Origin of the sequence: Flavobacterium praedii (genome assembly GCF_026810365.1) — a bacterium.
In the GTDB taxonomy this organism is placed as follows: Bacteria; Bacteroidota; Bacteroidia; order Flavobacteriales; family Flavobacteriaceae; genus Flavobacterium; species Flavobacterium praedii.
In genome coordinates, this window is the sequence record NZ_CP113948.1 from 3,685,172 (window position 1) to 3,915,857 (window position 230,686).

At 33.8% G+C, this 230,686-nt stretch carries 178 protein-coding genes, 3 tRNA genes, 3 rRNA genes, 1 pseudogene and 2 riboswitches (2 of these 187 cut by a window edge); of the genes and pseudogenes, 120 read left to right on the forward strand and 65 right to left on the reverse strand.

The features are described from left to right. Positions 1 to 616 carry the beginning of a hydroxymethylglutaryl-CoA reductase, degradative gene (locus OYT91_RS15605; RefSeq protein WP_281238692.1) on the reverse strand. It extends 707 nt beyond the left edge of the window, so the window shows 616 of its 1,323 coding nt (coding positions 1–616); it begins with the start codon at positions 614 to 616; its stop codon lies beyond the left edge, outside the window. A gap of 415 nt (positions 617 to 1,031) precedes the next feature. On the opposite strand from OYT91_RS15605, the gene OYT91_RS15610 reads away from it, so the two are divergent. From OYT91_RS15610 to OYT91_RS15625, 4 genes are all read left to right on the forward strand, one after another. Continuing rightward, a complete protein-coding gene (locus OYT91_RS15610) occupies positions 1,032 to 3,203 on the forward strand; it encodes a S9 family peptidase (RefSeq protein ID WP_281238693.1) in 2,172 nt (723 codons plus the stop codon). 37 nt (positions 3,204 to 3,240) lie between these two features. Then, positions 3,241 to 4,932, forward strand: coding sequence for a peptide MFS transporter (locus tag OYT91_RS15615; protein ID WP_269223980.1), 1,692 nt, complete (start codon positions 3,241 to 3,243; stop codon positions 4,930 to 4,932). Positions 4,933 to 5,021: 89 nt separating this feature from the next. Continuing rightward, positions 5,022 to 6,533, forward strand: a complete 1,512-nt coding sequence (locus OYT91_RS15620; RefSeq protein ID WP_269223979.1) for a peptide MFS transporter — start codon at positions 5,022 to 5,024, stop codon at positions 6,531 to 6,533. A gap of 123 nt (positions 6,534 to 6,656) precedes the next feature. After that, positions 6,657 to 7,163, forward strand: a complete 507-nt coding sequence (locus tag OYT91_RS15625) for a thioredoxin family protein (RefSeq protein WP_281238694.1) — start codon at positions 6,657 to 6,659, stop codon at positions 7,161 to 7,163. A gap of 10 nt (positions 7,164 to 7,173) precedes the next feature. On the opposite strand, the gene OYT91_RS15630 is transcribed toward OYT91_RS15625, so the two are convergent. From OYT91_RS15630 to surE, 4 genes are all read right to left on the reverse strand, one after another. Next, positions 7,174 to 9,210, reverse strand: a complete 2,037-nt coding sequence (locus tag OYT91_RS15630) for a ComEC/Rec2 family competence protein (protein ID WP_269223978.1) — start codon at positions 9,208 to 9,210, stop codon at positions 7,174 to 7,176. Positions 9,211 to 9,417: 207 nt separating this feature from the next. Further along, on the reverse strand, positions 9,418 to 10,530 hold the full coding sequence (lpxB, locus tag OYT91_RS15635) for a lipid-A-disaccharide synthase (RefSeq protein WP_281238695.1): 1,113 nt from the start codon (positions 10,528 to 10,530) through the stop codon (positions 9,418 to 9,420). A gap of 109 nt (positions 10,531 to 10,639) precedes the next feature. Further along, complete coding sequence (locus OYT91_RS15640) at positions 10,640 to 10,912, reverse strand: hypothetical protein (RefSeq protein ID WP_269223977.1); 273 nt, start codon at positions 10,910 to 10,912, stop codon at positions 10,640 to 10,642. Positions 10,913 to 10,990: 78 nt separating this feature from the next. Next, positions 10,991 to 11,794 carry a 5'/3'-nucleotidase SurE gene (gene surE / locus OYT91_RS15645; RefSeq protein ID WP_269223976.1) on the reverse strand — a complete coding sequence of 268 codons (804 nt, stop codon included), beginning with the start codon at positions 11,792 to 11,794 and terminating at the stop codon, positions 10,991 to 10,993. Between the two features lie 213 nt (positions 11,795 to 12,007). On the opposite strand from surE, the gene OYT91_RS15650 reads away from it, so the two are divergent. The 3 genes from OYT91_RS15650 to OYT91_RS15660 all read left to right on the forward strand — a co-directional run bounded on the left by OYT91_RS15650 (position 12,008) and on the right by OYT91_RS15660 (position 17,536). Continuing rightward, positions 12,008 to 14,182, forward strand: coding sequence for a carboxy terminal-processing peptidase (locus tag OYT91_RS15650; RefSeq protein WP_281238696.1), 2,175 nt, complete (start codon positions 12,008 to 12,010; stop codon positions 14,180 to 14,182). Positions 14,183 to 14,480: 298 nt separating this feature from the next. Next, positions 14,481 to 16,658, forward strand: a complete 2,178-nt coding sequence (locus OYT91_RS15655) for a carboxy terminal-processing peptidase (RefSeq protein WP_432419429.1) — start codon at positions 14,481 to 14,483, stop codon at positions 16,656 to 16,658. A gap of 263 nt (positions 16,659 to 16,921) precedes the next feature. Then, complete coding sequence (locus OYT91_RS15660) at positions 16,922 to 17,536, forward strand: deoxynucleoside kinase (protein WP_281238698.1); 615 nt, start codon at positions 16,922 to 16,924, stop codon at positions 17,534 to 17,536. Positions 17,537 to 17,621: 85 nt separating this feature from the next. On the opposite strand, the gene OYT91_RS15665 is transcribed toward OYT91_RS15660, so the two are convergent. From OYT91_RS15665 to OYT91_RS15695, 7 genes are all read right to left on the reverse strand, one after another. Next, a complete protein-coding gene (locus OYT91_RS15665) occupies positions 17,622 to 20,204 on the reverse strand; it encodes a sodium-translocating pyrophosphatase (protein WP_281238699.1) in 2,583 nt (860 codons plus the stop codon). A gap of 115 nt (positions 20,205 to 20,319) precedes the next feature. Next, on the reverse strand, positions 20,320 to 20,850 hold the full coding sequence (locus OYT91_RS15670) for an inorganic diphosphatase (RefSeq protein WP_269223975.1): 531 nt from the start codon (positions 20,848 to 20,850) through the stop codon (positions 20,320 to 20,322). A gap of 256 nt (positions 20,851 to 21,106) precedes the next feature. Beyond that, positions 21,107 to 21,709 (reverse strand): DNA-3-methyladenine glycosylase family protein, encoded by a 603-nt coding sequence (locus OYT91_RS15675; RefSeq protein WP_281238700.1) that lies wholly within the window; start codon positions 21,707 to 21,709, stop codon positions 21,107 to 21,109. 56 nt (positions 21,710 to 21,765) lie between these two features. After that, entirely contained in the window at positions 21,766 to 22,080 is a 315-nt protein-coding gene (locus OYT91_RS15680) for a type II toxin-antitoxin system RelE/ParE family toxin (protein ID WP_269223973.1), read from the reverse strand. Then, positions 22,062 to 22,304 carry a hypothetical protein gene (locus tag OYT91_RS15685; protein WP_281238701.1) on the reverse strand — a complete coding sequence of 81 codons (243 nt, stop codon included), beginning with the start codon at positions 22,302 to 22,304 and terminating at the stop codon, positions 22,062 to 22,064. The genes OYT91_RS15680 and OYT91_RS15685 overlap by 19 nt, the downstream gene beginning before the upstream one ends. 320 nt (positions 22,305 to 22,624) lie before the next feature. Next, the gene (locus tag OYT91_RS15690) at positions 22,625 to 25,126 is read right to left on the reverse strand and encodes a DUF5686 and carboxypeptidase-like regulatory domain-containing protein (RefSeq protein ID WP_281238702.1); all 2,502 of its coding nucleotides are present in this window, start codon (positions 25,124 to 25,126) and stop codon (positions 22,625 to 22,627) included. Positions 25,127 to 25,256: 130 nt separating this feature from the next. Then, positions 25,257 to 26,237 carry a pyruvate dehydrogenase complex E1 component subunit beta gene (locus OYT91_RS15695; RefSeq protein WP_269223970.1) on the reverse strand — a complete coding sequence of 327 codons (981 nt, stop codon included), beginning with the start codon at positions 26,235 to 26,237 and terminating at the stop codon, positions 25,257 to 25,259. A 444-nt stretch (positions 26,238 to 26,681) separates the two neighbouring features. Between OYT91_RS15695 and OYT91_RS15700 the strand changes: the two genes are divergently transcribed. The 4 genes from OYT91_RS15700 to OYT91_RS15715 all read left to right on the forward strand — a co-directional run bounded on the left by OYT91_RS15700 (position 26,682) and on the right by OYT91_RS15715 (position 30,202). Continuing rightward, positions 26,682 to 27,428 (forward strand): electron transfer flavoprotein subunit beta/FixA family protein, encoded by a 747-nt coding sequence (locus OYT91_RS15700; RefSeq protein ID WP_269223969.1) that lies wholly within the window; start codon positions 26,682 to 26,684, stop codon positions 27,426 to 27,428. Positions 27,429 to 27,503: 75 nt separating this feature from the next. After that, positions 27,504 to 28,472 (forward strand): electron transfer flavoprotein subunit alpha/FixB family protein, encoded by a 969-nt coding sequence (locus tag OYT91_RS15705; protein ID WP_281238703.1) that lies wholly within the window; start codon positions 27,504 to 27,506, stop codon positions 28,470 to 28,472. 161 nt (positions 28,473 to 28,633) lie between these two features. Beyond that, entirely contained in the window at positions 28,634 to 29,257 is a 624-nt protein-coding gene (locus tag OYT91_RS15710) for a bifunctional nuclease family protein (protein ID WP_281238704.1), read from the forward strand. A gap of 93 nt (positions 29,258 to 29,350) precedes the next feature. Continuing rightward, positions 29,351 to 30,202, forward strand: a complete 852-nt coding sequence (locus tag OYT91_RS15715; RefSeq protein WP_281238705.1) for a thymidylate synthase — start codon at positions 29,351 to 29,353, stop codon at positions 30,200 to 30,202. An 85-nt stretch (positions 30,203 to 30,287) separates the two neighbouring features. Here OYT91_RS15715 and OYT91_RS15720 read toward each other — a convergent pair whose 3' ends face one another. The 5 genes from OYT91_RS15720 to OYT91_RS15740 form a co-directional block, all read right to left on the reverse strand. After that, positions 30,288 to 31,217, reverse strand: coding sequence for a carbohydrate kinase family protein (locus tag OYT91_RS15720; RefSeq protein WP_281238706.1), 930 nt, complete (start codon positions 31,215 to 31,217; stop codon positions 30,288 to 30,290). 1 nt (position 31,218) lies between these two features. Further along, positions 31,219 to 32,394, reverse strand: coding sequence for a glucosidase family protein (locus tag OYT91_RS15725; protein ID WP_281238707.1), 1,176 nt, complete (start codon positions 32,392 to 32,394; stop codon positions 31,219 to 31,221). A gap of 4 nt (positions 32,395 to 32,398) precedes the next feature. Beyond that, on the reverse strand, positions 32,399 to 33,775 hold the full coding sequence (locus tag OYT91_RS15730; protein WP_281238708.1) for an MFS transporter: 1,377 nt from the start codon (positions 33,773 to 33,775) through the stop codon (positions 32,399 to 32,401). 3 nt (positions 33,776 to 33,778) lie between these two features. Further along, positions 33,779 to 34,138 (reverse strand): glutaredoxin family protein, encoded by a 360-nt coding sequence (locus OYT91_RS15735; RefSeq protein WP_281238709.1) that lies wholly within the window; start codon positions 34,136 to 34,138, stop codon positions 33,779 to 33,781. A gap of 112 nt (positions 34,139 to 34,250) precedes the next feature. Next, positions 34,251 to 36,878: a TonB-dependent receptor domain-containing protein gene (locus tag OYT91_RS15740; protein WP_281238710.1), complete on the reverse strand. Its 2,628-nt coding sequence runs from the start codon at positions 36,876 to 36,878 to the stop codon at positions 34,251 to 34,253. A 157-nt stretch (positions 36,879 to 37,035) separates the two neighbouring features. Here OYT91_RS15740 and OYT91_RS15745 point away from each other — a divergent pair, with 157 nt between their 5' ends. After that, positions 37,036 to 38,064 (forward strand): LacI family DNA-binding transcriptional regulator, encoded by a 1,029-nt coding sequence (locus tag OYT91_RS15745; RefSeq protein ID WP_281238711.1) that lies wholly within the window; start codon positions 37,036 to 37,038, stop codon positions 38,062 to 38,064. Between the two features lie 41 nt (positions 38,065 to 38,105). Here the strand turns inward: OYT91_RS15745 and OYT91_RS15750 are convergent, their stop codons facing one another. After that, a complete protein-coding gene (locus OYT91_RS15750; RefSeq protein ID WP_269223960.1) occupies positions 38,106 to 38,402 on the reverse strand; it encodes an isoamylase early set domain-containing protein in 297 nt (98 codons plus the stop codon). 232 nt (positions 38,403 to 38,634) lie between these two features. On the opposite strand from OYT91_RS15750, the gene OYT91_RS15755 reads away from it, so the two are divergent. The 4 genes from OYT91_RS15755 to porT all read left to right on the forward strand — a co-directional run bounded on the left by OYT91_RS15755 (position 38,635) and on the right by porT (position 41,662). Further along, positions 38,635 to 38,967 carry a 2TM domain-containing protein gene (locus tag OYT91_RS15755; RefSeq protein ID WP_269223959.1) on the forward strand — a complete coding sequence of 111 codons (333 nt, stop codon included), beginning with the start codon at positions 38,635 to 38,637 and terminating at the stop codon, positions 38,965 to 38,967. 10 nt (positions 38,968 to 38,977) lie between these two features. Then, complete coding sequence (locus tag OYT91_RS15760; RefSeq protein WP_281238712.1) at positions 38,978 to 39,460, forward strand: dihydrofolate reductase; 483 nt, start codon at positions 38,978 to 38,980, stop codon at positions 39,458 to 39,460. Between the two features lie 715 nt (positions 39,461 to 40,175). Next, positions 40,176 to 40,907: a bifunctional demethylmenaquinone methyltransferase/2-methoxy-6-polyprenyl-1,4-benzoquinol methylase UbiE gene (gene ubiE, locus OYT91_RS15765; RefSeq protein WP_281238713.1), complete on the forward strand. Its 732-nt coding sequence runs from the start codon at positions 40,176 to 40,178 to the stop codon at positions 40,905 to 40,907. A gap of 23 nt (positions 40,908 to 40,930) precedes the next feature. Next, complete coding sequence (gene porT, locus OYT91_RS15770) at positions 40,931 to 41,662, forward strand: type IX secretion/gliding motility protein PorT/SprT (protein WP_281238714.1); 732 nt, start codon at positions 40,931 to 40,933, stop codon at positions 41,660 to 41,662. 11 nt (positions 41,663 to 41,673) lie between these two features. Here the strand turns inward: porT and OYT91_RS15775 are convergent, their stop codons facing one another. After that, a complete protein-coding gene (locus tag OYT91_RS15775) occupies positions 41,674 to 42,408 on the reverse strand; it encodes a TrmH family RNA methyltransferase (RefSeq protein WP_281238715.1) in 735 nt (244 codons plus the stop codon). A gap of 44 nt (positions 42,409 to 42,452) precedes the next feature. On the opposite strand from OYT91_RS15775, the gene tamL reads away from it, so the two are divergent. The 3 genes from tamL to accD all read left to right on the forward strand — a co-directional run bounded on the left by tamL (position 42,453) and on the right by accD (position 47,189). Further along, on the forward strand, positions 42,453 to 45,080 hold the full coding sequence (gene tamL / locus OYT91_RS15780; RefSeq protein ID WP_349293172.1) for a translocation and assembly module lipoprotein TamL: 2,628 nt from the start codon (positions 42,453 to 42,455) through the stop codon (positions 45,078 to 45,080). A gap of 74 nt (positions 45,081 to 45,154) precedes the next feature. After that, positions 45,155 to 46,222 carry a class II fructose-bisphosphate aldolase gene (gene fbaA / locus OYT91_RS15785; protein ID WP_269223956.1) on the forward strand — a complete coding sequence of 356 codons (1,068 nt, stop codon included), beginning with the start codon at positions 45,155 to 45,157 and terminating at the stop codon, positions 46,220 to 46,222. A gap of 112 nt (positions 46,223 to 46,334) precedes the next feature. After that, positions 46,335 to 47,189 carry an acetyl-CoA carboxylase, carboxyltransferase subunit beta gene (gene accD, locus OYT91_RS15790; protein WP_269223955.1) on the forward strand — a complete coding sequence of 285 codons (855 nt, stop codon included), beginning with the start codon at positions 46,335 to 46,337 and terminating at the stop codon, positions 47,187 to 47,189. A gap of 278 nt (positions 47,190 to 47,467) precedes the next feature. Here the strand turns inward: accD and OYT91_RS15795 are convergent, their stop codons facing one another. Both OYT91_RS15795 and OYT91_RS15800 read right to left on the reverse strand, forming a co-directional pair. Further along, positions 47,468 to 48,352: a cupin-like domain-containing protein gene (locus OYT91_RS15795; protein ID WP_281238716.1), complete on the reverse strand. Its 885-nt coding sequence runs from the start codon at positions 48,350 to 48,352 to the stop codon at positions 47,468 to 47,470. 94 nt (positions 48,353 to 48,446) lie between these two features. Continuing rightward, the gene (locus tag OYT91_RS15800) at positions 48,447 to 49,697 is read right to left on the reverse strand and encodes an ABC transporter permease (protein ID WP_281238717.1); all 1,251 of its coding nucleotides are present in this window, start codon (positions 49,695 to 49,697) and stop codon (positions 48,447 to 48,449) included. Between the two features lie 245 nt (positions 49,698 to 49,942). On the opposite strand from OYT91_RS15800, the gene purH reads away from it, so the two are divergent. The 6 genes from purH (at position 49,943) to rodA (ending at position 57,163) form a co-directional block, all read left to right on the forward strand. Continuing rightward, the gene (purH, locus tag OYT91_RS15805; protein WP_281238718.1) at positions 49,943 to 51,469 is read left to right on the forward strand and encodes a bifunctional phosphoribosylaminoimidazolecarboxamide formyltransferase/IMP cyclohydrolase; all 1,527 of its coding nucleotides are present in this window, start codon (positions 49,943 to 49,945) and stop codon (positions 51,467 to 51,469) included. A gap of 54 nt (positions 51,470 to 51,523) precedes the next feature. Further along, positions 51,524 to 52,552, forward strand: a complete 1,029-nt coding sequence (locus OYT91_RS15810) for a rod shape-determining protein (protein WP_100433056.1) — start codon at positions 51,524 to 51,526, stop codon at positions 52,550 to 52,552. A 94-nt stretch (positions 52,553 to 52,646) separates the two neighbouring features. Then, the gene (gene mreC / locus OYT91_RS15815) at positions 52,647 to 53,471 is read left to right on the forward strand and encodes a rod shape-determining protein MreC (RefSeq protein WP_281238719.1); all 825 of its coding nucleotides are present in this window, start codon (positions 52,647 to 52,649) and stop codon (positions 53,469 to 53,471) included. After that, the gene (locus tag OYT91_RS15820) at positions 53,464 to 53,970 is read left to right on the forward strand and encodes a rod shape-determining protein MreD (RefSeq protein ID WP_281238720.1); all 507 of its coding nucleotides are present in this window, start codon (positions 53,464 to 53,466) and stop codon (positions 53,968 to 53,970) included. The genes mreC and OYT91_RS15820 overlap by 8 nt, the downstream gene beginning before the upstream one ends. Further along, complete coding sequence (gene mrdA, locus OYT91_RS15825) at positions 53,967 to 55,913, forward strand: penicillin-binding protein 2 (protein ID WP_281238721.1); 1,947 nt, start codon at positions 53,967 to 53,969, stop codon at positions 55,911 to 55,913. Before OYT91_RS15820 ends, mrdA begins: the two co-directional genes overlap by 4 nt. A gap of 14 nt (positions 55,914 to 55,927) precedes the next feature. Next, positions 55,928 to 57,163, forward strand: coding sequence for a rod shape-determining protein RodA (gene rodA, locus OYT91_RS15830; RefSeq protein ID WP_269223950.1), 1,236 nt, complete (start codon positions 55,928 to 55,930; stop codon positions 57,161 to 57,163). A 173-nt stretch (positions 57,164 to 57,336) separates the two neighbouring features. Here the strand turns inward: rodA and OYT91_RS15835 are convergent, their stop codons facing one another. Next, entirely contained in the window at positions 57,337 to 57,795 is a 459-nt protein-coding gene (locus OYT91_RS15835; RefSeq protein ID WP_281238722.1) for a DUF2541 family protein, read from the reverse strand. 226 nt (positions 57,796 to 58,021) lie between these two features. Here OYT91_RS15835 and OYT91_RS15840 point away from each other — a divergent pair, with 226 nt between their 5' ends. Then, entirely contained in the window at positions 58,022 to 58,282 is a 261-nt protein-coding gene (locus OYT91_RS15840) for a DUF1573 domain-containing protein (RefSeq protein ID WP_281240392.1), read from the forward strand. 64 nt (positions 58,283 to 58,346) lie between these two features. On the opposite strand, the gene metK is transcribed toward OYT91_RS15840, so the two are convergent. Continuing rightward, a complete protein-coding gene (gene metK, locus OYT91_RS15845) occupies positions 58,347 to 59,597 on the reverse strand; it encodes a methionine adenosyltransferase (RefSeq protein WP_269223948.1) in 1,251 nt (416 codons plus the stop codon). 1,188 nt (positions 59,598 to 60,785) lie between these two features. Here metK and OYT91_RS15850 point away from each other — a divergent pair. The 22 genes from OYT91_RS15850 (at position 60,786) to metF (ending at position 84,498) form a co-directional block, all read left to right on the forward strand. Beyond that, on the forward strand, positions 60,786 to 62,072 hold the full coding sequence (locus OYT91_RS15850; protein WP_281238723.1) for an O-acetylhomoserine aminocarboxypropyltransferase/cysteine synthase family protein: 1,287 nt from the start codon (positions 60,786 to 60,788) through the stop codon (positions 62,070 to 62,072). A 120-nt stretch (positions 62,073 to 62,192) separates the two neighbouring features. After that, positions 62,193 to 62,402, forward strand: coding sequence for a hypothetical protein (locus tag OYT91_RS15855; RefSeq protein ID WP_281238724.1), 210 nt, complete (start codon positions 62,193 to 62,195; stop codon positions 62,400 to 62,402). A gap of 257 nt (positions 62,403 to 62,659) precedes the next feature. Continuing rightward, a riboswitch (SAM riboswitch) is annotated at positions 62,660 to 62,767 on the forward strand. Between the two features lie 77 nt (positions 62,768 to 62,844). Then, positions 62,845 to 63,810, forward strand: coding sequence for an alpha/beta fold hydrolase (locus OYT91_RS15860; RefSeq protein ID WP_349293174.1), 966 nt, complete (start codon positions 62,845 to 62,847; stop codon positions 63,808 to 63,810). Between the two features lie 225 nt (positions 63,811 to 64,035). Then, a complete protein-coding gene (gene thrA / locus OYT91_RS15865; protein WP_281238725.1) occupies positions 64,036 to 66,450 on the forward strand; it encodes a bifunctional aspartate kinase/homoserine dehydrogenase I in 2,415 nt (804 codons plus the stop codon). Positions 66,451 to 66,569: 119 nt separating this feature from the next. After that, positions 66,570 to 66,812, forward strand: coding sequence for a putative signal transducing protein (locus OYT91_RS15870; RefSeq protein ID WP_281238726.1), 243 nt, complete (start codon positions 66,570 to 66,572; stop codon positions 66,810 to 66,812). A gap of 36 nt (positions 66,813 to 66,848) precedes the next feature. Beyond that, complete coding sequence (locus tag OYT91_RS15875) at positions 66,849 to 67,283, forward strand: OsmC family protein (RefSeq protein ID WP_264566519.1); 435 nt, start codon at positions 66,849 to 66,851, stop codon at positions 67,281 to 67,283. A 127-nt stretch (positions 67,284 to 67,410) separates the two neighbouring features. After that, positions 67,411 to 68,583, forward strand: a complete 1,173-nt coding sequence (locus OYT91_RS15880; protein WP_281238727.1) for a trans-sulfuration enzyme family protein — start codon at positions 67,411 to 67,413, stop codon at positions 68,581 to 68,583. 113 nt (positions 68,584 to 68,696) lie between these two features. Continuing rightward, positions 68,697 to 69,200: an RDD family protein gene (locus tag OYT91_RS15885; RefSeq protein WP_281238728.1), complete on the forward strand. Its 504-nt coding sequence runs from the start codon at positions 68,697 to 68,699 to the stop codon at positions 69,198 to 69,200. 494 nt (positions 69,201 to 69,694) lie between these two features. Beyond that, positions 69,695 to 70,105 carry an RrF2 family transcriptional regulator gene (locus OYT91_RS15890; RefSeq protein ID WP_111411123.1) on the forward strand — a complete coding sequence of 137 codons (411 nt, stop codon included), beginning with the start codon at positions 69,695 to 69,697 and terminating at the stop codon, positions 70,103 to 70,105. Positions 70,106 to 70,216: 111 nt separating this feature from the next. Beyond that, positions 70,217 to 70,969 (forward strand): phosphoadenylyl-sulfate reductase, encoded by a 753-nt coding sequence (locus tag OYT91_RS15895; RefSeq protein WP_281238729.1) that lies wholly within the window; start codon positions 70,217 to 70,219, stop codon positions 70,967 to 70,969. A 43-nt stretch (positions 70,970 to 71,012) separates the two neighbouring features. Then, positions 71,013 to 71,912 (forward strand): sulfate adenylyltransferase subunit CysD, encoded by a 900-nt coding sequence (gene cysD, locus OYT91_RS15900; RefSeq protein ID WP_281238730.1) that lies wholly within the window; start codon positions 71,013 to 71,015, stop codon positions 71,910 to 71,912. 92 nt (positions 71,913 to 72,004) lie between these two features. After that, on the forward strand, positions 72,005 to 73,249 hold the full coding sequence (locus tag OYT91_RS15905) for a sulfate adenylyltransferase subunit CysN (RefSeq protein WP_281238731.1): 1,245 nt from the start codon (positions 72,005 to 72,007) through the stop codon (positions 73,247 to 73,249). Positions 73,250 to 73,338: 89 nt separating this feature from the next. Beyond that, positions 73,339 to 75,429 (forward strand): ferredoxin-like domain-containing protein, encoded by a 2,091-nt coding sequence (locus tag OYT91_RS15910; protein ID WP_281238732.1) that lies wholly within the window; start codon positions 73,339 to 73,341, stop codon positions 75,427 to 75,429. A gap of 9 nt (positions 75,430 to 75,438) precedes the next feature. Next, a complete protein-coding gene (gene cobA / locus OYT91_RS15915; protein WP_281238733.1) occupies positions 75,439 to 76,260 on the forward strand; it encodes a uroporphyrinogen-III C-methyltransferase in 822 nt (273 codons plus the stop codon). Then, positions 76,260 to 76,838 (forward strand): precorrin-2 dehydrogenase/sirohydrochlorin ferrochelatase family protein, encoded by a 579-nt coding sequence (locus tag OYT91_RS15920; protein ID WP_264566529.1) that lies wholly within the window; start codon positions 76,260 to 76,262, stop codon positions 76,836 to 76,838. The genes cobA and OYT91_RS15920 overlap by 1 nt, the downstream gene beginning before the upstream one ends. A gap of 105 nt (positions 76,839 to 76,943) precedes the next feature. Next, positions 76,944 to 77,996: an NAD(P)/FAD-dependent oxidoreductase gene (locus OYT91_RS15925; protein ID WP_281238734.1), complete on the forward strand. Its 1,053-nt coding sequence runs from the start codon at positions 76,944 to 76,946 to the stop codon at positions 77,994 to 77,996. A gap of 107 nt (positions 77,997 to 78,103) precedes the next feature. After that, entirely contained in the window at positions 78,104 to 78,328 is a 225-nt protein-coding gene (locus OYT91_RS15930) for a hypothetical protein (RefSeq protein WP_281238735.1), read from the forward strand. After that, the gene (locus tag OYT91_RS15935; RefSeq protein WP_281238736.1) at positions 78,319 to 78,612 is read left to right on the forward strand and encodes a type II toxin-antitoxin system RelE/ParE family toxin; all 294 of its coding nucleotides are present in this window, start codon (positions 78,319 to 78,321) and stop codon (positions 78,610 to 78,612) included. Before OYT91_RS15930 ends, OYT91_RS15935 begins: the two co-directional genes overlap by 10 nt. Before the next feature lie 68 nt (positions 78,613 to 78,680). Continuing rightward, positions 78,681 to 78,788, forward strand: a riboswitch (SAM riboswitch). 224 nt (positions 78,789 to 79,012) lie between these two features. Then, positions 79,013 to 80,062, forward strand: a complete 1,050-nt coding sequence (locus tag OYT91_RS15940) for a homocysteine S-methyltransferase family protein (RefSeq protein WP_281238737.1) — start codon at positions 79,013 to 79,015, stop codon at positions 80,060 to 80,062. A 114-nt stretch (positions 80,063 to 80,176) separates the two neighbouring features. Next, positions 80,177 to 80,458, forward strand: coding sequence for a hypothetical protein (locus tag OYT91_RS15945; protein WP_269223931.1), 282 nt, complete (start codon positions 80,177 to 80,179; stop codon positions 80,456 to 80,458). Between the two features lie 301 nt (positions 80,459 to 80,759). Beyond that, positions 80,760 to 83,441: a methionine synthase gene (gene metH / locus OYT91_RS15950; protein ID WP_281238738.1), complete on the forward strand. Its 2,682-nt coding sequence runs from the start codon at positions 80,760 to 80,762 to the stop codon at positions 83,439 to 83,441. A gap of 100 nt (positions 83,442 to 83,541) precedes the next feature. Continuing rightward, positions 83,542 to 84,498, forward strand: coding sequence for a methylenetetrahydrofolate reductase [NAD(P)H] (gene metF, locus OYT91_RS15955; RefSeq protein ID WP_281238739.1), 957 nt, complete (start codon positions 83,542 to 83,544; stop codon positions 84,496 to 84,498). Positions 84,499 to 84,614: 116 nt separating this feature from the next. Here the strand turns inward: metF and gldA are convergent, their stop codons facing one another. Further along, positions 84,615 to 85,511 carry a gliding motility-associated ABC transporter ATP-binding subunit GldA gene (gldA, locus tag OYT91_RS15960; RefSeq protein ID WP_281238740.1) on the reverse strand — a complete coding sequence of 299 codons (897 nt, stop codon included), beginning with the start codon at positions 85,509 to 85,511 and terminating at the stop codon, positions 84,615 to 84,617. Positions 85,512 to 85,677: 166 nt separating this feature from the next. Between gldA and OYT91_RS15965 the strand changes: the two genes are divergently transcribed. From OYT91_RS15965 to kynU, 12 genes are all read left to right on the forward strand, one after another. After that, positions 85,678 to 86,922, forward strand: coding sequence for a dicarboxylate/amino acid:cation symporter (locus OYT91_RS15965; protein ID WP_281240393.1), 1,245 nt, complete (start codon positions 85,678 to 85,680; stop codon positions 86,920 to 86,922). 562 nt (positions 86,923 to 87,484) lie between these two features. Then, entirely contained in the window at positions 87,485 to 88,312 is an 828-nt protein-coding gene (locus OYT91_RS15970; protein WP_269223927.1) for a prephenate dehydratase, read from the forward strand. Positions 88,313 to 88,443: 131 nt separating this feature from the next. Beyond that, a complete protein-coding gene (locus tag OYT91_RS15975; protein ID WP_281240394.1) occupies positions 88,444 to 89,586 on the forward strand; it encodes a pyridoxal phosphate-dependent aminotransferase in 1,143 nt (380 codons plus the stop codon). A gap of 134 nt (positions 89,587 to 89,720) precedes the next feature. Further along, on the forward strand, positions 89,721 to 90,578 hold the full coding sequence (locus OYT91_RS15980) for a prephenate dehydrogenase (protein WP_281238741.1): 858 nt from the start codon (positions 89,721 to 89,723) through the stop codon (positions 90,576 to 90,578). A gap of 135 nt (positions 90,579 to 90,713) precedes the next feature. Beyond that, positions 90,714 to 91,796: a bifunctional 3-deoxy-7-phosphoheptulonate synthase/chorismate mutase type II gene (locus OYT91_RS15985; RefSeq protein WP_269223925.1), complete on the forward strand. Its 1,083-nt coding sequence runs from the start codon at positions 90,714 to 90,716 to the stop codon at positions 91,794 to 91,796. A gap of 116 nt (positions 91,797 to 91,912) precedes the next feature. Beyond that, positions 91,913 to 93,568: a hypothetical protein gene (locus OYT91_RS15990; RefSeq protein WP_281238742.1), complete on the forward strand. Its 1,656-nt coding sequence runs from the start codon at positions 91,913 to 91,915 to the stop codon at positions 93,566 to 93,568. Positions 93,569 to 93,734: 166 nt separating this feature from the next. Continuing rightward, entirely contained in the window at positions 93,735 to 94,712 is a 978-nt protein-coding gene (gene rsgA, locus OYT91_RS15995; RefSeq protein WP_269223922.1) for a ribosome small subunit-dependent GTPase A, read from the forward strand. A 133-nt stretch (positions 94,713 to 94,845) separates the two neighbouring features. Beyond that, the gene (gene dtd / locus OYT91_RS16000) at positions 94,846 to 95,298 is read left to right on the forward strand and encodes a D-aminoacyl-tRNA deacylase (RefSeq protein ID WP_281238743.1); all 453 of its coding nucleotides are present in this window, start codon (positions 94,846 to 94,848) and stop codon (positions 95,296 to 95,298) included. Between the two features lie 43 nt (positions 95,299 to 95,341). Continuing rightward, positions 95,342 to 95,668: a nucleotide pyrophosphohydrolase gene (locus tag OYT91_RS16005; RefSeq protein ID WP_007811153.1), complete on the forward strand. Its 327-nt coding sequence runs from the start codon at positions 95,342 to 95,344 to the stop codon at positions 95,666 to 95,668. 80 nt (positions 95,669 to 95,748) lie between these two features. Then, on the forward strand, positions 95,749 to 96,984 hold the full coding sequence (gene aroA / locus OYT91_RS16010) for a 3-phosphoshikimate 1-carboxyvinyltransferase (RefSeq protein WP_281238744.1): 1,236 nt from the start codon (positions 95,749 to 95,751) through the stop codon (positions 96,982 to 96,984). Positions 96,985 to 97,158: 174 nt separating this feature from the next. Then, entirely contained in the window at positions 97,159 to 98,208 is a 1,050-nt protein-coding gene (gene queA / locus OYT91_RS16015; RefSeq protein WP_281238745.1) for a tRNA preQ1(34) S-adenosylmethionine ribosyltransferase-isomerase QueA, read from the forward strand. Between the two features lie 434 nt (positions 98,209 to 98,642). Continuing rightward, positions 98,643 to 99,920, forward strand: a complete 1,278-nt coding sequence (gene kynU / locus OYT91_RS16020) for a kynureninase (RefSeq protein WP_281238746.1) — start codon at positions 98,643 to 98,645, stop codon at positions 99,918 to 99,920. A 228-nt stretch (positions 99,921 to 100,148) separates the two neighbouring features. On the opposite strand, the gene OYT91_RS16025 is transcribed toward kynU, so the two are convergent. Continuing rightward, a complete protein-coding gene (locus tag OYT91_RS16025) occupies positions 100,149 to 100,796 on the reverse strand; it encodes a flavin reductase family protein (RefSeq protein WP_281238747.1) in 648 nt (215 codons plus the stop codon). A 272-nt stretch (positions 100,797 to 101,068) separates the two neighbouring features. On the opposite strand from OYT91_RS16025, the gene OYT91_RS16030 reads away from it, so the two are divergent. Continuing rightward, positions 101,069 to 103,459, forward strand: a complete 2,391-nt coding sequence (locus OYT91_RS16030; protein WP_281238748.1) for a penicillin acylase family protein — start codon at positions 101,069 to 101,071, stop codon at positions 103,457 to 103,459. A gap of 1 nt (position 103,460) precedes the next feature. Here OYT91_RS16030 and OYT91_RS16035 read toward each other — a convergent pair whose 3' ends face one another. Together OYT91_RS16035 and OYT91_RS16040 are read right to left on the reverse strand one after the other, a co-directional pair. After that, positions 103,461 to 103,907, reverse strand: coding sequence for a YybH family protein (locus OYT91_RS16035; RefSeq protein WP_281238749.1), 447 nt, complete (start codon positions 103,905 to 103,907; stop codon positions 103,461 to 103,463). Further along, entirely contained in the window at positions 103,907 to 105,415 is a 1,509-nt protein-coding gene (locus tag OYT91_RS16040) for a helicase HerA-like domain-containing protein (RefSeq protein WP_281238750.1), read from the reverse strand. The genes OYT91_RS16035 and OYT91_RS16040 overlap by 1 nt, the downstream gene beginning before the upstream one ends. A gap of 364 nt (positions 105,416 to 105,779) precedes the next feature. Between OYT91_RS16040 and OYT91_RS16045 the strand changes: the two genes are divergently transcribed. The 8 genes from OYT91_RS16045 (at position 105,780) to OYT91_RS16080 (ending at position 112,958) form a co-directional block, all read left to right on the forward strand. Further along, positions 105,780 to 106,604, forward strand: coding sequence for a MotA/TolQ/ExbB proton channel family protein (locus tag OYT91_RS16045; protein WP_269223916.1), 825 nt, complete (start codon positions 105,780 to 105,782; stop codon positions 106,602 to 106,604). A gap of 42 nt (positions 106,605 to 106,646) precedes the next feature. Next, positions 106,647 to 107,270, forward strand: a complete 624-nt coding sequence (locus OYT91_RS16050) for an ExbD/TolR family protein (RefSeq protein WP_281238751.1) — start codon at positions 106,647 to 106,649, stop codon at positions 107,268 to 107,270. 19 nt (positions 107,271 to 107,289) lie between these two features. Continuing rightward, positions 107,290 to 107,862: an ExbD/TolR family protein gene (locus tag OYT91_RS16055; RefSeq protein WP_269223914.1), complete on the forward strand. Its 573-nt coding sequence runs from the start codon at positions 107,290 to 107,292 to the stop codon at positions 107,860 to 107,862. A 34-nt stretch (positions 107,863 to 107,896) separates the two neighbouring features. Next, positions 107,897 to 108,694 carry an energy transducer TonB gene (locus tag OYT91_RS16060; protein ID WP_269223913.1) on the forward strand — a complete coding sequence of 266 codons (798 nt, stop codon included), beginning with the start codon at positions 107,897 to 107,899 and terminating at the stop codon, positions 108,692 to 108,694. Between the two features lie 232 nt (positions 108,695 to 108,926). Beyond that, a complete protein-coding gene (locus tag OYT91_RS16065; RefSeq protein ID WP_281238752.1) occupies positions 108,927 to 109,841 on the forward strand; it encodes a PstS family phosphate ABC transporter substrate-binding protein in 915 nt (304 codons plus the stop codon). Positions 109,842 to 109,869: 28 nt separating this feature from the next. After that, positions 109,870 to 111,543 carry a tetratricopeptide repeat protein gene (locus OYT91_RS16070; RefSeq protein ID WP_281238753.1) on the forward strand — a complete coding sequence of 558 codons (1,674 nt, stop codon included), beginning with the start codon at positions 109,870 to 109,872 and terminating at the stop codon, positions 111,541 to 111,543. A gap of 107 nt (positions 111,544 to 111,650) precedes the next feature. Continuing rightward, complete coding sequence (locus OYT91_RS16075; RefSeq protein WP_281238754.1) at positions 111,651 to 112,283, forward strand: 7-carboxy-7-deazaguanine synthase QueE; 633 nt, start codon at positions 111,651 to 111,653, stop codon at positions 112,281 to 112,283. A 276-nt stretch (positions 112,284 to 112,559) separates the two neighbouring features. Further along, positions 112,560 to 112,958 (forward strand): energy transducer TonB, encoded by a 399-nt coding sequence (locus OYT91_RS16080; protein ID WP_269223911.1) that lies wholly within the window; start codon positions 112,560 to 112,562, stop codon positions 112,956 to 112,958. 168 nt (positions 112,959 to 113,126) lie between these two features. Here OYT91_RS16080 and OYT91_RS16085 read toward each other — a convergent pair whose 3' ends face one another. Further along, entirely contained in the window at positions 113,127 to 113,831 is a 705-nt protein-coding gene (locus OYT91_RS16085; protein WP_269223910.1) for a class I SAM-dependent methyltransferase, read from the reverse strand. Positions 113,832 to 113,905: 74 nt separating this feature from the next. Here OYT91_RS16085 and OYT91_RS16090 point away from each other — a divergent pair, with 74 nt between their 5' ends. The 8 genes from OYT91_RS16090 to OYT91_RS16125 all read left to right on the forward strand — a co-directional run bounded on the left by OYT91_RS16090 (position 113,906) and on the right by OYT91_RS16125 (position 124,170). Next, positions 113,906 to 114,400: a YkgJ family cysteine cluster protein gene (locus tag OYT91_RS16090; RefSeq protein WP_269224552.1), complete on the forward strand. Its 495-nt coding sequence runs from the start codon at positions 113,906 to 113,908 to the stop codon at positions 114,398 to 114,400. A 105-nt stretch (positions 114,401 to 114,505) separates the two neighbouring features. After that, complete coding sequence (locus OYT91_RS16095) at positions 114,506 to 115,741, forward strand: ABC transporter permease (RefSeq protein WP_281238755.1); 1,236 nt, start codon at positions 114,506 to 114,508, stop codon at positions 115,739 to 115,741. 2,027 nt (positions 115,742 to 117,768) lie between these two features. After that, positions 117,769 to 119,282, forward strand: a 16S ribosomal RNA gene (locus OYT91_RS16100). Positions 119,283 to 119,485: 203 nt separating this feature from the next. After that, positions 119,486 to 119,559: transfer RNA gene (locus OYT91_RS16105), tRNA-Ile, on the forward strand. 139 nt (positions 119,560 to 119,698) lie between these two features. Further along, positions 119,699 to 119,772, forward strand: a tRNA-Ala gene (locus OYT91_RS16110). A 187-nt stretch (positions 119,773 to 119,959) separates the two neighbouring features. Further along, positions 119,960 to 122,847: ribosomal RNA gene (locus tag OYT91_RS16115) — 23S ribosomal RNA — on the forward strand. Between the two features lie 148 nt (positions 122,848 to 122,995). Next, a 5S ribosomal RNA gene (rrf, locus tag OYT91_RS16120) occupies positions 122,996 to 123,105 on the forward strand. Together the 16S, 23S and 5S rRNA genes with 2 tRNA genes alongside form the textbook arrangement of a ribosomal RNA operon. 660 nt (positions 123,106 to 123,765) lie before the next feature. Continuing rightward, positions 123,766 to 124,170 carry a T9SS type A sorting domain-containing protein gene (locus tag OYT91_RS16125; RefSeq protein WP_281238756.1) on the forward strand — a complete coding sequence of 135 codons (405 nt, stop codon included), beginning with the start codon at positions 123,766 to 123,768 and terminating at the stop codon, positions 124,168 to 124,170. Between the two features lie 485 nt (positions 124,171 to 124,655). On the opposite strand, the gene OYT91_RS16130 is transcribed toward OYT91_RS16125, so the two are convergent. From OYT91_RS16130 to porU, 5 genes are all read right to left on the reverse strand, one after another. Next, a complete protein-coding gene (locus tag OYT91_RS16130) occupies positions 124,656 to 126,281 on the reverse strand; it encodes a dihydrolipoamide acetyltransferase family protein (protein WP_281238757.1) in 1,626 nt (541 codons plus the stop codon). A 7-nt stretch (positions 126,282 to 126,288) separates the two neighbouring features. Next, positions 126,289 to 127,287, reverse strand: a complete 999-nt coding sequence (gene pdhA / locus OYT91_RS16135) for a pyruvate dehydrogenase (acetyl-transferring) E1 component subunit alpha (protein WP_269223906.1) — start codon at positions 127,285 to 127,287, stop codon at positions 126,289 to 126,291. 162 nt (positions 127,288 to 127,449) lie between these two features. Beyond that, on the reverse strand, positions 127,450 to 127,932 hold the full coding sequence (gene cdd / locus OYT91_RS16140) for a cytidine deaminase (RefSeq protein WP_269223905.1): 483 nt from the start codon (positions 127,930 to 127,932) through the stop codon (positions 127,450 to 127,452). A 247-nt stretch (positions 127,933 to 128,179) separates the two neighbouring features. After that, positions 128,180 to 129,301: a type IX secretion system outer membrane channel protein PorV gene (porV, locus tag OYT91_RS16145; RefSeq protein WP_281238758.1), complete on the reverse strand. Its 1,122-nt coding sequence runs from the start codon at positions 129,299 to 129,301 to the stop codon at positions 128,180 to 128,182. Between the two features lie 40 nt (positions 129,302 to 129,341). Next, entirely contained in the window at positions 129,342 to 133,169 is a 3,828-nt protein-coding gene (gene porU / locus OYT91_RS16150) for a type IX secretion system sortase PorU (protein WP_281238759.1), read from the reverse strand. A 216-nt stretch (positions 133,170 to 133,385) separates the two neighbouring features. On the opposite strand from porU, the gene gldJ reads away from it, so the two are divergent. After that, positions 133,386 to 135,086, forward strand: coding sequence for a gliding motility lipoprotein GldJ (gene gldJ / locus OYT91_RS16155; RefSeq protein ID WP_281238760.1), 1,701 nt, complete (start codon positions 133,386 to 133,388; stop codon positions 135,084 to 135,086). A gap of 64 nt (positions 135,087 to 135,150) precedes the next feature. Beyond that, positions 135,151 to 136,437, forward strand: a complete 1,287-nt coding sequence (locus OYT91_RS16160) for a UDP-N-acetylmuramoyl-tripeptide--D-alanyl-D-alanine ligase (protein WP_281238761.1) — start codon at positions 135,151 to 135,153, stop codon at positions 136,435 to 136,437. Between the two features lie 46 nt (positions 136,438 to 136,483). Here the strand turns inward: OYT91_RS16160 and OYT91_RS16165 are convergent, their stop codons facing one another. Next, entirely contained in the window at positions 136,484 to 139,357 is a 2,874-nt protein-coding gene (locus tag OYT91_RS16165; protein ID WP_281238762.1) for a triple tyrosine motif-containing protein, read from the reverse strand. 356 nt (positions 139,358 to 139,713) lie between these two features. Between OYT91_RS16165 and OYT91_RS16170 the strand changes: the two genes are divergently transcribed. From OYT91_RS16170 to OYT91_RS16195, 6 genes are all read left to right on the forward strand, one after another. Then, the gene (locus OYT91_RS16170) at positions 139,714 to 142,800 is read left to right on the forward strand and encodes a SusC/RagA family TonB-linked outer membrane protein (RefSeq protein WP_281238763.1); all 3,087 of its coding nucleotides are present in this window, start codon (positions 139,714 to 139,716) and stop codon (positions 142,798 to 142,800) included. A 30-nt stretch (positions 142,801 to 142,830) separates the two neighbouring features. Beyond that, positions 142,831 to 144,399, forward strand: coding sequence for a RagB/SusD family nutrient uptake outer membrane protein (locus tag OYT91_RS16175; RefSeq protein WP_269223901.1), 1,569 nt, complete (start codon positions 142,831 to 142,833; stop codon positions 144,397 to 144,399). Between the two features lie 589 nt (positions 144,400 to 144,988). Then, positions 144,989 to 145,831 carry an endonuclease/exonuclease/phosphatase family protein gene (locus OYT91_RS16180; RefSeq protein ID WP_269223900.1) on the forward strand — a complete coding sequence of 281 codons (843 nt, stop codon included), beginning with the start codon at positions 144,989 to 144,991 and terminating at the stop codon, positions 145,829 to 145,831. 135 nt (positions 145,832 to 145,966) lie between these two features. After that, entirely contained in the window at positions 145,967 to 147,424 is a 1,458-nt protein-coding gene (locus OYT91_RS16185; protein ID WP_269223899.1) for a glycoside hydrolase family 30 protein, read from the forward strand. Between the two features lie 520 nt (positions 147,425 to 147,944). Then, a complete protein-coding gene (locus tag OYT91_RS16190) occupies positions 147,945 to 150,164 on the forward strand; it encodes a glycoside hydrolase family 3 N-terminal domain-containing protein (RefSeq protein WP_281238764.1) in 2,220 nt (739 codons plus the stop codon). Between the two features lie 95 nt (positions 150,165 to 150,259). Then, positions 150,260 to 152,419: a beta-glucosidase gene (locus tag OYT91_RS16195; protein ID WP_281238765.1), complete on the forward strand. Its 2,160-nt coding sequence runs from the start codon at positions 150,260 to 150,262 to the stop codon at positions 152,417 to 152,419. 51 nt (positions 152,420 to 152,470) lie between these two features. Here OYT91_RS16195 and OYT91_RS16200 read toward each other — a convergent pair. Next, positions 152,471 to 152,548, reverse strand: a tRNA-Val gene (locus OYT91_RS16200). Positions 152,549 to 152,870: 322 nt separating this feature from the next. Next, on the reverse strand, positions 152,871 to 154,121 hold the full coding sequence (locus tag OYT91_RS16205; RefSeq protein ID WP_281238766.1) for a glycosyltransferase: 1,251 nt from the start codon (positions 154,119 to 154,121) through the stop codon (positions 152,871 to 152,873). A gap of 114 nt (positions 154,122 to 154,235) precedes the next feature. On the opposite strand from OYT91_RS16205, the gene OYT91_RS16210 reads away from it, so the two are divergent. From OYT91_RS16210 to OYT91_RS16230, 5 genes are all read left to right on the forward strand, one after another. Beyond that, entirely contained in the window at positions 154,236 to 154,817 is a 582-nt protein-coding gene (locus OYT91_RS16210; protein WP_269223887.1) for a MiaE family protein, read from the forward strand. A gap of 214 nt (positions 154,818 to 155,031) precedes the next feature. Beyond that, positions 155,032 to 157,785: an AsmA family protein gene (locus OYT91_RS16215; protein WP_281238767.1), complete on the forward strand. Its 2,754-nt coding sequence runs from the start codon at positions 155,032 to 155,034 to the stop codon at positions 157,783 to 157,785. A gap of 420 nt (positions 157,786 to 158,205) precedes the next feature. Then, positions 158,206 to 159,000 (forward strand): MlaE family ABC transporter permease, encoded by a 795-nt coding sequence (locus tag OYT91_RS16220; protein ID WP_269223885.1) that lies wholly within the window; start codon positions 158,206 to 158,208, stop codon positions 158,998 to 159,000. Positions 159,001 to 159,002: 2 nt separating this feature from the next. Beyond that, positions 159,003 to 159,779, forward strand: coding sequence for an ABC transporter ATP-binding protein (locus OYT91_RS16225; RefSeq protein WP_281238768.1), 777 nt, complete (start codon positions 159,003 to 159,005; stop codon positions 159,777 to 159,779). Between the two features lie 3 nt (positions 159,780 to 159,782). Then, the gene (locus OYT91_RS16230; protein WP_281238769.1) at positions 159,783 to 160,760 is read left to right on the forward strand and encodes an MlaD family protein; all 978 of its coding nucleotides are present in this window, start codon (positions 159,783 to 159,785) and stop codon (positions 160,758 to 160,760) included. 37 nt (positions 160,761 to 160,797) lie between these two features. On the opposite strand, the gene OYT91_RS16235 is transcribed toward OYT91_RS16230, so the two are convergent. After that, positions 160,798 to 162,033, reverse strand: coding sequence for a bifunctional folylpolyglutamate synthase/dihydrofolate synthase (locus tag OYT91_RS16235; RefSeq protein WP_281238770.1), 1,236 nt, complete (start codon positions 162,031 to 162,033; stop codon positions 160,798 to 160,800). Between the two features lie 312 nt (positions 162,034 to 162,345). Here OYT91_RS16235 and OYT91_RS16240 point away from each other — a divergent pair, with 312 nt between their 5' ends. The 3 genes from OYT91_RS16240 (at position 162,346) to OYT91_RS16250 (ending at position 165,147) form a co-directional block, all read left to right on the forward strand. Next, positions 162,346 to 163,041, forward strand: coding sequence for a MotA/TolQ/ExbB proton channel family protein (locus OYT91_RS16240; RefSeq protein WP_269223881.1), 696 nt, complete (start codon positions 162,346 to 162,348; stop codon positions 163,039 to 163,041). A 3-nt stretch (positions 163,042 to 163,044) separates the two neighbouring features. Continuing rightward, complete coding sequence (locus OYT91_RS16245) at positions 163,045 to 163,440, forward strand: ExbD/TolR family protein (RefSeq protein WP_281238771.1); 396 nt, start codon at positions 163,045 to 163,047, stop codon at positions 163,438 to 163,440. Between the two features lie 549 nt (positions 163,441 to 163,989). Further along, positions 163,990 to 165,147, forward strand: a complete 1,158-nt coding sequence (locus OYT91_RS16250; protein ID WP_281238772.1) for a Gfo/Idh/MocA family protein — start codon at positions 163,990 to 163,992, stop codon at positions 165,145 to 165,147. Between the two features lie 152 nt (positions 165,148 to 165,299). Here the strand turns inward: OYT91_RS16250 and OYT91_RS16255 are convergent, their stop codons facing one another. The 5 genes from OYT91_RS16255 to OYT91_RS16275 form a co-directional block, all read right to left on the reverse strand. Further along, positions 165,300 to 166,208, reverse strand: a complete 909-nt coding sequence (locus tag OYT91_RS16255; protein WP_281238773.1) for an energy transducer TonB — start codon at positions 166,206 to 166,208, stop codon at positions 165,300 to 165,302. Positions 166,209 to 166,377: 169 nt separating this feature from the next. Beyond that, the gene (locus tag OYT91_RS16260; RefSeq protein ID WP_281238774.1) at positions 166,378 to 167,604 is read right to left on the reverse strand and encodes a Glu/Leu/Phe/Val dehydrogenase dimerization domain-containing protein; all 1,227 of its coding nucleotides are present in this window, start codon (positions 167,602 to 167,604) and stop codon (positions 166,378 to 166,380) included. Between the two features lie 168 nt (positions 167,605 to 167,772). Further along, entirely contained in the window at positions 167,773 to 168,354 is a 582-nt protein-coding gene (locus tag OYT91_RS16265) for a chalcone isomerase family protein (RefSeq protein ID WP_269223877.1), read from the reverse strand. Between the two features lie 170 nt (positions 168,355 to 168,524). Next, positions 168,525 to 169,100, reverse strand: a complete 576-nt coding sequence (locus OYT91_RS16270) for a chalcone isomerase family protein (RefSeq protein WP_269223876.1) — start codon at positions 169,098 to 169,100, stop codon at positions 168,525 to 168,527. A gap of 244 nt (positions 169,101 to 169,344) precedes the next feature. Next, the gene (locus OYT91_RS16275) at positions 169,345 to 170,415 is read right to left on the reverse strand and encodes an anhydro-N-acetylmuramic acid kinase (RefSeq protein ID WP_281238775.1); all 1,071 of its coding nucleotides are present in this window, start codon (positions 170,413 to 170,415) and stop codon (positions 169,345 to 169,347) included. A gap of 96 nt (positions 170,416 to 170,511) precedes the next feature. On the opposite strand from OYT91_RS16275, the gene OYT91_RS16280 reads away from it, so the two are divergent. The 6 genes from OYT91_RS16280 to OYT91_RS16305 all read left to right on the forward strand — a co-directional run bounded on the left by OYT91_RS16280 (position 170,512) and on the right by OYT91_RS16305 (position 175,168). Further along, positions 170,512 to 171,651, forward strand: a complete 1,140-nt coding sequence (locus OYT91_RS16280; RefSeq protein WP_281238776.1) for an acyl-CoA dehydrogenase family protein — start codon at positions 170,512 to 170,514, stop codon at positions 171,649 to 171,651. Positions 171,652 to 171,769: 118 nt separating this feature from the next. Then, a complete protein-coding gene (locus OYT91_RS16285) occupies positions 171,770 to 172,447 on the forward strand; it encodes a Crp/Fnr family transcriptional regulator (RefSeq protein ID WP_281238777.1) in 678 nt (225 codons plus the stop codon). Positions 172,448 to 172,602: 155 nt separating this feature from the next. After that, the gene (locus OYT91_RS16290; protein WP_281238778.1) at positions 172,603 to 173,139 is read left to right on the forward strand and encodes a carboxymuconolactone decarboxylase family protein; all 537 of its coding nucleotides are present in this window, start codon (positions 172,603 to 172,605) and stop codon (positions 173,137 to 173,139) included. Positions 173,140 to 173,215: 76 nt separating this feature from the next. Further along, a complete protein-coding gene (locus OYT91_RS16295) occupies positions 173,216 to 173,629 on the forward strand; it encodes a nuclear transport factor 2 family protein (RefSeq protein ID WP_281238779.1) in 414 nt (137 codons plus the stop codon). Positions 173,630 to 173,635: 6 nt separating this feature from the next. Beyond that, positions 173,636 to 174,265: a pyridoxamine 5'-phosphate oxidase family protein gene (locus tag OYT91_RS16300; protein WP_281238780.1), complete on the forward strand. Its 630-nt coding sequence runs from the start codon at positions 173,636 to 173,638 to the stop codon at positions 174,263 to 174,265. 21 nt (positions 174,266 to 174,286) lie between these two features. Continuing rightward, positions 174,287 to 175,168, forward strand: coding sequence for a helix-turn-helix domain-containing protein (locus OYT91_RS16305; protein ID WP_281238781.1), 882 nt, complete (start codon positions 174,287 to 174,289; stop codon positions 175,166 to 175,168). Between the two features lie 104 nt (positions 175,169 to 175,272). Here OYT91_RS16305 and OYT91_RS16310 read toward each other — a convergent pair whose 3' ends face one another. Further along, a complete protein-coding gene (locus tag OYT91_RS16310; protein ID WP_281238782.1) occupies positions 175,273 to 175,851 on the reverse strand; it encodes a GNAT family N-acetyltransferase in 579 nt (192 codons plus the stop codon). A gap of 241 nt (positions 175,852 to 176,092) precedes the next feature. Here OYT91_RS16310 and OYT91_RS16315 point away from each other — a divergent pair, with 241 nt between their 5' ends. The 4 genes from OYT91_RS16315 to OYT91_RS16330 all read left to right on the forward strand — a co-directional run bounded on the left by OYT91_RS16315 (position 176,093) and on the right by OYT91_RS16330 (position 179,899). Further along, positions 176,093 to 176,770 carry an SDR family NAD(P)-dependent oxidoreductase gene (locus OYT91_RS16315; protein WP_281238783.1) on the forward strand — a complete coding sequence of 226 codons (678 nt, stop codon included), beginning with the start codon at positions 176,093 to 176,095 and terminating at the stop codon, positions 176,768 to 176,770. A gap of 76 nt (positions 176,771 to 176,846) precedes the next feature. Beyond that, positions 176,847 to 178,100, forward strand: coding sequence for a hypothetical protein (locus tag OYT91_RS16320; protein ID WP_281238784.1), 1,254 nt, complete (start codon positions 176,847 to 176,849; stop codon positions 178,098 to 178,100). Between the two features lie 91 nt (positions 178,101 to 178,191). Then, the gene (locus OYT91_RS16325; RefSeq protein ID WP_269223858.1) at positions 178,192 to 178,791 is read left to right on the forward strand and encodes a SprT-like domain-containing protein; all 600 of its coding nucleotides are present in this window, start codon (positions 178,192 to 178,194) and stop codon (positions 178,789 to 178,791) included. 49 nt (positions 178,792 to 178,840) lie between these two features. Then, positions 178,841 to 179,899, forward strand: a complete 1,059-nt coding sequence (locus tag OYT91_RS16330; protein WP_281238785.1) for a mannose-1-phosphate guanylyltransferase — start codon at positions 178,841 to 178,843, stop codon at positions 179,897 to 179,899. 73 nt (positions 179,900 to 179,972) lie between these two features. Here OYT91_RS16330 and OYT91_RS16335 read toward each other — a convergent pair whose 3' ends face one another. From OYT91_RS16335 to gcvP, 6 genes are all read right to left on the reverse strand, one after another. Next, positions 179,973 to 180,734 carry an ABC transporter ATP-binding protein gene (locus OYT91_RS16335; protein ID WP_281238786.1) on the reverse strand — a complete coding sequence of 254 codons (762 nt, stop codon included), beginning with the start codon at positions 180,732 to 180,734 and terminating at the stop codon, positions 179,973 to 179,975. After that, positions 180,731 to 181,480 carry an MlaE family ABC transporter permease gene (locus OYT91_RS16340; protein WP_269223856.1) on the reverse strand — a complete coding sequence of 250 codons (750 nt, stop codon included), beginning with the start codon at positions 181,478 to 181,480 and terminating at the stop codon, positions 180,731 to 180,733. Before OYT91_RS16340 ends, OYT91_RS16335 begins: the two co-directional genes overlap by 4 nt. Before the next feature lie 114 nt (positions 181,481 to 181,594). Next, positions 181,595 to 182,443: a glycosyltransferase family 2 protein gene (locus OYT91_RS16345; protein ID WP_281238787.1), complete on the reverse strand. Its 849-nt coding sequence runs from the start codon at positions 182,441 to 182,443 to the stop codon at positions 181,595 to 181,597. A 48-nt stretch (positions 182,444 to 182,491) separates the two neighbouring features. Then, positions 182,492 to 183,016 carry a class I SAM-dependent methyltransferase gene (locus tag OYT91_RS16350; RefSeq protein WP_281238788.1) on the reverse strand — a complete coding sequence of 175 codons (525 nt, stop codon included), beginning with the start codon at positions 183,014 to 183,016 and terminating at the stop codon, positions 182,492 to 182,494. Between the two features lie 333 nt (positions 183,017 to 183,349). Next, the gene (locus OYT91_RS16355) at positions 183,350 to 184,408 is read right to left on the reverse strand and encodes a 3-oxoacyl-ACP synthase III family protein (RefSeq protein ID WP_281238789.1); all 1,059 of its coding nucleotides are present in this window, start codon (positions 184,406 to 184,408) and stop codon (positions 183,350 to 183,352) included. A gap of 564 nt (positions 184,409 to 184,972) precedes the next feature. Next, complete coding sequence (gene gcvP, locus OYT91_RS16360; RefSeq protein WP_281238790.1) at positions 184,973 to 187,822, reverse strand: aminomethyl-transferring glycine dehydrogenase; 2,850 nt, start codon at positions 187,820 to 187,822, stop codon at positions 184,973 to 184,975. A 322-nt stretch (positions 187,823 to 188,144) separates the two neighbouring features. Between gcvP and OYT91_RS16365 the strand changes: the two genes are divergently transcribed. The 3 genes from OYT91_RS16365 to OYT91_RS16375 all read left to right on the forward strand — a co-directional run bounded on the left by OYT91_RS16365 (position 188,145) and on the right by OYT91_RS16375 (position 189,705). After that, positions 188,145 to 188,957 (forward strand): UbiA prenyltransferase family protein, encoded by an 813-nt coding sequence (locus OYT91_RS16365; protein WP_281238791.1) that lies wholly within the window; start codon positions 188,145 to 188,147, stop codon positions 188,955 to 188,957. Positions 188,958 to 189,108: 151 nt separating this feature from the next. Continuing rightward, positions 189,109 to 189,351 (forward strand): type II toxin-antitoxin system HicA family toxin, encoded by a 243-nt coding sequence (locus OYT91_RS16370; protein ID WP_281238792.1) that lies wholly within the window; start codon positions 189,109 to 189,111, stop codon positions 189,349 to 189,351. Between the two features lie 3 nt (positions 189,352 to 189,354). Continuing rightward, positions 189,355 to 189,705, forward strand: coding sequence for a type II toxin-antitoxin system HicB family antitoxin (locus OYT91_RS16375; protein ID WP_281238793.1), 351 nt, complete (start codon positions 189,355 to 189,357; stop codon positions 189,703 to 189,705). A gap of 52 nt (positions 189,706 to 189,757) precedes the next feature. Here the strand turns inward: OYT91_RS16375 and OYT91_RS16380 are convergent, their stop codons facing one another. The 4 genes from OYT91_RS16380 to OYT91_RS16395 form a co-directional block, all read right to left on the reverse strand. Continuing rightward, complete coding sequence (locus OYT91_RS16380) at positions 189,758 to 191,785, reverse strand: M3 family metallopeptidase (protein ID WP_281238794.1); 2,028 nt, start codon at positions 191,783 to 191,785, stop codon at positions 189,758 to 189,760. 281 nt (positions 191,786 to 192,066) lie between these two features. Further along, a complete protein-coding gene (gene purE / locus OYT91_RS16385; protein WP_269224549.1) occupies positions 192,067 to 192,552 on the reverse strand; it encodes a 5-(carboxyamino)imidazole ribonucleotide mutase in 486 nt (161 codons plus the stop codon). 80 nt (positions 192,553 to 192,632) lie between these two features. Further along, the gene (locus OYT91_RS16390) at positions 192,633 to 193,808 is read right to left on the reverse strand and encodes a 5-(carboxyamino)imidazole ribonucleotide synthase (protein ID WP_281238795.1); all 1,176 of its coding nucleotides are present in this window, start codon (positions 193,806 to 193,808) and stop codon (positions 192,633 to 192,635) included. Positions 193,809 to 193,890: 82 nt separating this feature from the next. Beyond that, positions 193,891 to 194,436 (reverse strand): HEAT-like fold family protein, encoded by a 546-nt coding sequence (locus OYT91_RS16395; protein ID WP_281238796.1) that lies wholly within the window; start codon positions 194,434 to 194,436, stop codon positions 193,891 to 193,893. A gap of 91 nt (positions 194,437 to 194,527) precedes the next feature. Here OYT91_RS16395 and hpt point away from each other — a divergent pair, with 91 nt between their 5' ends. From hpt to OYT91_RS16420, 5 genes are all read left to right on the forward strand, one after another. Next, positions 194,528 to 195,058: a hypoxanthine phosphoribosyltransferase gene (gene hpt, locus OYT91_RS16400; protein ID WP_269223849.1), complete on the forward strand. Its 531-nt coding sequence runs from the start codon at positions 194,528 to 194,530 to the stop codon at positions 195,056 to 195,058. Positions 195,059 to 195,087: 29 nt separating this feature from the next. After that, the gene (locus OYT91_RS16405; RefSeq protein ID WP_281238797.1) at positions 195,088 to 195,660 is read left to right on the forward strand and encodes an adenylate kinase; all 573 of its coding nucleotides are present in this window, start codon (positions 195,088 to 195,090) and stop codon (positions 195,658 to 195,660) included. Between the two features lie 108 nt (positions 195,661 to 195,768). Continuing rightward, positions 195,769 to 197,043, forward strand: a complete 1,275-nt coding sequence (locus OYT91_RS16410; RefSeq protein ID WP_281238798.1) for a hemolysin family protein — start codon at positions 195,769 to 195,771, stop codon at positions 197,041 to 197,043. A gap of 88 nt (positions 197,044 to 197,131) precedes the next feature. Beyond that, positions 197,132 to 198,133, forward strand: a complete 1,002-nt coding sequence (gene obgE, locus OYT91_RS16415; protein ID WP_281238799.1) for a GTPase ObgE — start codon at positions 197,132 to 197,134, stop codon at positions 198,131 to 198,133. 250 nt (positions 198,134 to 198,383) lie between these two features. Beyond that, on the forward strand, positions 198,384 to 200,528 hold the full coding sequence (locus OYT91_RS16420) for a S46 family peptidase (RefSeq protein WP_281238800.1): 2,145 nt from the start codon (positions 198,384 to 198,386) through the stop codon (positions 200,526 to 200,528). A gap of 153 nt (positions 200,529 to 200,681) precedes the next feature. Here the strand turns inward: OYT91_RS16420 and OYT91_RS16425 are convergent, their stop codons facing one another. The 4 genes from OYT91_RS16425 to OYT91_RS16440 form a co-directional block, all read right to left on the reverse strand. After that, a complete protein-coding gene (locus tag OYT91_RS16425) occupies positions 200,682 to 201,566 on the reverse strand; it encodes an IS982 family transposase (protein WP_432419415.1) in 885 nt (294 codons plus the stop codon). Between the two features lie 163 nt (positions 201,567 to 201,729). Next, a complete protein-coding gene (locus OYT91_RS16430; protein WP_281238801.1) occupies positions 201,730 to 202,719 on the reverse strand; it encodes a glycosyltransferase family protein in 990 nt (329 codons plus the stop codon). An 18-nt stretch (positions 202,720 to 202,737) separates the two neighbouring features. Beyond that, entirely contained in the window at positions 202,738 to 203,553 is an 816-nt protein-coding gene (locus OYT91_RS16435) for a UDP-2,3-diacylglucosamine diphosphatase (protein ID WP_281238802.1), read from the reverse strand. 130 nt (positions 203,554 to 203,683) lie between these two features. After that, positions 203,684 to 210,190 (reverse strand): alpha-2-macroglobulin family protein, encoded by a 6,507-nt coding sequence (locus OYT91_RS16440; protein WP_281238803.1) that lies wholly within the window; start codon positions 210,188 to 210,190, stop codon positions 203,684 to 203,686. Between the two features lie 196 nt (positions 210,191 to 210,386). Here OYT91_RS16440 and OYT91_RS16445 point away from each other — a divergent pair, with 196 nt between their 5' ends. The 7 genes from OYT91_RS16445 (at position 210,387) to OYT91_RS16475 (ending at position 215,931) form a co-directional block, all read left to right on the forward strand. Further along, entirely contained in the window at positions 210,387 to 211,082 is a 696-nt protein-coding gene (locus OYT91_RS16445; protein ID WP_281238804.1) for a tetratricopeptide repeat protein, read from the forward strand. 82 nt (positions 211,083 to 211,164) lie between these two features. Beyond that, positions 211,165 to 212,577 (forward strand): UDP-N-acetylmuramate--L-alanine ligase, encoded by a 1,413-nt coding sequence (locus tag OYT91_RS16450; RefSeq protein ID WP_281238805.1) that lies wholly within the window; start codon positions 211,165 to 211,167, stop codon positions 212,575 to 212,577. A 205-nt stretch (positions 212,578 to 212,782) separates the two neighbouring features. Further along, the gene (gene radC / locus OYT91_RS16455; RefSeq protein ID WP_281238806.1) at positions 212,783 to 213,475 is read left to right on the forward strand and encodes a RadC family protein; all 693 of its coding nucleotides are present in this window, start codon (positions 212,783 to 212,785) and stop codon (positions 213,473 to 213,475) included. Between the two features lie 54 nt (positions 213,476 to 213,529). Then, positions 213,530 to 214,033 carry an Xre family toxin-antitoxin system antitoxin gene (locus OYT91_RS16460; protein WP_269223840.1) on the forward strand — a complete coding sequence of 168 codons (504 nt, stop codon included), beginning with the start codon at positions 213,530 to 213,532 and terminating at the stop codon, positions 214,031 to 214,033. Continuing rightward, complete coding sequence (locus OYT91_RS16465) at positions 214,033 to 214,491, forward strand: RES family NAD+ phosphorylase (protein WP_281238807.1); 459 nt, start codon at positions 214,033 to 214,035, stop codon at positions 214,489 to 214,491. The genes OYT91_RS16460 and OYT91_RS16465 overlap by 1 nt, the downstream gene beginning before the upstream one ends. 9 nt (positions 214,492 to 214,500) lie before the next feature. Further along, positions 214,501 to 215,190: a YjjG family noncanonical pyrimidine nucleotidase gene (locus OYT91_RS16470; RefSeq protein WP_281238808.1), complete on the forward strand. Its 690-nt coding sequence runs from the start codon at positions 214,501 to 214,503 to the stop codon at positions 215,188 to 215,190. A 3-nt stretch (positions 215,191 to 215,193) separates the two neighbouring features. Next, a complete protein-coding gene (locus tag OYT91_RS16475) occupies positions 215,194 to 215,931 on the forward strand; it encodes a hypothetical protein (RefSeq protein ID WP_281238809.1) in 738 nt (245 codons plus the stop codon). 34 nt (positions 215,932 to 215,965) lie between these two features. Here OYT91_RS16475 and OYT91_RS16480 read toward each other — a convergent pair whose 3' ends face one another. Next, positions 215,966 to 217,243, reverse strand: coding sequence for a replication-associated recombination protein A (locus OYT91_RS16480; RefSeq protein ID WP_281238810.1), 1,278 nt, complete (start codon positions 217,241 to 217,243; stop codon positions 215,966 to 215,968). 294 nt (positions 217,244 to 217,537) lie between these two features. Between OYT91_RS16480 and OYT91_RS16485 the strand changes: the two genes are divergently transcribed. Then, a complete protein-coding gene (locus OYT91_RS16485; protein WP_281238811.1) occupies positions 217,538 to 218,335 on the forward strand; it encodes a rhomboid family intramembrane serine protease in 798 nt (265 codons plus the stop codon). 31 nt (positions 218,336 to 218,366) lie between these two features. On the opposite strand, the gene rlmB is transcribed toward OYT91_RS16485, so the two are convergent. From rlmB to OYT91_RS16500, 3 genes are all read right to left on the reverse strand, one after another. After that, on the reverse strand, positions 218,367 to 219,101 hold the full coding sequence (gene rlmB / locus OYT91_RS16490) for a 23S rRNA (guanosine(2251)-2'-O)-methyltransferase RlmB (RefSeq protein ID WP_269223836.1): 735 nt from the start codon (positions 219,099 to 219,101) through the stop codon (positions 218,367 to 218,369). A gap of 80 nt (positions 219,102 to 219,181) precedes the next feature. Next, positions 219,182 to 220,663, reverse strand: a complete 1,482-nt coding sequence (locus OYT91_RS16495) for a SusD/RagB family nutrient-binding outer membrane lipoprotein (protein ID WP_281238812.1) — start codon at positions 220,661 to 220,663, stop codon at positions 219,182 to 219,184. A 10-nt stretch (positions 220,664 to 220,673) separates the two neighbouring features. After that, on the reverse strand, positions 220,674 to 223,904 hold the full coding sequence (locus OYT91_RS16500; RefSeq protein WP_281238813.1) for a SusC/RagA family TonB-linked outer membrane protein: 3,231 nt from the start codon (positions 223,902 to 223,904) through the stop codon (positions 220,674 to 220,676). Between the two features lie 255 nt (positions 223,905 to 224,159). On the opposite strand from OYT91_RS16500, the pseudogene OYT91_RS17790 reads away from it, so the two are divergent. Beyond that, positions 224,160 to 224,962: pseudogene (locus OYT91_RS17790) on the forward strand (transposase). A gap of 228 nt (positions 224,963 to 225,190) precedes the next feature. Here OYT91_RS17790 and OYT91_RS16510 read toward each other — a convergent pair. The 4 genes in view from OYT91_RS16510 to OYT91_RS16525 are tightly spaced (at most 16 nt apart) and all read right to left on the reverse strand, a layout consistent with a single transcriptional unit that may run on beyond the window. Beyond that, positions 225,191 to 225,682, reverse strand: coding sequence for a lipid-binding protein (locus OYT91_RS16510; RefSeq protein ID WP_281238815.1), 492 nt, complete (start codon positions 225,680 to 225,682; stop codon positions 225,191 to 225,193). Between the two features lie 16 nt (positions 225,683 to 225,698). Beyond that, positions 225,699 to 226,328, reverse strand: coding sequence for a DUF5011 domain-containing protein (locus OYT91_RS16515; RefSeq protein ID WP_269223832.1), 630 nt, complete (start codon positions 226,326 to 226,328; stop codon positions 225,699 to 225,701). 11 nt (positions 226,329 to 226,339) lie between these two features. After that, positions 226,340 to 227,770, reverse strand: coding sequence for a SusD/RagB family nutrient-binding outer membrane lipoprotein (locus OYT91_RS16520; protein WP_281238816.1), 1,431 nt, complete (start codon positions 227,768 to 227,770; stop codon positions 226,340 to 226,342). Between the two features lie 11 nt (positions 227,771 to 227,781). Further along, positions 227,782 to 230,686 carry the 3' portion of a SusC/RagA family TonB-linked outer membrane protein gene (locus OYT91_RS16525; RefSeq protein WP_281238817.1) on the reverse strand. It continues 308 nt past the right edge of the window, so 2,905 of the gene's 3,213 nt are visible here — the last part of the coding sequence; its start codon lies off the right edge, out of view — the gene reads right to left on this strand; its stop codon occupies positions 227,782 to 227,784.

Here is a 230,686-nt window from a genome sequence, read left to right on the forward strand (position 1 = left end):
CTTCTTCTTTTAATGTTTTGGCAAATTGCTCCAAGCAAGAATTAATAAAGTTTGCACCCATGCTATCTTTAGTTTCAAAAGTAGCATGCAGTTGGAAGTAATTTGGAATTAAATTGGTTTTGTCTTTTAGTACAATGTCTAAAATTCCGCCACCTCTTTTCTGCATATTTTTAGTTATATTTTCTGTGGCTTCAAAAAATTTCTGTTTGAATTGAATGAAGAACAATTCCAATTTGGACTTGTCTCCTTGATAAATAAAATGCACTTGACCAATTTTCTCTGTATTTAAAACGGTTGTTTTGAAGCCGCCTCGAGTGGACCAAAATTTTGCTGCTTTTGAAGCTGCAGCCACTACCGAACTTTCTTCAATGGCCATTGGAATCGTACTGTATTTTCCATTAATTAGAAAATTTGGCGCAACACCTAAGGGGATGTAAAAATTTGAAATTGTGTTTTCGATGAATTCGTCATGTAGTTTTTGAATTTTTTCATCTAAATTCCAATAATTTTTTAGCAATGCTATAGCCTCACTTGGAGTTGAAAAATAGTTTTTGGCAATCCAGTTTATTTTTTCTTCTTTGGATAATTTTGAAAACCCAGCAATTGCGTCTATCATATAATAATTGTTATAACTTTAATGAAACAAAGATAAGCATTCCTTGGTATTGCTTTTTTAATACAATTGGATTTTTAAAGTTGTATTTTTTTAGATTTTTGTATTTAAATAAAGATATTTAATTTCTAGTCACACAAATTAATTTCTATAATGATATACTAAAAATAGCTTATTTTGTACGAAGTATGTGTGTAGTATATTCAAAAGATGATAAACTTTCATTTAGAATGTTAAAAATATTTAATTATAACATTTAACAGTGCAAAAGTGTATTATTTCTAAAAATTTCACTAAAATTGTGACTTTTATAACTTAATCTATATTGTGAATTGTATATGTCTTTAAATTTATTCTTAGAACAAGTTTAAAATATGTGATTTACTTATTCCTAAAGGAAAATAAACATTATCTCTATATGAATTCGAATACGATTACTGCGTTACTTCTTTTTTTATGTTTTACTGTTTTTGGTCAACAAAAAGTTACTGTTGAAGAGATATTTACGGGTTCTTTTCGCTCCAAAGGAATGGACGAACTTCAATCGATGAAAAATACAAATCAATACACTGTGTTGAATTTTGATAGATCGTCAAAGAGTATGCAAATAGACCTATATGATTTTGCTACGCTCAAAAAGGTGTCGAACCTAATCGATACAAAAGGATATAAAGAACTAGCAGATGGAATAGACAGTTATACTTTTGATGCTTCTGAAAAAAAGATTTTAATTGCTTCTAATTCAAAACAAATTTTTCGTCATTCTTTTACAGCAGATTATTTTTTATATGATATTGCTACCAAAAAATTAGTAAAGTTGTTTGATTTTCAGGTGCAAGAACCTACTTTTTCTCCTGATGGTGCAAAAATTGCTTATGCCAAAGAAAATAATTTATATGTTTATGATTTGGCTTCAAAAAAATCAACTTCAATTACTGCTGATGGAAAAAAGAATGCAATCATTAATGGTATCACGGATTGGGTTTATGAAGAAGAATATGCTTTTGTAAGAGCTTTTGATTGGAGTAAAGACAGCCAAAAATTAGCCTATATTCGTTTTGATGAAAGTGAAGTGCCTGAATTTTCCATGTCGGTTTTTCAAAAAAGTTTATACCCAACGATTGAAACTTTTAAATATCCAAAAGCAGGAGAAAAAAATTCTTTAGTTTCATTGCATATATACGATGTTGCAAAAAGCACTACTAAAAAAGTTGACCTGAATAACTATACTGATTTTTATATTGCAAGGTTAAAATGGACAAATGAGTCTAATGTTTTGTCCGTTCAAGTTTTGAACCGCCACCAAGATAATTTGGATCTCTTATTTGTTGATGGTACAACCGCTACAAAAAAAGTAGTTATGAATGAAAAAGACAAAGCATACATTGATGTTACAGATAATTTAACATTTTTAGAAGACAATAGCTTTATCTGGACCAGCGAAAAAGATGGATTTAATCATATTTATGTATATGATAAAACTGGAAAACTTAAAAATCAAGTAACAAAAGGAAACTGGGAGGTGACTTCATACTATGGTTTCGACGAAAAAACAAAAACGGTTTTTTACCAATCTACAGAAAATGGTTCTATCAACAGAGATGTATATAAAATAGGATTAAACGGGAAAAACAAAGTGCGTTTGTCTAAAAATATCGGTGGAAATTCAGCAACTTTTAGTCCTAATTTTCAATATTACATTAATACATTTTCTAGCGCTTCCCAACCAACAATTTATACTTTAAATGACTCAAAGGCAGGTAAAGAAATCCAAGTTATCGAAAATAATCAGGATCTGATTGCAAAATTGAAAGGATATAATTTGCCATCTAAAGAGTTTTTTGTTTTAAAAACTGAAAAAGGGAATGAGCTTAATGCTTGGATCATGAAGCCAAAAGATTTTGATGCTTCAAAGAAATATCCTGTATTTATGTTTCAGTATTCAGGGCCAGGTTCACAACAAGTGGTTAATCAATGGGGTAGTTCAAATGAGTATTGGTTCATGATGTTGGCACAGCAGGGGTACATTGTTGCTTGTGTTGACGGTCGTGGAACTGGTTTTAAAGGAGCAGATTTCAAGAAAGTAACCCAAAAAGAATTAGGAAAGTACGAAGTCGAAGACCAAATTGATGCTGCAAAAGTAATCGGTAATTATCCTTATGTTGATAAATCAAGAATTGGTATTTTTGGTTGGTCTTATGGAGGTTTTATGGCATCCAACTGTATTTTTCAAGGAGCTGACGTATTTAAAATGGCAATTGCTGTTGCACCTGTTACCAACTGGCGTTTTTATGATAGTATTTATACGGAACGATACATGCAAACTCCACAAGAGAATGCAAGTGGATATGATATGAATTCACCAATAAACCATGTTGATAAATTAAAAGGAAAGTTCTTATTGATACACGGATCTGCTGACGATAATGTACACGTTCAAAATTCAATGCAAATGATGGAAGCGTTGATTCAAGCCAATAAACAATTTGATTCTCAGATATATCCAGATAAAAATCATGGTATATATGGTGGAAAAACAAGGATTCAATTGTATAATAAAATGACTAATTTTATTAAAGAGAATTTATAATTCAACTCAAATACCAAATCAAAACCAAAACAAAAAAATGACAGAAACTCAATCGAAAACAGCACATCCAAAAGGACTTTGGGTATTATTTGGAACCGAAATGTGGGAACGGTTCAACTTTTATGGAATGCGAACTTTATTGGTTCTTTTTCTTGTAAATTCCTTAATGATGAAAGAAGAGGATGCTTCTTTGATTTATGGAGGTTTTCTGGGACTTTGCTATTTGACACCAATGTTGGGTGGATTTATTTCAGATCGTTTTTTCGGAAATAGAAATTGTATTATGCTTGGTGGTTTGATGATGGCTGTTGGGCAATTATTATTGTTTGCAAGTGCCAGTGTTTTTGGTGAAAATTTAGGTTTAGCAACCACTATAATGTATTCTGGATTAGGAATAATTATTTTTGGTAACGGTTTTTTTAAACCAAACATTTCAAGTATGGTGGGGAGTTTGTATCCAAAACAAGAAAAAAGCAAATTGGATACTGCTTTTACTATTTTCTATATGGGAATCAACTTAGGAGCATTTTTGGGTCAATTTATTTGTCCATTAGTAGGAGATGTGAAAAGTTCAGGAGGTATTAGAGACATTCATGCTTTCAAATGGGGATTCCTTGCGGCAGCAATTGCAATGCTTATCGGAACATTAGTGTTTTATTTCTTAAAAAATAAATATGTAGTTACTCCCGAAGGAAAACCATTAGGAGGATTGCCGTCTAAAAATGAATCTTCAGATTATGAAGAAGGTGAGGCCCAGAATGCAGTATTTACACCAACGGCTTTAATTTTATCAGTTGTTGCTTTTATTGGTATGTTTTTATTATTTCATTTTTCAGTAGATGGAACTAATGTTGTAAAAACTATTATTTATCCAATTATATATGCAAGTGGTATTACACTAGCAGGTTTAATTCTTTCAGATAGTTCTTTGACAAAAGTTGAGCGAGATCGAATTATAGTAATATATATTATTTCATTCTTTATCATTTTCTTCTGGGCAGCTTTTGAACAAGCTGGTTCATCCTTGACATTTATTGCAGATAATCAAACGGATAGAAACTTTTTTGGATGGGCAATGCCCGCTTCAATGGTGCAAATTTTCAACGGATTATTCGTTGTTGCTTTAGCGGTTCCATTCAGTATGTTGTGGGATAAATTGAGAGCAAATGACAAAGAACCTATTTCTCCTGTAAAATTAGCTTTGGGATTATTATTGATTGCAGTAAGTTTCTATATGATTGCTACTCAAGTAAAAGATTTAGGAACTTCCGGATTATTAGCCATTAAATGGTTAATTCTTTTGTATTTATTGAATACTTGTGCGGAGTTGTGCTTGTCTCCAATTGGTTTATCTTTAGTTGGGAAATTATCTCCAAAACGTTTTTCATCATTATTGTATGGGGTGTTTTTCTTGTCGAATGCCTCTGGATATGCATTGGCAGGAACTTTAGGTTCAATATTACCAGCTACAGGTGATAAATTTAATAAAGCAAAGGAATTAGGAATCGATTTGCAAGCAGTATTAGATAAAAAAGTAACACTTACTCCAGAACAAGTCCAGTTATTAGATACAAATCAAATTATGAATCATAATCCAATTTTTGCTGGTTTTGAAATTCATAACTTATTTGAATTTTTTATGGTATTTGTAATCTTAACAGGTATTGCTGCATTGATTTTATTTGCCTTGACACCATTTTTGAAAAAAATGATGCACGGTGTTCGATAATTTCTTAAAATAAAATATTAAAAAAAACATCATCTATTTGATTCAATCAAGAAGATGATGTTTTTTATTTATCTACTAAAAAAATTAGAATGGAACAAAATTTAAGTTTAGAACAAATTCAAAATTTCAAAGGAAAGTATCCAAAACAATTGTGGTATTTGTTTTTTAGTGAAATGTGGGAGCGTTTTTGTTTTTACGGAATGCGGGGGATGTTGGTGGTGTTTATGGTTGGTCAATTGGGCATGAACGATAGAGTTGCCAATTTACAATATGGCGCAACTCAAGCTTGGGTATATGCTTTTACTTTTATCGGTGGTTTGTTTGCCGATAAAATTCTGGGTTTGCGAAAATCACTTTTTTGGGGTGGTATTTTAATGATTATTGGAAGCGTAATTCTTTCTATTGATCCCAAAAATTATTTTTTCATAGGTATTGGATTTACTATTGTTGGTACTGGTTTTTTTAAGCCTAATATTTCTTCTATGGTTGGTCAATTGTACAAAGAAGGAGACCCTAGAAGAGATGCTGGATTTTCATTCTTTTATATGGGTGTGAATCTGGGCGCTTTAATTGGTGGCTATATTTGTATCGCTGTTGCCGAAGGTTCTATGTGGCAATCAATAGTTCCAGAACATCTTCGTTGGAATGTTGGTTTTGGATTTGCTGCAATTGTAATGATTATTAGTCTTTTGACATTTACACAAACACAAAAATCACTAGGCACAATTGGACTATCTCCTTTGGCAGATGTTGAAACTTCGAAAAGAAAACGTTTTGAAATTATAACTTATCTAGGTTCATTATTGATCATTCCTGTAATTATTATCATGGTTGCCAATACTGTTTACACCGATTATTTTATGATGTTTATTGGGCCAGCGTCTATTTTGTATTTGCTATATGAAATGAAAAATTTCTCAGCTGCCGAAAATAAAAAATTATTTGCCGCCTTGATTTTTATAATATTCTCTATTTTCTTTTGGGCATTTTTCGAACAAAGTGGCGGTTCTTTAAGTCTTTTTGCAGTAAATAATTTAAACAACACAATCCTTGGAGTGCCATTGAGTCCAAATGGAGTAAATAATTCAGCCAATTCTTTCTTTGTCATAGGATTTGCGGCTTTGGTTGGACTAGTATGGTTATGGATGGCTAAGAGAAAAATTGAACCCAATACCGTTATTAAATTCGGATTAGCCTTTTTATTTCTAGCGGGTGGTTTTTGGATATTTTATTATACTAAATTCTTTGCTGGAGCTGATGGAAGAACTTCCTTGGGGTTGTTTACTTTTGGGTGGTTTATTATCACTTTTGGAGAACTTTGTTTATCGCCAATTGGGATGTCTGCCATGACAAAACTTTCGCCTCTGAAAACTCAAGCTGTAATCATGGGAATGTGGTTTCTGGCAAGTGCTTATGGACAGTATTTTGCAGGATTGCTTGGAGCGAATATTGCCGAGGCATCAGAGCATGCTACTAATCTTGAAAAATTAAATGTATATGCAGACGGATACAAACAATTGGGTATTTATGCATTGATAGCAGGAGTAGTTTTGATAGTAATTTCCCCATTGGTAAAAAAATTAATGCAAGAAGTAAAGTAGCCGACAATTTTTGGTATTATTTTTGTTTAGTTTTGTAAATGAAAAAGGCAGATAAGTTTTTGAAATATATGATTTATTTATTTTGCCTATTTTGATCTCGTTAAATAATCAATAAAATAACAAATGAAAAAAATATTTTTAATAACATTATTCTTTTTTGGTTTAAGTGTAACACAAGCTCAGGAATTAAAATGGTACACAGATGTGAAAGAAGCTATCCAAGTTTCGGGTAAAGAAAAAAAACCATTAATGCTATTTTTTACGGGTAGTGATTGGTGTGGTTGGTGTATTCGATTGCAAAACGAAGTGCTCAAAACACCCGAGTTTAGCAAATGGGCTAAAGAAAGTGTTATTCTGGTAGAATTAGATTATCCTAGAAGAACGACTCAAACGGATGAGATTAAGAAGCAAAATGGCGAGCTGCAACAAGCCTTTGGGATACAAGGATTTCCAACAGTTTATTTTGCAAATGCCACTGTTAAGGATGGAAAAGTTAATTTTGAAGGTTTAGGGAGTACTGGTTATGTGGCTGGAGGCCCTACTGCTTGGTTGGCTGTAGCAGATCCTTTTGTAAAAAAACCTGTTTTGAGTTCGCAACCTACAAAAGCTAAAAAATCTAAAAAAGCATAAAAGAATACGATTAATTAATTTTATAGAATCCCTTTTCACTTGTAGCGTGAAAAGGGATTTTTTGTTGGGAACAACTCGTTTTCCATATTCTTTGAATTGATTTGTAATTCGATGCATCTGTCACGACTATTTTGGGTTTAATAATACGCAACATTCGTTCAAAATTAATTTTTGGAGATTGTGTTACGATTAAAATATCGGGATGAACAGAGGTTGGATACGCCTTCGAACTGTCTATCAAAAGTATTTTGTTTTCTTTATAATAAAAAAGATTTTTCAACTTGTTTTTATGAAGTAATGAACTGAAATTGCCTGTCAGATAGGATGATAAAAGGGTGTTTTTTTTAATATTGCTCAAAATACTGTCATTTGCATATAGTACTACTTTATCCCCGTTTCGTTCCAAGAGTTGAGTGTTTTTGGAGGTATTTAAAACTATGAACTCAGTTTGATTTTGAACCTCCCACTTTGTCTTTAGTGCTGAAAGTTGTAGCATAATAACAGCCATTAGTACCCAAATCAGATTTTTAAAACGTTTTTGTTCGAATGCGATGCTAATTGTAATAATTGCTAAATAACTGCTGATTAAAAAATAAGTGTTTAATGGAATGTCTTTTATAATGAATTGTTCCAATGAAGCAATGGAACCAATAATTTTGTCGAGATAAAGAATACTTATTTCTAAAGCTTTTGCTGGGTAAAAAGGAACCCAATTGAATGCCGCTAGTAACATAACTAAAACCCCCAGACTCATAATGAAACCCAGTAGTGGAATAACAATTATATTGGTAACAAAGAATAATCCAGGAAATTGATGAAAGTAAAATATGCTGAGGGGTAAAGTGCCAATTTGTGCCGCAAATGAAACGGTTAGAATGTCCCAAAAGTAGTTTGTTATTATGTTTTTTGGTTTCCAAAGATTGGACAATAAAGGCTTTAGCCAAACAATAAAAAACAATGCTACATAACTTAATTGAAAACCAACGTCGAATAAAAAAGAGGGCTGAAATAATAAAATGAGCAAAATGGAAACGAGTAATGTATGATAAATATTTACACTTCTTCTCAAATAATGTCCTATTGCAACAAACGAAAACATGGTTACAGATCGGATTACCGAAGGTGCAAGTCCTGCCAAAATTCCGAAAAGAGATAAAACCAGAAGTGTTATTATTAATTTTAAGAAAGCTCCCTTTTTGGTATTTGGAAAAGGTTTTAGTAATAAGGAAAGGAACAGTACTATAAAACCAATGTGTAATCCCGAAACGGATAAAATATGTACGGCTCCAGCATACTGATAATCTTTATTAATTTGTGGGTCAATGTCTTGTTGCTGTCCCAAAATGAGTGCTATTGCAACATTTAGTTCTTTATTACTGAAATTATTTTTTTCTAATTTTTGAATAATTTGTGTTCTTAGTAGTGCAGTATAATACCAAATGTCTTTGACTATTTCTGGATTGAGTTGTATTTCATTTGGTTCAGCATAGAGTTGTGCATAAATTTGTTTGTTTTCGAGGTATTTCTGGTAATCGAATTGGTTGGGGTTTTTCTGTGGAGTGTTTTTATATAAAGAAGTCTTGATTTTTAATTGATTTCCAATTAAGAAAGAATGTTTTAGGCTGTCTTTGCTGATATTTATTATAATTCGGCCCGAAAATTTTTCTTGATCAATAGAATTCAATAAAGCAATGTAGCGCACATTTGAATTTGAACTTTTTATTTTTTCTCTTAATGTGAGTGTGAAGGTGTGTGTGTTTTCGAAACAGTTTTTGTAATGCGTGTAATTGTTTTTTTGGAGGGATTCAGTGTGGAAAGTTTGTGTTGTGACTCCGATGGAAAAGGCTAGGAGGTACGTTGCTAGTCCAAAAAGTAATTCGAGTTTTGTATTTGTTTGGAATGAAAAATAAGTTCCGATAAAACCCAGAGCATTTATAGAAAGAAAAACAAACACAATTGGAAGACTAGGTTTTAGAAAATAGGCAAGCAATATTCCTGCGATAAAGGCTAACGTAATTCTTGCTAATGGGAATTGTAGTACTTTCATAAAACCAAAGTACAATTTTTTTGTAAGAAATAAGTTGTTTTGTAAAGAAAATAAAGTTGAATTGTTCCGGCGTTATTGCGTGAAGGATGGAAGCTAGCTACCGAAGTAGCGCGGACAGCCTGACAGCATAAAGGAAAGGGGCCGATTGAGCGGTTGCTAAGTTGGCCCCTTTGTTTTATGGTGGCACGCCCAAAGGCTGTTTTAAAACTATTTTAAATTTGCAACAATCAATTGGGCTGTTTTTTTGCTGGCTCCGGTTCCGCCAAGTTTTTCTTCCAGTAAATCATAGTTTTTTAGCAATATTTTGCGGTAATTGGGCTCTAGGATTTTGGTTAATTCTTCTCGGATACGCTTGGTCGAGCAATCGTCTTGAATTAATTCGGTTACGATTTCTTTGTCCATGATTAGGTTGACTAGCGAGATGTATTTTAGAGTGATGATGCGTTTGGCGATTTGGTAGGAAGCCCAACTGCCTTTGTAGCAAACTACTTCGGGGACTTTGAAAAGTGCGGTTTCGAGTGTGGCCGTGCCAGAGGTTACCAATGCGGCTGTGGAATTTCGCAATAAAGCATAGGTTTTATTCGATATAAATTTTATGTTTTCGCCAGAAATGAATTGTTGGTAAAAGGAATGCTCCTGACTTGGTGCTCCAGCAATTACAAATTGAAATTCGGGAAAATCTTTGACCACGCTGAGCATTATAGATAACATTTTGCTAATTTCTTGTTTGCGACTTCCAGGTAATATTGCAATAATTGGCTTTTCAGACAAATGATTTTCGGCTCTAAAAGTTTGGGCATCAATACCCGATTGATTGTGAATGGCATCAATCAGTGGGTGCCCAACAAATTCAACTGGAAATTGATGTTTGACTTCGTAAAACTCTTTTTCAAAAGGTAAAATCACGTACATTTTGTCAATATCATGCTTGATAGCCGTTATTCTATTTTCTTTCCAAGCCCAAATTTGAGGAGAAATATAGTAGTGATTTTTATACCCAATTTGTTTGGCCCATTTGGCTATTCGCATATTAAAACCGGGATAATCGATATAAATGATAACATCTGGATTGAATTGAGTGATGTCTTTTTTGCAAATTTTGATATTGTTTAAAATGGTTTTTAGGTTAAAAAGTACTTCCACAAATCCCATAAAAGCCAATTCGCGATAGTGTTTTACAAGAGTTCCACCTACATTTTGCATTAAATCGCCACCCCAAAAACGGATGTCTGCCTCTGAATCTTCTTCGTAAAGAGCTTTCATTAAATTGGATCCGTGCAAATCTCCCGAAGCTTCTCCTGCAATAATATAGTATTTCATTTTTGTGATTTTTTGGATGAACAAAGATAATATTTAGATAATAAGAAACGAAGAGTCTAAGTTGCTAAGATTAATATGAGTATTTAAAAAAAACTTAGATTCTTAGCTATTATAGAAACAAAGTAATTATGGTGAGCATGATAACTGCCAAAACGACGCCTCTTGCCATAAGTTCTTTATTCATTTTGAGTAAAATACCAAAAGCTATTAAATCAAGAATTGAACCTAGTGTAACTATTTTGCCCAGATTTCCTTGGCTTTTTATAGATTGAATACCGACAATGAAATCAGAATGAACAACAAAAGTGATGTATAAAAACATTCCTAAAATGGAAGCTAAAAATCCGATTATAAATCCGATCAGTAAGTCTATTTTATTCATATGAAAAGCTGCTTTAGTAGGTTATGATATCGGTATTTTTATTTATTGCAAAACTGGCCGATATTGTTTTATTGGGTGTTAGTTGTGTTTTGGGATTGTGTCGATTTCATTCCACTCTCTTTTGGTTAAATTTTGTATGGCATGGTGCGCTGTTAAGTCAAATTGTACAGGGACTAGGGAAATGTATCCATTTTGCAAAGCCCATTCATCAGTATCCTCGCCTTTATCTTGGTTGACAAATTCACCGGTCAGCCAATAATAATCTTTGCCTTGAGGTGTTTTTCGTTTGTCAAATTTTTCCATCCAAAGTGCATTCGCTTGACGGCAAATTTTAATTCCTTTGATTTCTTTTTCTTGTAATTTTGGAAAATTAACGTTCAAGATTACACCTTCTGGAAGTTTGTTTTTTAAAACTTCGAGCGTAATTGTTTTTATATAGGACTTAATCGGTTCAAAATTGGCATTCCAATCATAATCCAATAAAGAGAAACCAATAGCTTGAATTCCTTCTATTCCAGCTTCAACAGCAGCACTCATAGTTCCGGAATAGATTACATTTATTGACGAATTAGAACCATGGTTGATTCCTGAAACGCATAAGTCAGGTTTTCTTTTCAAAATTTCATTTACTGCAATTTTAACACTGTCCACAGGAGTACCTGAGCAGCTGTATTCTAAAATAGCATCGCCATCTTTTGAAATTTTATTTAGATGTAAAGTGTCGTTTATGGTAATGGCATGTCCCATAGCGCTTTGCGGTTTGTCTGGAGCAACAACAACTACTTCCCCAATTGTAGCCATAACTTCAATAAGGGCTCTTATTCCAGGTGCCGAAACCCCATCATCATTTGTAATTAGTATTAAAGGCCTTTCATTTTTCATTATAGTGCTGTTAAAAAAACTTAATTGTTGATAAAATTTGACTTCAAAGACAAATGTACTAACACAAAATCTTATATTGCATTCAAATAAAATATTTTTTCAGCATAGTTTTTTCTAAGGTTGAAATTTCTGTTTTATATCTTTAACAAAAAATTATGTAGCATACAAAAGGGCTAGCATGATTTTTGGTGTAACTTAGTTTAAAAAAAATTGATGAATTCGATTATTAGCTTTATGAAAAAAAATTATAAAATACTCATAGCTGTGGTATGCCTTTCGGTTACCCTATTTGCGTTTAATATTAATTCAAAAAAAGCAGTAGATCCAGAAAGAGATAAATTACTTTTAGAGCTGTTAACTTTTGTCATAGAGAAAGGGCACTATAATCCTGCTGTTATTGATGATGCCTTTTCGAAAGGAGTTTACAAAGATTATATTGCTGCCTTAGATCCTTCTAAACGCTTTTTTTTGCAATCCGATATTAATGAATTTTCCAAATTTGAATTGGAATTAGACGATCAATTGATGAATAAAGATTTAACCTTTTTTAATCTTACCTATGATCGCTTAATGCTACGTATGGAAGAGAGTAAAAAAGTGTTCAAAGATATCTTAGGAAAACCTTTTGATTATAATATTGATGAGGATTTTAATGTAGATTATGATAAAGCACCCTATTCTAAAAACAATGCGGAATTAAAAGAAAAATGGAGAAAACAGATTAAATTATCTACTCTTTCGTCTTTCACAGACAAGAAAAAAATGGAAGAGGATAAGCATTTAAAAGATCCTAAATATGTAATGAAAACAGATATAGAACTTGATATTGAAACAAGAGAAAGTTCTTTGAATTCATTAAACGAATCTTTTGGATTTATGAGTGAACTAAAAAGAGACGACTGGTTCACCCTATATATTAACTCCATAATGTCTCGTTTTGACCCGCATACAACATATTTTGCTCCTGAAGAAAAAGAAAGATTTGATGTAAGTATGAGCGGAAAACTGGAAGGAATTGGTGCTCGTTTGCAAAAGAAAAATGATTACACAGAAATTTCAGAACTTATTTCTGGCGGGCCTGCTTGGAGAGGTAAGCAATTAGAAGCGGGAGATTTGGTAATGAAAGTGGCTCAAGGAAATGGTGTTCCAGTGGATGTAATTGGAATGCGATTAGATGATGTAGTTAAAAAAATTAAAGGCCCAAAAGGTTCCGAAGTTCGCCTTACAGTAAAAAAAGTTGATGGAACAATCCAAGTGATTTCGATAATAAGAGATGTTGTTGAAATTGAAGAAACGTATGCAAAATCAAGTATTGTTGAAAAAAACGGAATGAAATATGGTGTTATTTATTTGCCAAAGTTTTATATCGATTTTGAAAACAAAGACGGTAGAGATGCTGGTAAAGATATCGCTCTAGAAGTGGAACGATTGAAAAAAGCCAATGTTAATGGTATTGTATTAGATGTACGTGATGATGGTGGAGGATCTTTATCAACTGTTGTTGATATTGCAGGTTTGTTTATTGAGCAAGGACCAATTGTTCAAATAAAATCAGCTGGGAAGAAAAAAGAAATTTTATACGATACCGATAAAAAACTAGAGTGGGATGGGCCTTTGGTAATTATGGTAAACGAATTTTCTGCATCGGCTTCTGAAATATTGGCAGCAGCTATTCAGGATTATAAACGAGGAATCATTATTGGAAGCAAACAAACCTATGGAAAAGGAACAGTACAAAATGTAATTGATTTGAATCAATTCGTGCGTAACAGTTCAGTGGGGGATCTAGGTGCATTGAAAACGACCACTCAAAAATTCTACAGGATAAATGGTGGCTCAACTCAATTGGAAGGCGTAAGCAGTGATGTAGTTATGCCGGATCGTTATGCTTATTTGAAAATGGGCGAGCGCGATGAAGAAAATGCAATGCCGTGGGATAAAATTGATCCAGCACCTTATGCGGTTTGGAATAATACATCAAAATTTGAGCAAGCGATTGTCAATAGTAAAAAACGAATCGAAAATAATGTTCAATTTAAATTGATTGAAGAAAATGCCAAATGGATTGATACCAGAAGTAATGAAAATAATTATAGCTTAAATATTGATAAATTTAAAGTGGCTCAAAATTTAATTGAAGAGTCTGCCAAAAAATTTAAACCAATTGTTGATTATAAAAATAATTTAAAATTTACTTCTTTACCATATGAGTTAGATGCCATGGCCAAAGATCCTGTGCTTAAAGAGAAAAGAGATATTTGGCATGAAAGTTTGGCAAAAGATATTTATGTAGAAGAAGCTTTGAATGTATTGGATGATTTGCAAATAAAATCAATTGTTAAATCCAATATTCCAAACGACAAAAAAGGAAAGTTAGTAAAATCATAGAGTTTTCGATTTTTTCAAATAATAAAAAAACGCTTCAATCTTTTTTGAAGCGTTTTTTTATTTGATAATAGGAATAAATTGTTAAATAGTAGCATAAAAGGTCTTTTTGAACGATTGATTTTCTCAGTTGAAAAACTAATTTCTATCTTTAACTAAATATTATGTAGTTGTTTAGTTGTTACTTTAGATTTTAATGTAATTTAGAATATTCTTTTAGTTTTAAATTAGGAGCTTTGCAAAAACAGCTTATATTCATTAATAAAATAAATGCATTCTTTCCTTCTAAACAGCATAAAGGATTAGCAAAATCTTTCTACATATGAAAAATACCTATAAATCACTCATAGCAGTAGTACTTCTTTCGGTTACTTTGTTTTCTTTTTCAGTTATTTCAAAAAAAGCATCAGATCCAGATAGAGATAAGTTACTATTAGAATTGTTGACGTTTGTAATAGAGAAAGGGCATTATAATCCAGCAACCATAGATGATAATTTTTCAAAAGGAGTTTATAAGGATTATATAGCTGCCTTGGATCCTTCTAAACGATTTTTCTTGCAGTCGGATATCAATGAGTTTTCAAAATACGAATTGGAATTAGATGATCAATTAACGAATAAAGATTTAACATTCTTTAATCTTACTTACGATCGTTTAATGCTTCGTATGGAAGAAGGGAATAAAATATTCAAAGAGGTGTTAATTCAACCTTTCGATTATAAAATAGAAGAAGATTTTAGTGTAGATTATGACAAAGTTCCGTTTGCTAAAAATGCTGTAGAATTGAAAGAAAGATGGAGAAAACAAATAAAGTTATCTACTCTTTCCTCTTTTACAGATAAGCAAAAATTAGAAGAAGATAAAAAAATAAAAGATCCAGCTTATGTGGTGAAATCAAATGCTGATCTCGAAATTGACACTAGAAATAATACCTTAAAATCATTAAACGATTCTTTTGGATTTATGTATGATTTAAAAAGAGATGACTGGTTTACATTATATATAAATGCGATTATGTCTCAGTTTGATCCACATACAACTTACTTTGCTCCCGAAGAAAAAGAGCGTTTTGATACCAGTATCAGTGGTAAATTTGAAGGGATTGGCGCTCAATTGCAAAAGAAAAATGATTATATTGAAATTTCTGAACTTATTTCTGGTGGGCCAGCTTGGAGAGGAAAACAACTCGAAAAAGGGGATTTAATTATGAAAGTAGCACAATCAAATGAAGTTGCTATTGATATAGTTGGTATGCGTTTGTCTGAGGTTATAAAAAAAATAAAAGGACCAAAAGGTACAGAGGTTCGTCTTACCGTAAAAAAAGCCGATGGTACATTGCAAATTATTCCTATTATTAGAGATATTGTAGAGATTGAAGAAACATATGTAAAATCAAGTGTTGTTGAAAAAAATGGTTTTAAATATGGTGTGATTTATTTGCCGAAATTTTATATTGATTTTGAAAATAAAGATGGAAAAGGAAGAGATGCCGCAAAAGATATTGCACTTGAGGTTGATAGACTGAAAAAAGAAGGAATAAATGGAATTGTTCTGGATGTGCGTGATGATGGTGGTGGTTCTTTGTCTGCGGTTGTTGATATTGCGGGTTTATTTATCAATGAAGGGCCAATTGTTCAAGTTAGATCTGCTGGAAAAAAAGAAATCCTTTATGATACGGATAAGAAAATAGAATGGGATGGGCCGTTGGTAATTATGGTTAATGAATTTTCTGCATCAGCATCTGAGATATTAGCTGCAGCTATTCAGGATTATAAAAGAGGCATCATAGTTGGCAGTAAACAAACGTATGGAAAAGGAACAGTACAAAGAGTAATTGACCTGAATCAATACGTAAGAAATACTAATTATGGTGATTTTGGAGCATTGAAAACTACGATACAAAAATTTTATAGAATAAATGGAGGCTCTACTCAATTGGAAGGAGTAAGCAGCGACGTTGTTATGCCTGATCGCTATGCCTATTTAAAAATGGGAGAACGTGATGAAGCACATGCATTGCCTTGGGATAAAATCGATCCAGCGCCCTATACGATTTGGAGTCATACTTCAAAATTTGATCAAGCAATAATTAACAGTAAAAAAAGAATTGAAGAGAATGTTCAATTTAAATTGATTGAAGAGAATGCCAAATGGATTGACAACAGAAGTAATGAAAATACGTATAGCTTGAATTTAAACAAATTTAAAGTAGCTCAAAGTCAAATTGAAGAGACAGCTAAAAAGTTTAAACCAATTGTTGATTATAAGAATAATTTAAAATTCACTTCATTGCCATACGAATTAGAAGGCATGAACAATGATCCAGTTCTAAAAGAGAAGAGAGAAAGATGGCATGAAAATTTATCAAAAGATATTTATGTTGAAGAAGCTTTGAATGTATTGGATGATTTACAACCCAAATCTATTGTAAAAACTAATATTCCATTTGATAAAAAAGGTAAATTAGTTAAATCGTAGCGTTTTCTGATTTAAAATAAATAATAAGTGACTGTTTTGAATCTTGAGGGACCCAAAAGCTACGGGAATTTACGGACTATTATTTGAGTAAGGTTTTTTTTGTGAAAAAAAATACAGTTCCAAGGAATAAATTGAATTTGTTTGCGTTTGTTAAATGGAGATGAATATTTTGAAAAATCGTCTTTGAAAAGCTATCGCTAAGACTAAATTTTATCTATTTTTACAACCTCAAATAATTTACAACCTCAAATCATAACAGCATAATGCACATAGCTATAGCAGGTAACATAGGCTCAGGAAAAACAACATTAACCCGTTTGCTAGCTAAACATTTTAAATGGGAACCACATTTTGAAGAAGTTGTAGACAATCCTTATCTTGATGATTTTTACCATCAAATGGAGCGTTGGTCTTTTAATCTACAAATTTATTTCTTGAATAGTCGTTTTCGTCAAATCATGCAAATTCGCGAAAGCGGAAAAAAAATTATTCAAGATAGAACCATTTACGAAGATGCTCATATTTTTGCGCCCAATCTTTATGCTATGGGATTGATGACACATCGTGATTTTGAAAATTATTCCTCTCTTTTTGAATTGATGGAATCTCTAGTCAAAGCACCCGATTTGTTAATCTATTTAAGAAGTTCTATCCCTAATTTAGTAGGGCAAATTCATAAGCGTGGTCGTGAATATGAAAATACAATTTCGATTGACTATTTAAGTCGTCTTAACGAACGTTATGAGGCTTGGGTACATACCTATAATAAAGGCAAAATTATGATAATTGATGTTGATCACATTAATTTTGTAGATAATCCTGAAGACTTAGGAAATATCATCAATCGAATTGATGCCGAGTTGAATGGGTTGTTTTAGTTTTTAAAATCCTTTTGTTAAGTACTAAATAAAAGAAAAGCCTCGAATTTATTTCGAGGCTTTTCCTATTTAATAAGTGTGATTCTTATTTCAAAGCGTCAATTTGTGCTTGAACTTCAGCATCTGTTCCTTGAAATTGCTTTACTACAACAGTTCCATTTACAGTTGTTGTAACGGTAGCACTCACTTTACCATTTAGATTTGTTTTTTCAATTTTAACTTCGTTTGTCATAGACATTGGCTTTTTGGCACAACATGCTTTTCCTTTTGGTTCAACAAATTTTCCGTCTTTATCATAATGAGACAAACACATTTCTTTTTGCTCAGGAGAACATTTTAGGCTGTCGCACATTTTGGCGCATTCTTCTTTGGTCATTTTGGCACATTTGCTCATGTCGCATTTACCCATCATCATATCGCCTTCTCCCATCGTGCATTTTTTCATTCTGATTTCTTTCATGGTACAAGTGCCTTTTCCTTCAATAGTGCTACTTCCGCTTCCTAAAATCGGAGCCATTACCAAACCAATCAAACAAGTTAATTTAATTAAGATGTTCATTGATGGTCCAGAAGTATCTTTGAAAGGGTCACCAACAGTATCACCTGTAACCGCTGCTTTGTGGGCATCCGATCCTTTGTACGTCATTTCTCCATTGATCATAACACCAGCTTCAAATGATTTTTTAGCATTATCCCAAGCACCACCAGCATTGTTTTGAAAAACTGCCCAAAGTACTCCAGAAACAGTAACTCCAGCCATATAACCACCCAACATTTCGGCAATTAATTGATTGTTGCTTCCGTATACTAATTTTCCTAAAAGAACAATAGCAATTGGAAAACCAATCGTTAAAACTCCAGGCAACATCATTTCGCGTAAAGCGGCTTTAGTCGAAATATCAACACATTTTGCATATTCAGGTTTTCCAGTTCCTTCCATAATTCCTGGAATTTCTTTGAACTGGCGACGTACTTCGTACACCATATCCATAGCTGCTTTACCAACCGAATTCATCGCTAAAGCGGAGAAAACAACAGGTATCATTCCACCAACGAATAACATTGCCAATACCGGTGCTTTAAAAATATTAATACCATCAATTCCTGTAAAAGTTACATAGGCAGCAAATAAAGCCAAAGAGGTTAAAGCTGCCGAAGCAATCGCAAAACCTTTTCCAGTTGCAGCAGTAGTATTTCCTACTGAATCCAAAATGTCGGTTCTGGTACGTACTTCTTTTGGTAATTCACTCATTTCAGCAATTCCACCTGCATTGTCAGATATCGGTCCAAATGCATCAATAGCCAATTGCATTGCTGTAGTGGCCATCATTGCAGATGCTGCCAAAGCTACACCGTAAAATCCTGCCAAAGCATAAGAAGACCAAATTGCAGCCGCAAACAATAATACGGTTGGGAAAGTAGAAATCATTCCAGTTGCCAAACCTGCGATAACGTTGGTTCCTGCACCTGTACTCGATTTTTGAACAATTGCCATTACAGGTTTTGTACCTAATCCAGTGTAATATTCAGTTACCGATGAAATGGCACCACCTACAACTAATCCGATAAGTGTAGCATAAAAAACACGCATTGAAGAAATATCCATAGATCCTTCTCCAAAGAATGTCATACTCATTGTTTCTGGAAGCATATATTGCACTAAAAAGTAACATGAAATAGCGGTTAAAACAATAGAAACCCAGTTTCCAATATTCAAAGCCTTTTGTACTTGAGCTTCTTTAGCATTTTCATCTGTAATTTTAACCAACATTGTTCCAATTATAGAAAACAAAATTCCAAAACCAGCTATTGCCATTGGTAATAAAATTGGTCCTATTCCGCCAAAAGCATCCTGAATGTTACCACCCATATCTTTTATCACATAATTTCCAAGAACCATAGCTGCTAAAACGGTTGCTACATATGATCCAAATAAATCGGCTCCCATTCCAGCAACGTCTCCTACATTGTCTCCAACGTTATCAGCAATTGTTGCAGGATTTCTAGGATCGTCTTCTGGAATACCAGCTTCTACTTTCCCTACTAAATCAGCACCTACATCGGCAGCTTTGGTATAAATTCCTCCGCCCACACGAGCAAAAAGAGCAATTGATTCAGCTCCAAGAGAGAAACCGGCTAAAGTTTCTAAAACAACGGTCATATCTTCTGTAGAAGTCCATTGCCCTTTCATAAATATTTGAAAGAAAACAATAAAAAAACCGGTTAACCCTAAAACAGCTAAACCGGCTACGCCTAATCCCATTACAGTTCCACCACCAAAAGAAACTTTCAAGGCTTGTGGTAAACTTGTACGAGCCGCTTGTGTAGTTCTAACATTGGTTTTTGTTGCGATTTTCATTCCCATATTTCCTGCCAAAGCAGAGAAAAAGGCACCAAACACAAATGCTACTACTATTAAAATATTGGTTTTAACTCCAGGAATAAAAGTGATACCGGCTAAAACAATACTTGCGATTAATACAAAGACGGCTAATAATCGGTATTCTGCCTTTAAGAAAGCCAAAGCTCCTTCATATATATAATCTGATATCTCTTTCATTTTGCCATCCCCAGGATCTTGTTTTAATACCCAAGATCTTTTGATAGCCATAAAAATAAGTCCTATTATTGCCATAAAAATTGGCACATAAATCATAATTGAATTCATAAATATTCTTTTTGGTTTGTTAATTTTAAAAAATTGTAATCGATAGCAATTTAAACAAAAAAAAGCAACACTCATTGAAGAGTATTGCTTTTTTTATAAAAATATAGGGTAAAAATTATTTAATACTAAATAATCCTTCTGGTTTATTTTCTATTTGCTCAAAACGTTCTGTACATTCTTTAATAATAGCGTATGCTTCATTTACATCTCCCCAACCTTCAACATCTACTACTTTGTTTTCTAAATCTTTATATACTTGAAAGAAGTGTTCGATTTCTTTTAACAAGTGTGGGTTGATATCTGATAAGTTTTCTAATGAATTCCAAATCGGGTCTGAAACGGGTACACAGATTACTTTTTCGTCTGGTCCTTTGTCGTCTGCCATATGGAAAACGCCAATTGGTTTTACTTCCATTACACAACCAGGGAAAGTTGGCTCATTTACCAAAACCAAAACGTCTAATGGATCACCATCCAAAGCTAAAGTTTCTGGAATGAAACCATAATCTGCTGGATACATCATAGAAGAGAATAACATTCTATCAAAACGCATTCTTTTTATGGCAAAATCGTATTCGTATTTATTTCTACTTCCTCTTGGTATTTCGATTAATACATCAAAAGTTTTTAATTTGTCTGCAGTCATTTTCGTTTTATCTTTTCTTGTTTTATTAACGAGTGCAAAAGTAATCAAAGAATACTTTTTTACAATAAAAAAAGACAATTTAATCCAGTGATAAGGGATTCGTTCGCTGTATTTAGCTTTGATTTCCACTTTACGACACAATTGCACTCAAAATAATTGAAAAACAATCTATCAAAAAAGTCTTTTTGTAAAGAGTTTGGGTTTTAAAATCTGTAGTTGCAAAACCATAATCCGCTATGGTCTAATTGTTACTTTCTTAATATACTATTGTTCTTTTTCTTTTTTTAAGGTAGTAATGCCAAAGCAAAAAAGTGGCGTAAGAGCGATAAGGACTCCATTGGTCCGTAAGAACTTCCATTTCTTTTTTGTCATGAATATCAAGCAACTCTTTTATTGTGTTTACAACCGCAATATCACCTAATGGAATTAAATCGGGTTCTTGCAGGCAAAACATTAAATAAATATCGATAGTCCAATTGCCAATTCCTTTTATTTTTATAAGCTCTTCACGAACTTGTTGAGCCGATTTTTGATGCAAACTATCCAAGTCAATCTCTTTATTCAATAGGGCTGTTGCCAATGCTTTTATGTAAGTTATTTTTTGTCGGCTTACGCCAAAGGCTCTGTATTCTTCGTCTGAAACTAGAATTAAAATCTCGGGTTCTAAACTCGGATATTGAGCCTTTATTTTCAAAAAAGTAGCTTTTGCGGAATCTATAGAAACTTGTTGTTCCAAAATCAACAGCACCAAAGTCTCGAATCCTTGTGGTCTTTTTGGGATTGTTGGTAATCCGTAAGTGTCAATAATCTGTTTGAAAATAGGATCTTTTTGAAATAAATGGTCTATTGCTTGTTGCATGGTTTATATTCGGAACTTGTAATGTTTGAAAAATACATTTCAATAAGGATAAAAATCTATTCATTAAGAGATAGTAAGATTTTAAGTATTTCGGGATCTTGTCTATTGTCCCAAAAAGTAACCACATCTATCGACAAATCAAAAACTCTGTAAAACAGACTGTAGTCACCCATGATATAAACTCGAACGTCTATAATATCTGTTGGTTTTCCTAAATAAGGGAATTTCGTTAGTTGCTTTGTCGCCTGTTGGGTTTGTTTCAATAATTTTTTAGAAAACACATTGGACTGATTTCTTTCGAACCAATATAAGAGTATATTTTTCCTTTGCAGATATGCGATTCTAGACCAAATTATTTTCCGTTGAGCCATTCCAAATCTAATCTGTCTATTTCTTCTTGGGTAAAATAATTTCCATTATCTATATCTTTAATCCCTTGGAGAATGGCTTGTTTTTGTGAATCATTTGTAGTGTATTGGATTTCCGGCAAATTTAATGAATTTAATACATCATCAAGGGCGACAAGCATTCTTTCATTATCAATGGATTGAATTCTTTCAATTATTTTTCTTTTATGAGTGTCGATAGAAATCATAACATGCTGGTTTTAAATTCAAATTTACATTATTTTTTCAAATAGGTCATTCATTTTTATGGTTTTCTAAATCACTTCTAAAACTTAAGATATAACTTAGATGCACAAGTCTAAACTTCATACCAAAAAGAAAAGCAATATTAAAATGGAAGTGTCTATAAAATTTGCAATGATCCATTTGCCTTTAATTTAAAAATATTTTATAAAGACAAATTTTATGAAAATCCCGAATGCCCTAGCCCAGATAGAAGGGAAAATCCTTTTTTTAGGCTATTTTTCTTAGCCTAAAAAAAGATTGGAATGATAGCTGGATAAAGCTCCTAAAAATAGAATCCAAAAGATCCTTTTACAGTAAATTTATTGGTATTTGGCGTGTCGAGATAGCTTCCTCTCCAAGAAAAATCCAAACGGAATACCTTGAAGATGTTTCCAATTCCGGCGTTGTATTCCCAATAGACATTTTCTGGAGCTACATATTCGAGACCTGAAGCATTGATGGCTCTATTGGCATCTGAAACGGTTCCATAAGCGGCTTTTACACCGACAAATTCTCTCCAATTGAGTTTTCTAAGAAATGGAACCCTGGCAAACAGCCTTCCGTTGAAATCATGATTCCATTGAAATGTAGCATATTGATCGGTAACAAATTCGTAATAATTTAGATTACTAAAAGCGTTCTCTATGGTGAAAAAAGTTTGATTACCTGGAACGACACTCATTAATCCTAAAGGAACTGTTCCAAAAGTTTTACCCAGTTCCAAAATCAAATTAGTACGGCCTAACGGACCAATAATTATAGGTTGTTTGTAATAGAGTTCGAGTTTTTTGTAATTGAAATCACTGTTGATAATTCCTTTATATCCTTGACTATAATTGACAAAAAGGGTAGTGTAGGGGCTGTTAGCAATGCTTCTTTCTACGCCGTAAGCTATGGTTCTTCTGTTTGGTGTATACTCGGCTTGTATATTAAATTCAGATTGAGTGGTGTTGCTTTTTACAACTCCTGCTGGATTTGCCACAGTTGGTAAAGTGGTATAATAATCCAAACTGAAAACAGCTGAGGCCGATTCTAGTGTTTTATAACTTACCCCAGTTTGTAATGTTAGGTTTTTTAGGGGTTCTATCGCAACAGAGGCATTCGTCAAGCCTAAATTTGTCAATTTACCATTGGACCCTGTCGTAAAAAAGGACGAAGAGCCATAGCTTCTTGCTAAAATATCATTGGTTGTGGTTAAGCTAGCACCCAATTGTTCGACATCGCGTCTGTTTCCTCCAGAAATAATGATTCTGTTTTTTTTGTCAATCATCCATTTTCCTGCAAAACCGTATTTAAACTTTTGGTCTTTGAATCCATAAGCAGTAAACGCTTGAACACGCCACGTATCATTTGGGCCAAAATAAGTACGACCTCCTAATTGTGTTCTAAATCCCTCGACTTCATTGTAGCCAAACGTGGAGAAAATAGGTCCAATATCTAAGAAATCATAATTGATGTATCCACTCGCTAATATTTGAACTAAGTTGGTAATTCGTTTGAAGGCTTTTACATTTTGTAAAGTATCGAGCATTTTATAGACTCCTTGTTCGTCTTTACTTAATTTTTCGAATCGATTTTCTTCCCAATACTCATCACTTTTTTTATAGACTTCGTTATCTACAAAATTGACTTCTTCTTTGTAGAAATTAGCAGGTTTCTCGATATTGAATTTGTGATTTTGATAATAAGTGGTTCGCTTTCCGTAAACTCCTTTTGATTTTTCTTTTTTATTTACCGCAAAATCAGACATCAAATAATCTTTGGTCAACAGAAAGATAGAATCGTTTAATACATCAAATTCTTGTTCTACGTAAATGTCTTTTACCCAGTTGATATTGGCACTTTTGGTAACGGCCATATTGATTTTTTTGATAGCAAATGTGGTGTCATTTACCCAAAAATCCCCTTTGAAAGTAAGTTCGTTTTTTCGTCTAGGATAAAAAACAATATTAAAACACCATTTTTTGTCTATGAAAGCACTGTCCTTTAAAACATAATTATAGACATCAATTCCCGTTTTAGATAGTGGACTTGTAAAGCTTTTGTCAAATAATGCGATGTAATTATTGTAGATATTATAATCAGAATATAAATCTTTTATGAAAGACAATATTTGTTGATTTCCATCAAATCCAGACGTTTTATTGGCTTTTGTTATCTCTTTTATTTTCGGTATTTTATTGTCACCATACACGTCAACCAATGCTTCATTTACAAATATGGGCAAATACGTTTTTCCGGTAATTTTAGAAGTGTCAACATGATCAAAAATGAATTCCATGCCTTTGAAAATTTTTTGTTTTCTATAGGCACTGTCAATAGAATTAATGTCAAATTCTACTTTTTCATATTTTTCCATTTGGTATTGAGCAAATTGATATAGACCATTTTTGCGCTTTTTCTCCCAAATTTTTCTCAGAATATCGAGAGCGGGATTATTCTTCTTAGAAGTTTTGCCCGTAAAAATAACGACTTCTTTTAGACTCTCTTGTTCATTAAGTTCAATTGTAAAATTATAATTAACCGATTTGGTAAGCGTTATTTCTTTTTCGGAAAAGCCTACCGAGCTTATAATTAACGTTTTGTAAGTATTTGGAGATTCCATATAAAAACGTCCATCTTCATTAGTCACGGTACCAATACTAGTGTTTTTAAACACAACATTGGCAAATGGAACAGGTTGTTTGGATTTGTCAACAACAATCCCGCTCACTTTTGTTTGTGCAATAAGTGAAGATGTAGTTGATACCAAAAATAAAACGAGAACCTTCAGTAGATTTTTCATAATGATCAAAAAAAAACTTCATCAAATTTAAATGTCTGATGAAGTTTCGAGTTTTATTTTTTTAGCTATTTAAATTTTTTAATTAAAGGGTTTAATCTAAAAGTTTAATAAATCTAAGCAGTCTAAAAATCTATTTTTTATACAATACTTTTTTCACTGCTTTCACAACATCGGCAGCATTCGGCAGCCATTCTTTTAATAATACTGGAGAATATGGTGCTGGAGTATCGGCTGTTGTAATACGTTGGATTGGTGCGTCTAAAAAGTCAAAAGCTTGCTCTTGAACCAAATAAGCAATCTCCGAAGATACACTTGCAAATGGCCAAGCTTCTTCAAGAATAACCAATCGGTTTGTTTTTCTAACAGACGTTAAAATCGCTTCGTTGTCCATTGGGCGAACCGTTCTTAAGTCAATAATCTCACAAGAGATACCTTCTTTAGCCAATTCATCTGCTGCGATGTACGCCTCTTTGATGATTTTACCAAAAGAAACAATAGTTACATCCGTCCCTTCACGTTTGATATCAGCTACACCAAGAGGAATTGTATATTCTCCATCTGGAACTTCGCCTTTGTCACCATACATTTGTTCTGATTCCATGAAAATAACAGGGTCATTATCGCGAATTGCCGATTTTAATAAACCTTTGGCATCATAAACATTGGATGGAACCACTACTTTAAGTCCAGGAGTGTTGGCAAACCAGTTCTCGATTGCTTGTGAGTGTGTTGCTCCCAATTGTCCAGCAGAAGCCGTAGGACCACGAAAAACGATAGGCACATTAAACTGTCCACCAGTCATTTGACGCATTTTGGCAGCGTTATTTATAATTTGATCAATTCCAACCAAACAAAAGTTGAAAGTCATATACTCAACAATCGGACGACAACCATTCATTGCCGATCCTACAGCAATTCCAGTAAAACCAAGCTCAGCAATTGGCGTGTCAATCACTCTTTTCTCACCAAATTCAGCAAGCATTCCTTTTGATGCTTTGTAAGCTCCGTTGTATTCAGCAACCTCTTCACCCATTAAGTATATGGACTCATCGCGACGCATTTCTTCACTCATCGCTTCGCAAATGGCCTCTCTAAATTGTATCGTTCTCATATTATATAGTCTGTGTGTAATTTTAGAAACGCAAAATTAATTATTTTAAATTACTTAAATGCATAAAACACTTTAAAATAACAAGCTTTTATGCTATTGTGTTTTTTGTAGCTGTTTCCGGCTATTCGCTATATCTTCTTGAGGCCTCTTTTAAAAAAAACGAGACCTCAAGAAGGATGCCGCTTCTATCCGGGCTAGGGCTGCAGTTGTATGTAGCTGTTTTTGGTTTCATAACGCAATGTAAATCAAGTCTAAAAAAAGATTTATTCTATTAGTATCACAAAAGTTATTGAGTTATTTATAATAATTTGCAATAAAATCTTTCTTGATGCTATGCTGGCTTCGAAATCGTAATAGTTGTAAAAAATATTATGCATGCATAATAAATAATTCAATTTATTATTTTAAATTTGTCCAAGAAAAAAAGAATTTAAATATATAATTATGAAAATATTAGTTTGCATCAGCCACGTTCCTGATACTACTTCAAAAATCAATTTCACTAACGGAGATGCTGAATTTGATACCAATGGGGTTCAATATGTTATTAATCCAAATGATGAATTTGGTCTAACTCGTGCGATTTGGTTTCAAGAGCAACAAGGAGCTACAGTAACTGTGGTAAATGTTGGTGGGCCGGATACCGAATCTACTTTAAGAAAAGCATTGGCGATAGGAGCCAATGAAGCCATTCGTATTAATGCCAATCCAACGGATGGTTTTTTTGTGGCTAAACAATTGGCTGAAGTAATCAAAAATGGTGGTTATGATATTGTAATTGCAGGTAAAGAATCATTGGATTACAACGGAGGAATGGTTCCTGGTATGATTGCAGGGATTTTAGGATACAACTTTTTAAACTCTTGTACAGGAATCACTGTAGAAGGAACAAATGTTACAGCCGTCCGTGAAATAGATGGTGGAAAAGAAACAGTAAGTTCTTCATTACCTATTATTATTGGGGGTCAAAAAGGAATTGTTGAGGAAAAAGATTTGCGTATTCCAAATATGAGAGGAATTATGACAGCCAGAACAAAAGTATTAACAATCCTTGAGCCTGTAGATGCTGCTATAAATACTAAAGCCGTAAAATTTGAAAAACCAGCTCCAAAATCAGCAGTAAAATTAATTTCAGCTGATAATTTGGATGAATTAATTAATTTATTGCACAACGAAGCGAAGGTAATCTAGTAATCAGTTTTCAGTCCGAGTTTTCAGTTGCCAAACTTTAAACTTTAAACCTTAAACTTTTAAACAAAAAAAAATATGTCAATATTAATATATGCAGAATCTGCAGAAGGAAAATTTAAAAAAGTAGCATTAGAACTTGCTTCTTATGCAAAAAAAGTAGCTGAATCATTAGGAACAACTGTTACAGCCGTTACGGTAAATGCTGGAGATGTTTCTGAATTGTCAAAATACGGGGTTGATAAAGTTTTAAAAGTAAACAATGATAAATTAGCAGGTTTTACCGCCAAAGCTTATGCTGATGTTATTAAGCAAGCAGCTCAAAAAGAAGAGGCTAAAGTAGTTTTACTTTCATCAACAACAGATAGTATTTACTTAGCTTCATTAGTAGCGGTGGCGTTAGAGGCTGGTTACGCATCAAATGTGGTTGGCTTGCCGGTAAGCACTTCCCCGTTTCAAGTTAAAAGAACGGCTTTTTCAAACAAAGCTTTCAATATAACAGAGATCAATACCGATGTAAAAGTATTGGCACTAGCCAAAAACTCTTATGGGATTTTCGAAAATACATCCTCATTAACAACAGAAGATTTTAATCCAACTATCGGAGATGCTGATTTTGGAGTTAAAGTGGTGTCTGTCGAAAAAGTTTCTGGAAAAGTCTCTATTGCAGATGCTGATATTGTAGTTTCTGCAGGGCGTGGCCTTAAAGGTCCAGAAAACTGGGGAATGATTGAAGAATTAGCATCTGTTCTTGGAGCCGCAACTGCTTGTTCTAAGCCAGTCTCTGATTTAGGTTGGAGAACTCATGGAGAACATGTTGGTCAAACAGGAAAACCAGTTGCTACTAATTTATATATTGCTGTTGGTATTTCTGGAGCAATTCAACACATTGCTGGGATCAACTCTTCAAAAGTAAAAGTGGTAATCAATAGTGATCCGGAAGCTCCTTTCTTTAAAGTAGCCGATTATGGAGTTGTTGGTGATGCTTTTGAAATAGTGCCTCAATTGATTCAAAAGTTCAAAGCTTTTAAAGAGCAACAATCTTAGGATTTAATTTCTCTCACAATAAGCTGCCTAAAAAACAAGATAATCGTATCTTTGCTTTAGGTAGCTTTTTTGTTCCATAAATTTTGATTAAAATTGCACTTTATTTAAAACAGAGAAAAAGACACAATTAATAAAGTACTCGTACTTTCCATAATACAAACATGAGCTTAGTTAAATTATCTATAAAAGGAATTTCATACAGTCAAACTCAAAATGGCGCCTATGCGTTGATATTAAATGAGGTTGATGGGGAAAGAAAATTGCCTATTGTTATTGGCGCATTTGAAGCCCAGTCTATTGCAATTGCTTTGGAAAAAGAAATTAAACCGCCTCGTCCTTTGACTCATGATTTATTTAAAAACTTTGCCGAAAGATTTGATATAGTCGTAAAACAAGTCATTATACACAAGTTAGTCGATGGCGTTTTTTATTCTAGTATTATTTGCGAAAGGGATAAAATTGAAGAAATAATTGATGCCAGAACTTCGGATGCTATTGCATTGGCAATTCGTTTTAATGCTCCAATTTTTACCTATAAAAATATATTGGACAAAGCAGGTATTTATTTAAAAGCCAATCCGCTTGAAACGGATTCCTTGAATGAATTAGACGAGATTTTGTCTAATCCAGAAACATTTGGCAGTACCGAAAGTAATGAATCTGGAAATACATATTCCAATCATAGTTTGCATGAATTAAATGAATTATTAGAGCAAGCTGTAGAGCAGGAAGATTACGAAAAAGCGGCAAAGATCCGTGATGAAATTTCAAAAAGAGAAGCGTAATTTTGATTTGTTTAATCGGTGATTTGTTTAATCGTTTGTCGTTTAATACAAATTGATGAATAAACGATTCAATATTTTAACGAATAAACACAAATGAAACAATACCTAGACTTAGTACAACATGTTATGTCCAACGGTTGTCAAAAAGGAGACCGAACAGGAACTGGAACAAAAAGTGTATTTGGATATCAAATGCGATTTGATTTGAGTGAAGGTTTTCCAATGGTTACAACAAAAAAATTACATCTTAAATCTATTATATATGAGTTGTTATGGTTCTTAAAGGGCGATACGAATATAAAATATCTTCAAGATAATGGTGTAAAAATATGGGATGCATGGGCAGATAGTAATGGTGATTTAGGACCTGTTTATGGACATCAATGGCGCAATTGGAATAGTGAGGAAATAGATCAAATTAGCGAACTTATTACCGAGTTAAAATCAAATCCAAACAGTCGAAGAATGCTTGTTTCGGCTTGGAATCCATCTGTATTACCAGATACTACCAAAACATTTGAAGAAAATGTAGCCAATACTAAAGCAGCTTTGCCTCCATGTCATGCTTTTTTTCAATTTTATGTTGCAGCACCTGATGAAACTAAAGGAGAAACTAAAGGAAAATTATCCTGCCAATTGTACCAACGAAGTGCGGATATTTTTTTAGGAGTTCCTTTTAATATTGCTTCTTATGCATTGTTAACCATGATGATAGCGCAAGTTTGTGATCTAGATGTTGGTGAATTTATTCATACTTTTGGTGATGCACACATTTACAATAATCATTTTGAACAACTCGAATTGCAACTTTCTCGCGAGCCAAAACCATTACCCAAAATGATTTTAAATCCTAACATAAAAAACATATTCGATTTTGATTTCGATGATTTTACCTTAGAAGGGTATGAACCACATGCGCTTATAAAAGGCAATGTGGCTGTTTAAATCTCGAATAATTTCAAAAGTTTGTTAATAGATTAATTTCTTTTGCAATTAAAATAGAATAAGTCCGCCATTAAGCGGACTTATTCTATTTTAATTCTTCTTTAAAATTGATATCATTTGGCAACTGCCCGATGTTCTGCAACTTTATACTGGCTAGTTTTTGTGCAATAGTAATTGTCTCTTCAAAATTTTTATGCAATAATTGTGCATATAAAAATCCCGTCCAAAAAGCATCTCCTGCACCCGTTGTATCTTTTATCTCTGGAATAACCATCGCTTTTTGACAGAACACTCCAAAAGTATTGTCTGAAAGTACAACACCATCTTTTCCTTTTGTTAAACAAATGGTAGAAGCACCTAATGCATGGAAATATTCAAAAATATACTCTTCTGTTTTTTCCTCGGCAAAAAGCCTGAAACAATCATCCAAACTTAATTTTACTAGGGGATCTGTAGACAAGTATTCTTTTAGAACAAACTTGGCTTCCTCTCGGTCTGGCCAAATTCTTTCTGAAAAATTGACATCAATACTGGTTTGCAAACCTAACGATTTTGCTTTTTTGGCACTTTCTAAAATAGTAGTACGAGCTGGATTTTTGCTTAAAGCAAAACAAGTGGTATGAAATATCTTTGCGCTTTCTAAAATTTCATCCTGAATTTGAAACTTTTCGATCTGACAATCGGCTTCTCTATAAGGAATAAAATCAGGTGTGCCAGTAGATTTTGATACAAAAATAATTGAAGTCGGCTCTGTTTCCGATATTCTGACTTGAGAAGTAATTACGTTGTTCGCTTTTAATTTTCGAATAATATATTCTCCCAAACCATCTTGCCCACAAGTAGCTACCAAAATGGATTTCAATCCTAATCTCGCTGCATTTACTGCTACATTTGTAGGCGAACCACCCAAAAAACGATGGTAATCTTTTGTCTTGTTTATCGAAGTATTTACTTCATGCCCTATAAAGTCAATGAGTACTTCGCCAACACTTATAATATCTATGGTCTTTTTCATTCTAAACGAAAAATTTAAAATTTGTATTAATACTTTGGTGTAAGATAATTGTAGCGGCTCCACTCCATGCGCAAAACGGAACACCATTTGGTAGTTTCGTTTCACTATTGAAGTTTTCATAAAAGCTATAATCATCAATTGCATTGGCTATATTTATGGCATTTAATAGCGTTAAGGCTTCCTTCTTTTTATCTTTCGAAAGTAATGCCAAGCCAAAGAATCCATTCACCATAGGCCAACTGCCCCCGTTATGAAACTCATTTGGATAATTCCTAAATTCATATTTACAATTATTTTTCAGCAAGTTCCAATCTAAATCATGTTCTTCAATTGGAGGCCAAAAAGCAGGTATTAATTGTAAAGGCCTTTCACTTGAAAGTTTTAAGGCGTGTTTTAGAATACTTTCTTGAAAATTTTGATCACCAATATTCAAATACAAAGCAAGGGAATTGGCAAAAGCATCAAATTGTTTTTTATAACCAGCAGGAGAAAAGGAACAAGGCATAAATTCTTGAATATTAGCTTCGTCATATGCTCTTTCATGGTATTTCTCTCCAACTGATTTTGGAGTGAAATTAATTTCAATTTGCTCTTTTATTTTTTCAATTTTAGAAGCAATCAAACTGTCTTTTGCAAAATAGTTATAACTTTTAAGTGCCCAAATACGGAGTAATTGATCGTATAAAACATAACCATCTGTTATGTATTCGTCTGCCCAATTTCCTGAAAGCGGCACATACAATAAATGTTTATTATTAAATTCCCATGCCTCAAGTAGGTATAAACATTTTTGGATGCTGACTTGGTATTTTTTAACAAAAGCATCGTCTTTTTTATAAAAAGCAAATTGACAAATTCCGATGATAAACCAAGTTACGGCATCAACTCTACCAGCTAATCCGCCATAACTAACTTCTATTTTGTCTCCTTTTGTCATTACATTTGAAGGAACAGTTCCGTTATGATGTTGATTATTACCTAATGTTTCCAATGTCTTTTGAAATGTTGCAATCAAATCATCGTCTCCCGAAGCCAAAGCTGCTAATCCGCAAATCACGCCATCACGAGCCCAAACCCTTTTGTAATTGGAGATGTTTTGGGCGCTCGCCAAAAAACCATTGGATGAAGATACTTTTCTAAGTAAATCAATTGCTTTTAAATAATGTAAATCATTCATTATGCTATACTTTATTTTGATGTTTTACTTTAATGAACAGCGTTAATAAGGCACCAATGATTAAGAATAATCCCGCTAAACGGATAACATTGATTGGATTTTTGCCTAATAAATCATATACAAAAAACTGCATAGTGACTATTTGTAGTGCCATTGGAATCACAATAAACATATTAAAAATTCCCATATATACGCCTCGTTTTTCTTTGGGAATTGAACCTGCCAATAATTGATATGGCATAGACATCATTGAAGCCCATGAAATTCCCAAACCAAATGAATATAAATAAATGGTACTAATTTGTATTGATGTTCCAAATGGGTTATAAATATGAAAAAGCACATCTGTATTATTTAAATATGGAATAGCGAGCAATCCCAAACCTCCCAATGTTAAGGCTATAAAATGCACTCCTTTTGCTCCAATTTTATACGCTAACGGCACTAAGGCAAATGCGACCATAAAACAAATAATATTATAAGTTCCATTTAAATTTCCAGTCAAAAGCTGTGCTTTAGAAAACCCATCGGAAGTTGAGTCTGATGTATGAAAAATAGAAATGGATAATGTAGAAGTGATGTATTCCCAATAGCAAAACATAGCATACCAAGTAAAAAACATCATGGGTATAAGTTGACGCATTGTTTGGGGCATTGTTTTGAAAGCTTTTGTTATATCATTGAAGGTTCTAAATACAACATTCCCTTTTTCCTTTTCCCTTTTCATCACTTCTAATTCTTGTTCTGTTGGAGGGTATTCTTTGGTGGTCAAAACAGAAATTAAAACGGATCCTATAGCAGCAACTGCTCCTATAAAAAAAGCCCAATAGGTATAAACGGGGATTCCGTTACTCATTTTGTCAGTAAAGGCAAACAAGCCTAAAGCAACTAAAATGGCAGGAGTGAAATTGGCCAATGTAATTCCTAAACCCGTAAAAAAACTTTGCATTAAAAAACCCAAGGAATGTTGTTCACTCACTAATTTGTCTGCAACAAAAGCACGATAAGGTTCCATGGCAATATTATTAGAAGCATCAAGAATCCAAAGTAAACTTGCAGCCATCCACAAAGAAGAAGAGAAGGGCATGGCTATCAAAGCGATACTAGAAATCACAGCTCCAATTAGAAAAAAAGGTTTTCTGCGTCCAAATTTTGGAGACCATGTTCCATCGCTTATTGCTCCAATAATAGGTTGAATAATTAATCCTGTTATTGGGCCAGCAAGCCATAACATTGGTAAACTTGCTTCGTCAGCACCCAAGTATTTATAAATGGCGCTCATATTACTTTGTTGTAATCCGAAACTAAATTGAATTCCAAAAAATCCAAAATTCATGTGCCATATTTGCCAAAAATTAAGTTTAGGTCTTTTGAAAGTCATAACTTATTGTATTAGTTTTTTTAGAAAATCATCAAAGTTGATGTTGTTTGAAAAAATTTCACCGTATTTATCAATAACTGGAATGCCAAGATTATTTGTACTGATATTTGCCCTTTTTAATTTAGTAAGCATTTCATTAAGAGCTTGTTTGTCGGTATCGATGTCACAAAAAATAAAATCAATATTTTTTTCGATTAAAATATTTTTTGCACTTATGCAGTAATGACAATCTGGACTGCCGTAAATTATAATAACTTTTTTTTGTTTTTCGACAATTTTTTCAGGTTTTGAAACAACTTGTGCATTCAAATTATATTGAAAAAGAGCGATAAAAAATAAAATCAAATACGAGATTTTTTTCATTTTATAAAATTTAAAATTTTTTGTTAGTACTCATTTTTTAGAAACAATTCCCATGCTTTAGAGGCACAGGAATTGTTAACTAACTAATTAACTAAACCAAATAATATTTATATTAAAATCTATAAGACAAAGCCACTGAAGTAGACCTTCCAGGCATTGGTCTTGCTCTTACGTAATTAACTGTATTTTCCGTAATAGCCCCTTCTTCAGTTTCTGTAATTGCTAAGGTGTCAAATAAGTTGTTTACGGAGAAATTTGCTGACAATCCCTTTGTAATTCCAATTTCTACAAATGCATTTGCAATTACAAAACCATTCATTATTAGTTCATTAGAATCTTGTGTATACGCTTTGGTTTGGCCAATAAAACTCAATCCAATCGTGTTTTTATCGCCTAAAAAGCTATAAGTTGGCATTAAATTATACATCAATTTTGGTTGTCTTCTTGGTTCATTTCCATTGTTATTACCAGATGTAATTTCAGCTTTAGTATACGTTAAAGCTCCTCGCAAATTAAAATTATCGCTCACATTATAAGAGGATTCTAATTCTAAACCATACGATTTATAATTGTTTTTTATGATACTATTTGAAGTGGCTTCATAACCGCCTTGCTCGTCAGTTTTAGAATGGAAAGCAGTTGCATAAACATACCCTTTAGTAAATTTTTGTTTATACCCTAATTCGGCTTGTGTCAAAAAGTCTAATGAATTTATTTTATTGCCATCTGTGTAATCCAATCCAGAGAATAAAATACGATCTGCTTTTGCAGAAGCACCTTTACTATATCTAGCAAAAAGAGATTGTTTTTCGGTTAGTAAAAAATTGGCTCCAATAGTATAAGAAACATAATCATAGTCATAATGAACAGCAGTTTCATTTGCAGTGTTTATAGCCGAAACACTTGTTTCGGGAACAGAAATGGAACCGTCATTATTGATGTCAAAAATGGTCTGTGCACTACCGGCAAAAGATCCAGAAACCTTTCCTAAGTCATAACGTAACCCACCTTCGAACGAAAGTTTGTCAGTAGCATCAATAGTTACATTTACATAAGGAGCAGAAACGTTGTATTGTGTGTCATAATTTCTGGTGCAACAATTACCCCAAGTAGGAACACCGTAAGCATACAGACCGTTTTCGGACAATAAATTACCAGTGGCATTTGTTACATTTATTAAACGTGGATTATTATCCGACACTTCCTGTAAATAAGAATTCCACAACCAAGACATAGAAATATTTTGTATCGATTTGAAGAAACCAGCAGTGATTCCCACTTTGTCAAATTTTTTCGTTATTTTTAAATCATTCATGAAGTTACTTAAATCATTTAATTTTGTGTCAAACATGTGTATTCTGGCCACTAATCCATTTGGATTGTCAAACGGAGTTCCGCTGTTTGCATAGGTTAGACTTGAACCTACTCCAAACGAATTGGCTATTGTAGAGGATGAACCAACTTCTGCAGGGAATGGAGAAATAAACCCGCCACTATTTGCAGAATAACGAATATTATCATCTAATTTCCAACCTTGTTCTAGATTAAAAGAAGCATTAGCTCCGATTGATTTCGATACAGGGTTCATTCCATCTGCAACATTTCCTCGTCTTAATTCTCCATCAGGGCCAAGTCCCACATTATGAGTCAAATATATAGATTGTAAAGCTCCTGTTGTAGCATCAAAACCATTTACATTTCCCCAATTTGGGTTAGAATTTGTTCCTGTAACTTGTACTGGCATAGGCATATAGGCAACCGCTTTATCGTTTAAAAATTTGGCATAAACAGTTATTTTTCCGTTTTCAAATTCTTTTGTGATATTAAATTTTACTTGGCCTCCATTATTTGATGTAAAACCTGTTTTTCTGACTCCTTCGCCTGCTCTATAAAAACCACCTACATGAAAATATAAGCCATCCCCAATTTTTGCTCCATAATCTAAATCCGTTCTAAAATTATCGTAATCTAAACCAAAACTTGTTCTAACCGTACCTCCTTCGGTTTGCCCAGTTTTACTGATAAAATTTATGATTCCACCAGGAGAATTGGAAGATAAGGTTGAAGCTGATCCACCTCGAATGGCTTCGATTCTGGCAACATTTCCGTCAAATCTTGTAAAAATGTCTGCTGTCGCAAAAGAGATATCGCCAAATAAAAGAACCGGAAGCCCATCTTCTTGAATTTGTAAATATTTTGATCCACCAGACGAAATTGGCACCCCACGTACTGAAATGTTTGAGTTTCCTTCTCCTCCAGATGATTCAGAACGAATTCCTGGGATTGATCTAAAAATTTCTGCAGTTGATCTTGGAGCCGATTGTTCAATTTGTTTTGTATTAAGTGATGTAATTGAAAGGCTGGATTTTATTTTAGTTTTTTGACCAACAACCCCTGTAACAATTATGTCATTTAATAGATTTGCATCTGGTGTTAATGAAATGTTTTGAATTGTATTTCCGTTTATGTTAACAGATGTTTGAGTTGTTTTATATCCTATGTAGGATGCAATTATAACTATATTTTCATTTTGAAGATTAGAAAATTCGTAACTTCCCTCATCATTGGTTGAAGTTCCCTTTGCTGTATTTTGAATGGTAATATTTGCTCCTGAAATTGGTTTGCCATTCGCATCAGAAACAACCCCTGTAAGAGTTGAATTTTGGGAAAAAGACAAGTTAAATAACAATAGTGCAAAAACCAATTGTCCCCTTTTTAATAAATAAATGATTTTTTTCATGGTTTAAAATTGTATGATTAATAAATTTAACGTTAATTTATTGTAAATGTACTTTTATCATGACTTTACAATACAACAATTTTATCGCAAACGTTTGCGAAAGTTACGCAAACGTTTGCGATTTGAGATTGAGAAAAATAATTCTAATATTTGCTAAATGAAAGAGACGACTCTAAAAGAAATTGCTGAAACATTAGGTATATCAATTACTACTGTTTCAAAAGCGTTAAAAAGCAAGCCAGATGTTAGTGAAAAAACCATAAAAAAAGTTCTTGCCTTAGCTGAAGAACTCAATTACATACCCAATAGTTTTGCGGTAAATCTTCGAACCAAGGAGTCAAAAACCATAGGATTAATTATTCCCGAAGTAGTTCATCATTTTTTTTCCAATGTTATTAACGGTATTATAGCCGAAGCTGAGAAAAATGGATATTTAGTTATTATACTTCAATCGAATGAGTCTTTAGAATTAGAAAAAAAACAGGTGGCGCTCTTACTAAACAAAAGAGTTGACGGGATTATAATGTCTCTTTCCAATGAGTCAAACAATGATTCTCACATCAAGGAAATACTTAGAAAAGAAATACCTTTTGTTCAGTTTGATAAAATTTCAAAATTAATTCCGAGTTCGAAGGTTATTATAAATGATCAGAAAGCGGCTATGGAAGCAGTTCAACACTTGATTGATAAAGGGTGCAAAAAAATAGCACATATTCGAGGACCAGAAAATCCTCAAAATGCTATTGATCGTTTTTTGGGTTATAAAAAAGCTTTAGAAAAAAACAACATTCCGTATGATTCAAAATTGGTCTATACTTGTCAAAATGTTACTTTTAAAGAAGGAGTTGATTTTGCCAAACAAATTCTCGAGGAACATACTGATGTAGATGGAATTTTTGCAATCACAGATTTGGTTGCAGTTGGTGTTTTGGCATATTTTAATGAAAAAAGAGTTCAGGTTCCCAATCAAATAGCCGTAATTGGTTTTAGCAATTGGTTTATGGCGCAAGTAATAACCCCCAAATTGAGTACAGTTGAACAACCTAGTTACGAAATGGGAGTTGCTGCCTTTACCTTATTACTCGAAGAAATGATTTCTAACAAAGATGGAGTTTCATTTTTACCGAGAACGATCGAGTTAGAAACAAGTGTTATCGAAAGAGACTCAAGTATGAAAAATAAATAATCACTTTTTCGGTTAGTATATAAAAAAAAAGTGTTTTGGGATTAAACCACCAAAACACTGTTTTCTGCACCTGCAAAATCATTCCATTTGAAAGAATCAGCTTCGGGCTCGTTTACAAACGCTCCATCAACTACATACTTAAATTCATAAGAAGCATCTTTATCCAACTCGAAAGTTGCTTTAAAAGTACCATTTTTTAATTTGCTTAAAGCTCCTTCTTCAATACTCCAGTTATTAAAATCTCCAATAACCGATGCTTGATTTGCCGTTTTTGCCTCTACACTAAATGTAACTTTACAAACGGGCTTGGTTTTTATAAATTGTTTTTTGATTGACATAACTATTTCATTTTTAAAGTTATATCAAAGTAAATAAAAATATTCGAAGTTTTTTTAAACAAGTGAATTTTTAGTGTAAATGCAAAAAGCAATCCCTTTTTTTAATTATAAAATGAAATGAAACCTTCTAAATTTTGAATATTTATTTAGAAAACGTTTTCTTAATAAATATTCAATAATCACAATAGTGTCATTAAAAAAATAATTTTATCTTTATAAGCAAAAATTAACCATGGAAAAAGAGTTACACGAGCAATATGAATATGCAAGAAACCGATTAAAACAAAAGAAAAGGCTGTATTATCATTTTGTTTTATTTACTTTGACAAGTTTATTTCTATTTACTGCAAATCGTTTTTTTGACATTGGTATTGATTCAAATTGGTGTATTTGGATAATTACTTTGTGGTTGTTTCTTTTTGTGTTGCATTTTATAAAAGTTTTTATCACAGATCGTTTTATGAATAAATATTGGGAGAGAGATCAGATAGATCGACTTGTTGCACTACAGCAAAAAAAGATAGCGCAATTGCAATCGAAAATTGAAGAGACTAATACTAAATAAATTCTGGAATATGATTATTATGATTGCTGCAGTAGCAGAAAACAATGCACTTGGAAAAAATAATGAGTTAGTTTGGCACCTTCCAAATGATTTTAAAAGATTTAAAGCCTTAACAACGGGACATCATATTATTATGGGAAGAAAAACATTTGAAAGTTTTCCTAAACCACTTCCTAATCGCACGCATATTGTAATAACTCGTCAAAAAGACTATAGCCCAGAGGGATGTATAGTAGTTGATAGTATTGAAAAAGCATTAGCTATTTGTCCAGAAAATGAAAATTCATTTATTATTGGTGGAGGTGAGATTTATACTTTAGGAATTTCCTTTGCGGATCAACTTGAGATCACGAAAGTGCATCATACTTTTGAAGCAGATGCTTTTTTTCCTAAGATCAATACTCTAGAATGGAAGGAAATTAAATCAGCGTTTAATCCAATAGATGATAAACATAAATTTGAATTTACATATCAGACATTCGTGAGGATTTAAATCACTTATTTTTTGTGTTTACATTTGAAAATTTATAAACAAAAACATCCCTTCTAGAAGGGATGTTTTTGTTAAAACGATTAGAGGAATGACCTATTCTTGTACTAAAATTTGATAACATAATATACAAATCACAAATATCAAAACTACTCCAGAAAAGAAGACAATCGTATTTGATAATTTTTGAGAGTACAACTCAAAAAAGCCTTTAGTACCAAATACCACAAAGGTACTAAAGGCAAAGAAAATTAAAATTTCCAAAAACAAATTTAATCCTAAGAACGTATTTTGCGCTTTAAACAGGATACTACCATTTACAATAGTACCTTCAAAAAAAAATACAAGAACAAACGAGATAAATAGCGCAAAAAATATCCATTTGATTTGGGTCATTACTTCCCTACTAATCATTCATAAAATATCTAAATTTTAAAGTACAAACATCAGTATTAAAATCAGTACTCACAATACCCACTTTTGGTGATATTTCATTTTTTTTTCATTTTATATAAAATCAATATTTTCCAGTAAACACAAGGGCTTGAGCTAGATGATGCCGCTTTTTTATAAATTTTAGATTTTTTGACTTAGCTAAAAACAAATAAATCACCTCTTATATTGATAAATTTTGCGTTTTATCTAAAATTAATTTATCAATTTAAAAAACACATTTATTCTTCCTTAAGATTATGTTATATTTGTACAAATTATAAAAATGCCAAAGCAAATCACACCTTATAAAAATTCGACACTTACTAAAAAAGAGCAAGTAGCAACAATGTTTGACAATATATCCGGAAATTATGACAATCTAAACCGTGTTATATCATTTGGAATAGATGTTAAATGGAGAAAAAAAGTGTTACAATTGGTTGCGCAAAATAATCCAAAAACTATTCTTGATATTGCTACAGGGACTGGAGACCTTGCAATTTTGATGACAAAAACCAAAGCTGAAAAAATAATTGGTTTAGATATTTCTGCAGGAATGCTTGAAATTGGAGTAAAAAAAATTGCAGATAAAAATCTATCCAATAAAATTGAAATGGTTTTGGGTGATTCTGAAAGTATGCCTTTCGAAGATAATTTTTTTGATGCTATAACAGTCGCTTTTGGGGTTCGAAATTTTGAGCATTTAGAAACAGGCCTATTAGAAATCTTAAGAGTTTTAAAACCTGGTGGAATTTTTGTTATCCTAGAAACATCTGTTCCAGACAAAACGCCCTATAAGCAAGGATATAATTTTTACAGTAAAAATATTTTACCGATTATTGGAAAATTGTTTTCAAAAGATGATGTTGCTTATGGTTATTTGTCAGAATCAGCAGCTTCTTTTCCATATGGAGAAGCATTAAACAATATTTTGAGAAAAACTGGGTTTATTGATGTAGTAGCTTTGCCTCAAACTTTTGGAGTGGCCACAATTTACACTGCCTCTAAAAAATAATACCGAAAACCTTCAGCGTAGATATGAAAAAATTAATTGTCCTATTTCTATTAAGCATCGTCATAAAAGGAAGTGCACAAAACTCGGACGGAATTTTCAGTAAGAATCCAATTATAAACCTAGAAAATTACCAAATGAAAAGAGTCTATTTTGGTTTTTTTTTAGGATTTAACTCGTATGATTTTAAAATAGATTATAAAGTAATGGAAACCGATCCAAGGTATTCATCTGATATACAAACGGACAAATCGGGAGGTTTCAATGTAGGACTGGTAACCAATTTAAGATTGCACGAATATATAGACTTGCGTTTTGAACCCGGTCTTTACGTTGCTTTTAGAACGTTGCATTACCCACCTAGTATTGGCTTTAATAATTCAAGTGACGCAATTAGAGAAATAAATAGTACTTATATTAATTTTCCGTTATTATTGAAGTTTTCCGCTCTTCGTACTGGAAATGTTCGTCCTTATTTATTAGGAGGTGTGTCAGCTAATTTAAATTTATCAAGTAATGCCAAATCGTTGGATGACAATCTTGAAGAACGTTTTAGAGTAAAATCTTGGACCACCAACTATGAAGTGGGTTTTGGAATTGATATTTTTTCAGAGTATTTTATATTTTCTCCTTCTATTAGAGGGCAATTTGGAATTTCGGATGAATTAATCAGAGATAAAGATCCTAATAGTCCTTGGACAGGAAATATTGATGCTATGAAATCTAGAGGGATATTAATAAATTTTACATTTCATTAGAAAGATATTTTTTATTTTAAATTTTGCCGTCTAAATTCACTTAAGATTATCGAAGTTGCGGTAGCTACGTTTAAACTTTCGGTCATTTGAATGTCTCCAAATCGCGGGATAGTAATTTTATTAGTTGTTAATTTTTCTATAATTTCAGAAATTCCATTCGCTTCATTTCCCATGACAATAATGCCTTCTTGAGGCAGCTCAGTTTTGTATATATTTTTTCCTTCCATAAAAGTTCCAAATATAGGTAAAGTTGACTTTGATAAAAATGCTTCTAAATCAACATAATTAACTTTTACTCTTGCAATTGATCCCATTGTAGCCTGAACCACTTTTTGATTATAAATATCTACAGTTTCTTTAGAACAAATGATTTGTTGTATGCCAAACCAGTCACACAATCTCAATATGGTTCCCAAATTCCCAGGATCTCTTATGTCATCAAGAGCTAAAATTAGCCCAGATTCATCAATTTTACTTTCTAAAGGAATTTTGAATACTGCCAAACAGGTATTAGGTGTAGATAAAGCACTGATTTTATGTAACTCATTTTCTGAAATAAAGCTTCTTTTGTGGGAAGGTATTTCATTGAAATCTTCTTTAGTAGTATAAAGATGTTCTAATTCAAAATTTGATTTAACTAATTCTTGAATTACTTTTATACCCTCAGCAAAAAACAAATGATTAATAAAACGATGTTTTTTTTGTTGTAAACTGGATATAAGCTTTATTTGGTTTTTACTAAGCATAAAAAAAATGTACTTTTGAATTAATTATTCTATAACACTTCCAGATGGATCACTATTTTTCTTTTTTTCAATTAAATAATGGTATTGCGGAACAATTTATGCAATCTAGTATTTATAATAAGAAAAAGAATTGTGCAAAAATAGCGGTATTTATTCTAATTACTATTTTTTTCTATGGTTGTAATTCAGAAAAGAGAGTGCCTGCTAGAAAACAGCTTCTTATAAAGAATGAAATTTTTGAGAATGGGAAGTTACTAAAGGATCAAACTTTATATGATCAATTGTATCAACAACCCAACAGTAAAGTACCTTTACTAAATTATAGATTGTTTTTGAATATTTATAATTTGGCCAATCCAAACCCTGATTCAACATTTAATTTAAAATATTATAATAATAAAAAGAAATATGATAGGGAAGTAAAATGGCTCTCAGCAAAGCAAATTGAAGGACTGCGCAAGTCGTTTTGGTATCTTGGAATACATAATTTTTTGAAAGAAACAGGTGAGGCGCCTGTTATTCTAGATACACTTAAATCAAAGAAATCATTAACAAGACTTAAAAGCTACTATTTTAATAATGGTTATTTTAATGTTGATGCAAATTATAAATTTGATTCTTTGGCTCCAAAGAGGGCACAATTAAAATATTATTTGACAACAGGTAATCCTTATTTTATCGATTCGTTGCGAACGTCCATTCAAACTCCTGTGTTAGATTCTCTTTATAAAACAACGAAATCATTGATAATCCCTGGAAAGCAATATAAAACTGAAGATTTTGAGAATGAAAAAAACAGAATTACCACTTTGTATAGAAATAATGGAGCCTATCGATTTCAGTCCAATTATATAAATTTTGACATTGACACTATTAACAAAAAGGATAAAGCTACTGTAATTTTAAATGTAGGAAATTATTCGTATCAGGAAAATGATTCTACAAAGACAGAACCTTTTAAAATTTACAAAATAAGTGATATTGAGATTTATACCGATTATAAATCGGAGAACCATAATTCGCCTATAAAAGACAGTGTGACTTTCAATAATATTCATTTATATGCTTATGAAAAAATTAAATACACACCTCATGCTATAACTGATGCAGTGTTCCTTTCCAAAGGAGGTGTTTTTAACGATGCAAGAACAGTTTTGACAACAAGATATTTGAATAATTTAAAAATATTTAATTATCCAACCATTCAATACGAAGTGGATAAAAAAGACACATTAGCGCAGTCTTTGATCGCTAAAATATATTTAACTCCACGAAAAAAATATAGTTTTGGTTTTGCTTTCGATCTAACCCATTCCAATATAGAAGATTTTGGTATTACAGGTAGTGTTACCGAGACGGTTAGAAATATTTTTAATGGAGCCGAAACTTTAGAAGTCTCAGCCAGAGGAAATATTGGTGCTTCCAAAGATATTGCTAATTCAAACAATAGTTTTTTTAATGTATCAGAATATGGAGTAGATGCAAAACTAAATTTTCCAAGAATTTTATTTCCGATAAAAACAGAAGGGCTAATACCCAAGAGCATGATACCATCAACGGTATTTAGTCTAGGTTTATCTAAACAGACCAATATTGGTTTAGATAAGGAGAATTTCACAGGTTCGTTTTCGTATAATTGGACACCTAAAAAAAACACAACCTCTCGATTTGATCTTTTCAACTTTCAGTTTGTTCGGAATTTGAATCCTGAAAATTATTTTAATGTATATGGAAGTTCATATGATGCATTAAATCGCATAGCTCAAACTTATAATACAAATCCAGACTATACTAGTGATAATAATTTGATAATCGAAAGTGGTACAACTGGTTTCACAAATGATGTTTTAACTTTAAAAACCAGCCTATTGCCAAATGATGCTGAATATCAAAATGTTCTTAATGTTGAGCAACAAAGAATAAGACTTACGGATAACGATTTTATTTTTGCCACAAATTTTAATTTTACTAAAACGACTAAAAAAGATTTGCAGGACAATTCGTTTTATACTTTTAGAACTAAAATAGAATCAGCAGGTACCATTTTATCTTTAATTTCAAAAGTAGGAAATTTACCAAAAAATATAAATAATAATTATGAGATTTTTAATTTGGAATATTCCGAATATATAAAAACAGAATTTGATTTTATAAAACACTGGAATGTAAATAAAGCAAATGTTTTTGCTATTCGAACCTTTTTTGGCATAGCCATACCCTATGGGAACTCAAATACAGTTCCTTTTTCAAAAAGTTATTATGCAGGGGGGGCTAATGATAATCGTGCCTGGCAGCCTTATAATTTGGGACCTGGAAGCAGTTCATTTTCTAATGATTTTAATGAAGCAAATATGAAAATTGCAATTAGTGGAGAATACCGTTTTTTAATTGCTGGAAAATGGAATGGAGCTCTTTTTGCAGATGCTGGAAATATTTGGAATGTATTAGACGCTGTTGTTTATGATCCGGCTCGTTTTGACGGATTGAAAGACTTAAAAGAAATGGCTTTAGGTACCGGATTTGGTATACGATATGATTTAGGTTTTTTTGCAGTTCGACTTGACATGGGGTTCAAAACATACAATCCAGCCTTGGAAAAAAGGGAAAGATGGTTTACTCAATATAATTTTGGAAATTCTGTTTTTAATTTTGGTATCAATTACCCTTTCTAAGTGCTAATTAATTCTTATTTTTGCAAATTATAATCTGAAAAATTAATAAAAAACAATTTAAAAAAAAAATTACAATGGCACACAATATTAAACCCGGAGTAGCTACAGGAGATCAAGTACAAGAAATTTTTAATTATGCAAAAGAAAAAGGTTTTGCACTTCCTGCTGTAAATGTTATTGGATCAGACACTATCAATGGAGTTCTAGAAACTGCTGCAAAATTAAACGCACCAGTTATCATACAATTTTCAAATGGTGGAGCTCAATTTAATGCAGGAAAAGGACTTTCAAATGCTGGAGAAAAAGCTGCTATCGCTGGTGGTATTGCTGGAGCAAAACATATTCATACATTAGCTGAAGCTTATGGAGCTACAGTTATTTTGCACACTGACCACTGTGCTAAAAAATTATTACCATGGATTGATGGTTTATTAGATGCTTCTGAAGTTCATTTTGCAGCTACAGGAAAACCATTATTCTCTTCACATATGATCGATTTATCTGAAGAACCGATTGAAGAAAACATAGAAATATGTAAAGGTTATTTAGAAAGAATGAGCAAAATGGGTATGACACTAGAAATCGAACTTGGAATCACTGGTGGTGAAGAAGATGGTGTTGATAACTCTGATGTAGACAGTTCTAAATTATACACGCAACCTTCTGAAGTTTCATATGCTTATGAAGAATTATCAAAAGTAAGTCCAAAGTTTACAATTGCAGCTTCTTTTGGAAATGTTCACGGTGTTTACAAACCAGGAAACGTAAAATTAACTCCAAAAATCTTAAAAAACTCTCAAGATTATGTTCAAGATAAATTCAAAACTGGACCAAATCCTGTAGATTTTGTTTTCCATGGTGGATCAGGTTCTACTTTAGAGGAAATTAGAGAAGGAATTAGCTATGGTGTTGTAAAAATGAACATTGATACTGATTTGCAGTTTGCATTTACTGAAGGAATTCGTGATTTTATGGTAAATAACATAGAGTACCTTAAAACTCAAATTGGAAATCCAGAAGGATCAGATGCTCCAAACAAAAAATATTACGATCCAAGAAAATGGTTGCGTGAAGGTGAAATGACTTTCAATGCAAGACTTGAGCAAGCATTTGCTGACTTAAACAATGTGAATACACTATAAAAAGTGTTCAGTTTTTAGTTTTTTAGTGTTCAGTTCTCAAAACTGATAATTGAGCACTAAAGCTAATTACTAACACTGAATACTTGATTACTGAACACTGAACACTATATAAATGGCTTGGTTTAAACGACAAGAAAAAGGAATTACTACGGCAACCGAAGACAAAATGGATATTCCAAAAGGACTTTGGTACAAATCACCTACAGGTAAAATTATTGATGCTGATGAATTAGCGCGTAATCTATTTGTAAGTCCCGAAGATGGTTTCCATGTTAGAATTGGAAGTGCTGCCTATTTTGATATTTTATTCGACAATAATGTGTTTGTTGAATTGGATAAAAACATGACTTCAAAGGATCCTTTGCATTTTGTTGATACAAAGAAATATGCAGACCGCTTGAAGGAAGTGATGGATAAAACGCAACTCAAGGATGCTGTTAGAACTGCTGTTGGGAAATCTAAAGGAAGAGAATTGGTGATTTGCTGTATGGATTTTGCCTTTATTGGAGGTTCAATGGGAGCAGTTGTGGGTGAAAAAATCGCTAGAGGAATTGATCATGCCATCAAAAACAGGCTGCCTTTTGTAATGATATCAAAATCGGGAGGTGCTAGAATGATGGAAGCGGCTTATTCTTTGATGCAATTAGCAAAGACTTCAGTAAAGTTGGCGCAATTAGCAGAAGCTAAATTGCCATATATTTCTCTTTGTACTGACCCAACAACTGGTGGAACAACAGCTTCTTATGCTATGTTAGGAGATATCAATATCTCTGAGCCTGGAGCCTTAATTGGATTTGCTGGTCCACGTGTGGTAAGGGATACTACGGGTAAAGATCTACCTGAAGGCTTTCAAACAGCTGAGTTTCTCCTCGAACATGGTTTCTTGGACTTTATTACGCCTAGAAAAGAATTGAAAGATAAGATTAACTTATATATCGATTTGATTCAAAATAATGATATTAGATAAATTAAAAATCCCGAGCAATCGGGATTTTTTTTGATTTGACTTTTCTTTAAATAACAATTTTTTAATATGGATTGTAAATTGGACTACATTATTAAATTTGATCTTTAAGAAATGAAAGTGCACTAACAATTTTAAATGTAGAAATTAAATAAAGTAAAAACCATATTAAATAATAATCAAGGAACTAATTATTTCGTGTTTTGGTTTATAATAATGGAATAATTATTTTAGTATGAATAAGAATTAAGGAGTAGTAGGTTTTAATGCAGTGTCTAGGATTAATTTTTTGGCCTGCCATTTTTTAACTCTTTTTCGGCTATTTTGAATGCCAGTTTCTCGCGCCATTTAGCATAACGTTCTTTAAAAACCACCTTTATCGCACTATCCACTGCGCCATGCATAAATAAACTCCAGATACTGGCTATTTTTCGAGTTATTGATCGATCCCAGGCACGAAGTGTCAATGAAAAGGAGCCATCAATATAGCGCATCCAATGCCACATTCCAGTTGGCATAAACAAGGTGTCGCCATGCTCTAAGAAAACTTCATATCCTTCAACTCCTTTTAGTGCAGGGAATTTTTCGAAATCCGGATTAGAAACATTGTAATCCTCTAAAGCGTAAGTGGTATTTGGAATGCAATAAAGTCTTTTTTTCCATTTATAGTCAAACAAAATAATGTGTTTCCGACCCCCAAAATGGGTATGAAAAAGATGAGGTAAATCGATGTCATAGTGCAAAAAAGTGATAGCGCTGGAACCTCCAAAAAACATTGCGGGCATACTTTCAATAAAGCCACCCATTAAATCTTTGGGGATTTTTATATCATTAATTAAGTCAGGTCTTTGTTTAAATAGGTTTAGGAAAAAAATACGCAACTCAGAAGGTTCTCTTTTTATTAAATCCAAGTATTTTCCAAATTTCATACTGGTTATAGAAGCATTTATTATTTTGGTTGGATCTGCTTTGGAATTATCGACCAGTTTTACATCAATATCTCCGGCAATTTGTTTAAAATAATCGGTTGTCCATTTTTCACGGGCTGGCCAATCTTTAGTTAGCCCTTTTATAATTAAAGGCTTTCTTTTATCTAAATAGTTTTTTTTAAAATCTTCTCTACTAATAGACTCGATAGTGTCAACAGGTTTTAGAATAAAGCTCATTTATTTATTTATTAAATTAAATGTAATGCCTTATCAAAAGTACCTAATTATTTCTTGTCTTCAAAATATAGAATAAAATAGCAAAAAAGAACTATTACATCCCCGTTCTAATGGCTTCTACAGGATCAAGTTTGGAGGCTGCAATAGCTGGAAGAATTCCTGAAATAAGTCCAATTATAGCGGCTAAGCCAGTTCCCAAAAGAATATTTCCAAGACCCAAAACAAATTCAAAATCTAATGCTTTGGTCAAGATCAATGCAATTATCCAAACCATAAACAAACCAATAATTCCTCCAAGTACGGATAGAATTATGGCTTCAAATAAAAACTGAAATAATATAAAACGATTTTTGGCGCCCAATGATTTTTGGATACCTATAAGATTGGTGCGTTCTTTTACGGACACAAACATGATATTGGCAATTCCAAAACCTCCAACTAGTAATGAAAAACCAGAGATAATCCAGCCTACTACATTCATTTGACCAATAATACCATCAATAAGATCAAGAAACCCAGCAAAAACATTGATGAAGAAATTGTCGATTTCTCCTGCTTTTAATCCTCTAAAATTTCTTAGCTTTTGGGATATTTCACTTTTATATTCCTCCATATCAACGCCTTTTTCGGGTTTGAATATGATTACATTCGTTAAATTTGGATTATTATCCCCATATAATCTACGAATAAAATTAACGGGTATAAAAGCAGAAGAATCGTCACTTTCGCCAAATATGCTTGATCCTTGCTTCTTTAAGATACCAATAACGGTAAATCTTTGGCCATACAATCGGACATTTTTGCCAATGGGTTCCAGGTCTCCAAAGAGGTTTTTTGCAATATCATCACCAAGCACAATAACGGATGCTCCAGAATTCGCTTCGGACTCATTATAAAATCTGCCCTTTTCAAATTCTAGTCCTTGAATGTCTATAAATTCGTGGGAAACAGGTACAATATTTACATCACTCACCGTATTAGCTTCAAATTTTATAGCTTCTCTTCTGGTGAATATTTGATAGCCTAATTGTTCGGTATGCGTCATAGCTCCTTTCAAATAAATATATTCCGAATATTTTACGTTGGGAAACTGCTCTCTTTTCCATTGTGGAATTTCTGAAGGGCCAAATGAAAATTTTAATAAATAAATAGTGTTTTTATCTAAACTGCTAAGATCCTTTGAAATTTTTCTATCCAAAGAATCAACTGCCGCAAGTACTGCTATTATAGAGAATATACCAATAGTTACTCCCAGTAAAGAAAGCAATGTTCTTAATTTGTTACTTCTCAGTGCATTCATGGCAAAGCCGAAACTCTCTTTTAATAATCGTAGGTAAACTAGCATATTTTTAAATTTGTGTTACTGTAAAACATTAACTTTTATTTCTTCCAAAAAGTATTTAAAATTTGGTTGTCAGGAACTGCTTTTTGTCATTATAATTTGGATGAAATTTCAACACGGCGGTTTCTAAAAGCTAAAATTAATACATTTAACAATAGGTGTGATATTTTAAGAGATTGTTACATTATTTTTATTGAATTATATTCTCAAAAAAAACTATTTTTGCACTTTATAATCATAACTACTCGATGAACACAACAAAAACAATCCAATCCGCATTAATTTCGGTTTTTTCAAAAGAAGGCCTTGAACCAATTGTAAGAGAATTGCATAAACAAAATGTGGTTTTTTATTCTACAGGAGGTACTGAGGAATTTATTAAAAATTTAGGAATTCCTGTTATCCCAGTTGAAGATGTTACTTCATATCCGTCAATTTTGGGAGGGCGTGTGAAAACGTTACATCCAAAGGTTTTTGGAGGGATCTTGAATCGTCAAGATAATGAAAGTGATGTGCAACAAATGCAAGAATATAATATTCCGCAACTTGATTTGGTAATTGTTGATCTATATCCATTTGAAAAAACAGTTGCTTCTGGTGCAAGTGAAGTTGATATTATCGAAAAAATTGATATTGGTGGTATTTCATTGATTCGCGCTGCCGCAAAAAACTTTAAAGACACTGTAATTGTTTCTTCTATGGATCAATACGGTTTATTTTTGGATATGATTACATCTCAAAATGGAGCTACAACATTGGCAGATAGAAAATTATTGGCGACCAAAGCTTTTCATGTTTCTTCTCATTACGATGGTGCTATTTTTAATTATTTCAATACGGATGAAACTATTTATAAAGCCAGTATCGAAAATGGACAAGTATTGCGATATGGAGAAAATCCGCATCAAAAAGGATTTTTCTTTGGAGATTTTGATTCCATGTTTACAAAAGTTCACGGTAAAGAACTATCTTATAATAATTTATTAGACGTAGATGCTGCAGTTAATTTAATAAATGAATTTAAAACAGACGGTCCAACTTTTGCAATTTTAAAACATAATAATGCTTGTGGATTGGCAACAAGAAGTACTATTTGTGAAGCTTATAATGTAGCTTTGGCTTGTGATCCTACTTCTGCATTTGGAGGAGTATTGATAGCAAACACTACAATTGATGTAGCAACAGCTAATGAAATCAACAAATTATTTTGTGAAGTAGTAATCGCTCCGTCTTATGATGCAGAAGCAATTGCCATTTTACAGGAAAAGAAAAACAGAATTATTTTAATCCAAAATGAAGTAGAGTTGCCTCAAAAACAGGTTAGAACATGTTTGAACGGACTATTGATTCAAGAAAGAAATAACATCACGGATACTAAAGGGGACTTAAAAACCGTTACGGTAAAAGCGCCTACGGAGCAAGAAATTGAAGATTTAATTTTTGCTTCTAAAGTATGTAAAAATACTAAATCGAATACTATTGTATTTGCTAAAAACGGCACGTTAATTTCTTCAGGAACAGGACAAACTTCAAGAGTAGATGCATTATTGCAAGCTATCGAAAAAGCTAAAGTTTTTGGATTCAGCTTAGAAGGAGCTTCTATGGCAAGCGACGCTTTTTTTCCATTTCCAGATTGTGTTGAAATTGCAAAGAAAGCAGGAATAACGGCAGTGATTCAGCCAGGAGGATCAATAAAAGACGAATTGAGCATTAATTATTGCAATGAAAATAATCTTGCGATGGTATTTACAGGAACACGTCATTTTAAACATTAATTTGTTTAACTTTGTGCGTAAATTATTTATAACTTTTTAACCCTTAAAAAGCATATGGGATTTTTTGATTTCATGACCGAGGATATTGCGATAGACCTTGGTACAGCAAACACTTTAATCATACACAATGACAAAGTCGTAATTGACAGTCCGTCTATAGTTGCACGTGATCGAATATCAGGCAAAATTATTGCAGTTGGTAAGGAAGCCAATATGATGCAAGGGAAGACGCATGAAAACATTAAAACAATTAGACCCTTGAAAGATGGTGTAATTGCTGATTTTGATGCATCAGAAAAAATGATCAGTATGTTCATTAAAAGCATACCTGCATTGAAAAAAAGAATGTTCACTCCAGCATTGAGAATGGTGGTTTGTATTCCTTCCGGAATTACTGAAGTGGAGATGAGAGCAGTAAAAGAGTCTTGCGAAAGAGTAAATGGTAAGGAAGTTTATTTGATACATGAGCCTATGGCAGCAGCAATTGGTATCGGAATCGATATTATGCAACCAAAAGGGAATATGATTGTTGATATAGGTGGTGGAACTACTGAAATAGCAGTAATTGCATTAGGTGGAATAGTTTGTGACAAATCAGTTAAAATTGCTGGTGACGTTTTTACAAATGATATTGTTTACTATATGCGTACACAACACAACTTATTTGTTGGGGAAAGTACAGCAGAGAAAATAAAAATTCAAATTGGTGCTGCTATCGAAGATTTGGAGACTCCTCCAGAAGACATGTCGGTTCAAGGACGTGATTTATTGACAGGAAAACCAAAACAGGTTGAAGTGTCGTATAGAGAAATTGCAAAAGCTTTGGACAAATCTATTCAACGAATAGAAGATGCTGTAATGGAAACATTATCACAAACTCCTCCAGAATTAGCAGCCGATATCTATAATACCGGAATTTATCTTGCTGGTGGTGGATCTATGTTAAGAGGACTTGATAAAAGAATTTCTCAAAAAACAGACTTACCCGTTTACATTGCAGAAGATCCATTAAGAGCCGTTGTAAGAGGGACAGGTATGGCGCTAAAAAATATTACAAAGTTTAAAAACATTCTTATAAAATAATAAAAAAAGCTTAAGCCAAATCCCAATTTAATACTATAAAATTTGGGGTTTGGATTTTTTTAAATTTCATTTTTTAAATTTTTAATTTTATACAATGCAGCAAATATTTTCATTTATTATAAAAAACAGTAATAGAATACTGTTTTTGCTGCTTTTGGGTATTTCGTTGGCCCTTACGATTCAATCCCATTCCTTTCATAGGAGTAAAGTAATTAGTTCTGCTAACTTCTTAAGTGGTGGTGTCTATGAAAGAATTAATTCCATGGAAGAATATCTTCACTTAAAGGAGCAAAATGATCAGTTGGCACTAGAAAATGCTAACTTGAAAAGTTTATTGTTTAAGACTCGCGATTCAGCAGAAATTCCAAATTTAGATAGTTTAAAAGGGGTAAAACCTGAAGATATTGTAGTTTGTAAAGTTATTCATAACTCTTATAATGTATATGAGAATTTTTTAACATTGAATGCAGGTTCTAAGTCAGGAATTACGCCTGATATGGGAGTAATTAATAGTTTGGGTATAGTTGGTATTACAGATAATGTATCTGCCAATTATTCGACAGTTATTAGTATTTTGAATGTCAAATCTCAAATAAATGCTAAGATTAAAAATTCGGATCATTTTGGGTCTTTAAATTGGAATGGTAAAAGTACTGGTTTTGTACAGTTAATAGATGTTCCTAGGTTAGCCACTGTAAAAAAAGGGGATACCATTGTAACAGGAGGTCAATCAGTAATATTTCCTGAAAATATTGGTATCGGTACAATTGATAAATTGGAAATTGATGATAAAACCCATTATTACACTATAACAGTTAAATTATTTAATGATATGACTAATTTGGGTCATGTATATGTTATAAAATCGGGGAATAGTGAAGAAATTAGAAATTTAGAAAAACAAGATAAAAATGAATAACACATTGTTAGTTAATATTTTTCGTTTTGTGTTTTTATTAGCCTTACAAATTCTTGTTTTTAATAATATGAATTTTGGTGGTTATGTAAGTGCATTTCCTTACATTCTTTTTATTATTCTTTATCCAGTAAATGGAAACAAATCAAATCTATTGTTAGCCAGTTTTTTTCTTGGTATTATTATGGATTTATTTTGTAATTCTGGAGGTGTACATGCAGCAGCTTGTGTACTATTAGCTTACTTAAGACCTAATTTTTTTAAATTTTCTTTTGGATTGAGTTATGAATATCAAACCGTAAAATTGAATGATGTATTGACACCTGAACGTTTTACATTTATTTTATTGTCGGTACTAACTCATAATTTTACCTTATTGATTTTAGAATCTTTTCAGTTCACTTTCTTTTTAGATGTTTTGCTGAGAACTGTTTTAAGTACACTATTTACTATTTTAACTTGTATAATTGTAATATACCTCATAAAGCCAAATAAACGATGAGAAAAGTTTTGTTGCCAGCTTTGATAATAATTGGTGCTTCTTTGTTAATCATTCGTGTTTTTTACTTGCAAATTATTGATGATTCTTTTAAGTTAAAATCAGAGAATAACGCTATAAAAATCAAATATGATTATCCTGAGCGTGGCTATATCTATGATAGAAATGGTGTTTTGTTAGTTGCTAATCAACCTTCATACGATATCATGGTTATTCCTAGAGAACTTGATAAAACGGACACACTTGAGTTTTGTAAATTATTAAATATAACTAAGGAGGATTTTATAAAAAAAATCGAGAAAGCAAAAGTTTATAGTCCAAGGCTACCTTCCGTATTCTTATCTCAATTAAATAAAAATGAATTTGCTGCTTTTCAAGAAAAAATTCGAAAATTTGATGGGTTCTATTTTCAAAAAAGAGCTTTGCGTGATTATGAAGTAAATTTTGGAGCGAATATATTTGGATTTATTACTCAAGTCAATGAGAAACAAATTGAAAAAAATCATTATTACAAAAGTGGTGATTTAATTGGAAAACAAGGAGTTGAACAAAGCTATGAAGAGATTCTTAGGGGAGTAAAAGGGGTAAAGTATTTTCAAAAAGATAAATTTAATCGGGAAATTGGATCTTACAAAGATGGAAAATACGATACCATTGCAAAACAAGGAGAAGATGTCAATTTAACCATTGATGCAGTAATTCAAAAGTATGGAGAGGAGTTAATGGTAAATAAAAGAGGTGGAATTGTGGCTATTGAACCTAAGACAGGCGAAATTTTAGCACTAGTAACCGCTCCTTCTTATGACCCAGGAATTTTAGTAGGTCGTCAAAAATCAAAAAATTACACTAAATTATATTACGATTCTATTGCTAAACCTCTTTACGATAGGGGGTTACTAGCTGAATATCCTCCAGGATCACCTTTCAAAATCATGACAGGGTTGGTTGGATTACAGGAAGAAGTGATTAATGAAGAAACCACTTTTGTTTGTAATCATGGATTCTCTTATGCAAGAGGACGATTTCAAGGATGTCACTGTGGAATTTTTGGACCTAGAAGTTTAAATGTAGGAATTTATAAATCGTGTAATGCCTATTTCTCTAATGTATATCTAAAAACTATTGCCAAATATAAAAAACCTGCTTATGCCGTAGATGTATGGAGTAATCATGTAAAAAGTTTTGGATTAGGTCAATTTATGGGCTATGATTTGCCTATTGGGAAAAAAGGGAATATACCAAGTTCTAAAACGTACAAAAGAATATATCCTAATGGAGGTTGGAGAGGAACTACCATCATATCGAATGCAATTGGTCAAGGAGAAGTATTAATGACTCCTATACAATTGGCAAATATGATGTCTGCAGTTGCTAATGAAGGATATTATTATACGCCTCATATTATTAAAAAGATAAAAGGAGAAAAAATTGACACTAAGTTTACGACAAAACACGTAACTACAATTGATAGGAAATATTTCCCTCCTATGATTCAAGGTTTATTTGATGTATATAATCACGGTACCGCTTATGCCTTAAAAGTTGAAGGAATCGATATTTGTGGTAAAACAGGAACGGCAGAAAATTTTGCAAAAATAGATGGAGTAAGAACCAAAATGCAAGATCACTCTATTTTTGTTGCTTTTGCGCCAAAAGACAATCCCAAAATTGCCATTGCTGTATTGGTTGAAAATGGTGGCTATGGAGCTACTATTGCCGGCCCAATTGCTAGTTTGATGATTGAAAAATATTTAAAAAAGAAAATTTCTAGAACCGATTTAGAGACTAGAGTTTTAAATATAAGTTTGCAAAGTCGTTATGCTAAATTAGGTGGCCTATCAGAAGAAGTAAAAAAAGAATTAAGAATTAAAGACTCTATCTTACAAAGTAAAGCTAAAATAAAAGCAAATACGCTTAAAATAGATACCACTAAAATAAAAAAATAATATATTCATATCAAATGAAAAATCAAAGTTTATCAAGCAATATTGATTGGATATGTATCATTATCTATATCTTACTAGTGTTTTTAGGGTGGTTAAATATCTATTCTTCTTCATTGTCTTCCACTGAAGGGACCTATGAAAAACAAGCAATATTCATTGTTTTATCTATTCCTTTGATTTTTATTTTATTATATATTGACGGTAAATTTTATGAAAAATACGCAAGTATAATTTTTGTTATCTCTTTGATATCATTAGCGGGTTTGTTTGTTTTTGGTAAAACAATTGCGGGTCAACGTTGCTGGTATGGAATAGGAGGTTTTACTTTGCAGCCTTCTGAATTTGCAAAAGCAGCAACGGCACTAGCATTGGCTAAATATTTGAGTGATACACAAATTAACTTAAAAGATTTAAATAGACAAATTCAAGCTTTAGCAATAGTTTTTTTACCAGTTTTACTAATCTTGCCGCAACCAGATCCTGGAAGCGCATTAATATATAGTATTTTTATTATAGTATTGTATAGAGAAGGTTTACCGTCTTGGTACGTTTGGACAGGTTTTGTTACCATATTACTTTTTATGTTAACGTTGGTTTTGGAGCCACAATATGTTATTTTAATATCTTTATTAATAATTGTTTTAATACATTTTAAATCAAGATTAGCAGATAGGAATATTGTCTTAAGCGGTATACTTTTTGTTATAATATCTAGTTTTGTATTATCAGTAAACTATGTTTTTACAAATGTTTTTAAGCAACACCATAGAGATCGTTTTAATATTTTATTAGGGAAACAAGTCGATATGAAAGGGATTGGGTATAATACTAATCAATCTGAAATTGCTATTGGTTCAGGAGGTTGGTTCGGGAAAGGATTCCTTGAAGGTACTCAAACTAAAGGAGGATTCGTTCCAGAGCAGCATACGGATTATATTTTTACAACCGTTGGTGAAGAGTGGGGTTTTGTTGGCTCTTTAGTGGTAATTGGGTTATTTACTGGTTTATTCCTCCGTATAATTTATCTTGCCGAAAGACAAAAAACAAAATTCAGTAGAGTATATGGCTACTGTGTCGCAGGAATATTATTTACTCATTTTTTTGTAAATATTGCCATGGTAGTTGGAATTTTTCCAACCATAGGAGTGCCTTTGCCTTTCTTTTCTTATGGCGGATCTGGATTATGGGGATTTACAATTTTATTATTCATTTTTATAAAAATGGATGCCAATAAAGTAAATGAATGGTAGTGCTATTTCGTAAATTAATTGTAAAAAAAAACTCCTTTCAACAAGAAAGCCAATTCAATTTTGAATTGGCTTTCTTGTTTGAGTAAAATTTAAATTAGGAATCCAATAGATAGATATATACTTTATTATTAATCTATTATTTGGATGTGCATATGTACTTTTTATAAGTTGTTTTAATTTCTTTTTGCCCAAACTTCAACTTCTGCTCTACTACCCAATAAATTTTTACTTTTGTATAAAAAGCGTATTTTATCAATTCTTCTTTTGTTGCCTATTAAATTGATTATTCTAGTTTCCTCACCAGGACCAATAAATTTTCTTAATACTACTTCTTGTGATTGCCCATTATCATAATATATAGTCATTTTGTTGATTGTAACAGGATTGTTTATAACCCTTATTTTTATAGCAGAATAGGTGGATCTACTTGAAGGTCTAAATTCATCTACTTCAGTTATTTTTTGTACTGTTTTAGTGCCTATTTTTTCCCATCCACCAATGGATGATCCCCATTTTTTATCTTCTTTATCCCAATTTTTTCTGTCATTGCGTTTGTTGCTTTGAGCAGTAATGTGATTCGAAAACAATGTTAATGATAGTGTAAATATTAGTATTCTTAAAAAGTATTTCATAGTATATTTTTTTGATTAATTATCATGTATGATGTTTGAACTATAGTGATTTAATTTTTATTTAAAAATACTTAAATTTTAATATAAATAAAAAATATTGGTATTTTTTATTTTTTAACATTTTACAAAACATTGCGGGTAATCATTTTTAATTTTTCTTTAAAGATTTACATTTAAAATGCCAAAAGAAAATTGAGAATAAGATAGTTGATTTTGGTGTTGCAATATTGGGAGAAACTATAAAAAAAAGGTTTATGCAATAGAAAATATTTCGGACAAACATTTTGTAATATCAGAATTACAGAGTGATAAAGATGTCTTTTTTGAAGGTACTATTTTGGATAAATCAAATTTTCCGGGACAGAAAAAATCAATTTATGTTCAGTTTATTCCTGAATCCAAAGGAATGATTTCGAGACAAATCGAAGTCGTTAGTAATTCTACTTCTGGGATTATTAAACTGGAATTAAAAGGAAGGATTAAGTAATAAAGCAAAAACCGTCTCGTAACAAAACAAGACGGATTTTATATTTAAATAATTTTAGATTTTTTTACAATCCAAAAGCTGTTTTCACTTGATCAACGAAATCTAATTTTTCCCAAGTAAACAAATCAACAGTAACTGTTTTTGTCAATCCACCAGGAGCAGAGAACGTTTTGGTTACGGTTTCTGGAGTACGTCCCATGTGGCCGTAAGCAGCAGTTTCGCTATAGATTGGGTTTCTTAATTTCAAACGTTGTTCGATGAAGTAAGGACGCATATCAAAAATAGCTTCTACTTTTTTGGCAATTTCACCATTAGTCAAATTTACTTTTGAAGTTCCGTAAGTATCAATAAAAATTCCCATTGGTTTTGCAACACCAATTGCATAAGAAACCTGTACCAAAATCTCATCAGCAACACCAGCTGCAACAAGGTTTTTGGCGATGTGACGTGTAGCATAAGCCGCACTTCTGTCTACTTTACTTGGATCTTTTCCAGAGAAAGCACCACCACCGTGAGCTCCTTTTCCACCATAAGTGTCTACAATAATTTTTCTTCCTGTTAATCCTGTATCTCCGTGAGGTCCTCCAATTACGAATTTCCCAGTTGGATTAATATGGTATTGAATTTTATCATTGAATAAATGTGCGTGAGCAGGATTTTTTGCAATGATTCGTGGAATTAATATGTCTATGATGTCTTTTTTGATTTTAGCAAGCATAGTCGCTTCTTCATCAAAATCATCATGTTGTGTAGAAATTACGATAGCATCAATACGTGTTGGTTTGTTGTCATCGCTGTATTCTAATGTAACTTGAGATTTTGCATCAGGACGTAAATAAGTGATTTCATTATTTTCACGTCTTAAAATGGCTAATTCTTGCAATAATTTATGAGATAAATCAAGTGCCAAAGGCATGTAATTTTCAGTTTCATTTGTTGCGTAACCAAACATCATTCCTTGGTCACCTGCTCCTTGCTCTTCTTTGCTAGCTCTGTCAACTCCTTGATTAATATCGGCAGATTGTTCGTGAATGGCCGAAAGAATACCGCAAGAATTGGCTTCAAACATGTATTCACTTTTTGTATAACCAATTTTGCGAATTACATCACGTGCAATTTGTTGTACATCCAAGTAGGTATTCGACTTAACTTCACCTGCCAAAATTACTTGACCAGTTGTAACTAATGTTTCACAAGCTACTTTTGAGTCAGCATCAAATGCCAAAAAGTTATCAATTAATGCATCCGAAATTTGATCTGCAACTTTGTCTGGGTGTCCCTCACTTACAGATTCTGACGTAAATAAATAAGCCATAATAATTATAAATTTTAAAAATTAAACGAGGAAAAAATAATTGCTAGAAAGGCTAAAGGAGAGTTTCTGCTTTAGCATTTTTTATACTGAAAATTTTTCAGCATCCATAATGAATTCCTTTCATTATGAAGAGGTTGCAATCAGTTCAAATTTTTCCTCTTGTATTCGGGTGCAAATGTATGAAACCATTTTGAATTGCAAATTATTCTTTTGTTTTTTTTAATTAATTAAGAGGAATTTAACAAACTATACTAATTCTATAGAATTTAACAAAATAAAATGATTTTTGTTTGGCGGTTTAAAAAATAGTTCGCATTTTTGACCCTTTGAATAGGATCAATCATAAACAATATGAATTTAATAATTTGCAATATTTGTTGTATGAGGTGTGTTGTGGAAGGCTTCCGCAGAGGTTAGTATTCTATGTTATGTTATTCTTTCTTTTTTTTCAAATCCATTACTCATCATTGCAGTTGGATTAGTAGCTTTGGTTGGAATACTATTTTATCAAACAATTCATTCAAAATACGAAGAATTTTTGTTTTTGAATTAATTTTAAGTTTCAAAAAAAATAAAATGAGAAATTTTTGTTAAAATAATGTAGGAATATTTTAAAATTTGAAACTTAAATTTAAGTAACATCCTTGTGTTTAGGTAGTTGTAATTTTAATAATTTGTTTAGAAAACATTAAAATTACGTTTAGTATTAGGATTATTGAAAAAAAGTTCAGATATTTGTCAAACAGATTTAAAAAAAGAAAAAATGAAGTTTAAAGTATGCAATATGTCTAAAAAAGCCATTCAGGATGAATCCTGTGGGGAGTGTGTATAGCTACAATTTAAATACAAAAAATATATAGCAAAAACCTCCCACTTAAAAGGGAGGTTTTTTTTTACTCTTTTTTTTAAAATAAATAACAATTAAGAATACAATATGAAGCAAAATTACTCAAACATTCAGGTTGCCATTTGCAAATCGAAGTCGATGATGTGTGTCAATGCCATGATGTGTGTTTGTGTCTGCTGATTCCAAAAGTATAAGTTTATCAAATAACTTAAAACCCTTTTGGATACGTATCTAAAAGGGTTTTTTGTTTTTCTGCCTTCAAAGGCTAAGAAAACCAGAAATTAAAAAAAAATATAAAAGCGAATATGCTTTGTTTAAATATAAATTAAAAATAAAAAATTATGAGTTCAAATAAATTCGCAACTAATGCATTGCACGCAGGACATGACGTTACAAAACACGCAGGTACACGCGCAGTGCCTATTTATCAAACGACTTCTTATGTTTTCAATAATTCGGAGCATGCAGCCAATTTATTTGGCCTTGCAGAAGCTGGATTTATATATACTCGATTAAATAATCCTACGAACGATATTCTAGAGCAACGTTTAGCAGCTTTGGAAGGTGGAATTGGAGCAGTAGTCACCGCATCCGGAACTGCGGCTATTGCAACTACATTGTTGGTTTTGTTAAAAACAGGAGATCATATAGTGGCTTCCAATAGTTTGTATGGAGGAACCTATAATTTATTGAGTGCGACTTTACCAAGATTGGGAATCACAACCACATTTGTTGATCCGTCCGATCCATCAAATTTTACCAAAGCAGCAAAAGAAAATACCAGAATATTTTTTGCAGAAAGTTTAGGGAATCCAAAATTAGACGTTCTTGATCTTAAAGCCATTTCGGCGGAAGCCAAAGCGTTCAAAGTTCCGTTTATTGTAGATAACACAGTTCCGTCACCTTATTTGTTGAACCCAATTGAACATGGAGCTAATATTGTAATTCACTCCCTGACCAAATACATTTCAGGAAACGGAACCTCACTTGGAGGAGTTGTTATTGATGCAGGAACATTTGATTGGAGTAGTGGTAAGTTTCCTGAGTTTACAGAGCCTTCAGCTGGATATCATGGATTAGTATATCATGAAGCACTTGGAAACGCTGCCTTTATTGCCAAAGTGAGAATCGAAGGATTGCGGGATTATGGAGCTGCATTGAGTCCGTTTAATGCTTTTCAGATTATACAGGGATTGGAAACCTTGCCTGTTCGAGTCCAGAAACACAGTGAAAACGGATTGGCATTGGCACAGTGGTTAGAAAAACAGGAGGCAGTGTCTTGGGTTAATTATCCGGGTTTAAAGTCGAGTAAGTATTATGATTTGGCACAGCAGTATTTGCCAAAAGGACAAAACGGATTGTTGACATTTGGTTTAAAAGGTGGTTTTGAAGCGGCCAAGAAGGTGGCTGATGAAACGAAGTTATTTTCGCTTTTAGCCAACATTGGAGACACCAAATCTTTGATTATCCATCCGGCCAGTACAACGCATCAGCAATTGTCAGATGAAGAGCAGGTCGCCACGGGAGTAACCAAAGATTTGATTCGACTATCAGTAGGACTAGAAGACATCGAAGATTTAAAAGCCGATTTATCAGCCGTTTTTGCCGAATTAACAGTAAAAGTATAATTGCACAATTGATTTTTTAGAAAACGAAACTCATTGTGCTATAAAAAAAGAAAGAGAATGTTGCAAAACATTTGAACTACAAGCCATAAAAAAGAAACATTAATTACAAAATAAAATATCATGAAAACTATAACATATATCACAAGCAAAGTTGAGTTACTAAAAAAAGCAATTTTAAAAGCAATAAAAGTAGAACCTATTAATCCGATGAAAGAGTTGGATCACACCAGGTTTCATGTTGATGAGAATTTCGATTTGAAAGCAAAAAAAGGAAAAAGCACCTTATTGTTTCATATGTATTCTAAAGAAAATGAAACTCTTTTTATTTAGAATACAAATGCAACAGGAAATGTGTAGGTGAAAATTATTTGCCACGAATTGCATGGTTAAGAAAATACGAATTTTTCTTTTGGATAAGATAGACTCGTACTATTTTTCTTTGTCAGTTCGCTGAAGCTCGAGTGTACAATTCGTGGCAATTTATTAATTAATTAACAACAATTGTTTCAAAGATGAATTGAATAATAATTTGGTTGTTTCATAAAATTGTAGTTAATTTGCACCTTTAAGTTCAGAAACGTATTGAAATGTTATAAAGAAAGGCAGAGGGATTAGACCCGATGAAGCCTTAGCAACCCTTCGATTTATCGAAGAAGGTGCTGCATTCTACCACGCCAAACGTGGAAAGATAACACAAGAATTTATCTAGTTTTTTCTAGCTTTCTTCATAATATTTCCAGGTACAAATCAAAAAATCAAAATAGATTTGAAATTGGAAAATAAACCAACCACAATTACCATACAAGATTTTACTACCGAAAGGGGTGCTTTTTATGCTGCCATTAATTTGAGTTATCAGCTTTTTGGCCCTGCATTACATACAGCGCCTATTGTTTTGGTCAATCATGCATTAACCGGGAATTCACAAGTGGTGGGTTTGAAAGGATGGTGGAATGTACTTATTGGCGATAAGAGAACGATAGATACCAATAAATATACTATACTAGCTTTTAATGTTCCAGGTAATGGTTTTGACGATACTGTAATCGAAAACTATTTGGATTTTACAGCCAGAGACGTAGCCAAACTTTTTATAGAAGGACTAAAAATACTTCAAATTAAGCAATTATTCGCCATTATCGGTGGTTCTGTAGGTGGCGGAATTGCTTGGGAAATTGCTGGATTGTCACCACAAATCACAAAACATTTAATTCCGATTGCAACCGACTGGAAATCGACTGATTGGTTGATCGCGAATTGTTTTTTGCAAGAACAAATTTTGAATAATTCGGCTAAGCCAATTGAAGACGCTCGGATACACGCCATGTTGTGTTATAGAACGCCTGAATCTTTCAAGGCAAAATTTGATAGAACCACCAATGAAGAATTGGCTGTTTTTAATATCGAAAGCTGGCTGAATCATCACGGAGAAAAATTACAAAAAAGGTTTCAGCTTTCAGCGTATAAATTGATGAATCAGCTGTTGAAAACGATAGACATTTCAAGAAATAGAGAGTCTTTTATTTCGGTAGCCTCACAAATTGAAGCGGATATTCATATTATTGGAATCAATTCAGATTTGTTTTTTACGGTAAATGAGAATAAAGAGACTTACGAAACATTGAGAAAACACAAAACCAATGTAACGTTTCAAGAGATAGATTCCATTCACGGGCACGATGCTTTCTTGATAGAATACAAACAACTGGACAATTTGCTTAAAGGAGTTTTTCTTTAGGAGAAATAAAGTTGTGGTGCACCGCTCGCGTGAGGGATAGAAGCTAGCTACCAAAGTAGCGCGTATAGCCCGACAGCATTAGGGAAAGGAGCCGAATGAGCACATAGAAAATTAGGCTCCTTTTCCTGATGGTGGCACGCCCAACAGAAGATAATGAAATAGAAATAAGGTTTATTACTGATAAAAAATGGTCGAACGAGAGTACCGACTTTAAAAAATAAGATAATGAAGATATTAAAATTTGGAGGAAAGTCTTTGTCGAATGGAGACGGAATCAATAAGGTAGTGGCAATTATTGCCGGAAAAGTAAATAATGGTGAGCAGATTGCTGTGGTGGTTTCGGCACGTGGAAACGCAACGGATGAACTGGAAGATATATTGGCCTTGGCTTCTAAAAACGGGGATTACAAACCGCTTTTTGAGGATTTTAAAAGCTACCAACAAGACGTTTATGAGGATGTAGATTTGTCTGAAGAGTTTAATAAACTGGAAAAACTTTTTGAAGGGGTTAGTCTGATTGGGGATTATAGTGTGAAAATTAAGGACGAAGTACTTTCGAAAGGAGAGTTGATTTCGGCTAAATTACTGACGGCTATTTTAATCAAAAATGGTGTAAACGCGCACTTTGCCGACACAAGAGAATTGATAAAAACAGACTCGAATTATGGCGATGCGCAACCCGTGGAGCAATTGTCTAAGAAAAATGTGGTTGCTTACTTTAAAGAGCATAACGGAACTACGGTAAATGTGGTGACTGGTTTTATTGGTTCCAACAGTAAAAATGAAGCGACAACATTGGGAAGAAACGGTAGTAATTATACCGCTTCTTTGCTGGCGAATTACCTTGATGCAACGGAACTTCAAAATTACACGCATGTTGACGGAATTTATACAGCCAATCCTGATTTGGTTTTGGATGCCAAAAAAATAGACCATTTGTCATTTAACGAAGCGAATGAGTTGGCCAATTTTGGAGCAACGATTTTACATGCAAAAACTATTATTCCTTTGTTGGAAAAAAATATTCCGCTTCGTATTTTGAATACATTCAATCACGAAAATCAAGGAACATTAATTACTTCCAGAGCAGATAAAGAAGGAATTAAAACACTTTCGGTTCTGGAAAATGTTGCTTTAGTAAATTTGGAAGGTCGAGGATTGCTAGGAAAAACGGGAGTTGACGCTCGTATCTTTAAAGTAATGGGAGACAACGAAATCAGCGTTAGTATTATCTCGCAAGGTTCATCTGAAAGAGGAATTGGCCTTGTGGTTGATGCAGACAAAGCGACTCGTGCGATGATTGAATTGGAGAAAGAATTTGAAAATGATTTTTACTCAAAAGACGTTAACAAAATTACGGTTACCGATAATGTTTCGGTGATTTCGATCATCGGGCAGGATTTGAGTACATTTCATAAACCGTATACGGCTTTAATCAAGAACAAAATTGTTCCGATCCTTTTCAACAACACGGTTACGGGTAAAAACGTGAGTTTGGTGGTGAAAAAATCGGAGTTGAATAAGGCTTTGAATGTGATTCACGGAGAGATTTTTGGAGTTTCGAAGAAAATCAATATTGCAATTTTTGGTCACGGATTGGTAGGAGGAACGTTGATAAACCAAATTTTAGAATCGGCTGGTGCGATCGAAAAACGCAAAGGAATCAAACTGAATGTTTTTGCAATTGCCAATTCCAAAAGTGTGCTTTTGAATAAAAATGGGGTTTCGCCAAATTGGAGAAATGAAATTCAAACCAACGGAACTTCGTATACGATTGATGATGTTATTGCTTTTGCAACTGAGCATCACTTAGAGAATTTGATTGCGATTGACAATTCGGCATCTACTGCTTTCGTTGAAAATTACATCAAATTGGCCGAAAATAGTTTCGACTTAATTTCGTCTAATAAAGTAGCGAATACGTTGAGTTACGCTTTTTACAAACAATTGCGTCAAGTATTGGAACACAATCAAAAAACCTATCTTTATGAAACCAATGTTGGTGCTGGTTTGCCATTGATTGATACGATAAAATTATTGCACCTTTCGGGTGAAAATATTACCAAAATCAAAGGTGTATTCTCTGGAACATTGAGTTATTTGTTCAACAATTTCTCTGCGAAAGATGCTCCGTTTAGTGAAATATTAAAAGAGGCCATTGATAACGGTTACACAGAACCGGATCCAAGAGAAGACCTTTGCGGAAACGATGTAGGTAGAAAATTATTAATCTTGGCGAGAGAATTGGATTTACAAAATGAGTTTGAAGAGATTAATATTCAGAACTTAATTCCGGAGCATTTGCGTGAAGGTGATGTTTCTGATTTCTTGAATAAATTGACCGAGTTTGATCCTATTTATGCTAAAATCAAAGCAGATCAAGAACCGAATCGCGTGTTGCGATACATTGGAGAATTATCGGGTGATTTGCAAAACGACAAAGGGAATCTAGAAGTGAAGCTGGTTTCGGTGCCAAAAGACACTGCTTTGGGTGGATTGAAAGGTTCGGATTCTTTCTTCGAAATTTACACCGAATCTTATGGAGATCGACCAATCGTTATTCAAGGTGCAGGAGCTGGATCGGCAGTAACGGCGAGAGGCGTTTTTGGAGATATTTTGAGATTATCGGATAAAGGGTAGCCCCCTACCCCCCGAATGGGAATAAAAAAGATTGCAGATTTTAGAGTTTGATTTAAGAATAAAAATAATCGTTGAAACTGAGTTAGAAAATCGCATTATTAGCATTTAAAAAAATAGTTATGGTAGAAGTTTTTCGTGGGTCGTATTTTGAGGCAATGAATGTTAGAAATTTATTAGAAGGAAACGAAATTTCAGTTTTTACCCAAAATGAATATATGTCCAATATTGAGCCTTGGGTTGTTGCTTCGGGAGGCTTAGATCCTGTTAAGCTTCAAGTTGATGAGCTGGATTTTGATGCATCAAAAATAATAATTGATGATTATTTAAATGGTAATAATAATTTAGAAACTGGAGATCAATAAAAAAATCCGCATCATCAGCATTTAAAAAAGAGAACAATGAAAATAACACTTAACAGAGTAAACGACAACTTCCATTTCGAAATGAAAAACGAACGTGGAATGGTTGTAAATGTAGACAGTCGTCCGGAATTTGGAGGAAATGATATGGGACCAAGCCCAATGGAATTAGTATTAATGGGCGTTGCAGGTTGTAGCGGAATTGATATGATTTCAATCCTAAAAAAACAGCGTCAGGAAATCACTTCTTTCAAGGCTGAGGTTGAAGGTGAACGCGTACAAGTAGGAGAAGCAAAACCTTTCAAAGATATTCACGTTGTGTTTTATTTGGAAGGACCAATAAATGGAGAAAAAGCGTTGAAAGCAGCACAACTTTCTTTTGAGAAATACTGCTCAGTTTCCAAAACATTGGAACCAACAGCAACAATACATTATAAAGTAGTTTTGAACGGAGAAGAATTAGCGAAAATCTAAATACAACAATTATATATATTCAACTTTAAAGAGATTCTTGTACAAACAACAAGAAAAAGAAACTTTGCGAATCTCTGTGTTTGCTTTGTGAATCTTTGCGAAATAACTCTTTTGAAAAATAATAACAATGAACGAACAAGAATTTGGTTTTGAAACCCAAGCCATACGTACCCAATTAGAAAGAACGCAATTTCAGGAACACTCAGTGCCTTTATACCTAACCTCTAGTTTTGTATTTGAAGACGCCGAAGATATGCGCGCTTCTTTTGCTGAGGAGAAAGATCGAAATATTTATAGCCGATACAGCAACCCCAATACCAACGAATTTATAGAGAAAATTTGCAAAATGGAAGGTGCTGAGTCGGGATTCGCCTTTGCTTCGGGAATGGCAGCCGTTTATTCAACTTTGGCGGCTTTGTTGAACTCAGGAGACCATATTGTTTCGGCAAGTAGTGTTTTTGGAGCTACACATTCGCTGTTTGTCAATTATTTTCCAAAGTGGGGAATTGAAACTTCGTATTTTGATATCGATAAGCCTGAAACCATCGAAAATTTTATAAAACCAAACACAAAGATTCTTTTTGCAGAATCTCCAACCAATCCAGCGGTAGATATTATCGATTTGGAACTGTTGGGAGCTATTGCCAAAAAGCACAATTTGATTTTGATAATTGACAATTGTTTTGCTACACCTTATTTACAGCAACCGATCAAATGGGGGGCGCATTTGGTTGTACATTCGGCAACAAAATTAATAGATGGTCAAGGTAGAGTTTTGGGCGGAATAACAGTTGGAGATGCCGAATTGATTCAAAAAATCTATTTGTTTTCTCGACTTACAGGTCCTTCTTTATCCCCATTTAATGCTTGGGTATTATCAAAAAGCTTAGAAACTTTGGCGATTCGTTTAGATAGACATTGTGAAAATGCCTTGAAAGTGGCAACATTTCTAGAAAGTCATCCTCAGGTGAATAAAGTGAAATATCCTTTCTTGAAATCGCATCCGCAATATGAAATTGCCAAAAAGCAAATGAAATTAGGAGGCAATATTGTTGCTTTTGAAATCAAAGGCGGACTTGAAGCGGGAAGAGCTTTTTTGGATAAAATTAAATTGTGCTCCTTGTCACCAAATTTAGGAGACACAAGAACAATCGTTACACATCCAGCCTCTACAACGCACAGTAAATTAACCGTTGAAGAACGTTTGGCCGTGAGTATTACTGATGGTTTGGTACGGGTTTCCGTAGGATTAGAAACCGTAGACGATGTTATTGCCGATTTAGATCAAGCTTTGGCATAAGAAAAATAATTTTATTGTTAAATATATTTTATGGACAATAACTTTTCTTACGATTAAAAGTTTACTTTTGAAATAAGTAAGAATGTTTAATTAAAAATTAATAATCATAAAATATGCATAACAATACCTATTATCTTGATGATAAATTAATTGTATCTAGCGGCAAACGTTTTTTAAATTATATAATAGATATAATTTTTTATGTAATTATAATCTTTTTAATTTCGTTCGTAGTTGCAATAATAGCGGCCCTATTAGGTCTAACAGATTTGCTCTATTGGATGGAAAATATGTCAGATATGCAATCGAATTTAATTGCAATTGTAGTGATGTTTACATATTACATCATTACCGAAGGAATTTTTGGCAGATCACTTGCAAAATTTATAACAGGGACGATAGTAGTAGATGAATATGGAGAAAAGCCTTCATTTAGTGATATTCTCAAAAGAACATTTTGCCGTTTGATTCCTTTTGATGCTTTTTCGTATTTGGGTAATTCAGGAAGAGGCTGGCACGATTCAATTTCGGATACGTATGTTGTAGACAAAAAAGAATTAGAAAATAGTTTAAAGATGTTTTACGAATTGGATCAAATTGGTGAGCAATCAGAGTAATAGTAAGTTCTTTAAATTATAAAATAACAAAACCCACTTCTCAAAAAGTGGGTTTTTTGCTTCTAAAGAAGATGTTGTTATAAAAATGAATTCCATTAATTAAGGAGCAGAAACATTTAGCATTTTTAGCAACATTGGTCCCGCTATCCGTTGCAATCTTTTTATTTTTAAAGAAAAAATAAAAAGGATTTTCACTACTATCGGGGCTCAAGGGAGAAATTTTGCTTTTTTGTTATCATCCAAAAAAGAAAAAACAGTGCTATTTGAACTGCCTTTTAATGTAAAAGCGTTTTTGATTTGGTAAAAATGTAAATTCGGTCTTTTGGCATACTTAGACTTTAGGAAACCAAGATTATTCATTTTATAGGATTTGCGAAAAAAACAGCTTGAGTTTTTAAAATAGTTTGATGTAATTGGTAGACAAAAGAATAAAGTTTGTAGTTTCGTAAACATAATGCGACATGATTTAATTCGTAAAATCAAAAATCTTTTAAATGCTTTCAAAAAAAACAAAATACGGAATAAAAGCACTTACTTTTTTGGCGCGCCAAAAGGATAATACGCCTGTTCAAATTGCCGAAATTGCTAAAAACGAACATATTTCGATTAAATTTTTGGAAAGTATTTTGTTATTGCTCAGAAACTCTGGTTTTCTGGGTGCCAAAAAAGGAAAAGGCGGTGGTTACTACTTGATAAAAGACCCAAAAGACATCAGTATGGCCAAAGTATATCGCATTCTCGAAGGCCCAATTGCATTGCTTCCGTGTGCAAGTCACAATTTTTATGAAAAATGTGATGATTGTGATGACGAAACTACTTGTGCCGCACGACGCTTAATGACTCAGGTTAGGGATAATACCCTTAAGGTTCTTGAGAGTAACTCTTTGGCTGACATCGCTTTTTAAACCATAAATTTTATTTAAAAAATTTTTGAATTTAAAAAAAAATGTTACTTTTGCAAAGTAATCTAGTAAGCCGATAGGGTAATGGATTTAAAATTAAAAGCGAACAGATAAATGAGCACAGCAATAGCAAATACTTTATTAGAAAAAACTGCAGGATTTTCCATTGAGGAAACCTTGGCTTTTTTGGCTAATGAATACAAAGGAAAAGCGGTTTTTTCGACTTCATTTGGTCAGGAGGATCAGGTTATAACTGCATTAATTGCTAAAAATGAGTTGCCAATCAATATATTCACATTAGATACGGGCAGATTATTCCAAGAAACCTATGATGTTTTTCACAGAACAATAAAGAAATACAAAGTAGCCATTCAAACTTATTTTCCTGAAGCCAGCGATCTAGAAAATTTGCTGAATAAAAAAGGGCCAAACAGCTTTTACGAATCGGTGGAGAACAGAAAAGAATGTTGTTTTATTCGAAAAGTAGCGCCGTTGACCAAAGCGTTGAAAGGAAATGAAATTTGGATTACTGGTTTGCGTGCCGAGCAATCGGAAAATAGAAACGATTTGGCGGCCTTTGAATACGATGCTCATTTTAATATTATAAAGTTCAACCCATTGTTGAAATGGAGTTTAGAAGACGTTCAAAAATACATTGATGAAAATAATGTACCACAAAATGCTTTGCACAAAAAAGGTTTTGTAAGTATAGGTTGCGCGCCATGTACGAGAGCCATTGCCGAAGGAGAAGATATTAGAGCAGGTAGATGGTCGTGGGAATCCAGTCATAAAGAATGCGGATTGCACAGCCCCCTAGCCCCCGAAGGGGGAAACAATAATGAGATAAATAAAATTATTAACAAATAAATACCCCAATAGTTCTCCCTTCGGGGGTTAGGGGGCTGATATTATGAGTGCACTTTTAAAAACAAATGCTTTAGAAAGCGAAGCAATTTACATATTCAGAGAAGTAATTTCTCAATTTGACAAACCCGTTTTGCTTTTCTCAGGCGGTAAAGATTCTATTACTTTAGTGCGTTTGGCACAAAAAGCATTTTTCCCTGCTAAAATTCCTTTTCCATTGTTACACGTGGATACGGGACACAATTTTCCGGAGACTATTGAATTTAGAGACCGATTGGTAGCCGAGTTGGGATTGGAACTAATCGTTCGTAATGTACAGGATGCTATTGATGAAGGGAAAGTGGTTGAAGAATCTGGTAAATATTCCAGCCGAAACAGTTTGCAGACGACTACACTATTGGATGCTATCGAAGAATTCAAATTTGACGCTTGTATTGGTGGAGCGCGACGTGATGAGGAAAAAGCAAGAGCCAAAGAACGTATTTTTTCGGTTCGTGATGATTTTGGTCAATGGGATGAAAAAAACCAACGCCCTGAATTGTTTGATTTATTGAATGGAAAAATTGAAAATGGTCAAAACGTTCGTGTTTTTCCAATTTCAAACTGGACTGAATTAGATGTTTGGAGTTATATCGAACAAGAGCAAATCGAAATTCCATCGATTTACTTTTCACACAAACGTAAAGTTTTTTTGAGAGACGGTTTAATTTGGTCACACTCTCCTTTTGTGTACCAAGAAGAAGACGAACAAATCGAAGAACGAATTGTTCGCTTCAGAACCGTTGGCGATATGAGTTGTACTGCCGCAGTTGAGTCGTATGCAGCAACCATTCAAGAAGTGGTTGGAGAGATTCGTACTTCTACTATTTCTGAAAGAGGAGCCAGAATCGATGACAAACGTTCTGAAGCTGCTATGGAAAAAAGAAAACAACAAGGTTACTTTTAGAATAGCAATTGAAAGATTTAAGGATTTAAAAATTAAAAGATTTGAGGAGCAAGTTAAACAACTTTAAACCTTAAACTTTAAACAAAAAATAAATGGAAGTTTTAAAAATAGCAACAGCAGGAAGTGTAGATGACGGAAAAAGTACTTTAATCGGGAGATTATTATACGATACACAATCGTTAACTACCGATAAATTAGAAGCAATAGAAAAAAGCAGCAAGCAAAAAGGATACGATTATCTTGATTTTTCTTTGGCTACTGACGGTTTGGTTGCCGAGAGAGAGCAAGGAATTACGATAGATGTAGCGCATATTTATTTTTCGACTGCGAAAAAAAGTTACATCATTGCCGATACTCCGGGTCACGTAGAATACACTCGTAACATGGTTACTGGAGCTTCAACTTCGCAAGTGTCCATCATTTTGATCGATGCCCGTAAAGGAGTGATTGAGCAAACGTACCGTCACTTTTTTATCAATAATTTATTGAGAGTAAAAGATGTGATTGTTGCGGTAAACAAAATGGATTTGGTTGATTATTCGGAAGAAGTATACAATAAAATCAAAGCCGATTTCCAAGCATTAAATGCAAAAAGCGCTTACAAAGAACAAAACGTAAGTTACATTCCGTTAAGTGCTTTGACCGGAGATAATGTAGTAGAAACATTAGGAAAAATGCCTTGGTATACCGGACAAACTATCCTGCAACATTTGGAAAATTTAGAAGCAAAAGATGTTTACGATAATGGACAAGCACGTTTTCCGGTTCAAACAGTTATTCGTCCAAAAACGGAAGAATATCACGATTTTAGAGGATATGCTGGGAAATTATACGGCAACAATATTAAAGTTGGCGATGCGGTAACGGTTCTTCCTTCTTTGACAGAATCTACAGTGACGAACATTCACTTTTTCGACAAACAATTTGATGAAGCGAGCGTTGGTTCTTCCATCACTATCGAATTAGAAAACGATATTAATGTGACGAGAGGCGATATGATTGTAAAATCAAATGAGCTTCCTAGAATTGAAAAAGATATCACAACAACCGTTTGTTGGATGGACAGCAAAAAATTAGTGGCAGGCGCAAAATATTTTGTGCAACACAACACGAATAGAGTTTTGGCAAAAATTGATAGTGTGAAAAACGTAATCGCAACCGATTATTCAGGAGTAACACCAGCAACTCAATTAGCCATTAATGAGATCGGAGAAGTAACCATTAAATTGAGCAAAGCCATTTATTTTGATGCTTACAATGACAACAAATCTAATGGAGCTTTCATTTTGATAGATGCAGCAACCAACACAACAGCAGGCGTTGGATTTATAAAATAGTTTTTAGCTTTTGCTAAAGCATTAAAGGAATTAAAAAAGATATCGATTAACAGCTAACAGCCAGTGCTAGTAGCCTAAAACCATACAAAATGCAAAGTTTTAGAACCGAAATAGAAGACCCGATTGTTCAAAAAGACATTATCGATTTAGAAAGAAAAATTGCTTTATTCCGTGATGGAAAAATCGATGACGAACGTTTTCGCAGTCTTCGTCTAGCAAGAGGAATTTACGGTCAGCGTCAGGAAGGCGTGCAAATGATTCGTATCAAATTGCCTTATGGAAAAGTGACAAGCGAACAATTGCACCGTATTTGTAAAGTTTCAGATGAATATTCAACTGGACGTTTGCACATTACAACGCGTCAGGATATTCAAATTCACTACGTGAGCTTGGATAGAACTCCGGAACTTTGGGCTGAGTTAGAAAAAGACGATGTTACTTTGAGAGAAGCTTGTGGAAACACTGTAAGAAATATTACGGCAAGTGAAACGGCTGGAATCGATGTGGATGAACCTTTTGACGTATCACCTTATGCGCATGCTTTGTTTCAATTTTTATTGAGAAACCCAGTTTGTCAGGAAATGGGACGTAAGTTCAAAATGGCATTTTCTTCTTCGGATAAAGATACTGCTTTGAGTTATTTACACGATTTAGGATTTATTCCAAAAGTGGTAAACGGAGAAAAAGGGTTTAAAGTAATGCTTGGAGGGGGTTTAGGATCTCAACCACATCACGCCGAATTATTATCTGAATTTATTCCAGTAAATCAAATTATACCAACAACTGAGGGGATTCTTAGAGTATTTGACCGTCATGGAGAAAGAACCAAACGATTGAAAGCCCGATTGAAATTTTTAGTAAAAGAGTTAGGTAGAGACGAGTTTTTAAGATTGGTTGAGGAAGAGAAAAAAGCCTTGTCTTGCCAAACTTTTGAAATCGATACCTCTGCATTTGAAGGAGCTATTCCAGTACCTTTGTTGGCAGCACCAAAAGTTGTTATTGAAGACACTGCAGCTTTTGAAGCTTGGAAAAAATCAAATGTATTTGCTCAAAAACAAGCTGGATATGTAGCAATCGGAATCAAAGTGGCTTTGGGTGATTTTTATACAGACAAAGCGAGACTATTGGCGGATTTAATCAAAAATTATGCTACGAATGAATTGCGTTTTTCATTGAGACAAAATATTGTTCTTCGCCATATAAAAGAAGAAGATTTGCCTTTTTTCTATCAAGAATTAGCCAAACTGGATTTTGTAACTTTAGGATACGATACTATTGGTGATATTACAGCTTGTCCAGGTACAGATACCTGTAATCTTGGAATTGCAAGCAGTACTGGAATTGCAGTCGAGCTAGAAAGAGTATTGGCAACAGAATATCCACAATACAGCAACAATCAAGGAATCACTATCAAAATTAGTGGGTGTATGAATGCTTGCGGACAACACAATATGGCCGAAATTGGTTTTCAAGGGATGTCCATCAATTCAGGAAAATTAGTAGCGCCAGCACTTCAAGTATTGTTGGGTGGTGGGAATTTAGGAAATGGTCAAGGTCGTTTTTCAGATAAAGTTATAAAAATTCCTAGCCGAAGAGGACCAGAAGCTTTGCGTTCTATTCTAAATGATTTTGAAGCAAACGCAAACGGATTATCCTTTTTGAATTACTATGATGCCAAAGGAGAGAAATATTTTTTCGAATTATTGAAACCGCTTTCGGATATTACGAATCTAACAGAAGCCGATTTTGTAGATTGGGGAAATGCAGACAACTACGTAAAAGCAATTGGAGTTGGAGAATGTGCGGGTGTTGTAATTGATTTAGTAGCGACTTTAATCTTTGAAGCAAAAGACAAATTAACTTTTGCCAAAGAAGCTTTTGATGACAAAAAATGGTCAGATGCTATTTATTTGGCTTATGCAGGATTTGTAAATGGAGCCAAAGCATTATTATTGGCCGAAAACGAAAAAACAAACCACCACGCAGGAATAATAGATTTGTTTGATACGGTTTTTATAGAAAGCAAAAAAATTGAGTTGGATTCAAGCTTCAAAGATTTGGTTTATCAAATCAAATCAAATGAACCATCTGAAGCCTTTGCACTAAAATACATTCAAGAAGGAGTTGTCTTTTTTGATAAAATAGAAACATACAGAGCCAAAGATTTAGCTAATGCCTAATACTGACAAATGAATTCAAAATCAACTTACAACAGTTCTTACTCCCTCCCTTTTGGGGAGGGTCGGGGTGGGGCTAAAGTAACTTTAGTAGGTGCAGGTCCTGGCGACCCAGACTTGCTTACGCTAAAAGGTGTAAAAGCACTTGCTGAAGCGAATGTGGTTTTGTATGATGCCTTGGCTAATGAAGAAATAATGAATCACGCCCCTCTAGATGCCATAAAAATATTTGTGGGAAAAAGAAAGGGTTGTCATGAATATTCGCAAGACCAAATCAACCAATTGATTGTTGATAATGCGCTTACTTACGGTCACGTGGTTCGATTAAAAGGCGGAGACCCATTTATTTTCGGACGAGGAAGCGAAGAAATAGAGTACGCAGAAAGTTTTGGAATCCCTACCTTTGTAGTTCCTGGAATTTCATCGGCAATTGCAGTTCCCGCTTATCAGGGAATTTCATTGACTAAAAGAGGAACTTCAGAAAGTTTTTGGGTAATCACAGGAACTACTTCCGACAGAAATATGTCTAATGATATTGCTCTCGCAGCACAGTCGTCAGCTACTGTTGTTATTTTGATGGGAATGAGTAAACTGTCACAAATTGTTAGTTTATTTCAAAAAGAATCCAAAGGAGAAATTCCAGTTGCGATTATTCAAAACGGAACAACAGCAAACGAAAAAATGGGTGTGGGAACAATTGATACCATTGAAGAAGTGGTTGCCGAAAAGAATTTAAGCTCACCGGCAATTATCGTAATTGGAGAAGTGGTCAAAGAATGCAATAAATTAAAAGGCTTTTACGAAGAATTTGTAGCTGCTGAAATAAAATCATAATGGAAAGAAACGAATTATATCCTATTTTTTTAAAACTGAACAACCTCAATGTACTTATTGTGGGTGGGGGAAATGTAGGGTTAGAAAAATTGTCTTTTATGTTGAAATCCAGTCCCAATGCTAATGTTGAGGTTGTGGCGCCAAAGTTCTTACCAGAGTTGGAAGCTTTAGTCGAAAAACATCCTTCGGTAAAGTTGACCCAAGCGAAGTTCAAGAAAAAAATGCTCAAGAAACGCAACATGGTCATTGCTTGTACCGATGATTTGAAAGTAAACAAGCGAGTGTATGATTTGTCCCGAAAAAGATATCTCATTTGCAATATTGCTGACACACCCGATTTATGTGATTATTATTTGGGTGGCATCGTAACCAAAGGGAACGTGAAAATTGCCATTTCGACCAACGGAAAATCACCAACGACTGCCAAAAGATTGCGCCAGTTTTTTGAAGAAGTAATTCCTGAGGATATCAATAAAATGGTAGAAAACCTGAATGAATATCGCAAAACACTGAAAGGTGATTTCGAAGAAAAAGTCCAAAAGATGAACGAAATCACAGAGTCGTTGAAAAAAGAGTAAGTAGATTTAATAGACAAAAAAGAATAAATAAAACAGAAATAAAAACAGAACTCAACCCAATATCTTCTTTATTGGAGAGATTGGAGGGAGAAAAACTTAAACAGAATGATTAAAACAGACATACTTATTATAGGAGCGGGACCAACAGGTCTATTCGCTGTTTTCGAAGCAGGATTATTAAAATTAAAATGCCATATTCTAGATGCTTTGCCACAACCAGGTGGACAATTGTCAGAGTTGTATCCAAAGAAACCGATTTATGATATTCCGGGATTTCCAGAAGTATTAGCAGGTGATTTGGTTGATAATTTAATGGAACAAATCAAGCAGTTCGAACCGGGATTTACTCTGGGAGAACGTGCAGAAACGATTGATAAGCAAGAAGACGGAAGTTTTATTGTAACATCTAATAAAGGAAAAAAATTCCATGCTTCGGTAGTAGCGATTGCGGGTGGTTTAGGAAGTTTTGAACCAAGAAAACCTTTAATCGAAGATATTGAGTTTTACGAAGATAAGGGAATCAAATATTTTATTAAAAATCCAGAGAAATTTAGAGACAAAAGGGTCGTAATATCCGGAGGTGGAGACTCTGCTTTGGACTGGAGTATTTTCTTGTCGAATGTGGCTTCAGAGGTAACTTTGATTCACCGTAGAAACGAATTTAGAGGAGCTTTGGATTCTGTAGAAAAAGTACAAGAGTTGAAAAATGCCGGAAAAATTAAGATGATTACTCCAGGAGAAGTTGTCGGTTTAAACGGAGCAGAACGTTTGGAATCAGTTGATGTAGATATTGATGGAGCGCATCAAAATATCCCTACCGATTATTTTATTCCACTTTTTGGTCTTACTCCAAAATTAGGACCAATAGGCAATTGGGGATTGGAAATCGAAAAAAATGCCATCAAAGTAAACAACGCTTTAGATTACCAAACGAATATCCCTGGAATTTTTGCCATTGGGGACGTTAACACGTATCCGGGAAAATTAAAATTGATCCTTTGCGGATTCCACGAAGCTACATTAATGTGTCAAGCGGCGTACCAAATTATCAATCCAGGTAAAAAATACGTAATGAAATATACCACCGTTTCTGGAGTTGACGGATTCGACGGAACTCGTAAAGAAGCTCCAAAAGCAGTCGTGAAAGCAATTGTTTAAGTTGCTGAGTTACTGAGAAGCTAAGATTTTTACAAAAAGCTCAAACTTGTATTAAAGTTTGAGTTTTTTTTATTTATATCTTTGTGTTATATCAAAAATAATTCAAAATGAATTTAGCAACAAGGAAATATAATTTTATTCAAGAATTATCCAATGTAGATGAAAGTCTCTTAGAAAAACTGGAACTGTTGGTAAAGGCAAGCAAAAAGGACTGGTACACTGAATTATCAGCGCAGGAAAAAGAGGAAATTGAAATTGGAATTTCTCAAGCTGATAATAATGAGCTGTTAAGCCATTCAGCCATTATGGACAAATTTTCAAAATGGCATTAAGCATTAGGTGGACTCCACAAGCAGAAAAGGGATTAGACAGCGTGCTTCTTTATTTGGAAGAATTCTGGTCGATAAAAGAAATTTTGCAATTAGAAGAAAAAATAAAACAAGTAACACGTCTGATTATTCTTTATCCTGAATTATTTCCAAAATCAGAAACACATCAACTATTGCACAAAGCAATTATAGACAAAAATAATTATTTGGTTTACAGAGTAAACACTAAGAGGAGTCGAATTGAAATTGTTAATTTTAGAGGCACTAAGCAAAACCCAAAATATTAAACTTCTAAAAAAACATTTGCAATTGTTAGCGCTATGTCGTTTCTTTGCACTGTTCCTATTTTTATTGAAAGTTATCACGAAAGGCGGAGGGAAAAGACCCGATGAAACCTTAGCAACCCTTTACTTTTTTAAAGAAGGTGCTACATTCTACCACGTACAGCGCGGATAGATAACACAAGAATACATCTCCGTATTCCTCAAACCTTTTCCTGACAACATTTCGATATTTTTTTAAAGCGAATGATTAGTGCATTTTTGGCATTATCGTTCCCGCTATACACAAGTATCTTTTGTGCCGAACCCCGGCACAAAAGGATACTTGCTCCTATCGGGGCTAAAGAGTAAATAATTGTGATTTTTTGGATTTAAAGAGCCAAAAAACAGTAAATAATAAAATAAAATGTCAAAAGATTTAAAAGACAATATTGGTGTTCCCCCTTCGGGGGCTAGGGGGCTGATTACTGAAGAAATAAAAAAGAGAATACTCGTGCTCGACGGAGCAATGGGGACCATGCTGCAACGTTATAATTTCTCCGAAGAAGATTTTCGTGGCGAACGTTTCAAAGATTTTCCGCATTCGCTGAAAGGGAACAATGATTTATTGTCCCTAACGCAACCTCAAGCCATCAAAGCGGTACACGCCGCCTATTTTGAAGCAGGAGCTGATATAGTTGAAACCAACACGTTCTCCGGAACCACCATCGGAATGGCGGATTACTATCTTGAAGAATACGTTTATGAATTGAACTACGAGTCGGCAAAACTAGCCCGTGAAGTAGCTGACGAATTCACTGCCAAAAATCCAAACCAACCTCGTTTTGTTGCTGGTTCAATAGGCCCGACAAACCGTACGGCGAGTATGTCACCAGACGTGAACGATCCGGGATACAGAGCGGTAACTTTTGATGATTTGCGAATTGCCTACAAACAGCAAGTAGAAGCCTTACTAGACGGCGGTTGCGATTTACTTTTGGTAGAAACCATTTTTGATACGCTAAATGCCAAGGCAGCACTTTTTGCCATCGAAGAAGTCAAAGACGAACGCCATATTGATATTCCAATTATGGTATCAGGAACGATAACGGATGCTTCGGGAAGAACACTTTCGGGGCAAACGGTGGAAGCTTTTTTGGTTTCGGTTTCGCATATTCCGTTGTTGAGTGTAGGATTCAATTGTGCCCTTGGTGCCGATTTATTGAAACCGTATCTGCAGACCTTGTCACATAATACTTCTTTTAACATTTCGGCACATCCAAATGCAGGATTACCAAACGCTTTTGGAGAATACGATGAAACACCAGAAGAAATGCAAGCACAAATTAAAAGTTATTTAGACGATAATTTAATAAACATCATTGGTGGTTGTTGCGGAACAACTCCAAACCATATTAAATTGATTGCTAATATTGCCAAGGATTATAAGCCTAGAGTTTCGACGGCGGTGATGTAAATTGAATAAATGGAAAGAGATTAAGATTTAAATCTACTGGATGTCGTATGATTTTCAGCGTGAGATATTGTTGTTGAAGCAGAGAATTAATTAAAAAACATTGTATAAATTTTTATGAATCAGACATTTCAATTGCACTATTTCGATTTTAATATTTTAACTGAAAATATTTTAAGTTTTAAAAATTCATCATTTAAAGATGAAAAAACAGTTAGGCAAACTATTGAAAATTGTATTATTTTTTTAAAAATAGAAAACATAATAGAGGTAAGCGAAATAAGTTTTTCTAGAGGTTCTATAGGTGAGAATTCGTTTGTGCATTTTACATTGACAAAAAAAGAAAATGTACAAGATAAAGATTTTTTAAAAGCTTTAAAATTTTTTAATATTAAGTAGCCCGATAGCGCGGATTTGCAATCCGTGCCCGTAAAGAGAATAAAATAAAAGGGTTTGATTAAAAACAAAACTTAATTTATTGCACAATGCCCGCGTGAGGGATAGCAGTGAAAAGCCCGGAGACCAATGGAGTGATAACGGAATTGGTCGAGGACTTGAAACGAATAGCCCGACCCTTTTGGTCACGCCCAAATAAAGTTGAAATTAAAATAAAATATAACTACAGTTTTTTAGCTGTAGACAAAATAATAAAAACTTAGGATCTAAGCTGCTTAGAAACTTAGTAACTCAAAATAAAAAAATGGGACACAATAAAAATAGAAGAAACCTTGTATTATCGGGATTAGAGCCTTTGATCATTACGCCGGACAGCGTATTTGTGAATGTTGGGGAAAGAACCAATGTAACAGGTTCTAGAAAGTTCCTTCGATTAATCAAGGAGGAAAAATACGAGGAAGCACTTGATATTGCGAGACAGCAGGTAGAAGGTGGCGCGCAAATCATCGATATCAATATGGATGAGGGAATGCTGGATGGCGTTTATGCGATGACCAAATTCCTAAATTTAATTGCTGCCGAGCCGGATATTTCTCGAGTGCCCATTATGATTGACAGCTCGAAATGGGAAATCATTGAGGCTGGTTTGAAAGTCGTGCAGGGAAAATGTGTGGTAAACTCGATTTCGCTAAAAGAAGGTGAAGAGGCATTTATCCATCACGCCAAATTAATCAAGCGTTATGGAGCCGCGGCTATTATCATGGCTTTTGATGAGGTGGGACAAGCGGATAATTACGATCGTAGAGTGGAGATTTGCCAACGTTCGTATGATATTCTGGTTAATAAAGTTGGGTTTCCTCCGCAAGATATTATTTTCGATTTGAATATATTCCCCGTAGCGACTGGTATGGAGGAACACCGCCTGAATGCTTTGGATTTTTTTAGGGGAACCAAATGGGTTCGGGAAAATTTACCGCACGCACACATAAGCGGTGGAGTGAGTAACGTTTCGTTTTCGTTTAGAGGAAATGACACGGTGAGAGAAGCGATGCACTCGGTTTTCTTGTACCACGCCATTCAAAACGGAATGACAATGGGAATTGTAAATCCAGAGATGCTGTCGATTTACGATGAAATTCCAAAGGATTTATTAGAGCATGTTGAGGATGTTATTTTGGACAGACGCGATGATGCCACAGAGCGCTTATTGGATTTTGCCGAAAATGTAAAAGGAGATACTAAAAGCAATGAAGTTGCGATACAAGAATGGCGTTCGGGAACAGTTCAGGAAAGAATCACGCATTCCTTGGTAAAAGGAGTGGATGCTTTTATAGAAATAGATGTTGAGGAAGCCCGATTGGCAGCCACAAAACCTATCGAAGTTATCGAAATCAACTTGATGACGGGGATGAATGTTGTGGGAGATTTGTTTGGTAGTGGTAAAATGTTTTTGCCACAGGTGGTAAAATCGGCACGTGTGATGAAAAAAGCGGTAGCTTATTTATTGCCGTTCATTGAAGCTGCTAAACAGGTAGGCGACAAATCAGGGAATGGAAAGATTTTGATGGCAACCGTAAAAGGCGACGTTCACGATATTGGTAAAAATATTGTTTCGGTGGTATTGGCTTGTAATAATTATGAAATTGTGGATTTGGGTGTTATGGTGCCTCCCGAAAAAATTATTGCTGCGGCTATCGAACACGAGGTAGATATTATTGGCTTGAGCGGATTAATCACGCCGTCGCTAGACGAAATGGTGTATCTCGCTAAGGAATTGGACAAAAGAGGAATGAAAATCCCAGTGATGATTGGTGGCGCAACCACTTCACGTGCACATACTGCCGTGAAAATTGCACCTCAATACAGGGAAACCGTGATTCACGTAAACGATGCGTCAAGAGCGGTTACAGTAGCTGGAAATTTATTGGATCACAATAGAAAAATTTATGCCAGCGATATTCGTGCCGATTACGATGCGTTTAGAGAAACATTCTTAAACCGTTCGCGCGACAAGAATTTCTTGACGATTGAGCAAGCCCGTAAAAATAAATTGCAATTGGATTGGAGGCATTTCGAACCTGTAAAACCAAAAGTTATTGGTGAGCAGATTGTGGAAGTGGATTTGGATGTGTTGGTTCCGTATATCGACTGGACGCCGTTTTTCAGAACTTGGGAATTATTCGGAAAGTATCCTGCGATTTTGACAGATGATGTTGTTGGTGAACAAGCGACTTCTGTTTTTGCAGATGCGCAAGCGATGTTGGAAGTAATTTTGAAAGAGAAAAAATTGCAAGCCAAAGGAATCTACGGCATTTTCCCTGCGAATCAAATCAACGATGATGATATTGAGTTGACTGATGAAAACGGAAAACCATTACAGACATTCTTGACTTTGCGTCAGCAGTCACAAAAAACTAAAGGTGCTCCAAATATCGCATTAGCCGATTTTATTGCTCCAAAAGAAAGTGGAAAAGTAGATTATATGGGAGCGTTTTGCGTAACCACTGGTTTTGGCGTTGACGAATGGGCAGCTGAATTTGAAAAGGATTTAGACGATTATAATTCGATTATGGTCAAAGCTTTGGCTGACCGTTTCGCCGAAGCATTCGCCGAATATTTACATGAAAAAATCCGTAAAGAAATTTGGGGTTATGCCTCTGATGAGGTTTTGAGCAAACAAGCACTTATTGAGGAAGATTATAAAGGAATTCGTCCTGCACCAGGTTATCCAGCTTGTCCAGATCACTTGGAAAAACCAACCATTTGGAAACTCTTAAACGTTGCTGAAGAAATAGGAGTAACCTTGACCGAAAGTATGGCAATGTGGCCTGCTTCTTCTGTTTCGGGTTATTATTTTGGAAATCCTGAAAGCAAGTATTTTGGACTTGGAAAAATAAAAGAAGACCAGGTTATTGATTACGCGAAACGAAGAAGTGTTTCAACCGAAGTTGCAATGAAATGGTTGAATCCGAATATTGCAGATTAGCCCCCTAACCCCCGAAGGGGAAATAGAAAGGCAGAATATATTAACACAATCCTGATGACCCCTTTCAGGAATTCCCCCTTCGGGGGTTAGGGGGCTGATTATGAAGGTAACACAACATATAGAAAATGCCAAAGGAGAAACGTTATTCTCTTTTGAAATTATTCCGCCGCAAAAAGGCAAAAGTATTCAGGAGTTATACGACAATATCGATCCGTTGATGGAGTTCAAGCCACCATTTATAGATGTAACGACTTCTCGTGAGGAGTATATATATGTGGATAAAGGCAATGGTTTATTGGAAAAAAAATTGACTAGAATGCGTCCCGGAACCTTAGGGATTTGCGCTTCTATCAAACATAAATACAATGTAGATACCGTTCCTCACGTACTTTGTGGTGGTTTTACCAAAGAGGAAACAGAATATTTATTGGTCGATTGTCACTATTTGGGAATCGACAATGTTATGGCACTTCGCGGAGATGCGATGAAAGACGAACAGTCCTTTGTACCCAAAGAAGGCGGGAATAATTATGCCTCCGACTTAGTGAGTCAAATTTATCAATTGAATAACGGAAAGTATCTGCACGATGTAATGGACATCGACAACAAAGCCGATTTTTGCATAGGTGTTGCTGGTTATCCAGAGAAACATTTGGAATCTCCTTCTTTGATTTCGGATTTAAAAAGATTGAAAGAAAAAGTAGATGCTGGAGCCGATTATGTGGTGACTCAAATGTTTTTTGACAATGCCAAATATTTTGAGTTTGTAGCCAAAGCCAGAGAAATGGGAATCACCGTTCCAATTATTCCAGGAATAAAACCAATTGCGGTACAAAGGCATTTACAAGTCTTGCCTCAAATTTTCCGTATCGATTTGCCCGAAGATTTGATAAATGCAGTTGATAAATGCAAGAACAATGCCGAAATACGCCAAGTGGGTATCGAATGGGCCATTCAGCAATCCATAGAATTGAAAGCAGCTGGAGTTCCAGTTTTGCATTATTATTCTATGGGAAAATCTGAAAATATCAGACAAATAGCGAGTCAGGTTTTTTAGTACTGACGTTTCAAAAAGAGAATCGGTCTTAATATAAAAAAGAAAGCTCGTTTAAATCCATTTTAAACGAGCTTTCTTTTTTATCTGCAAACTGACTGACCACTAAAAACTGATCACTACTTCGTAATCTCTCTAAAAACCGCTTCCAAATTCTTGTTCTTCTGATTCAGTTGTAAAGTCTTCAATCCATTATCATAAGCAAAGTCAAAGACAGTTGGGCGCATATCTTTATCCGAAACAAAAATCAATTCCCAAGAGCAACCGTGAATATTTTTAAACGATTTTAAATGTGGAATTTGAGCAATTAATTCAGAGTCTGCTTCCAAATCAAATTCGACTTCAATTACCTGTTCTTTATTGACAGAGATTAAGTTGTCCAATTTTTTATCAGCTACAATATGTCCTTTGTCAATAATAATTACTCGGTCGCAAATTGCCTCAACCTCCTGCATAATGTGTGTAGAAAGGAAAACGGTTTTGTCTTTCCCAACGTTTTTAATCACATTTCTGATTTCGACCAATTGATTTGGGTCTAATCCTGTTGTGGGTTCATCCAAAATCAAAACATCAGGATTGTGCAATAAGGCATTGGCCAATCCCACACGCTGACGATACCCTTTGGACAATTGTCCTATTTTTTTATGGCTTTCGGATTGTAAACCCGTTAGCTGAATCACTTCTTCGATTCTGGATTTTTCTACCTTATATACATCGGCATTAAAAGCCAAGTATTCCCGAACGTACAAATCCAAATATAACGGATTGTGTTCTGGCAAATACCCAATAGAGAGCTGAACTCTTTTTTCTTGAGAGTTCACATCAAAACCATTCACAAGTGCTACTCCTGAATCAGCGCTGATGTAAGTCGTTAAGATTTTCATCAAAGTAGATTTTCCGGCACCATTAGGTCCTAAAAACCCAACAATCTCTCCTTTTTTAACCGCAAATGAAATGTTGTCCAACGCTTTTTGAGCACCGTAACTTTTCGAAATGTTTTTTACTTCTATTGACATAAAAATTGTATTTGTTGCAAAAGTAAACAGAAAAAACGTTTGTTTATTGTTTTTGTCCAACAATGACCCTTTTGCCTTTGTCAAAGTTCAAAACTTTGACAAAGGTTGGATAGAAATGATGGCTTTATCATTAAGATTTATATATTTACAAGTAAACAAATTCAATATGGGAAATAATCAATCGGGCAGTTTCTTAAAAAATTACAGCAGCATTCTATTACTGCTTGGCGGAATAATGGTTGGTAGCATTTTAGGTCTAGTTTTCGGAAATGGCGTAGAAGTCATAAAACCATTAGGAGATATTTTTCTGAATTTACTTTTTACTGCAATCATACCGCTAGTGTTTTTTACTATCGCTTCTTCGATTGCCAATTTGCAAAAATCCGAAAAACTCGGTAAACTTTTCGGTATCGTGCTAGGAGTATTTTTAACAACCGTAATTATTTCGGCCATCATAATGATTATTGGCGTTTTGCTTTTTCCAATCCATCAAGGCATTATAATCTCAAAAGTTGCCTTAGAAACCATTCAGGAAAGCAGTACCGGTTCTCAAATCACACAACTGCTGACGGTTAATGATTTCTACGAAATATTGTCAAGAAAAAATATGCTCGCACTTATATTATTTTCTTTCCTAATTGGTTTTTCAACGCTACGCGCAGGCGAAAAAGGAAAAGACTTCGCAAGATTTCTTAATTCTGGAAACGAAGTAATGAAACAATTACTGCATGTAATCATGAAAACAGCTCCAATTGGTCTTGGCGCTTATTTTGCGTATCAAGTTGGAATTTTCGGGCCGCAATTGTTTGGTGCTTATGCCAAACCTTTGGCGCTTTATTATGCCGTTTGTACTTTTTACTTCATCGTGTTTTTCAGTTTATATGCTTTTTTTGCTGGAGGAAAACCGGGATTAAAACTATTTTGGAAAAACAACATCACACCCGCATTAACTGCCGTGGGAACCTGCAGCAGCATCGCAACCATTCCGGCAAACCTTGAAGCGGCAGAGCAAATGAACATACCAAGTCACATTCGCAATCTCGTAATTCCTCTTGGAGCACCTTTACACAAAGACGGTTCCAGCATGTCGTCGATTGTCAAAATCGCCGTAATTTTTGCCTTATTCGGCAAGGATTTTACCGATCCTTACACCCTATTAACCGCAATTGGCATCACCATAATAGTGTCTGTAGTCGAAGGCGGTATTCCAAACGGAGGCTATATAGGAGAGATTCTCGCCATCACCGTTTACGGATTCCCAATGGAGCAAGCCTTGCCGGCCGCCATGATTATCGGAACTCTAGTAGATCCAATCGCAACTTTATTAAATGCCAATGGTGATTTGGTCTCTGCAATGGTAGTTGCCAGAATTTCCGAAGGCAAAAAATGGATTTCAAAAAGCATTACTTAAATTTAGATATTTTGGGCGTGCCCCCGTTGCGCAAAGGAGCCAAATTTAGACACTGCTTATTGGGCTCCTTTGCGCAACGCGGTCAGGCTGTTGCTGCTACTTCGGTAGCTTAGCCCATCCTTCACGCGTACATATCACCTTTTGATTAAAAACAGAACGGTGCCGTTTTTTATCAACTTTATAAAGGAAGGAATTCAAAAAACACTATTTTTCATCCAAATAGCCATATGCTTTTTTATTAGTTGTTTTGAATTCAATAATTTTAAGGTGCAAAAAACTCTTATTTTTATGAAATAATAAGTCAAAACATCTTTTAACAAGCAAATCTTTTTTTGTTACATAAAAAATTATATTTATTTTGGCCGACTCGAAATATGTTATACATTTGCATTAAATAATTGAACAACAAAGAAAACCATGTCTAATAACCGTTTTTATTTTAGCAACTCTTTTTATTTCTTCTTTAGGAAGTAAGGGATTGTGCTATGGTTATTTGAAAGATTAAAAAACAAATAAAACTAATATACAATCCTGATGAAAATCAGGATTTTTTTTTGACCCAATGAGAACGAAAATTGCAATACAAGGAATTAAAGGATCTTTCCACCATCAAGTGGCTCAGGACTATTTTTATCAAAATGTAGAAGTGGACGAATGTCTGTCTTTTGAGGAATTGGTAGCGAGTTTACTGTCGGGAAAATCAGATCAGGCGGTAATGGCCATTGAGAATTCTATTGCTGGACCTATCATTCCAAATTACGCACTAATTGACAAAAACAATTTGCACATAATAGGAGAACATTATTTGGATATTCACCAAAATTTAATGGCGCTGAAAGGTCAAAAAATAGAGGATATTCAAGAAGTGCATTCACACCCGATGGCTTTGTTGCAATGTATGGAATTCTTGAAAAAATACCCAAACATAAAACTGGTTGAAGACAAGGATACTGCCGAAACCGCTAGAAGAATTCACGAAAAACAGCTGACAGGAATTGCAGCTATAGCCAGTAAAACAGCTTCGGAAATGTATGATTTGGAGATCTTGGCGCCAGAAATTCAAACGATAAACAATAATATGACTCGTTTTGTTATTCTTAAAAAAGAAAATTCTTTTCTTGAAAAAAACGAAATCAATAGAGCATCGATAAAATTCGAATTGGATCACAAACGAGGAAGTTTGGCAGCGGTGCTGAATGTGATGAGTGATTGTAAATTGAATTTGACCAAAATACAATCGTTGCCAAAAATAGAAACACCTTGGAAATATTCTTTTTTCGTTGATGTGACTTTCGATAAATATGAAGATTATGCCAAGTCAAAAGCTTTGTTAACGATAATGGCCGAATATTTTAAAGTATTGGGCGAATACAAAAATACCAAACCTTAGCCCCCTAGCCCCCGAAGGGGGATTATAGAGCAATAAAACTTATAATTTTAGATTAAAAAATAGTACAATTGAAAAATTCAGAAAAAAAACAAATCTCTGCAATAGCTCCCTCATCTTCGGGGAGGGCTGGGGTGGGGCTATCAAAACGTCTCGATATCATTGAAGAATACTATTTCTCATCAAAGTTGAGAGAAGTGAGACAACTGGCCTCAGAAGGAAAACCAATTATCAATATGGGAATTGGAAGTCCGGATTTGAAACCATCATCAGCGGTTATTGACGCGGTGGTTTCGGCAATGCAAGACGAAAACGCACACCAATACCAAAGTTATCAAGGATTGCCAGAACTTAGAAAAGGTATGGCCGATTTTTATCAAAATAATTATGGAGTTGCCTTAGATCCCAATGTGGAAATTCTACCTTTAATTGGTTCCAAAGAAGGAATTATGCACATATCTATGGCTTTCTTGAATGAAGGAGATCATGTTTTGATTCCAAATCCAGGTTACCCGACATACAGTTCTGTGACCAATCTGGTTGGAGCAGTGCCTGTTTATTACGATTTGAAAGAAGTGAATAACTGGGAACCTGATTTTGATGCTTTAGAGAAATTAGATTTATCAAAAGTAAAAATCATGTGGATTGGTTATCCGCACATGCCTACAGGAGCGAGAGGAAGTTTGGAATTGTTTGCAAAATTAGTGGCTTTCGCCAAAAAACACAGCATATTATTAGTCAATGACAATCCGTATAGTTTTGTTTTGAATGATAAACCAATGAGCTTATTGCAAGTAGAAGGTGCTAAAGAGGTGGCATTGGAATTGAACTCTTTGAGTAAAACATTCAACATGGCAGGATGGAGAGTTGGAATGGTTTTGGGAAATGCAGCATTTATTGATGCCGTTCTTAAAGTAAAAAGCAATATGGATAGTGGTATGTTCTACGGAATTCAAAAAGGAGCGATTGAAGCTTTAAAAAGCGATCAGTCTTGGTTTGATTCGATGAATGCCATTTACAAAACACGTCGTGTCCTTACCGAGCAATTGGCTGAAAAACTTGGTTGCGAAGTATACAAAGAAGGTGTTGGACTATTTGTTTGGGCCAAATTGCCTGCAGGGATAGCATCTGCGGAGGATTTCATTGATAAAATATTATACGAGAAACATATTTTTATTACTCCAGGAACTATTTTTGGAAGCAATGGAGAAGGGTACATCCGATTTGCACTTTGTGTAAAAGAGGAAAAAGTACAGGAAGCTATTGATCGATTTTAGTACCGTTGAAATAAAATAAAATCTCTGAAAAAACGGGAAGCCCTAGCCCTGATAGCAGTGGAAATCCTTTTACTTTTTCTTTTAAAAGTAAAAGATTGAAACGGATAGCAGGATTAGCTACAAAAAACAGAATTATGAATATATACGTAATAGGTGTAGGGTTGATAGGAGGATCAATAGCATTGGATGCTAAAGGTTTGAATCCTGATGCCAAAATTTTTGGAATAGACAGCAACGAAAAGCATTTGCAAGAAGCTATAGCACTTGGAGTTATTGATGAAGCAGCGACTTTTGATGATTTGTCCAAAGCGGATTTGGTAATTGTTTCGGTTCCAGTAGATACGGCGATTGTGGTTTTACCAACGGTGTTGGATTTAATTTCAGATTCGGCTATTGTTTTTGATGTAGGTTCGACCAAAATTCCAATTTGCGAAGCTGTTGCAGGTCATCCAAGAAGAAGGAATTTTATAGCAACGCATCCAATTGCAGGAACGGAGTTCTCGGGACCATCGGCAGCGATAAAAGGCTTGTTTCAAGGAAAGACTAACATCATTTGCGAGGTAGAAAAAACGACTTTCAAATTACAAGAAAAAGCATTGTGGCTCTTTTCGGCAATCGGAATGAGAATTCGATACATGGATCCAAAATCGCACGATAAACACATTGCTTATGTATCGCATTTGTCACACATTAGTTCGTTTATGCTTGGAAAAACGGTAATCAATAAAGAGAAAGACGAGCAAGATATTTTTGATATGGCGGGTTCCGGTTTTGAAAGTACGGTTCGTTTGGCCAAAAGTTCGCCAGCAATGTGGACACCGATTTTTAAACAGAATAAAAAGCAGGTGGTGAAAACATTGGAAGAATATATTTCGAATTTAACCAAGTTCAAAGAGCTTTTGGTAAATGATGATTACGAAGCGATTTTTAACGAAATGCAAAGTGTGAATCGAATAAAAGAAATATTAAATGGAATGAATGCCAAAAAGTAGGAAGTAATTAGTTTGCAGTCATACTTTAGAATAAAAATAAAATTAGAAGAATTAAATAATAAAAGTAGTAAGTAATTAAAAACAATCATCCATTCACGATAACATAAGTGTTGGAATGGGGAAAACTAAGAAAAGATGGAAAACAAGAAAGAAATGAGAGATTGGTTGAACGAATTCAAATTGTCTCACCCACTTGTAATTGCAGGACCTTGTAGTGCTGAAACAGAAGAGCAAGTTTTAAGAATTGCTCACGAATTGAAAGACTCGGATGTAAGCGTTTTTAGAGCAGGTATTTGGAAACCAAGAACTCGTCCAGGAGGATTTGAAGGTGTAGGTGAAATTGGATTGAAATGGTTGAAAAAAGCCAAAGCAGAAACAGGTTTGCTAATGGGTACTGAGGTAGCTACTGCAGCGCACTGTAAATTAGCTTTAGAAAATGACATTGATGTTTTATGGGTTGGTGCTCGTACAACGGCAAATCCTTTTGCTGTTCAGGAAATTGCCGATACATTGGCAGGGACTGATAAAATAGTTTTGATTAAAAATCCAGTAAACCCAGATATGGCTTTATGGTTGGGTGGAGTTGAGCGTTTGTATGCTGCTGGAATCAAGAAATTGGGCGTAATTCATAGAGGTTTTTCTACTTATGAAAAAACAAAATACAGAAACATTCCAGAATGGCAGATTGCTATCGAATTGCAAAACAAATTCCCTGATTTGCCTTTGATTATCGACCCTTCACATATTACAGGAAACCGCGATATGATTCTTGAAGTAACTCAAGAGGCATTGGATTTGAATTATGACGGTATGATTATCGAAACACACCACGATCCAGATAATGCTTGGAGTGACGCAGCACAACAAGTTACTCCAGACGCTTTGAAACAAATTTTCAAAGATTTGAAAGTAAGAAAAGTGAGCGGAGATACAGATGAGTTTGCCAGTAAAATGACTAAACTAAGAGCTAATATCGACGTACTGGATGCGAATTTATTAGAACTATTAGGAAAAAGAATGAAAGTAGCAGACGAAATTGGTCAAGTAAAAAAAGACAATAACGTAGCGATTCTTCAAAATAACCGTTGGAATGAAATCCAAGAAAAAATGGTTGCCGAAGGCGCCAAAAAAGGATTGACAGAAGAATTTATCGTTAGATTATTCAAAGATATTCACCAAGAAAGTATTGGTCACCAAGAAAAAATATTAAACGCTTAATTATTAAAAAAATAAGTATTAATATTGTTAAATAAAATGAACCTTCTGTGTCATGCAGAAGGTTTTTTTATGTTTCATAAAAAAAATATCCTATTAGTATTATTAAAAATTTAAAAATGAAAAAAATTACTTTTGCTTTTTTATTGTTTTGTTTGTCTTGTATGAGTTTGTCTGCACAAAACAAAATTGATAAACTGAACATGACTTATGGTGAAGAACTACCAGAAGACAATCAAAAAATCGTTAAAATTATTGGGGAATCCAATGATAAAATTTATGCTTTAGCCATTGCGGGCAAGGAAGAATATTTTTTAAAGATTTTCGAATCGAAAACAATGAAAATTATTTCTTCAAATCCTATTGTTATCCCTAAACTTGAAGATAGAGAAGTTGATTTTGAAGAAATGTTTTTGTTAAGCGAAAATTTATATGCTATTGGTAGTGTTTACAATAGAAAACAAAAAACGTTTAATTTGGTTGGAGTGCCAGTATCAGATAAAGGTGTTTTAAGTGAAAAATCAATCCTTTTATTTAATTCTGTTGTTGAAAAAAAATCAGAAAAAGGAATGTTTTATTTTAAACTTTCTCAAGATGAAAATAACTTGCTAGTAATGCACACCTCTTTATTCTCGAAAGAAGATGCTGTTCAGTATGAAGTGAAATTATTAGACAATAAATTAAATGAACTTTTTTCAAATGCCGAAAAGGTAAAATTTGATGATAGTAAAAAAGATTATGAATTTACTATTTCAGATTTTGAATTGAATTTTCAAAATGATGTTTTTTTAGTTATTAATGAAAGTTATAGAGACTCTAAAAAGAAAGAGCAAATTGAAAAATTTCAGATTCATACTTTCAAACGAGCAAATAATTATAAAAAAGAGGTTGTTGATATTAATATAAAAGGAAAAGAAATTATTAACTGCAAAATGATTTCTACAATAAAAAACACATTAAAACTAGTTGGATTTTATTCAAGTGTCCGAGAAAATGGTAAAGCGAATAAGGATTTAAAAGGAGTTTATAATGCAACATTAGATCTTAACAGTACAGCGATACCCGAAGTGAAATTTGATGAGTTTGATTATGAAACAAAAGTTAAGTTATTAGGCGAGAGAAGAGCTAAGAATGGAAAAGATGTAAAGCCACTTTATAATATTACAACAATAATTGAAAGAAATGATGGGGGTTTAATTGTACTTTCAGAATTGCAAACTGTTTATTATGGTAAAAGTGCAGGATTCGGGCCTTTGTCATTTACACCAGTAATTTACACCAAAAATGAGATTATAGTAACCTCTCTAAAGCCTGACGGGTCATTAGATTGGAGTAATGTTTTGCCAAAAGAACAAGTAGCAGCAATTACTACAATGTCATTGTCATTAGGAGCTGTAGGAGGAAATGGGAGTTTTACGGTTGGAGCATCTTTAACGATACCACTAGTAGATTTGGGAAAAGGACCTGAATATCTAGGAGCAATTCCAATGTATAGAGATGGTAAGTTGAATGTGATTTTTAATGACAATATTAAAAACAAAGGAATTACGGATATTGAAAAAATAAAAGCACTTGGTAATTATAATAATTCGGTTCCTTCTCTTTTTATATTTGACGAAAAAGGGGCGATTACGAGAAAAGATCCTGAGGAAGTTGTAAAAAACGAATTGGTGCTTCGTCCAGGTGTTTATTATAGAAAGAATGAGAGTGAATTTATTTTGTATTCATCAAGAAAAAAACAAGATAAATTGGGAAGGTTAATTTTAGAACAATAAAATTTTAAAAGGTTGTGATTCTTTCACAACCTTTTTTTTATTAAATATTTAAAAGCGTTTAAATATTTAAAAGCGTTTAAATATTTAAACCTAAAACAAACTAATTATCTTTGCAAAGTCTTAGATTTTAAATCAGAAATCTAAAATCAGAAATCTAAAATCAATAATGACAGGACTCGTTTACAAATCTACAGGAAGTTGGTACACCGTAAAATCGGAACAAGGTGATTTTATAGAATGCCGTATGAAGGGGAAATTCCGAATCAAAGGAATAAAAAGCACCAATCCAATTGCTGTGGGCGATATTGTCGATTATGAACTCGAAGAAACTTCGGATACTGTAACTGGAACCATACATACTATTCACGAAAGAAAGAATTACATCGTTCGTAAGGCCGTGAATTTATCGCATCAAATGCATATTATTGCTTCGAATATTGATCGTGTATTTTTATTAGTAACTGTAAATAATCCACCAACCACATTCAATTTTATTGATCGTTTTTTGGTGACTGCTGAAGCGTACGGAATTGAGGCTATTTTGGTATTCAATAAAATCGATACTTTGGATGAGGTAACGCTAGATGAGCAGTTGTATATGCAACATGTCTATCAGGAAATAGGGTACAAATGTTTGAGAGTTTCGGCTGCAGAAATGAAAGGGATTGATGCTTTGCAGGAATTAATGAAAGGAAAAGTGAGTATGTTCTCTGGGCATTCCGGGGTTGGCAAATCGACTTTGGTAAATGCGATGGAGCCTTCTTTGCATCTAAAAACGAAGACTATATCAGAAGCTAGTAAGCAAGGACAACACACCACCACTTTTGCCGAAATGTATGATTTGTCTTTTGGTGCCAAAATTATAGATACTCCCGGTATCAAAGGTTTTGGAATGGTCGATATGGATCCTGCCGAGATTAGCGGTTATTTTCCGGAATTCTTCAAATTAAAAGATCAATGCAAGTTTAACAATTGTTTGCATAAAGAAGAACCACATTGCGCCATAAAAGCTGCGTTGGAAAGAGATGAAATAGCTTGGTCTCGTTACAATAGTTATCTCAAAATTCTCGAAGGTGATGACGAACATTATCGTACAGATGATTACAATGAAGACCGAATCATTAGTGATAAATCTAGAGAATAGCCCCCTAACCCCCGAAGGGGGAACTCAAAAAAGATGTTTAAATTTTTTGTAATTTATGCTTTTTTAATCTTTATTAAATATGATTGATTTTATTTGTTCACGTTGTAATTCCCCCTTCGGGGGTTAGGGGGCTATGAAAGTTGTTATCCAAAGAGTTTCCCAAGCCTCTGTAACTGTTGATGCTAAAATTGTAGCCGATATTCAAAAAGGGCTATTGGTTTTAGTAGGAATCGAAGTTGCCGATGCGCAAGAAGACATCAATTGGCTTTGCCAAAAAATCACCAATCTTCGTGTTTTTGGAGATGAAAATGACGTAATGAATCTTTCTGTAAAAGATATTGAAGGCGACATTATCGTGGTAAGTCAATTTACTTTACACGCCTCAACCAAAAAAGGAAATCGCCCTTCGTATATAAAAGCTTCAAAACCAGAAGTTGCCATTCCACTATATGAAAATTTCGTAGAATCTTTAGAAAAGGAATTAGGAAAAAAAGTGCAGACCGGTATTTTTGGTGCCGATATGAAAGTATTGTTGCTCAATGATGGTCCAGTAACAATTCAAATAGATAGTAAAAATAAAGAGTAAAGTTCAATTTTTTTTTGAATCTTTAAATATAAAAAATACAACCATGAACCTAAAAAATGCCCAGCTAGACGTTGATACGTGGATCAAAGAACACGGAGTTCGCTACTTCAATGAATTGACCAATATGGCGCAACTTACCGAAGAAGTAGGTGAAGTAGCTCGAATTATAGCCCGTCGTTACGGCGAACAATCCGAAAAAGAAAGTGATAAAAACAAAGACCTCGGCGAAGAATTGGCCGATGTTGTTTTTGTGGTATTGTGTTTGGCCAATCAAACCGGAATCGATTTGCAAGCCGCCTTTGATAAAAAGATGGATTTAAAATCCGTTCGAGACAAAGACCGCCACAAAAACAACGATAAACTAAAATAATGTTATAAGTCAGGACAAAGTTTTGGTACATCCTTTTTTTAAAATAAATTTGCCAGAACACACCTATCAATTACTCCAAAATGAATTTACTGTTACAAAGTTCCCAACTCGATTTACAAGACCAAATTGCCATTACAGGTTCCAAAAGCGAAACCAATAGACTGTTGTTGCTTCAAGCATTGTATCCAAATATTACTCTAGCGAACACTTCCAATTCGGATGACAGTGAGGTAATGCAAAAAGCTTTAGAAGGAAATGATGAAGTTGTAGATATTCACCATGCGGGAACGGCAATGCGTTTCTTAACGGCCTATTTTGCTGTAAACGAAGGTCGAGAAGTAGTGTTAACAGGTTCGCAAAGAATGACCGAACGCCCAATTAAAGTTTTGGTGGAGGCTTTGCAACAATTAGGAGCACAAATCACTTATGAAAAAGAAGATGGGTATCCGCCCATTCGAATCATAGGACAAAAAATTACCGCCCATAAAGTGAGTATTCCTGCTAATGTAAGCAGTCAGTATATATCGGCATTGCTTTTGGTAGCGCCAAAATTAGAAAATGGTATCGAACTGACTTTGGTTGGTGAGATTACATCAATTCCCTATATCAAAATGACCTTAGCTTTGCTAAATGATTTAGATATTCAAACCAGTTTTGTCGAAAATGTAATTACGGTACATCCTAAAAAAGTAGTAGCCAACAAAGTAATGACTGTAGAATCGGATTGGAGTTCGGCTTCTTATTTTTTTAGCTTAGTGGCGCTGGCCAAAACGGCTACTATTTCTTTGACAAGTTACAAAGAAACTAGTTTGCAGGGAGATTCGGCATTGGTTGAAATTTACAAACAAATGGGAGTTGCTTCTCATTTTGAAGGAAACAAACTGACTTTGACCAAACAAGAAGGTTTTGTTTATTCCGACTTAAATTTAGATTTAAATAACACTCCAGATATTGCCCAAACCATTGTTGTTACTTGTTTAGGACTCGGAATCGGATGCCATCTTACAGGGTTGCATACTTTAAAAATTAAAGAAACCGATAGACTGGAAGCACTTCGTATTGAACTAACAAAATTGGGAGCCAATATGTCAGTTACTAATGATAGTTTGACTTTACTGGCAACAGAAAATATTAATAAAGAGATAAGAATCGACACCTATAACGATCACCGAATGGCAATGGCATTTGCACCTTTGGGATTAAAAGTGCCAATTATCATCAATAATGCTGATGTTGTGTCAAAATCCTATCCTGATTTTTGGGATGATTTAAAAAAATTAAATTTTTTAATGATTCAAAAATGGTCATTTACATAGGTATTTGTTGTGTTTTTCACAATTATATTGATAGATAGGAACGAGTAAGGAAAAATAAACCCGTAAACACTTGACAACGCCTATCTCACAGTCGTATATTTGCATTCGAAAGATTTTTAAGTTCAGTTTAAATAACTTGAAACTTGAAACTTTAAACTTTTAAACAAACAGCAAATGAAATTATCTCACTTTCAATTTAATTTACCAAAAGAACTTCTTGCAGAATATCCAGCCGAAAATAGAGATGAGTCTCGTTTGATGGTGATTGACCGTAAGAAACAAACGATAGAACATAAAATGTTTAAAGACGTTATCGATTATTTTGATGATGGTGATGTTTTAATATTGAATAATACTAAAGTTTTTCCAGCTCGTTTGTATGGAAACAAAGAAAAAACTGGAGCAAGAATCGAAGTGTTTTTACTTCGTGAACTTAATGCAGAACAAAGACTTTGGGATGTTTTAGTAGATCCAGCTCGTAAAATTAGAATCGGAAATAAATTATACTTCGGAGACGATGATTCATTAGTAGCCGAGGTAATTGACAATACAACTTCTCGAGGTAGAACATTGCGTTTTCTTTATGATGGTTCTTATGAAGAATTCAGAAATAAATTGACAGAACTAGGAGAAACTCCTATCCCTAAATACATTAGTCGTGATGTAACTCCAGAAGATGCAGAGCGCTACCAAACAATTTATGCCAAAGAAGAAGGTGCTGTTGCGGCTCCAACTGCTGGTTTACACTTCTCTAAACATTTGTTGAAGAGATTGGAAATCAAAGGAATTAAATTTGCCGAAGTAACACTTCACGTTGGTTTAGGAACTTTTAATCCAGTTGAAGTGGAGGATTTATCGAAACACAAAATGGATTCTGAAGAGTTGAAAATCACTCAAGAAGCCTGTGATATTGTAAATACTGCTAAGGCCAATAAAAAAAGAATTTGTACCGTAGGAACTACTTCTATGCGTGCCGTAGAAAGTTCAGTTTCATCACAAAACACCCTGAATCCTTATGATGGTTGGACAAACAAATTTGTTTTTCCTCCTCACGATTTTAGCATTCCAACGTGTATGATTACCAATTTTCACACACCAAAATCGACTTTATTAATGATGGTTTCTGCTTTCTGTGGACACGATTTAATGAAAAGAGCTTACGAGGAAGCAATCAAAGAAGAATACAAATTCTACTCTTATGGAGATGCCATGTTGATTATCTAATCACATTCAAAATTATAAATACAAGTCTCGTCAGCAATGGCGAGATTTTTTTTTGCCCTAAATTGAGCGAAGCGAACGCACAGTACAGAAATCTAAATTCTAAAATCTGTAATCTTTTTTATCTGGGCGTATTGCGGGCTATCCATTACAAGTTTTTACCCAAAACCAAAGTAATACTAGCACTGCGGGAGCTTCCGCTGGTCGCTTCCTCGTTGCTGTATTACTAAATGGTTTCAGATCAAAACTTTCCATTACTATCCCTAACGCAATTTCTTTTCATAAGAATCTTGTTGCTTTAAATGTAAAAAATAGGCTCATGGAGATTTAATTATTATTGAATTGTCAATTTTATTTCCTCTATTACCTATTTTCTCTATTCTATTTTCTGTTCGCTATTATCTTTTTTCTATTTTTACAACATAAAATTATGAAAAATGAATTTCAAAAACACCTTAGAATTTGCGCAACAACTCGATGCGCAAGATCATTTGCATAAATACCAAGACGAATTTATTTTTCCAAAAGTCAATGACAAAAAGGTAATTTATTTCACAGGTAACTCTTTGGGATTGCAACCCAAAAGAACCAAAAAATATGTTGATGAGGTAATGAACGATTGGGCAAACCTCGCTGTTGAAGGCCATTTTTATGCCGAAAAACCTTGGTGGGATTATCAAGAACGTTTTGCTAATCCGTTAAGTAAATTGGTGGGTGCTTTACCAAATGAAGTTACCGTAATGAATACTTTAACGGTAAATCTGCATCTGTTGATGGTTTCGTTTTATAGACCAACAGCAAAACGCTATAAAATTATTTGCGAGGAAAAAGCCTTTCCTTCTGATCAATATATGTTTCAAAGCCAAGTGCATTTTCATGGTTACAAACCCGAAGATGTGATCGTGGAAATAAAACGCCGTGAGGGAGAACATAACATCCGCCTGGAAGATGTTTTATCAAAAATTGAAGAAGTAGGAGAGGAGCTGGCTTTGGTTTTAATTGGTGGAGTGAATTACTACACAGGTCAGGTCTTTGATATGAAAACCATCACCGAAGCGGGACACAAACAAGGAGCTTATGTAGGTTGGGATTTGGCTCACGCCGCTGGAAATATTAAACTAGAACTACACGATTGGAATGTTGATTTTGCAGCTTGGTGCAGTTATAAATACATGAACTCAGGTCCAGGAAATGCTTCTGGTTGTTTTGTGCATGAGAAACATCATACCAATAAAGAGTTGCCTCGATTTGCCGGTTGGTGGGGACACAACAAAGAACGTCGTTTTAAAATGGAGCCTGTTTTTGACCCTGTTCACGGTGCTGGAGGTTGGCAAATCAGTAATTTGCCAATTTTATCATTAGCACCATATTTAGCTTCTGTCGAAATGTTTGACGAAATAGGAATGGACCAATTAATATTAAAAAGAGATTCAATTACCTCTTATTTAGAATTTATTCTGAACGAAATTAGCAATGAAGTGCAAGGTTCCTTTGAAATTATAACCCCAACAAATCCATCAGAAAGAGCATGTCAATTGTCTGTTTTTCTTCATGGAGAAGGACGCAGTTTATTTGATTATTTAATGAAGAACGGAGTAATTACAGACTGGCGTGAACCAAATGTAATCCGTCTAGCACCAGTTCCATTATATACTTCGTATGAAGATATGTTTCATTTTGGACAGATTTTAAAAACAGGAATTTTAGGAAAATAATAAAAAACGGGAATAGTTTTTACAACTATTCCCGTTTTTTATTGTAATTTTTTTTCAGAGCTAGTTTTTATTTCTATTCAACTTTTAAAATCGAAGAATGCTGTTGTTTTAACTTTCAAAACAGACTTAATTTTTTATTAAATAGAGTTAAGAACGCCAATGGTTATCGTAACAATCAACTTTACAAACTGTTACTAAAAATTAAGACTCAAATTTTCCCTGTCACTTTTATTCCTTCTCTTTGGGAAAAGATTTTGTAGGAACTCCTTGTCTGGCATATTGAAAACGATCAATTAGTTTAGGTAAGAAATAACCGTCAACACCATTTAAGGCAACAATATTTCCTTTATCAAGCTGCAACCAACCATCTTTATGCTCCAGAGCTTCATCAAAGAAAACATGTTCAATTGAGGCAATAATATGGATAGTATCATTTTCTTTGATGAAGTATTCGTTTACATATTTACAATAGAGTTGTACCGGACTCCCTTTCACAAAAGGAATATTGAAACCATCTTTATATTCTTCTTCTAGATTCGTTTTGTCAAATTCAGAGATACCAGAATCATAATTGGCAGAGGTATGATGTGCATCGGCAATCATATCAACTGTTATGTGGTTAATTGTAAAAAAACCAGTTTCCATAATGTTTTTATAAGTATCTCTAGGAACACTGGTTGGTCGTACAATAAAACCTACAAGAGATGGGCTGCTACCAAGATGGGTAACACTACTAAAAATAGCTACATTGGTATTTCCTTCAATAGATTTTGTGGCAATTAAATTGGCGGATTTAAAACCAGTACATGAATTAATTAAATTTAATTTTTCAATCTTATCCATTTGTGAAATGGTTTCTTTTGAAATATTTTTCATGGTTTTTTTTGTTTTAACAAATATAAGAAACTGACAGTTAATCCTTCTAATTTAATTGTAAAAATCTCAATATTTATAATTAATTTTAACTTTTAAGAGTATTATTCTTTGTATTATAATAAATAATTAACAATAATGCTTAAATTCATTAAAATTGTGTTTTATTTGTATTTGATAAAAATTGTCTCATTTTTAAATGTACTTCCTAAAAAAGGAATATAAAATGTGTTGATTTTTGCATAAGTTTGATAAAGCCTATAAAATTATAACCAATGAGAAACCTAAAAAGAGCCTTACTATTTTTTATTTTTTTAATAATTGCCTTAGTTGGCGGTTTCTTTATTTACAGAAGTTATCAAAAGCCTAATTATGAAGGAGCGATTTCTTTAAAAAACATTAAAAATCAAACTACGGTTTATTTTGATGAATTTGGAGTACCTCATATATATGCCAAAAACACAAAAGAGGCCATGATCGCTTTGGGTTATGTACATGCTCAAGACAGGTTATGGCAAATGGAATTGCTCAGACGTATTGTGCCAGGAAGATTGTCTGAAATATTTGGATCGGTTGCCTTGAAGAATGATAAATTTTTTGTGGGTTTAGGAATTGAAGAAGCTTCTCAAAATGCCATTCTTAAATTAGATAAAAAAAGCCCAGCTTATCAATTGACAATGGCATATCTAGACGGAATTAATCAATATGTTCAGGAAGGTGTTACGCCAGTAGAATTTCAGTTATTAGGGATTGAAAAGCAAAAATTTACAATTCAAGATGTGTATAATATTTTTGGATACATGTCTTTTAGTTTTGCAATGGCTCAAAAAACAGATCCTTTATTGACCGATATTCGGAACAAATACGGAATGGATTATCTAAAAGATTTTGGTTTAGATGGTAAATTCAATACAACACGAATTAAAATTGCAAAACAACGTCCTCAAGAATATGAGGCTATTTCTAAGTCTATTGCGTCATTATTAGATCAGTCTCCAGTTGCCCCTTTTGTCGGAAGCAATAGTTGGGTTCTTTCTCCGCAAAAGACAAAGAATAAAAAAGTAATTTTTGCGAATGATCCGCATATAGGGTTTTCGCAACCTGGAACATGGTATGAAGCGCATATTGAAACTCCAGATTTTGAATTGTATGGCTGTTATTTAGCAGGAGCTCCTTTTCCTTTGTTAGGACATAATCGAGAATATGCTTATGGTTTAACCATGTTTGAAAATGATGATGTCGATTTCTATCAAGAAATAAACAATCCTAAAAACAGTAATCAATACCGAACTAAAAACGGATTTAAGGATTATGAAATCAGGAAGAAAATAATAAAAGTGAAAGATTCCTCAGACGTGGTTTTGAATATAAAAGTAAGTCAGCATGGCCCTGTTATGAATGATTTGTTAGTAGGTTTAAAAAGTGATAAACCTGTTGCTATGTCTTGGATTTACACACAACAACCCATTCATAGTATTGAAGCCATTTATGCTCTTTCTCATTCAAAGTCAATTACAGATTTTCAAAAAGGAGTTGCTCTCATTGCTGCTCCAGGACTGAATGTGATGTATGGCGACGCTAAAGGGAACGTGGGTTGGTGGGCAACTGGTAAATTGTATAAACACAGTAATGCTGTGAATACCAATTTTATTCTAGATGGTTCTAATGGAAAAGACGATACTCTAGAGTATTTTGATTTTTCTAAAAATCCATCAGCTGTCAATCCAAGCTGGAATTATGTTTATTCAGCAAACAATCAGCCAGAATCCATTGATGGTTTTGCTTATCCAGGGTATTATTTGCCTGAGGATAGGGCTAAACGAATCACACAATTATTGGATGCAAAATCATACTGGGATCGAAATGCTGTAGGCGAAATGATTAATGATAATACTTCTATTATTGCTCCAGAAGTGGTGAAAAATTTATTTTCGGCTTTAAATTTAAAATCATTTTCTAAAACTGAAACTGAAATATTACATATTTTAAAAACGTGGAGGGGTTCAAATAACTTAAAAGATGTTGGGCCTACTATTTATAACAAATGGATTTTTTTATATCTAAAAAATACTTTTCAAGACGAATTGGGGGATGAAGCATTCAAACAGTTTTTAGGAACTCACATTATGAAACAAATTGTAGCTAGACAAATAGCTAACGAAAATTCACCTTGGTGGGATAATGTTACAACTAAAAACACAAAAGAGAATAGAAGTCAAATTATAACCAAATCGTTTAAAGAAGCAATAGTTGCTTTAGAAAAACAATTAGGAGAAAATCCATATGATTGGACTTGGGGAAAAGTGCATTCAGTAGAATATCAGCATCCAATTGGAAAAGTTGCATTATTTAGACCCTTTTTTAATGTTGGTCCATTTGAAATTTCTGGATCCAATGAAGTGATAAACAATCAGTTTTTTGATTTTGTAGATGATGGATTTTACAAAGTAAAAGGAGGGCCTTCAAGTCGAAGAGTAATAGATTTTTCGGATATTGAAAACAGTTGGGGAATTTTACCAACGGGCCAATCAGGAAATCCATTTAGTTCGCATTATAGAGATCAAGTGGAGTTGTACAATTCTGGAAAATTCAGAAAAATGAAATTGAATAAAAATGAAATTATCCAATCTTCTACAAAATTGGTTTTTTATCCTTTAAAAAATTAAATTAATCCCAAATGTATTTCCAAGAACCGTCTTTTTGTTTTTTCCAAACTGTGTGAAAAACTCCTTTTGTGGTCTTTTCTTTTCCAGAAGCGTCTTTAGTGGTCCATTTGTATTTGCCATAGCTAGAAGCCATGTCACCGGCATCAGAAACAATTACGGCATCAGGAGACCAAGTTATAGTTGGATTTTGAAGTTTTAGGTTTAAGTAATAATTTTTAATATTGGTTTTGCCAATGATTAAAGTGTCTTGTTCTCTTTTGATGACTGCATTAGAATCGGCGAATTGATAAAAACCTTCAGCAGGACCTTTTTCAGCTACTAATTTTTCAAAATCTTTTTCTGTCTTAACAATTTCTAATTTGACATATGTTAAGTTTTTAGATTCTGACTTTGGTGAGCAACTAGCAAAGGTGGAAAGAATAATAAAAAGGGTGATGAAGTTTTTCATTATTTTTTAAATATTTTAGATAATATTCCAAATGCACCTCTAATAAAAGTAGCACTTGTAACTACTTTCAAAACTGATTTTGTGACTACACTTGCAGTACTCGGTTCATTGCTTTCCTGTTTTTTTTCTTGCTCTGCTGCAACTTGTTCTTGAGCAGATTCTATTTTTTTGGAAAGCATTTCATAAGCACTCTCACGATCAATGATTTCATTGTATTTTTTAACTAAATTCGATTTTGCATTGATTTCTTGAATTTCAATATCTGTTAAAACATCCATTCTACTCATTGGAGCACGCATCATAGTGGCTACAAGTGGAGTTGGAATTCCTTTTTCACTCAAGGCAGTTACAAAAGCTTCTCCAATTCCCAAGCTCGTTAATACTTCGTCTGTTTTGTAAAATTCGGATATAGGATAATTCTCTGCTGATTGTTTGATTGCTTGCCTGTCGTTTGCTGTAAATGCCCTTAATGCATGTTGTATCTTTAAACCTAATTGAGCCAAAACACCACTAGGAATGTCCATAGGATTTTGGGTGATGAAATAGATTCCAATTCCCTTGGAACGAATTAATTTTACGATGGTTTCAATTTGTTCCAATAATGCTTTGCTGGCTTCATTGAAGATTAAGTGGGCTTCATCTATAAAAATAACCAATTCGGGTTGTTCTACGTCTCCTTTTTCAGGCATTTGTTGGTAAATTTCAGCTAATAAGCTTAGCATAAAAGTGGAGAATAATTTGGGTTTATCTTGGATATCGGTTAACCGAATAATATTTATATACCCTTTTCCGTTTTCGTCAATGCGCAATAAATCATCAATTTCAAACGACATTTCTCCAAAAAACAAATCGGCTCCTTGTTGTTCAAGTTCGATTATTTTTCTTAAAATGGTTCCAGTTGTCGAAGTTGATATTTTACCATAACTTTTTTCAATATCTTCTTTTCCTTCGTTTGTAATAAAATTAATAACCTTTTTGATGTCTTTTAAATCCAATAATGGCATTTTTGTATCGTCACAATATTTAAATATGACTGAAACAACTCCGGATTGTGTGTCGTTTAAATCCAGAATTCTAGAAAATAGAACAGGACCAAATTCCGATATAGTAGAGCGAAGTCTTACTCCTTCTTGTTTAGAAAGAGACATTAATTCTACAGGAAAACTTGACACAGAGTAGGGTATATTTAATTTTTCATGGCGCTCTTTTATAAAATCTTTTTCAACCCCTTCTTTTGCAATACCGCTAAAATCCCCTTTTATATCCATCATCAAAACGGGTATTCCAAATGATGAAAGTTGCTCCGAAAGTACTTGAATTGTTTTTGTTTTTCCAGTTCCAGTTGCACCAGCAATTAACCCATGTCGATTTAAAGTTTTTATAGGAATTTTTACAAAAGTATTTGGTAAGACTTCGTTGTTAAGTATTGCGCCTCCAAGTGTTATGCTGTCTCCTTTTGAAAAATAACCGTTATTTATATGCTGAATAAATTCTTCTTGTTTGCTCATAACTAGTGGATATTAAAATTTTATGCAAGATATTAAATTTTTGCGAAAGGATGATATTAAGGATTTTCTGTAATTAAATATCACAAAATTGTGTTTATTATTTATTTTAAAGCGTTTTGAATTATATCCTTTTTTTTTGAATAAAAATATTCAAAATACTTAAAATCGTGTTTTTTTTTAATTTTTTGAATCACTTTTTTAAAAAAAATATTTAATTATTCTTAAAAAACGTAGTGCTTATGTTTTGAATATAAAATAATTTGCAAGATTACTTCAAAAAAAGTTTTTTTATTTCAACTAAAAATTTAAATTTGCTCCTATACAAGTTTATTAAAACTAAAATAAATATTTAAAATTTAAAAAAATGGCAAACGTTAAAGTTAAAAAAGAAAGCACTTCAAATGGTGGAGGAATGGTTTCAGGGATTATTATTGCAGCATGTATTTTTGTGGGTTGGTTAATCTGGTCTCAAGTAATGGGAGATCCATCAAATTTTGAAGGTGGTGATATTGAAAAAGGACACCCATTAAACACATTAGGTCAAGTTTATAAAGGAGGATTTATAGTACCAGTATTATTAGGTATGTTATTAATGGTTATTGTGTTTTCTATCGAGAGATATTTTGTTATCGCAAAAGCTGCTGGAAAAGGAAATTTAGATAAATTCATGAAAACAGTTCAAGCAAGTATCAAAACTGGTGATATTGATGGAGCTATTGTTACATGTGATAAACAACAAGGTTCTGTAGCAAATGCAATTAAATCTGCATTAGTTAAATACCAAGAGGTTAAAAAAGAAGGATTCAACAGTGAAGAAGCTGCTGAAACTATTCATAAGGAAATTGAAGAGATTACTTCTCTTGAAATGCCAATGTTAGAAAAAAATATGACTATTATTTCTTCTTTAGTTTCTTTAGGAACACTTGGAGGATTATTAGGAACAGTATCAGGGATGATTAAAGCGTTTGGTGCTTTGGCTTCTGCTGGAACTCCAGATCAAGCTGCACTTGCAGTAGGTATTTCTGAAGCTTTAATTAACACGGCTACTGGTATCTCTACATCTATTACAGCTATTGTTGCTTACAACTTCTTTACTTCAAAAATTGATGATTTAACGTACTCTATTGATGAGGCTGGTACAACAATCGTTAATACTTACAGACACTTCAGAGGTAGTTTAAAACAATAATTAATTTTTGATAATATTTTATCAAAATAATAGACATAAATAATGGCTAAAATAAAAATGAAAAAAAAGTCCACATCTACCGATATGACGGCGATGTGTGATGTTGCGTTTCTTTTGCTTACGTTCTTTATTTTGACTGCCACTGCTAAAACACCTGAAGTATTACCAGTTGATACTCCACAGTCTACTGTGCAAACAAAATTGCCAGCTACTGATTTGTCTACTTTGACAATTGGTAAAGTAGATGGAAAAACTGCTGTATTCTTTGATTTGAAAGGAAGAGAAGTTCGTAAAAAAGCTCTAGAATTAATGGGGCAAAAATACAATATAGCTTTTTCAGCAGCAGATGCAGAGAAATTTGCACTAATGGAAAGTTTTGGAGTGCCAATTCAAAATCTAAAAGCAGTTTTAGATATGAAAGCATCTGAAAGAAGTAAGGCAGGTCAACCAGGTGTTCCTAAAGACTCTTTGGATAATCAGTTGAAAGATTGGATTTTATATTCTCGTAAAGCTAATATAGAGATTAATGACAAAGAATTGCAATTTGCAATAAAAGGAGATGCTAAGGAGCAATATCCTGCAATCAAACAAGTGATGGATATTTTGCAAGATCAAAAAATCAATAGCTTTAACTTGGTTACGGGTTTAAGAGGAAAGAATTTTTAATTAAAAAAGACACACTAAAATGGCTGAATTAAATACCGGCGACGGTGGAGGCGGAAAAGGTGGTAAAGTAAGAAGTAAAAAACAAAACTCAAAGGTAGATTTAACTGCCATGGTGGATTTGGCGTTCTTACTAATCACATTCTTTATGCTTACCACTACGTTGTCTAAACCTCAATCCATGGATTTGACGTTGCCAGATAAAGAAAAAGATAATAATGCTCCTGAGAGTAATATTAAAGTTGATGAAAATCGTACAATGACTTTACTTCTTGGTGAAAATGGAAAATTGGTGCGTTATGTAGGTATGTTGGAAAAACCGCTTGCGGCTCCAAAAGATTTTACATATGGTAAAGATGGAATTCGAAAAGAATTGCTAGCTAGAATGGAATTGGTTAAACAGTACTCTACAGCTAAAGGAAAACCTAAAGACGGAATGATTGTTATTATTAAACCAAGTAAAAAATCAACGTATCGTAATTTGGTTGATGTTTTGGATGAGATGGCAATTGTTGGAGTAAATGCAACAGGATCCTATGCTATTGTACCTGAATTTTCACCAGAAGAACAAAAATTGTTAGAAGCAAAAAAATAATATTTTTTTGCTTATAACCTAATAATTAAAAAAAATGAAATTAGATTTAATAAAAAATCAATGGATTGAGATCGTTTTCGAAGGACGTAATAAGCTTTATGGTGCTTACGAACTTAGAAAATCGAATCGTAAGACTTCTATGCGAGCGCTTGTCATTGGTAGTGTTCTTTTTAGCCTAGCTGTTAGTGCTCCGCTTATAGCGAGTTACTTGCCAAAAGGTGGAGAAGAAGTTGATACTGATATCAAGATTACTGCTGTAAAATTGCCGCCTAAGAAGAAAGTTGAAGATGTAAAAGATCTTGCTCCACCACCACCACCACCACCAAAACAAGATCAGGTTAAATTTGTAAAACCTGTGGTTGCAAAGGCTGAAGATGTTACTGAAGATCCTCCAAAGATGGATGATATCAAGGACAAAAAAACGGGTGCTGAAACTATTAAAGGAGATCCAGATGCTCCTCTTACAGTTGAAGAAGTTGGAAATGGTCCAGTTGTTGAAGTTATCGAGGAGGACACTAGTGTGCACTCTTTAGCTGGAATTGAACAAAAACCTGAATATCCAGGTGGAATTGAAAAGTTTTATCAATTTGTTGGTAAGAATTATCAAGCTCCTGAAGAAGAAGGTCTAAAAGGTAAAGTGTATGTTACTTTTGTTGTAGAAAAAGATGGATCATTAACAGATATCAAAGTAGTAAGAGATATAGGTTACGGAACTGGAAAAGAAGCAATTAGAGTTTTAAGCAAATGCCCTAAATGGCTTCCTGGAGAGCAAAATGGTAAAAAAGTTAGAGTATTATATTCTCTTCCAATTACTATACAATCTGCAGAATAATGTTAAATAGTTTATTTAATAATTTAAAGAAGAAATCGCTTATTGAGCGATTTCTTCTTATTATAACTGTTTTGGTTTTTTTAGCCTATTTTTTTTTAGGCTTAATGGTTATTTTTTGGAATAAGTTTCCTTTTAACATGCAAATGGAATATAGAATTGCTCTTGGTGTTGTTCTAATTGTATATTCTATTATCCGTTTTTTTCGTGTATATAATAGTAATAAAGAATAGTTATGTTCAGATTGAAAAATATTTATGTTTTATTTTTGATCGTTTTCATTTTTTTTAGTTGTAAAAAAAATGAAAATGACTCAATAGCTAATGAAACTATTTTAAAAGGGAAAGCGACTATTCTCGTTGATGAAACAATTACACCCATCGTAGAAGATGAAGTAATGATTTTTGAAAGTAAGTACGATGCCAAATTCACATTAATTTCTTCGTCTGAATCGGAGGTTTTAAATTCTTTATTTAACAAAAAAGCTAAAATTGTTGCAATTGCTAGAAATTTAACTAAAAAAGAGTTAAAAGTGTTCGAACAGAGCAAAATAGTTCCTAAAATAACTAAATTTGCTATTGATGGTATTGCATTTGTTTCTAATAAATCAAATAATGATACTTTGATAGCTTTAAAAGAGGTTATAGGTTTTATGAAAGGTGATAGAAATTCAAAAATAAAGGGATTAGTTTTTGATAATCCGAATTCAAGTACTGTAAGTTACATGAATGTATTAGCTGGATTAAGTGGATTACCTGAAAAGGATGTTTTTACTTTTAAAACTAATAATGAAGTTTTAAAATTTGTTTCCGAAAATGATGGTATGATTGGAGTTGTTGGAGTAAATTGGTTATCGCAACCTATGCCTTCCATGGATTCTATAATTGAAAATATAAATATCTTAAGTGTTAAAGGTCTAGATAAGAAAGGTTATTTTGCTCCTTCTCAGAATAATTTTGCAGAGGGAACTTATCCATTGGTAAGAGACTTATATATAGTTAATTGTCAGGGAGGCTCTGGATTGGGTATGGGTTTTTCTTCTTTTGTGGCAGGAGATATAGGACAACGTATAGTTCTAAAATCGGGTTTGTTACCATATAAAATACCCGCTAGGAATCTGAATATAATAAGAGGTGACTCTAAAAAATAATAGAAATAAAATAATTAATGTAATGAAGATGAACAAAGTTAAAGTTTTAAGTATTGCTTTATTAGCTGTTGTGGCTACTATTCAAGCGCAGGATATAAACCAAGCAAAAAAAGCAATTGATGCAGAACAATTTGAAAGTGCTAAAACTATTTTAAAATCTATTATTAATGCAAAGCCAACTAATGGTACTGCAGCGTTTTATTTAGGTAATGTTTACATGTTGCAAAATAATATTGATTCTGCTAAAATATATTATCAGAAAGGTCTTTTGGGTACAGAAGGAGCAAGATTAAATAATATTGGTTTTGGTTTAATAGATTTAGACAATGGTAATCCAGCTGCTGCGGAACAAAAATTTGCAATTGCTACTAAAGATTTAAAAAAGAAAGACATTGAAGAATATATTTTCATAGGTCGTGCTTATACCTTTTCTACAAAACCCGATTACAAGAAAGCTATTGATGTGTTAAATAAAGCTAAATTAATTAATCCTCAAGATGCACAATTAAACTTAGCTTTAGGGAACGCTTATTTTGGTGATAAAAATCAAAATGATGCTTACTCTTCTTATAGAAACGCTTATTCTTTTGACAATACATTAATTAGAGCAAAAATGCAATTAGGTGTTCTGTTAAAAGGAGCAAAAGCTTATACTGAAGCAATAAAAGCTTTCGATGAAGTAATTGCCATTAATCCAAATTATGGGCCTGTTTATCGTGAATTAGCTGAAACATATTATTTATGGGGAAGAAATGAACCTTCTAAATATAGAGTTTATGTTGATAAAGCTTTGGTTAATTATGAAAAATATTTATCGTTAACAGATTACTCTCTTAATTCTAGAATGCGTCATGCAGATTTTTTAGTTTTAGCTGGTGAATACAAAGCTTTAGAGATTGAGGCAAATAAAATGATTGAATTGGATAAAGTTAATCCAAGAATTTTACGTTATTTAGGGTTTTCAGCTTTTCAGAACGGTAATTATGATGTTGCAATAAAATCACTAGATAGTTTTATCTCAACTCCTGGTAATAAAGTAATTGCTTTAGATTATCAAACTTTAGGATTTGCAAAGATTAAAAAATCAGTAAGCGAAGATGGTAAAACTGTTGACCAATCCTTATTTGATAATGGTATTTTAGATATTAAGAAATCAGCTGAAATGGATGCTAATAGTTTAGCAATAAATATTAGTGAAGTTGGAAAAAAACTCTATGAGCAAAAATTATTTAAACAAGCAGCTCAAATTTATGAGATAGCCGTGGCTAATAAAGAATCAAAAAATTATGTATTGGATAACTTTTATTTAGGGAATAGTTTGTATTTTGATAATACAAGAAAAGATATTGTAAAGCCAGATGTTGAATCGTTAAAAAAGGCAGATGCGGCTTATGCGGCTGTTATTGAAGCTTCTCCAAAAACGCAAGATGCATATATTTATAGAGCAAGAACTAATAGTTTATTGGAAAATGATGAGTTAACAATAAAATATTATAGTGATTATGTTAATATTGTTACAGAAAAGGGACAGGAGGAGTTGGCTAAACCTGCAGTAATAAAAAAAATAATTGAAAGTTATAATACTTCTGCTGCAAGTTATGCTAATACAGACAAGAATAAAGCAATTGAGCTTTTTAATAAAACGTTGGCAATTGATCCAGCTAATCAATATGCATTAGATTCTTTAAAAGCTTTAAAATAAATAAACTATAATTTTACTAAAAATGGCAATTAGAAATAATTGCCATTTTTTTTTGGATTTCTATGGGTTGTTTTTAATTGCTTATCTTTGCAGACTAAATTTATATAATGTTATCTAGAGAAGTTCAATTAGAAGTAAATAAAGGAACCATGCTTCCTCTTATGGAAGAGTTTTATACCATACAAGGAGAAGGATTCCATACAGGTACTGCAGCTTATTTTATTAGAGTTGGTGGTTGCGATGTTGGTTGTCATTGGTGTGATGTTAAAGAAAGTTGGAATGCAGAATTGCATCCGCCCACAAAAATCGATTTGATTGTAAGTAATGCAACTAAATTTGCAGATACTATTGTAATTACTGGAGGAGAACCTCTAATGTGGGACATGAATCCTTTAACTCAAAAATTAAAAGAGGCTAAACTAAAAGTGCATATTGAAACATCCGGTGCGTATCCTCTTAGTGGGATTTGGGATTGGATTTGTCTTTCTCCAAAAAAAAACAAGTTACCTACTCAAACGGTTTATGATAATGCTAATGAACTTAAAGTTATAATTTATAATAAACATGATTTTATTTTTGCAGAAGAACAAGCAGAAAAAGTTAAATCAGAAACTATTCTTTTTCTTCAACCTGAATGGAGTAAAAAGGAGGAAATGACTCCACTTATAGTAGATTATGTAATGAATAATCCCAAATGGCGTGTCTCGTTGCAAACACATAAATACTTGAATATTCCTTAAACATGCCAAGTTTTACATTTCGATCAAATCGGAAGGCTTTCTTTAGTGTTTTTATGATTCATTTTTTTTTGTTAAAATAATTCAATCGTTTTCGTTGTGCTTGTTTTTAAATGTCACAAAATCAGAAGCTTATGTTTTACACATGAGAAACATGTAATTTTGCGTATTAATATTTATGAATATCGTTTTTTTATTCGAATATTTTTGTATTTTTACTAAAACCTACTATGTAATGTTTCTTTTTTTAGAGCGTACATACTTTAAATAATTTACGATATGAAAAAATTTTTACTTTCAGTAATTACTTTAGTTTTTGTGAATATTGCCTCTGCACAACCTACTAGTACTTATGTTGACGATGCTCCTTATAACTATGAAGAGGTAGAAGTTAGACCAGAATTTCCTGGTGGATATAATGAATTATTAAATTTTATTGGAAAAAATTTTAAAATTCCTGAATATGAAGGAAATGGAGGTATTTTAAAAGTTGCATTTGTTATTGAAATTGATGGTTCTATTTCAAATGTTAAAGTAGTAAAAGATCTTGGAGATGGAACTGGTATTGAAGCTAAAAGAGTAATATCTAGTTCTCCTAAATGGTCTTCTGGTGAAAATCGCGGTAAAAGAGTTAGAGTGCTTTATGAATTACCTATTAAAATTGCAGGTCAAGGGTAATTGTTTTAAAGTACAATAAAAACCTCTACAAAAAGATTTTATTTTTTGTAGAGGTTTTTTATTATTCTTATTTAAAGGTAAAGCCTTATTGTTTTATTTATTGGATTTAATCTAATTTAATTATTTAATTGTGTTGTATAAAAAGGATTAGTTGTTTCAATTTCTATACTATGAAAGTCTAGCTAAATAATCATAGTGTTCTCCTTCTATTATTAGTTCACATTGAAGATTATTATCTATAGCCGCATTTTGAAGTGTGTTATAGTCTAAGAAAAGCCAATCTAAAGGTGTTTCTTTTTCTCCTTTATATGTGATATTGAAAATAGTTTCGCCATAGTATTCGTTTTCCGATGGAATCCATTTGCCCCCGTCTTCATCTTCATCAAACATGTAAATAATGTCTGAGCTATCCATTAATATTTGTCCTCCTGGATAAAGTAATGATTTTAATTTCAAAAGGAACTTTGGGATGTTTTGTAATTTGCCACAAATTCCCGGACCATTCATTAAAACTATTATAGTGTCAAATTTTTCATTTTCAAATGACATTACATCTTGAATAATTGCTTTTTTTAGGCCTCGAAGCTTGCAGGCTTGAATTGCATTTACAGAAATGTCAATTGAAGTAACATCAAGATTTCTGTCGTTTTGTAAAGTTAAACTATGGCTTCCAGCTCCACATCCTACATCAAGTACTTTTCCTTTTGTGAGTTGTAGTGCTTTTTGTTCTATCCTTGGCATTTGATCATAACTCCTAAAAAGATAGGCGACACTCATCTCATCTTCTTCTGAAATAGTAGTTTCAGTGATTAAATCCTCAGGATTGTTATTGGTTTGGTAATCGAGTATGGCTTTTCCGAAAAGATCTTTCATAAAATTTAGTTTCAAGTTTAAATTTCCAAGTTTAAAGTTTAGTACTTTTGCTGAATCATCTATATATTTCAGCATTGAAACCAGCTTTAAACGAATTAGGAAAACTAGCCAAAGATAAGCATATCGAAAACAAAAAGTATTTTGATAGGCTAAAAAAGAAAGCGCCAAAGAATTTGGATTATGTTATGCAAGATATTCATGAAGCCGAATTCAAAAAAACCAATTGTTTGAACTGTGCAAATTGTTGTAAAACAACCGGTCCGTTATTCACTTTGGCAGATATTGAAAGAATTTCAAAGTTTTTAAGACAAAAACCACAACAGTTTATTGAGCAATATTTACGAATTGATGAAGATAGAGATTATGTGTTGCAAAGTGTGCCCTGTGCTTTTTTGGATCATGAGAACGCATGTATGATATATGAAGTTCGTCCAAAAGCATGTAGAGAGTTTCCTCATACTGATCGAAAGAAGTTTCAGCAAATTACTGATTTAACACTCAAGAATCTTGCAATATGTCCCGCAGCTTATAATATTGTAGAAGAGATGAAAAAGAAATTGCCGCTCTAAACGATTATTTTGTGTTTCAGTGGTAATTTAGTGTTAACTATTGGATTTGCAAAGTGTAAAATGAAACTTTATGTATATTTGTTCAGTTCCTCAAAATAAAACAATTTGAATTTAGAGTATTTTATAGCCAAAAGGCTTATAACCGCCAAAGATTATAAAAGCAGCATATCGGCGCCAATTATTAACATTGCTATTTCAGCTATTGCTATCGGAATGATTATGATGATTGTTTCTGTGGCTACCGGAATAGGTTTGCAAAATAAAATAAGGGAAAAAATTGCTGCATTCAATGGTCATATCATAATTTCGAATTACGATAATAACCAGTCCGAAACTACAGTATTACCTATTTCAAAACATCAAGATTTTTATCCCAAGTTTATTTCAGTTCCTGGAGTAAATCATATACAGGCTATAGCTAGTAAAGCAGGAATTATAAGAACTGAAACTGCATTTGAAGGGATTATTTTCAAAGGAGTAGGTGATGACTATCAATGGGGGAATTTAAAAGAGTATCTCGTCTCGGGTAGATTACCTATTTTTTCCAAAGGTATTAACCAAGAAGTTGTAATTTCTCAATTTCTTGCTTATCGACTAGATCTAAAAGTGGGTGATTACTTTAATACTTTCTTTATTAAGGAAGACCAAAATCAATTACCTAATATTCGTCGATTCAAAATAGCCGGAATTTTCAATTCAGGGTTTCAGCAATTCGATGCTACTTATATAATAGGTGATATTCGTCACATTCAACGAATAAATAAATGGTCTTCCAATCAAATTGGTGCTTTTGAGGTTTTTGTAAAAGACTTTAATGCGATAAAAGAAACAGGGGAAGAAGTTTATAAAAAAACCTCCTCAACTCTAGATACCAAAACAATTATTGAAAAATACAGTTATATATTCGAGTGGTTACAGCTTTTCGATTTTAATATTATAGTTATTTTGGTGGTAATGATTCTGGTAGCGACTATAAACATGGTTGTGGCTCTATTGGTTCTTATTTTAGAACGTACGCAAATGATAGGGATTCTTAAGGCGTTAGGTGCAGATAATTGGTCAGTAAGAAAAATTTTTCTGTACAATGCCTTTTATCTAATAGTGAGAGGTTTGTTTTGGGGTAATTTAATTGGAATTTCAGTATTGTTAGTGCAGGAACATTTCGGAATAGTAAAACTCAATCCCGAAAGCTATTATGTCAATCAAGCACCTGTATATTTGAATTTTGGGTATATATTAGCTCTAAATCTGCTTACAGTAGTGATTTGTTCTTTAGTTTTGTTGATTCCTTCTTATATAATTACAAAAATTTCACCCGTCAAAGCCATTCGATTTGATTAAAGATTAATCTTAGTTTAGGTAAGGAGCTTAAACCTGCTATCCGCTACAATCTTATGAGCCAAACACCGGCTCATAAGGATTTCCACTATTATCAGGGCTAGGACATTCGTTTTCATGAGGTCGTATTCATAAAAAAAACAACACCTAATATATAGGTAAAGAAGAAACAAAGAAAATCCACGCCTTCGCATTAGCGAATCCGTTAAATCCGCATCCCGCCGCGCCGAATTACATTGAGTTAAGCTTTGTTTTTCTCGCCAAGATGCCAAGGCGCCAAGTTTAGAACAATTTTCTTCGCGCCTTCGTGCCTTTGCGAGACCTATATTTTATAATAAGATACAGCTATTAAAGCCCCACTATATAAAGGAGGGAATAAAAATCCGCGCTCCTCCGCGCCTTCGCATTAGCGAATCCGTTAAATCCGCATCCCACCGCGCCGAATTAGATTTAGTTAAGCTTTGTTTTTCTTGCCAAGACGCAAAGGCGCCAAGTTTAGATCTGTTTTCTTTGCGCCTTCGCGCCTTTGCGAGACCTATATTTTTTAATAGGACACAGTTATAGAGAGGTACAAAGACCACATTATATTAAGGAAGGGAATAAAAATCCGCGATCCTCCGTGCCTTCGCATTAGCCAATCAATAAAATCCGCATCCCACCGCGCCGAATTAGATTTAGTTAAGCTTTGTTTTTCTCGCCAAGACGTAAAGGCGCCAAGTTTAGAACAATTTTCTTTGCGCCTTCGCGCCTTTGCGAGACCTATATTTTATAATAAGATACAGTTATAAAAGCCCCACTATATAAAGGAGGGAATAAAAATCCGCGATCCTCCGCGCCTTCGCATTAGCGAATCCGTCAAATCCGCATCCCACCGCGCCGAATTAGATTAAGTTAAGCTTTGTTTTTCTAGCCAAGACGCCAAGGCGCCAAGTTTAGAACAGTTTTCTTTGCGCCTTCGCGCCTTTGCGAGATCTATATTTTATAATAAGATACAGCTGCAAAAGCCCACTATATAAAGGAGGGAATAAAAATCCGCGCTCCTCCGCGCCTTCGCATTAGCGAATCCGTCAAATCCGCGTCCCACCGCGCCGAATTAGATTAAGTTAAGCTTTGTTTTTCTCGCCAAGATGCCAAGGCGCCAAGTTTAGAACAATTTTCTTTGCGCCTTCGCGCCTTTGCGAGAACTGTATTTTTTAATAGGACACAGCTATAGAGAGATACAAAGACCACATTATATTAAGGAAGGGAATAAAAATCCGCGCTCCTCCGTGCCTTCGCATTAGCTAATCCGTTAAATCCGCGTCCCAAAGAACGATAAATGTCCATTAGTAAAACCCAGTCCATATCTCGAGAGAATACAACTAGGAACAAAGAGTAGTACTAACAAGCCGTAAAAAGGGCAATACATCTGGTATGAATCCCTTCTGAAAAGGCACAAAAAGTAATAAAACCGTAAAAAGGGCCTAAAATTTTCAGTAAGAACGATGGATTTGATAAAAAAGGGGTTGTATAAAGCACAATATACCAATAGATTAAAAAATAAATCAAAAAAACCTCAAAAAAGTCATTGTTTAAAGGGATAAAGGGTCTACTTTTGCACCCGCAACAGCGACTAAGTTCTTTAAAACACTGACAAGTAATAAAAATCACAAAGAAGATTTATTTTCAAAAAAGATTAAAAAAAGCTTGTGGGAATTAAAAGAGTATGTTACTTTTGCACCCCGCTAAACGCGCAACGTTCCTTGAGAGGCTGATAAGAAAAGAGAAGAAATTGAGAAAAATATTTTTCAAAAAAACTTCAAAAAGTTCTTGCCAGTTACAAAAAGAATTGTTAGTTTTGCACCCGCTTTGAGAGACAACGAAAAGCGGATTAAACGATAAGAATACGTTCCTAGACATATTGAATTGACAGCCGTTTTAACAGAGATGTTAGAACAAAAGAATAAGAGTAATAGAATCGAAAGATTTGAGAATAGACCACTAGAATTGGAGTCGCATAATAATAGCTTAATTCATTAAGCGCACAATATACGATGAAGAGTTTGATCCTGGCTCAGGATGAACGCTAGCGGCAGGCTTAACACATGCAAGTCGAGGGGTATTGGTTTTCGGACCAAGAGACCGGCGCACGGGTGCGTAACGCGTATGCAATCTACCTTTCACAGAGGGATAGCCCAGAGAAATTTGGATTAATACCTCATAGTATAGCAGTTTCGCATGAAACCACTATTAAAGTCACAACGGTGAAAGATGAGCATGCGTCCCATTAGCTAGATGGTAAGGTAACGGCTTACCATGGCTACGATGGGTAGGGGTCCTGAGAGGGAGATCCCCCACACTGGTACTGAGACACGGACCAGACTCCTACGGGAGGCAGCAGTGAGGAATATTGGACAATGGGCGCAAGCCTGATCCAGCCATGCCGCGTGCAGGATGACGGTCCTATGGATTGTAAACTGCTTTTGCACAGGAAGAAACAACATTACGTGTAATGTCTTGACGGTACTGTGAGAATAAGGATCGGCTAACTCCGTGCCAGCAGCCGCGGTAATACGGAGGATCCAAGCGTTATCCGGAATCATTGGGTTTAAAGGGTCCGTAGGCGGTTTAGTAAGTCAGTGGTGAAAGCCCATCGCTCAACGGTGGAACGGCCATTGATACTGCTAGACTTGAATTATTAGGAAGTAACTAGAATATGTAGTGTAGCGGTGAAATGCTTAGAGATTACATGGAATACCAATTGCGAAGGCAGGTTACTACTAATGGATTGACGCTGATGGACGAAAGCGTGGGTAGCGAACAGGATTAGATACCCTGGTAGTCCACGCCGTAAACGATGGATACTAGCTGTTGGGAGCGATCTCAGTGGCTAAGCGAAAGTGATAAGTATCCCACCTGGGGAGTACGTTCGCAAGAATGAAACTCAAAGGAATTGACGGGGGCCCGCACAAGCGGTGGAGCATGTGGTTTAATTCGATGATACGCGAGGAACCTTACCAAGGCTTAAATGTAGATTGACCGGACTGGAAACAGTTTTTTCGCAAGACAATTTACAAGGTGCTGCATGGTTGTCGTCAGCTCGTGCCGTGAGGTGTCAGGTTAAGTCCTATAACGAGCGCAACCCCTGTTGTTAGTTGCCAGCGAGTCATGTCGGGAACTCTAACGAGACTGCCAGTGCAAACTGTGAGGAAGGTGGGGATGACGTCAAATCATCACGGCCCTTACGCCTTGGGCTACACACGTGCTACAATGGCCGGTACAGAGAGCAGCCACTGGGTGACCAGGAGCGAATCTACAAAACCGGTCACAGTTCGGATCGGAGTCTGCAACTCGACTCCGTGAAGCTGGAATCGCTAGTAATCGGATATCAGCCATGATCCGGTGAATACGTTCCCGGGCCTTGTACACACCGCCCGTCAAGCCATGGAAGCTGGGGGTGCCTGAAGTCGGTGACCGCAAGGAGCTGCCTAGGGTAAAACTGGTAACTAGGGCTAAGTCGTAACAAGGTAGCCGTACCGGAAGGTGCGGCTGGAACACCTCCTTTCTAGAGCTTTAGTGTTAGTTGAAAGACACGCTAAAGAAAGAAGACGAAGAGACTATTGGTTACAGATTTAAGGTTATATTACTCTTGCTGTTAATTTAAAAAAATAATTGAAAGATTTAAAATTTTAAAATTTTAAAGATTAAAAATTCGCAAGAATGGTTCAATCTTTAAATCATTTAATCTTTAAATCAAAGAAAAAAGAGTGTCTCGTAGCTCAGCTGGTTAGAGTACTACACTGATAATGTAGGGGTCGACAGTTCGAGTCTGTCCGAGACAACAAAATAATTATTAATTGTAAATTGATAATTATAAATTGAAAAGACGTTCATAGAGACAGATTGAAAGGAAATTCTAGGGTTGAAAGATTACGAATTACAGCAATTCATAATTCATAATTCACAATTCATAATTAAATTGGGGGATTAGCTCAGCTGGCTAGAGCGCCTGCCTTGCACGCAGGAGGTCAACGGTTCGACTCCGTTATTCTCCACTATTGTAGTGAATAGTAAAGAGTGAATGGTAATTAGTTTAGGCTAATCACTACTCACTAAAAACGACTCACTTAGAAAAAAGTTCATTGACATATTGAGATAAGAAATAATAAAAAGTAGAAAGCAGTTTTCTTTAATTTATTAGAGAGAACGAAACAAAACGGCATTCTTAAATGAATGTTGGTACAATAAGCAAAATAAGGGCGTATGGGGGATGCCTTGGCTCTCAGAGGCGATGAAAGGCGTGATAAGCTGCGAAAAGTTACGGGGAGCAGCACACATGCATTGATCCGTAAATACCTGAATGGGGCAACCCACTATGTTGAAGACATAGTACACCGATAGGTGGGCAAACCCGCTGAACTGAAACATCTAAGTAGGCGGAGGAGAAGAAAACAAAAGTGATTCCGTAAGTAGTGGCGAGCGAACGCGGATTAGCCCAAACCAATGTTGTTACGGCAATGTTGGGGTTGTAGGACCACGATATTTTATGCACAAAGAATTAGAATCTACTGGAAAGTAGAGCCGTAGAGAGTGATAGCCTCGTATAAGTAATAAGTGTAATAGATAGTGGTATCCTGAGTAGGGCGGGGCACGTGAAACCCTGTCTGAATTTGGCGGGACCATCCGCTAAGGCTAAATACTCCTGAGAGACCGATAGTGAACCAGTACCGTGAGGGAAAGGTGAAAAGAACCGTGAATAACGGAGTGAAATAGATCCTGAAACCATACGCTTACAAGCGGTCGGAGCCCTTTCGTGGGGTGACGGCGTGCCTTTTGCATAATGAGCCTACGAGTTAACGTTGCTGGCAAGGATAAGTGGTTAAGCCACGGATCCGTAGCGAAAGCGAGTCTGAATAGGGCGCTTTAGTCAGTAGTGTTAGACGCGAAACCGTGTGATCTACCCATGGGCAGGATGAAGCGCTGGTAACACAGTGTGGAGGTCCGAACCGGTTGACGTTGAAAAGTCTTCGGATGACCTGTGGGTAGGGGTGAAAGGCCAATCAAACTCGGAAATAGCTCGTACTCCCCGAAATGCATTTAGGTGCAGCGCACGGCGCAAAGTTATATAGAGGTAGAGCTACTGATTGGATGCGGGGGCTTCACCGCCTACCAATTCCTGACAAACTCCGAATGCTATATAATGTTTCCGTGCAGTGAGGGCTTGGGTGCTAAGGTCCAAGTCCGAGAGGGAAAGAACCCAGACCATCAGCTAAGGTCCCCAAATATATGTTAAGTTGAAAGAACGAGGTTTGTCTGCCCAGACAGCTAGGATGTTGGCTTGGAAGCAGCCATTCATTTAAAGAGTGCGTAACAGCTCACTAGTCGAGCGGACGAGCATGGATAATAATCGGGCATAAACATATTACCGAAGCTATGGATTTAGAGTTTACTCTAAGTGGTAGGGGAGCATTCCAGCAGGGTTGAAGGTGTATCGTAAGGTATGCTGGACCGGCTGGAAAAGAAAATGTAGGCATAAGTAACGATAATGCGGGCGAGAAACCCGCACACCGAAAGACTAAGGTTTCCACAGCTATGCTAATCAGCTGTGGGTTAGTCGGGACCTAAGGCGAACCCGAAAGGGACAGTCGATGGACAACGGGTTAATATTCCCGTACTAGTTATAATTGTGATGGGGTGACGGAGTGATGAAAGTGTCGCGAACTGACGGAATAGTTCGTTGAAGTACCTACCTATAGGCTGCGCAGGCAAATCCACGCGGCTTGGGGAAATACGATAGTACTCGGAGTCTTCGGACAAAGAGATAGTACACCTAAGGGCTTCCAAGAAAAACCTCTAAACTTCAGATTATAAGTACCCGTACCGCAAACCGACACAGGTAGTCGAGGAGAGAATCCTAAGGTGCTCGAGAGATTCATGGCTAAGGAATTAGGCAAAATAGACCCGTAACTTCGGGAGAAGGGTCGCCTCTGAGTGATCAGAGGCCGCAGTGAAGAGGTCCAGGCGACTGTTTATCAAAAACACAGGGCTCTGCAAAATCGTAAGATGAAGTATAGGGCCTGACACCTGCCCGGTGCTGGAAGGTTAAGTGGAGATGTTATGAGCAATCAGAAGCATTGAAATGAAGCCCCAGTAAACGGCGGCCGTAACTATAACGGTCCTAAGGTAGCGAAATTCCTTGTCGGGTAAGTTCCGACCTGCACGAATGGTGTAACGATCTGGACACTGTCTCAGCCATGAGCTCGGTGAAATTGTAGTAACGGTGAAGATGCCGTTTACCCGCAGTGGGACGAAAAGACCCTGTGCACCTTTACTATAGCTTAGTATTGACCTTGGATAAATGATGTGTAGGATAGGTTGGAGACTGTGAAGTGGCGTCGCTAGGCGTTGTGGAGTCATTGTTGAAATACAACCCTTTGTTTATCTGAGGCCTAACCCCGCGATTGCGGGGGACATTGCTTGGTGGGTAGTTTGACTGGGGTGGTCGCCTCCAAAAGAGTAACGGAGGCTTCTAAAGGTTCCCTCAGTACGCTTGGTAACCGTGCGTAGAGTGCAATGGCATAAGGGAGCTTGACTGAGAGACATACAGGTCGATCAGGTACGAAAGTAGAGCATAGTGATCCGGTGGTTCCGCATGGAAGGGCCATCGCTCAAAGGATAAAAGGTACGCCGGGGATAACAGGCTGATCTCCCCCAAGAGCTCATATCGACGGGGGGTTTGGCACCTCGATGTCGGCTCGTCACATCCTGGGGCTGGAGAAGGTCCCAAGGGTTGGGCTGTTCGCCCATTAAAGTGGCACGCGAGCTGGGTTCAGAACGTCGTGAGACAGTTCGGTCTCTATCTACTGTGGGCGCAAGAAATTTGAGTGGATCTGATTCTAGTACGAGAGGACCGAATTGGACAAACCTCTAGTGTATCTGTTGTTCCGCCAGGAGCATCGCAGAGTAGCTACGTTTGGAAGGGATAAGCGCTGAAAGCATATAAGCGCGAAACCCACCACAAGATGAGATTTCTTTTAAGGGTCGTGGGAGATGACCACGTTGATAGGCTATAGATGTAAAGGCAGTAATGTCATAGTCGAGTAGTACTAATAACCCGTAAGCTTATGTACACCTTTTCTCCCGACTCCGGTCGGGAGAAGAAACTTTCTAATACTTTTTATATTCTTTATCTCAGTATGTTAAGATATTACTATAATTATGAATTGTGAATTATCAATTGTTAATTATAGATGATTGCCCAAAGCAATTGTAACCTCTTAAGGTGGTTATTGCGGCGGGGCTCACCTCTTCCCATCCCGAACAGAGTAGTTAAGCCCGCCTGCGCAGATGGTACTGCAGTTATGTGGGAGAGTATGTCGTCGCCTTTCTTTTTAAAAACCCTTCATCAATCGATGAAGGGTTTTTTGTTTTACAAAAAGTTTTAAAATTTAGTAAAATATTCGTGTGAGAAGATTACATTTTTAAAGTTGTTGTGCACGCGTGAGTGATGGAAGCGGGTTACCGAATAAAGTGATATTGGATCAAGTCAAAAACCTGTGGAGGCGTAAAAATTAAGCATAAATATTTGTTAGTCTAAAGAGGAAATATTCTATATTTCTAACACCTCTAAATTGTGATCTAAAAGCTTTTATTTTAGCATTGAAAGATTCTGCCGAAGTATGTGCTTCTATTATCAAAATAGTTTAAAATTGACTGGTAATTAAAAGTTAAACCTGGGGATAAAGTGATATTCTATAATATCGTGAAATTACTAATTTTGTTTTCAATTAGATTTTGCAGATTTACGCAGAAAAAGGAGTGAGAAACGTTAAGATTTTGTGATACTTTTTTTTCTTATTTTTTATAAAATAAAAATATATAGTGTGTTCTAAATTACCTTAGAATAGTACTCAATTATCTTAAGTGGTCAGATATCGTTTTCGTAAGGTTAATATAACACCTGTATTGGAAAATGGAGTTGTGTTTTGAACTGAATTATCCTGCTACTTTAGCAGTGGAAATAATTACTAATTTAAAACAACAGTATTATGAAATCGATTTTAAAATTAAGTCTAGTAGTATTAGTAGCAATGACTACCATGAATACTTACGCAATTGATGGTGATTTTTTACTAAATGTAAAAAAAGGAACAGGAAAAGAAATTAGTTTTTCGGTAAATGAGATTCAGCAAGCAAATGTAACTATATATGATAAATTGCATAACGAAATTTATTCTGAGGTTGCTACCGGTAAAGCTGGTATTATGAAAACCTATAGTCTTGAGGAATTTCCTGATGGTGTTTATTTTTTGGAAGTGGAAACAAACTTAAAAAAAGTAACACACGAGATTGTGATCTCAAAAGATGTGCCTTCATTATCTAGAAAAGCTATTGCAGAAGTGTATAAAGGTAATCTAAAAATGAAAAATCAAAATGTAGTAACTTTGAATTAATAAAGTCATACGTTAAGAACATTATTTACTTCGAATTTATGAAAAACAGCTCTTATATGGAGCTGTTTTTTGTTTTAGTATATTTCCTTTAAAACCAATAAAAAGGTTGTGAAAACTAATTTGCATGAGGGATGGAAATGGCATCTCCCGATTTAGAAAAACAAGGCTTTTTGCCGTAGTTTTTGTTAATCGGGAATACAATGGACAGCCCGACCTTGTTGCTTGAAAAATGATGTTATTTGCCCAAAATGATCTGCAACAAGGACATGCCCAAATTTTTAATTTTATTAATTTTATTTTTAGCGTTAAGAAAAGGTTTTAAAGTATTTTATTTTGTTTTTCAGATGGCAAAATAAAGTGAAATTTTGTTGTATTAATTTTAGTTTGATATACTTCTTAGATTACTTTATATTAAAACTAATTATTAAAAAAAAATCCCGTCTAGGTAAAGCTAGACGGGATATAGTTATATTCAATTTAATCTATTATGCCAGCATTGTAACTGGATTTTCGATATATTGTTTTAATGTTTGTAAAAATTGAGCACCTGTTGCACCATCGATAGTGCGGTGGTCACATGCCAATGATAGCATCATAGTGTTCCCAACTACAATCTGTCCATTTTTCACTACTGGTTTTTCTACAATAGCTCCAACAGATAAAATAGCGGAGTTTGGTTGGTTTATAATAGAATTAAATTCTGTTATGCCAAACATACCAAGGTTAGAAACAGTGAAAGTACTTCCTTCCATTTCAGTTGGTAATAATTTTTTGTTTTTTGCTCTACCAGCAAGATCTCTAACACTTGCTCCAATTTGTGATAAACTCATGGCGTCTGTAAATCTTAGTACAGGAACTACTAATCCGTCTTCTACAGCTACAGCAACACCCACATTTACATGGTGATTGATGATGATAGCATCTTCTTTCCATTGTGAGTTGATTTTTGGGTGCTTTTTCAATGCTAATGCACAAGCTTTAATTACCATGTCGTTGAAAGATACTTTTGTATCTGGTACGCTATTGATTACAGCTCTTGATTGCATTGCTTCGTCCATTGTTACTTCGATTACAAGATTGTAATGTGGTGCTGTAAATAATGATTCAGCCAAACGCTTCGCAATGATTTTACGCATTTGCGAATTTTTTATTTCTTCTGTAAAAACTTCACCTGCGGGTACGAATAACTTTGTCGTTTCGGTTTTTACGGCTTCAGGGGTTTTAGTTGCAGTTGGTACCGCTGTCGTTGTAGGGGTGAAGTTCTCAATATCACTTTTTACAATACGACCATTTTCTCCTGATCCTTTTACTTGTGTTAATTGAATTCCTTTGTCACTTGCTATTTTTTTAGCTAATGGAGAAGCTAAAATTCTTTTTCCATCACTTACTGTTTCAATTGGTTCTGCAGATTCTGATGGAGTAGTTTTAACTTCTTCTTTTACTGTTGTCGCTGTTGGAGCAGCTCCGCCAACTTTATAGTTTTCGGCTATTCCGCTAATGTCTGTTCCTGCTGGTCCTATGATAGCTAAAAGGCTATCAACTGGAGCGGTGCTTCCTTCTTGAATTCCAATATACAATAAAGTTCCTTCGTTGAAAGATTCGAATTCCATTGTTGCTTTATCGGTTTCAATTTCTGCCAGAATATCGCCTTCAACAATGTTGTCTCCTACTTTCTTTAACCAAGAAGCTACTGTTCCTTCGGTCATCGTATCACTCAAGCGAGGCATTGTTACTACGATAACACCTTTTGGTAAGGTTGCTACAGGAGCTTGTGTGGTTACTTCTGCTGTTTTTGTTTCAGTAGGAGCTGTTGCAGATTCTGTTGCAGTTGGTGCTGCTGAACCTCCAGCTATTAAAGCCGAAACATCTTCACCTTCGTTTCCGATTATTGCTAATAAAGAGTCTACAGGTGCAGTTTCTCCTTCTGGGATTCCAATATATAAAAGAGTTCCTTCATTGAAGGATTCAAATTCCATTGTTGCTTTATCAGTTTCAATTTCAGCTAGGATATCACCTTCGCTTATTTTATCTCCTACTTTTTTAAGCCAAGCTGCTACCGTTCCTTCAGTCATAGTATCGCTCAAGCGCGGCATTGTTATAATTGTTGCCATAATTGATTTATAATTTATGAGGTGTGAATGGATAGTTTTCTTGATCGTATACTACATCGTATAATTGTTGAATTTCTGGATAAGGAGATTCTTCTGCAAATTGAACACATTCTTCAACTAGATCTTTTACTCTTTGATCTATAATTTCAATTTCGTCTTCTGTAGCATATTTTTGATCTAAAATCACATCTAGAATTTGAGTAATTGGATCTATTTTTTTATATTCTTCAACTTCGTCTTTAGAGCGATACAACTGTGCATCTGACATGGAATGTCCTCTGTAACGGTATGTTTTCATTTCAAGGAATGTTGGTCCGTCTCCTCGTCTTGCTCTTTCTATAGCCTCAGTCATTGCTTCGGCAACTTTTACAGGATTCATCCCATCAACTGGTCCACATGGCATTTCGTATCCTAAACCAAGTTTCCAGATATCGGTATGATTTGCTGTTCTTTCTACAGAAGTTCCCATGGCATATCCATTGTTTTCTACAATAAAAACTACTGGAAGTTTCCATAACATAGCCATATTAAAAGCTTCGTGTAGCGATCCTTGGCGAGCTGCTCCGTCTCCGAAATAAGTCATAGTTACTCCACCTGTTCCGTTATATTTGTCTCCAAATGCAAGACCAGCTCCTAAAGGAATTTGCCCTCCTACAATTCCATGACCTCCATAAAAGCGGTGTTCTTTGGAAAAAATATGCATTGATCCACCCATTCCTTTTGATGTTCCAGTTGCTTTCCCCATAAGTTCTGCCATAATACGTCTAGGATCAACTCCCATTCCTATTGGTTGAACATGATTCCTGTATGCAGTAATCATTTTGTCTTTTGTCAAATCCATAGCGTGTAAAGCTCCTGCTAATACAGCCTCTTGACCATTATATAAGTGAAGAAAACCTCTAACTTTTTGTTGAATGTACAATGCTGCAAGCTTGTCTTCAAACTTTCTCCAAAGAAGCATGTCTTCGTACCACTTTAAATAAACTTCTTTTGTAACTTCTTTCATCTGAATTAATTCTTTTGCTTAAGTGTTATTGTATTATCAATTAGAGCTTAGTAACGCAAAATAGTATCCTCACCACAAATTTGCGCCCCGAAGCAGTTGGGATGCAAAAATAAGACATTCCTACTAAGAACTAAAATTTATATGTTAATTTTTATTTTATTTTTAAAGCAAATTTGTTTCAAACATAAAAGGGAGTAAATTTTTAAGTGATGTGGAATGGTGAATTGGACCACTTTCCCCCATAAAAAATATTGCGATTGGTGTGTTTTGTTTTACTTCGTATTCAGCAATAGATTGTCTACAAGCTCCACATGGCGGTACAGCTGTGATAGTCTTTTTTAGGTCTGAAGCAGCAGTAATTGCCATTTTTAATATTTTTGCCTTAGGAAAAATTGCTCCAGCATAAAAAACAGCAACTCTCTCAGCACATAATCCTGAGGGATAGGCCGCATTTTCTTGATTGGAACCAACAACAATTTCACCGTTATCTAAAAGTATGGCCGCCCCAACCCTAAATTTAGAATAAGGTGCATATGCGTTTTTTCTTACTTCAATAGCTCTTAACATTAAATCTTGTTCGGTATCTGTTAATTCTTTGATATCTTCAAAGACACTAATTTTAGATGTTGCTATTATTTCTTTCATAAGTGGATAATATTTTTTTTTAAAGGAATATGGTATTACCAGATCTATATTTGTGTTTGCGACAACTTCTTTTAAGGCGATTTCATAAGTTGAAACCTTATTAGTTGGAGTTTTTTTGAAATATTATTTTTAATAAATTTTAGAGATACTCTTTTGTGATGAATCTTTATATTTTAGATAAAAACAAAAAAATCCAATTTCAAAATTTTGAAGCTTGGATCTTAGTTGTGTTATTTTTTATTGAGGATTAATAAATTTCAAATTTTTCACCAAAGTTAAAAGTTAAAGAGAAACGGAGTGTGTTTTCTAATGGATTTTGGATTTTAGATGTTGAAAATAAATAAGAAACATCAATTTTAACAGTACTGTATTTGAATCCAGCTCCTAGAGAAAAATATTCTCTTGAACCATAATCTGGGTTTTCATAAAAATAACCTGCTCTAAATGAAAAAGCATCTTGATAAACATATTCTGAACCAAGTGAATAGGTTACTTCTTTTATGTTTCCAAATGATTTAAACATCCCCGAAAACCAATTAATCGATTTGTATTCTTGGTATTCTTCTGTTGTGATTACACCATCGTTATTTATGTCTCTCGAAGGAACTAATAACTTACTGAGTTCTAAATTAACGGCGATCTTACTATATTCGTCTAAAATAAAATCAAAACCGCCACCAAGTTTCACATTAGCAGGTAAAAAATTAGAATTAACTAGGTTGTTATCATAACTGATTTTAGGGCCCATATTCTGAAAGTTAAAACCGCCTCTCCATCTTCCATTAAAATCGCTGTAAGCAATTTCTTCAGATTGGTAAAAACCAGCAACGTCAACTGCAAAACTATTAGCTGATGAGGCATCGTTGTTCTCATCAGGAAATTTTAGATTAGAGTTAATGAAACGACCCGCAACTGCCATAGCAAATTTTTCACTTAATTTCAAAGAGTAGGATAAATCAATTGCAAATTCATTTGGAGATATTCTCCGAACGTCACTATCAAAATCTTGTCTTAACTCAATATCGCCTAAACCAAAATAGCGTAAACTACCGGCAAAAGCACTTTTTTCATTAAATTTATTATAATAGGTTAATTGGGCTAATGAGATATCGTTTACTAGGTCTGTTAAATAAGGAGTGTAGCTTACTGAAAAACCTTGTTGATCAGTTGAAAATGCATATTTTGAAGGATTCCATTGTTGAGAAAATGTATCAGCTGAAGTTGCCACACCATTATCTGCCATACCAGCTGCTCTTGCATCTGCAGCAACTAACAGGAATGGAACAGCAACAGTTGTTGTATTGTAATTCTGAGCGTTAATGAAATTAAAGGTATATAAAAATGTAAATAGTAAAGTCGCTTTTTTCATTATTTGATAAAAATTAATTCAGGGTAAATATACTATATTATTAAAGAATCACAAGTTTTTCAATTTTTTCTGCCTTTTTATTTGATAAGGTTGCTTTTACAATTAATTTGTATATATACACACCTTTTCCTATTTTATTTCCAAAATCATCTCTAGTATCCCATGAAATATCTCTCGATAAAAAACCGGAAGTAGTTATGGATTGATTTTTTGTCCAGACTACTTTTCCTGTAATTGTTAATACTTGAACTTGAACTTCTAAAGGTTCATTTGGTTTGTTATGCGTAAACCAAAACTCAGTGTGATTTACACAAGGATTTGGGTAATTTAATACATTTGTAAGTGTTATCGATTCATTACCAACTACTACAAATTGCATTTCAGTTGTTGTGGCATTGTTATATACGTCCCAAACAGTAAAACTAAGAGTATGTATACCTGCTTTTAAATTTCGGAGTGGAAAATGCAAATTTCCTTTTGTGTAGTCATCTAAATTTGTTTCATAATAATCATTCAAAATAAAAGGATTACTCTCGTTTCCATCTAAAACGGCAACAATATCATGACCGATACCACCCGCAGTGTTGATTCCACTTTCATCTTCCATGTATGCGATAAATATAGGAGATTCATTTGTAATACCTCCAGATACAAATGTTTCATCATTCATATATAACTTTACTTTAGGACTATTATTGTCCGCAATGGCATTTTCATTTACTCCACCAATTTTTATACTGGAGTCAAATCCTGTAATGTCCTCCTTTGATCCGTTTTTTTGGGCGTAAAAACTTATTTTTCCATTATCCAATGGAATCCTAATGTCTTTTGGAACAATAAAGCTGAATTCAAATTTGCCATTAGTGACAGTTGCATTTCCTCTGAAGATACCTTCTCCTAGAGTGGTAAAATTAATTGGTGGGCTATAGCCATCGTTATTTAAAGTGCTTTTAGTGATTTTTTTGTCAAACAAAATAGTAGACAAAATACCATTATAATCAGATATTTGGATATTGTTTTCATTTGTAATTTCTCCTGATATTTTCATTTTTGCTAATGATTTAAAGTCAGGAATACTAGAATTTATAGGGATATCATTTATTTTGGTTATTACTATTTTTGGTTTTGGAATAGCCAGAAAAATAGCTGGATCTCCAATATAGAGTACAACATTAGTTGCCGAATTGGGATTTTCATTTTTTGAAACCCTTAAGGCTTCTGCTATAGAGACATACTGATTGGAATTAAATGATAATAAGTTTTTGGCAAAAGTATCATTGAAATTTTCGGCACTAAATTGTCCTATGGATCGAATAGTAGAAACTAATGAAATTGCACCTCCTTTTGGATTCCAATAGATATATTCTCCAGCAGTAGGTCTACTGGGATTGTCAAATCTTGAAAACTCACAAGTAATAGTAATAAATAGGGGATATTTGAATTGATTGTTTAGACTTTGGCTATCCGTTTTGTCCCAGATTCGTTCACTTGATAAACCGTCTTCACCTCCATGACCTAAATAATTAAAAACCAATGCCCCTTTTTCAAATTCATTATAAAATTCAGATTTTGCTTTTGGATATCTTTCTCCGCCAGCGGAAGCTTCTTGGGTATAAGAATCTAAAAATATTTTAGAAACATTTAAAAATGGTTTTTGGGTTTCAATTTCATCGGCTAGTGTATTTTGTCTTGATTGTAAAGAATTATCAGAATCTTTATCAGAATCATCTGCAAGTGTGATGTATTGATTCCTCCAATTTCCGTATGATTTAGCATCATAATATTCCGTTATTTTAGTAACCATTTCGTCTGCTTGTAAAGAGTTATTGACTAACATTCTTCCACAGGCTATGTCGATTCCACCATAGTAACTTGTAATATTTCCTTCGGAATCATCCATTAAACCATAAAAATCATCCGAAGCAAAGGAGGCTTCTCCAATTGTGTTGCTAATTAATGATTCATATATAGGTACAATATTGGTGTTATTAGTAATTCTTTTTTTGTAATCGAACGATGCGTCCCCAAAAAGATTAACGTAGCGTATTTTTTTGTCTAATGAAGACGCATTATTATATACATATTTAATGCAGTTGCGTATGGCAGCTATATCTTGTTTTCCAGAAGAAAACTCTTGGTAGATCGATTCAAGAGTCAGTACTTTTACATTTAAATTGGAATTAATTCTATGAAAATTTGCTAATTTTTCTGCTTGAGTTTTCAGAACATCTGGAGTGATAATTAAATAGTCAACATCTTGAAATTGTCCTTGATTATTTTTGAAAACGGTTCCTTTTATATTTGAATTTGCGATTCTTGATTTGGATTCTTTTAATGGGTTGTAATAATTTGTTGGATCAATCGCGACATATTTTTTCAACTCTCCAAGATTAGCTTTGAATGAAAAAGTACTCTGATTATTGTTGTCAAATTTGGTTGCATTATAGATGTCTGTCACGTCCCAAATTTGTGAAATGGAAGCTGCATTAGAAAAATCATAAGAAATAATTCCAATACTTGAACTTGATAAGTCATATTGAAAAGGGAATTGTTTTCCGAATCCTTGTAATTTGCACTTTGCTTTTAGCCGAATGTAATCTAGAAAACCTTTTGAACCAGGGATGCCATTATTGTTGTAAGATAATTTAATTTTAATATTTGGTAGGGCTGTAAAGTTTGTGTTATTAGGAAGCTTTCCGTTAAAATACTGAATGTCGGAACTCGTATTTAATGCAGAAAACAAAATAGAACCAACATCAACGCCATTAGCTGAAACTTTAAATGAGGTTGGGATAAAAGCCGCTGAGGCTAAAGAAACCGAAAGATTTACTGGAGTTGTAGTGTCAATATTTGGAAAATCAAAGCTAAATTCTTGGTCCTGATTAATGTCGAAAGATTCGCCAACCCATTGTCTGCCAACTTGAGCTATGTTTTTTAGATCAACTTCATAAAATTGGTAATCATCATATGTGTTTAGGTTTAAGGTGCTACTGCCGGATGGCTGTGATATTTCAGTGATTCTTTTTCCATCATTCCCTTGTATATTGATGTAATAATAGGACTTTGAATCATAAATATTAACACTAGTTTGACTTTCTTCGTTCCAATTAGAAATGCCTTCACCGTAAAATAAAATATAATCTTCCTTATTGAAAACACCATCATTTTCACCTTGGATTTGAATTGCATTTTCTGTTAAATCATCAGGGTAAAAAGCATCGTTTGCAAGGGGAAGCATTCGTCCTCCGTTGCCGTAGACTTTGATTTTCTTTGGATCTACGCCGTTTAAGTTAATTCCAAGTTGTTGTAAAAATTCTTTAGAAATTTTATATACTCCTGATTTTTCAATATAAAAGCGATACCATTCTCCCGAGGCTAAAACTGAATTTTTAATTATATTTTTGTTTGAAACGGTTGTTTTTTTTGTTGTAGCCCCAAGATTAATATTGTATGAATATGATTTTACTCTTTTGAATCCTGTATTGTCTTTGATTATAGGAGATATTCTTAAAAAATTTTGACTAGTATTTCTGGATTTTGAAGAATATATCGTTGGGTTTATTGAGAAAGGGATTTCAGTGGTATTTATATTTTTAAGAGTAGAAATTGAAATGGATTCATAAATTATATTGCTTATTTGAAGGCTATTTTCGTCTAATGTGTTCGATGAATTTAAGTTAAAATTATGATAAATCAATTGTTTATATGTGTCATGAAAGTAGCTATTCCCTTTAAATCTTGGAGTTTGGATTTTGGAATTATTAGGTAATGTTGTGTTGTCAAGCCATTCGATTGATACATTGCCATTTATTTGTGAAAAAGTTATTATGGGTAGTAAAAATATAAAGGTAAATACAAGATTTCTCATGGAAAAGGATAACGATTTGAATCATAAATATTTGCTAAAAGTAAAGAAAAAATATTAAATATCTTTTTTGTTGTTTTGTGTAATAAAAAATATAATTTTGCGTTTTTATAAGATCTGACAAATCGTTAGAAAATTATATTTAAAAATGGTTTTGCGATTTAATGTTTAATTATTACATTGCACCACCTAAATTATAATAATTACCTACTAGAAACTATGAAAGTAAATCAAACTATCCCCCTAAAAGTAATGTTGTTGCTGGCATTGATGTTAGGATTCGCTAGTTGTAGCAAAAAATCTAAAACCGACAGTGCTTCAAGAGGTACTGGTTGGAATGTAAGCAGTTCTAAAGGCGGCTTTACAAAAGGGTCAGCTCATAAAACACAAGAGACAGGACCTGGGTTGGTTTTTGTTGAAGGAGGAACTTTCACTAAAGGACTTGTTCAAGATGATGTGATGCATGACTGGAATAACATTCCAAATCAACAACATGTGATGTCCTTTTATATGGATGAAACTGAAGTAACCAACCTGATGTATTTAGAATATCTTGAATGGTTAAAAAAAGTGTATCCACCGACAGAAGCTAATTACAAAAACATCTATGAAGGTGCTTCGCCTGACACATTAGTTTGGAGAAATCGCTTAGGATATAATGAAACTATGACCAATAATTACTTAAGACATCCTGCTTATGCAAATTATCCTGTTGTTGGGGTAAATTGGGTTCAGGCAGTTGAATTTAGTAAATGGAGAACAGATCGTGTTAATGAGGCTGTATTGGAAAAAAATGGTTATTTGAAAAAGAATGCTAAATCGGTGGATGTTTCTGCTGAAAGTAATTTCAATACCGAAACTTATTTAGCTGCACCAACAATGACTTACGGTGGTAGTGAAGAAATTCTTTTAAAAGGTAGAGGAGCTTCTAAGAAAGGGCCAAAACCTGGTAAAGATGGAAAAGTTGTTGAAGAGAAAAATGTTTATGCACAAAGATCATCAGGAATTTTGTTGCCAGAATACAGACTTCCAACTGAATCAGAATGGGAATATGCTGCTGCAGCTGATGTAGGACAAAGAGAATATAACATATATAAAGGACAAAAGAAATATCCTTGGTCTGGAAGTTATACGCGTTCTGGAAAAAGATCTAATAAAGGTTTTCAATTGGCTAACTTTAAACAAGGTAACGGAGATTACGGTGGAATTGCAGGTTGGTCTGATGATGGTGCTGATATTACAAATGAAGTGAAAAAATATCCAGCAAATGATTTTGGATTATATGATATGGCAGGAAACGTTGCGGAATGGGTAGCAGATGTTTACAGACCAATAGTTGATGTTGAAACAAATGACTTTAACTATTTCAGAGGTAACGTTTATACTAAAAATAAAATTGGTAAAGACGGAAAAATCGAAGTAATCACCAACAATACTATTGTTTACGATACTTTAAGCAACGGAAAACTGGTCGCCAAAAGACTAGCAGGTGAAATTGCTCAAGTACCTGTAGATGATAATGAAACGTATTTGAGACAAAATTTTAGTACAAGCGATAATATTAATTACAGAGATGGTGATAAACAATCTAGTAAATATTATAAATTTGGTGGAACCGATGCCGATAAAGGTAAGATTTCTGATAAAGAAAATATGTATAATGCACCTAAACACAATGTAAAAATTGACAGTTTAGGCGTAATGGACAGAAAATATGATAAATCTAACAAAAGAACAACTTTGATAAATGATGCAGTACGTGTTTACAAAGGTGGATCTTGGAGAGATAGAGCATATTGGTTGGATCCAGCTCAAAGAAGATTTTTTCCTCAAGATATGGCAACAGATTACATCGGTTTTAGATGTGCAATGTCTAGAGTAGGTTCAAAATCAAATACAAAAAAATCACCTAGAAATTAATTTTTATACATAATATCAATAAAAGCCCTTTCATTAGGGCTTTTATTTTTTAAACTATTTTTAAATGGATATTAAATACATTCATAGCTTGTTTTTAAAGTGTAGTTCAATTTCGATTGATACGCGTAAAATTGAATCGAATTCCTTTTTTGTAGCAATTAAAGGAGATAATTTTGATGCCAATACTTTTGCCAAAGAAGCATTAGATAAAGGAGCTTCGTATGTTATAATTGACAACAAAGCTTTTTATATTGATAATCGAACTATTTTGGTTGAAGACAGTCTTGTAGCTTTACAGGAGTTAGCTAAATTTCATAGGACATATTTAAATTTACCTATTATTGCTCTTACTGGAAGTAATGGAAAAACAACAACTAAAGAATTGATTAATGTTGTACTTTCTAAAAAATTTAAAACAAAAGCCACCGTTGGAAATCTTAACAACCATATTGGAGTACCATTAACATTACTTTCATTTAATGGTGAGACCGAAATTGGAATTGTTGAAATGGGAGCGAATCATCAGAAAGAAATCGAGTTTCTTTGTGGAATAGCTCAACCTGATTATGGTTATATTACCAATTTTGGCAAAGCACACCTTGAGGGGTTTGGAGGAGTTGAAGGGGTTATAAAAGGGAAAAGTGAAATGTATCAGTATCTTTTAGGAGAAGATAAAATGGCTTTTGTCAATTTGGAAGACCCTATTCAATTGGAAAAATCAAAAGTGTTGAACAATTTTTCTTTTGGTGTGAATAAAGTGAATGCAAATGTTAATATTTCTACGATTGAGGCTAACCCATTTGTAGTAATATCATATTCAGGACAGATTATTACTACTCATTTGATTGGTTTGTATAATGCTAATAATATTAATGCAGCAGTAACAATAGGAAAATATTTTGGGGTTGAAGATGTAGCTATAAAACAAGCGTTAGAAAGTTACATTCCGGAAAATAATAGATCGCAATTAATAACAAAAGGTACTAATGAAATTATATTAGACGCTTACAATGCTAATCCTAGTAGTATGAAGGTGGCAATTGAAAATTTTATCTTGCTTAACAAAAAAAATAAAATTGCATTTCTAGGCGATATGTTTGAGTTAGGCACAGAGAGTTTAGTAGAACATAAATTTGTTGTCGATTTATTAAAACATCAAGTCGAGATTGATTGTTATTTTATTGGTAAGGATTTTTATCAAAATAAAATTGATAAACCAAATTTCTTTTTCTTTGAAACTTTTGAAGCCTTTTCTATTTTTATAAAGGAATTTAAATTTGATACTAATATGATTCTTATTAAAGGTTCTAGAGGAATGGCTTTAGAACGAACTTTAGACTTTATAAACTAATTTAAAATAAAACTCCTTCAAAATTAAAAATGAAGGAGTTTTATTTTTATTTGATACTCATTAAGTATCCAATTAAATTCTCTTTTTGATTTAATTCTAATTTTTTTCTTAACCGATATCTGGCTAATTCTACTCCTCCGGTTGAGATATTCATGAACTCTGCTATTTCTTTTGTTGACATATTCATTAATAAATAGGTTGACAAGTCCATTTCTCTTGGTGAGATAGTTGGATGTTTTTCTTTTAGTTTTTTTAGAAAATCAAAATGAACATTTTTCAAATGTTTTTCAAGACCTTTCCAACTTTTGTCGGTATTGACCTCTTTGGTGATGCTTCTGTTTAATTTAGTAAATTGAGCTTTGGTATTTTCGTCAAATGAATTTGTATCAATATCTTTTAATTTTTGAATAATCCCGTTGAGTGTTTTGTTTTTTTTGACTACTTGCAAGGTGTTGTTAACTAGTTCTTTATCCTTGGATAGGATTTTAATTTGTAGTTTTTCATTTTCAAGTTTTTCTATTTCTTTTTCAAGTTCGTATTGTTCTTGTTTTATTTTTGTTTCTTTTTCTAAGTATAATCTTCTTTGTTCTAACTTTTCAAAATACTTGTTTTTTCTTATTTTTATTTTTATTCTAAATCGAATATAGTACACAATAGCGACAACGATTAGTAAGTAAAACAAGTATGCTAATGAATGTCTGTACCAAGGTGGATAGATTCTAAATGATATAGAGGATACGTCAGATTGAACGCTTGCATTGTTTCTCACTTTTACGTTCAATTTGTAGTTTCCTTCTTTTAGATTTGTATATTCCTTTATCGTATTGTTTGACCAATTGCTCCAATTTTTGTCAAAATTTTCAAGTTGATAGGAAAATTCTAAATTTTCTAAATTTTCATATGAAGGTGACGAAAAAGTAAATTTTACTTGATTTGAGGCATATGGTAATTTAAATTCTTTATTTTGGTTGATTCCATTTCCAAAATAAATAGTGTCGCTAGGATACGAAAAGCTTCGTATGCATGCTTTTGGTTTATCCACTTTACTATTTTCGATTGAAGAGTCATAATGTGCTAAGCCATCTATCAATCCTATAAATGTGTTTCTAGAGTCTATAGTGTTTATCGAAGAGAAATCGGGCACTAAATTTCCGGACAGGTTAGATAAAGGTGCAATTATGTCTATGTATTTATAGGGTCCTTTTTTAATTAAAACACCAACTGATTTATTGAAAATGTACCACAAATTTCCATTCTTATCTTCTGTGATTTCTTTTACTTTTGGGGTTGATTTAAATAAATCTGTTATTGATTTGTCTTCAATAAATGTATTTTTCTCGGAATTAAAATTGTAAAATATAGTATTGGATTGAAAATATATTTTGTTGTTTATTTTTTGTAGACTCCCTATTCCAGGGTTGGTTTTTGAGAATCTTCTGAAAACATGAATTGATTTTACATTTCGCAAATCAGGACTTAATTTAATTTGATATATGAATTCATATTTTTTTAACCATATAATATCATTGTCAATTTCGAAAGTATTTGATGATTTGTTTACTCCTTGAATTGTATTTCTAAATACGATTCCGTTTTTGGTCTTTTCGAAGATAGAAAAGCCATTATAAAGCGCTCCTAAATATAAATTGGGGTGGTTGGGGATAGTTTTGATACCAAAATACCCTTTGGGGTCTAAATTACGAACCATTTTGCCGTTTTGTAATAATAAGGCCCCTCTATTACTTGAACATAAAATTTCATCATTTAAAATTTGAACATTCCATGCTTGGGAAGTAGTTCCTTCTATAAGTTTAAAAGAATTTTCTTTGAAATCAGTACTCCATGGATGGGTGAAAACACCTTGATTGGTAGCGACATATAAAATTCCTTTATGTGCCACAGACGAGTAAACAGTACCTAAATTATTACTATTTCCATAATACGTTAGAAATGAATTTTCATTCACATACGCGATACCATTGTCTAAACCAAGCCAAAGATTATTTTCATTGTCAATAAAAGAAGTTAGCACTGTGTTGTTTTGTAATCCTTTGTTTCTATTAATATGTTGGATAATATTTCCATTTAAGTCACTCACAATTATACCTTCTAGTACAGAATTGATAATCAAGTATTTTTTTTTGTATAAAATACATCCTAATGACCCATTTTTTAAAATAAAGATATTGGCTTCAGTATTCCAGGGTTTTATTTGATTATTTTCGAATAGGAATAGACCTTTATCAAGTGTAGCAATCAGAAATTTATTTTTTGACATTTCTGCCATACCCCAAACTTCAGAATTGTTTAGTTTATCAGTTCCCTTGAGCATTTTTATTATCCCGTCTTTGTATTCAAGTAGGCCATAGTTAAAATCCTGAATAAAAAGCCTACCATTAATTAGAAACGAAAATTGAAACTTTTTAGGAGCATTAATGATTTTAATTTTATTGTTCTTATAAATGTAAATAGCATCAAAGGATTGGAAAACAACTTCATCATTAAAAAGATGTATTCTCCATATAAAATCCATCGAATTACGTTTTTTTTTGTCTAAATATTTAGAAATAGAAAAGTATTCTAGTTTTCCTTTTGAATTGGATTTAAAGAAACCAAACTCATTATAGCAGCCCACATAGATTTTTCCTGATGGATCTACTTTTAAACATTTAATTGCATCTAAATTTTTTGCTTTGTATTTATTCCAAATTGATCCGTCAAACTGGAGGATACCTTCATTATTTGCAAAATATAAATTACCTGTTTTATCTTGATCAATAGTCCAGTTTTGAGTCCCTCCTTTATATTCAATTCTACTGTAATTTTTAATGAGTGGTAGACCAATTTTTTTTACCTGCCCTATTATTGCAATTGGAGAGTAGATTATTATAAGAAAGGTTAAGAGTCTATTGAGTTTCATTTAATTTTTTTCTTAGATTATGTGTTTTAATGGTATTAGTTAATTCAATCAGATCTTTTATTTGACCTTTTTAGGAAATATTTAGTACAGAATTCTGTATAATTATGTGATTTACAGCTAAAGTATTTAAATTATATTAAATGTAGTGGTATTTTTAAATTAATATTTTTTTAACTAGAGTAAATTAATATTTAAATATATGATTAATAGTGTTTTAAAAATATTATGATGTGTTTTTGTAATATCACTATATCGTTATTGATGTGTTTTTGTAGTAGTTTTAAAATGTTAATATGAAAATTAAAGGCTTATTATTGCATTAAATAACTAATTAATTAACCAAAATAATCAGAAAAATGAAATTATTAAAAACATTTATTTTTTGTGTTTCATCAATTTTATTCTCGTTTTATGGGTATGCTCAGGATACTACAATAAACGGAAAAATCATTGATGACAAAGGAGCTCCTATACCAGGGGCAACCATAGTTTTAAAAGGAACAACAACTTCTGTAGCTTCAGACTTTGATGGAGGATTTCGAATAAAGGCTCCAAAAGATGGAGTTTTGACTATTACTTTTATTGGATACAAACCCGTTGAATCGTCAATCAATGGTCAAACAGAATTACAGATTAAAATGTATTCTTCTACTCAAGACCTACAGGAAGTTATAGTTGTTGGTTATGGTACTCAAAAGAAGAGCGTTGTAACTGGAGCAATATCTTCAATTAAGTCCGATCAGATTGCTCATTTATCTGTTGCATTAACTTCTCAAGCATTACAAGGCCAAACTGCTGGTGTTACTGTTTTGCCTCAATCTGGTGCTCCAGGAGCTGGTGCTAAGATTCGTATTCGTGGTGCAGGTTCAAATGGTAATTCTGATCCTATTTATGTTGTTGATGGAATGCGTACAAGTAACATTGATTACTTAGATCCAAATGATATCGAGAAGATGGAAATTTTAAAAGATGCTGCTTCGGCAGCTATTTATGGAGCCGATGGTGGTAATGGGGTTGTTATGATAACAACTAAAAAAGGTAAATCTGGATCTATGAATGTAGCATTTAGTTCACAACTTGGTTTTCAATCTTTAAGAACAAAATTAGATGTGATGAATGCTGATGAATATGTTCATTGGATTAATGAAACTAATCCTGCTGGAACTCATCCAAACGTGGGAGAATGGGCAGGTAAAGAAGGAACAAACTGGGTTAATGAAACTGCTGAAGATGCTGCTCCTATGATGCATAATTCGCTTCAGATATCTGGAGGGAATGAGGTATCTACATTTATGGTTTCCGGAAATTATTTTACTCAAGACGGACTTTTTGGTGGAAATAAAAGTAACTTCAATCGTACTACTTTCAGAGTTAACTCGAATCATAAAGTGAGTAAGTATTTTGAAGCTGGTGAAAACTTTTCTTATTCAGTAAATAAGCGTAAATCTTTTACGGAAGATGATAGTTTCGGTGGAATCATGAATCATGCTATGCTTATGGATCCATTAACTCCTGTTTATTATCCTAACGGTAGTGTACTCCCACAACATGTACAGACTGCAATAGCGGCTGGATATCCTTTGGCTAAGACAGAAAATGGAGAATATTATGGTCTTTCTCAGTATGTCGGAAACGAAATAGCAAACCCAATTGGTCAAATTGCAATTGATAATGGACTTAATACAGAAACTAAGATTATTGGAAATGTGTATGCTAATATCAAACCTTTTGATGGTTTTGTTTTTACAACACGTTATGGTATTGAACAGCGTTTTACAAATTTTGAGGATTGGAATCCAAAATTCTGGTGGAATTCACAAAAAACATCTAATATAAATACAAAAACATTTAATCAGTCGCAGTTTAAAACTTGGCTTTGGGAGAACTTTGCTACATACAGCAAAACAATTGATAAGCATGAATTTTCTGCTATGTTGGGGATGTCTGCTCAAGACTCAGAATCTAGTTATTTAAATACTTCTACCAATGGTATGATTAAAGAAGGCGACAACTGGTCTACAGTTGGTGAAACTCCTGTAACAGGGACCGTTGCTGGTAATAAATATCCCTCGTCAATGAATTCATATTTTGGACGTATCACTTATTCTTATGATAACAAATATTTGTTTCAAGCTTCTTTGAGAAATGACAATTCTTCACTTTTTGCACCGGATAAGCGCTCAGGTTACTTCCCAGCGGTATCTGCTGGATGGGTGATATCAAATGAATCTTTTTGGGGTATTGAAGCGGTAAATCAATTAAAGTTGAGAGCTTCTTGGGGTCAAAATGGTTCAACGGCTAATATCGCTGCGGGACAATGGAGAGCTCTTGTAACAAAAGATGGTTTAAAATACCCTGATGCCGATGGAGTTATGCGTCCTGTTGCTGAGCTTAAAGCCTTGCCAAATGAAGATATAACTTGGGAAACAACTGAGCAAACTGATTTTGGATTTGATTTAAGAGCTTTAGGCAACAGATTAACATTTGGTTTTGACTATTACAACAAAGTGACTAAAGATTTATTGACTCCTTCATCACCTCCTTTATCAACAGGTTATTCTGCTCCATTTGCAAATGCAGGAGATGTGACTAATAAAGGATTGGAATTTGAAGTAGGTTGGAGAGAACAAAAGAATGATTTCAGTTATGGAATTAACCTGAATATGACTACCATGAAAAATGAAGTTACTTATTTAAATCCGTTACTTACTAGAGTTGATGGAGCTGCGCTTCCAACATTGGGAACTGTTACTGTTTTTGAATTAGGTCAGCCAGTTTGGTACTATAGAGGATTTAAAACAAATGGGATTTACCAAAACCAGGCAGAAGTTGACGCTTATAAAGCAAGCTTAGGTCATGTTACAGCTTATAACCCTGCACCTGGAGACGCAATTGTTGTTGATACAAATGGTGATGGTGACATCAATACTAGTGATAAAACGTACATTGGTGATCCTCATCCAGATTTTATGATTGCAACTACTATTGATTTAGCATACAAAGGTTTTGATTTTAAATTGTTCTTACAAGGTTCATTTGGTGGTGAAAATTTTATGGCATTAGCTAGAACTGACCTTGCATACAGTAATCGTCCTTCTTTCTTTTATAATGACAGATGGACTGGAGAAGGGAGTACTAATAGTTTCCCAAGAGCATCTAGTAATGACCCTTACACTTACACAAGTGATTTAATGGTTCAAGATGCTTCTTATGTGAAAATTAAACAAATTCAATTGGGTTATAATTTAAAACCAGAATTAATCAAAAGATTGGGTATGACTAGCCTAAGACTATATTTGTCGTTAGATGATTACTTTACTTTCACTAAATACAAAGGAATTGATCCAGAAGTAGGAAGTTTTAACAACAACTCTCAGGGTATTGACAGAGGTTTGTACCCTACAGCTAGCCGTTTTATGTCTGGCTTATCAGTAACATTTTAATTTTACGACAATTACTATAATTATATAACAATGAAAAAATTAATTTATAAATTATCAGTTATTGCAGGCTTAGCCTTGATGCTAACAGCTTGTGAAAAAGATTTCTTAGATAAACCAATTTATGGTGTTCTAGCAGCAGATGATTATTTTAAAACGGATCAAGAATTAGAAGAAGGGCTTTTTGCATGTTATGATGTTTTACAATGGGCTTATGCTACAGACTGGAACTCAATGTATGTGGTAAAGTCGTTTCCTTCTGATGAATCATTTGCAGGAGGTGGTGATAAAACAGATCAGCCTCCATATCAAGAATTGGACAACTTCTCTTATACACCAGAAAACGCTGCAATTGCACACTCATATCAAGGAATGTATTTTGGTATAATGAGAGCTAATGTAATTATTAATTCTGCTACTGCTGCGGGAGATTCTCCAGTAAAAGTAAAAATGATAGCTGAAGCTAAGGCTCTTAGAGCTTACTTTTTCTTTGAATTGGTTTCAATGTGGGGAGGAGTGCCTTTAAGATTGACACAGCCTAAAGGAACTGATTATGCAATGGCAAAATCTACTCCTGAGGAAGTATATGCTCAGATACATAAAGATTTAGATGAAGCGATTCCAAACTTGCCTAAAAAGAGCGAATATGCTGCAGCAATGCGCTTTAGAATGTCTCAGGGTGCTGCTTGGGCTTTAAAGGGGAAAGCATATTTATTTCAAAAGAAGTATGTAGAATCAGCTAAGGCATTTGATGAAGTAATTAAATCAAACCAATACTCTTTGCTTGTAGATTACTCAAAGTTATTCCTAAAAGAGCAGGAATATGGTGTAGAATCTTTATTTGAAATTGGTTATAGTGAAACTACCAAAAATGATTGGGGGAATTTCCAATGGGGAGGAAGCCGAGCTATGGAAAATCAAATTAACTGGCAATTGATGGGACCTAGAGCAGATTACTTAATAAGTGGAACTTCTGGACTTGCAGGTGGTTGGGGATTCAATTACCCAACGGCAAAAATGGGTCAGGCGTATGATGCTGAAGGCGATTTAGTTAGAAGAAAGGCGTCAATCTTATCCGTTGATGAGCTTAGAGCTCAAGGAGGGGATTGGGTAACAGCTAAAGATAAAGATGGTAATATTATTGACTGGAAAATCGCTCCCCCAGTTTGGGGAATGGAAGGCTATTTTAGACTTAAATACGGTACACTTGTTACTGAAACTGCTGGACCTACTAACGAATTGAACTATGGTACAAACATTAGATTAATTAGATATGCGGATGTTTTATTAATGGCTGCTGAGGCAAACTTTTTGTCTGGCAATATTGGAGTTGCCCAAGGTTATTTCGATCAAGTACGTAATAGAGTAAACTTACCAGCCAAAGTTATTACAATGGATGGAATTAAGACTGAGAGAAGATTGGAGTTGGCTTTTGAAGGATCTAGATTTCTTGATTTAGTTCGTTGGGGAGACGCTGCAGCTGTATTGAAAAACGAAGGCTTTGCTAAAAATGGAAACTTTATAGAAAAACATAACTTGTTTCCAATACCAGATTCAGAAGTAAAGAACAATAATTTAATGGTACAAAACCCTGGTTGGTAATTAGATTAATTGGTTAAAAGCAGTGTTTTTATAACACTGCTTTTAATTTACTTTTTTTTAAATGAAATGATAAATATTATGCGTTTCAATCTAAAAGGCATATGGTATTTTTAAAATAAGTTAAGTTAAGTTAAGTTATGTTTGAGTTAGTAAAATGGCCCATTCTCTTGTGATTATGGGTCATTTTTAATAAATAATAATTTTTTAATTAGTATATAAAATAAAGTAATAAAAAAGTATAGTACTAAAATAAGCATATATGTAGCTATAATTTTTTAATGTAATTTGTTTGCAGTAAGCAAGACAGAATTCCATATTTATAAGGCAGATTGGCATACATCATTTATAATGTTTTATATTGATTATGTTTTGAATTATGTATTTATAAATTCAGATAAATTTTCTTTTAAATAAAGATTTTTACTAATTGTTAATATAGTAATGGTGTGTATTTAGACTGGTTAAGTAGTTTTAAACTTTATTTCTTCTGTTTTTTGAAGTAGATTATGATAGAGTGTATATATTTTTTTTATAAATTATTTGATACAGAAATAGGTAGTAAATTTATAAAAGATAAAATTTTAAAAATATGTCTAAAAGAAATAATCTAATTGTTGTTTGCTTTGTTTTGTCAAGTTTGATGACCTATGCTCAAACCCTAAAAATAATGACCTATAATATACGTCTTGATGTAACCTCAGATGGAGAGAATGACTGGGCGCATAGGAAGGATTTTTTAAATGGACAGATTCAATTTTATGCACCTGATGTTTTTGGAGTACAAGAAGCATTACCCAATCAAGTATTGGATATCGCGACAGCGCAGTCACAATACAATTATATTGGAATAGGAAGAGACGGAATTGGCAAAGGAGAATCATCTAATATTTTTTATAACACAGAAAAATTCAAGGTGATAGAATCCAATACTTTTTGGTTGTCTGGAACTCCTGATACCATTTCTTTGGGATGGGATGCTGCCTGCAACAGAGTTTGCTCGTATGCTTTATTAAAAAATAAACAAACTAATAAGTTGATTTGGGTTTTTAATACTCATTTGGATCATATGGGTGAAGTAGCCAGAACCAAAGGATTAGAACTTATTCTTTCTAGAATTGAAAAATTGAATACCAAAAAATATCCAGTTGTTTTAATGGGCGATTTTAATTCAGAACCCGAAGCAGATCGAATAGTTGCATTAAAAAACAAAATGAATGATGCTAAAACAATTTCAAAAGAAAAACCTTTCGGGCCTTATGGAACTTTTAATGGTTTTAAATACAATGAAGCAACAACGCATTTGATTGATTACATTTTTTTATCCAAAAGCAACCAAGTTAAAGTCAATAAATATGCTGTTTTATCGGATGCTAAAGATTTGAAATACCCATCAGATCATTTTCCAGTTTTTGTCGAAATTATATACAACTGATTAAAAGTACTAATCGCTAAAGTAGCATTGATAAATAGATGAAAGGTATGCGTAAAACAATCAATAGTCTTAATTATTATAAAAAAACAAGAGAATTACAACCAAAGGATCTTTAAAAAAATAAATATCTAAAAAATGAAAAAAATAAATACCACAGTATTAATATTAGCTACTTTTTTTGTTTTTGCACAACAAAAAAGTAAATCACAAAATCAATCGTATAGTACAAATGGTAAAACGGTTACAGTTTATACGACAGCCGAAAGTACTAATTTAAGATTGACTAAAACAGATGATCTAACGTTTTCAGAATTAATTCAACCTACTGAAAGGCAAATTTCGGTATTTGTAAATCCAGACAAAACGTTTCAATCATTTCTGGGAATTGGAGGTGCAATTACGGATGCCAGTGCCGAAGTTTTTGCCAAATTATCGAGTGACAAACAGCAAGAATTCTTGAATGCATATTACAGTCAGGACAAGGGAATTGGGTATTCTTTGATGCGAACTACAATTCACAGTTCGGATTTTGCTTCCGGGAGTTATACCTATATAAAGGAAGGCGATACTGAATTGAAAACATTTTCTATAGAACATGATAGAGCATTTAAAATACCACTGATAAAAAAAGCAACAGCGACAGCTGGCGGAAAAATGACTTTATATGCAAGTCCATGGAGCCCTCCCGCTTTTATGAAAAGTAATAAAGGCATGCTCAAAGGTGGGACACTTTTGCCAGAGTATTTCCAGTCTTGGGCAACGTATTATACCAAGTTTGTAAAAGCCTATGAAAAAGAAGGGATTCCGATTTGGGGTATTTCAATTCAAAATGAGCCAATGGCAGTTCAAACTTGGGAATCCTGTGTGTTTACCGCTGAAGCTGAACGGGATTTCTTGAAGAATTTTCTTGGTCCAACAATGAAAAAAGAAGGCTTAGGAGCTAAAAAAATAATAGTTTGGGATCACAATCGCGATTTGATGGTGCAACGTGCCAATACTATTTTTGGAGATCCAGAAGCGGCCAAATATGCTTGGGGAATGGGTTTTCATTGGTATGAAACTTGGGCAGGAGGTACCCCAATGTTTGATAATGTAGCCAGAGTACATGAAGCATATCCTGATAAAAACTTGATATTTACCGAAGGATGTATCGAAAAATTTGATGCTAAAAACTACCAACTATGGGCTAATGGTGAGCGTTATGGAACTTCAATGATAAATGATTTTAATAACGGAACTGTGGGTTGGACTGATTGGAATATCCTTTTGGATGAAAAAGGCGGACCCAATCATGTAGGTAATTTTTGTTTTGCACCCATTCATGCGGACACTACAACGGGTGAATTAATTTATACGCCATCGTATTACTATATTGGACATTTTTCAAAATTCATTCGTCCAGAAGCCAAAAGAGTGAGTACTGCCGTGAGCAGAAGCAGTTTGTTGAGCACTTCATTTTTGAATAAAGACGGAAAAATGGTAACGGTTGTTATGAATCAAAGTGAGGCTACCGTAATTTACAATTTGTGCATAGGAACCCAAGCCACCCAAATTACTATTTTACCCAATGCCATTCAAACTTTGGTGTATTAAATTAATAGATTAACCTGCTGTACGAAAATCAAATAAATTAAAAATTTAGCCACATAGAATCATAGATTAGTACTTAAAAGGGAAAGAATAAATAGAAATAGCACTATTTCACACATAGAATAGCTATGTGAATAGTAAAACGGCTATTTGTTTCTTTCTTTTAAAAACTATAAATTCTATTTTTCAATGTGGTAAAAATTAATTTCACCCAACGGGTTATATCTAATATCATACTTGTATAAAACTCCCGGAGACCTAGAAAAGATGCTGCAATATCTAATTACGATGCTTTATAACCATCACTCTGGGAGCAAATGCAAAATCAAAGTTGAGGTGTTGCGACAAAAAAGCTTCTATTTATTTGCTAATACGTTACACTCAAAAATATAGTTTTTAAACAAGAAATTAATACAATTCACGTTCAATTTGAAAGAGGAAATTTTAATCTTAATTTTTTAGAATTTAAAAAATGAGCTAAATCAAAATAGCGATTTGGCTAATTGCATATAAAAAATTTATAATGAAGAAAACAATAACATTAGCACTACTATTCCTTTCGGTTTTTGCCTTTTCGCAGCAACAAACGATAGATCAAAAAGTGGAAACTTTGCTAAAGAAAATGACCCTCGAAGAGAAAATTGGACAACTCAACCAATACACAGGAGACAATGCCGCTACTGGTCCCATTACCATTAATTCCAATAAGAAAAGCGAAATCAAAAAAGGGCTAATTGGTTCGATGTTGAATATAATGGGTACCAAATACACGCGGCAATATCAAGATTTGGCCATGCAATCCCGATTGAAAATTCCGTTGCTTTTTGGTCTCGATGTAATTCATGGATACAAAACGACTTTCCCTATTCCGCTGGCTGAAGCGGCAAGCTGGGATTTGACGGCGATTGAACTTTCGGCCAGAATAGCGGCGACCGAAGCAGCTGCCTGTGGAATTCACTGGACATTTGCTCCCATGGTGGATATTTCCCGCGACCCGCGATGGGGCAGAGTGATGGAAGGCGCAGGAGAAGATACCTATTTGGGGTCCAAAATTGCGTATGCCAGAGTCAAAGGATTTCAAGGCAACTTGGGCGATGTGAATTCGGTTATGGCTTGTGTCAAACATTTCGCGGCCTATGGAGCAGCGGTTGGCGGACGCGATTACAACTCGGTCGATATGAGCAACAGAATGCTTTGGGAAACCTATTTACCTCCTTTCAAAGCCGCTCTAGATGCGGGCGCAGCTACTTTTATGAATTCATTCAACGACCTTAACGGAATACCAGCGAGTGGAAATACTTATTTATTGAGAGATATTTTAAAAGGAAAATGGAATTTCCAAGGTTTTGTGGTTTCCGATTGGGGTTCGATAGGTGAAATGGTGAATCACGGGTATGTAAAAGACAACAAAGAAGCGGCTCTTGCCTCGATAACTGCCGGAAGTGATATGGATATGGAAAGCAATGCCTACCGTTATCATTTGGAACAATTGGTAAAAGAAAATAAAGTTCCAGTAGCCTTAATTGATGATGCTGTAAAAAGAATTTTGCAAAAGAAATTTGAATTGGGATTGTTTGATGATCCCTATAAATTTTGCAATCCAGAAAGGGAGCAAAGAGAACTGAATAATCCTGAGCATACCAAGGCAGCCAGAGAAATTGCAGCCAAAAGTATTGTTCTATTGAAAAATGAAAGAGATGTTTTGCCACTTTCCAAAGGATTTAAAACGATAGCGTTTATCGGGCCAATGGTAAAATCCAAAAGAGACAATCACGGATTTTGGGCTGTGGATTTAAAGGATGTCGATTCGACTTACATTGTTTCGCAATGGGAAGGCTTGGAGAACAAAGTGGGCAAAAGAACCAAAATTTTGTATGCCAAAGGTTGTGGAGTCGAGGACAAAAGCAAAGACGGTTTTGCAGATGCTTTGTTGGTTGCTAGCCAAGCCGAGGTGATCATTTTGAGTATTGGAGAAAACTTCAACAAAAGCGGTGAAGCCAAGAGTAAAAGCAACCTGCAGTTACCCGGAGTTCAGGAAGATTTGATCAAAGAACTTCAAAAAACGGGTAAGCCAATAGTGATTTTGATTAATGCGGGAAGACCTCTTGTTTTTGATTGGATTGCCGATAATATGCCAACCATTGTGTACACTTGGTGGCTGGGCTCTGAAGCAGGCAATGCCATTGCCGATGTGCTTTTTGGGGATTATAATCCTTCAGGAAAATTACCAATGTCATTCCCAAGAACCGAAGGACAGATTCCTATTTATTACAACCATTTCAATACAGGAAGGCCTTCTATTAATGAAGATAAAGTGTATAAATCCGCCTATATTGATTTGCCCAATTCCCCGAAATTTCCGTTTGGATACGGATTGAGTTATACGACTTTTGAATATTCGGATTTGAAATTGTCTAAAAAAACAATGAAGAACAGTGAATCCATTACGGTTTCGATGAACATAAAAAATGCGGGAAGCATGAAAGGGGAAGAAGTGGTTCAGCTGTATTTGAGAGATAAAGTGGGTTCGGTGGTACGCCCGATAATCGAGCTGAAAGATTTTCAAAAGATAAGTTTGAATCGCGGAGAGACCAAAACCATTCAGTTTACGATTGACAATCAAAAGCTGTCGTTTTATAACAATGCATTGGAATTTGTTTCGGAACCAGGTGATTTTGATCTGATGATTGGGTCGTCTTCAGTAGATATTCGTTTGAGAGATAGTTTTGAATTAGTAAAATGATAATTAACGTATAGTTTTCAGGTGTTTGGATCAAACCTATATTAAACTTAAGTTTTGTTAAAAATAAAAATGAATTAAAATTTAATATGATGAATATGAAAAAATCCATACTAATTATGGCTTTGATAATTTGCACCACTGCATTTTCTCAAACAGATGTTGCAACAGAAAAAAGAATACAAGGTTTGATAAAAAAGATGACTTTGAAAGAAAAAGTCAGTTTGTTACACGGGAATTCCAAATTTTATGTTTCTGAAATAAAAAGATTAGGCATTCCGGAATGGGCTTTGTCTGATGGACCACATGGGGTAAGGGCTGAAATGAATAGAGACAATTGGAATTATGCGGGTCGAACTGATGATGCTGTGACTTGTTTCCCTCCGGGTACAGCAATGGCGGCAACATGGAATTTAGATTTGGCTACCAAAAGAGGGTATGTATTAGGGGAAGAAGCTCGTTTTCGAAAAAAAGACGTATTGCTTGGACCTGGAATAAATATCATTCGTAGTCCGCTATGTGGTAGAAACTTCGAGTATTTAAGTGAAGATCCTTATTTAATATCACAATTTGCCGTGAGTTATATAAAAGCTTTGCAAAGTAAAGATGTGGCAGCAAGTGTAAAACATTATGCTGCAAACAATCAAGAAGACAATCGGTTTTCAATTGACGTAACAATGAGCGACAGAGCCTTGCATGAAATTTACTTGCCAGGGTTTAAAGCTGCAGTTATGGATGGTCATGTATTGACGGTTATGGCTGCTTATAATAAATTTCGAGGAGAATTTTGTACAGAGAATATACTACTCGGAAGAACTATTTTACGGGACTCCTATAAATTTGATGGTGTCTTAATGTCTGATTGGAATGCCGTTCATAGTACAGAAAATGCAGCTTTGGCAGGTCTTGATCTTGAAATGGGGACTGAAAAAACAAATTATAATGATTGGTTTTTTGCCGACCCCTTAATTAAATCTGTTGAGCAAGGCCGATTAAAAGAAAGTTTAGTGAATGAAAAAGTAGCCAATATTCTTAGGGTAATGATCAAAACAAAAGTATTAGATCCTGAAACTAGAGAAAAAGGGAATATAAACACAAAAGAGCACCAACAAGTAGCTTATCAATCTGCAGTAGAGTCTATAGTGCTTTTGAAAAACGAAAACAATGTATTGCCTTTGCAGATGAATGCTGTAAAATCGGTTGCTATAATTGGTGATAACGCGACAAGAAAACATTGTAGTGGCGGATTGAGTTCTGAAATAAAGCCTTTGTATGAAATCACGCCGCTTGAAGCAATTACAACAAAGTTTGGCAAACAATTGCAAATTAATTATGCACAAGGATATAATAAACAATCCTCTCCTGGTGAAGGAAGCAACAAAGGACAATTAAACACCGATTTTGTAGATTGGAAATTGATTGATGAAGCGGTAGAACAAGCCAAAAAATCGGATGTGGCTATTATTTTTGCAGGATTGAATCACGATTTTGATTCGGAATCATTTGATAGAGTTCACATGCGTTTACCTTATGGGCAAGAAACTTTGATTCATGAAGTGGCAAAAGTTAATCCTAAAACTATTGTTGTAATTATTGCAGGTTCTCCATTAGAATTGTCAGGAATTCAAAGTAGAGTTCCATCAATAGTTTGGGCATGGTATGGTGGAATGGAAGCCGGAAATGCTGTTGTGGATGTCTTAAGCGGAAAAGAATTTCCATCTGGGAAATTACCAATTACTTTGCCTATTTCTATCAATCAAATGCCAGATCATGCATTGGGTAATTATCCTGGTAGAAATTTAAAAGTAAATTATGAAGAAGATATTTTTGTAGGTTACAGATGGTTTGATACCAAAGGAATTGAATCGCTATACCCATTTGGATTTGGATTGTCTTATACCAATTTCAATATAGCAAATATTACTGCTGATAAAAAAGAGTTTAATCAAAATGAGGTTATAACTGTAAAATGCGCCATCAAAAATAGTGGAAAATCAGATGGAGCTGAGGTGGTTCAATTGTACGCAAGTCAAACACTAAGTTCAGTTTTAAGACCTAAAAAAGAGTTGAAAGCTTTTCAAAAAGTATTCTTAAAAGCAGGTGAGGAAAAAACGGTAGAACTCAAAGTAAATGTAAAGGATTTAGCTTTTTACGACGAAAAAACTTCAAGTTGGAAAGTTGAGTCAGGTGAATTTGTACTTCATTTAGGAACTTCGGTAAAAGATATCGTGGGTTCTGTAAGTGTTCGTGTTAATTGATATTGTGTTTTGCAGCAAAAAAAAAACTCCTTAATTTCTTAAGGAGTTTCTTGGTGGGCGATGAGGGGTTCGAACCCCCGACCCCCTCGGTGTAAACGAGGTGCTCTGAACCAGCTGAGCTAATCGCCCTATTTTACTAGGCTGCTATCGTTTTGTGATTGCGAGTGCAAATATAGGCTAGTTTTTCGTTTATGCAAAACATTTTTAAATAAATTTTGCTTTTTATTTTTTTAAAATATTCAGTTGGCTAATATTTAGTGATTTAAAAATTAAAAAATTTGCAATAAAAATAGTTTTATACTCCGCTCCAAACAAAAAACATCATTTTTTTAAGAATAACTAGGATAAAAATAAAGATAAAGATAAAGAAGTTCTGATTTATACATATTGGGATCCAAAAAAAACAAAATGTCTATAGGGAACATTAAAAACTGTGACTGAGAACTTCGACTTACTCTTTTTTGCTATTTTTAGCTTCGATCCAACGGGACATGTATTTTGTACTGTTTAAAGTGTGATGCTGTAATAAAGTCCCCAAGAAATTATCCAAACGATGTTTGGTTAAGTTGGAACTCAAGAATTGAATTTTGGAAATAAAATCTTTTTCAAACAAATCCCTTGAATACCGCTGATTGATAATGGATATTCCGTTTTCTTGAGCTTTGTGCCATAATTTTTCATCTTGGTACAATTGTATTGAAGCTTTAATAAATTCGGGAATATCATTGGTTACAAAACCGCTCCAAGGCAAATGTCCGTGCATTGATTCAGCTCCAATAAGGGTTGTTATACTTGGAGTGCCGCATTGCATGGCTTCGATTAATTTTCCTTTGATACCAGCGCCAAAACGCAACGGGGCCAAAACTATTCTTGCATTTTGAACTACTTCATTAGCGTCAGTCGCCCGGCCTTTGATGTAAAAACCTTCCTTTGGCTGATGCAATTGCATTACTTTTTGCGAAGGATAGGCACCATAAATATGAAGTTCAACTCCGGGTAGTTGTTTTCTCAGTTGCGGCCAAATGGTTTCTTTTAAATATTGAACAGCGTTCCAGTTGGGTTCGTGGAGGAAGTTGCCTATGAAAATAAAGTTATTTCTTTGGTTGAAAGAAGGAAGTTCATGAAAAGTGGTTTCTGAAATTGGTTCTAATAAAAAAGGCAAATAATACAATAGTTTTTCGTCAATTTTAAAAGTCGTTTTCAATAAATCCATTTCAAATTCGGATATCATTAAAGACAAATCACTTCTTAAAATACTAGCTATTTCTCTTTTGGCAACATCTTCTTTTAGTAAATCTTCAACTTCGAATATGCGTTTTTCCTTAAAGGCTTTTTGCCTAGCTAATCTTAGAGAATGCATATCTTCAGTATCTAATATTCGTAAGGCATCAGGGCAATTTTCGGCAACGCGCCATCCAAATTGCTCTTCCATCATGAATCGGTCAAAGAGTACAATTTTCGGATTTAGTTCTTTGACAAAAATATCAAAACTAGAACAATTCAAAACAATAGATTTTTTGGTTATATTTAATGTAGCTAAATCAACCATGTAATCACTATCCAAAGCAGGACTTGCAAATACGATTTCAAAACCTTGTTGTTGAAACAAAGTTATTAATTGAAGCATCCGTCCACCCGCTGCCGAAGAATCAGGTTCGGGCCATACAGTACCAATTATTAAAAGCTTTTGGATTTGAGACATATTACTTATCAAATTTTTAGATGCAAAATAATGCAATTTAGATGGTTAAAGCATTATTTTAAATAGAAATTTGCTAATAAAACACTAATTTTGCAGAAAGAAAAATCACCTGTTATGCTTGGATTAAAATTAGTTACAGACCCACGATGGGTAAATATTGTAGAAAGTAATATCGAAGAAATATTGACGGATCACGCATGGTGCGAACAAAAAGCGGCTTCCAATGCTATAAGTTTGATTACGTATAATTCAGAGTTGGAAGAGTTGGTAACAGAACTATTGGTTATTGCAAAAGAAGAATTGGACCATTTACAATTGGTACATGATTTGATAAAAAGGAGAGGTTTGACTTTGGGAAGGGAACGCAAGGATCATTATGTAAATGAGCTTTTTAAATTCATGAAAAAAGACGGTAGCCGTAAAGACGCTTTAGTAGATCGATTATTATTTTCGGCAATGATCGAAGCCCGTAGTTGTGAACGATTCAAGTTACTTTCTGAAAATATAAAAGACCCGGAACTGGCTAAATTCTACCGTGATTTAATGATTTCTGAAGCAGGACATTATACTACTTTTCTTGGCTTTGCCAGAAAATATGTAGACAATTTTGATGTCGATAAACGTTGGCAAGAATGGATTGAGTATGAAACCTCGATTATTATCAATTATGGTAAAAAAGAAACTGTTCACGGTTAATGTTTTTGCTTTGCTGAAAATTTAATGGTAAGTCAAAAATTATAAACTCATAGAATTTTGTTTAGCACCTTTGTCAAAGTTTAAAACTTTGACAAAGGTTATAGGTCTAAAATAACTTTATATGTAGTTCCTTTTTTAGATTATAATTAAAATTTTAATAGTGTTCTATTTTTTAAAATTCAAGGCATAATTTCTCAACTAATTCATATCCAATATGGCTACAGTCAACTACAAATCAGTTTTTTTTAAATTTTTAAAATATACAGGAATTTCTCTTGTGACTATTTTAGCCTTAATGTTTATTGCGCCTTATTTGTTTGCAGATAAAATAAAGGAACAAGTAAAAAAAACAGCTAACGAAAAGTTGAATGGAGAATTGAATTACACAGATGCCAATGTTTCCTTTTTTAGTCATTTTCCTTCCTTGACTTTAACTTTAAATGATTTTACTCTCAATGGATCTGCCCCTTTTCAAAATGAGAAATTAGTGACGGCAAAAGAAGTTGCTTTTGGAATCAATGTGACCAGCCTTATTTTTGGTGAAACAATAAAAATTGATGAAATTTTCCTTTCTAATTCGTTGATTAATGTAAAAGTGAACCAAAACGGTGAAGCTAATTATAATGTCTACATATCCGAGAAAGAATCAACTCCAAAAGAAAAAACAGAAACAGGATTGAAATTAGAAGCAATTGAAATTAATAACAGTAAAATTGTTTATGATGATCAATCTACCAAAGTTCATATCGATGCTATAGGTTTTAATTATTTAGGGAATGGTGATTTGAGTCAAGCCATTTTTGCACTGCACTCGAAGGCTAAAATTGAAAAGCTGAATATTATTTATGAAAATGAACCCTACTTAATGAACAAAAAAGTGGATGGGGATTTGATTACCAAAATAAATACGAATTCGCTATCATTTGTTTTTGAACAAAATGATCTTTTTATCAATAAACTTCTAGTAGATTTTACAGGTAAATTTGATTTTTTAAAGGATGGTTATGACATTGATTTTAAAATAAAATCAAACAAAAGTAATTTATATGATCTCTTCACTGCATTTCCTCCAAAATACATTACTTGGCTCAAAGACACAGAATTAAAAGGGAATGTCGATTTGCTTTTTACTCTTAAAGGTAAATATATTGCTTCGCAAAACATAGCTCCCGATTTGAGTTTGGATTTTAAGTTAAAAGATGGATTTGTAAATTATAAAAAAAGTGCTTTTCCGGTTTCCAATTTGAATATGGATATCAGTACCAAAGTGGCTTCATTAAATCCAGAACTGTTAGATTTGAATGCTAGGAACATTTCTTTAAACGTTGAAAAAAATCAATTAAAAACGCAATTAAAAATGAATGGGTTGACCACTCCTGTGGTTGATTTGGTTTTGAATTCCAACATTGATTTAGAGAAACTGAATCGTGCTTTAGGAATTTCTGATATTGAATTAAAAGGAATGCTAATTGCCGATGTAAAAGCCAAAGGGAAATACGACCAAAAGCATGGGCTTTTTCCAAATACTAACGGAAGATTGAATTTGAATAATGGTTTTGTAAAAACGCCATATTACCCAAATCCAATAACCAATATCAATATTAATTCAAAAATAAACAATCAAAAAGGAACTTATGATGGTCTTTCGGTAGTTTTAAAACCAGCAACTTTTACTTTTGAAGGCGAACCTTTTTTGGTCGAAGCCGATTTGAAAAATTTTGATGATTTGAATTATGATATCAAAGCCAAAGGGACATTGAATATTAGTAAAATCTACAAGGTGTTTTCGCAAAAAGGATTGGATGTAGACGGTTTTATTAAAGCAGATTTGGCTTTAAAAGGAATTCAAAGTGATGCCGAAAAAGGAAATTACAGCCGTTTGCAAAATAAAGGAACGCTTGAACTTAGAAATATTAATGTGGCAACGGAGTACCTGCCAAAATCAATGTTGATTAAAGAAGGGATCTTTAGATTCAATCAGGATAAAATGGCTTTCAATACCTTTTTGGCGTCTTATGGACAGTCCGATTTTAAATTGAATGGGTATTTGCAAAATGTTTTTAATTTTTTGTCTCCCAAAAAAGGAGTTTTGAGAGGGTCATTTACTTTAAATTCAAAATACATCAATGTAGATGAATTCATGTCGAGTACTGCTAAAGTTTCAACTCCTTCAACAACAACCGTTCCCAATAATGCACCACAAACAACAGCTCAAGAAACAGGCGTAATTCTTATCCCATCCAATTTTGATTTGCAATTTTATGCTACGGCACACAAAATCAATTACCAAGGATTGAATTTACAAGATGGAAAAGGGGCTATAAAAATGAAAGGCGGTAAAATGCTAATGCAAAATACAGGATTCAATTTAATTGGTTGTAATGTCGCTATGAATGCCGCTTATCAAGGAATTACTCCTAAAAAAGCCGTTTTTGAATACAGTATAAAAGCTACTGATTTTGATGTCAAAAGAGCCTACAAAGAAGTAAAAATGTTCAGGGAAATGGCTAGTGCTGCTGAAAATGCTGAGGGAATTATCTCTTTAGATTACAAAATAAAAGGAAGGCTAAATCAAGATATGATGCCTGTTTACCCTTCTTTAATTGGCGGAGGTATTCTCTCTATAAAAGATGTAAAACTAAAAGGGATGAAAATGTTTAATGCTGTGAGTAAAACTACGGATCATGAAGCCATTAAAAATCCGGAGTTGTCTAAAGTCGATATCAAAACAACTGTAAAAAACAATGTTATTACTATAGAAAGGTTTAAATTTAAATTTGCAGGTTTCAGACCAAGAATAGAAGGAACGTCCAGTCTGGATGGAAAGTTGAATATAAAAATGAGATTAGGATTACCGCCATTGGGAATTATTGGAATTCCTTTAACAGTTACAGGAACTAAAGACAATCCAAAAGTGAAAGTGGGTAGAAAAGGCGATGAAATTGAGGAGACTCAAGATGTAGAATAAATCAGATTTCGATATAGTTTCCATTTTGTGATCATTATAAAAAAGGGGAATATATAAAGTCAATTTTTTAACATATGAAAAATTTGACTTTAATTGAAAGTACGTTTTAATAAGGTTTCTTCGGCTTTTATCAATATTACGGAGTTAGAAATATATGAAATTTCTAACTCCGTTTTTTTTATATTTATTTGTCAAAAAAGGCATTAGCTGTAATGGTGTTTCTCTTATTTGAGTAATTAAATTTTGGTTGAATCAGTACCTTTTTTATTATCAGTGAATTACATAAGAAACGCTCGAATTTATGCCGCTTTTTTTTGTAAATTTATAAATATTTCTGAGTCTTTTGTATTGGTAATCAATACGTTTGTTTTATGAATAAAGCGAAAAGTAAACTTTGAAATTAAATATAAAAACGAAAATATGAATACTGTAGAACGTAAAAAATATTTATTTTCAAAAGAAATTGATTCTTATTTTGAGGGTGTTTACAATGGTTACCGGTTCGTTGTCCGTTTTTTTAAAGAAGCTTTTACTTCACCTTTTCATTTTCGAGAAATTATTAATCAATGCTTCGAGATTGGTTTAAAATCACTTTCATTAATAACACTTACTGGTTTTATCGTTGGAGTTGTTTTTACAAAACAATCGCGACCTTCTTTAGAAAGTTTTGGAGCGGTGTCTTGGCTTCCGTCATTAATGGGAATTGCAATAATGAGAGCTCTTGGCCCATTGGTAACCTCATTGATTTGTGCTGGAAAAGTAGGCTCCAGTATTAGTGCTGAATTGGGATCCATGAAAGTAACCGAGCAAATTGATGCCATGGAAGTGTCGGCAATTAATCCTTTTAAATATCTTGTGGTTACCAGAGTTATGGCAACCACCATCTCTATTCCCATACTTTCTTTTTACTGTAGTTTTGTAGGCTTGGTTGGATCGTATTATAACGTTTCGAATGAGGAAGCGACAAGCTTGCAGGTGTTTTATCATGATGCTTTTGCAAACATTTCTTTTCTAGATGTTTTTTCGTCGCTTACAAAAGCTTTGGTCTATGGATTTACGATTGGGATTGTTAGTAGTTACAAAGGTTTTTTCGCAACACACGGAACGAGAGGTGTTGGTAAAGCAACCAATCAAGCCGTAATACTTTCGATATTTTTGATCTTTCTGGAAGAGGTCATAATAGTACAAATTGTGAATTGGATTAGATACTTTTAATTATGGAAAAAGAGAAAATTCAATTAGCCAATCCAGAAGAAACGGTCATAAAAATAGAAGGATTGTATAAGTCCTTTGGTGAATTAGAGGTTTTGAAAGGAGTGGATTTGACGGTTCAAAAAGGTGAAAATTTAGCAGTACTGGGTAAATCTGGTTCTGGAAAATCGGTTTTGATTAAAATTTTGGCAGGGCTATTAAAACCAGATAAGGGAAATATAACAATGTTGGGTAAACAATTGAATCAATTAAAACCGAAACAATTGGATGAATTGCGTTTACGTATGGGATTTTCATTCCAAAATAGTGCTTTATATGATGGCATGAGTGTGTATGATAATTTATCGTTTCCATTGACTATGAATGTAAAACATCTTAGCCGAAAACAAGTGAGTGATGCTGTTGAAGAAGCACTAGACGCAGTTGGCTTAATTGACAAAATTGAAAGAAATCCTGAAGAGCTATCTGGTGGGCAACGAAAGAGATTGGGTATTGCTCGAACGTTAATTCTGAAACCCGAAATAATGTTGTACGATGAACCAACCGCTGGTTTGGATCCTGTCACTTGCGCTGAAATTAATGCCCTTATTGTTAATGTTCAACAGCAGTATAAAACAAGTTCTATTATTATTACACATGATCTCACTTGTGCAAAAAATACTTGCGGACGCATTGCTATGTTAATTGACGGAACCTTTTTGAAAGTTGGAACATTTGAAGATGTTTTTAATACTAATGATGAACAAATAAAAAAATTTTACTCTTATAATTTTACACTTTAAACCATGAACGAATCATCAAATAAGCGTGGGCTGTATGTAGGTCTATTTATTTTTATAGGAATGCTATTTTTATTTGGAGGTATTCTGATGGTGGGAAATCTTCACGAAACCTTCAAGAAAAAAATGCAATTGGTTTCTGTTTTTGATGAGGTAAATGGACTGCAAACTGGAGCCAATGTTTGGCTTTCAGGAGTAAAAATAGGAAAGGTAAAAAGTATTCGAATTAGTAAAAATAGAAATGTTTGGGTAACTTTAGATATTGAAAACACGGCACAACAGTTTATTGTGAAAGATGCTAAAGCCAAAATAGGAACGGATGGTCTTATTGGAAACAAAGTTGTGATAATTTACGGAGGTACAGAAAATTCCCAATCAGTGATGGATGGAGATACTTTGCGAGTTGGTAGTACGTATTCTACAGAGAATATGATGATTGCTTTGCAGAAAAATAATGAAAACCTTCTGGCGATAACTACTGATTTTAAAAAAATAAGTCACAAGCTAACAACAAATGAGGGCACTGTCGGGAAATTGCTAAATGACAATGTTTTGTATGATAATATTAATTCGGTAGCCTTGTCACTTAACAATGCTTCTGTAAAAGCAGATAAATTAATCGCTTCCCTTAATGAGTATAGCACAAAATTAAACAGAAAAGGAACACTTGCAAATGATTTAGTTTCGGATACAATTGTTTTTAATTCGATTAAAAAATCGGTTTCGGAATTAGAAAAAATGACCAAAACGGCCAATGTTTTTGTTGAAAATCTCAAAGTAGCCAGTAGTAATCCCAATTCAACAATAGGCGTTTTATTGCATGATGAAGAATCTGGGGCAAATTTGAAAAAAACGATAGAGAATTTAAAGACCAGTTCCGAAAAATTAGACGAAGATCTCAAAGCCGCCCAAGGCAGTTTTTTATTGAGAAGTTATTTTAAAGACAAAGAAAAAAAGGCTAAAAAAGCCGCTTCTCAAAAATAGGAAATACGTACAAGGAACTTTGAGTTTAATAAATAATTTAACTTTTACTGTTTAATGGCAATTCAGCAACAACAAAGGTGCTTCCGCCTACATAGATAAAATCGTTTTTCGAAGCATTTTTTTGAGCTGTGTTGAATGCTTCATTTACCGATTCATATACATTTCCAACTAATGAAAATCGCAAAGCATTTTCTTGTAATGAAACAGCATCCAAACCGCGTGGAATATTAGGTTTGCAAAAATAATATGTTGCATTTTTAGGGAAGAGCGGCAATACTTCGTCCAGTTCTTTATCATTGACAACTCCCAACACAATATGTAAATGGTCAAAAGTCTCCTTTTGTATTTGATTCAACACTATTTCGAGACCATTTTTGTTGTGAGCCGTATCGCAAATCACTTTGGGATTTTCACCCAATTGTTGCCATCGTCCAAGTAATCCGGTGTTTCTGACTACATGCATTAAACCTGATTTTAGGTTTTCGGAACTCACTTTAAAATCGGTTTGCTCGTTTAAAATTGTGATGGTTTGAATAACCGTTTTTTTATTATGATTTTGATAATCTCCGAGTAAATCAGAAGGAAAGGTTTCTGAAATCAAATCAGAAGCAAAATAAATTTCTGCTTTATTTGCTGAAGCTTTATCCAAAAAAACAGTTTGGGTTTCAGCAGTATATTCACCAATAACAACAGGAATTTGAGGTTTGATGATTCCTGCTTTTTCGGTTGCAATAGATTCTAATGTGTTACCCAAAAATTGAACATGATCGATTCCTATATTAGTAATTACCGAAACCAATGGCGTGATAATGTTTGTTGCATCCAATCTTCCGCCCAATCCCACTTCGATAACGGCAATGTCTATTTTTTCTTTTGCAAAATAGTCAAAAGCCAATCCAACTGACATTTCAAAGAAACTCATGTCGTTTTCTTCAAAAAAGGATTTGTGTTTCTCAATGAATTCACAAACAAAATCTTCGGAAATTTCAGTGCCATTAATCTTGATGCGTTCTCGAAAGTCTTTTAAGTGAGGAGAAGTATATAATCCCACTTTGTATCCCGCTTCTTGAAGGATTGAGGCGAGCATGTGTGAAGTCGAACCTTTACCATTTGTGCCAGCAACGTGTATGCATTTTAATTTATGTTGAGGATTATCAAGATGATCCGCCAGTATATTAACATTGGTCAAGTCTTTTTTATAAGCCGAAGCCCCTTGCAATTGATACATTGGAAGTTGATTAAACATCCAGTTTGTGGTTTCTTGATAGTTCATTATTTTTTGATAAAATAGTTGTAAATTGAAATAATTTTCGTTTTTTTTAGTTTAATATTACAGTGAAAATAGATCAGTTGTATTTTTTTAGTTTCTTACTGCAAAATTGAAATATTTTTTAGAATTAATGACCAGGAACTGTGAAAAAATAACTGATACATTTTGACTTGCTCTTTTGCCTTTTTTCTTCGTTACAAATTATTTTAATAGCCCAACTATTAAAATAATTTGTGCCTTGTAAAAGAACAAAATAACATCGCCAATTCTGTACCATTTATTTCTTCACCGTTCCTTTTAAACTCAAAATAATATATGTTTAGTTTTATACAATTACAAGCTGATACTCTAGCCAATGCTGCGTCTAATGTTGTTATCGAAAAAATAGCACCTAATACCGAAATCTCTGTTTTAGGTTTCATTCTAAAAGGAGGATTTTTTTTAATTCCCATCGCAATTTTATTATTTTATACTTTTTATGTTATTATAGAACGGTATTTGTTCATTAATAAAGTTTCCAAAGTCGACCCGCTTTTGATGCGCGATGTACGCGATCACCTAACAGCAGGCAATTTCGATTTGGCCCGTTCCATTACTGAGCGAACCAATACAGCTTCTGGAAATGTTATCAAAGAAGGAATTTTATTAATTGGCCGTCCCATTGCCGAAATAGAATCGAATATGGATCGTGCAGCCGATATCGAAATTGCCCAAATGGAACAACATCTGGGACAACTAGGACTGATTGCTGGTATCGCACCAACGCTTGGTTTTATCGGTACAATTTCTGGAGTAATCAAGATTTTCTACAGCATCTCTGTAACTGAGAACATTAGTATTGGTAATATTTCAGGAGGTTTGTACGAGAAAATGATCAGTAGTGGATCTGGCTTAATTGTTGGAATTATTGCCTACAGTGCTTACCACTTGTTGAATGGAAAGATTGATAATTATGCGCTAAAAGTGCAAAAACAAATATTGGAATTCGTAAATATTATTCAAAAAGCATAAGTCATGTCAATCAAAAGAAAAAGAAGATTTCACGCCGAAGTGGCTACTTCCTCCTTGAGTGACATTATGTTTTTTTTGTTGCTGTTTTTCCTGATTATTTCTACATTGTCCAATCCGAATGTGATTAAGATGACCTTGCCAAAGTCAAAAACCAACGAGAAAACCAACAAACAATACATCAGTTTATCGGTCACTGAGGACAAAAAATTCTATATTGACAAACAACCTGTTGCTTTTGAGGAACTAGAAACGACTTTGATGTCCAAAATGAATTCACAAAAAGACCAAACGGTAATTGTTCGAATTCCGTTCAACTTACAAGTGCAGGATTTGGTCGATGTACTGCAAATAGGGGTGAAGAACAACTTAAAGTTCGTTATTGCCACGAGTCCACAATAACATTAGTTGGGCGTGACCACAATAAAAAAAGGGGCTATTTAACGTTGTCGTTATTTGCCCCTTTTTTTATTGTGGTCGGGCTATTGCCATTACTTCGGTAATTTGGCGCTATCCCTCACGCGCATTATGTAAACACGAGATGTTTAATTCTTCTAACAGTTTTTTTTAATCTGTTAACCTGAGTTCGATTATTCAATGATTTATTATTTATTGAATATCCTGCAAGGTTTTTTTCAACCTTGTAGGTATAAATACTGATGATAGAATTCCTACAAGGTCTCGAAAAAGACATTGTAGGAACATTAACCGGCATAATTAATTTGTAAATAAGTATTGTATTAATCGAAATCAGGTTGTTGGGTATAATTTCGATTATTATTAAGTCGAGATTAAATACCTAACAGGTCTTTGGAGACCTGTTAGGATTCTTTTAGGAAATTCATGCCGCCTATCCATCACTATAAGTAATAATCTAAAAAAAAACAAAAGCGTAACATTTTTTAAAAGAGTATACTAATAAATTTAAGAATTAACTTAAAGGTATATTTTATGAAAAACATTTCAAGACGGTCTTTTGTCAATAAATTTGGTTTAGGGGTTGGGGCAACAGTTGTTATGACAACACTTCCTTCATACATAACTCAGTCAGAAAAGTTTCAGAAACCATATACGGGAAAGAAGTTAAATATAGCGCTTTGCGGGTTAGGGAATTACGCAGCTATGTTGGCTGCAGGAATTGAAGTTTCCGAATATTGCAATTTAGCAGGAATAGTGACAGGCACGCCTGAAAAAGCTGTAAAATGGAAAAAACAATATAATATTCCCGAAAAGAACATTTATAATTATCAAAATTTTGACGAAATAATCAATAACAAAGATATAGATTTAGTGTACGTTGTTTTGCCAAATGGCTTGCACAAAGAGTTTGTAATTCGTGCTGCAAAAGCAGGCAAAAATGTAATTACAGAAAAACCAATGGCCATTTCTGTTGCTGATTGCGAAGAAATGATAAAAGCATGTAACGATAACAAGGTTCAATTGGCTATTGGTTACCGTTTGCATTACGAGCCAACACATTTGGAAATTAAAAGATTGGGACAAGAAAAAGTCTTTGGTCAAGTTCGTTTTATAGAAGCGTCACTGGGTTATAAAACGTATGATACTCTTGATAAAAAAACAATCGTTGACAAAAATGACCGTAACGAATGGAGACTAAACAAGAAATTATCAGGCGGTGGCCCTTTAATGGATTTAGGAATTTATTGCATACAAGCGAGCCGTTATGTTTTAGGAGAAGAGCCAATTGCTATAACGGCACAATTTGGCACTGTGAATGATAAAAATAGATTTTCGGAGACTGAGGAAAGTATATCGTGGCAAATGGAATTTCCGAGTGGGGCGGTGGCAAACTGCAATACTTCATGCGGTTACAATATTGACAGGTTTTACGCATCGGCCGATGAGGGCAGTTTTGAATTGAGTCCAGCTTTGAGTTATGGGCCATTTGAAGGTAAAACTTCAGAGAAAGAATTGAAATTTCCTGTGATAAACCAGCAACAAACACAAATAGATGAAATTTGTAAGGTGCTGTTAGAAAACAAAAAATTACCCAATCACATTACAGGAGAAGAAGGATTAAAGGATATAAAAATCATTAATGCAATTTATAAATCTGCCAATACTGGAAAGAAAATTTCCATACTGTAAAAATATCTTCTGAAAAAGAAAACCTGTAAACTAGCCCCGATAGAAGGGAAAATCCTTTTTTGAGCCGATTTTTATTCGGCTCAAAAAAGATTGGAATGATAGCGGGAGAACTGCTGATGCAATACGCAAAAGTGCTGCTCCAAATTTTTGTTTTAGTTCAAATTGAAATTATAGACAATCTTACCTACTTGCTTTTCGGGAGCATCAGAGCTGGCATCCCATTTGGTGTTCATAGCAGCAATTCGGGCTTGATCCAGTAAGCATTTTGCAGTATTGGTTGTGCCTTTTATACCTGCAACAGCATTTATAGTATTCCCATTTCGATCTACCGAAACTTCTACAACTACTTTTCCAGATTCATTGCAAGTGTATTTGGGAGCGGGCTTGGAGAGTGCTTTTCTATTGCCGAGCGAATAGCCGGATCCGCCTCCTGTTCCACCACCAGAGCCACCGCCACTTCCGGGACCGTAGCCGCTGCCATTGCCAATACCGTTTCCGGTTCCATTGCCTCCGCCGGTACCGCCACCAGATCCACCTGTGCCATAATAACCAGTTGCGGCCAAACTGCCGTTGGATTTTCCTTTGTTGCCAGCGGTTTTGTCGTCGCCGTCACCGCCTTTTTTGGAGCCTTTTAGAATGCTGGACAAAGCATCGTTGGTAGAATTGGAAACTTTGGGTTTAACCACTTCGGGTTTGGGAGTTTCTTTGACAACAACTTCATTTTTTTTAGGTTTCTCTTTTTGCGGAATAACTACACTTTCTTCGGTGCTGTTTTCTTGAGATAAAATAGCTTCTTCAGGAATACTTTTGGCTGGAGTTTGCTTGACTTGGTTTTGTACATTCAACACTTCGCTTTGCATATTTTTTCCGGATCCCAAATCGCTATCACCAAAGTTTAGGGTAACGCCACCTCCACCACCTCCACTAGCAAGTGCTACATTGTTTTCTGGATTGTAGGGTGGCCAAAAGCGAATGAAAAACAACAGCAACAATACCGATGCATAAATGAGTATGGATAGAACTAATGATTTCTTTTGATCGTTTGAAAGTGTAGAACTCATTGTGGAATTTGAATTAAAAAAGTGTACTTGTAAAAACGTTGAAAAGTACTAAAAATTGTCAAGACTAAAAAACTACATGAGAGTTAAACCCAGAAAGGGCACAAAAAAAAACACGGATTAAACCGTTTTTAAGAGGTCTAATCCGTGTTGAATATTTTGAATTGATCTGCTATGTCAATTGCTTTAATGCAATTTCAAAAGCAGTAGCACTAATATTTTTCTTAGAACTATTCAAGTCATGGGCTTTTGCAATGGCTTTTTTGATCGTTTCAGAGGTATCTCTAAAGATTGCTTCATCCGTCATTTGTACTTTTTTCTCCATGAAATAAGCAAAAACTCGCGCCATTCCGCAGTTAGAAATAAAATCTGGAATCAAACTCACTTTACTGTCCACTTGTTCCATTATTGGACCAAAGAAAATAGCAGTATCTGCAAATGGAACGTTTGCTCCGCAAGAGATTACTTCAAGGCCATTGGCAACTAAACTATCAATTTGAGATTGTGTTACCAAACGAGAAGCAGCACAAGGAGTGAATATTTCGGCACCAATTGTCCAGATTTTTTCGTTGATTTCTTCAAAAGGAATCATGTTTTTGGCAATTAGTTTGTTTCCGTATTTGTCTAAAAAGAGTTCTTTGATTTCCTCAAAAGTAAATCCTTCTTCGTTGATCAATCCCCCATCTCTGTCAATAATTCCGATGATTTTGGCTCCCATTTCGGCCAAATAAAAGGCTGCAGCTGAACCTACATTTCCAAAACCTTGAACAATAGCTTTTTTACCTACTACAGAACCACCATAAATATCATAATAATGACGAACGGCCTCTGCAACGCCATATCCAGTGATCATGTCTGCGATGGTGTATTTTCGAGTTACATCAGGTGAGAATTTAGGATTTTCAATTACTTTAATAACGCCTTGGCGTAATTGCCCAATTCTATTAATCTTATCCGCTTCAGTAGGTTTGAAGTGGCCGTTAAAAACACCTTCTTGTGGATGCCAAACTCCGCATTCTTCAGTCATTGGAATTACTTCGTGAATTTCATCGACATTCAAATCACCACCAGTTCCGTAATAACTTTTCAATAAAGGCGATACAGCTTTGTACCAACGTTGTAATACCCCTTGTTTACGTGGGTCGGTTGGATCAAAATTTATTCCAGATTTAGCTCCGCCAATTGCAGGACCAGAAACCGAAAATTTTACTTCCATAGTTTTTGCCAAAGACAAAACCTCATTCATATCAAGCCCTTTTCTCATGCGAGTTCCTCCGCCAGCAGCACCGCCACGAAGTGAGTTTATCACTGTCCAGCCTTCAGCTTCGGTTTCAGAGTCTTTCCAATTGAAAATGATTTCAGGAGCTTTGTTTTCGAATTTCTTCAATAAATCTTTCATATTGTTGTGATATGTTTATTTTTGACAAATATAAAAAAGGTTTTATGAGAAATATGTATTTGTCATTTTTTTTTTTTGCCTTCGAATATTAGGTATAAAAAAATGCTTTTATATCTTAGTTAGATACAAAAGCATTTTTGGTTATACTGCCAATTTTATGGAGTAAAATTATTTTCCTAAAAGGCTATTTTTTAAATCTTCGTCTACTGGATTGTCACTAAGCCAAATCCCGAAAAATGCTTTCTTGAACTCAAGCCCAGGAATCTTACCCTCCAAAATATTGTTTTTGTATATCCAAATTGATTTGTCAGAAGGGGAATAAATTAGGTTAAAACCATCATTGACGTTTGTGTCTTCACGGCCCAATAGTTTTTCTAATAATTCTAATTGCGATTGATATTTGGGTACATTTTCTTCTCCAACTGATTTTATAATTCCTTTTTGAAGCGATTTAGTTAATTTTTTTGAAGTAACTAGTGATGATGTGATTTGCAAACGAATGGCCATATCGGTATCACTGTTTATAATTTCTTTAGGATCTTCAGATAAAGTAGTCAGGTACAGTGCTTGTAAATAGACTTCAGTCCACATTTTTGTTCGTGTCCCAAATCCATTAAGTTGTAGATTTTTGCCTTCAAATTCAATAGTTCTAGGCAATGTTATTCCTTCAACTACAATTTGTTTTTGAGCATATACATTTGTCAATACTGCCGAAACGAAAAATAAATAAGTAAAAGTAATTTTTTTCATAATGTGTTTTTTAAGTTTTTAGTATTTAACTCGAATGCCTTCCAAAATAATAATATTGAAAGAATTTTAAATGTAGTTTATTTTTAGTTATAAATTACATTAGTCCCAATGGATGCGATTGTTGTTTTTATTCAAAAATTAGGAGGAAAAGCGAACTTAAAAACGGTGGGTTAAATACCTAATAAGCTATTTTTTAACTCTTCATCAACTGGTTCGTCTCCAAGCCAGATGCCGAAAAATACTTTTTTGAATTCAAAGCCTTCCACTTTTCCTTTGAATACTTTGTTTTTTACGACCCAAATAGATTTATCAGAAGGGTTATAGGTCAATTCAAAGACATCGCCATTTGTAATTTCCTCAGATAAAAAGCTTTTAAGTAATTCCATTTTAGGCTTTAACTCATTAAATTTTTCTTTAGCTGATTTTTCAAATCCTGTATTTATGGCTCTAGTTAATTTTCCGGAGGAAACTAATGGAGAGGTGATTTGAATTCGAATTGACATTTCTAAATTGTCATTTATAATTTCTTTTGGATTCTGTGATAATATAGACAAATACAATGCTTGAATGTAAACTTCTACCCACATCTTTGATCTTGATCCAGCACCATTAAGTTGCAATGTTTTATTTTCAAATGTCATAGTTCTTGGTATTGTTACTCCTTCAAACACGATTTGTTTTTGAGCATTTACCTCAGAAAATAGGGCAGAAATAACAATAGCAATTATTAATAATGTTTTTTTCATAAATTATGGAATTTTTATTTTTGGGCAAAAATAATATTATAATTTAGAGAAATTACAAGCAATATTGTTTTTTTTTAGATATATAACTAAAATACAATGAAATAGATAGTTTTTTGGATGAAACTTCAACGTACTGGTAAATAATTACTTACCTTTAAAAGAGTTTGTTATCGCAAATTTGAATTTTAAGGACAATAATTTGAAAACACTAATGGTTCTTTTATGATTTTAGAAGCTAATTTTCTTATTTATTTAGAAAAAGAACTCCAGTACTATGATCTTGTTTGGCACCAGTTACACTTTTTAGTGCGTTAATTTCTCCACGAAGTTTCAAAACACCCAGTAAGGCAAAAATTAAAGCTTCTTTGAATTCCAGAATTTTTTTAGGAGGAATGATAATATTCATTTCAGGAAGTTTTGCTTGAATGCGTTCTATTAAGAAATCATTATAGGCACCACCTCCAGTTGTGAATAAGGATCCTTCTTTTTTGGGCAATGCTAAAGCTATTTGTATTGCTATATGCTCACTAAAAGTATTTAATTTGTCGGCTATAGAAATTTTATGTTTTTCAATTATTGGTAAAACGGTTTCTTTAACAAATTCAAACCCCAAGGATTTTGGGTATTTTTTTTGATAGAAATCTAATGTATTCAATTTGGCAAGTAAAATCGGATTGCATTTCCCTGTTCTTGATATTTCTCCTTTATTATCATATTCTAGCCCCAATTGATTGGCGTAAAAATTCAAAACAGTATTTACTGGTGAAATATCAAAAGCAATTCTTTGCTCATTTTCTTCAAATGATACATTCGAAAAACCTCCTAAATTCATGCAATAATCGTATTCTGAAAATAAAATACGATCACCTATTGGGACCAAGGGCGCTCCTTGGCCTCCTAATTGAACATCTTGAACTCTAAAATCGCAAACAACGTTTTGATGAGTCCATTTTGCTATTTCGGGTAAATTACCAATTTGAAGTGTAAATCCGTTTTGGGGTTGGTGTAAAATAGTATGTCCATGCGAGCAAACAGCATCCAAATCTTTTAAAGAATGTTTGTCTATAAAATTTGAAATGATTGATGCTAAAAGTTGTGTATAGTTCTTGTTTAATTCATCTAATTGAATTTTTGTATAATCTACAGCTGTCTTTAAGACCGAAATCCAATTTATATCGTAAGAAATAGTTTCGCATTCTAGGATTTTAAATGCCCATTTATCATTTTTTATTTCAAATTGAATATGAGCCAAATCGACCCCATCAAGCGAAGTTCCTGACATCACTCCGATAACGTTATAGTAATCTTTTTTCATAGGCCAAATTTACGATTCAAAATTGAAAAATTCATAATTAAAAATTACCTTTGACAACATTTTTAAAACAAAAACCAATTTTTATTTTATATTATTATGGATTTTAATCTAACCGAAGAACAATTAATGATTCAGCAAGCAGCTCGAGATTTTGCTCAAACTGAATTATTGGAAGGTGTAATAGAGAGAGACGAGTTCTCTAAATTTCCTACAGAACAAGTCAAAAAAATGGCTGAACTTGGTTTTCTGGGAATGATGGTTGATCCAAAATATGGAGGTTCTGGATTGGATAGTGTGTCTTATGTTTTGGCCATGACCGAAATTGCAAAAGTTGACGCTTCGGCTGCAGTAATTATGTCCGTAAACAACTCTCTAGTATGTGCTGGAATGGAAAAATATTGTAGCGAAGAACAAAAAATGAAATATTTGGTACCATTGGCCAAAGGAGATGTTATTGGTGCTTTTTGTTTGTCTGAGCCAGAAGCAGGATCGGATGCTACTTCTCAAAAAACAACCGCTATTGATAAGGGAGATCATTATATATTGAATGGAACTAAAAACTGGATTACCAACGGAAGTACGGCTTCTACATATTTGGTGATTGCTCAAACAGATGTTGAAAAAGGACATAAAGGAATCAATGCTTTTATTGTAGAAAAAGGATGGGCAGGATTTGAGATTGGTCCAAAAGAAAAGAAAATGGGAATTCGTGGGAGTGATACACATTCTTTGATGTTTACAGATGTCAAAGTGCCCAAAGAAAATAGAATTGGTGCAGACGGTTTTGGATTTGCTTTTGCGATGAACGTATTGAATGGAGGGCGAATCGGAATTGCGTCACAAGCTTTAGGAATTGCTACAGGTGCTTATGAATTGGCATTGAAATATTCTCAAGTACGTAAAGCTTTTGGAAAAGAGATTTTCAAACATCAAGCCATTGCTTTTAAATTGGCAGATATGTATGTAAAAGTTACGGCTGCAAAGTTATTGGTAATGAAAGCAGCATGCGAAAAAGATGCAGGACAGGATATTGCACACTCTGGAGCAATGGCCAAATTGTATGCTTCTGAAATTGCTTTGGAAGTGGCCAATGAAGCGGTTCAAATTCACGGCGGAAATGGTTATGTTGCCGAGTACCACGTAGAACGTATGATGCGTGATTCTAAAATTACTCAGATTTATGAAGGAACTTCAGAAATTCAACGTATTGTGATTTCAAGAGGTTTGGTTTCCTAGAAAGAAAATAAGAATAAAAATACACCATTAAGGAATAAGGCAAATTAAGGTATAAGATCTTAATGGAACTTGTTTTCTTAATGGTGTTTTGTTTTGAAAAAATACTATATTTACTCCTATGTACGACGAATTAAAATATTGGTACCTTAGGGATCACAAGTTGTTTTGGACATTGAGTATGTCACAAATTAAGCAGTTGTGCATTATTACTGGTTTTAAAAAAGCCAAAAAAGGGGACATTATTTACTTTTCTTCTTCGGATGTACCTCGAGTTTTTTTGCTCAAAAAAGGAAATATCAAAATTGTTGCTGTCGATGAAGACGGAAATGAAACCATCAAAGACATTATTCAAAAAGGAGATTTGTTTGGTGAATTGACTTTAGAAAGTGATGCCAATTCCAATGAGTATGCAAAAGCACTGACTGACGAGATTATTATTTGTAGTTTCTTACTATCCGATTTTGAAGACTTATTACTCCAAAACCCAAGTTTAGCCTTGTCGTATACCAAGTTTGTAGGCTTGAAAATGAAACGGATTAAAAACAGTTACTCCAATTTGATTTCTAAAGATGCCAAAACGAGGCTCTATCAATTCCTGAAAGATTGGGCCGATAAAGAAGGTAAACGCATCGGAAATAAAGTCGTTATTGAAAATTATCTTACCCAAAATGACATGGCTCAAGTGATTTGTACTTCCAGACAAACCGCCACTCAATTACTAAATGAAATGGAATCCAACGGCTTATTACATTACAATCGAAAAGAAATAATTATTGAAGACATTACTAAATTGTAGTTTGTCTAACTTTTTCTTTTGTTGTTAAGTAGTGGGTTTTATTTTGAGGAAGGAAAATTGTCCATCAGCTTGCGTTTTTTGTCCATTTTATACCTTTTCTAGCTGTCGCATCTTTGTAATGTCAATATCGACAAGCAATTTTAAAGAAAAATAAAATGACAACTACAACATTTTCAGTTCCAACTAGATCAGAAGTTTCAGAAAACAATCAAGTAATTTTTGATAATTTACAAAAAGCATTAGGATTTGTTCCAAATTTATATGCAACAATTGCCTATTCAAAAAATGGGTTGGAAAAATATTTAGCCTATCAAAATGCTAAAACTTCTTTATCCAATAAAGAAAAAGAAGCAGTAAATTTAATCGTAAGCCAAGTTAATAATTGTATTTATTGCCAAAGTGCTCATACGGTTATTGGGAAAATGAATGGTTTTACAGATGAACAATTATTAGACATCAGAAGAGGAAAAGCTACGGATGCCAAACTGAATGCTTTGGTACAATTGGCTGCTGAAATTACCAAAACAAGAGGAAATGCTAATCCAGAATTGGTCGCAGCTTTCTTGGCTCAAGGTTTTACGAATGAAAATTTGGTAGATTTAATTCTTCAGGTAAGTGATAAAACAGCGATGAACTATTTGCATAATTTAACTCAAGTGCCAGTTGATTTTCCTTTGGCACCAACTTTATAATTTATTTTAAAATTCAAAAGTGCAAGCTAATTCCATCAGAGTTAGTTTGCATTCTATTTAAACAAACTTAATTATCATGGAACAAAGACATCCACTTCCTCCATTTAACATGGAAACCGCTTTGCAAAAAGTACAACTTGCCGAAGATGCTTGGAACAGCAAAGATCCAGAACGCATTGCTTTGGCCTACACCATTGACACCGAATGGCGGAACAGAACCGATTTTATCAATGGTCGCGAAGCTGTTAAAGAATTTCTGAAAGGCAAATGGGAAAAAGAACTCGATTACAAACTCAAAAAAGAATTATGGGGTTTTCGCGAAAATCGAATGGCAGTTCGTTTTGAATATGAATATCGAAATGTAGAAGGACAATGGTTCCGTGCCTACGGGAACGAAAACTGGGAATTTGACGAAAATGGTTTGATGCGTCAGCGTTTTGCCAGTATCAATGATTTGCCAATCGACGAGAAAGACAGAAAATTTAAATAATTTCTCATGGCTACAAATTTTGCAGCAATAGCATTTTCGGATGCTGTCAAAGTGTTACAAGAAAAGCATGGCAGTCGAAAAAGCTATGAACGAATGGAAAAATTCAATATCATTGATGGTTTATCCGAAAATGAAATGGGTTTTATTAGCAATCGAGATAGTTTCTATTTAGCATCAATTGGCGTAAAAAACTTCCCTTATATTCAACATCGTGGTGGCCCCAAAGGCTTTGTAAAAGTCTTGGATGAAAATACAATTGGTTTTATCGATTTTTCAGGAAACAAACAATACATCTCCGTTGGGAATTTTGCAACCAATACCAATGTAGCCCTGATCATGATGGATTATCCCGCACGAGCCCGACTGAAAATTTTTGCTAGAGCGGAGATTGTTGAATTAAAAGACAATCCAGAATTATTAAACAAACTCGATTTAGCAGAATATCAATACCGACCGGAACGCATGATTCTTTTTCATATTGAAGCCTACGATTGGAATTGTCCACAACACATCACACCGCGCTTTACGGTTGATGAAATTCAAATAGCTTTTAAACCACAACTTGATTTTATTTCAAAACTAGAAGCAGAAAATAAAATACTGAAAGACAAACTAGAAAATGCTGGTTTAAGCTAAATTTGTTTAAAACTAAATAGTATGATTGATTCCTCCACTTTTACCTTAGTCAATCCACAAAATGGAAATTTGGCTTTCAAACTTTTTTCTTTTGAAAATAATTCTTGTTTTGATCACATTCAGCGATTGAATTATTATTCTTTGATTTGGGTTCAAAAAGGAAAAGGCAAAGTAAAAGTTGATTTTTCAGAATATGATTTTTCAGAAAATCAATTATTGGCTTTTGCGCCTTATCAGCCTTTTATGCTGTCATCTGTTAATGCTATTGAAGGGAAAGTAATTCATTTTCATCCCGATTTTTTCTGCATTATGAAACACCATGATGAAGTAGCTTGCAATGGGGTTTTGTTCAATAATATTTATGAACCACCGTATGTTATGATTGATGAGATGGCTAAAGGAACATTCAATATGGTTTTGGAACAAATGAAGATGGAAATGCAAAATCCTGCTTTGGCACAATATGAATTATTAATATCCTATTTGAAAATTTTCCTCATTACTGCTTCTCGATTAAAAAAAGAACAACAGCCAAAAGAACTTGTACCAATAGAAGAAAATACAGCGCCATTTATTCTCCAAAACTTAAAAAATTTCATTGAACAAAATTTCAAAACCAAACATTCTGCCAGTGATTATGCTGATTTACTGAATATTTCACCAAAAGCTTTAGCCAAAATCACCAAAAATCACTTCAATAAAACGTTGACCAATTTAATTGCAGAACGCATTATCATCGAAGCTAAAAGGGAGTTGTATTTAACGAATAAACCAGTAAAAGAAATTGCCTATGAATTGGGTTATGATGACGAACATTATTTTAGTCGCTTCTTTAAAACCAATGCTGAGGTTTCACCACAAATGTATCGTGATACTGTTGGTTTTGCTAGAGCAACCAACTGATTTAGAAAAACTTTGCTAAAAGTGTTCGTTTTTTTTAACAATTTTTAATCTAATCTGCGACCCGAGCGATAGCGAATAGACGAAGTAATCTGCGGTAAAAATTATTAGACAACAGGCACCGAGGGTTGACTCATATCATATCCCAAAATAAAATAGTTATTATTGTTGAATTCAAAATCGCCAATAACTGCCCATTTCAGTTTTTCAATATGTGCTTTTTGAGAAGGCATATTGGTTTTGTTAATGAAAGTTATACTTACTGGAAAACGTTTCATTAGGTGGATTCTCATAAAATCAAAGAAAGGATTGATCAAACCTTTTCCTCGGTAGTTTTTGTCAATACAAATTGGGCCATACTGAAAAGTATTGCGGTCTGTCATCTTAAAATCCTTGAAAGAAAGACTAGGCAGCATTGGAGTCATGTGGTTAAAAATAGCCCACTGACTGAAATAAACCCAGCTTGCAGCAAAAATATATGCAATAATTTTGTTGTTGTCTTTGGCAATAAACAAACCTTCTTGTCGGATAACTTCTTGCAATTGTTCTATCGAAAACGGAGTAGTTACAAACCCTGAAGCCTTTTCTTCTTCGGTCATATTCGAAACTAAATAAATACTTTGTAAGGCCAATACGCCTTCAATATCTGAGTTTTTTGCTACTTCAAATTGTATGTTTTCAATCATTTTAAGAATTCTAATTGGATTTGTTTTGCAAAAATATATAAAATTAAAGCGATATTTTTCAAACAAGGAATTAATATGGCAATTTGTTTTTTTGCATTTGTAAAAGTTTGTGAATGTTTTTTCACTGTTTTGACTATTTTTGCCCTATGAAATCGGCGTGATTCCAAAAATAAATTAGAAGTGAAAAATAACGATAACTCTCGATAGCTATCGGGATCCATAAAACATATATTATCCTCGAATGAAAAATATTATTATTACAGGAACTAGCAGGGGAATTGGTTTGGAGTTGGCTTTACAATTTGCCGATGCGGGACATCAGGTGCTTGCTTTGTCTAGAAAAATAAACCAACAATTACTTGCGAATAAAAATATCACCTGTCTTTCGGTTGATTTGTCCAATGAAGAAGAGTTGCAACAAGTTACTGATTTTTTGTCGGGAACTTGGAAGAATATTGATGCTATTGTTCATAATGCAGGAAGCTTATTATTAAGATCTTTTTCAGAAACAACCCAAGAGGATTTCGAAAATATTTATAGAGTTAATGTTTTTGGCGTGGCCAATCTGACGCGTATTTGTTTGCCTTTTTTACAAAAAGGGAGTCATGTTGTAACCATAAGTTCAATGGGAGGCGTGCAAGGAAGTCTTAAATTTGCAGGATTAGCTGCTTACAGTTCGAGCAAAGGAGCTGTAATTACCTTGTCTGAATTATTGGCTGAAGAGTATAAAGAACAAGGAATTTCATTTAATGTTTTGGCATTGGGTTCTGTCCAAACCGAAATGTTGAATGAAGCATTTCCAGGTTATCAAGCGCCACTTTCAGCTAGTGAAATGGCCAATTATATTTTTGATTTTACGCTTACTGGAAATAAATATTTTAATGGCAAAGTATTGCCCGTTTCTTCTACGAATCCTTAATTCCTCACTACCTTAATTTTTTTGTGTTTCATACAGCATATTATTTTTTATTTTTTTAAATCTAACCAAACCTACCATGAATGTAACAATGCGTGTATTTAAAATTGTATTATTTTGTTTTTTTGTATCAATACCCTTAAATGCTCAATCCTATAAAAGTGATTATCAGACTTTTTATAGTTTTGGTTTTCCTGAAAAGTATATTACAAATGAGTATCAATCTTTTTGCGTGAATTTAGATTTGTCAGCTCAGCCAACTAAAGTTATTATTGATGGTGAAGCTATGCAATCAAGATCTAGATTAGAATATAATACTTTTTTTAGAGAAGACCAGTTGATGAATGGATTATCTTCACTCGTCAATTTGCGTTATGAAAAAGATTGTAATAAAATAGAAGGTAAATTTATTGCTGAAGTAAAGATAAAAGATATTAGCTATTATGGAGAAATAAAACAAAGCAATGGTGCAGAAATGCCTTATTATTATGAAGTTTTTTATGGGTATAATGTAGTTTGCCAATTGAAAAACAGCTTGACAAATCAAATTTTTTTGGAGAAAACAATTAATGTGAAAAATGTGCATTCATCGCCTGGGGGTGATACAAATGCAGATGGAACGCGTAGAATTTATAATTTCAAAACTAAAGCTGAAGTAATAAGCTATCTAAATAAATACATAGAGGAAAATTTAATTGCTAATGAGTTAATTCATTCAATCCAAAATACAGTTGCCCCCGCATTATCTTCTTGGTTAGATGTTCAGTATTTTTCAAATACCTATTTCTTTTCTAGGATGTCTAAAGAAGATAAAAACCCATTTTATAAAAAAATTAATGAAGAGATTGATCTTTTTAAAAATTGGAAAAAAGCTAATTCAGAGAATCAAACCAATTTATTGACATTAGAAGAAAATTCAGAATTTGTAAAAAATCATAATTTGCAGATTAAAGGAGATAATGTTAATGCATTTGAAAGTAGTAAGGCTAAAGAAAGTTATAATTATGTTGTTGCAAGTAAAAATTTCTTAGGAAATTTTATTTTAAAGATGGAAGCATATTCGAAAGAATTTGATGTAAATGATAAAAAACAAAAAGAGGCGATATGGGTTTGTTATATGAATATAGCTTCTAGTTTTTTGTTTTTGAATGATTTTAAAAGTAGTTTGGAGTATGTAGAAAAATCCAAAGGATTAGATATTAGTAAGTCTAAAGTTAGAGAAATAGAAGAAAAAAATTTACGACTTCAAAAAGATTACAATAATTTTTTTGATGCTGATGGAAATTTGAAAAAGGATTTAAATAATGGGTATTTAAAATATTTTAATATTTAAAAATTGGAATAAGTTTAAAATTCAAGCTTGCTCTAATAATTGTTGATCTATATTCAGTTTAAAAATTATCACTTGTCAAAATCTCATATAATTGTCTGATACACTTTTAAAATACCTTCCAGAACATGCCGTGAAACCAGTTTTTGAACTGATTGTTACACATCAAGTGCATCTCAAAATTGTCAATGAGAGGCAAACTCGGCATGGTGATTATCGAAAGGGTTTGAATGGTAAACATGAAATTACAGTAAATTCTAGCCTTAATAAATACAAGTTTTTGATAACGTTGATTCATGAAATTTCACATTTAGTGGCGTTTGAAAAATTTGGTAGAAATATAAAACCACACGGAGAGGAGTGGAAGCATTCTTTTCAGAGGTTGATGGTACCTTATATTCGGCCAGAGATTTTTCCGAATCATTTATTGCCATTGTTGGCCAGGCATTTTCGCAATCCCACTGCGAGTAGTGATACAGATACTACATTGGCATTAGCCTTAAAACAGTATGATAAACCAAATGATAAAAGCTATATCTTTGACATTCCTTACGGTAGTGTTTTTAGAATATCAAATGGAAAGATATTTAAAAAGATTGCTGTACGTACCAAACGATATGAATGTTTGGAAATCAGTTCTGGACGGTTGTATTTATTTAACCCAAATGCTGAGGTGGAGTTGTTACCGGGGTAGTTAAATATAAATGAAGTTTTGCTTCAAAAGCAAACATAAAAAGCATAAAATGAATAAAAATTATTACGCAATATTAATGGCTGGTGGAATTGGTTCTCGATTTTGGCCAGTAAGTACAAGAGAATTTCCGAAGCAGTTTCATGATATGTTGGGTTCAGGAGAGACTTTAATTCAGAAAACATTTAGTAGGCTTTCTCAAATTATTCCAAAAGAGAATATTTTGATTCTAACCCACGAAAGCTACAATGATTTGATTTTGGAGCAGTTACCAATGGTAACCCAAGAACAAATTGTATTGGAACCTGCCATGCGAAATACCGCTCCTTGTATTTTGTATGCTTCTTTGAAAATAAAAAAAATAAATCCAAATGCAGTAATGGTAGTGGCACCTAGCGACCATTGGATTGAGGATGAAATGCAGTTTGTGGCCAATTTGCAACGTTCTTTCGATTTGTGCGAAAGAGAAGAATCGTTGATGACTTTGGGAATTTTACCTACTTCTCCTAATACAGGTTATGGGTATATTGAATTTGATAAATTGGATAGTCGTTCTATCAAAAAAGTAATACAGTTTAGAGAAAAACCAGATTCAAAAACGGCAAGAAGATTTATTCAAAGTAGAAATTATTTGTGGAATGCAGGGATTTTTATTTGGAGTGTGCGTTCTATTTTGAAAGCTTTTGAAGAATTTCAACCTGAGATGTTTGCACTTTTTATGAAGGGGTATGAAGTTTACAATACCGAGAAAGAAAGTGCTTTTATACTAGAAAATTATCCTAATGCAGAAAATATTTCAATTGATTATGCAATTATGGAAAATGCGAAAAATGTATATGTACTTCCAGCTACTTTTGATTGGAATGACCTTGGTACTTGGGGTTCACTGCATGAAAAATTACCAAAAGACGACAATAACAATGCAGTAGTTAATGCCGTTGTTTTGTTGCAAAACGCTTCGAATAATATTATTAGAACTGCAATAGGAAAACAAGTAATCGTAGATGGACTTGATGATTATATCATAGTTGATAAGGATTCTGTCTTGTTGATTTATCCAAAAAGCAAGGAGCAGGAAATAAAAGGAATCGTTTCTCAGTTGAAAAGTTAAGAATATAGTAATAAATAAAAGGCTAGAGTAATTGTGATATTATTTCTAGCCTTTTTTTATTTTATTTAGTATGTTATCCTTTAAGATAAGCCTCTCTTACTTTTTTGAATAATTCAGATGAATAAACAAATTCGACTATAGCCTCATTTTCGGTTAGGAAAATTTCTTCTTTGGTTCCTTCCCAAGCTTTTAAGCCATTTTTTAGGAATAAAATATGATCCCCAATTTCCATTACGGAATTCATATCATGCGTATTTACAACCGTTGTAATATTGTATTCTACTGTGATTTCCTTGATTAGATTATCAATCAAAATAGCAGTATTTGGATCTAGTCCGGAATTGGGCTCATCACAAAACAAATATTTGGGATTGTTTACAATGGCTCTAGCAATAGCAACCCTTTTTTGCATTCCTCCCGAAATTTCAGAAGGTAGTTTTTTGTGGGCGCCTACGAGGTTTACTCTCTCTAATACAAAATCAACTCTTTTTTGGATTTTGGCCTTGCTGTCGTTTGTAAACATTCGTAAAGGAAAACCAACGTTTTCTGAAACAGTCATGCTGTCAAAAAGAGCACTTCCTTGAAAAAGCATGCCAATTTCGGTTCGGATTTCTCTTTTTTCATCCGAATTAAGGTTGGAATATATTCTCCCATCAAAAGAAATAGTTCCTACTTCTGGAGTATGAATTCCCAATAATGACTTTAATAAAACGGTTTTCCCAGATCCACTTTGTCCAATAATCAAATTGGTTTTTCCTGCCTCAAAAACACAAGAAATTCCTTTAAGAATTTTGACACCGCCAAATGATTTTTCTATATTTTTTATTTCTATCATTTTGTTAAAAGTAATTGGGTAATAATATAATTTAGCAAGATGATGGTAACCGACGTCCAAACAAAAGAAACGGTACTTGCTTTTCCAACTTCAAGTGCTCCACCTTTCATATAATAACCGTGGAATGAAGGAATGGTTGCTAATAACATTCCAAAAATAAACGTTTTGGTGAAAGCATAAACTATGTGAAACGGAATAAAATCTCTTTGAATCCCTTCGATAAAATCAATATTTGCTCCAAAACCACCATAAACCGTTGCTATATAACCACCAGTAATCCCTAGAAACATTCCAATGCCAATAAGGAAAGGGTATAAAAGTAATGCGATTATTTTGGGGAAAACCAAATAATTAAGGGAATTGACTCCCATAACTTCCAGTGCATCGATTTGTTCGGTAACTCGCATCGATCCTATGCTTGATGTTATAAAAGAACCCATTTTTCCTGCCATAATGATAGACATGAATGTTGGAGCAAATTCTAAAATCACCGATTGACGGGTAGCATATCCGATAAGATATTTTGGTATAAAAGAATTCGTTAGATTCAAAGCAGTTTGCATAGAAACCACTCCGCCAACGAAGAATGAAATAAAAGCAACTATTCCCAATGATCCAACAATTAAATCATCGACTTCCTTGAAAATAAGTCCTTTCATTACAGACCACTTTGTAGGTTTTTTGAAAATTTCAACCCACATCAATAAATATTTTCCAATCTGGGTGGTATAGCGAATGAGCATCATTTTTTAAGTATTCAGTTTAAAGTTTACAGTATTCAGTAAAGAATACAAGAACGCAAAAATACTGTATTTTGTTGGAATTTTAGATTTTGTTTTTAATTTCAGAAGAGTAAAACATTAAAACAATTTATCTTTCATTTTTTGTAAACGATAATTTTGAATAAAGCGGGCTTGTTCTTTGGTTACTAATAATGGTGTTTTGGCCTTTTTTGCTTTCCAAAAACCTTTGATGTAATCTAAAAATAAAAGTGGTTTCTTTTTCATTACAGCCAATTTTATTGAGGCTATTGCTGTTATCCAGAAACCATATCCCAGTGTATAAAAAGCTTCTCCTTGCTTATAACGTGCTGTTTTGCTGTAATTAGCTCCAGTTGGTTTGAGGTGTTTTACGTGTAAAGAAGCATCTGTGACTACTTTCCAATTGTAGTATTTGCAAAGCAATTCGTCAACGGTGTCCCAACCCATTGCAGGTTTTAAACCCCCAATTTGTTTAAAGGTTTCTTTTCGATAGGCTTTTAATGCGCCTCGAATATGATCTTTGTCGGTTAGGTTTTCTAAAATCCAATCGTCATTTTTTTCGATGTAACAAAATCCGCCAGCCATTCCAATAGTAGAATCGGATTGAAAATGTTTAATTATGGTTTCGAAATAATTGGAAGGAAAAATTAAATCGGCATCAATTTTTACGATTAAATCGTAATCTTCGTCCAAAGTTTCGAATCCTTTCTGAAAAGCTTGAATCACTTTACTTCCTGGTAAATGAATTGCGCTGGAAGTTTTGTTTACCAAAGTAATGAACGGATTGTCTTTGGCGAAAGCTAGAACAATTTCGGCAGTTTTATCGGTAGAATTATCATTGACAACGACTACTTTTTTGGGCAAAACAGTTTGCGAAATCAAGGATTGCAAGGTCAAAGCGATAAAAGCTTCTTCGTTGTAGGTCGGAATTACGATGTAATATTTCATTTATTTTGTTCAAAGCTTTGTCAAAGTTTTAAGCTTTGACAAAGCTGTTTATTTTACTTTTTCTGCGTACACAATATAATATCTTGGAGTAAAAAATCGCAATAAAGGGCGAAAACCAATTTTTTTAACGGGATGTGTAAATTTTTGGCTGTCGATGATTTTCCATCCTGTTTTTTCCAATAACCAGTCCAATTGCCAGTCTTCAAATTCATGGTAATGTCTGTCCCACATGTCTGTTTTACTGCGATAGGCAGAAGAAAACCACAATCGCAATGGAATTGATATTACTAATTTATCCGATTTTATTTCGTTTAAAATAGTGTATGGATTGAGTAAGTGTTCGAAAATTTCAAAAGCGGTTACAACATCTTGTTTTCCTTCTAAAAAAACAGTTTGGTTTTTATCTAAATCTTCTCCAGTTGTATTTTTTACGGTGTAACCTTCTTCTTTCATGATTTTTGAAAAAGGATTTTCAACCCCTAAATCTAAAATGGTATGTGAAGTAGAGATGTGTTTTCTTAAAAATTCTAAAGTATGTTTGAATCTTTTATTGGGAAACGTTTTTTCGTACATGTTTTTACTATTTAACTATCGCTTTTGCTTTTGAGTTTGCAAATATAAAGATTCTGATTCGTATACCGTTTGTAATGGGGTTTGTAATTTAAAATTTGTTCAAACTTGTTTCATTGACTTTTCTTTAAGGCCAGTTTTGTCATTCCATCGAAGTAGGAATCGCACTCGTGTCTCGCATAATGTGATTTCTCCCTTTGGTCGAAATGACAAATGAAGTGGTTTTGGCAGTGTGAATTTTTAAAGAAAGGAGATTGAGTTTTGTTTCTAAAAAAGAAAGCCCACTGCACTAAATATAAGTGAGTGGACTTGAAATAAATAAGCGTACAGCTTAGTTTAGTAGCGATAGACAAAAGCATTGATATTCATTCCAGCTCCTACAGATGCAAAAATGACTACGTCTCCTTTGTTGATTTCTTGGTCTTCGATTTGTCCTCTAATCAGAAGATCAAAAAGTGTTGGAACAGTTGCGACACTACTATTTCCTAATTCATGTATGCTCATTGGCATAATGTTTTTTGGAGGAGTTTTGCCGTATAATTTGTAAAAACGGTGAATTATAGCTTCGTCCATTTTTTCGTTGGCTTGGTGAATAAGAATTTTTTTGACATCATCAATTCCTAAGCCGCTTTGATCCAGACAGCTTTTCATAGCTGCAGGAACTTTACTCAAGGCAAATTCATAAATTTTACGGCCATACATTTTGATGTATTTGGTATCAGGATCTAAATCTGGATTGTATGATTTTCCGAAATAAAGAAAATTAGCTTCTTCTGCTGCGTATGTAGCACTTTCGTAGGATAACATTCCAGTTTCGTCATCTGATGCTTCAATAACCGATGCTCCAGCCCCATCAGAGTAGATCATGGAATCTCTGTCATGGGCATCGACAACTCTTGATAATGTTTCGCCGCCTATAACGAGGCATCTTTTTGCCATACCTGATTTTATGAATGCATTGGCTTGCAATACGCCTTCAATCCAACCTGGGCAACCAAAAAGAATGTCATAAGCGACACATTTAGGGTTTTTTATTTGTAATTTATGCTTGACTCTAGTGGCTAAACTTGGAATAATATCCGATTGGGAGGTACCAAATTTTACGTCACCAAAATTGTGGGCAAAAATGATATAGTCCAATGTTTCTGGATCGATTCCAGCGTTCTTAATGGCTTTTTCAGCAGCAAAAAAGGCTAAGTCTGAAGCTGTGTATTGATCTTCGGCGTACCTTCTTTTTTCGATACCTGTAATGCCTTTGAATTTGTTTATTACAACTTCATTAGGATAAGCAAATGGAGAACCATCTTCGTTTAAGAAAATATGTTCACTAAAGTCAGTGTTGCTAATCTTTTTCTCAGGAATATAGCTTCCTATACCGGTTATTTTTATTTTCATTTTGATTATTTCCAGAATAAATTTTGGCTAAATTAATTATAATAAATGTATAAAGGGCAAATTATTTAGTATGCATGCATATAATTGCATAATATTAAATATATTGTAAAATTATTGAATATATTTTATTGAAAATTATTAAATGATGCGTTTTATTCTTCGAAATGTCATAAATAACAAAGTGAGTGTTTTTTGTTATAAAGTTAATTCTCTATTTTAAAAGGATAATTATCATTTAATTTTAAATAAAAAGTTTCGATAATTTAATATATAATTTTGTGTGAAATTGTGATGTCATTTTAGAACGTGGGTTTGAGGATGTTTTATGAAAACTAAATAGGTAAAATAGCCCTGATGGAAGCGGCATCTCCCGATTTAGAAAAACAAGGCTTTTTTGCCGTAGTTTTTGTTAATCGGGAATACAGCGGACAGCAGGAGTGATGGTGATGAAAAAAAGGAAGAGTTCTGCTCCTAATTTTTAGTATCAATCTTATGAAAATGAAAAACCCTTTCAGTTTTAATGCTGAAAGGGTTTTGTATAATCTGTAATCTAAAATCTGTAATCTAGCTTTCCATATAAGCCTCAATAGGTGCGCAACTGCATACTAGGTTTCTGTCTCCGTAAGCGTCATCGGCTCTACGAACTGTAGGCCAGAATTTGTTTTCGGCGATGTAATCCAGTGGGAAAGCAGCTTGTTCTCTGCTGTATGGGAAATCCCAAGTTTCGGCAGTAAGCATGGCCAATGTATGAGGTGAATTTTTAAGTACGTTGTTTTTGTTTTCCAATGTAGACGCTTCGATTTCTTTACGGATCGAAATCATAGCATCACAAAAACGGTCTAATTCTTCTAGGTTTTCACTTTCGGTTGGTTCAATCATCAAGGTTCCTGCCACCGGGAAAGAAACGGTTGGTGCATGGAAACCATAATCCATCAAACGTTTTGCGATATCGGTAACTTCGATTCCTTTTTGTTTGAAAGGACGACATTCCAAAATCATTTCGTGAGCCGCACGACCCATTTCGCCAGAGTACAATGTATCGTAGTGACCGTTTAATTTTTCTTTGATGTAATTGGCGTTCAGGATAGCGTGCTCTGTAGCTTCTTTCAATCCATCGGCACCTAACATTGTGATGTAACCGTAAGAGATCAAACAAACTAGAGCCGATCCCCAAGGTGCTGCAGAAATACCAGTGATGGCATTTTCTCCTCCTGTTGGTATAACTGGATTGGATGGTAAAAATGGAACTAAGTGTTCGGCAACGCAAATCGGTCCAACTCCTGGTCCACCACCTCCGTGAGGGATGGCGAATGTTTTGTGAAGGTTCAAGTGACAAACGTCAGCTCCAATGGTTGCAGGGTTAGTCAAACCAACTTGTGCGTTCATATTGGCTCCGTCCATATAAACTTGTCCACCATTTTCGTGAATTAGTTGTGTGATTTCGATAATGGCGCTTTCAAAAACCCCGTGAGTCGATGGGTAAGTAACCATCAAACAAGAAAGGTTGTCTTTGTGAAGGATTGCTTTTTCACGCAAATCATCTACGTCTATATTTCCGTTTTCTAAAGTTTTGGTTACGATTACTTTCATACCCGCCATGGCTGCAGATGCTGGATTGGTTCCGTGTGCCGATGATGGAATTAAAGCAATGTTTCTATGGTGATCTCCACGAGATTGGTGGTACGCACGAATAACCATTAATCCTGCATATTCTCCTTGTGCTCCTGAGTTAGGTTGCAAAGTAGTTCCAGCAAAACCGGTAATTACGTTTAATTGTTGTTCAAGTTTAGATAACATTTCTTGGTATCCTTGTGCTTGATTTAGTGGTGCAAAAGGGTGAATGTTGTTCCAAAGCGCATTGCTCAATGGCAACATTTCGGCAGCAGCGTTTAATTTCATCGTACAAGAACCCAAAGAAATCATTGAGTGATTCAATGATAAATCTTTGCGCTCCAACATTTTGATGTAACGCATCATTGCTGATTCCGAGTGGTATTGGTTGAAAACATCGTGTTGTAAGAAAGATGATGTTCTGTTTAAATCCTCTGGAAAATGATTTGCCTCTGATAAAGCCTCTATTGCTGTTGCTTGCTTACCATTTGCGGAAGCGAAAATGCTAACAATTTTATTGATATCGGCAATACTTGTAGTTTCATTCAAAGAGATAGAAACTGTATTGTCATCGATGTAGTAGAAGTTAACCTCATTTTGTTCAGCAATAGTGCGAACTTTTTGAGCGTCCGCTTTGATAACGATAGTATCAAAGAAAGCGGTATTGGTTTGTTGTAAACCTAGTTTTTCCAATTCGTTAGACAAAGTTGCTGCCAAAGCGTGAACTTTGTTGGCGATATATTGCAAACCTTTTGGTCCGTGGTATACAGCGTACATTCCAGCCATTACGGAAAGTAAAACCTGTGCAGTACAGATATTTGAAGTCGCTTTGTCGCGTTTGATGTGTTGCTCACGAGTTTGCAAAGCCATACGTAGCGCACGATTCCCGTTTGTATCAACAGTTATCCCGATGATTCTTCCTGGCATAGATCTTTTGTACTCGTCTTTTGTAGCAAAATAAGCAGCGTGTGGCCCACCATAACCCAATGGAATTCCGAAACGTTGTGTTGTTCCAACCACTACTGCAGCTCCCATTTCTCCTGGAGGAGTCAGTTTTGTTAAGCTCAAAATATCGGCAGCAACGGCTACTTTTATTTCATTTGCGGCAGCTTTTGCAATAAATGAAGTATAGTCATTTACCTGACCGTATTTACCTGGATATTGAAGGATAGCCCCGAAAAAGTCGGATGAGAAATCAAAAGTTTCATGGTTACCCACAACCAATTCTATTCCGATTGGAGTAGAACGAGTTTGTAAAACCGATAAAGTTTGAGGTAATATTTCTTCGGAAACGAAAAATTTATTGGTATTGTTTTTCTTTTGGTCGCGTGATCTTACGTCAAAAAGTAATGCCATGGCTTCGGCAGCGGCAGTAGCTTCATCCAATAAAGAAGCGTTGGCGATTTCCATTCCGGTCAATTCCACTACCATAGTTTGGAAATTCAAAATAGCTTCCAGACGACCTTGAGCAATTTCGGCTTGGTAAGGCGTGTAAGCGGTGTACCATCCTGGGTTTTCAAAAATATTTCTTTGAATAACTGCTGGAACGATAGCTTGATTGTATCCTAAACCAATGTACGATTGAAACATTTTGTTTTTGCTTCCCAATTGAGCGATATGATTGGAATATTCATATTCGGTCATGGCCGGATCTAAAGCTAGTGGTGCTTTTAGACGAATATCATCTGGAAGAGTTTCATATACCAGTCGCTCAATGGAGTCAACTCCTATGGTTTTCAACATGTGTTGCAAGTCGGTTTCTCTCGGGCCAATGTGTCTTAAAGCAAAAGAATCTGTTTTCATGTGTAGTTAATATTTGTTTTTTATTTGAACATGGTATCGCCATTCTGTTATAATTATTTTACAGTATGAATCATGGCGATTTCATTTGTGTGTTGCTATTATTTATTTTTTTAAGTCTAAAGGAAACGCGGGATTGTTCAACTATTCATTTATATTTGAAATTCAGTCGAATCCAGACTATTTAGTGTAGAAATAAAGTGTTGTGTTTTTTTGTGGTGCAAAAATAAATATTAATCTCTAAATAAAGTCCTTTTTTAACTAGATTTTATAGGGATTTTTCAACTAATAGGCTGATTTATTAACAATTGATTAATTTTGTTTAATGAAGGTTTTAAAAAGTATTCTCCAATTTTACATAAACAGCAGTATACATGTTGGTTTGTCTTGTTTTGCATTGGTACAAATCACCCTAATGGTATTCCACATTTCACAACAAAGTGAAGTGGGATATTTTGCTTTTTGGGGTACCGTTGTTGGGTATAATTTTGTAAAATATGAAGAATTGGCAAGAGCAAAAAAAATAAAAATGAGAAGACAGTTGAGATGGATTGCTCTGTTTACTTTTGGGGCTTTTATAATGGTGGGTTATTACTTTTTTAAGTTGGAACGAATTACTCAAATAGTGGCTGTGGTTTTTCTAGGATTGACATTACTTTATACACTTCCATTTTTTCCAAATAAAAAAAATGCCAGAAATTGGGCAGGAGTAAAGATTTACATCGTATCATTTTGCTGGGTTGGAGCGACAGTATTTTTACCTTTGTTGAATGCTGCAGTTGCGCCAACAATAAGCATCGGAATACTATCAATTCAGCGATTTATCTTGATTTTCGTTTTGATTCTTATATTCGAAATTATCGATTTGCGGCTTGATAACCCCAATTTAAGAACCGTTCCTCAACAAATAGGAGTGAAGAATACCAAAATACTTGGATTTGTTTTGTTGGTTGTTTTTTGTGGATTGGAGCTTTTTAATATCAATACGGAATTTTTGAAATTGAATTTTGGCATTGCTATTGGCATTGTAATTACTCTTTTTCTGGCTTTCGCCAATGAAAAGCGCACGAAATACTATACTTCATTTTGGGCAGAAAGTATTCCGATAGTTTGGTGGGTTTGTCTTTTGTATTATTAAAAATATATTAATTGGTGAATAGGATTTTATTTCCTGAGACTATTTTTAAAACTTTATTTGAAAGAATTATTTTATATTTTATTAGTATTTTTTATCAAATAATTTTGCAACTAAGTTTTAGTTGCTAATTGAAAATTAATTGTAATTTTGTATGAGTAAAGTTGAAAAATTAATAGAGAAATTAAAATCGAGACCAAAAGATTTTACTTGGGATGAAATCCTTAAAGTTTTACATCATTTTGGTTTTGAACAAATAGCACAAGGAAAAACAGGAGGCTCACGACGAAAATTTGTGAATATTAAAAAGCAGATTATTAGTTTACACGAACCCCATCCACAAAAAGTGTTGAAATCGTATCAATTGGATATAATCATTGACTATTTAAAATTGTAAAAGATGAAAAATTATTTAGAATATAAAGGATATATCGGGACTGTAGAATTTTCAGCAGATGACAAGACTTTCTTTGGGAAAATTCAAGGCATAAACGATTTGGTTACTTTTGAAGGCAGTTCGGTAGATGAGTTAGAAAAATCTTTTCAAGAATCAGTTCTTGATTATTTAGAAATTTGTGTAACTTTAAATAAGTCACCCGAGAAAGTTTTTAAGGGTTCTTTTAATGTTCGAGTTTCACAAGAATTACATCAAAAAACAGCTCTTTTGGCCTCTAAAAAAGGTTTGAATTTAAATGATGTTGTAAAAGAAGCGTTGTTCTATATTGTAAATCATGAGGAGGTTTTAAACTAAAAAAACCGAAGCATTGCTACTTCGGTTTCTACTATTTCTAAAAACTAAAAGGCTATAATAACCCCGCTCTTTTCAACAAAGCATCTGGTTTTGGTTCTTGTCCTCTAAATCGTTTGTACAAAATCATCGGGTGTTCTGTTCCTCCTTTTGAGAGTACATGTTCTTTAAATTTCTCTGCTACCTCCATATTAAATATCCCTTCTTCTAAGAAATAATCAAAAGCATCTGCATCTAATACTTCGGCCCATTTGTAACTGTAATAACCTGAAGAATATCCTCCTTGAAAAATATGTGAAAAGGCAGTACTCATCGCATTTTCCTTAACATCAGGATACAATTGTGTCGAAGCAAATTGCTCGGTTTCAAACGCTTTGATATCTACAATATTGGTTGGGTCTTGTCCGTGCCAAGCCATATCCAACAATCCAAAACTCAATTGGCGCATCGTTGCTAAACCTTCTTGGAAACTAGCACTTTCTTTTATTTTTTGTACATATTCCTGTGGAATAATTTCTCCAGTTTCGTAATGGTGTGCAAACAAAGCCAAAGCTTCTGGCTCGTAGCACCAGTTTTCCATAATCTGACTTGGTAATTCTACAAAGTCCCAATATACAGATGTTCCTGAAAGATTTGGGTAGGTGGTATTGGCTAACATTCCGTGCAATCCGTGACCAAATTCGTGAAATAAAGTGGTCACTTCGTTAAATGTTAAAAGTGACGGTTTGGTTTCGGTAGGTTTTGTAAAGTTGCATACATTCGAAATGTGTGGTCTTTCGTTTATGCCGTCTTTTATATATTGTGATTTGTATGAAGTCATCCAAGCACCGTTTCGTTTCCCTTTTCTAGGAAAGAAATCAGCGTAGAAAACAGCGACCAATTCGTTGTTTTTATCTGTTACTTCGTATGTAGTTACTTCTTCATGGTATTTGTCGATATCGAAAACCTCGGTAAAAGTCAGTCCGTATAATTTTTCGGCAATGGTAAAAGCGCCGTTCAATACTTTCTCTAATTGAAAATAAGGTTTCAGTTTTTCGTCATCTAAATTGAATAATTGCTGTTTCAATTTCTCTGAATAATAGGCACCGTCCCATTTTTCAAGCTGTTCGATACCATCTAATTCTTTGGCGAAAGCCGATAATTGATCAAATTCTTTTTGTGCAGCTGGTTTGGCTTTGGCCAATAAATCATTCGAAAAAGACAGCACTTTCTCAGGGCTTTCGGCCATGCGTTCTTCCAAAACAAAATGGGCGTGAGTTTTATAACCTAAAAGATTGGCTCTTTCAAAACGCAGTTTGGCAATTTTTAAAACAATTTCTTGATTGTCAAATTCGTTATTTTGAAAACATCTGGCGCCAAAAGCAATAGCCATTTTTTTGCGCAATTCGCGATTATCTGCATACGTCACAAACGGAATGTAACTAGGATGATCCAAGGTGAAAATCCAGCCTTCTTTTTCTTGGGCTTTCGCCAAAGAACGAGCGGCTTCGATAGTGCCTTCCGGTAAACCCGCTAAATCATTTTCATCAGTAAGGTGCAATTCGAAAGCATTGGTTTCAGCCAAAACATTTTCACCAAACTGCAAGCTCAGTTTAGATAACTCTTTGTCAATTTCTCGTAACTGATTTTTTTTGTTTTCAGGTAAATTAGCACCATTTCTAGAAAAACTTTTATATTGTTTGTCCAAAAGCGTTATTTGCTCTGGATTTAAGTTTAAAGATTCTCTTTGGTCATAAACGGTTTTTACTTTGGCAAATAAAGCAGCGTTCAAACGAACGTCATTTCCAAACTCAGAAAGCAAAGGAGAAACGTCTTGCGCTATTTTTTGCATTTCGTCACTTGTTTCAGCAGAATTTAGATTAAAAAAAATACTTGAAATTCGATCCAAAGTATCTCCGCTAAAAGATAAAGCTTCAATTGTATTTTGAAAATTAGGGTTTTCAGGATTGTTAACAATGAAATCTATTTCGGCTTTTGCCAAAACGATACCTTCTTGAAAAGCAGGGAGGTAATCTTCGTTTCTTATTTTTGAAAATGGCGCAGTGTCTAGTTTTGTAATAAATTTTTGAAGTAATATATTCATGATATTTATTTGTATTATTGTAAAGAACTAGCTGTTAGTTAATTACGATTTTTAATTAAGAAAAAAACATTAATTTTTACGATTATAGTGCATTTAATCGATTTTTTATGTACTTTTGTCGAGTAATTAATTCACACAAAAATTAATTACTTCGAAATTAAAAGCTCTTTTTGATCCCAAATCGAAAGAAACTAAATATTAAAATTATATTGATAATACTAAATTTCCCCAGATTTAGAGTTTACAATATCAAAAAAGCTCCTTTTTTTAAGGAGCTTTTTTTATTTATTTAAGGTTGCAGAAGATTTGTAAACGGCTTCTTTTAAACTTTCTTTGTATAAAATAATTTTATCCAAAATAGTTGCGTTGGCACTTCCAATAATTTGAGCCGCTAGAATTCCAGCATTTTTGGCGCCATTTAAGGCTACAGTAGCAACGGGAACTCCTCCAGGCATTTGTAAAATAGATAACACGCTATCCCAACCATCGATAGAATTGCTAGATTTTACAGGAACTCCGATGACAGGTAGTGGAGACATCGAGGCTACCATACCTGGTAAATGTGCCGCACCTCCAGCTCCGGCAATAATTACCGAAATTCCGCGAGTATGTGCGTTTTTACTAAAATCAAATAATTTTTCAGGTGTTCTGTGTGCCGAAACAATATCGACTTCTACCGCTATATCAAATTCTTTTAAAATGTCTATGGCATCTTGCATTACAGGCATGTCCGAAATGCTTCCCATAATTATGGCTACTTTCATAATAAGCCCCCTAACCCCCGAAGGGGGAATTCCTACTAGGAGGTGGGTAGGTTTTTAGTTAAAGGTTTTTAATTTGTGAGAGTTTAAACTCCCCCTTCGGGGGTTGGGGGGCATATCACTCTTATCGTATTCTTTACATCTTCAGCTATTTTTCTAGCTATATTTATGTCTTCATTGACAATAGTTACGTGACCCATTTTTCTAAAGGGACGCGTTTGTTTCTTGCCATAAATATGTGGCGTAACACCATTCCAACCTAATATTTTCTCTATGTTTTCGTAAACGACATCTCCAGAAAATCCTTCAGCACCAGAAAGATTAACCATAATCCCAGCTACTTTACTTTCAGTGTTTCCCAATGGTAAATCCAGAATCGCGCGCAAGTGGTTTTCAAATTGCGAAGTATAACTCGCTTCAATCGAGTAATGACCAGAGTTATGAGGGCGAGGAGCCACTTCGTTTACTAAGATTTCATCATCTTCGGTTTGAAACATTTCAACGGCCAGTAGTCCAACGTGATTGAATTGCTGTGAAACATTCAAAGCAATTGCTCTTGCTTTTTCGGCTACTTTATCATCAATTCGAGCAGGACAAATTACATATTCCACTTGGTTGGCCTCAGGATGAAACTCCATCTCAACAACCGGATACGTTTTTATTTCTCCTTGTGGATTGCGACAAACGATTACGGCCAATTCATTTTTGAAAGGAACCATCGTTTCTGCAATACACTCCACATTTGGTAAATTTTCTAAATCTGCTGTTTGTCTGATGACTTTTACACCATTCCCATCGTATCCAAATTCGGTACATTTCCATACAAAAGGAAGTTCAATATTCGAATCTACTAAATCAACAACCAAGTCTTTTAAAGTTGCATAACGTTTGAAAGGAGCTGTTGGTATATTATTTTGAATATAAAATTCTTTCTGAATTCCTTTGTTCTGAATCAGTTTCAGGGTTTTTGGCGAAGGATACACTTTTGTTCCTTCATTTTCCAATTTTTCTAAAGCTTCAAGATTGACCAATTCAATTTCAAAAGTCAAAACATCTACTTGCTTCCCGAAATTATAAACCGTTTCAAAATCCATCAAGTCCCCTTGAAAAAATTGATTGCACGCTATTTTGCAGGGCGCTTCATCACTAGGATCAAGGACATAAGTTTGGATATCGAATTTTCGGGTGTCAAACAAAAGCATTTTGCCTAATTGTCCGCCACCAAGGATGCCTAATTTAAAAGAAGATGAAAAATAATTCATTGTGATTGTAATTTTACTTTGTCTGTTGGGCATATTGCCTAGCGGGTACAAAGATACTTTTTCCTAATTGATTAGTAAAACGCTATTTTATTTTCTTCAAAACTTCTTTGGCGACTGCCTTATACGCCGCAGTATGATTAGAGAAATCTTTGGCGATAATGGTTTTTAATTCGGGATGAATCCAATCATAATGTTGTCCCAATAGATATAAAGTACGCATCGAATACGCTTTTGGAGCTACTTTTATGTCATTAATCAGCCAGTCAAAAGAACTTTCTATGATTTCTTCCAAATTTTTTTCAGAAAGTGGCATCTCCTTTTTTTTAAAATGAGAATTTACTAAAAGTTGACAAATTTTTGCTGCTGGTCGTATGGCACTTTCTTCTTTTATGTTTTTTAAATTGGAACAAAAAAAATCCAAATGAGTGGTAAGCCATTCCAATTTTTGATAACAAACAAATTCTAGAATCCAAAAAGCTTTTGAAGCATTTTTGTCTGAAACTTGAAAACACAGTCGAATTAACTCAGGGAAAAGCTCGGGATTATGGAGTACTTCATCGGCATATTTTTGTCGGTTGGCCCGATGTCCTGTTACATTATTTAATTTTTTTTGGAATTCAGAGGTCATCGTAAGTGTTTTTGGTTTAAAAGTACAAATCAATTGACAATTGTCAAAAGTGAAATCCCTATCTTTGCGAAATATTTTAAAACTTAGAACTTTGATACAACTACACGATAAACAATTTGTTCCGTTTATTTCGGCCAAAGAGATAAACTTTGCTATTGAGAAAATGGTAGCGCAAATAGAAGATGATTTTTTTGATGAAACACCAATTTTTATAGGAGTCTTGAATGGTTCTTTTATGGTAGTTTCGGATTTTTTGAAATTATATAAGAAACCTTGCGAAGTTTCTTTTATTAAATTAGCTTCATACGAGGGGACATCATCCACCGAATCGGTAAAGCAGTTAATTGGATTGAACCAAGATCTAACAGGGCGTACTGTCGTAATTATTGAAGATATTGTCGATACAGGAAACACCTTGGAAGAATTAAAAAAATTATTTAAAAGCCAAAATGTAAAGCATTTTAAAATTGCAACATTGTTCTTTAAACCGGATGCTTTCAAAAAAGACTTAAAAATTGATTATATAGGCATTCGAATTCCAAATAAATTTATCGTTGGTTATGGTTTGGATTACGATGGTTTGGGCAGGAATTTACCAGAAGTATATCAATTAAAAGAGTAAAAAAGAGTAAAAATCATATATAAAAAAGAATGATCAATATAGTTTTATTTGGTAAGCCAGGAGCAGGAAAAGGAACTCAGGCAGAATTTTTAAAAGAAAAATACAAATTAACACACATTTCAACCGGAGATGTTTTTCGTTACAATTTGAAAAATGACACTCCATTAGGCAAAGAAGCAAGAGTATATATGGATGCTGGAGATTTAGTTCCAGACGAGTTGACTACCAAAATGCTTATTGATGAGGTAAACAAACATTTGGATTCTAATGGAATTTTATTTGATGGTTACCCACGAACAATTGCTCAAGCTGAAGCATTGGACGCATTTTTGCCAACAATTGGTTCAAGTGTAACAGCAACAGTAGCACTTGAAGCGGATGATAATATCTTGGTAGAAAGATTATTAGAAAGAGGGAAAACTAGCGGTAGAGTTGATGATCAAGACGAAGAAAAAATTAGAAATCGTTACCAAGAGTACAACGAAAAAACAGCTCCATTGATGGGGTATTATAAAGAACAAAATAAATTTCACGCTGTAAACGGAATCGGAACTATTCAAGAAATTACAGAAAGATTGACAGCAGTTATTGATAATTTATAAAGGATTATAATTAATTGTTTGAAAGTTTAAGGTTTAAAGTTAATGCGATGAAATGTCGTACTAACTTTAAACCTTAAACTTTAAACTTTTTAAACAAAAAATATAACATTGGAAATAGTAATAATATTTTTTCTAATACTCTTAAATGGGGTTTTCTCTATGTCTGAAATCGCATTGATTTCGGCCAGAAAAAACAGATTGGAAACCGCAGCAAAAAAAGGAAACAAAAGCGCGCAAATTGCTTTGGATTTGGCCAATTCGCCTAATAAGTTTCTTTCAACTGTACAAATTGGAATAACACTAATTGGAATACTTACCGGTATTTACAGCGGGGACAAAATTACAGCAGATGTAGAAGTATTTGTAAAAGGATTTACTGTTTTAATTCCGTTTGCACATTCCATTGCTGTTGGGATTGTTGTTGTAGTATTAACGTTTTTTTCCTTAGTTTTGGGAGAGTTATTGCCAAAAAGAATTGGTTTAAACCATCCAGAAGCAATTGCAAAATCAGTAGCGTTACCAATGAAAGTTGTTTCGATAATTACGGCTCCTTTTATATGGTTGCTAACTAACTCGACAGACTTTTTATTAGATATTTTGAGAATAAAACCTACTGCTGATGGAAAAGTAACCGAAGAAGAGATCAAAGCCATCATCAAAGAAGGAACCGAAGGAGGTGAAGTTCAAGAAATTGAACAAGATATAGTAGAACGTGTTTTTCATATTGGAGACCGAAAAATCAATTCATTGATGACCCATAGGAAATCCGTAATGCTTTTGCCTTTACACGCAGATAAAAATAAAGTAAAGGAATTTATGCTCAAAGAATTGCATTCTATTTATCCCGTTTATGGAGATAATCATGATGATATTGTTGGAGTTGTGAATCTAAAAAATATCTTCGCTCATTTTGAAAACGAAAGTTTTAATTTGGCCGAAATTATGACCGAAGCTCCTTTTATGATGGAACAAACCACGGCTTACAAAGCATTGGAGCAGTTCAAGGATACCGGGATTCATTATGCATTGGTTTCTGATGAATACGGCGTTTTTCAAGGAGTAATTACGTTGAATGATATTCTTGAAGCATTAGTAGGTAATGCATCCGATTTTTATAAAGATGATTTTCAATTAATCGAAAGAGAAGACGGAACTTGGATGGTAGACGGGCATTATTCGTTACACGATTTCTTGACTTATTTCGAATTGGATGATTTGATAAATGATTACGAGGTAACCACCGTAAGCGGATTAATAATGACCGAATTATCTCGTATACCAAAAGAAGGAGAGATTTTGATTTGGCATAAATTTGAGTTAGAGGTCATCGATATGGATGGCGTGAAGATTGATAAAGTAATGGTTAAGGCCTTAAAAGGTTAAAATTTGGTTTAATAGTTTAAGTGTTTAAAATTAGTTGGAGATCAGCTAAACTTTAAACTTTTAAATTTTAAACTTTAAACAAAAGAATATGACAGAAGGGAATTTTGTAGATTACGTAAAAATTTATGTTTCTTCAGGAAAAGGAGGAAAGGGATCTACGCATTTGCATAGAGAAAAATTTATTGAGAAAGGTGGACCAGACGGAGGTGATGGTGGACGAGGAGGACATGTTTATCTAGTAGGAAACAAAGGACTTTGGACTCTATTTCACTTGAAATTTGCGCGCCATATCAAAGCAGGTCACGGAGGTGATGGAGGAGGAGATCGAAGTACTGGTGCCGATGGCGATGATAAATACATTGAAGTTCCGTTGGGGACTGTCGTGAAAGACAAAGAAACTGGTGAAACCCTTTTTGAAATTACCGAGGATGGTGAGAAACAAATTCTTTCTCGCGGAGGTAAAGGAGGATTAGGAAACTGGCACTTTAGAAGTTCCACCAATCAAACTCCAAGATACTCCCAGCCGGGTTTGCCAGGAGTGGAAATGGACGTAATTTTGGAACTTAAAGTATTGGCAGATGTAGGTTTGGTAGGTTTTCCTAATGCAGGGAAATCAACATTGTTGTCTGTGTTAACTTCGGCAAAACCAAAAATTGCAGATTATCCATTTACGACTTTAAAACCAAATCTAGGAATTGTAGCCTATAGAGATTTTCAATCATTTGTAATTGCCGATATTCCTGGAATTATCGAAGGTGCAGCCGAAGGAAAAGGATTGGGTCACTATTTCTTACGCCATATTGAGCGTAATTCGACTTTGTTGTTTTTAGTTCCAGTAGATACTCCAAATATCAAAGAAGAATATGATATTTTGGTTAATGAATTGACAAAATACAATCCAGAAATGCTCGATAAAGAGCGTTTGTTGGTCATTTCAAAGTGTGATATGCTCGATGATGAATTAAAAGCAGAATTGAAAACAGAATTAGACGTTGAATTCAAAGACATTCCGTATATGTTTATTTCATCGGTAGCCCAACAAGGTTTGACTGAATTGAAAGATAAATTATGGAAAATGTTGAACGACTAAAAATTATTATAATTAAAGATAAAAAGGTATTCTAGCAATGGAGTGCCTTTTTTTTTGTTTTGAACAATTCTTAAAATTTGGTTAATTAAGTAGTGCTTGATTGTGTTTATATTGGCAAAGTTTTAATAAGATTGTCAAAATGATTATATTCGCATTACTTAAAAAAATATTCAGATGTGAAGTGGTGTGACTCAAATTATTGAAAAAGTAATTGAAAAGACGCTACACATTTAATCAAAAAAATATATTTATGAAAAAAATTGTATTATTCTTAACCATGTGTCTAATGACTTTTCCTGTAAGAGCCGATGAAGGAATGTGGTTTTTGATGTTTATCGAAAGATTGAACCATAGAGATATGGAAAAAATGGGCTTGCAATTGACAGCCGAAGAAATATACAGTATCAATCATCACAGTTTGAAAGATGCTGTAGTACAATTTAATGGAGGTTGTACTGCCGAAATTGTTTCAAAAGAAGGTTTAGTATTGACCAATCATCACTGCGGGTATGATGCTATTGCAGAGTTATCAACGGAAGAGCAAAATTACTTAAAAAATGGATTTTGGGCTAAAAGTAAAAGCGAAGAACTAAAACCAAAATCATTATACGTTCGTTTCTTTGTTCGTATGGATGACGTTTCCAAAAGAATTTTATCAAAAGTAAACGATAAAATGACCGAAGCAGAACGTAATAAAACAATTCAACAAGAAATTGCTTTAATCGAAAAAGAAAATAACGAAGGAGGAAAATACACCGTTTCTGTTCGCCCTTTCTTTCAAGGAAACGAGTATTATTATTTCGTTTACCAAGATTATAAAGACGTTCGTTTGGTAGGGACACCAACAGAAAGTCTTGGGAAATTTGGTGGTGATACAGATAACTGGGAATGGCCACGCCACACTGCCGATTTCTCTATGTTTAGAGTATATGCTGATAAAGATGGAAATCCTGCAGAGTATTCTAAAGATAATGTGCCATTACAACCAAAACACTATTTACCCGTAAATATCAAAGGGCTAAAAGAAAATGATTATGCAATGATTCTAGGTTATCCAGGAAGAACTAATCGTTGGATGCCATCTGGAGGAATAGCTCAGAACATTGGTTATGCATATCCTGCGTGGGTTGAAGGCGCAAAAACCGGAATGGATAACATGAAGAAGTATATGAGTAAAGATGCAGGTGTAAATTTAAAATATGCTTCTAAGTATGCTTCAACTGCCAATTATTGGAAAAATCGTCAAGGAATGATTGATGCGTTGACTAAAGCTCAAACTGTTGCCACAAAATCAAAAGAAGAAACCAAATTCAATACTTGGGCAAATAAGCCAGAGAATGCAGCAAAATATGGAAATGTTATTGCTACCATAAATGACTATTATGCCAAAACAAATTTGAAATCTCGCCATGATAATTATCTTTCTCAATTAATGAGAACTACTACTTATGGTGCTGGTCCAGCCGTTTTAGGAAATGCATTGATTGGGTATTATAATGAAAATGAAGCAAAAAGATCCGAATTGCTCCCAAAGATTAATAGTTTGATCGAAAACTACTATGGTGAGTTTTATGCTCCTTTGGAAAAAGAAGTTTTAACGGCTCAGTTAAATTTATATGCAGCAAAAGCTTCAGAATATGGATTAGCTCCAGTTATTGAAAAAATGAAAACTACTAATAATGGTGATTTTACAACCGATGTAGATAAAGCAATCTCTGGAAGTATTTTTGCAACTAAAGAAACAGTTGAAGCCTTTATGAAAGATCCAAAACCAGGGATGATTGTTGTGGATCCTTTGTATGAGATTTCAAATGATTTGATTACAAAAATTAGAGCTAAAACAGCTGATCAATTAAAAGCGGATGATGATTTTGCTATCGCATACCGCAATTTAGTAGAAGGTTTAAGAGAATCTAAATTGAATACCATTCAATATCCTGATGCCAACTCAACATTACGATTGACATACGGAAAAGTGCGTTCTTTGCCTGCTGATAAACGCAATGATGCCAAAGTGAATAATTATACAACTATGACTGGTATGGTCAATAAGTATAAAGCAGGAGATGCTGAATTTGATTTGCCAGCACGTTTATTAGAACTGAACAAAGCCAAAGATTTTGGTCAATATGCAGACAAAACAGGATATATGCCAGTAAATTTCTTAACCGATAATGACATCACAGGAGGGAATTCAGGTTCTCCAGTATTGAATGGTAAAGGAGAATTAATCGGTGTAGCGTTTGATGGAAATATCGAAGCTATGGCGGGTGATGTTATTTTTGACAAAAAATTACAACGCACCATTAATCTTGATATTCGTTTTGTACTTTGGATTATTGACAAATATGCAGGTGCTCATAATATCATTGAAGAAATGACTATTATTAAATAATAGCAATTTTTTAGGGTTTTGGTGAAACTTTAATATTAAATCAAAAATCAAGAAAGCCATATAATTTTGTCTAGTACCTTTGTCAAAGTTTTAAACTTTGACAAAGGTTAGAGATTTAGAGAGCTTTAATAATATTTAACCCGTTGGGTGTAATTAAATTGTTTGATTTTTAATATTGTTTATTGGTCTATCAAAGATGAATTTATTGACATATTGAACCAATGTTAATGCTGTTATTTTTGCTAAAATTCTTGTTTTAAATCCTTCAAAAGTTTTTGCATAATTGTTTCTAATTCTGAACTGGTCGCATAGTTGTGAAAATAATGTTTCAATTCTTTTTCTTGATTTTCTAAAGATATAAGGTTGTGGTTTATAATCTTTTTGATTAGCTCTTTTGGGTGTTTCTAATTTTATATTAACCGTTTGAAACAAATCTAATTGAATGCTTTGAGATAAGTACCCTCTATCACCAAGCACTACACAATCAGACATTTGTTGTTTTATATTTTTCAAAAAATGAACATCATGAACTTCTGCTTTTGTAATATCCAATGAATGGAAAATTCCATTTATAGAACAAACTCCATGCAATTTATATCCGTAAAACCAGTTGTTTTGAGAAGCGCAAAACCCTTTTGAAGGAGCTGTTTCAAACTCATTTTTACAGATTTTAATCCTCCTATGACGTGCAAATTTGCAAATCTCCAACGGCATACTATCCACGATGAAATAATCTTCAAATTCTAAAAACCGAGATGCTAATTTTGTTCTTACTTCTTCTAAAAAGAAAAACAATTTTCGCCTTCGTTTATTGAACTGACTTCGCTCAATTAAATTAGGTATTTCTTGCTTATTAATCTCTTTAAATAAAGAATTTTCACTATCAATAGACATGAATTCAGCCGTCAAACTTAACGCAACTACTTCTAAATCAGACATTTTTTGTTTTCTGCCGACATCTGATTTATTCTCTAATTTACAATTCAAAGAACTTATAACTTCTAAAACTCTAAAATAATTTTTTACTATATTTGACATAGATATTGGTTTGTTTGGCGACTTCAAGATACTGAATTTCAGTATCTTGACCAATATCTAATCAATTTATTTTACTGCAAATAATTACACCCAACGGGTTAATATTTATTTTTTTTATTTAGAGCCGTCTCATTTTTGTAATGGGACGGCTCTTTATTTTTAGTTATTCGTGATACGTATCAAATAAAAACTGTAGTGTTTCATTTATGTTATTCGCTTTCATGGTTGGATATTTTATGGGTGAATCAAGCCAATTTTCGATTATTAAATCAAAATCATCGCCCACATCATAAACAACAGGAACACCTAATTTTTTAAGCGCCGCCGCATTGCATTCTTGTTCGTAATGTTTTCTGATTGGAATAGAAAGTATTTTTTTTCCAAGATATAAAGCCTCGGCAGGTGTTTCAAATCCTCCTCCTGTGATAATTCCTTCGCATTTTATCAGGCTTTTATTGAAGTAGTCTTGATTTACTGGATAATACGTTACATTTTTTATGGTGTGTTTGGCTTGGACATCATTTAAAAACCAATGAAACTTCAAATTTGGAAGCTTGTTAAAAGCTTTTTCCAGACAATCTTTTTGAAAGGAGGGTAAATAAACAGTGATGTGTCCTGCATTTTTAGGTTCGGCATTTAGGATTTCGTCTTTGATGATTGGAGGATAAATAAAATCATCGTATTTGTCAAAATGCAAACCAATGTTTTTTGGAGATGGTGCATAATGTTTGAGAATCATTTCGCCCATTATGCTTTTTTTGTCAGGTCTGGGCGTATTGGGAGATATAAAACTGGCTTGATGCCCAAATTGTATCGAATGTACTTTTTGCATTTTGCAAGCCAAGGAAGTAATTGAGTCAAAATCATTGATAACCACATCGTATTTATTTAGAGGCAAAGCATCGGCATCTTTATACATTTGCCTTGGTTTAATATTTTTGGCAATATCCCAATAATCCAAACCGCCACATTTACTGTAATGCAAACTACAGCCTTCACTTTTAAATTTTATAGGCAAATTGACATCCAGACTGGCATTGTTGCCACTCATAAAAAAATCAACTTCTCCAAATTTTTGCAGATAAGGATATAATTGTATGGCTCTGCTGATGTGCCCGTTGCCCGTTGCTTGAATGGCGTAAAATATTTTCATTTTTTCTAATTTGGTTTTTTAGGAAAGAATTTTGTTGACAATATCATTAATCACTTTTTCTTCTGGGCTGTCGGTGTCTTTGTAATGCTCTTTTTTATAATGATAAAGACTCCATTTTTGTTTTTTATATTCTAATGCAGTAAGATTTTCTATCCAGTCACCACTATTCAAGTATAATACTTTTCCGTGTTCATTTTCAATTTCCTTCATTTGAGGTTTGTGAATATGTCCGCAAACTACGTAACTGTATTTTTTTTGGATTGCAATTTCAGCAGCAGTAGTTTCAAAATTGGAGATAAAAGAAACAGCCTTCTTCACGCTGTCCTTAATCATTTTGGAGTAGCTTCTTTTTTCTTTGCCTAAAAGTTCCAAAAACCAATTAATTAGACTGTTGATTAAAATCAGTAAATCATAGCCTTTCCCTCCAAGTTTGGCTAAAATTTTGGCATAGCCTTGAGTAGAGGAATCAAAAACATCTCCGTGAAATATCCACGTTTTTTTTCCGTCTAAATCTAAAATAACTTTGTCAAGCAACTCGAAATTTCCCAATATAAAATCGGAGTATTTACGTAATGCTTCATCGTGGTTTCCTGTTATATATATGACGCGGGTACCTAGATTTGACATTTTTATGATTTGTCTCAAAACATTCATGTGGGCAGCTGGGAAATAGCTTTTGGTGAAACTCCACATATCGACAATATCTCCATTTAAAACCAATGTTTGCGGATTGATTGATTTTAAATACTGCAGTAATTCTTTGGCATGGCATCCGTAAGTGCCTAAATGAACATCACTTATAACAACCAGTGGAATTTTTCTTCGTCTTTTCATTTTTAGTTTTTACGAAAGTAAGACCGTTATGTTATGTCAATGTGTTCTCAGTATTATTTGTATATGAAAAAAACCGTCGAGTTACTGAAACAAGACGGTTGTTGGAATGAGAAGGGTTGCTGTAATTTATTTAATCAATTGCTTTCACTCGAATTCCCTTGGTATGACTGGTATATTCTGGAGCATACATACTTTCAATAGTTGTAATTCCGTTAGAGAAATTTCCAGTGTTGTTTACCCGAATGTCGTATTCCAGTACATAAGTTCCTTTGTTTATTCGGTCAAAAAAGAAATGGGTTGCAGCGTCTTTGGTGCTTTTATAAAAGCCTAACCCTTCTTGATATTGATAGGAGGAAAGCACATCTATAGGTTCAAAACACGAAGCTCGCATGTCTTTTAAGTGAATAAATTCTACATCTTCTTTGGATATAATAATTAAGCGTACGGTAATCAAATCTCCAATTTTCAATGCATTCTTTGTTGTGATTTTTTGTAATACTTCGCCTTTGTCGGTATTTTTCTTTAGATATAATTCTTTTGTTATCGACAAATTTGTTCCAGTATTGTTCTTTATTTTATCCAAATCTTCAAAGTATTGCCAATAAACTCCTCCGTAACCGGGTACTTTCGATTTATTAGTAATAGTTATTGTGGCCATATCTTTTTTGATTTCATCGGCTTTCCAATTGAGTTTGATGTAGCCTGTCTCGGCTTCTTTATCATTTTCGGACAGTTTTTTGCTCATTATTTTCTGCTCCCCAATTTGGAAAGTTGTATTGTCTTTTTCACTCAACCAATTAGAGCCTTGCATCAGTAACGCATACACGGCTTCGGTGGTGGATTTTGTGGTTGGCCAGTTTTTGGTTTGCTTGTTTTTGAGTAACCATACTTTCATAGCATCGACAGATTTAGTGTCATTATCCACTTCTGCAAAAGCTTCAATTAATAAAGCTTGAGTTTCAATAGGGGCTTGATACCAATACCAACCCGATTTGTTAGCAATCCAATACATTCCCCAATCTTCGTTGTTTGAAGCGGTTTCTTTTAGACTTTCTATTATTTTTTTGGCAGATGATGTTTCTCCAAAACGATTCAATACCAAAGCTGTCATCCCTTTTTCATACAAAGAATAGTTTAGCCAGTTTTCTTTGGCAGTTTCTAGATAGCGTTTGGTTATTTTCTCTAAAGTATCGGAAAGGGGATAATCTTTCAAATAAAAACTGCGGGTATAGAGATAATGCAAATCAGAATTGGGATTTAGCCAAATTAATTTGTCTGTCGCTTTCCCGTTTTTGGTTCTAGCTTTATGATATTCTAAAAACTTTCTATCAATAAACGGAATTCCTTTTTCGGAAATTTCGTCTATTTTTTCAAGAGTTGCATCATCAGCATTTAATTTTGCCAAATGCCCTAATCCAGCCAAAATATGTCTTGTGATGTATTCGTTTTCGTCACTTCCGTCAAACCAAGCAAATCCGCCAGAAGGTTTTTGCTTTTGTTTTAATTTGTCGAAAGCTGTTAGTTGCGAAGTTTTCATTTTTTCCAAATCAAAAAGCAAGGCTAGATTGTTTTTCTTTTCGTCTTCACTTTGGGCATCGTTTAGCCAAGGTGTTTCGGCAAGAATAATGGATTTTAGTTCCTCATTTTCTTCCAGTTTAGAATTCAATTTTCCATTTTTTCTCCAAGTTTCAAAAATGGTAGCGATTTTTGGATTGCTGGAGATAATTTCCGAAGCCAAAGCATTGGCATAAAATCTGGCGAAGGTTTGTTCGGCACATTCGTGTTCATATTCCATTAAATAAGGTAGGGACTGAATCGCTATCCAAGATGGATTGGAAGAGTATTCCAGCGTAAACAGATGATTTCTTAAAGTAGAGGAAGTATTGTTTTTTAAATTCTCAAACGTGTATTCTTTCCTTGAATTTTCTCGCACCCAAATCGGAATACTTTCGGTAACCAACATATTGTTTGTCAAAACGGGCAAGATGTTTTCTTCTCCATCAGAGAAATTTCCAGCTTTTGCCAAAATTTTATATTGAACGCCTTGCAGTCCTTCTGGAATAGTAATTGTCCAATTGGCAGTTGTATTTCCAAATGCGCCAATAGTAAAGTTTTTGATATTTTTTGTGTTTAACATTTTTGCATCTATAGGTTGCATAGTAGTTGCATCAAAAAGTTGTAAAATTGCAATTCCTGTTTTCGCTCCATTGGTAATATTTGAGATTTTGGCACTAATAACGATAGTGTCTTTTTCTCTAAAAAAACGAGGGAAGTTAGGCATTACCATTAGTTCTTTTTGGGTAATGACACTTTTTTCGAGATATCCTGTTACGCCATCTTTATTATGTGCCAATAAACGAAGTTTCCAAGCTGTCAAAGCTTCGGGAGAAGTAAAACCAAAACTCACTTTTCCTTTTGAATCTGTTTTTAGATTTGGGAAAAAGAAAGCAGTTTCAGATAGATTTTTTCTTGCCTTTACTTGTGTTAAGGCTTCTAATGATTTTTTGGTTGTGATGATGATAGCTCCGTTTTTGCCTTTTTCTCCGTATAGAGCCTTTGCTTTATCTTCTTTTAAAACATCTATAGAAAGAATGTCTGCAGGATTTAAATTTTTAATGGCTTCTTCAGAGGCAATTTCTCCATCTATAATATACAAAGGTTTTGCTCCGTTTACTGAAGTATAACCTCTAATCTTGATATCTGATTTACTTCCTGTTTGTTCTTTTTCAATAGATGCAAGGCTATAGACAGAGTTGTCTTCTGCAACTGTTGTAACTGCTCCAGTAAGTGAAGCTTTTTTCATTGTGCCATATCCAACTACTACAACTTCTTGCAAACTATTAGAGCTTTCATGTAAAACGATATCCATATTTTTATCATCTCCTACAATTTGCGTTTGACCTTCAAATCCAATATACGTGAATACCAATTCTTCATCTTTAGCTACATCAATTTCATAATAGCCGTCAAAATCGGTTTGAGTTCCTCTAGTACTACCTTTTACTATTATAGAAACTCCAGGTAATGCTTCTGATTTCGAATCTAAAATATAACCATAAATTAGTTTTGCATCTTTTGGTTTTTTTGCTTTCTTGTTAAGTTGATTTTTATATTCTATGTTATTGAATTCTGGATTTTTTGTATTAAAATCAAAACCAAACCACATTAAGTTAGTGTCTTCATTGTTAAGGTGTATTCGTGTCCCGCGTGAATTTAAACTACGGATGTAAGTGTGGGTTTTATCAAATCCTAAACTTGTTCTGAAATACACATTATTGTTATTATAGTCATTAAAGTTTAATGCACCCCATTCCGTTTTGGTAAACTGGTCTAAAGAGCTGTCATACATGGATGCCAAAATTTCGGCTTCCGATTTGGTATTGGAGGCATTCAATTTGAATGACCAATTTTCATTGCTCCCAGGCTGGATTTTGTTTCTTAAACTTTCGACCAAAAAATCCATCTTGGGTTCCTCAAATTTTAATACTACTTCTAATTGGTCATTGAAAGCTTGATTTTCAAAAATACTTTCAAAACCAATTTTTAAAGACTTTTCGAAATCCTTTTGAAGTGGAATAGTAATTGTAGCTTGATGGTTTTCTAAAACAATATTTTTTTCATAAAAAGTATTGTTTTTATAGTTGGCAATAGTATGAATATGTAACGTGTCCAATGTTGATAGGATCTTAACGAAAACAAAGCCATCTTTCTTCGGGTCTTTATTGATTTGCTCAACAGTGAATAATTTATTCGGGCTGTATTTGTCTTTGCTTTGTATAATTGAAAAATTAGAAACAGTTTCAATAGGATTTTCAAAATTATCTTTTGCAGAAAACACAACTTTATAATTTCCAGATTGATAATCAGTAATGAAATCGAGTGCAAGATTTTTGTCTTTTTCGGTATCTATTTTTTTAGAAAACATCAAGGTTTCTGTTGGCTTTTTGGAAGTTTCAGAGTGATTAATTTCGTAAGGAAATAATTTTTCAAAATCGGCATCGGCAATAGTACTAATTTCAGGTTGTTGGAAAACTCTAGATTTGAATTTATTTGGAAACGGACTTACAAAATACAATTTGATTTCTCCTTTTATGGCTTTGAATTCACCATTCAAATTGGTGCTGTTCAGAGTGATTTTATTTTTGTTTTTTGTCTCAATGCTATTTGCAACAGCTGCATTCAGTACCAAATCGTGATAGCCCACTTTAATAGTTGTTACTGCAGTATGCGTTTCTCCATTGATATCGGTAACGCTTGCGTTTATTCGATAATTGAAAACAGGAAGTTGTTCCTTACTTGCATTTTTAGAAGGTTTTGCAATGAAATCAATCACAAATTTACCAGAAGCATCTGTTTTGGTTTCGCTACTAATTAAAATTTCTTCGGGCTCGTTATTATAATAATTTCTGAAAGAATTCGTAAAACGAGTTATCGTATAAGTTACTTTGGCATCCGAAATAGTGCTTCCTGCAAATGCTTTGGCAGTTCCTTTTACGGTAACCGATTGATTCACCTGGAATTTTTCTTTTTTAGGTTCAAAAGTCACTTCAAACTTTGGACGCTTGTATTCCTCTACTTTAAAATAAGTGGAGGAGTCTTCAAAATCTACGTTATCCCAAAATGAATGTTCGTCTTTTGTTTTGTCATAAGAAGTATTTTTTTTGTAATCTACAGGTTCTTCTGCTTCAATTCTAAAATTTCCTGTCAAGCCCGTTTTTGGTAAAATAAATTCACCAGAAAAGGAACCAAATTCATTTGTGGTAACTTCAAATTCTTTAAAGTTGGTGTAATTAGGATCTTGAATGGTTATTTTGAAAGAAGTATTGGGAACAACACTTGATTGGTTTTTCTTTTTTTGAATGGCAATTCCTTTGTAATAAACGGTCTGTCCAGGGCGATAGATGGCTCGGTCTAAGTAAAATTCTATCTTGCCTTTAAAGTTTTTTTCTTCGTCATTTCCAGAATAATCAGCACTATAGGCAAGATAATTTTTATCGATTAAAATGGTGTCGTTCGCGGTTGTTAGTAAAATGGGATAAGAATTGTAATAGCTGTTTTTGTTTTCTTTTGGTTCATAGATTGCTAAGCCATCCGGATTGGTTTTCATCTCGAAATAACTTGATTTTAAAGAAACATTCTCAATTGGTTTACCCGTTTTCCTGTTTAGCACACTGTAGTATTCGGTACCTCCTTTTGAATTTGCCAAAACTGAAATATTCGAAACTGTGATGGTTTCGTAGCCAAATCCTTTTTTGTCTTTGGAATCGGTTTCGCTTTCAAAATAGACCAAATAACTGCCTGTCTCCAGTTGTGGCAAAAGGATTTCGGTGGTGTATTCAAAACAGTCTTTTTTGTCAATAAGGGAATAATTTTTTGTGATTAATGGCTTTTTGTGGGTTGTAATTTGTGTTGCCAAACTATCCCTTTTGTTAGGTTTGTTGTGGAATTCGGCAATTTTGCTGTAATTTATTTTATAAAAGGAAATCGTTACATTGTTCGTGTTTTTATATCGAATAAAAGCTCTGGCGTTTTCTTTATTGTAAATGTATTTTTGAAGTTCAACTTGAACGGTTTTTGAAAACAGTTCTTCCTTTTTTTGAATCGCCAGTTTGTAGGCGTTCGAATTATTTGTAACTGTCAAAACACTTTCTAATTCGGCAATCGCTTTGCTGTTGTAATCAGGATGTGTTTCCTTGGAAGCCAATCTGGCGTAGGTATTAGCCTTTTCTAATTGAATTTTTTGAAGTTGAATTGCATCTTTTGTGTCTTTTTCTAAGATAATTAGAGCATTGAATAAATCTTCATCTGATTTTATAAGATAGTTGGAACAAAACAGTATGCGTTCTAATTTATTTTCAATAGTTGATACATCAGCTTCTAGTTTTTGATACAATGAAAGCACTTTTTTTACATTTTCATCTTTGATAAAATCAAGGTTTAATTTTGTAAAGAGATCAGTATTGCCTAAAAGAATATTTTTTTGACCTTCAAATTGTTTCGATTCAAACTGCCATTCATTTATTTTTGATTTATAAAAGGCAATGTTTTCTTTTAGCAAATAATCAAACAAATTTTCTTTTTTGAATTTTTCTAAAGTAAAAAAATCAAAAATCGCTTCGTAATTGGTTAAAGGTGTAGTTTTTAAAACAGCTTCGTTTTCTAATGTTTTTTCGAATATTTTGAGAATGTCTTCTGCGGTTTTAAAGCTATTAACTGTTAAACTGTCAATTGTTGCTCCACTATTTTCTTCTTCGAGTGCGACTGTATCAGCAACTACGACTGCAATATCTTCATAATTTTCATTATAATCATTCAAGCATTTGCCATAAATTAAATTCAAAATTGCTTTTGATGGTATTGACGCCTGATTAATTTGGGATTTTAAATTATTTAAAATTTTGGTTTGAGCATTTTCATCGACTACCTGTAAATACTTAGATGAATAGAAAAAACATTTGATAATTTGTACTTCTTCTTTTTTGGAAACCGCCTTTTTGTAAATTTTAGCTACAATTTGATTGGCTGATTTAATTTTGCCTTCATTTTCATTTTTAATGACCTTGTTCCAATCTTTTTCGTATTGTTGGGCAAATAATGAAGTTGATATAAAAAGAAGTGCTAAATAAATATTTTTCATATATGTAAAAGTTATTAGTCATAGGTCATATATGTTATCGCCTTTTGTTTATCAGTGTTTGCTTCCGCAAAATTGTTTTTAATGGCGATTTCATAATGGATTGTAATTCGAGTTAGATCGAAAATAATTTTCGTACAAATTACTAATTTTTACTTAAAACGAAATGATACTTGCCACATTTTCTTATTTTTGAGGAATGAAAAAGGCATTGATCATATTTTTGTTATTTCCACTACTTATTTTAGGGCAAACTAATTTCGAAAAAGGCGAAAAATTGTTCCTTGATGGAAATTATAATCAAGCACAGCCCTTGTTTGAAACTTATTTAAAAAGCAATCCAAATCATCTGAAAACTATTGAGTATTTAGGAGATATTGCAGGTCAGGAAAAATCTTGGGACAAAAGTATTGGGTATTATAAAAAACTAAAAACATTAAAGCCTACAGAAGCCAATTATTACTACAAATATGGAGGCGCATTGGGAATGAAATCTTTGGAAGTTAGTAAATTCAAGGCATTGGGGATGATTGGTGAAGTTCGTTCTTCCTTTGAAAAAGCCATTGCTTTGAATCCAAAACATATTGATGCTCGTTGGGCATTAATTGAACTGAATCTGCAATTGCCAGGAATTGTTGGCGGAAGCGAATCCAAAGCCATAAAATATTCAACAGAGTTGCGCGAATTGTCTCCTGTTGATGGGTATTTATCCCGAGGCCATATTGAGGAATATTTTAAAAGATATGGACAAGCCGAACAACAATACAAAAGAGCTGTCTTAATTGGAGGGTCTAAATTGTGTTACCAAAAGTTGGCCGATTTGTATAAAAACAAAATGAAACAACCCGAAAAGTCCAATGCCCTTTGGGAAGAATATAAAAATAGAAAACAATAAATCAGTCTAGCCCCCCTAACCCCCGAAGGGGGAATTCTTAACTTAATAAATAAAAAAACTATACAAAAATTTTATAAATCATATGGAATCTACAAATACAAAATCTACAAACTTAGGAGTTCCCCCTTCGGGGGCTAGGGGGCTAGTACATTTCATTGCCATAGGCGGAAGCGCAATGCACAACCTAGCATTGGCATTACACAACAAAGGATATCAAGTTACGGGAAGTGATGATGCTATATTCGAACCGTCAAAATCGAGATTGGATAAAAAGGGCATTCTACCAGCCGAGTTGGGATGGTTTCCTGGAAAAATAACTGCTGATATTGAAGCCGTTATCTTGGGGATGCACGCCAAAGCAGACAATCCAGAACTCTTAAAAGCGCAAGAATTGGGTCTTAAAATTTACTCCTATCCAGAGTTTTTATACGAACAATCAAAAAATAAAACGCGTGTGGTTATTGGTGGTTCTCACGGTAAAACGACCATAACTTCGATGATTTTGCACGTGATGCATTATCACAATATCGAAGTCGATTATATGGTAGGAGCACAGCTAGAAGGCTTTGATACAATGGTGCATCTTACCGAAGAAAATGACTTTATGGTTCTAGAAGGTGATGAATATTTGTCTTCACCAATTGACAGAAGGCCTAAATTTCACTTATACCAACCCAATATTGCTTTGATTTCAGGAATTGCTTGGGATCATATCAATGTTTTTCCTACCTATGATTTTTATGTAGAGCAATTTGAGATTTTTATTGATAAAATTACAAACGGAGGGATTCTAGTTTACAATGAAGACGATGCTGAAGTAAAACGTGTGGCTGAAAAAGCGACTAATCCAATACGTAAATTAGCCTATCATACACCAAAATATTCAGTAAGTGATGGTGTAACATTACTGGAAACTCCAGAAGGCCCTATGCCTATTGAAGTATTTGGAGCTCATAACCTTAATAATTTGGCTGGAGCCAAATGGATTTGTCAAAATATGGGTGTCGATGAGGCCGAATTTTATGAAGCGATTGCCAGTTTCAAAGGGGCGTCCAAACGTTTGGAAAAAATTGCCGAAAGCAAAACCAAAGTAGCTTACAAAGATTTTGCCCATTCACCAAGTAAAGTGGCCGCGACTACCAAAGCGGTGAAAGAACAGTATCCAAATCGTACTGTTGTAGCTTGTTTGGAATTACACACCTACAGCAGTTTGAATGCCGAGTTTTTAAAAGAATACGAAGGTGCATTGGAATACGCAGATGTTGCCGTTGTTTTCTATTCGCCAGATGCGGTTAAAATCAAACAATTGGAAGAAGTAACCTATGAGCAAATTTCAAAAGCATTCAATAGAGAAGATTTAATCATTTATACCAATCCCAAAGATTTCAAAGACTATTTGTTTAATCTAAATCTAGAAAATTCAGCTTTATTATTGATGAGTTCCGGTAATTATGGAGGATTGAATTTTGATGAGGTAAAAGAATTGATTGAATAATATTCACTTTATAGATTTAATAATTTAGAGACCTAAGCAATAATGGCTTGGGTCTTTTTTTGGGTTATATGTTTAAAGATGGTTGATCATCTTTCATTTTAATCATACAATATAACTTAGATGTTGATTTTATTGTATGATTTTTTTTATTTTATAAATAAATAATTAAAGATTATTTTTATATTAGCATGATTTAAAAGATAAAATGGAACAAAGCAATATACCAATCAGTAATTGGTCAGAAGACGATAAACCTAGAGAAAAACTAATGTTCAAAGGCAAAAGTGTTTTGAGTGATGCTGAATTAATTGCAATATTAATTGGATCTGGCAGTCGGAAGGAATCGGCTGTGGATTTGAGTAAGCGTATTTTGGCTAGTGTTGATCATAATTTGAATGCTTTAGGCAAATTATCTATTGCACAATTAATGAATTTTAAAGGTATTGGTGAGGCAAAAGCCATCTCGATAATCGCTGCAATGGAATTGGGGAGACGAAGAAGAAGTGAAGATGCAATTGAGTTAACGAAAATCACATCTAGTAAAGCGGTTTTCGATCTCATGCAACCCATAATTGGAGAGCTATGTCATGAAGAATTTTGGGTTTTGTTTTTGAATAATTCCAATAAAATACTTTTTAAAACGCAATTGAGCAAAGGCGGAATGACCGGGACAATGGTTGATATTCGAATTGTTTTTAAATTGGCATTTGAACAAAATGCGACTTCGATCATTTTGGTACACAATCACCCTTCCGGAAAATTGCAAGCTAGTGATGCCGATATTCAAATAACCAAAAAGATTAAAACTGCCGGACAACAATTAGACATTCCTGTTTTAGACCATATAATCATTACAGAAACGGGTTATTATAGTTTTGTAGATGAAGGAATATTTTAAAGAATTTGTCTAATGCAGACATTTGTCTTATATTTGTAGACAAATGTATTTTTTATGGAAGCAATAAAGTTAAAACCAAGAGGAGCAATTGATAAAGCTGTTAGAGTGTTAGTCAATAGAGTAGAGCAGGAGAGAGGGTATAAGCTTCTGAATAAGAATATTACTTACGATGAATTTTTGAAGAATAGAATGTTAATTATTCATGCTATTCGCGAAGGAATTCCGTATGAACTTTTTAATTTAATTAAGGAAATAACTCCTTTTAACGAAGAGGATTGGGCTTCTTTTTTAGGAATTTCAACAAAATCACTTCAAAGAAATAAAATCAAAGAAGATTTTATTTTCAAACCGTTACAATCCGAAAAAATATTAGAATTGGCTGAAGTAACTTCTTTAGGAAATGCCGTTTTTGATACCGAAACACAGTTTTATTTATGGCTTAATACGCCGTCCTTCGCTCTTGGAAATCTACAACCTATAGAATTGCTCAGAGATTCTTATGGTAAAGAAATGGTGGTGAATGAATTGAATAAAATTGATCAAGGGATTTTTGTGTAATGGAAGTCTTTCGATTAGCACGCAAAAAATATCCTATTGAATTGTCCGGAAAGGGAGCTTCAATTTCGGGAGCACGCTGGAATTCAAAAGGGACAGAGATCATTTATTGTGCCCAAAATAGGGCTTTGGCTATGGCAGAAGTTTTAGTTCATCTTTCATTGGCAACTTTACCAAATGATTTTGTAATGTTGACAATTGATATTCCAGATGCTGTTTTCATTGATATTTTAGATCTTGATAAAGTAAATATAGATTGGAATGTTTTTCCTTGTACCTTTGAAACACCTCTTTTGGGTGATGATTTTATAAAGAGAAATGAGGCTTGTGTCCTGAAAGTACCTTCAGCAGTAGTCAAAGGAGATTTTAATTTTTTGATTAATCCCTATCATACAGATTTTTATAAAATTAAAATTACGGAACAAGCTGATTTTCCTTTTGATAAACGAATTTTTAAATAGTATCATTACATGTTTTCCACTAAAATAACGGATATATTTTTTGACTTAGATCATACACTTTGGGATTTTGATGTCAATTCAGAATTAGCTTTTGAGACAATTTTCAAAAAAGATCATCCTTCAATTCAAATAAATGATTTTATCGAAAAGTACGTTCCTATCAATCAAGCCTGTTGGAAATTATATCAATATGATAAGATTACGCATGCCGAATTAAGGTATAATCGTCTCAAACATACTTTTGATGCAATGGAATATTTTGTTTCTGACGATCAAATAGAGAGTATTGCTCATGATTATATTCAATTGCTGCCCGAAAACAACTGTTTGTTCGACGGAACAATCGAAGTGCTGGAATATCTTGAAAAAAAATATAAATTGCATATCATTACCAATGGCTTTGCCGATGTGCAATACAAAAAAATCAACAATTCAAATATTGCAGGTTTTTTCAAAACGATAACCAATTCAGAGATGGCTGGTGTTAAGAAACCAAATCCTATTATTTTTGAATATGCTCTTAATTTGGCTCAAGCCAAAAAAGAAAATAGTATTATGATTGGAGATTGTCTGGAAGCCGATGTTCAAGGAGCGCTAGATTCAGGATTGGACGCCATTTTTTTTAATGACAAAAAAATTAAAGTAGAAAAAAATATCAAACAAGTAACACATTTATTAGAACTAAAAAAATATTTATAAATTATGAAAACTAAAATCCTATTATTGTTAATATTCGTTTCAAGTTTTTCTTTTTCTCAATCGGTAAATGATTATGCAGCAGTTATTATTCCGGTAAGATATGATTTTCTTAAAGTTGAAAATCAGTATCGACTCCAAACATTGACCAAATTCGATTTGCAAAAAGCTGGTTTTGTTGCTTTTTATTCCAATGAAGTTATTCCAAATCAATATAATGATAGATGTAGTCTTTTGTATTTAGATGTATCTAAAGATAGCGGATTTATGGTAACTAAGCTTTTTGTTACTTTTAAAGATTGTAGCGGAAAGGTTATTTTCAAATCAGAAATTGGAAAAAGTAGAGAGAAAGATTTTGAATTAGCTTATAAAGAAGCATTAAATCAAGCCTTTGAGTCTGTTTATGCATTGCAATACAAATACAATGGTTCTGCGAATAATCAAAAATCTGAAATGGTCACTCCAACAATTGTACCTGTTGCTGCTGTAGCTGTAAATATACCAAATACCAGTGCAGAACCAGACGGGACAGTATTATTTGCACAGCCTATCAAAAACGGATTTCAATTAGTGGATACTACTCCAAAAGTAGTTTTGAAAGCCTATAAAACCACAAACCCATCGATTTATATAGCTTCCAAAGAAAATACACAAGGAGTTATGATTCTTAAAGATAATCAATGGTTTTTTGAATATTATGAAAAAGACACTTTAATGTCAGAGAAAATTACCGTGAAGTTTTAATTGATTTTGTTATTAATATTTTAAAATATAAAAGCTAGTACCCGTATTTATCTTTCCAACGATTTTTTAAGAATTCACGAGTTGTGTTTTCTCTAGAATTAGTCCCGGGAATATAAATAGGGGTATTGCTTAAAGAATCTGGTAAAAATTCCTGTTCAGCAAAATTATTGGCATAATCGTGAGAGTATTTATAGTCTTCGCCATATCCCAATTCCTTCATTAACTTGGTTGGAGCATTGCGCAAATGAATAGGTACAGGTAAATCTCCAGTTTGTTTTACTAATTGTTGAGCCATTCCAATCGCCAAATACGAAGCATTGCTTTTGGGAGATGTGGCAAGATAAATAGCGCATTGACTCAAAATAATTCGGCTTTCGGGATAACCAATAGTAGAAACGGCCTGAAAAGCATTATTGGCCATGATAAAAGCAGTTGGATTGGCATTACCAATATCTTCACTAGATAAAATCAGCATTCTTCGGGCAATAAATTTTACATCCTCGCCACCTTCAATCATTCGTGCCAACCAATAAACTGCACCATTGGGATCACTTCCTCGAATCGATTTTATAAAAGCCGAAACAATGTCATAATGTTGTTCACCACTTTTGTCATACAAAACGGTATTTTGTTGAGCCAATTCAAAAACACGATCATTGGTAATCAAAACTTCGTCTTCAGCCGAAGCGTTTACGACTAGTTCAAAAATATTCAATAGCTTACGCCCATCACCTCCCGAAAGTCGCAATAATGCTTCCGTTTCTCGCAATTCAATCTTTTTTGAAGCCAAATGAGCATCTGTTTTCATAGCTCTTTGCAGTAAATGTTCGAGATCTGCTTTGGTAAATGCATTTAGAATATATACCTGACAGCGAGACAACAAAGCGGGTATCACTTCAAAACTGGGATTTTCGGTAGTAGCGCCTATAAGCGTAATCCAGCCTTTCTCGACAGCAGCCAACAATGAATCTTGTTGCGATTTGCTAAAACGATGAATTTCATCAATAAACAAAATAGGGTTTTTGGTTGTAAATAAGCCGCCACTTTGTTTTGCTTTTTCAATTACATCCCGAATGTCCTTCACGCCAGAGTTAATCGCGCTTAAGATATAAAAAGGACGTTTAGACTCCTGAGCAATAATTTGTGCCAAAGTAGTTTTGCCCGTTCCTGGAGGACCCCAGAAAATTAACGACGGAATAATCCCTTTTGCAATTTGTTGTGTCAACGAGCCGTTGGGTCCTACTAAATGCGATTGACTGATATAATCTTCTAGTTTTTGTGGGCGTATGCGTTCTGCGAGTGGTGCTTCCATGTTGCAAAATTACACAATTTTCAGTTTTTATAAGTATATTTTTCAGGAGCTATTTCCAGCTGTCCACTGTATCTTTTCTTAAGGTGAAGAAAAATCACCTTAAGAAAAGGATGCCGTTTCCATCTGGGCTAGAGCAGCCGTTTTCATAATGAATTTTATTTTATATGACAAAATAGCACTAAATTGCTTTTGGATACATTTTTGCTTTATTTTTTAAAAATCAATTGTTTAAGAGAATAGCAATCTGTAGGGTCTAATAATCTAAGAAATCCAACAATCCAAGAGGTCTAAATAATGGAAGAAAATCATTTTAAATTTACCAATGCCGTTATAGGAGTGCCACTTTTTTTTGTGTTATTCCTGTGGTTTATTTACTGGTTGGAAATTCGTTTTGGTTTTGATTTCGACGATAACGGAATTTTACCAAGGACTTTTTCGGGAATGCAAGGGATTGTTTTCAGTCCATTTATTCATTCCAATATTGAACATCTTTATAATAATTCGATTCCATTACTAGTGCTATTGGCAGCTTTGTTCTTTTTTTATAGTCAAGAAGCATTAGGAATAATAGTATATGGAATTTTAATTTCAGGAACACTGACTTGGATTATCGGAAGAGAAAATTACCATATTGGCGCCAGTAGTTTAATTTATGTATTGGTTTCTTTTATTTTTTTCAAAGGGATCCAAACCCAATATTATCGATTGGTAGCTTTGTCTCTCACGGTTGTAGTGCTCTATGGTGGAACGGTTTGGTATGTTTTTCCTAAAGTTGATGAAACCATTTCTTGGGAAGGGCATTTGTCTGGTTTAATAGCAGGCTTTGTGCTCACTTTTTTATACAAAAAGGCAGAATTCAAAAAAGTAGTGAAATACGATTGGGAATGTCCAGATTACGACCCTTCAGAAGATAAATTCATGCAGCGCTTTGATGAAAACGGCAATTTTGTCAATCCGCCAAAACCTGAGATTATTGATGAAACTCCCTCTGAAATCAATCCTTTTTTTCTGTCGAATTCAAATGTAGTTTATGATTTTATTGAAAACAAAGAAGATATAAACGAAAAAAATGAATCAAAACTGGAGTCTTGATTCATTTTTTTAATCTAAAAATCTAAGAAGTCTATGATCTCTGACGAACTGCTTCGTATAAAAACGCGCCACAAGCCACAGAAACGTTTAGAGAGCCTATTGTTCCAAACATTGGTAATTTAGCCTTCTCGTCAACTATTTTTAGTACTGAGGGATTTACACCTCGATCTTCAGATCCCATAATAATTGCCACAGGTTCATTCAAAGAAATATCGTATATGTTTTGATCTGTTTTTTCGGTAGCAGCAACAGTTTTGATTCCGCTGGCTTGCAAAAGAAAGATTGCATCTTTAATATGTTCTACCTTGCAAATCGGAATATTAAATACCGCACCTGCAGAAGTTTTTACAGTATCTCCATTCACAGGAGCAGATCCTGCTTTCTGAACAATAATTCCATTTACACCCGTACATTCTGCTGTTCTGATAATAGCACCAAAATTACGCGCATCTGATATTTGATCTAAAATTAAAAACAACGGTTTCTTACCGTTATCAATAACAGTTTCAATTAAGCTTTCCAAATCAAAAAAGGAAATAGGAGAGATAGTCGCAACTGCGCCTTGGTGATTATTGGGAGTCAGTCGGTTTAGTTTTTCAACAGGAACATAAGAGAAATTGATATTACCACGTTTCATCACTTTCATCAAGTCTTTCATCAGTTCGCTACTTGCCTCCTTCTGAATATAAACTTTATCTACTGTTGCGCCCGCTTGTATGGCTTCAATTATTGCTCTAATCCCAAATATTTGATGTTCTTTTTCCATGGCGCAAAGTTAAGTAAAAGGTTTGTATAAAAAAAACCACCAGCTGGGCTGGTGGTTTTGAAATATAATTATAGTAATTATTAGTTTTTATCCCAAAATAATTTAGTTTTTAATTTGTCTCCACCAATAGCAGTTGCAGCTGTACTATAGTTTGCTTTGTTTAAAGTTTGTTCGTTTACAGGATATGTAAAACGTCTTGGAACTACTCCTTCAGCTGCAGTTGCAGCATTTGCAGGAGCATCCAATACAGGGAAATCTAATTTTCTGTATGAAGTCCATGCTTCAAACCCTCGATTATAGAACGCAATAGATGCTTGAGTTCCAATTTCTTTTTTCCAGTTAACACCACCCGTATAAGGAGCGTCATTTGTTAAGTAAGTTGTAGCATCAGATACTGTACCTCCCCAATAAACAATTGACGAAGTAACTGCATTGTCATAAAATGATTTAGCAGTTCCACCTGTTGTGTATCCTCTTTCAGTAGCTTCGGCCAAGTAAAATTGTACTTCAGTATAATCTAAAAGTATTCCTTCTAAAGTTGGTTCAAGTAGTCTTGTAGTTGGTCCGCCTGTTGGGTCTCCTGCTGATGAGAAATTCTCAAAATCACCTCCTTCTGCATAAGGACAACCAATATAAACTCCCTCAATATCAATATAGAAATATTGTCTCCTTGGATCGTTTAAAGTATTTAGTCTATCAACAAAAGTATCTGCAGCTACGAAATCGTATCTACCGCTGATAACTAAATCTTCATACAAAGGATTTGTATTTGGACTTGTTTCTAAATATTGTAATGTAGCATTGTCTGTACTTGCTGTAAATACACCTGCGGCAATAGCGGCTTCTGCTTTTGATTTTGGATTTAATTCAGCAACATCTGCAACTGTAATTGCCATTTTTAATTTAAGAGAATTAGCAAATTTTTCCCATTTGGCAACATTTCCTTGGTAAATAAAATCTTGATCGCCAAAACTTTTATTAGCAGAATCTAATTTAAGAAGAGCAGCGTCTAACCTAATGAATAAGTCGGCATAAATAGTTTGTGCATCATCATAAGTTGGTGATGGAAACTTATCTGATTGTAATGCTTGTGTATATGGAATGTTTCCAAAAGTATCAACTAAAACGCTATAAGTGTAAACGTTTAAAAGTTCAATTATAGCTAGTTTATTGTTTTTTACTTTTAGTTCTATTGCCGCTTTCGAAGGGTCTGCGTTTAAAGGTTCTACACTAACAATTGCCGAAGCTTCTTTAAGGTCTCTCAATACATCTCTGTAAAGTGTTCTCCAGTGATTGTCTGGTACATTTCTTTGCAATATGTCATATCTAGATTCGTCTAGGTAAGTTGTTTCGGTCCATTGTTGAACAAATAGTCTAAAGACGTTGCTGTTAACATTTGTATTTACCATTTGATCAATCAGGTTTTTTTCTGCATTACCAAGTAGTGCACCTGCGGGAACAGCGGTTGGATTTTTAGTGTCCACGTTCATGCTTGTAAGGTTGTCATCCGTACATCCAAAAGTGATAGACAATATTCCTATTAATATTAGTATCTTTTTCATTTGTTTTTTTTTAAAATTTAGCTTTTAAGTTGAAAGCAAAGTTACGAGTTGTAGGTAAAACCCCTGATTGGTAACCTTGCATGTTACCTGAGCTTAATCCAGCCTCTGGGTCAGCATCTGGTAAATTCTTGTCGATTATCCATAGGTTTGACCCTGAAAACCCAAAGTATAATTCTTGGAATACTTTTCCTATCATTTTTTTAGGAAAGTTGTAGCCTAAAGTTATCTCACGCAGTTTTACATAAGAAGCGTCATACACATAATCTTTGGTTGCAGAACCTAAATAACCAAAAGAACCATCTGTTCCATCATTTACACTCAAACGAGTAGTGTTTACTGTTCCGTCAGAGTAAACACCAGGAAGAATTAATCCACCACCATCAGCAATTGTATTTCTTACAGGATTTCCTAAGTCGTTTGTGAAAACAGTGTTCGAATATAATCCTGAACCTTCACCGTACCATCTGTCTAATGAGAATATACTTCCTCCATTTTGCACGTCAATTAAGAAGCTAAAAGTGAAGTTTTTATATGAAAATTTATTATTGATTCCACCATTCCAATCAGGAACGAAGGAACCTAAAACATTATCATTAGTAGATGTAATTTGATATTTGCCGGTTGCTGCATCTACGATTCTTTGGCCATTTAAATAAACATAGTCTGTACCTTGTATTGTTCCATAGGTTTGTCCAACGGTTGCATTTATAGAAACACCACCTTGGAAGCTTCCCAATTGATAATTACTGATTCCTTCATCTAGTGCTATGACTTTATTTTTGTTTTTAGACCAGTTTACCGTTATGTCCCATTTGAAATCCTCGGTTTGAATGGGTAACAAGTCCAAAGTTAGTTCCATTCCTTTGTTCTCAATATTTCCAACATTTTTATAAAGTTTTGAATAACCAGTGGCCTCGGATACTGGTAAATCTACAATTTGGTCTAAAGTATTTGTTTTGTATAATGACAAATCAAATCCAACTCTTCTATTAAAAAATTGCATTTCTAGTCCTGCTTCCCAACTATTTGTTCTTTCGGGCTTAAGATTAGTATTGTTTTTTGTTGAATTAACTGAATATAGAGGTGTTCCAAAAGGTGATTCTGCTATGTAGTAATCCTGAGTTTTTGCAAAAGGGGCATCATTTCCTACTTCAGCATAACCAATTCTTATTTTTCCTGAATTAATCCAATCTACTTTCATCAAGTTAGAAAATAAGAAACTAGACGATACAGATGGGTAGTAATAAGAGTTATTTGTGTCTGGTAATGTAGATGACACGTCTCTTCTTAAAGTAGCATCCAAGAATAAATAATCATCATATCCTAATGAAGCACTAATATAGTACCCATTTACACCTCTGTTAATTTCTGTTTCTAAAGGTTTTTGAATGGTATTTACTGAATTTGTAAGCGCGAAAAGATTTGGAACATATAAACCTCCTGCAGTTGATGCTACAATAGTGTTTACTTTTTGCTTTCTGATGTTAGTGCCAAGAACTCCTTTTAATACTAATTTTTCAGTTAGGTTTTTATTGAAATTTAACATTAAGTCATAATTGAATTCCGAAAAATCCTTATTAAATCTTTGGTATCCTGAACCTACACTTTCTTGTGTTACACCAAATTCATCACCTGCGTATGAACCGTTTGCTCTTTTTTCTTCTTGAATTTCAGAATATGTGTCTGCTGATACCCTAGCTGTTGCATCTAGCCAAGTTGTTAGTTTGTAGTTCAATCCAGCATTACCCAAAAATCTATTTCTGCTGTCATTTTGAGCATTCTCATATCTTTCAAAATATGGATTATTCCAATATGCAGGTGTTATATTTGTTGAGCTATTTGGATTCCAAGTATAATTCTTTCCAGTAGCTAGATAAATATCCTTTTGTTCTTTTAGGTCAGTACTTGTTGCCCACCATTGTCTGAATCCTGTAATAATGTTTGCTCCATAACCAGTATTATTTCTTCCAATAGTTTTAGTGTTGATATAATTAGCTAAGAAGTTTACACTTAACTTATCATTTAGTTTGTAACTTGCATTCCCTAAGAAAGAGTTTTTGTTTTGATGGCTATTCGGTAAGATTCCCGTCGCAGCTAAGTTTGTATACGAAATATTAAAATTACCATTGTCATTACCTCCGCTGAAAGAAAGTGTATTTGTATTTGCAATAGGGTTTTCAAAAAAAGTAATTGGTCCATTTTCTGCTTTTTTCCATACTTTTGCCGTTTTGTAATAAGGAGATTCAGGCACGAATGAGTCCCAACCATAAACTAATTTAGATGAATCATAAGCAGGTCCATAAGATGCATCATGATTTGTTCTAACAATTGAACCAGCATCGCTAATTCCATCTCCATTTATGTCACCACCACCTCTAAAACTAGGGAAATATCCTTGTCCATATTGGTTTTGGTATTTTACAAAAGTTGATTTGTCAATTGTTCCAATGCTTACACTCGAATCAAAAGATACTCCTAATCCTTTTTGGTTGTTTTTACCTTTTTTAGTTGTAATCATAATAGCACCATTGGCGGCTCTTGAGCCATATAATGCAGTAGCTGCAGCTCCTTTAAGTACGTTTATGGATTCAACGTCGGCAGGGTTTATATCTGCTGCAGCGTTACCATAATCATATCCGCCACGTGCAGTTTGTTGTGAACTACTATTTGTATTCGAATTGTCAACAGGAATTCCGTCGATAACGAATAAGGCTTGATTGTTCCCGTTGATAGATTTAAAACCTCTAATCACGACGTTTGTAGAACCTCCCATGTTTCCGCTAACTTTTACTTGTAAACCAGCCACTTTGCCTGAGAGACTGTTGGCAAAGTTTGTTGTAGGTGTTTTGATTAGTTCGCTTCCGTCAACTTTTTGAGTAGAGTATCCAAGAGATTTTTTTTCTCTCTTAATGCCCATTGCTGTTACAACTACGCTTTCTAATTGTGTTGCATCACTAGAAAGTTTTGCATTTACTAATGAAGTACTTGCGCTTTTTTCTGTAGACCTCATACCTACATAGCTAAACACTAAGATATCACTTGGTGTTGCTTTGATAGAATATTTTCCATCAAAATCTGATTGTGTTCCGTTCTTTGTTCCTTTTACTAATACACTCACACCTGGTAATGGCATACCTGCATTGTCGGAAACAATTCCTGAAACAGATCTCTCTTGCGCAAAAGTTAGTTGCGCCACAAGTACTACTAGGAGTACTAAGAATCCATTGAACTTTAGTTTCATTTTTAAAAATTTTGAATTAGTTATTTCAAAAATACTATTAATTTTTTATTAAATTTAACTTTTGATAGTTATTTTGTTTATTTTGGTGTTAAATAACGTGATATATAATAAAACACTATTGTTAATCAATATTATTGTGCTAAAGCTTTTTTAGGCTAGCTGTTAAATATTAATTAATTCAAGTTGCTAGTTATCATGTTATAAAAACAAAACAGGGGTTTGGTAAATTTGTTTTCGTACAATTAAATAGAATCGATGCTTTGTAAAGACAAAATTATATCAGTTTTTTTTAATAGATGATATTTTACATAGAATTGAACATCAAGAAGATATTATAAGATAAATTAACGATAGTGAAATTATCCTAACAGCGATTGTTCCATCAACAAGTTTTTATGGTAATCATTGCTCGGTAATAAAATTCATGAAGCAATATGGATTTATTCCCAATATGTTTGACAAGAGATGATTCAATAGGTGTTTACATAAAGTCGGCAAGCTTTTATATAAGTTATTTGAGATAATAAGTTAGTGCTTCAAATATTTTTATTGTGAAATGCATTCTATCATAGATTTTTTTCCTGTTGCTATATGCAATAATAAGTGCATAGCAAATTACAAAATTGTTATCGAAAAAAATTGAGATGCTACACCGCCAATATGTGAAGTTGTTTTTATGGAGTTAAAGTGCTGTTATTGAAAGTAAAAGATGGAATTTCAATAGCTTTACATTTTACACCAGATAAAATGGATTATGCAAAAGCAATAGGGGAAATGATTGATAAATTACTTTTAGAAGCATCATTGTATGGGGATAGTGGCTATATAGATTATTGACTCGAATACATTGCATCAGAGAGAAAATGCATCTTATTAAAGATTCAGCGCTGGTCAAATGCATGAAAGGTTGATACTCTTGAACAAAAATAGTAGAAACAACAATAAGCTATTTAAAGAAAATGTACAAGTACAATAAATGTAGTTACATTAGAAGACTTTCTAATAAAACTACGCTATTTGTATTCCTATTACAATTAAATAAAGCGATTAACCAGTAACTTAAATTAATAATTATGTTCTTATGAAATATTCTAAGGTTCTATTTGTTTTGGAATATTGGTGATGTATATTGTTTATTAATAGTTAATTCAAAATAAGTTACTGATTATTAAATAATAGTAAATATTAAACAGATGAAATAACGTCTTTGTTATGTATGATTGCAAGTTGTAAAAAAAAACCATCACTATGTATAGTGATGGTTTTTTAAGTAATTTGTTGAAAATCTAGTATTCGTCTTCCGAAAATCCTGTTCTTTTAACTCCGTTAAAACTAATGATTGTTCCCGGATCATAACTGAACTCAGCTTTAAAGGCGATCGAGTCTACTACATGTCCTCCTTTTGATTTACCACCATTATGAATGATTTTACCTTCTGTAATAGTAACAAAAGTTCCCTTGTTATCAATAATGTTTGCGGCATCTTTAGAACTAAATGTTCCGTTTTCAAGGTTTGTTATGATTTTACTTTTTAACTCATAGTAGTTTGCTTTATCGTCAATCCACATAGTGTTGTCGTTGGCAGCTGTGTTATAAGTTGAATGTAAAACATGAGCTTTAAGTAAACCACTAGCATCGCTAACGTCAATATACCATTCGCCTGCATATTTTTGAGTAGTAGTACCTCCAGCATCCGGATTCCCACCTTCATCACATGAAGTAAATAAGGTTGAACTCAACACAACCATTAATAGGCTTATTTTTTTTATAATTTTCATTTTGTTTTTTTTTAAATTATCTAGCAAAATTTCTTTGAGAAGTACCAAATACGCCTGAAGCAAAAATTACCCAGTTCCATTTATCTTTAGAGATAATATTTCCAACATTACTTTCCGCATCTAGGCCAGAAGCTGAAGTTTTTTCTTGGAAAGGGGCGTATATTTTTTTATCGTCTAAGTTGTAGAAAGTTAATGTGATTTTATCTGCTGCTACATTGTAGCCAGTTGCATTGTCACACTTGTATACTCTATCACTAATTCTTGTCACATTGTTAGCGTTTCCATTTCTAAAAAATGTTCCAGAAATATCAATTGCACTAGGAGCTTTACTCATAACAACTACAGCTCTCGTTTTGATTGCGTCATAACCATCAGTATTCTTTGCAGAATAGCTTATTTTGTATACTCCAATAGTGTTAGTGTCAACATTACCTGTTATAGTAGTTGTCAAAACGTCTGAACCTGCCGTCGATACAGCTCCTTTTTCAGTATAGGTGTCGCCTTGAAATATAATTTCAGTACGTTCCCCATTTAACGTAATTGTTGGGTAATGTGTAACAGTTGACACATTTCCCGAGTCCTCAGATTCACAACTTACAAAAAGTAAACTTGTAAAAAAGAACATTGCTATAAATATTTTTTTCATTTTTTCTATTTTTAGTTCCACCAAACTGGAGTTGTTATTGGTAACAAAGCAGGTGTATTAGTATTTGTGTTTTTCTCACGTTGAGGGTATACTATTCTTTTAGGAAACAATCCACCGGTAGATCCGTTTATGGAGTAAGTTATTTGTCCAGGGATATATAGTGGATTGGACTGTTTAACTGCAGATGTTTTAGGATAACCTGTTCTGTTTTTTTCAAAAAATGCTTCAAAACCATTTCCAGGAAAACATGAGATCCACTTTTGAGTGATTATTGCTTCAATCTTCTCGTCAAGAGTTCCTGAAGTAGGATATTCATAAACGCCTCCTGTTGCTATAAAAGAACTTCCGTCTAATGTATATTTAGAGAAATTTTCTAATACTGCAGCATCATAAAGTGCTTTGTCGCCACTACCGTATCTTGCTTGCGCTTCAGCCTGTAAAAACAAGCTCTCTTCTCTGGACATTAAATAAGCAGGAGTTGTTGGGTGTAATTCTACAATTGCTATAGTAGTTGAAGGTATTGAGGCATTTGTAAAGTCTCCCTGATCTAATGGGCCTCCAGCTCCGTAATATTTAGCTTTTCTTGTGTCGGCTTTTAAATCAAAATACGACGACAAGGTTTTACTCATTCTTAAATTTGTTGCAGTATTTAATTGTCTTCTGTCAGATTCATATAAAGGGTTGCTTAAATTTGGATTGTCTTCAAAAGAGCTCATTGCTGCATCATCATCTAAAAATTTCGCACCGCTTGTAAGTAGTGATTTTATTCCTGCAATTGCAACTGCAGAGTTAGAGCTGTTAATTTGTCTCATTAAAATTTTAAGTTTCAAAGTATTAGCAAATTTAATCCAATTGTCCATGTCGCCTGCAAAAATCAAATCATCAGCTCCTGGTGCTTTACCTACAGAAGATGCTAATGGTTTTGATAATGCAAGATCTAAATCTTTTATCATTGCTGTATATACTTCCTCACCTTTATCAAATTTTGGATTTAATATGCTTCTGTTATTTGCTTCGCTGTAAGGGATTGATCCGTAGAAATCTGTTAAAACTTGAGATCCTTGCGCTTCTAAAACAGTTGCAACTAGAAAATAGTTCCAGTTTGATTCTTTTTCAGAATTTATTTTAACGGCTCTTACGTCGCCTAGGGCATCGTACATATCTCTCCAACCAGCATTATATGATTCGGTTCCTATTACATATCCATCAATATCTCTATACTGATTTGCCACATTGCTTTGTGTCCAATATTGTGACCAAAACCCTCCTATAAGTGCATAGTATGACCCTTCTGCTCCTATCAAACCTGCAATACCAGCAGGTAGTTGTGAAGATAATGGAACTGATGTTAGTGAATCTGGATCTCTATTTATATCTAAATTATTGTCACAAGCTGTAAGTAGCAGTGATAATGTTAAAAAACTTATTATTAATTTTTTCATTTTCATTTTATTTAAAAGGTTAATTTTATGGAAGTTCCATAAGATCTTTGTGAAGGTGATCCGTAAGATTCACCAAACTCACTCTTTACTCCATCTCCAAAGGTTGTGATTTCTGGATCTAAATAAGGATTGGCGTCAGGTGTCCATAAAAATAAATTTTTTCCGTAAACTGCTATGGAAGCATTTGTAAGACCAATTTGTTTCGCAATTTTCATCGGTACGTTAAAAGTTAAAGAAAGATCTCTCATTCTTACGAATGTTTTGTCAAATATAAAATCTTTAACTATTGTTTGATTTCCTACTGAGCTATAGAAAGGTGTTACTCGACCATTAGATGTCCCAGATGCAGGGAAAGCAGTGATTTCGGTGGTGTTTTCAACATAAGTTATAACACCTCCAGTGTTAACTTCATTTACTGAATTGGGTAATATAAACCCGTTTCTGTCATTGTATGTTGTTTCGATACCGTTTCCAGTAAAGTAAGCTAAATACTTGCTTTCAGAAAACATTTCGCCACCTTGTTTCCAATCAAATCCAAATGATAATGTGAAGTTTTTATAGTTGAATTTGTTTTGAATTCCTATAACAAAATCTCTTTGAGAAGTACCGATTTCTTGTTGTTCGGTTGAAGGTACATAATATCCTGTTGCAGGATTTACAATATATTTGTCTCCTACCATTTGTGGTGTTTTTGACATATATATTCCTAGTGGTCTTCCTTCAACGGCATTAAACGTAACGTTTCTTGAGTTTGTAAGTTCAATTGTGTTTGAATCACCGTACACTTTATCAACGTTGCTTAAATTTTTAGTAAATGTTCCGTTTAGATTCCAAGAAAAGTTTTCAGTTTGTAGAGGTGTAGTGTTTAAAGCTATTTCGATACCTTTATTAGTAACGTCTAATATGTTTCCGGTTTGTCGAGTAAAACCTGTACTTGGAGCGACATCTCTTAGATATAATAGATCAGTGGTTTTTTTATTGTACAATGCCAAATCTAGGTTTACTCTTTTTGAAAATAAACTTGTCTCAAAACCTAGTTCTATTTCAGTTGTTGTTTCAGGTTTTAGTTCGTTGTTACCTAAAGTAGTTGCAAATTCATATGCATTAACTCCTCCGATTGGGAAATTGATATTTCCGAAGTTCGCTCCAGCTATAGCTTGGATGTAACTTGATTCGGTTTGGTATGGATCCGTATCTTTTGCTACTTTTGCCCAACCTCCTCTAAGTTTTAAGAAAGTCTCGTTATTATCAATCACAATACCGCTTAAAGATGCGGAAGGGTAAAAATAGGAGTTATTCTTTACAGGTAAAGTAGAACTCCAGTCATTTCTTCCTGTAACGGTAAAAAATATTTTATCTAAGTAAGAAGTTTCTATGGAAGTGTAAACGCCATAATTTCTTCTTAAACTATTAGATTGAGTAAGGATGGGTTTTGACGCTGAATTTGATAGTTCGTAATAATTAGGTAAGTCAAGTTGGGTAATTTGACCTTCTAAGAAATCAGTTGCTCTTTCATTAGAAGCGGCACCTAGCATTACATTAATTTTAAAATCATCATTAATTTTTGATGCATAATTAAAGTTAAGATATTGATCTAATTCTGTTCTTTCTGTCGTGCTTTCAGTTACGCCACCTACTGTTGCAATGGTGTGGTTAATGTCTTGAGCTGAACCTGGTTCAAATCTCACGACTGCACCGTAGCTTTTTATCTTTTCATTTCTATAGTCTCCACCAATTTGATACAAAGCAGTCAATTTTGGAGTTATTTTGTATGTGAAGTTTGTGTTTCCAAAGATACGATTTCCTTTAATTTTTGTTGAATTTTCATTTAACAAGAAGTAAGGATTTGATGTATATGGTGAAAAGTAATTACTTGGCGTATTGAATGGATTGTTTTTGTAGTCTTTTAAGTCAATAACACTTATGTCTGAGGGGATTTGATATAGTTCTTGTACTAGGGTAGCACCTTCTCCAGAATCATCTCCTGAACCAGTATTTACTACTTTTTGATCTTTTTTAACATAATTAAAGTTGATTTTAACATCGAATTTATCGCCTTTAATTCCTCCGCTGAAATTTAAATTTCTTCTCAAATATGAGTCTGAATCTGTTGGTACAATACCATCTGAATCGACATTTGAAAAACCAAGTGAAAAAGTAGATGTTTCATTTCCTCCTGCTACTCTTATATTATTAGTAGTAGTGAAACCAGTATCGTAAAAGTCTTTAATGTTGTTGTTAAGTGCTTTATATGATTTCAATTGTTGAGAATTATCTACAATTGCTCCCCAAGGTCTTACTTCGTTATTAAATGCAGGTCCCCAAGACCCATTTTCAGCACTAGCAACTCCATGTGTAGCTAGTCCTGAATAGCCTAAACCATCCCAACCTTGTCCAAATTTATATTGTAAATGAGGAACTCTGGCTACTTCGGCTAGTTCAACTGAAGTTGAAAACTCTACTTTTATACCAGAGTTTAGTTTTGCTGTTTTTGTTGTGACAATAATTGCTCCTCCAGCTGCTCTAGAACCATAAAGTGCAGTTGCAGCTGCTCCTTTTAGTACAGTCATGCTTTCAATGTTATTAGGATCTAAATCACTTATTCCATTTCCAGCATCAAATGTTCTTCTACTCGAAGTTGTTCCATTCGTTCCGTTTCCACTATTGTTAATTGGGGTTCCGTCTATTACGTATAACGGACCGTTTCCAGTTAAGCTACTAAATCCACGAATTACAACTTTAGTTGAAGCACCTACTTGTGCAGGAGCGGAGACGTCAACTCCAGCCAGTTTTCCTGATAGAGAACCGAATACGTTAGTGTTTATAACCTCTGTTAGATCTTTTCCGCTAACCGTTACAGTTGCGTAACCTAACGATTTTTTTTGCTTTTTAATACCCAACGCTGTTACAACTACA

Bases quoted from the DNA above. Each gene is read 5' to 3' on its own strand.
- OYT91_RS15610 (WP_281238693.1), top strand. From the start codon at position 1,032: ATGAATTCGAATACGATTACTGCGTTACTTCTTTTTTTATGTTTTACT.
- OYT91_RS15615 (WP_269223980.1), top strand. From the start codon at position 3,241: ATGACAGAAACTCAATCGAAAACAGCACATCCAAAAGGACTTTGGGTA.
- OYT91_RS15620 (WP_269223979.1), top strand. From the start codon at position 5,022: ATGGAACAAAATTTAAGTTTAGAACAAATTCAAAATTTCAAAGGAAAG.
- OYT91_RS15625 (WP_281238694.1), top strand. From the start codon at position 6,657: ATGAAAAAAATATTTTTAATAACATTATTCTTTTTTGGTTTAAGTGTA.
- OYT91_RS15630 (WP_269223978.1), bottom strand. From the start codon at position 9,210: ATGAAAGTACTACAATTCCCATTAGCAAGAATTACGTTAGCCTTTATC.
- lpxB (WP_281238695.1), bottom strand. From the start codon at position 10,530: ATGAAATACTATATTATTGCAGGAGAAGCTTCGGGAGATTTGCACGGA.
- OYT91_RS15640 (WP_269223977.1), bottom strand. From the start codon at position 10,912: ATGAATAAAATAGACTTACTGATCGGATTTATAATCGGATTTTTAGCT.
- surE (WP_269223976.1), bottom strand. From the start codon at position 11,794: ATGAAAAATGAAAGGCCTTTAATACTAATTACAAATGATGATGGGGTT.
- OYT91_RS15650 (WP_281238696.1), top strand. From the start codon at position 12,008: ATGAATTCGATTATTAGCTTTATGAAAAAAAATTATAAAATACTCATA.
- OYT91_RS15660 (WP_281238698.1), top strand. From the start codon at position 16,922: ATGCACATAGCTATAGCAGGTAACATAGGCTCAGGAAAAACAACATTA.
- OYT91_RS15665 (WP_281238699.1), bottom strand. From the start codon at position 20,204: ATGAATTCAATTATGATTTATGTGCCAATTTTTATGGCAATAATAGGA.
- OYT91_RS15670 (WP_269223975.1), bottom strand. From the start codon at position 20,850: ATGACTGCAGACAAATTAAAAACTTTTGATGTATTAATCGAAATACCA.
- OYT91_RS15675 (WP_281238700.1), bottom strand. From the start codon at position 21,709: ATGCAACAAGCAATAGACCATTTATTTCAAAAAGATCCTATTTTCAAA.
- OYT91_RS15680 (WP_269223973.1), bottom strand. From the start codon at position 22,080: ATGGCTCAACGGAAAATAATTTGGTCTAGAATCGCATATCTGCAAAGG.
- OYT91_RS15685 (WP_281238701.1), bottom strand. From the start codon at position 22,304: ATGATTTCTATCGACACTCATAAAAGAAAAATAATTGAAAGAATTCAA.
- OYT91_RS15690 (WP_281238702.1), bottom strand. From the start codon at position 25,126: ATGAAAAATCTACTGAAGGTTCTCGTTTTATTTTTGGTATCAACTACA.
- OYT91_RS15695 (WP_269223970.1), bottom strand. From the start codon at position 26,237: ATGAGAACGATACAATTTAGAGAGGCCATTTGCGAAGCGATGAGTGAA.
- OYT91_RS15700 (WP_269223969.1), top strand. From the start codon at position 26,682: ATGAAAATATTAGTTTGCATCAGCCACGTTCCTGATACTACTTCAAAA.
- OYT91_RS15705 (WP_281238703.1), top strand. From the start codon at position 27,504: ATGTCAATATTAATATATGCAGAATCTGCAGAAGGAAAATTTAAAAAA.
- OYT91_RS15710 (WP_281238704.1), top strand. From the start codon at position 28,634: ATGAGCTTAGTTAAATTATCTATAAAAGGAATTTCATACAGTCAAACT.
- OYT91_RS15715 (WP_281238705.1), top strand. From the start codon at position 29,351: ATGAAACAATACCTAGACTTAGTACAACATGTTATGTCCAACGGTTGT.
- OYT91_RS15720 (WP_281238706.1), bottom strand. From the start codon at position 31,217: ATGAAAAAGACCATAGATATTATAAGTGTTGGCGAAGTACTCATTGAC.
- OYT91_RS15725 (WP_281238707.1), bottom strand. From the start codon at position 32,394: ATGAATGATTTACATTATTTAAAAGCAATTGATTTACTTAGAAAAGTA.
- OYT91_RS15730 (WP_281238708.1), bottom strand. From the start codon at position 33,775: ATGACTTTCAAAAGACCTAAACTTAATTTTTGGCAAATATGGCACATG.
- OYT91_RS15735 (WP_281238709.1), bottom strand. From the start codon at position 34,138: ATGAAAAAAATCTCGTATTTGATTTTATTTTTTATCGCTCTTTTTCAA.
- OYT91_RS15740 (WP_281238710.1), bottom strand. From the start codon at position 36,878: ATGAAAAAAATCATTTATTTATTAAAAAGGGGACAATTGGTTTTTGCA.
- OYT91_RS15745 (WP_281238711.1), top strand. From the start codon at position 37,036: ATGAAAGAGACGACTCTAAAAGAAATTGCTGAAACATTAGGTATATCA.
- OYT91_RS15750 (WP_269223960.1), bottom strand. From the start codon at position 38,402: ATGTCAATCAAAAAACAATTTATAAAAACCAAGCCCGTTTGTAAAGTT.
- OYT91_RS15755 (WP_269223959.1), top strand. From the start codon at position 38,635: ATGGAAAAAGAGTTACACGAGCAATATGAATATGCAAGAAACCGATTA.
- OYT91_RS15760 (WP_281238712.1), top strand. From the start codon at position 38,978: ATGATTATTATGATTGCTGCAGTAGCAGAAAACAATGCACTTGGAAAA.
- ubiE (WP_281238713.1), top strand. From the start codon at position 40,176: ATGCCAAAGCAAATCACACCTTATAAAAATTCGACACTTACTAAAAAA.
- porT (WP_281238714.1), top strand. From the start codon at position 40,931: ATGAAAAAATTAATTGTCCTATTTCTATTAAGCATCGTCATAAAAGGA.
- OYT91_RS15775 (WP_281238715.1), bottom strand. From the start codon at position 42,408: ATGCTTAGTAAAAACCAAATAAAGCTTATATCCAGTTTACAACAAAAA.
- tamL (WP_349293172.1), top strand. From the start codon at position 42,453: ATGGATCACTATTTTTCTTTTTTTCAATTAAATAATGGTATTGCGGAA.
- fbaA (WP_269223956.1), top strand. From the start codon at position 45,155: ATGGCACACAATATTAAACCCGGAGTAGCTACAGGAGATCAAGTACAA.
- accD (WP_269223955.1), top strand. From the start codon at position 46,335: ATGGCTTGGTTTAAACGACAAGAAAAAGGAATTACTACGGCAACCGAA.
- OYT91_RS15795 (WP_281238716.1), bottom strand. From the start codon at position 48,352: ATGAGCTTTATTCTAAAACCTGTTGACACTATCGAGTCTATTAGTAGA.
- OYT91_RS15800 (WP_281238717.1), bottom strand. From the start codon at position 49,697: ATGCTAGTTTACCTACGATTATTAAAAGAGAGTTTCGGCTTTGCCATG.
- purH (WP_281238718.1), top strand. From the start codon at position 49,943: ATGAACACAACAAAAACAATCCAATCCGCATTAATTTCGGTTTTTTCA.
- OYT91_RS15810 (WP_100433056.1), top strand. From the start codon at position 51,524: ATGGGATTTTTTGATTTCATGACCGAGGATATTGCGATAGACCTTGGT.
- mreC (WP_281238719.1), top strand. From the start codon at position 52,647: ATGCAGCAAATATTTTCATTTATTATAAAAAACAGTAATAGAATACTG.
- OYT91_RS15820 (WP_281238720.1), top strand. From the start codon at position 53,464: ATGAATAACACATTGTTAGTTAATATTTTTCGTTTTGTGTTTTTATTA.
- mrdA (WP_281238721.1), top strand. From the start codon at position 53,967: ATGAGAAAAGTTTTGTTGCCAGCTTTGATAATAATTGGTGCTTCTTTG.
- rodA (WP_269223950.1), top strand. From the start codon at position 55,928: ATGAAAAATCAAAGTTTATCAAGCAATATTGATTGGATATGTATCATT.
- OYT91_RS15835 (WP_281238722.1), bottom strand. From the start codon at position 57,795: ATGAAATACTTTTTAAGAATACTAATATTTACACTATCATTAACATTG.
- metK (WP_269223948.1), bottom strand. From the start codon at position 59,597: ATGGCTTATTTATTTACGTCAGAATCTGTAAGTGAGGGACACCCAGAC.
- OYT91_RS15850 (WP_281238723.1), top strand. From the start codon at position 60,786: ATGAGTTCAAATAAATTCGCAACTAATGCATTGCACGCAGGACATGAC.
- OYT91_RS15855 (WP_281238724.1), top strand. From the start codon at position 62,193: ATGAAAACTATAACATATATCACAAGCAAAGTTGAGTTACTAAAAAAA.
- thrA (WP_281238725.1), top strand. From the start codon at position 64,036: ATGAAGATATTAAAATTTGGAGGAAAGTCTTTGTCGAATGGAGACGGA.
- OYT91_RS15870 (WP_281238726.1), top strand. From the start codon at position 66,570: ATGGTAGAAGTTTTTCGTGGGTCGTATTTTGAGGCAATGAATGTTAGA.
- OYT91_RS15875 (WP_264566519.1), top strand. From the start codon at position 66,849: ATGAAAATAACACTTAACAGAGTAAACGACAACTTCCATTTCGAAATG.
- OYT91_RS15880 (WP_281238727.1), top strand. From the start codon at position 67,411: ATGAACGAACAAGAATTTGGTTTTGAAACCCAAGCCATACGTACCCAA.
- OYT91_RS15885 (WP_281238728.1), top strand. From the start codon at position 68,697: ATGCATAACAATACCTATTATCTTGATGATAAATTAATTGTATCTAGC.
- OYT91_RS15890 (WP_111411123.1), top strand. From the start codon at position 69,695: ATGCTTTCAAAAAAAACAAAATACGGAATAAAAGCACTTACTTTTTTG.
- OYT91_RS15895 (WP_281238729.1), top strand. From the start codon at position 70,217: ATGAGCACAGCAATAGCAAATACTTTATTAGAAAAAACTGCAGGATTT.
- cysD (WP_281238730.1), top strand. From the start codon at position 71,013: ATGAGTGCACTTTTAAAAACAAATGCTTTAGAAAGCGAAGCAATTTAC.
- OYT91_RS15905 (WP_281238731.1), top strand. From the start codon at position 72,005: ATGGAAGTTTTAAAAATAGCAACAGCAGGAAGTGTAGATGACGGAAAA.
- OYT91_RS15910 (WP_281238732.1), top strand. From the start codon at position 73,339: ATGCAAAGTTTTAGAACCGAAATAGAAGACCCGATTGTTCAAAAAGAC.
- cobA (WP_281238733.1), top strand. From the start codon at position 75,439: ATGAATTCAAAATCAACTTACAACAGTTCTTACTCCCTCCCTTTTGGG.
- OYT91_RS15920 (WP_264566529.1), top strand. From the start codon at position 76,260: ATGGAAAGAAACGAATTATATCCTATTTTTTTAAAACTGAACAACCTC.
- OYT91_RS15925 (WP_281238734.1), top strand. From the start codon at position 76,944: ATGATTAAAACAGACATACTTATTATAGGAGCGGGACCAACAGGTCTA.
- OYT91_RS15930 (WP_281238735.1), top strand. From the start codon at position 78,104: ATGAATTTAGCAACAAGGAAATATAATTTTATTCAAGAATTATCCAAT.
- OYT91_RS15935 (WP_281238736.1), top strand. From the start codon at position 78,319: ATGGCATTAAGCATTAGGTGGACTCCACAAGCAGAAAAGGGATTAGAC.
- OYT91_RS15940 (WP_281238737.1), top strand. From the start codon at position 79,013: ATGTCAAAAGATTTAAAAGACAATATTGGTGTTCCCCCTTCGGGGGCT.
- OYT91_RS15945 (WP_269223931.1), top strand. From the start codon at position 80,177: ATGAATCAGACATTTCAATTGCACTATTTCGATTTTAATATTTTAACT.
- metH (WP_281238738.1), top strand. From the start codon at position 80,760: ATGGGACACAATAAAAATAGAAGAAACCTTGTATTATCGGGATTAGAG.
- metF (WP_281238739.1), top strand. From the start codon at position 83,542: ATGAAGGTAACACAACATATAGAAAATGCCAAAGGAGAAACGTTATTC.
- gldA (WP_281238740.1), bottom strand. From the start codon at position 85,511: ATGTCAATAGAAGTAAAAAACATTTCGAAAAGTTACGGTGCTCAAAAA.
- OYT91_RS15965 (WP_281240393.1), top strand. From the start codon at position 85,678: ATGGGAAATAATCAATCGGGCAGTTTCTTAAAAAATTACAGCAGCATT.
- OYT91_RS15970 (WP_269223927.1), top strand. From the start codon at position 87,485: ATGAGAACGAAAATTGCAATACAAGGAATTAAAGGATCTTTCCACCAT.
- OYT91_RS15980 (WP_281238741.1), top strand. From the start codon at position 89,721: ATGAATATATACGTAATAGGTGTAGGGTTGATAGGAGGATCAATAGCA.
- OYT91_RS15985 (WP_269223925.1), top strand. From the start codon at position 90,714: ATGGAAAACAAGAAAGAAATGAGAGATTGGTTGAACGAATTCAAATTG.
- OYT91_RS15990 (WP_281238742.1), top strand. From the start codon at position 91,913: ATGAAAAAAATTACTTTTGCTTTTTTATTGTTTTGTTTGTCTTGTATG.
- rsgA (WP_269223922.1), top strand. From the start codon at position 93,735: ATGACAGGACTCGTTTACAAATCTACAGGAAGTTGGTACACCGTAAAA.
- dtd (WP_281238743.1), top strand. From the start codon at position 94,846: ATGAAAGTTGTTATCCAAAGAGTTTCCCAAGCCTCTGTAACTGTTGAT.
- OYT91_RS16005 (WP_007811153.1), top strand. From the start codon at position 95,342: ATGAACCTAAAAAATGCCCAGCTAGACGTTGATACGTGGATCAAAGAA.
- aroA (WP_281238744.1), top strand. From the start codon at position 95,749: ATGAATTTACTGTTACAAAGTTCCCAACTCGATTTACAAGACCAAATT.
- queA (WP_281238745.1), top strand. From the start codon at position 97,159: ATGAAATTATCTCACTTTCAATTTAATTTACCAAAAGAACTTCTTGCA.
- kynU (WP_281238746.1), top strand. From the start codon at position 98,643: ATGAATTTCAAAAACACCTTAGAATTTGCGCAACAACTCGATGCGCAA.
- OYT91_RS16025 (WP_281238747.1), bottom strand. From the start codon at position 100,796: ATGAAAAATATTTCAAAAGAAACCATTTCACAAATGGATAAGATTGAA.
- OYT91_RS16030 (WP_281238748.1), top strand. From the start codon at position 101,069: ATGAGAAACCTAAAAAGAGCCTTACTATTTTTTATTTTTTTAATAATT.
- OYT91_RS16035 (WP_281238749.1), bottom strand. From the start codon at position 103,907: ATGAAAAACTTCATCACCCTTTTTATTATTCTTTCCACCTTTGCTAGT.
- OYT91_RS16040 (WP_281238750.1), bottom strand. From the start codon at position 105,415: ATGAGCAAACAAGAAGAATTTATTCAGCATATAAATAACGGTTATTTT.
- OYT91_RS16045 (WP_269223916.1), top strand. From the start codon at position 105,780: ATGGCAAACGTTAAAGTTAAAAAAGAAAGCACTTCAAATGGTGGAGGA.
- OYT91_RS16050 (WP_281238751.1), top strand. From the start codon at position 106,647: ATGGCTAAAATAAAAATGAAAAAAAAGTCCACATCTACCGATATGACG.
- OYT91_RS16055 (WP_269223914.1), top strand. From the start codon at position 107,290: ATGGCTGAATTAAATACCGGCGACGGTGGAGGCGGAAAAGGTGGTAAA.
- OYT91_RS16060 (WP_269223913.1), top strand. From the start codon at position 107,897: ATGAAATTAGATTTAATAAAAAATCAATGGATTGAGATCGTTTTCGAA.
- OYT91_RS16065 (WP_281238752.1), top strand. From the start codon at position 108,927: ATGTTCAGATTGAAAAATATTTATGTTTTATTTTTGATCGTTTTCATT.
- OYT91_RS16070 (WP_281238753.1), top strand. From the start codon at position 109,870: ATGAACAAAGTTAAAGTTTTAAGTATTGCTTTATTAGCTGTTGTGGCT.
- OYT91_RS16075 (WP_281238754.1), top strand. From the start codon at position 111,651: ATGTTATCTAGAGAAGTTCAATTAGAAGTAAATAAAGGAACCATGCTT.
- OYT91_RS16080 (WP_269223911.1), top strand. From the start codon at position 112,560: ATGAAAAAATTTTTACTTTCAGTAATTACTTTAGTTTTTGTGAATATT.
- OYT91_RS16085 (WP_269223910.1), bottom strand. From the start codon at position 113,831: ATGAAAGATCTTTTCGGAAAAGCCATACTCGATTACCAAACCAATAAC.
- OYT91_RS16125 (WP_281238756.1), top strand. From the start codon at position 123,766: ATGAAATCGATTTTAAAATTAAGTCTAGTAGTATTAGTAGCAATGACT.
- OYT91_RS16130 (WP_281238757.1), bottom strand. From the start codon at position 126,281: ATGGCAACAATTATAACAATGCCGCGCTTGAGCGATACTATGACTGAA.
- pdhA (WP_269223906.1), bottom strand. From the start codon at position 127,287: ATGAAAGAAGTTACAAAAGAAGTTTATTTAAAGTGGTACGAAGACATG.
- cdd (WP_269223905.1), bottom strand. From the start codon at position 127,932: ATGAAAGAAATAATAGCAACATCTAAAATTAGTGTCTTTGAAGATATC.
- porV (WP_281238758.1), bottom strand. From the start codon at position 129,301: ATGAAAAAAGCGACTTTACTATTTACATTTTTATATACCTTTAATTTC.
- porU (WP_281238759.1), bottom strand. From the start codon at position 133,169: ATGAGAAATCTTGTATTTACCTTTATATTTTTACTACCCATAATAACT.
- gldJ (WP_281238760.1), top strand. From the start codon at position 133,386: ATGAAAGTAAATCAAACTATCCCCCTAAAAGTAATGTTGTTGCTGGCA.
- OYT91_RS16160 (WP_281238761.1), top strand. From the start codon at position 135,151: ATGGATATTAAATACATTCATAGCTTGTTTTTAAAGTGTAGTTCAATT.
- OYT91_RS16165 (WP_281238762.1), bottom strand. From the start codon at position 139,357: ATGAAACTCAATAGACTCTTAACCTTTCTTATAATAATCTACTCTCCA.
- OYT91_RS16170 (WP_281238763.1), top strand. From the start codon at position 139,714: ATGAAATTATTAAAAACATTTATTTTTTGTGTTTCATCAATTTTATTC.
- OYT91_RS16175 (WP_269223901.1), top strand. From the start codon at position 142,831: ATGAAAAAATTAATTTATAAATTATCAGTTATTGCAGGCTTAGCCTTG.
- OYT91_RS16180 (WP_269223900.1), top strand. From the start codon at position 144,989: ATGTCTAAAAGAAATAATCTAATTGTTGTTTGCTTTGTTTTGTCAAGT.
- OYT91_RS16185 (WP_269223899.1), top strand. From the start codon at position 145,967: ATGAAAAAAATAAATACCACAGTATTAATATTAGCTACTTTTTTTGTT.
- OYT91_RS16190 (WP_281238764.1), top strand. From the start codon at position 147,945: ATGAAGAAAACAATAACATTAGCACTACTATTCCTTTCGGTTTTTGCC.
- OYT91_RS16195 (WP_281238765.1), top strand. From the start codon at position 150,260: ATGAAAAAATCCATACTAATTATGGCTTTGATAATTTGCACCACTGCA.
- OYT91_RS16205 (WP_281238766.1), bottom strand. From the start codon at position 154,121: ATGTCTCAAATCCAAAAGCTTTTAATAATTGGTACTGTATGGCCCGAA.
- OYT91_RS16210 (WP_269223887.1), top strand. From the start codon at position 154,236: ATGCTTGGATTAAAATTAGTTACAGACCCACGATGGGTAAATATTGTA.
- OYT91_RS16215 (WP_281238767.1), top strand. From the start codon at position 155,032: ATGGCTACAGTCAACTACAAATCAGTTTTTTTTAAATTTTTAAAATAT.
- OYT91_RS16220 (WP_269223885.1), top strand. From the start codon at position 158,206: ATGAATACTGTAGAACGTAAAAAATATTTATTTTCAAAAGAAATTGAT.
- OYT91_RS16225 (WP_281238768.1), top strand. From the start codon at position 159,003: ATGGAAAAAGAGAAAATTCAATTAGCCAATCCAGAAGAAACGGTCATA.
- OYT91_RS16230 (WP_281238769.1), top strand. From the start codon at position 159,783: ATGAACGAATCATCAAATAAGCGTGGGCTGTATGTAGGTCTATTTATT.
- OYT91_RS16235 (WP_281238770.1), bottom strand. From the start codon at position 162,033: ATGAACTATCAAGAAACCACAAACTGGATGTTTAATCAACTTCCAATG.
- OYT91_RS16240 (WP_269223881.1), top strand. From the start codon at position 162,346: ATGTTTAGTTTTATACAATTACAAGCTGATACTCTAGCCAATGCTGCG.
- OYT91_RS16245 (WP_281238771.1), top strand. From the start codon at position 163,045: ATGTCAATCAAAAGAAAAAGAAGATTTCACGCCGAAGTGGCTACTTCC.
- OYT91_RS16250 (WP_281238772.1), top strand. From the start codon at position 163,990: ATGAAAAACATTTCAAGACGGTCTTTTGTCAATAAATTTGGTTTAGGG.
- OYT91_RS16255 (WP_281238773.1), bottom strand. From the start codon at position 166,208: ATGAGTTCTACACTTTCAAACGATCAAAAGAAATCATTAGTTCTATCC.
- OYT91_RS16260 (WP_281238774.1), bottom strand. From the start codon at position 167,604: ATGAAAGATTTATTGAAGAAATTCGAAAACAAAGCTCCTGAAATCATT.
- OYT91_RS16265 (WP_269223877.1), bottom strand. From the start codon at position 168,354: ATGAAAAAAATTACTTTTACTTATTTATTTTTCGTTTCGGCAGTATTG.
- OYT91_RS16270 (WP_269223876.1), bottom strand. From the start codon at position 169,100: ATGAAAAAAACATTATTAATAATTGCTATTGTTATTTCTGCCCTATTT.
- OYT91_RS16275 (WP_281238775.1), bottom strand. From the start codon at position 170,415: ATGAAAAAAGATTACTATAACGTTATCGGAGTGATGTCAGGAACTTCG.
- OYT91_RS16280 (WP_281238776.1), top strand. From the start codon at position 170,512: ATGGATTTTAATCTAACCGAAGAACAATTAATGATTCAGCAAGCAGCT.
- OYT91_RS16285 (WP_281238777.1), top strand. From the start codon at position 171,770: ATGTACGACGAATTAAAATATTGGTACCTTAGGGATCACAAGTTGTTT.
- OYT91_RS16290 (WP_281238778.1), top strand. From the start codon at position 172,603: ATGACAACTACAACATTTTCAGTTCCAACTAGATCAGAAGTTTCAGAA.
- OYT91_RS16295 (WP_281238779.1), top strand. From the start codon at position 173,216: ATGGAACAAAGACATCCACTTCCTCCATTTAACATGGAAACCGCTTTG.
- OYT91_RS16300 (WP_281238780.1), top strand. From the start codon at position 173,636: ATGGCTACAAATTTTGCAGCAATAGCATTTTCGGATGCTGTCAAAGTG.
- OYT91_RS16305 (WP_281238781.1), top strand. From the start codon at position 174,287: ATGATTGATTCCTCCACTTTTACCTTAGTCAATCCACAAAATGGAAAT.
- OYT91_RS16310 (WP_281238782.1), bottom strand. From the start codon at position 175,851: ATGATTGAAAACATACAATTTGAAGTAGCAAAAAACTCAGATATTGAA.
- OYT91_RS16315 (WP_281238783.1), top strand. From the start codon at position 176,093: ATGAAAAATATTATTATTACAGGAACTAGCAGGGGAATTGGTTTGGAG.
- OYT91_RS16320 (WP_281238784.1), top strand. From the start codon at position 176,847: ATGAATGTAACAATGCGTGTATTTAAAATTGTATTATTTTGTTTTTTT.
- OYT91_RS16330 (WP_281238785.1), top strand. From the start codon at position 178,841: ATGAATAAAAATTATTACGCAATATTAATGGCTGGTGGAATTGGTTCT.
- OYT91_RS16335 (WP_281238786.1), bottom strand. From the start codon at position 180,734: ATGATAGAAATAAAAAATATAGAAAAATCATTTGGCGGTGTCAAAATT.
- OYT91_RS16340 (WP_269223856.1), bottom strand. From the start codon at position 181,480: ATGATGCTCATTCGCTATACCACCCAGATTGGAAAATATTTATTGATG.
- OYT91_RS16345 (WP_281238787.1), bottom strand. From the start codon at position 182,443: ATGAAATATTACATCGTAATTCCGACCTACAACGAAGAAGCTTTTATC.
- OYT91_RS16350 (WP_281238788.1), bottom strand. From the start codon at position 183,016: ATGTACGAAAAAACGTTTCCCAATAAAAGATTCAAACATACTTTAGAA.
- OYT91_RS16355 (WP_281238789.1), bottom strand. From the start codon at position 184,408: ATGAAAATAAAAATAACCGGTATAGGAAGCTATATTCCTGAGAAAAAG.
- gcvP (WP_281238790.1), bottom strand. From the start codon at position 187,822: ATGAAAACAGATTCTTTTGCTTTAAGACACATTGGCCCGAGAGAAACC.
- OYT91_RS16365 (WP_281238791.1), top strand. From the start codon at position 188,145: ATGAAGGTTTTAAAAAGTATTCTCCAATTTTACATAAACAGCAGTATA.
- OYT91_RS16370 (WP_281238792.1), top strand. From the start codon at position 189,109: ATGAGTAAAGTTGAAAAATTAATAGAGAAATTAAAATCGAGACCAAAA.
- OYT91_RS16375 (WP_281238793.1), top strand. From the start codon at position 189,355: ATGAAAAATTATTTAGAATATAAAGGATATATCGGGACTGTAGAATTT.
- OYT91_RS16380 (WP_281238794.1), bottom strand. From the start codon at position 191,785: ATGAATATATTACTTCAAAAATTTATTACAAAACTAGACACTGCGCCA.
- OYT91_RS16390 (WP_281238795.1), bottom strand. From the start codon at position 193,808: ATGAATTATTTTTCATCTTCTTTTAAATTAGGCATCCTTGGTGGCGGA.
- OYT91_RS16395 (WP_281238796.1), bottom strand. From the start codon at position 194,436: ATGACCTCTGAATTCCAAAAAAAATTAAATAATGTAACAGGACATCGG.
- OYT91_RS16405 (WP_281238797.1), top strand. From the start codon at position 195,088: ATGATCAATATAGTTTTATTTGGTAAGCCAGGAGCAGGAAAAGGAACT.
- obgE (WP_281238799.1), top strand. From the start codon at position 197,132: ATGACAGAAGGGAATTTTGTAGATTACGTAAAAATTTATGTTTCTTCA.
- OYT91_RS16420 (WP_281238800.1), top strand. From the start codon at position 198,384: ATGAAAAAAATTGTATTATTCTTAACCATGTGTCTAATGACTTTTCCT.
- OYT91_RS16425 (WP_432419415.1), bottom strand. From the start codon at position 201,566: ATGTCAAATATAGTAAAAAATTATTTTAGAGTTTTAGAAGTTATAAGT.
- OYT91_RS16430 (WP_281238801.1), bottom strand. From the start codon at position 202,719: ATGAAAATATTTTACGCCATTCAAGCAACGGGCAACGGGCACATCAGC.
- OYT91_RS16435 (WP_281238802.1), bottom strand. From the start codon at position 203,553: ATGAAAAGACGAAGAAAAATTCCACTGGTTGTTATAAGTGATGTTCAT.
- OYT91_RS16440 (WP_281238803.1), bottom strand. From the start codon at position 210,190: ATGAAAAATATTTATTTAGCACTTCTTTTTATATCAACTTCATTATTT.
- OYT91_RS16445 (WP_281238804.1), top strand. From the start codon at position 210,387: ATGAAAAAGGCATTGATCATATTTTTGTTATTTCCACTACTTATTTTA.
- OYT91_RS16450 (WP_281238805.1), top strand. From the start codon at position 211,165: ATGGAATCTACAAATACAAAATCTACAAACTTAGGAGTTCCCCCTTCG.
- radC (WP_281238806.1), top strand. From the start codon at position 212,783: ATGGAACAAAGCAATATACCAATCAGTAATTGGTCAGAAGACGATAAA.
- OYT91_RS16460 (WP_269223840.1), top strand. From the start codon at position 213,530: ATGGAAGCAATAAAGTTAAAACCAAGAGGAGCAATTGATAAAGCTGTT.
- OYT91_RS16465 (WP_281238807.1), top strand. From the start codon at position 214,033: ATGGAAGTCTTTCGATTAGCACGCAAAAAATATCCTATTGAATTGTCC.
- OYT91_RS16470 (WP_281238808.1), top strand. From the start codon at position 214,501: ATGTTTTCCACTAAAATAACGGATATATTTTTTGACTTAGATCATACA.
- OYT91_RS16475 (WP_281238809.1), top strand. From the start codon at position 215,194: ATGAAAACTAAAATCCTATTATTGTTAATATTCGTTTCAAGTTTTTCT.
- OYT91_RS16480 (WP_281238810.1), bottom strand. From the start codon at position 217,243: ATGGAAGCACCACTCGCAGAACGCATACGCCCACAAAAACTAGAAGAT.
- OYT91_RS16485 (WP_281238811.1), top strand. From the start codon at position 217,538: ATGGAAGAAAATCATTTTAAATTTACCAATGCCGTTATAGGAGTGCCA.
- rlmB (WP_269223836.1), bottom strand. From the start codon at position 219,101: ATGGAAAAAGAACATCAAATATTTGGGATTAGAGCAATAATTGAAGCC.
- OYT91_RS16495 (WP_281238812.1), bottom strand. From the start codon at position 220,663: ATGAAAAAGATACTAATATTAATAGGAATATTGTCTATCACTTTTGGA.
- OYT91_RS16500 (WP_281238813.1), bottom strand. From the start codon at position 223,904: ATGAAACTAAAGTTCAATGGATTCTTAGTACTCCTAGTAGTACTTGTG.
- OYT91_RS16510 (WP_281238815.1), bottom strand. From the start codon at position 225,682: ATGAAAATTATAAAAAAAATAAGCCTATTAATGGTTGTGTTGAGTTCA.
- OYT91_RS16515 (WP_269223832.1), bottom strand. From the start codon at position 226,328: ATGAAAAAAATATTTATAGCAATGTTCTTTTTTACAAGTTTACTTTTT.
- OYT91_RS16520 (WP_281238816.1), bottom strand. From the start codon at position 227,770: ATGAAAAAATTAATAATAAGTTTTTTAACATTATCACTGCTACTTACA.